Raw genomic sequence first — 176,766 nt, forward strand, 5'->3', positions numbered from 1 at the left:
CCCACTGGCCGGTCGACGTGCCCTGCGAGTCGGTGGCGAGCCCCGAGGTGGCGTTGCTGATGTCGGCGCCGGACACCTCGACCGGGCCGAGGATGTACTTGCCGGCGCCGTCCTGGTCGCAGGTGACCAGGGGCTCGTCGTCGGGCGCGGTGGTGACGTCGCCCGGTGCTGCGCAGTTGTAGTTGGTGTACAGGTCCTGCAGCTTCGGCGTGACCCAGTTCAGGTCGCTCGCGTTCGTGGGCTTCGCGCTGGGCGTCGCGGCGAGCGAGGCGGGCGGCGAGTACGGCGTCGGCGATGCGGTGCCCTTGCCGTCGTCACCGACAGCGGAGTTGGTCGCAGCCTCGGTGTACAGGACGGGCCGGAACGTCAGCTTGGCCGCGGCCTCGATGCGGTCGATGGTGGCCTTGTCGGGGCGACCCGGGATCGAGACGACGATGTTGTTCGCGCCCTGCGTGTTGATCTCCGACTCGGAGACACCGGTGGCGTCGATGCGCTGGCGGATGATGTTCACCGCCTGCTGCAGCTGCTGCGAGGTGACGGAGTCGCCCTCGGTGTTCTGCGCCGCGAGGGTCAGCTGCGTGCCGCCCTGCAGGTCCAGAGCCAGCTCGGGTACCCAGCTCGCGCCCTGGTACCACTTGTCGGTGTCGTCCTTCGAAGAGCCGGCGAGGATCGACGCGGCGGTGTTCAGGCCGGCGAGGATCGCCATCAGGATCACCAACCAGGTGAGCGAGCGCAGCGCCTTCTTGACGGGTGTCGATCGTGCCACCGGTCGTCTCGTCTTTCTGTTCAGGACCGTCGGCACACCGTGCGACGGCAAGAGGAAGCCGCCGGATCAGACGACCCGGCGGCCGAGGGCGTCAGTCGTCGGACTTGCGCTTCGTGGCGTCGGTCTCGTCGGCACGCTCGCCGTAGACCGGCTCACCGTTCAGCTCGGCCACGGGCTTCGGCTCGTCCTCGGTGGTCGTGGTGGTCTCGACGTCGGAAGCGTTGTCGTCGACGACGCGCGACAGGGTCTGACGGTGCACGGTGACGATGGTCCCCGGTGCGATCTCGACGTCAGCGGTGACCTTCTCCTCGTTCACGGAGAGGAGCGTGCCGTACAGGCCGAAGGACAGCATGACCTTGGCGCCGGGGACCATCTTGTCCACGAGCTCGGCCTGCTGCTTCTTGCGCTTGCGGCTGTTGTAGAACATGAAGGCTGCGAACGCCACGACGATGACGATGAGGATGACTTCTTGACCCATGATGCGTTGCCTTCTCTGGTTGCTCGGTTTCGGGCCGTAGCAGTCTAGGGCACGCCGGTGTCCGTGGCATGTCACTCGACTGATCGGCGTTCAGTCGTCGGTGTCCGGGTCGTCGAAGAGCCCCGGCTGCCCGCCGTCGGCCTGCCCCGGGGTGAGGCCGAGGTGCCGCCAGGCACGTGGTGTGGCGATGCGCCCACGGGGCGTGCGGGTCACGAGACCGACCCGGACCAGGAACGGTTCGACGACCGACTCGATCGTCTCGGACTCCTCGCCGACGGAGACGGCGAGGGTGTTCAGACCGACCGGTCCGCCGTCGAACCGGGTCAGCATGGTCTCGACCACGGCGCGGTCGAGCCGGTCGAGCCCGAGTTCGTCGACGTCGTACAGGTCGAGGGCGCCCTGGACCGCCGCCATGCCGTCGGTGGTGCGGTGCACGAGCGCGTAGTCGCGCACCCGACGGAGCAGGCGGTTCGCGATGCGCGGGGTGCCGCGGGAACGCCCGGCGATCTCGCGCAGGGCGGTCCGGTCGATGTCGAGCTCGAGCAGGTGCGCCGCGCGGATCAGGACCTGTTCGAGCTCGTCCTTCTCGTAGAACTCCAGGTGGGCGGTGAACCCGAAGCGGTCCCGCAGCGGGTTCGGCAGCAGGCCGGCCCGGGTGGTGGCCCCGACGAGCGTGAAGGGCGCGAGGTCGAGCGGGATGCTCGTGGCACCCGCGCCCTTGCCCACCATCACGTCGATGCGGAAGTCCTCCATCGCCAGGTAGAGCATCTCTTCTGCCGAGCGGGCCATCCGGTGGATCTCGTCGATGAACAGGACCTCGCCGGGGACGAGCGACGAGAGCACGGCCGCCAGGTCACCGGCGTGCTGGATCGCCGGGCCGCTCGACATCCGCAGCGGGCGCCCCGTCTCGTGCGCGACGATCATCGCGAGCGTGGTCTTGCCGAGGCCGGGAGGACCCGCCATCAGGATGTGGTCGGGCGTGCGCTCCTGCATGCCGGCGGCCTTGAGGAGCAGGTCGAGTTGCCCGCGGACCTTGCGCTGCCCGACGAACTCGTCGAGCGAGCGCGGACGGAGCGCGCCTTCGAACGCGAGTTCCTCCTGCGACTCGGCACCGGCGGACGTGATGCCGCTCATCGGCCGGCTGCCGCGGGTCGCAGGGCGCCGAGTGCGGCGCGGAGCAGCGCCTGGGTGCCCATCGCGGCGGCGCCTGGCTCGTTGGCGACGGCGTCGTCGACGGCGGCCTGTGCAGCGTCTTCACGCCAGCCGAGGCCGATGAGCGCCGAGACGACGTCGACCGCTGCGGGGTGCACTGCGGTCCCTCGCGCCGCGGCCACGACGGCGGCCTGTTCGAAGGCCACGAGCTTGCCGGAGAGCGCGACGATGATGAGCTTGGCGGTCTTCGGGCCGATGCCGGAGACCTTGCGGAACGCGCCGTCGTCCTCGTTCGCGACGGCGTTCGCGATCTGCGCCGGGTCCATGTGGGCCAGGACGCCCATCGCGGACTTCGGGCCGACGCCGGACACCCCGCGGAGCAGGTCGAACACCTGCAACGCGTCGGTCGACTCGAAGCCGAAGAGCAGGTGCTCGTCTTCGCGCACGATCATCGCGGTCCGCACGAACACCTCGGACCCGTGGCGCATGGTCAGTGCGTGCGCAGGGGTCACGGTGACGGCGTACCCGACTCCCCCGACCTCGACCACCACGGCCGAGCCGGCGATGTCGATGCAGGTGCCCCGGAGACTCGCGATCATGCTCCGAGCCTAGGGCCGCCCACCGACGACGCGGACCTGCCACGCTGCGGGCGGGCCGCGGCTGCGGCCGCGCGGGCGAGCGGCGAGTCGGTGGTGCCGCCCTGGGCGTCCCGCCAGGCACGCTGCGCCGGGGTGAGGTTCGTGGCACGCGAGCCGGCGGCGTCGGGTGATCCGAGCCTCCAGGCATGGCACACGGCCAACGCGAGCGCATCGGCGGCGTCGGCCGGCTTCGGGGCCTCGTCGAGTCCGAGCACGCGCGCGATCATCGTCTGGACCTGCCGCTTGTCGGCGTTGCCGTAGCCGGTGACGGCGGCCTTGACCTCGGACGGGGTGTGCAGCCCGACGGGCAGGCCGCGGGCCGCCGCGGCGTGCAGCGCCAGGCCGGCCGCCTGCGCGGTGCCCATCACCGTGCGGACGTTCGCCTGCGCGAACACCCGCTCGACCGCGACCGCGTCGGGGTGGTGCTCGTCGATCTCGGCGGCGATGCCGTCGGCGATCCGGAGCAGCCGCTGCTCGAGCGGCATGTCCGGCGGGGTGCGCACGACCGTCACGTGGACGAGTCGTGCGCGCCGGTTCGGTGCGACCTCGACGACGCCGACGCCGCACCGGGTGAGCCCGGGGTCCACCCCGAGCACACGGAGCACGGCTACTCGCCCTCGTCCTCGTCGAGCTCGGCCTGGACGTCCGCGGGGATGTCGAAGTTCGAGTAGACGTTCTGCACGTCGTCCGAGTCCTCGAGCGCGTCGATCAGACGGAACACCTTGCGGGCGGTCTCGGCGTCGACCGGGACCTTCAGGCCGGGCACGAACTCGGCGTCGGCGGAGTCGTAGTCGATGCCGGCGTCCTGCAGTGCCGTGCGGGCTGCGACCAGGTCGCTCGCCTCGGTGATGATCTCGAAGCCACCGCCCTGGTCGATGACGTCCTCGACGCCGGCGTCCAGCACCGCGGTCATCACGGTGTCCTCGTCCAGGCCGTCGGTCTTCGTGACCGAGATGACGCCCTTGCGCGAGAAGTTGTAGGCGACGCTGCCCGGGTCGGCCATGGTGCCGCCGTTGCGCGACATCGCGGTCCGGACCTCGGCCGCCGCACGGTTCTTGTTGTCCGTGAGGCACTCGATCAGCATCGCGACGCCGTTCGGGCCGTAGCCCTCGTACATGATCGTCGTGTACTCGATGGTCTCGCCCGTGAGACCCGCACCGCGCTTGACGGCGCGGTCGATGTTGTCGTTGGGGACCGAGGTCTTCTTCGCCTTCTGCACGGCGTCGACCAGGGTCGGGTTGCCGGACATGTCGGCACCGCCCATCTTCGCGGCGACCTCGATGTTCTTGATCAGCTTGGCGAACGACTTGGCACGGCGCTGGTCGATGACGGCCTTCTTGTGCTTGGTCGTTGCCCACTTGGAATGCCCGGACACGGTTCTCCTTGCGTATTGCGGAAAGTCCCGCTCAGTTTAGCGGCCCACGGGCCGTCCACCGGCCTGGAGGCACGGCGCGGCTCCGTCATGCCGGCGCGGATCCGGTGGGCGGTCGCGTCCACCGCCCTACGATGGTCCGGCAGGGAACGAACCACCAGGGGGGACGCATGACCGATCCGTTGTCCGCACTCGCCGCGGCCGTCACCGCGCTGCCCGAGGACCGCGCGCTGCGCCTGCGGTACGCCGAACTGCTCGCCGACGCCGGGCGGCACGGCGAGGCGATCGAGCAGGCGAGCACCGTGCTGCAGCAGGCACCGGACGACGAGCAGGCCGCCGGGATCGTGCGGGCGTCCGCCCTCGCCGCCGCGGCCTCACCAGCTGTCGGTCCGCAGAGCCCCGGCGAGGACGGGAGCGGCGAGGACGGCGGGGGCGAGGACGGCAGCGGCGAGCCGACGGCGGCCCCGGCGACGCCGACGCACGGCGACGGGATCGACTGGTCGGCGCTGGAGCGGTCGATCGCCGACCCGACCGAAGCGCCGTTCCTCGAGCGGGCGGTTACCGAGGACGGCGAGACGGTCGCGGCCGTGCCCGAGGACGCCGACCCCGTGGTCGAGGTCCGGCGTGAGACCGTCCGACTCGCCGACGTCGGTGGCCTCGAGGCCGTGAAGCGCCGGATCGACGAGTCCTTCCTGCAGCCGATGGCGCACCCGGAGATCGCGGCCGCGTTCGGCAAGCAGCTCCGCGGGGGCCTGCTCCTGTACGGGCCGCCCGGGTGCGGCAAGACGTTCCTGGCCCGCGCGATCGCCGGCGAGCTCGGTGCGCACTTCCTGTCCGTGACGCTGACGGACGTGCTCGACAAGTTCATCGGCGAGAGCGAGAAGAACGTGCACCGCGTCTTCCGTGAGGCACGGCGCCACGCCCCCGCGGTGCTGTTCTTCGACGAGATGGACGCGATCGGCGGGAAGCGCAGCGGCAACACGTCGTCGTCGTTCCGGAACGTGGTGAACCAGCTCCTCGTCGAGATGGACGGCGTCGACTCGCAGAACGACGGCGTCTACGTGCTCGCCGCGACGAACCACCCGTGGGACGTCGACGCCGCGCTGAAGCGCCCGGGCCGGTTCGACCGGATGGTCCTGGTCCGCCCACCGGACGAGGACGCCCGTGAGGCGATCCTCCGAGGACACCTGCAGAAGCGCCCGATCGAGGGCATCGACCTCCAGGACCTCGTCCGACGGACCCGTGGGTTCTCCGGCGCCGACCTCGAGCACCTCGTCACGACCGCTGCCGAGAAGGCGATGACCGACTCGATCCGGTCCGGTGCCGTGCGACCGGTGCGGATGCCCGACCTGCGCGACGCCCTCAAGGAGGTCAAGCCCTCCATCGGCCCCTGGGTGCAGGCCGCCCGGAACGTGGCCGAGTACTCGAACAGCAGCGGCGAGTACGACGACATGGCCGAGTGGTTGCGCGAGGAGCGCGAGCTCTGATGGTGGACGCCGTCGACGTCGTCGTCGAACGCGCGGACGCCCTGCTCGGGTTCGGGCGTCCCGACGAGGCGAGGACGGTGCTCACGGCGGCGGTCGCCGACGCACCGGACGACGTGCGGCTCTGGGCGAGCCTCGCCCGAGCCGAACGGGCGCGGCACGACCACGCGTCCAGCCGGGTCGCGGCGGAACGCGCGCTGGCCATCGACCCCGAGCACGCCGGCGCGATGTGGACCCGGATCAACGCACTCCTCGAGACCAAGGAGCGGGTCGAGGCCAAGCGCGCCGCCGACCGCCTGCTCGAACGCAGCCCCGACTGGGCGCAGGCGCACCTGCTCTGGGCCTTCGCGTACACCCGGTGGTCCCGGGCCAAGCGCACCATCACCGAGGAGCAGATCTGGCCCCTCGCCGACGTGCCGCGGGCCGCGGCCGCCCTCGACCGGGCACTCGAACTGGCCCCGCACGACGCCGTTCTCCTCGCTGACGCCGCCGGTTGTTACCGTGCCCTGGCCTGGACGGACGAGACCTACCGGGCGCGGGCGACCGCCGCACTGGATCGCGCCCTCGAACTCGATCCGAACGACGAGTGGGTGATGCTCGCGGCGGGATCGGTGCTGTCTGCGCCGGGGCGGGTCGCCAACGCGGCGCAGGTGCTCGCGCAGCACCCGAGGTCGTGGGAGGCCCTCCGCCGCGTGGACCACGGGGTCTGGAACCTCGTGTCCATCCCGGTGGCGGTCGTCACCTGGCTGCTGCTCGCCTCGGTCCTCGGCGCCCACGTCGCGGCGGGCGGCGGCGCGAACGTCGTGATGAAGACGCTCGGCTGGGGCGTGACCGGAGTCGGGGCCCTCTGGGTGTTGGTGGTCGAGGTGGGCTCGTTCGTGGCGTTCCCCCGCGGCCTCCTCCGCCGGACCGTGCGCCGCATCCCGCTCGTCCCGGTCGTCCTCGTGCTGACGGCCGTCACCTGGATCGTCGGCACCGTCGTCGCGGTGGTGCTGCTCACCGGCACCGTGCCACCGGACGGCGACGCTGCCGCCGCGCTCGTCGCGGTCCTCGCCGTCGCCCTCCTGCTCGAGTCGGCCGCGCGGAGCGCGATCACGATCGCCCTGCGGCGGACGCAGGTGCGATCGGGGCTGTGGGCCGGACCGGTCGCCGATCGGGGACGCCGCAGAGAAGACGACAGCGACCGGACCGGAGCGCTCCTCGGGGGCCTGGCTGCCCTCGCCGCCTGGCTCCACGTCGCACTGTCGGCGCCGTCCGTCGCCACCTGGGCAGCCTGGTCGGTACCGCTCCTGCTCGCCGCGCGGGTGTTCGTGTTCCGGTACTCGGCGGAGCTCCTGCGCGCGGACGACGGACGACGCCGACCGCGGGCCGTGGTGGATGCCGTGCTCGCGGGCGTGTTCGCCACCGGGGCGGTGGGCGCCGTCGGCCTGCAGGTCGCGACGGCACTCGGCGTCGTCTGACCGACGGGCAGGGTTCTTCGCTCGGTGCTCCGTGGTCGGTGCTCGGCGTCGCCGTGCCCCGACGTCGACGTGCCCCGCGGTCAGGCGGTGCGGACCAGGTCCAGGAACCGGCGGTGGAAGCGGTCCTCGCCAGCGACCTCGGGGTGGAACGCACTCGCGATGACGTTGCCCTGCTGCACCGCGACGACCTGGCCGTCCGGCAGGGCGCCGAGGACGTGGACGTCGCCACCGCGCTGCTCGACCACCGGGGCGCGGATGAACACCGCGTGCACCGGTGCCTCGCCCAGGTCGGGCATCGGGATGTCGATCTCGAACGAGTCGTTCTGCGCACCGAACGCGTTGCGCCGCACCGTGGTGTCGAGCACGTCGAGGGTCTGCTGCCCGCTGATGCCGTCGGTGATCCGCGACGACAGCATGATCATCCCGGCGCAGGTGCCGTAGGTGGGAAGCCCGGCACGGATCGCGTCGGCGAGGGGCTCGGCGACCCCGAACGCGCGGGACAGCTTGTCCATCACGCTCGACTCGCCGCCGGGGATCACGACACCGTCGAGGGTCTCGATCTCCTCCGGACGACGGAGTGGCACCACGTCGGCGCCGAGCTCGGTCAGCGAGGCGATGTGCTCCCGGAAGTCACCCTGCAGCGCCAGGACCCCGACGCGGGGCCGAGCACCGCTCGTCGGACTACCAGCCACGCTCGGCGAGGCGGTGCGGTGCGGGGACGTCGGCGACGTTGATGCCGACCATCGCCTCGCCCAGACCTCGGGAGACCTCGGCGATGACCTTCGGGTCGTCGTGGAAGGTCGTGGCCTTGACGATCGCAGCGGCACGGGCCGCCGGGTCGCCGGACTTGAAGATGCCGGAACCGACGAACACGCCGTCGGCGCCGAGCTGCATCATCATCGCGGCGTCGGCCGGGGTGGCGACACCACCGGCGGTGAACAGGACGACGGGGAGCTTGCCGGTGCGGGCGACTTCCTGCACGACGTCGATCGGGGCCTGGAGCTCCTTGGCGGCGACGTAGAGCTCGTCGTCGCGCAGGTTGCGGAGCGCCGCGATCTCCTTGGCGATGGTGCGGATGTGCTTGGTGGCCTCGGACACGTCACCCGTGCCGGCCTCGCCCTTGGAGCGGATCATGGCTGCGCCCTCGGTGATGCGGCGGAGCGCTTCGCCCAGGTTGGTGGCACCACAGACGAAGGGGGTGGTGAACTTCCACTTGTCGATGTGGTTGACGTAGTCGGCCGGGGACAGCACCTCGGACTCGTCGATGTAGTCGACGCCGAGCTCCTGCAGCACCTGCGCCTCGACGAAGTGGCCGATGCGGGCCTTCGCCATGACGGGGATCGACACCGCGGCGATGATCTCCTCGATCATCGAGGGGTCGGACATGCGGGCGACGCCGCCCTGCGCACGGATGTCCGCGGGGACGCGCTCGAGGGCCATGACGGCGGTCGCACCGGCTTCTTCCGCGATGCGGGCCTGCTCGGCGTCGACGACGTCCATGATCACGCCGCCCTTGAGCATCTCGGCCAGGCCGCGCTTGACGCGGTCGGAGCCGGTGATCGAGGTGCCAGGGGTGCCGGAGGTGCTGGTGCTGTCGCTCATGATGCCGACCAGTCTAGTGCGCCCCGGGCCACCCGTCGGCGACGAGTCGACGGGTCTCGCCGAGCATCTGCGACATCGACTTCGTCCGGGCGATGATCGGGAAGAAGTTCGCGTCGGACTGCCACCGCGGAACGATGTGCTGGTGCAGGTGTGCGGCCACCCCGGCGCCGGCGACCTCGCCCTGGTTCATGCCGATGTTGAAGCCGTCGCAGTGCGAGACCTCGCGCAGGACCCGCATCGCGGTCTGGGTCAGCTCGCCGATCTCGCGCAGTTCGTCCGGCGTCGCCTCGTCGTAGAGCGGGACGTGCCGGTACGGACAGACCAGCAGGTGCCCGTTGTTGTACGGGAACAGGTTGAGCAGCACGTAGGCGTGCTCACCCCGGGCGACGATCAGGGCGTCCTCGTCGGACTTCCGTGGTGCTTCGCAGAACGGGCAGTCGTCGTCGTGCCCGCGACCCCGGCCCTCGCGGCCGGCGTCGATGTAGGCCATCCGGTGCGGGTTCCAGAGCCGCTGGAACGCGTCCGGGACGGCTGCACCGGTGGCCGCGTCGCGGATCACCAGCGGATCGGTGTCCGCACCTTCGGAGCCCGCGGCGGCGGTGGGGCCGGCCACGTCGTCGACGTGACCGGTCCCCGCGGCCTGCTCCGGGCCTCCCGACTGTGCCATCAGACCTGCGTGCGCTGGCGGATCGCGGTGAGGATGCGGTCCACGGCCTCGTCGACGGGCACCGCGTTGTCCTGGCGACCGTCGCGGAAGCGGAAGCTGACGGCGCCGGCGTCGCGGTCGTCGCCACCGGCGATGAGCTGGAACGGCACCTTCGCCTTGGTGTGCGTGCGGATCTTCTTCTGCATGCGGTCGTCCGAGTGGTCGACCTCGGCGCGGACGCCGTGCGTGCGGAGCTTCGCGATGACCTCGTCGAGGTAGTCGCCGTACTCGGCCGCGACCGGGATGCCGACGACCTGGACGGGCGACAGCCACGCCGGGAACGCACCCGCGTAGTGCTCGGTGAGGACACCGAAGAAGCGCTCGATCGAACCGAACAGCGCGCGGTGGATCATCACCGGACGCTGGCGCGAGCCGTCGGCGGCGGTGTAGTCGATGCCGAACCGCTCGGGCAGGTTGAAGTCGAGCTGCACGGTCGACATCTGCCAGGTGCGCCCGATGGCGTCGCGGGCCTGCACGGAGATCTTCGGGCCGTAGAACGCGGCGCCGGCCGGGTCCGGCACGAGCTCGAGACCGGACTCCTCGGCGACCTGGCGCAGGGTCTCCGTCGCGACGTCCCAGATCTCGTCGTCACCGACGTACTTCTCCGGGTCCTTCGTGGAGAGCTCGAGGTAGAAGTCGTCGAGGCCGTAGTCGCGCAGGAGCGAGAGCACGAACGCGAGGGTCGTGGTCAGCTCCTCCTTCATCTTCTCCTGCGTGGTGAAGATGTGCGCGTCGTCCTGGGTCAGGCCGCGCACGCGGGTGAGGCCGTGGATGACGCCGGACTTCTCGTTGCGGTACACCGTGCCGAACTCGAACATCCGGAGCGGCAGGTCGCGGTAGGAGCGGGGCTGCGACCGGTACGCCAGGATGTGCATCGGGCAGTTCATCGGCTTGAGGTAGTAGTCGGCGCCCTGGCGGGTGACGTTGCCGTCCTCGTCGCGTGCCTCGTCCATGTGCATGGCCGGGAACATGCCGTCCTTGTACCAGCCGAGGTGCCCGGAGGTCTCGAACAGGTCGCCCTTGGTGATGTGGGGCGTGTAGACGAACGAGTAGCCGTTCTCCTCGTGCCGACGGCGCGAGTAGTCCTCCATCTCGCGGCGGATGATGCCGCCCTTCGGGTGGAAGATCGCCAGGCCGGAACCGATCTCGTCGGGGAACGAGAACAGGTCGAGTTCGGCGCCGAGCTTGCGGTGGTCACGCTTGGCGGCTTCTTCGAGGCGCACCAGGTACGCCTTGAGCTGGTCCTTGTCGGGCCAGGCGGTGCCGTAGATGCGCTGCAGCTGCGGGTTCTTCTCGGAGCCACGCCAGTAGGCAGCGGCGACGCGCATGAGCTTCGCGGCGTTGCCGATCCAACGGGTGTGCGGGACGTGCGGGCCGCGGCAGAGGTCCTGCCACAGCACCTCGCCCGACTTCGGGTCGACGTTCTCGTACACCGTCAGCTCGCCGGCGCCGACCTCGACGCTCTCGCCGGAGTCGCCGTCGCTCGCTGCGCCCTTGAGGCCGATGAGCTCCTGCTTGTACGGCTCCCCCGCCATCAGCTCGCGTGCCTGCTCGTCGGTGACGACGACGCGACGGAAGCGCTGGGCCTGCTTGACGATGCGGTCCATGCCCTTCTCGATCGCCTTGAGGTCTTCGGGGGTGAACGGCTCGGCGACGTCGAAGTCGTAGTAGAAGCCGTCGGTGACGGGCGGACCGATGCCGAGCTTGGCGTCCGGGTTGATCTGCTGCACGGCCTGCGCCAGCACGTGGGCGGCCGAGTGGCGGAGGATGTCGAGCCCGTCCTGCTCCTGCAGGGTGACGGGCTCAGCGGTCTCACCGGCCTGCACGTCCGCCGCGAGGTCCTTCAGGACGCCGTCGACGCGGATGGCGACGATGCCGCGCGCACCGTCGAAGAGCTCGGTGCCGGTCGTGGTCGTCGTCGCGGTCCGGGGCTCGGGTGCCTGGGGAAGCTCGGCGGGCGCGGGTGCGACTGACTCGGTCACGATGATGGGACTCCTCGATCGAAATGGTGCGTCAAGACTAGTGCGAGACGTGCTCGCGTGCGGACGGCCGCGGGCGCTGCTCGGCCGTCGGCGCTCAGGCTGGGACGGCGCCGAGCGTCGCGACGGGCAGCCGCGGCTCGAGGCGCTCGCGTCCGTTCAGGCCGTCGAGCTCGAGCAGCGCTGCGAAGCCGATCGCCTGGTAGCCGGCGCGCTCGAGCAGCGTGATGGTCGCGGCTCCGGTCCCCCCGGTGGCCAGGACGTCGTCGACGACGAGCACCCGCGTGCCTGCGGGCAGCTGACCCGGTCGCAGTTCGAGTTCGGCCTCGCCGTACTCGAGCGCGTACTGCTCGCTCAGGACCTCGCCGGGGAGCTTGCCCGCCTTGCGCACCGTGAGCACACCGACCTGGTGCTGGGCGGCGATGCCCCCGGCCAGTGCGAAGCCACGGGCCTCGATGCCGGCGACGGCGTCGAAGCCGGCCCCGACCGCGAACGGTGCCGCGAGTGCTTCACACACCCGACCGAAGGCGACGGCGTCCGAGAACACCGGCGTCACGTCGCGGAACAGCACCCCCGGCTTCGGGAAGTCCGGCACGAGGGCGGTGAGGCGTTCGACGAGTGCAGCTGCGGTTTCGGTCACCCGCCAACGGTACGGGAGGCCCGGGCTGCGTCCGACACGTCGGCGCATGGTGCGAGGCTGGTCGCCTCGTGCGGGCCCCACCGTGCGCTGCACGGTGCGGGTTCCGTCGGACGGTTCACCGAAGGTGGCTCGGTGCGAGGTTGTTTCCTCGCACCGAGCCGTTCAGGCCGCACGGGCTCCGGAAGGACGCACCGTGCGTGCGTGACGCCGACGACAGTGCTGGCGACAGTGCCGACGACAGTGCTGGCGACAGCGCCTGCGGTCAGCGCCACATCCGCATCGCGGCGCCCTGGGTGATCCAGTCGGTCTCGCGCTGTCGGCGTTCCCGCTCGAGGCGGGCCAGCGTGGCGAGGTCGATCTCGGGCCGCTCCTTGCGGGTGCGTCGGCTCCAGATGATGAGCGACATCCCGACGCGGAGTGCGATGCGGTCGGCGAGTGAGACCCGGCGGCGCACCGCGCGGGTATCGGGTGGACGGGTGGTGGTCTTCGTGGTCACGGTGTTCCCCTTCAGAGCACGGCAGAGCTGCCCGGGTGTCGGGCAGGACGAATCCGCCCGGGTTGCGGGCAGCAGGAATTGAATGCGTGAGAATGCACTCCGGGATGGTCCGGAAATGTTCGGACAACGATCGCGGAATGCGCGTCGACACCGAGAGCGTCGCACTGCCCACCGACATTCTTCCGGCGTCGTCCGTACAGATCGGACGGGACGCATCGACGTGCCGTCGAGCCGTTCGTCGGACGAACGAACCGGTGCTGCACGAGCCAGATCGGCTCAGCGCAGGGTGCCCGGAGGCACAGATGTCAGGAGAGTGGGACGCCCCGGGTCAGCGGACGCGGAACGGGGTACCGACGCGTCCACGGATTCCACGGAACGGAGTGGTTGCGGAGATCATCATGGTCGGCCCCCTTTCGGTCTCGAGCTGGCGGAGTCGTCCGGGTCGAATGTTCGACCGTTCGCGACGAGTGAACACTATCGGCACCGCAAATCGGAGCGCAACCCCTTTTTCGGAAAACGTCTGGAATTGCATTCCCGAACAGGCCGATCACGGTGCGAGGTTCGTGTTCTCGCGCCGACTCGCCAGCTGCGTGCAGAGTTCCCGTCGTGCACCGGCGCCGGGCCTGCCGGCTGCACCGTGCGCTGTCGGCGGACCGGTGGCAGCCTGCGTGCTCGGTGCGGGATCGCAGGCCTGCACGGTGCGGGCAACCTCGCACCGGGTGACGGAGCACGCACGGTGCACGTACGGAGCACGTACGGAGCACGGCGGAGGCCCGGTACCGAATCGGTACCGGGCCTCCGCCGTGCGTGCGAGCGGACTAGACCGCGGCGTGCTCCGCGACGCTCGCCGTCAGGGAGTCACCCTCGACGTCGATCCGCACGGTGTCACCCGCGGTCACCCCGCCCTCGACCACGAGTGTCGCGATGCGGTCGTCGACCTCGCGCTGGATGAGCCGACGGAGCGGACGGGCGCCGTACTCCGGCTCGTACCCGTGCTCGGCGAGCCAGGCGACCGCGGCGTCGGACACCGACAGGAACATGTCCTGTGCGACCAGCCGGAGCGCCGTGTCCTGCAGCAGCAGGGACACGATCGACGCGATCTGGGACCGGTCGAGCTTGCGGAACAGCACGATCTCGTCGATGCGGTTGATGAACTCGGGCCGCATCGCCTCGCGCAGCTTGCCCATGACGCGGGCCCGCAGGTCGTCCTCGGCGAAGCCGTCCGTGGCACCGACCGGGGAGAACCCGAGCGCTCCCGAGCGGGAGGCCAGGAACTCCGAGCCGATGTTCGACGTCATGATGACGACGGTGTTCCGGAAGTCGACCGTCCGCCCCTGACCGTCGGTGAGCCGGCCGTCGTCGAGCACCTGCAGCAGCAGGTTGAAGACGTCCGGGTGGGCCTTCTCGACCTCGTCGAGCAGGATCACCGAGTACGGGTTGCGACGGACACGCTCGGTGAGCTGGCCGGCCTCGTCGTGGCCGACGTACCCGGGAGGGGCACCGACCAGGCGCGACACGGTGTGGCGTTCGCCGAACTCGCTCATGTCGAAGCGGAGCATGGCGGACTCGTCACCGAACAGCGACGACGCCAGGGCCTTCGCGAGTTCGGTCTTGCCGACGCCGGTCGGTCCGAGGAACAGGAAGCTGCCCACCGGACGACGCGGGTCGCCCATGCCGGTCCGGCTGCGCCGAACCGCCTTGGCGATCGCCCGCACGGCGTCGTCCTGGCCGACGACGCGGTCGCGCAGCTCGGACTCGAGCGCGGCGAGCCGCGTCTTGTCGGCCGAGCCGAGTCGGGTCACCGGGATCCCGGTGGCACGGGACACCACGGCGGCGATGTCGGCTTCCGTGATCGACGTGTCCGCGGATTCCGGACGGGAGGTCTGGCTGGCGTCCGCCGACGAGGCGGCGGTGATCCGGGCCTCCAGTCCGACGATCTCGTCACGCAGGTCGGACGCTTCCTCGTAGTGCTCCTCGGCGACCGCGCTGTCCTTGCGGGCGGTCAGGTCGGCGACCTGGGCCCGCAGTGCCTCGACGTCGACGTCGCCCGACAGGGCGAGGCGGCGGCGTGCACCGGCCTGGTCGACGAGGTCGATGGCCTTGTCCGGCAGGTGCCGGTCGGTCACGTAGCGGTGCGAGAGCTCGACCGCGGCGCGGAGTGCCTCGGGCGTGTAGGCGACGCCGTGGTGCTCCTCGTAGCGCGGGGCGAGGCCGGTCAGGATCGCGACGGCGTCCTCGACGTTCGGCTCCCCCACCGTGACGGGCTGGAACCGGCGCTCGAGCGCGGCGTCCTTCTCGATCCGGCGGTACTCGTCGAGCGTCGTCGCGCCGACCAGGTGCAGGTCGCCGCGGGCGAGCCGGGGCTTGAGGATGTTGCCGGCGTCCATCGAGCCGCCCTCGCCGCCGCCACCGGCGCCGACGACGGTGTGGAGTTCGTCGACGAAGACGATGAGCTCGTCGGCGTGCGCCGCGATCTCGTCCATCGCCGTGGTGAGGCGCTCCTCGAAGTCGCCGCGGTACCGGGTGCCGGAGAGCATGCCGGGCAGGTCGAGCGCGACGACCCGCTTGCCCTGCAGCAGGGCGGGGACGTCGCCGTCGACGATGCGCTGGGCGAGGCCCTCGACGATCGCGGTCTTGCCGACGCCGGGCGCACCGATCAGCACCGGGTTGTTCTTGGTGCGGCGGAGCAGGATCTCGACGGTCTGCTCGATCTCGTCGGCGCGGCCGATCACCGGGTCGACGTGCCCGTCACGGGCGCGCTCGGTCAGGTCGGTGCCGAACTGGTCGAGCGTCGGGGTGTCGCTGTCGGAACCGGACTCGGCCGTTCCGGTCGTCGCAGCGGTTCCTGGCATGGAGCGCCCCGCTCGTGCTGCTGCCGCGGCCTGCTGGGCGTAGTCCTGCATGACCTGCGGGGTGACCCCGGCGCTGGCGAGCAGCTGGCCGGTCACGGTCTCCTGGTCCATCACGAGCGCGAAGAAGACGTGCTCGGGGTCGGTGTAGGTGCTGCCGAAGCCCCGCGCGGCCTGCGTCGCCTCGACGAGGATGCGCTGGGCGGTGCCGGTCAGCGCCGGGCGGCTGGGCTGCTCGGCGAGCGGCTCGTGCGCCATCGGCAGGCGCTGCTCGATCTCCTCGGCGAGTCGCTGGGGATCGACCCCGGCGGAACGCACGACGGCGTCGAACGGTTCGGTGCGGACGAGCACGTGCAGGATGTGCAGTGCGTCGATCTCGCGCTGCCCCTGCGCGAGCGCGAACTCGGCGGTGTGCTGGAGCAGCTCGTGGGTCCGGCGGCTGAGCAGCCGGGTGATGTCGACCGGTCGACCGAACGCGCGGACGCGCTGCTGGTCACCGGTGCGCTGTGCCGCGAGCAGGCGGGCGAGGAACTCGTCGAACGAGTCGTTGCTACCGGTCGGGCCGAACGTCTCTGGCAAAGGGACCTCCTGGGAACTTGAGTGCCTTCGACTCAATGCAACGCAGGAGGGACCGTGTCATTCCCGGTTCCGGAATGAACTTGCGGCGACTCGACTCAGGTCCGCGCGATGGGTGCGGAGACCGCCTCGGTGATCCGCGCGAGGTCCGTCGGCGCCACCTCGACGTCGAAGCCGCGACGTCCGCCGGACACGAAGATGCTCGCGTACGACAGTGCTGACTCGTCGAGCACGGTGCGGAGCCGGGTCTTCTGGCCGACCGGACTGATGCCGCCGACCACGTAGCCCGTGCGCTTCTCGGCGAGGGCGGGATCGGCCAACGTCGCTTTCTTGCCCCCGACCGCCGCGGCGATGGCCTTGAGGTCGAGCCGGTTCGCCACCGGCACGATCGCCACCGCCAGTGCGCCGTCGACCGAGACGACCAGGGTCTTGAAGACCTGCTCCTCGCGGAGGCCGAGGGCGGCGGCCGCCTCTTCGCCGAAGTTGGTGGCGCTCTCGTGGTGCTCGTACACGTGCGGCGTGTACGGGACCCCGGCCGCCTCGAGCGCGACGGTCGCTGGGGTGCTCGGCGAACCTGCGGTCATGCCGTGATCCTCCCCCGCCGCACCTTCCGGTCCTCGACGGCACGCGGGCGTTACGCTGAACGGACCATGACCGCCGTCCTGCTCGTGCTCCGCGCCACCGCCGCGCTGGTGCTCGGTGACCCCGCCGCGGGGGTCCTGCCCCTGCTGGCGGTGGCGGCGCTCGGACTGACCGCGGTCGCCGTGACCGTGGTGGTCGCACGCCTGCTCGTCGCGGTGCTGGCGGCCGTCATCGGCGTCGGATCGACGTCGATGTCCGATCGGACCGCCGTGCCCGACCTGGTCACCCGCATCGGGTGGAGCCACCCCGACGCCGACGGACACGTCCGCTCGCGGGCACCGGGGGTCGCGACCCCGGCCTGACCACCGACCGGTGGCCGGGCCGCACGCGCACCCCGCTGACCCACCACCGATCGGAACCGTCATGGACCTGTCCACCCTGCCCCTCGTCGGCCCGCTGCTGCACGGCGGCGCGGACCTCGTCGCCGCGCTCACCGCGGCGCTGTCCCCCGTCGCCGGCTCGTTCGCCGCGGCGATCGCCGTCGTGCTCCTCACCCTGGCCGTCCGCCTGGTGCTCGTGCCGCTGTCCGTGCTGCAGGTGCGGGCCGAGCGCGACCGTCGGCGCCTCGCACCCCAGCTCGCGGCGCTGCGGAAGCGGTACGGCCGCGACACCCAGCGCCTGCAGCGCGCGATGCAGCAGCTCTACACGGACGAGAAGGTCTCGCCGCTGGCCGGCTGCCTGCCCGTCCTCGCGCAGGCACCCGTGGTGTCGCTCGTCTACGCCCTGTTCACGCATGCATCGATCGGCGGCACCGCGAACACCCTGCTGGACGCCACGTTCGTCGGGGTCCCGCTCGGGCACTCCCTGATCGTCACGCTCACGTCGCCGCTGTGGGTGCACGCCTGGGTGGTGCTGGTGTTGTTGGCGGTGCTCGCGGTCGTCGTCGAGCTGAGCCGCCGGTCGAACCTGCACTGGAACCCGGTGGCGGCGCCGGAGCCCGGCACGCCCGGGGCCGCCGCGACGGTCGCCGTCGGCCGGTACGTGCCGTTCGTCACGGTCGTGTTCGCGGCGATCGCACCGCTCGCCGCCGCGCTCTACGTCGTGACGAGTGCGGCCTGGACGTACGGGGAACGCGCCGTGCTGCGCCGGGTGGTCCGCTAGCCGCCCTGGCCCTCCTGCTGCGGGCCCTGGTCGACCGGGTCGTACTCGGTGCCGCGACCCTGTTCCTCGTCGGCGGTCGGCACGTGGCGTTCCGTGCCGGTCCCGCCGGGGCTGGTCGCCACGTAGTCGGCCTCGCCGGACTGGGTGTCGTGGCTCAGCGGCTCGAGGGTCTCGGCGTCGGCGTCGGCGTCGTGCTGCGGCGTGGGGTCGGTGCTCATGCACCACGCCTACTCCCTCGTTCTGGGTGCGCGCGCACGGCCGGGCGGTGCCACGATGGACCTGTCCACGCGACCGGCAGAGCGGGAGTGCGCATGGCCCACGACGACGTGGCAGCGGAACGGGCACGGCTCGAAGCCGTCGCCTGGGGAGCAGGGTCGAGCCCGGCGGACGCGGCGCGCGCCCGGATCGCGCTGCAGGACCTGGAGCGCGGACGGCGACCGCGCAGGCGCCCGGTCGCGACGGCACGGGATCCACTGCCGGGAGGCCCGGGACCGGCCCGCACGTCGGCCCCGTCCGCAGCGCGGTCGAGTCCAGGGCCCGTGGCCGGGCCAGTGCCGGCTTCTGTACCCGCGCCCGCCGGCGCGGCGGCCGTGCCCGCTGCAGCCGACGCGCCGGAGCCGACCGACGGCGGTGGGGGCGACCACGTCGACGAGGCGCGGGGTGACGGCGGAGGCGAGCCGGGCCTCCAGGCCGTGCCGACCGCTCGCACCCGGTGGCGTCGGTGGCTGTGGACGGAGCGACCACGCGCCTGGATCGCGGGCGGCGCGGCGGCGGCGGTGGGCGTGGCGTTCGCGGCCGGGACGCTCGTCGGGACCGCGCAGCCCGACGTCGCAGCCGCGCCGAGCGTCACGCCGACGGCGGGGACGGTGACGCTCGAGCAGCTGCTCGACGTGCCGCAGACGTACGCCGACCAGCTGCCGGGGCCGGTCGCGGCGCCCGTGAGCCTGCACACGACGCGACTGGTCTTCACGAACCGGGCGCTCGACGGCGGGACCGCCGAGACCCCATGGAACGTCTGGGCCGGCATCGGGACGGACCGGTCGACGATCTGCCTGGTGGCGACGGCGGACCGCATCGAGTCGTCGACGGCGTGCTTCCCGCGACAGGCGGCGTTGCACGGTTCAGTGTCGATGTCGGCGCAGTCTAGGAGCGGCACGCTGACGATCGAGCTGCGCGGCGGTGGGGTCCAGGGTCGGGTGACGAACGAGTACTGAGCGAGCGGTCGGGAGCTGAGTGTTTCGTTGGAGCGCTCCGACAAATGTGCTGGATGCCCTCGCGAGAGACGTTCCATCGTGCAACACTGGATGAGCGCACTCGTCGTGGAGTCGTACCCACATCATCCACATCCGCCAGCGAGCGCGCCCCGCAGACCCTCCAGGTCACCGCCGTCAGAACGATCGGCATCGTCGCGCGCTCCACCGTGCCTCGGAGGAGGTCAGCAGCGTGTCCACCAACACCACCACCTCGGCCGTGTCGACCCACACGCGGCCGATCACCGTCACCAGCCAGTCGATCGTCGGCATCGCCGTCCTCGGACTGGCCACGTTCTTCGCCATCACCACCGAGCTCATGCCCGTCGGGCTGCTCGGCACGATGAGCGCCGACCTCGGCGTCACCGAGGCCACCATGGGCATCGTCATCACCGTGTACGCCGCCGCCGTCGCGATCCTCGCGCTGCCGCTCACCGCGTTCACCGCGAAGCTGCCGCGCAAGACCGTGCTCGTCGCCACGCTCGTCGGCTACACGGTGTCGAACCTGATGGTCGCGCTCGCACCGTCGTTCGCCGTGGTCTGCGCTGGACGCGTCGTCGGCGGCATCGCGCACGCGCTGTTCTTCTCGGTCGCCTCGGCGTACGCCACCCGGATCGTGCCGCCGCGGCTGGCCGGCCGCGCGATCGCGTTCGTGTACTCCGGCAGCTCGCTCGGGTTCGTGCTCGGCGTGCCCCTCGCGACCTGGGTCGCGCAGCACATCGGCTGGCGCCAGGCCGTGTTCTCCGTCGGGGTCGCCGCAGCGGCACTCGCGATCGTCGCCCTGCTGTTCCTGCCCGCCGTCCGCGGTGCCTCGTCGCCGCACATCGGATCACCGAAGGCCTGGGCACGCACCGGGCTGCTGTCCGTCGTGATCGCCGACATGCTGCTCTTCGCCGGGCACTACGTCGTCTACACCTACATCGGGCCGTACGCGATCGACGCCGGGCTCGATGCCGGCATGGTGAGCGGGGCGCTGCTCGTGCTCGGTGGCACCGGTGTCGTCGGGCTCTGGCTCGCCGGCATGTTCGTGGACCGTGCGCCCCGGCAGACCCTGATCGCCTCGGTCGCCGTGATGGCCGTGGCCTTCGCGACGATGCCGTTCGTGCACGTCTCCCTGATCGGGACGATGGTCGTCGCGGGCGTCTGGATGGCCGCGAACGGCACCACGGGCACGCTCTTCATGGCCGCGGCGATCCGCGCCGGAGGCGTCTCCCCCGACATCGCCGGCGCACTGGTCAACGGCGCGTCCAACATCGGCATCGCCGGTGGTGCGGCGTTCGGCGGGCAGGCGCTCGGGATCGTCGGGCTGCAGTACCTGCCGTTCGCCGGCGCCGCGGTGCTCGTCGGGGCGCTCGGGGTCGTCGTGCTGGCGCGCCGTGGGTTCCCGGTGCACTCGCACGCGCAGGAGCACCTGTCGACCTCGTCCATCGAGGCCATCACGTCGTCGCTCGCGGTCGTCACCACGTCGGTGCCGGTCGTCGGGCGGGCGATCCAGACGGTCACGGGGTCGATCGGTGTCGTCACGGGTTCGGTGCGGCGGCAGCGGACGCGTTAGGGGCTGGCGCGGGCGGCGGGCGGTCGGCGCCCGAGCGGCGTGTCGGCCCGCCGAGTGGTCACGACATGCCGTTGGTGGGGCGTCGGGGGTGCTTGAACTGTCGTCTTGCGGGTCGGCGGGCGACGGTTTGCGACCACTCGGTGGACGCCGGCGGCGTGTTGTGCGACCGCTGCGACGGCGGAAGGCCTGGCGCCGAGTGGTCACGACATGCCGTTGGTGGGGCGTCGGGGGTGCTTGAACTGTCGTCTGGCGGGTCGGCGGGCCACGGTTTGCGACCACTCGGTGGACGCCGGCGGCGTGTTGTGCGGCCACCGCCACCGCCACCGCCACTGCGCCCGCCGCGCGGTCAGTCCTGCAGGTGGTCCGTGCGGCGGCGGTTGCGCACCGCGCGGTAGACCAGCAGCGCCGCACCGAGCAGCACCAGCACCCCGGCGGCGATGAGTCCCGGACCGAGGTCCGCCCCCGTGTACGCCAACGGTCCACCGCCCCCCGCGTCGCCCTGGCCCGACACCGGCGCGGAGCCCGAGCCCGAGCCTGCAGCGGGGACGGTCGGAGCCGCTGAAGGAGCGCCACTCGGCGACGGTGACGGCGACGGAGCGGGAGCCGGACCCACCGCGGCCCGCACCACGAACGCCAGCGGCGTCGCGGCCCCGGACTCCGGGGTGACGACGGTCGCCGCCTCGGCCCCCTCGACGTCGACCGAGACGACGTACTCGGTCGTGGGCTCCAGGCCGGTCAGGTCGAACGCACCGTCGTCGTCCGTGACGACCGACACAGGATCGCCGGACTGCGTGTCCGTCGGAGCCGCGACGACCTCGACGTCCGGAACGGGCTCGCCGTTCGTGTCGACGACCGTGCCGGGCTGGTCGGTCGTGACCTCGGCTGCGGTTGCTGCGGAGGCGAACGGCAGGTCGGACGAAGCACGCTCGCCGGCGACGGCCGTCACACCGGTGTTCGAGGTCGCCCCGGTCGCCCCCGGCTCGGGACGTTCGGTCCGGACGGTGTACGTGCCCGCCGCGGTGGCGAAGACGTAGCGACCGTCGGCATCGGTCTCCGTCGATGCGACCACGGCGCCCGTGCCGTCGACGAGCTCGACCACCGCGCCGGCGGGCACGGATGCACCGTCGAGCGAGACCGCACCCGCTACCGTCGCGACGACGGCGGCCGGCACATCGATCTCGTCGGGGACTGCCGGTGCCGCGTCGACGTCGCCGGTCGTGATGGTCACGGGCGGCTCGTCGGCGACGGACACGTCGAGGTCGGTGTCCGCCGGCAGGTCCGAGCCGGTGTAGACGCCGTCGCTGTTCGTCGTGGTGTCGACGAGGACGTCCCCGGAGTCCGGGTCGGTGATGACGACCTCGAGGTTCGAGACCGGTCGGCCGTCCTCGTCGACCACGGTGCCGATGACCGAGACGGTGGCGGTCGGCGCGGTGAACGCGAAGTCCGCTCGCTGATCGACGCCACCGGGCGTCCCCGCCTGTGCAAGAGACACGAGAACGGACTGGTCCGGACCATCTGCACCCTCGGGCGGAACGACCTCGACGCGGTAGTTCGCGATGACCGGCAGCTGCGGGAACGCGTAGGTGCCGTCGGGGTCGGTGGTCGTCGTGGAGACGGTGCCGCGCGGAGCGGTGACGCGGACGACCGCCCCGGGGATGGGGGCGCCGTCGAGGGTCACCGTGCCGGTGATCGCGGCGGTGCGGTTGGCGAACCAGGTCTGGTAGACGGGGAACCCGCTGCGCTGCTGGTACGTGATCGTCAGGCTGGTGAGCGACACGGTCGGCGTGAACCACGCCGTGGCACCGGCGGTGTCGACCGCGCCGGTGTTGCCCGTCAGGGTCCGGGTGGCCGGGTCCCAGGTCGGCCGGTCCTGCCCGGTCGTGCCGTCGGGGTCGGCGGTGCACGACGGCCCTCCGGCGACGGCGGCCGAGCACGAGTTGTAGGAGCTCACGTAGCCGAGCTGCTCCGCGGTCGCGGCGCCACCCCCGGAGACGGTGGCCGAGATGGTCGCCCGGTCGGCGTCGACGTCGCCGAGCACGAACGACCAGCTCTGGGCACCCGGCGTCGGCTCGGCGAACGTGTAGGTGGTCGTCGATGCCCCGGTCGTGGGCGAGTCGACGTTCGGCCGCTGGTTCATGTAGGTCGTGCCGCGGCTCGTCCCGTAGACCGCGCCCGACGGGGTCGACGCCGACTGCCAGGTCGATGCCCCGCTGACGACGGTCGACTGCCGGGAGTCCGACGTGAAGGTCGTCTCCGGGAACCCATCGAGCGTCATCGTGCCGGTGTAGGCCCGGCTCGCTCCGCTGAGGGTGAAGGTCCCCCAGTTGCCGACCGGCTCCGCCGACGCACTGGTCGCGCCGCCGATCGCGAGTCCTGCTCCGAGTGCGAGGGCCGTCAGCCCTGCCGTGACCGCGCGCCAGCGCCGCATGTGTGCTCCCCCGCTGTGGCGCCGGAGAACCCGACACCCCCTCAGACTATCCAGCGGGCGCGGCTCGTGTCCGGGGCACGACACAAGCAAGAAGGTCCCGCCGAGTGGTCACGACATGCCGCGCGCCGATCGTCGAGTGGCCGAGAAGTGTCGGCTGGAGGCCCGCCGGACGACGGTTCGTGACCCCTCGACGAACACGAACGGTGCGTCAAGAGCCCAGCGCCACCAGGGCGTCGAGCGCCGGCACCTGCCCGGCCACCACGAGCTCCCGCGCCTGGTCGACACCGACCCACCGGGCGTCATCCACCTCGGGCACCTCGACGAACCGCCCCGACCCGCGCGGCAGTTCGAGCCGCACGGTGTTGCTCCGCACGGTGTCGACCGAGAACCCCGACGCCGCGGCCGCGAAGACGCGCACGCGCTTGCCGGATGCCTGCCGGAACTCCCCCAGGTCGGTCAGGTCTGCGGCGCCCACCGGTGCGGGCACGCCGATCTCCTCGGCGAACTCGCGCAACGCGGTCGCGTCGGGCTGCTCACCGGCCTCGACCAGGCCCTTCGGGATCGACCAGGCACGCGGCCGGTTCCGCCAGAACGGCCCGCCCATGTGGGCGAGGAAGACCTCGGGCCCGGACGGACCGGTCCGGTGCAGCAACAGTCCGGCGCTCACGACCACGGCCCGAGACTACGCAAGGACCTGCCGGGAGGCCCGGGTCACCGCCGCCGCGCCGCGCACCACCCGACGTGGCCGGGCCCACCGCCGGTTCCCCGGCCCGCGCCGGGAGTACCGTGTGGCGCACGGAGCGCCGTGTGACGCCCCCGGAGGACCTGCGATGGAGGAGGCCGATCGGGATGGACGAACGATGGACGACGGTGACGCTGGCCGCGGACGCCGCGATGCCGCACGACGAGGCCCTGCGGTGGATCGTGTCGCGTGCGGGCAACGGCATCGAGCGGATCCGGATCATCGGTGCGGACCCGGCGATCGAGGGACCCCGACCGGTCGCCGACCGTCTGGCCGAGGCCGCCCGCGCCGCCCTGCCCGGGGTCACCGTCGAGGTGCACCGGCACGCGGGGCCGTTCGCCACCGCCCTGGTCGAGGAGTCGGACGGGGGCGACCTCCTGGTCATCGGCACGTTCCGGAGCCGGCGGGGTTCGACCGCCGGTGGCGACCCGGCACGCGTGGCGGTCCGGGCCGCCGTGCCGACGGTGATCGTCCCCGAGGGGCCGCACCCGATCGACGGCGACGTGGTGCTGGCGGTCGAGGAACCGAACGACGAACGCGCCGTCTCGATCGCCGTCGGCGAGGCCGTCCGGCTGCACCGCCGACTGACGCTGCTGCGGGCGTGGGAGATGCCCGTGCTGACCAGGACCGGGCTCACCGACTTCGCCGAGGACCCCCTGCGGTGGCGCGCCCGGAACGCCGAACTGCTGCAGCGGGTCACCGAGGACCTGACCGTGCGGTTCCCGGCGGTGCGGATCCGGCCGCTGCTCGTCGAGGGACACCCGGGGCACGCAATCGCATCGCGCACCCGGCGGGCGTCGCTCGTGGTGCTCGGAAGGGGGCACGTGCGGGTGCTGTCCGGCGCACTGCTGCACGACGTGGTGCGTGAGACGGCCGCACCGGTCTGCGTCGTCCCGCCGGCCGCGCACCCGGACAGCGCGGTGCCGGAAGGGGTCAGCCGGCGAGTTCCCGGATCGCGTCGGCCATCTGGTCGGTGAGGTAGGCGACACCGCGGCCGTTCGGGTGCAGGGCGCCGGCCTGCAGGTCGATGCGTCGCAGGTCGCTCGAGCCGGTCAGGCTGACGCCCGCGACGTACCGCTCGTCCGCCGGGGCGCAGGCCGAGTGGGCCTCGGTGCGGTCGAGGACGTCGACGAACCGGACTCCGGCGGCGTCCGCGGCGGAAGCGGAAACGGTGTCGAGCTCCTCCTGCACGCCGTGCAGGTACGCGACGTCGTCGTCGGTGAAGGGGAAGGTGTCCGACGGGAAGGACCCGGCGAGGGTGCCGAGGTCGAGCGCCGAGCGGAAGCAGCCCTTCGCCGGGGTGTGCTCGGTGTCCGGGAAGATCGCCGGGTACCCGAGGAACACCACGACGGCGTTCGGTGCGGCCCGTTTCACTGCTGCCAGGGTGTCGGCGATCCCGAGCGCGACCCGGGACTGGATCTTGGCGCTGAGTTGGTCCTCACCGTCCTGCACGAGCGTGCTCTCGCACGACGGCGCGTCACGTCCGGAGAACACCGGGCCGTCGGCCGAGATCGCCAGGCACGACGCGGCGGTGCCGAACAGGTCGGCGTCGTTGCCGCCGATCGTCAGGGTCACGAGCCGGGTGCGCGACGACAGTGACTCGATCTGCGGTGGGACGCCGTTGAACTGGTGCCCGGTCGTGACGTCCTCGCTCGTGGCGCCGGCGCACGTGACGTCGGTCAGGTCGAGGCCGAACCGTGCCGCGAGCCGGTGCGGGTAGTCGCGGGCCGACTGCACGCACGCGCTCGTGGGCAGCCGGGTGCGATCGCCGAGCCCGTACCCGGCGGAGTACGAGTCACCGAGCGCGACGTACTCGCTGCCGGGCGGCAGGTCGGCGAGCGATTGGGCGGGGTCGTCCGGCACCGGGTAGGGCTGCGGGACGGGCCACATCGGGGCAGCCGAGGCGGGCTGCACCGAGCCCGGAGCCGCGACCCCCGCCACCACCAGCCCGACGACGGCCACCGCTGCCAGGGCGGCGAGCAGCGTCGTACGGGCGGTGCGGAGCAGTTGCGGCCTCCGGGCGGGTGCGGCGGATCGGTCGGTCGGGTCGGGCGGTGGCGCGGGACGGTGTCAGCGGCGTCCGAGTCGGCGTTCGCCACCGCTGCCGGTGCGGTACTCCAGCCCGTAGTGCTGGAACAGCACCGGCTCGGTGGCGGCGTCGAGCTCCCCGTCGGTCGGGATCGACGGTGCGTCCTTGACGAGCTTCTTCGGGAACGTCACGCGCAGGTGCTTCGGGGCGACGGTCGCGCCGAACAGCGGGACGAAGACGAGCTTGTGGAACCCGACCATGCCGGTGGTCAGGGCACCGAACGCCGGCTCGGACGTGGCGGTGTCGTAGTAGATGCTCTCGAGCGTGCCGACCTTGTCGTCGGCCTCGTCGACGACGGGCAGACCGATCCAGTCACGGATGTTCGCGGCTTCGAACACGAAGGACTCCCTCCGAGCAACCGGCAGGTCCGGGTGGCTCTCGGTCGACGCTACCGCTCGGTCGCCTGAGCGGTCACCCGGAGCCGGTCGACTGCGCCGAGCACGTCGTCCGCGGTGACGGCGAGGATGGCCGGGTCCGGGTCCTCGGCGAAGACGTCGCCGCGGCGCACCGAGGCGTCGGTGAGCACGATGTGCGGGCCGGTCGCGGGCGGACCCCACGCCTCGGGCGGTGCCGGGCCGAACAGCACCACCGAGGGCACCCCGTACGCGGTCGCCAGGTGCGCAGCACCGGTGTCGACCGTGACGACGAGCCGCGCCGCGGCGATCACCGCGGCGAACGCCTGCAGGTCCAGCGTGCCGGCCAGGACCGCCTCCGGCGCCAGGCCGGCCGCGTCGGCGACGGCACGGGCGCGCACGACGTCGTCCGAGCCTCCTGTCAGGACCACGTCGGCACCGCGCGCCCGGAGCCCGCGCACCACGTCGGCGAAGCGGTCGGTCGGCCAGTGCCGCGCACCGTGGAAGGCACCCACGTGCACGACGGCCGCGCCGGCGACCACCGGCGGCTCGGCGGGGCGGTCGATGTGGACCTCGGTCGCGTCCGCGGGGATGCCGTGCCACGTGAGCAGGTCCGCCCAGCGGTCGCGCTCGTGCACGCCGTCGGGCCAATCCGGGCCCTCGTAGTCGTGGGTGGGGTCGGCGTGTCCGATCACCCGGCGCGGGCCGAGCGCGGCGACGAGGTCCGAGGACTCCGGGCCGGCGCCGTGCAGGTTGACGGCGACGTCGACGGCTCCGTGCGGCACCCCGATCGGGTGGTCGAGACCGTGCTGGGCCAGGTGCACGTCCACCGCCGGGACGAGTTCGACGACCGGCTCCAGCCACGCCGTGGTGGCCAGGGTGATGCGGTGGTCGGGGAAGGCACGGCGGAGCGCGTGCAGTGCGGGGACGGCGACGAGCAGGTCGCCGAGCTTGATGGCACGGAGGACGAGCAGTTCCGGGCGTCCGTCGGAGTCGGGCAGTCGTTCGAGTGCGGTCACCGCCGCGACGGTAGACCCGCCACGCTGACGGGGCTGCCGGGACCGCGCTCCGTGGCGCTTCCTGGGGCGGTGCCCGGCCGTCGACCGGTAGTCACGGAGCATGCCCCTCGCACCGGACCGCGTCATCCGCGGCCTGCTCCTCGACCGCGACGACACCCTCGTGGTGGACGTCCCGTACAACGCCGACCCGCACCTGGTCGTCCCCGTCCCCGACGCCCGTCGCGCCGTCGAACGGGCACGTGCCGCCGGGATGCTGCTCGGGGTCGTCACGAACCAGTCGGTGATCGCCAAGGGCATGGCCACCCGCGAGCAGGTCGACGCCACCAACGCCCGGGTCGACGAGCTCGTCGGCCCGTTCGACGTCTGGTGCGTCTGCCCGCACGACGCCGGCGACGACTGCGCCTGCCGGAAGCCCCGGCCCGGGATGGTCCTCGACGCCGCCGACCGGCTCGGCATCCCGCCGGAGTCGATCGTCGTCGTCGGCGACATCGGTGCCGACGTGCAGGCCGCCCGGAACGCCGGTGCGCAGGGCATCCTCGTGCCCACCCCGCGCACCCGCCGCCAGGAAGTGGACGCCGCCGAGACCGTCGCCGCCGACCTGGACGAGGCCGTCACCCTGGTGCTCGAACACGTCGGCAGCGTGGCGGACCGGGCGTGAGCGCCGCTCGACGCGTCCTCGTCGCCCGGCTCGACTCGTTCGGCGACGTCCTGGTCGCCGGGCCCGCGGTCCGCGCGGTCGCCGCCGGGGCCGCGCACGTGACGATGCTGTGCGGACCGCAGGGTGCCCCGGCCGCCGACCTGCTGCCCGGCATCGACCGGGTGCGGGTGTGGGCGGCGCCGTGGGTGACCGAGACCGCACGCCCGATCGACGACACCCTGCTCGCCGGGTTCCGCGCGTTGATCGCCGAGGAACAGCCCGACGAGGCCGTCGTCCTGACGTCCTTCCACCAGTCGCCCCTGCCCCTCGCGCTGCTCCTGCGCCTGGCCGGGGTCCCCCGGGTCTCCGGGGCCTCGGTCGACCACCCCGGGTCCCTGCTCGACGTGCGGCTGCGCCCCGGCGAGGACCTGCCCGAGGACCTCCCCGAACCCGAGCGCGCGCTGCGGATCGCCCAGGCGGCCGGGTTCCGGCTGCCGCCGGACGACGACGGGAGGCTCGCGGTGCGCCACGACGCCGTCCTGCCCCCGCCCGTGGCCGGCCTCGACCGCTACGTGGTCGTCCACCCCGGAGCCAGCGTCCCGGCACGGTCGTGGCCGGAGTCGCACCACCGTGCGCTCGTCGCCGCCTACGCCGAGCGCGGCGTCCCCGTCCTCGTCACCGGCTCCCCCGGCGAACGCACGCTCACCGCAGCCGTGGCGGGCGACACCGGCATCGACCTCGGCGGACGCACCACGCCGGCCGAACTCGCCGCCGTGCTGGCCGGAGCCGAGGTCGTCGTGGTCGGGAACACCGGCCCGGCACACCTCGCCGCCGCCGTCGGGGCGCCCATCGTCAGCCTGTTCTCGCCCGTCGTCCCCGCCGTCAAGTGGGCGCCGTACGCACCGCTCGTCGAACTGCTCGGCGACCAGGCCGCACCGTGCCGTCTGAGCCGTGCCCGGGAGTGCCCCGTCCCCGGCCACCCCTGCCTGTCCGGAGTGCGCATCGAGGACGTCCTGGCGGCCCACGAACGGCTGCTCGACCGCGTTTCGCGGACTGATCGGAGAAGTCTGCGGTGCGGCCCAGAAGGCGCTGCGTAGCGTGCGCCACTGCTTCTCCTGCTCCTTCTGCTGCTGCTCCGGCAGCGGCCCGGAGTGACCTGTTCGACCCGACCGGAAGGCCCCGCATGCGGATCCTCGTGTGGCACGTGCACGGCGGCTGGATGGACGCCTTCGTCCGCGGCCAGCACGAGTACCTCATCCCGACCACCCCGGCGCGCGACGCCTGGGGACTCGGCCGCGGCGGGCGCGCCTGGCCGGACTCCGCGATCGAGATCGACCCGGCCGAGGTCGCCGAGGCAGAGGTCGACGTGGTCGTCCTGCAGCGCACCGAGGAGCTCGAGGAAGCCCGCCGCCTGCTCGGTGGCCGCGACGTCCCGATCGTCTTCGTGGAGCACAACGCGCCCCGGGTCGACGTGCCGGACAGCCTGCACCCGATGCGCGACCGCGACGACCTGACGATCGCGCACGTGACGCACTGGAACGCCCTGATGTGGGACTGCGGCACCACCCGGACCACCGTCGTCGAGCACGGCGTCGTCGACCCCGGCCCGCTGTACACCGGATCGCTCGAACGGCTCGGCGTCGTCATCAACGAACCCGTCCGGCGCAACCGTGTCGTCGGCACCGACCTGCTCCCCCGCTTCGCCGAGGTCGCCCCGGTCGACGTCTGGGGCATCGGCACCGCACGGCTGCCGGAGCTCGGCTTCGGTGACCGTGTGGTCGCGCGGGGCGACGTCCAGGCCGACCCCATGCACGCGGCCCTGGCCGAACGGCGGGCCTACGTGCACCCGAACCGCTGGACCTCGCTCGGCCTGTCGCTCATCGAGTCGATGCACATGGCCATGCCGGTCCTGGTGCTGGCGACGACGGACGCAGCCCGCACGGTCCCTGGTGAGGCCGGGGCGATCGCGACCGACGTCGAGGAGCTGGTGCGGGCCTCCAGGCTCCTGCTGGAGGACCCGGACGAAGCGCGTCGACGGGGACTCGTGGCGCGGGAGGCCGTGCTCGCACGGCACGCGCTCGGTCGGTTCCTGGCCGACTGGGACGACCTGCTCGACGACGCCGTCGCGCGCGGTGCGCGACGGGACCGTGCGGCGGCAGCCGCGCTCGAAGGGAGCCTCGGATGAAGATCGCCATGGTGTCCGAGCACGCGAGTCCACTCGCCGTGCTCGGCGGGGTCGACGCCGGTGGACAGAACGTCCACGTCGCCGAACTGTCCGCTGCGTTGGCCGACCGCGGCCATCACGTGACCGTCTACACGCGGCGCGACGACGCGTCGCAGCCGGTCCGCGTGCCCCTGCGTCCCGGCGTGGACGTCGTGCACGTCGACGCCGGGCCCGCCCGAGCCGTCCCGAAGGACGAGCTGTTCCCGTTCATGGGGACGTTCGCGTCGGTGCTCGCCGCCGAGTGGTTCCTCGACCGTCCCGACGTGGTGCACGCGCACTTCTGGATGTCGGGCCACGCCGCGCTCGACGCGGTGACCCAGGTGCAGGCGCGGACCGGCGGCGTGCGGATCCCGGTGGTGCAGACCTTCCACGCCCTGGGCGTCGTGAAGCGCCGACACCAGGGCGCCGCGGACACCAGCCCGACCGAGCGCGAATGGGTCGAACCCGCCGTCGGGCGCAGCGTCGACCAGGTCGTCGCCACCTGCTCGGACGAGGCGTTCGAACTCAAGACCCTCGGCGTCCCGCTGCACCGCATCTCCGTCGTGCCGTGCGGGGTCGACGTGTCGCTCTTCCGTCCGGACGGCCCCGTCGAGGAGCGCGACCGTCCGCTCCGGGTGCTCACCGCGTCACGACTCGTGCAGCGGAAGGGCGTCGGGACGACGATCGCCGCACTCGCAGCGCTGGTCGAACAGGGCCGTGACGTCGAACTGGTCGTCGTCGGCGGGGCCGGTGTCGCCGGTGCCGACCTGGTGGACGACCCCGAGTACCAGCGCCTCGACGCGCTCGCCCGGTCACTCGGCGTGCGCGACCACGTCACGTTCCGCGGGCAGCTCGGGCAGCAGGACATGCCGCCCGTCTACCGGAGCGCCGACGTCGTCGTCTGCGCCCCCTGGTACGAGCCGTTCGGCATCGTGCCGCTCGAGGCGATGGCCTGCGGCCGCCCCGTGGTCGCGTCGAGCGTCGGTGGGCTCATCGACACCGTCGTCGAGGACGCCACCGGTCTGCACGTGCCGCCGCGCGACGAGCGCGCGGTCGCCGAGGCCGTCTGTGCCCTGCTCGACGACCCCGAGCGCCGTGAGGCGTACGGCCGCGCCGGACGGCAGCGGGCCGAGTCCCGCTACACGTGGCAGAAGGTCGCGGCCGACAGCGAGCGCGTCTACGAGCGGCTGCTCGCCGGCGCGACGTCGTCCGCCAGCACCGCCGTGCCCACCGCCGCCCGCTCGCGTACCACCCACGCCGGCCGGGTCACCCGTGCCGCGCAGCCGACGGAGAGGACCGCACGATGACCATCGACCAGCAGACCGGGGTCGAGGACCGCGCGGTCACCGACAGCGCACGCGTCGTCGTCGACCACGTCGCGGCGTCGGTCCCCGTGATCGCCTCCCTCGTCGACCACAAGGACCACATCGCCGCCTGGGCGGACGACATCGCCGGGCGGCTCGTTGCCGGTCGACGGTTGCTCGCCGCGGGCAACGGCGGCTCGGCTGCCGAGGCCCAGCACCTGACGTCCGAGCTCACCGGCCGGTTCGAGGGCGACCGGCCCGCGTACTCGGCCATCTCGCTGCACGCCGAGACCTCGGCCGTGACGGCGATCGGGAACGACTACGGCTACGACCAGGTCTTCGCACGCCAGGTGTCGGCGCACGCCCGGGCCGGTGACGTCCTCGTCCTGCTGTCGACGAGCGGGAAGAGCCCGAACCTGCTCCGCGCCGCCGAGGCCGCACGGGCCGTCGGTGCGCGGTCACTCGCCCTGACCGGATCCGGGCCGAACCCGCTCGCCGACCTGGTCGACGACGCGATCTGCATCGAGGGGCCGTCCGCCAACGTGCAGGAGGCGCAGCTCGTCCTGGTGCACGCGCTGTGCAAGGCGATGGAGCCGGCGCTGCGTCGCGGGGGTCGTCGATGAGCGGGGCCGCTCCAGCCGTCGGCGGTCGGGGTGCCGGCGGTGCCGCTGGCCGTGCCGCCGCCCCGCGGTTCCGCATCGCCGTTGTCGGGGACACCCTGCTCGACGTCGACGTGTCCGGCACGAGCGAGCGGCTGAGCCCGGACGCGCCCGTGCCCGTCGTGGACGTCGCCACCGACGACCGTCGCGCCGGTGGCGCAGGACTCGTCGCGACGATGCTCGCCCGCGACGGCCACGACGTCACCCTGGTCACCGTCCTGAGCGACGACGGTCGTGCCCAGGAGATCCGCGACCTGCTGCCCGACGTCACGATCGTCGCCGGGCCGTCGGGTGTCCCCACCCCCGTGAAGACCCGCGTGCGCGTCGTCGACCATGCCCTCGTGCGCATCGACGAGGGCTGCGCGACCCCGCCCGTCCCCGGGGCCACCGAGACGATGACCGCCGCGCTCGACGGTGTCGACGCGATCGTCGTCGCCGACTACGGCCGCGGGGTCGCCGCCGCGCCGGCCCTCCGCGATGCGCTCACCCGTGCGGCCGAGCACCTGCCGGTGGTCTGGGACCCGCACCCCAAGGGCGCAGCCCCCGTCCCCGGCACCACCGTCGCCACCCCCAACGCGGCCGAGGCGCGACGCTTCACCGACGTCGAGGGACACGGTGTGCCCTTCGCGACCGTCGCCGCCGCCCGGCTCGTCGAACAGTGGCAGGCCGGTGCCGTCGCCGTGACGATGGGTGACCGCGGTGCGCTCCTCGCCGACGCCCAGGGCGACAGCCGCTTCGTGCCGGCGCCGTCCGTCAGTGCAGGGGACCCCTGCGGAGCCGGCGACCGGCTCGCCGCTGGCGTCGCCGTCGCACTGGCTTCGGGGGCGGACGTCCCCGACGCGGTCTCCGCCGGTGTGGTCGCCGCGTCCGAGTACCTGGCAGCCGGTGGCGTCACCGCGCTCTTCGCCGATGACGGCCCCGCGCCGCTCGCCGTGCCCGGGGCCGACCGGGACGCGATGCGCCTGGTGCACGACGTCCGGAGTGCCGGTGGCACCGTCGTCGCGACCGGAGGCTGCTTCGACCTGCTGCACGCCGGGCACGCCCGCACCCTGTCGGCCGCCCGTGCACTCGGCGACTGCCTGGTCGTGTGCCTCAACTCGGACTCGTCCGTCCGCGGTCTGAAGGGCCCCGACCGGCCGATCATGACCCAGGACGACCGGGTCGAGCTGCTCCTGGCGCTCGACTGCGTCGACGCCGTCGTCGTGTTCGACGAGTCGACCCCCGACGAGGCACTGCGGCGCTTCCGCCCGGACGTCTGGGCGAAGGGCGGCGACTACACCGCGAGCGAACTGCCCGAGACGGCGACCCTCGCCGAGTGGGGTGGCCGCGTCGTCACCGTGCCGTTCCACCCGGGCCGGTCGACCACCCGACTCGCCGCCGCGATCGAACGCGTCGGCTGAGCGTCCGCTCGCCGTCCCGCACCTGCTCGACCACTTCCCGCTCCACTACGCAAAGGACATCCATGCCCGTCCCCACCACCCCCATCGGCCGCGTCCTCGTCACCGGCGGCGCCTCCGGACTCGGCGCCGCCGTCGTGGCCGCCGTCACCGAGGCCGGCGGCACCCCGATCGTCCTCGACCTGCGGATCGACGCGGTGCCCGAGGGCGTCGACGCCGTCGCCGTGGACGTCTCGGACACCGAGGCCGTCGAGCAGGCGGTCCGTGACGCCGCCGAGCGCCACGGTGGCCTCGACGCCGTCGTCACCGCCGCGGGCATCGACACCCCCGCCCCGATCGACGCGATCTCCTCCGGCAAGTGGGAGCAGATCGTCGGCGTCAACCTGATCGGCACCGCCTCGACCGTGCGCGCCGCCCTGCCCGCGCTCGAGGTTACGCACGGCCGCGTGGTCACCATCTCGTCGTCGCTCGCCCTGCGCGGCGTCGGCGACGGCACCGCGTACTCGGCGTCGAAGTTCGGCGTCCGCGGGTTCTCGCAGGCGCTGGCCGCCGAGACCGCCGGTCGCATCGGCGTCACCAACATCATCCCCGCCGGGATGCGCACGAACTTCTTCGCCGACCGCACCGAGCAGTACAAGCCCGGTCCGGACGCGCAGCTCATCGAGCCGGAGTACGTCGCGAACTCGATCGTCTTCGCGCTGTCGCAGCCGGCCGGCTGCGAGATCCGCGAGCTGTCGATCATGCCGGCGACGGAGCCGAGCTGGCCGTAGCCGCTCGCCGCTGACGGGCGGGAGGCGCGGTGCCGGCGGTCGCGTGTCCCGAGCACGGTGCACGGTGCGTCACCTGGTGCAGCGTTGACGGCTGGGTGCGCGCTTGCAGCGCCGCACGCAGCGGTGAACCGCGCACGGGGCGACGGCGTGCGCACGGTGCGGCCGGGAGGCGCGTTGCGGGCTGGCAGCGGGCCTCCCGTCCGGCGTCCGGTCGCGTTCCGTGCACGGTGCACGGTGCACGGTGCACGGTGCGCGGTGCGTCGCCTGGTGCAGCGTTGACGGCTGGGTGCGCGCTTGCAGCGCCGCACGCAGCGGGCAACCGCGCACGGGGTGACGGCGCGCGCACGGTGCGGCCGGTGCGGCCGGGAGGCGCGTTGCGGGCTGGCAGCCGGCCTCCCGCCCGGCGTCCGGTCGCGTTCCGTGCACGGTGCGCGGTGCGTCGCCTGGTGCAGCGTTGACGGCTGGGTGCGCGCTTGCAGCGCGGCACGCAGCGGGCAACCGCGCACGGGGCGACGGCGTGCGCACGGGACCGAAGCTCGCACGGTGCGAGGCTCATCAGGTCGTGCGGAGCAGGTCCTCGACGTCGGCGAGGACGGCCTCCGGCTCGACCTGGTCGACGTAGGACGGGTCGTGCTCGCACCGCTCGGCGGTCCAGCCGACCTGCGTGACGTCGATGCCGCACACCGGGCACCGCGTCACGAAGGACAGGTGCACCCGGTGCCGACCGCGGTCGAAGGGTCCGGCGTTGATGACGTTGCCGAACCAGAACACCCCGACGGTCGGCGTGCCGACGGCCACGGCGAGGTGGCGCGGACCGGAGTCGTCGCCGACCATGACGTCGGCGGCGGCCAGGACGTCGGGGAGTTCCCGCAGCGGCAGTGACCCGGTGCGGTCGTGGACGCGCTCCCGAAGCTCCAGCGGCAGCGACGCGACGATGGCGGACGACGCCGGCACGTCCGAGTCGTCACCCATGAGCACCACGTCGTCCCCGGCGGCGAGCCGGGCACGGGCGACCTCGGCGAAGCGCGAGGGGCTCCAGCGGCGACGTGGGTCGGTGGCGCCGGGGTGGATCGCGACGAGTCGTGCCCCGCTCCAGACGCCGAGGCGCTGCCGAACGTCGGCCCGTGCGGCTCCGGAAACGTGCAGTCGCGGGTCGAGGGTGACCGGCTCGGCGCCCGCGAGCGAGGCCACCTCGAGCGCCCGGACGACCTCGTGCTGGTAGTACACGTAGCGGACCCAGCGCTCCAGCACCCGTGCGTCCTCGGTGGCGGTGCCCACGGTGTGACGCGCACCGAGCCGGAGCAGGAACGGGTTCGAGTTCCGACCGCCGCCGTGCAGCTGCACCGCGAGGTCGAAGCGCCCGCGCAGCCGGTCGAAGAAGTCCTGCTCGGTCGGCGCTCCGCGGCCCGAGTCCCGGACACCGGGCACGACGGGGAGCTCCTCGAAGGCGTGGACCGCGTCGGTGCGTCCCTCGAGCACCGGGCGCGCCGACGGTGCCCCGAGCAGCGTGATCCGGGCCCCGGGGTAGGCGGCGGCGAGGGCCTCGACCGCCGGCAGGGCGAACATCAGGTCGCCCAGTCCCCCGCCGCGGAGCACCGCGATCTCGCCGACACCGTCGAACCGTTCTCCGCCCACACCGATCTGTTGCACGGCTCCACGTCTACCGGTCGGACCCGGTCGGACGTCCAGCAGCGACCCCGGATGGACGAGAAGCGCGATGCCGTGACCGCACACAGCGGAGCCCGAGCACCGTGTGAGGCCCCGCCCGCTCCGGAAGGACCCCATGACGATCGCACCCCCCGCCGCCGACGACCTCGTGGTGACCGACCCCGTCAACGGGTCGATCGCGTCCACCGTGCGCCGCTCGACCGAGGACGACGTCCGCAACGCCGTCGCTCGCGCCCGAGCCGCTGCCGGCGCGTGGGCCCGGACGGCACCGGCCGAGCGTGGCGCCCTGCTGCACGCTGCGGCCGAGCACCTCCGTGCCCACGCGCAGGAGCTGGCGGACCTGAACACCCGCGAGACCGGCAAGGTGCCCGGCGACGCGATCGGCGGGGTCGAGGCCGGCATCGGGACGCTCGTGCAGTACGCCGAGCTCGGGCCGGTGCACCGCGGCGAAGCGCTGCGCGGGCAGTTCGGTGCCGCCGACTGGTCGGTGCCGCACCCGCGCGGCGTGGTGCTCGCGCTGACGCCGTGGAACGACCCGGTCGCCGTGGCCTGCGGGATGCTCGGTGCGGCGATCGTGACCGGCAACACCGTCGTGCACAAGGGCAGCGAGCGGTGCCCGGCGACCTACGCCCGCCTGAACGCCCTGCTCGCCGAGGTCCTGCCGGACGGCGTGCTCATCGGTGTGGACGGCGACGCGACCACCGGCGAGCTGCTCCTGGCGCAGCAGGGCATCGACGTCTACGCGCACGTCGGCTCGACCGCGACCGGTGACCGCCTGAGCGAGGTCGCTGCGAGCACCCGAGCCCACGTCATCCGCGAGAACGGCGGCAACGACCCGGTGATCGTCGACGCCGACGTCGACCCGGAGTGGGCCGCCGCACAGGTGGCCCTCGGCGCCTTCGCGAACACCGGCCAGATCTGCACCAGCGTCGAGCGGGTGTACGTGCACCAGGACGTCGCCGAGCCCTTCGTCGCAGCGCTCGTCGCCGAGGCGGAGCGCCGCACCGCAGCACCCGCCGCCGAGTTCGGGCCGCTCGTGGACGACCGGCTGCGCGAGCTCGTCCAGACCCACGTGGACGACGCGATCGCCCGCGGTGCCTCCGCACGAACGGGCGGTGTCACGCCCGGCGGGCTCGGCTCGTTCTACCCGGCGACCGTCCTGACCGGCTGCACGGACGACATGCTCGTGCTGACCGAGGAGACCTTCGGCCCGATCGCCCCGGTGCGCATCGTGTCAGACTTCGCGGAGGGGCTCCGGCTCGCCGCGACCGACCGCTACGGGCTCGCCGCCACCGTCCTGACGAACGACATCGCGCACGCGCTCCGTGCCGCGGCCGAGCTGCCCGTCGGCACCGTCAAGGTGAACGCGGTGTTCGGTGGTGCTCCGGGCGGCAGCGCCCAGCCGCGCGGTGCCTCGGGTGCCGGGTTCGGCTACGGCCCGCACCTGCTCGACGAGATGACGACCACGACGGTCGTGCACCTGGAGGCAGCCCCGCCGCGGCGCACCGTCGAGCCGTCGACCGCAGCAGCCGGCGGCACCGCAGCAGCCGGCGGCACCGCAGCAGCCGGCGGCACCGCAGCAGCCGGCAGCACCGCAGCCACCAGCAGCACCACCGCCGACACCGGCGCCGCCGCAGGTGCCACCGGCCCCGCAGCCGCTGCCGGCGCCACCGCCGGCAGCGCCGACACCGTGGGAGGCACCCGATGACCGCCGACGTCCGCCTGGTGCGCGACCTCGTCGCCACCGTCGACGACCGCGAACCCCTGGTCGTCGTCATCGGCGACTGCATCCTGGACCGCTGGACCGTCGGCGAGGCCGAGCGGGTCTCGCGCGAGGCCCCGGCCCCCGTCGTCCGCGTGACCGAGACCATCGCGGTGCCCGGTGGTGCTGCGAACACCGCCGTGAACGCCCGCGCCCTCGGCGCCCGGGTCCGCATGGTCGGGCTCATCGGCGACGACGAGGCCGGCGACGTCCTGCGCCAGCGGCTCGAGGCAGCAGGCGTCGACACGTCGTTCCTGGTCGAGATCCCCGGCGCCCGCACCACGACGAAGTCGCGCGTCGTCGGCGGTGACCGCGTCGTGGTCCGGGTCGACGAACTGGCTGCGACCCCGACCGCCGAACACGGCGAACGCCTCGCCCGCTCGGTCGCCCGAGCCGTCCGGTGCGCCGACGCCGCCGTGGTCTGCGACTACGGTCTGGGCGTCCGCGCCGAGGACGTCGTGCCGATGCTCGACCGCGACCGCCCCGGTGCCGTCGTGGTGGACGCGCACGACCTGACACGGTGGGCCGCACTGCACCCGGATCTCGTCACACCGAACGCCGGCGAGACGGCCGCGCTGCTCGGCACGGACCTCGGCACCGGTGCCGACCGGGTCGGCACCGTCGTCGCCGCGCGCGCCGACGTGCTCGCCCGCAGCGGTGCGCGCGCCGCCGTGGTGACGCTCGACCGTGACGGTACCGTGCTGCTCGAGCCCGGCTCCGACCAGGGCTTCCGCACGCGTGCGACGCCCGCCTCGGAGCAGCAGGCCTCCGGCGCCGGAGACACCTTCTGCGCCGCCGCGACGGTCGCCCTCGCCGTGCAGGCGCCCCTGCGCGACGCCGTGGCGGTCGCCCAGGCCGCCGCCGACGTCGTCGTCCGCGAGGCCGGCACATCGGTCTGCACCGCCGCCGCCCTGCTGGACTCGGTGACCGCACCGGCGGCGACCGTGGTGGACCACGACGAACTCGCCACCGCGGTCGAGGCTGCACGGCAGGCCGGGCGTCGGGTGGTCTTCACGAACGGTTGCTTCGACGTCGTGCACCGCGGCCACACCACCTACCTGCGGCAGGCCCGGGATCTGGGCGACCTGCTCGTCGTCGCGCTGAACGACGACGACTCGGTGCGCCGCTTGAAGGGCCCGGAGCGGCCGATCAACCCGGCCGAGGACCGCGCCGGCGTGCTCGCCGCACTCGCCTGCGTCGACCTGGTCACGGTGTTCGCGACGGACACCCCGATCCCGCTCATCGAACGGCTGCGCCCCGAGGTCTACGTCAAGGGTGGCGACTACTCCCCCGAGATGCTGTCCGAGACCGAGGTCGTCCGCGGCTACGGCGGCGAGGTCGTCATGGTCGACTACGTTCCCGAGCACTCCACCAGCGCCGTGGTGCGCCGGATCCGCGAAGCCGCCGCGCGGCCCGAACCGGACCCCGCACCGTGACCGCCCGCTGGTCCGGGTCCTGGGCGAAGGCCCCCGATCCAGCGGACACGAGCACGGTCGACGTCGACGTGCTCATCCCGACCGTCGGCCGGCCGGCCGAGCTCGCCACGACGCTCGCCGGCCTCGCCGCCCAGACCGACGTGGACATGCGCGTCGTGCTGAGCGACCAGTCCGCGGACGGGGACGCCGCCAGCGCGCCGGCGGTCGCCGCGATGCTCCGCGTCCTGGAGGCCCAGGGCCGGCCCGTCACGCTCCTCACCCACCCGGAACGGCGTGGCCTGGCCGAGCACCGGCAGTTCCTGCTCGACCACGCCGAGGCAGCCGCGGTGCTGTTCCTCGACGACGACGTCTGGCTCGAACCGGGCTCGGTCGCGCGGATGCTCGACGCGCTGCGGACCCTGGGTTGCGGGTTCGTCGGCAGCGCCGTGCAGGGGCTGTCGTACCTGCAGGACCGTCGCCCGCACGAGACCGCCGTGTTCGAGCGGTGGGACGGCCCCGTGGTGCCCGAGGTGGTGCGCCGAGGGACCTCGGGGTTCGACCGGTGGTCGCTCCACAACGCCGCGAACCCGACGCACGTCGCCGCGGAGCTCGACCTGCACCCCGGCGAGTGGGTGCCATACCGGGTCGCCTGGGTCGGCGCGTGCGCCCTGTACGACCGCCGTGCACTCGAGGAGGTCGGCGGCTTCCGGTTCTGGGACGCCCTGCCGCCCGAGCACGCCGGCGAGGACGTCGTCGCCCAGTGGCAGGTGATGGAGCGGTTCGGCGGCGCCGGCATCCTGCCCTCCGGCGCGGTGCACCTGGAGGCACCGACCACCGTCGTCGACCGTCGGGTGGACGCGCCCGACGTGCTGTTCGACCACGGTGGAGTCATACCGCGGTAGGGGGTGGTCGAGACCGCAGCGGGATGGCAGCGGCGCCGCGGCTCCGTAGCGTCGTCCTCGTCGACGAACGCCGTCGGCGGGAGGGAACACCCCGTGTTCGACCAGATCACCCCGCTCGTCGTCGAGTTGGCCGCGAGTCCGCTCGTCTACGTCATCCTGTTCGCCCTGTGCCTGCTCGACGGCTTCTTCCCGCCGGTGCCGAGCGAGTCCGCCCTGGTCGCGGTCGCCGCGATCGCCGCGACGTCGGGGCAGCCCGTGCTCGCGGTGGTGCTCGTCGCCGCCGCCCTCGGTGCGATCGCGGGGGACTCGATCGCGTACTGGATCGGCCGCCGGATCGGGTTCGCCCGGTTGGCCCGGTCGAAGCGACCACGGATCGCGGCGGCGTTCGCCTTCGCGGAACGGCAGATGCAGCGCCGGTCCGCCAGCCTCATCCTGACCGGTCGTTTCATCCCCGTCGGCCGGGTCGCGGTCAACATGACGGCCGGTGCCACCGGCCTGCCCTACCGCCGGTTCCTCGCGATCAGCGCGATCGCGGGGCTCGCGTGGTCGGCGGTGTCGATCGGGATCGCGCTGGCCGCATCGAGCGTGCTGCACGAACCCATCGTCGCGGCCCTGGTGTCGATGGTGGTCGCCGCCGGGCTCGGGGTCGTCGTCGACCGGTTGCTCGGGAGCATCAGCCGCAGGCGCGACGCACGTGCCGAAGCCCGAGCAGCAGCCCCGAGCACCCCGAGCACCCCGAGCACCCCGACGGCGACGAAGCCTGCCACGATGGCTTCGACGAAGGCCGTCACGAAGGCCGTGCAGTCGTCGTCCCCCTCCCCCGCACCTCGCCTCGCCCGAACCGGAGAGATCGCCCGCCTGTGACCATCGTCCCCGATCCACCCCGGCCCGACCGACCGACCCGGGGCACCCTGGCGCTCCGGATCGGGTTCGTGCTCGTCGCGGTCTCCCTGTTCGCCGTCGCGGCCCCGGTCACCGCCGTACACGACGGCGTCCCGGTGCCGCTCGCCCTGCTCGTCACCGCCGTGCTGTCGGCGAGCATCGGCCTCGCGCCCCTCTTCCCCCGGACCGCGTCGGTCGTGCACCTCGCCGCCCTCGCCGGCCTCGGGGTCCTGACGGCGGACGGGTCCGTCGGACCCTGGCCGATCTCGGTGACGAGCATCATCGGACTCAGCCTGTTGCTCGTGGTGCTGGGCGTCCGCACCACCTGGCGGCTGACCGCCGTGGTCTGGGTCGCGGCGACGCTGCTCCCCCTGGTGCTCATCGGTGTGACGCCCGGCCGGTGGGGTCAGGTCGACGTCTGGGCGACGAGCTTCGTGGTGAGCGCCGGCGACACCCTCGTCCTGGCCGCCGCGGCGGTCGTCATCGGGCAGCGCCGGTCCGTGCGCGAGGAACTCGCAGCGGCCCGCCGCGACACCGAGCTCGAGCAGGCGCGGCGCCGGACGGTCGAGGAACGCTCCCGGATCGCCCGTGAACTGCACGACGTCGTCGCACACAGCATGTCCGTCGTGCACATGCAGGCCGAGTCCGCCCCGTACCGCGTGGCCGACCTGCCGCCCGCGGCCCGAGCGGAGTTCGCGGCGATCGCCGAGACGTCGCGCACGGCCCTGCGGGAGATGCGGCAGCTGCTCGGCACCCTGCGCGCCGACGCCGACGCCGAGCGTGCGCCGCAGCCGCGGCTCGCCGACCTGCCGGCACTGGTGCAGGCCACCCGCGCGGCCGGCATCCCCGTCGAGCTCCGCCTCGGCGACGACCTCAGCCTCGCCGACGACGACGACATCGACCACGTCGGGCGGCTCGCGCAGCTCACCGTGTACCGGGTCGTGCAGGAGGCGCTCGGCAACGTGGCCCGGCACGCGCCCGGTGCGGCAACCGTCGTGACGGTCGACAGGCACGGGTCGGCCCTCACGGTCGAGGTCGCCAACACCGCACCCCCGGCCGGCAGCGTGGCCGGTGCGCCGCCGGACGACGGCGGCTTCGGTCTGGCGGGCATGCGCGAGCGGGTCGCCGCGCTGGGCGGCACCATCGACCACGGACCGGACCCGGACGGCGGCTTCCGCGTCGCGGTCAGCCTGCCCGCCCAGCCCACCGCGACCACGTCGCAGCCGACGGCCGAAGGAGGATCGCGATGACGCGGGTGATGGTGGTGGACGACCAGCAGATGTTCCGTGTCGGACTGCGGGCGATCCTCCAGGCCCAGGACGACGTCGACGTCGTCGGCGAGGCAGCGAACGGCGCCGAAGCGGTCGCGATGGTGACCGTGCTGCGGCCCGACGTGATCCTGATGGACGTGCGGATGCCGGAACTCGACGGCATCGAGGCGACCCGCCGGATCACCGCGGCGCCCACGGCGTCGCCGGTCCGCGTGGTGATGCTCACGACGTTCGACATCGACGACTACGTGTTCGACGCGCTCCGTGCCGGGGCGAGCGGGTTCCTGCTCAAGGACGCCAGCGCCGAGGAGCTCGTGCAGGCCGTCCGGACCGTGGCGGCCGGCGACTCCCTGCTCGCTCCGCGGGTGACCCGGCACCTGGTGGAGGCGTTCGTCGCCGGTCCGCAGCCGGCGGCACCCCGGACCGAGGTGCTCGACGTGCTGACCGACCGTGAGCGTGACGTGTTCCTGCTGATGGCGCGGGGGCGGTCGAACGGCGAGATCGCGGCGGAGCTGTTCATCGCCGAGCAGACCGTGAAGACCCACGTCGGTCGGGTCCTGGCGAAGCTGCAGCTGCGGGACCGGGTGCACGCCGTCGTGCTGGCCTACGAGAGCGGGTTGGTCACGCCGTCGGCGTGATGTGCGGGCGCGGGACGCGACCGCAGACGGACGGGAGGCCCGGTGCCAGCTGGCACCGGGCCTCCCGTCAGCGCTGTGGTCGCGACTCAGGCGGCGAGGTGCGCCTGCAGGAACCAGCGGTCCTTGGTCAGTGCGCGCTCGATCTCGATCGCGACGTCCTGGCTGTTGAGGTCGACCTCGTCGAGGCCGTCGACGGCACGGCGGACCTGCAGCAGTGCCGCGTCGATCTGGGCGATCACCTCGGTGACGGTGACGTCGGAGTTCTGGAAGCCCTGCGACAGCGGCGGCAGGGTGGTGTTCGCTGCGACGGTCGCGATGCGCGAGTCGACCGGCAGGCCGAGGGCGACGATGCGCTCCGCAGCCTTGTCCGCGTAGTCCTGCGCGTGCTCGACGATCTCGTCGAGGAGCTCGTGCACGCCGACGAAGTTGCGGCCACGGACGTGCCAGTGCGCCTGCTTGCCGTTGACGACGAGTGCCTCGAGGTCGATGACGACGGGGGCGAGGAACTGGGCGACCCCGGCAGCGAGCTCCGGCGTGGTCGAGAACGGGGACGTGGTGCTCGTGGTGGTCGTGCTCTGCGTGGTCATGGGACAACCATGCCCCCGTCTTTTGCACACCGCAAGGAAGAGCAGGCTGCCCTTACCCGCCGTACTCGACCTGGACCTGCTGGCCGGCGTCGGTGAGTTCGAGCTGCACCATGGACCGTGCGCGCTCGATCCACGGGCTGTCGGCGCACCCGATCCAGACCGAGGTGCGGGGCTCGCAGTCCGTCACGCACCACTCGGCGGCCCACCCGGTCAGGGCGTGTGCCAGCGCTTCACCGTGGTCGGCGAAGACCAGCGGGGCGACGGCCGAGCTGCGGGCGCTCCGGACCAGCCACGTCACGGTGACGCGCGGCGGGGCCGGCAGCAGGCGGATCTGCTCGGCGAGGGCGACCTCGACGAAGACCTGTCCGTACGCGTTCTCGGGGAGTTCCGCGAGCTGGCGGTGGATCTCGACCAGGTCTTCGGCACCGCCCGCGATGAGGATGCGTTCGCTGGGCTGTCGCCGGGTCCGTGCCATGTGCCCACGGTAAGGGAAGCCTTACCTCATCACAAGGGGGAACGGCCGGTTCCGGCGATGTCCACAGCGGGCACACTGAGTTCGTGCGACAGGAACCGCCACATCCACGACAGGGCGACCGTGTTGGTGAGGCCAGGCACGCCCTGGGCGATCTGCGTCGCGACGCCGTCGCTGTACGCGGCGAGCTGCAGGGCGACGGTGTCGGCGTCGACCGGGTCGGTGCTCCCCGTGCTGTCGCGTGCGCCCCCGAACACGCCGGCGTCCACCCCGCGCCGGATGACCCGCACCAGGCAAGCCTCCCAGACGCGGATCCGTTCGGCGTACTCGGCGGCGACCTCGGGCCGACGCACCACCGCGGTCCAGTAGTCGGACCAGATCCGCCAGTGCTGCCGGACCTGCTCGGTGTCGCCGAACAGCGGCGCCACGAGCATCCGGAGTCCCACCAGCACGTCGGGTTCGGCGTCGACGGCCGTGACGATCGCGCCGTAGAAGCGCTCCGTCTCGAGCACCACGACCTCGTTGAGGATCTCCGCGACGCTGCCGAAGTGGTACGTCACGGTGCCGACGGAGACCCCTGCCTCGGCCGCGATGTCCCGGAGTCCCGTGGCACCGACGCCGTTCCGGACGATCACCGCGCGGGCGGCCTCGACGATCATCGCGCGTCGGACCTCCGGCCGCTGCCGCACCCGTGCTGCCGCGGTCACGCCGAGGTCCTCGGCACGTCGTCGACGAAGGTGCGCTCGGTGACGAGCACCTCGGGTTCGTCGGGTCCGCCGTCGCGGGCCCAGGCGCGCACGGTGTTGACGACGTGGAAGGCGTCGGCGTCGGCGGTGACCTCGGACGTGGTCTCGAGGCGCGCGGCCCACGCGGGCTTCGTCAGCCCGATCGCCCAGCGGGAACTCGCCCGTGCGCTGGTCGGGTCGTCGGAGCGGATCCGGTAGGTCTCACGGGCGTCCTCAGTGAACACCAGGCCGTCCGGGTAGACCCGCCCGCCGCCGTACCCGGGGTCGACGTCGAGCGTCCACTCCCCCGTCTCGACGTCGTGCGTCACCGTGCGCTGCGGCAGCGGATCGGCGGGGGCGACGCGCTCGATCACCAGGGGCTCGGACCGTTCGGGCTCGGCGAAGGCCACGCCGTCGTCGGTCGTCCGGGTCCAGGTGGGCAGGGTCACGCTCGAGGCGGTCGGGTCGATCGTCACCGTGGCCTCGACGCCGTGCGGCCACACCCACGGCCAGTAGGACGACGAGACGGCGATGCGCAGCCGGTGTCCGGCGGCGAACCGGTGGCCGGTCGAGACCAGGCGCACGGGCAGCTCGGCCGGCGTCCCGGGCACGAGCACGTCGTCGCGGTCCATGCCGTCGCGTTTCGCGGCGTTCAGCACCCCGCGGGTGACGAGCGTCGACGAGCCGTCCGGGGCGACGTCGCAGAGCCGGACGGTCAGGGTGGCCCGGGGCTGGTCGCTCGTGACGGACAACCGCACGAGCACGTTGCCGAGCAGGTCGAACGCCTTGCCGACGGGCAGGTCGAAGGTGACCGACCGGCCGTCCTCGGCGCGCTGGTCCGGCGGCAGGTCGGTGGCGTTGCCGAACGGGAAGAACCGGCCTGCGTCCATCCCGGTGTGCTGCGGGGACCGCACGACGACGGGCCCGAGGTTCCCGCCCCGGAGTGCGGCGAGGGGCAGGACACGTTCGTGGGTCGCGGCGGAGGGCCATGCCTCGGCACCGATCCAGCGACCGCGGCGACCGGCGTAGTACGGCGCTGGGGCCTCGCCCTCGTTGATCCAGGCCCGCAGTGCGGGGTCGTCCTCGACACCGGTGTCCACCCCGAGCAGCCAGCGGTCCCACCAGCGCAGGGTCTCCTGCAGGAACCCGATCGACGGACCCGGCGCCAGCCCACGGTCCGGGTACTGGTGCGACCACGGGCCGACGATGCCCTTCACCGGGGCGCTGACGTGGTCGACGAGCCGGAGCACGGCGTCCCGGTAGGGGTCCGCCCAGCCACCGACGGCGAGCACCGCGGCGCGGATGCCGTCGTAGTCCTCGGCCGCGCTGCCGTGCCGCCAGTAGTCGTCGCGCTCCTGGTGCGCCAGCCACACCGGCGTCATCGGTCGGTTCGCCTCGAGCCGTTCCCGCCAGCGGTCGACCCAGCCGGAGCCGACGACCTCGGGCCGGGGCGGCCGGGAGTTGAAGGCGAACATCGTCGCACCCCAGGCCGCCATGTCGATGCCGAGCACGGCGCCGCCGACGTAGTGCACGTCGTTGTCGTACCGGTCGTCGGTCGAGCAGACGGTCACGATGGCCTTGAGCGCGGCGGGTGCCCGGGCCGCGAGCTGCAGCGCGTTGAAGCCGCCCCACGAGATGCCGAACATGCCGACCGCACCGGTCGACCACGGTTGCTCGGCGAGCCACGCGATCACGGACTCGCCGTCGAGCAGCTCCTGCTCGCTGTACTCGTCGTCGAAGAACCCGTCGGACGAGCCGGTCCCGCGGATGTCCACGCGGACCGAGGCGTACCCGTGCTGGGCGTACCAGGGGTGCCGCTCCGAGTCGCGCGGCGCGGTCCAGTCGTCGAGCCGGTACGGCAGGTACTCGAGCAGCACCGGGGTCGGGTCGCTCGGCGCCCCGGGCTGCGACTGCGCCGGGGCCCATATCCGAGCGTGCAGCCGCACGCCGTCGGGCATCGGGATCCACTCGTCGCGGACCGTCACGCCCGCGGGCAGCGAGCCGGGGTCGCCGATCGCGGTGAAGGTGGCGGCGGCGGTGCCGTTGTGGGTGCCGTCGTCGGTGGTCATGCGTCCTCCCAGTTGCGGGTGCGGTGTCCGTCGCCGTGGTCGGTCCAGCCGTCGGCGTGCCGCCAGCGCGGTACCCCGTCACCGACGTCGGGCAGGGTCGTGCTGCCGGGTTCGAGCGTCGCCGCGAGCAGCGTCGACGTGTACGGGTGGTTCGGGCCGGTGAACACGCGTTCGGTCGGTCCGGTCTCGACGATCCGGCCGCCGGTCATCACCGCGACCCGGTCGGCCACGCCCCGCACCACGGCGAGGTCGTGGCTGATGAACAGGCAGGCGAGGCCCCGCTCGCGCTGCAGGTCGGCCAGCAGCGCGAGGATCCCCGCCTGCACCTGCACGTCGAGCGCGGTGGTGATCTCGTCGGCGATCACGAGCGACGGCTCCGCTGCCAGTGCGCGCGCGATCCCGACGCGCTGCCGCTGCCCGCCGGACAGCTGCGCGGGCAGTCGGTCGGCGAACTCCGGCCCGAGCCCGACCTGCGTCAGGAGCGTCCCGACCCGCTCTCGAGAGGACGAGCCGCTGAACAACCGGAGTGGCCGTGCGATCGCGGCGCCCACGGTGCGCCGCGGGTTGAGCGACGTGTCCGCGTTCTGGAACACGAGCTGCACCGCGCGCCGCAGGTCGGCCGCACGACCGGCGATCGGCACGCGCAGGTCACCGCTCGTCGTGCCGTCGTCGTAGGTGAAGGTCCCCGACTCGGCGGGCACCAGCCCGGCCAGCGCCGTCGCCAGTGTCGACTTGCCGCTGCCGGACTCGCCGACGACGGCGAGCGTCTCGTGTGCGGCGATGGTGAACGAGACGCCGTCGACGGCGGCCGGCAGGCCGCGGCCGTAGCGGATCACCAGGTCGTCGGCGGTCACCACGGGGCGGGCTGCACGCTCGGGAGGCGCGGTGCGAGTCGCCGTGGAGCCGACCGTCCCCGGGACGGTCGCGTCGTCGGGCACGTGGCCCGCTCCTCCCGGCCGTCGCCCGTCCGGTACCGCGGCCAGCAGGGCGCGCGTGTACTCGTGCTGCGGCGCGGCGAAGAGCGCCGCCGTGGCGGCGTGCTCGACGACCTCGCCGGCACGCATCACGGCGATCTCGTCCGCCATGGCGGACACGACCCCGAGGTCGTGGCTGACGAGCAGGACGGCCATGCCGAGCTGCTCGCCGAGGTCGGCGACCAGGTCGAGGACCGCAGCCTGCGTGACGACGTCGAGGGCGGTGGTCGGTTCGTCGAGGACGAGCACGCGCGGCCGGGCGGCGACGGCCATCGCGATGGCGATGCGCTGCTGCTGCCCACCGGACAGCTGGTGCGGGTACCGGCGGACGATCGCGTCGGGGTCCGGCAGCCGGACCAGCCGGACCAGCTCGGCGACGCGTTCGGGCCCGTCGGGCTCGCCGTGCGCGCGGAGGGCTTCGCGGATCTGCTCCCCGACGCGCATCGACGGGGTGAGCGCCTGGCCGGCGTTCTGGGCGACGACCGAGGCGGTGCCGCCGCGGAGCGCCCGGCGGCCGGCCGGCGACAGGGCGAACACGTCGGCGCCGTCGACGCGGACCGTCCCGCCGTCGATCGCCGACCCGGCCCGCAGGTGCGCGAGCAGCGTCCGCGCGACGGTGGACTTGCCGCTGCCGGACTCGCCGACCAGGCCCAGGGTGCGACCGGCCTCGATCACGAACGAGACTCCCCGGACGACGGAGACGCGTCGCTTGCCGGCGGCGTACGAGATGGACAGGTCGTCCACGCGGACGATCGCGTCGGGCACGGTCGCTGTCGCTGCGGACGTCGAACCGGTGTCGGTGCGGGTCATGCGCTGACTCCCTGCTTGGCGCGGTCGACACCGAGCGACTTGCTCAGGCCGTCGGCCGCGAGGTTCAGTCCGATCACCAGCGTGGCGAGTGCCACGATCGGGGCGAGGGTGCCGAGCGGCACCACGGTGAGCGCGGTGCGGTTCTCCTGCACCATCAGGCCCCAGTCCGGGTTCGGGGGGTTCGCGCCGAAGCCCAGGAAGGACAGCGACGCGACGAGCAGCACGATCCACGAGGCCCGCATCGCGTACTCGACGAGCACGACGTCGAGCACGTTCGGCAGGATCTCGCGGAACACGATCGACAGCGGTCGCTCGCCCCGGGCACGTGCCGCGGTGACGTAGTCCTGGGTGATCACGGTGCGGGCGGCGCCGCGGACGACCCGGGTCACCGCGGGGGCGTAGACGACGGTGACGGCGAGGACGATGACCCACAGGCCGGCGTCGAACACCGTGACGACGACCAGGAGCGCCAGGATCGACGGCACACTGAGCAGGGCGTCGACGACGCGCATGACGACCTCGTCGAACCAGTTGTCGGCGTACGCCGTGACGCAGCCGAGCACGGTGCCGACCGCGACGGCGATCGTGGTGGCGAGGAACGTCACCGACAGCGCGTACCGGCCGCCGTTCAGGGTGCGGGAGAGCACATCGCGCCCGTACTGGTCGGTGCCGAGCCAGTGCGTCCACGTCGGACCGGCGAGCACGTCGCCGGCGTTCGTGGCGACCGGGTCGTGTCCGGCGATGACCGGTGCGAGCAGGGCGAGGACGACGTGCAGGGCGATGAGGCCGAGCCCGATGCTCAGCGCCGTCGACCCGCGCAGGGGTGCGAGCGCGCCGGCGAGGACGTCGCGTCCGGTGCGGCGGCGGGGTGCGGTGGCGGTCATGCGGCGGCCTTCCTGGTGCTGCGGGCGCTGCGGGTGCGCGTGCGCGGGCGCCGCTGGCGGGTCCGCAGCTTCGGGTCGAGTGCGAGCGCGACGAGGTCGGCGGCCAGGTTGCACACGACGTAGATCAGGGCGCTCAGCAGGGCGATCGCCTCGATCGTGGGCAGGTCGCGGTTGAACACCGACTCGAGCATGAGCTTGCCCATGCCCGGGTAGTTGAAGACGTTCTCGACCACCACGACACCGCCGAGCAGCCACGCGACGTTGAGCGCGACGACGTTGAGCGTCGGCAGCAGGGCGCTCGGCACCGCGTGCTTCCAGACCACTCGGCGCATGGTCAGGCCCTTGAGCTCGGCCGTCGTGACGAACTCCGACGCCATCACGTCGATGGTCGACGAGCGGGCCGTCCGCACGATGTAGGCGGCCATCGCGAGCGTCAGCACGATGATCGGCAGCCAGATCGTGGGCAGCAGCTCGGCGACGGTGGCGTCGCTCCCCCGCAGCACGACGGCGGGGAAGACCGGCAGGCCGATCGCGAACAGCAGCACCAGGACGGTGGCGACCATGAACTCCGGCACGCTCATCACGACCAGGCTGACGATCGAGATGACCCTGTCGCTCGGACGGCCGCGGCGGACACCGGCGACGACACCGAGCGTCAGGGACACCGTGACGCCGACGAGCATCGCGGGCACGGCGATGAGCATGCTGTTCCGGAACGCCGTGAACAGGGTCGGGGCGACCGGTTCGCCGCTGACGAGCGAGGTGCCGAAGTCGCCGTGCACGGCGCCGCCGAGCCACTGCAGGTAGCGGAGCCAGACGTTCTGGTCGAGGCCGAGCGTCTCGCGGAGTTGCTTGACGGCGTCGGGGGTGGCGTTCTGCCCGAGCAGCTGTTGGGCGACGTCACCGGGGAGCGCCTGCACCGCCAGGAACACGAAGAGCGAGGCCAGCACCACGGTCAGCAGGGCGATGCCGACCCGGCGGAGGACGGGGACGAGGACGTCCGACGGTGTGTTCGTGGTCGTCATCGGCGCAGTCCGATCCGCAGGTAGTCGAACTCGAAGCCGTACTCCGAGTAGTTCACGACGTCGCGGGACAACCCCACGAGCCGGTCGCCGAACATCGGCGTCATGTCCGCTCCCTGCTCGACGACGAGCCGCTGGGCGTCCTGGTACAGGGTGAGCCGCTTGGCGTCGTCCATCTCGGCTCGGGCGTCGTCGAGCAGCCCGTCGAAGGTCTCGTTCGACCACGCGCTCTCGTTGTACGACGAGCCCGAGCGGAAGATCTGGTTGAGCAGCTGGTCGATCGGCCGCCCCGTGAACCAGTAGCTCACCATGAGCGGCTTCTGCATCCAGATCTGCGTGTAGTACGAGTCGGAGCTCGCGTTGCGGACGGTCAGGCGGATGCCCGCGTCGGCGACGGCGTCCCGGTAGGCCACGGCCATCGGGGTGAACACCGACTCGTAGCTCGACGTGTAGATCTCGGCGCGGAAGTCCGCACGCCCGGCCTGCTTGAGCAACGCCCGGGCCTTGTCCGGGTCGTACTCGCGGTGGTCGTCGACGAACGCGGCGAGCTGCGGCGGCACGGGGTTGTCCCAGCCCGCCGAACCGGTCCCCTGCAGCGCCGTGTCGACGATCTTCCGGGGGTCGTAGGCGAGCTTCATCGCCTGGCGCACCCGTGGGTCGCTGAACTCGTCGCTCGTGGCGAGCATCGGGATCGTGTACCACTGGGCGTTCTTCGACCGGGCGACGGTGGCCCGGCCGGACGCCGACACCACCCGGGCGGTCGCGAAGTCCAGGTTCGTCTGCGAGATGAGGTCGATCTGCCCGGCGAGCAGGGCGTTCACCCGCGCCGTGGTGTCCTGGATCGAGTAGAAGTCGATGCCGTCGAGTGCCGGGCGGCCGGCGAAGTGGTCCGGGAACGCCTCGACGCTGCCCGCGCCGGCCGGGGTGAAGGACGACAGCCGGAACGGCCCCGTCCCGATCCCGGTGCGACCGATGTCGGCGACGGCGTCTGCCGGCACGATGTAGCACTGGTACGCGGTGAGCAGCGAGGGGAACTCGGCGTTCGGCTTCGTCAGCGAGAAGCGGAGCGTGTACGGGTCGACGGCGCGCATCGAGTCGGCGTCCATGACCTCGCCGAGCACGCCGGCCTGCGGGCTGCCGGTCTTCTCGTCGAGGATGTGCCGGATGCTCGCGATGGCGTCGTCGGCGGTGAAGCGGGAGCCGTCGTGGAAGGTCACGCCACGGCGGAGCGCGAAGGTCCACTCGGTGCCGTCGGCGTTCGCGGACCACTCCTCGGCCAGGTCCGGCACCGGTGTGCCCTGCTGGTCGAGCTTGACGAGCCGGTTGTACAGCGCACCGAGGTACTCGTAGGCCGACAGCGAGCTGGCGGAGTCGAGGGTCTCGGCGGCCGAGGCCGCCGGCCGGGCGATGCGCAGGCGCCCGCCGCGGCGTGCGACACCGGTGGCTGCGGTCTCGGGGATCGTGGGGGTGCCGGCGGACGCGCCGGAGCTGCACCCGGCGAGCGTGAGCAGGCCGAGGCCGGCCAGACCGGCGGCGCCGGCGATGAGCGCCCGACGGCTCGGACCGTGGGCGCCTCGGGGTTCGGGGACGATGGGCTGCATTCGGGGTGACCCCTCCTGTAATCGTTCCGGTGAACGATAGAGGTCCCCGGCCGATCCCCCAAGCCCGCTCCCGGCGGTCGAGGCGGGACCAGGGGCGCCGGGAACGGCGGACCGGTGCGGATCCGCCCCCGAGGACGACCGTTCCGTGCACGGGTGGAACGTTTACCAACCCGTTACACGGCGCGCTCCGGCACGCGGCATGATCGGGAACGCACCGACGTCCCCGAGGAGGACCATGGCCACGTTCACCCGCGGGTTCGGCGGTCGCCGTGCCGACCGCGACGAAACCCGCATCCCGCCCGGGCAGACCCTGGTCCGTGACTGGCCCGTCCTGTCCGCCGGCGCGACACCCGACATCGAGCCGACCGACTGGGCCTTCTCGATCCGCACCGAGTCCGGCCTGCACCAGTGGACCTGGGACGAGGTGCACGCGCTCGGCGTCGAGGACGTCACCGTTGACATCCACTGCGTCACGCACTGGACCAAGCTCGACATGCCGTGGCGGGGCGTCCCGCTCGACCGCCTGTTCGAGGACGTCGAGACCGAGCTCGACTACTGCATGGTGCACAGCCACGGCGGCTACACGACCAACGTGCCGCTCGACGAGCTGCTCGACGGCAAGTCCTGGATCGCGTTCGAGGCCGACGGTGCGCCCCTGACGCCCGAGCACGGCGGGCCGGCCCGCCTGCTGGTCCCCCACCTGTACTTCTGGAAGAGCGCCAAGTGGGTGCGCGGCATCGTCATGCAGTCCGACGACGAGCCCGGCTTCTGGGAGAACGCGGGCTACAACCTGCACGGCGACCCGTGGAAGGAAGAGCGGTACTGGTGACGCTCCCCGACACCGGCCTGGAGGCACGGATCACCCCCGCCACGCGACCCGCCGCACGCAGGCGGCCGGCCTGGCACGCCGCCACCGTCGCGTCCGTCGTCCGCGAGACGACGAACGCGCGCCGGATCGTCCTCGACGTCCCCACCTGGCCGGGCAACGACCCCGGGCAGCACCTGGACCTGCGGCTGACCGCCGAGGACGGCTACCAGGCCCAGCGCTCGTACTCCATCGCGTCGGCCGGCCCCACGACCGATGTCGTGCTCGCGGTCGACCGCGTGGACGGCGGCGAGGTCTCCCCGTTCCTCGTCGACGCTGTCGAGGTCGGCGACGCGCTCGATGTCCACGGACCCCTGGGCGGCTGGTTCGTCTGGCGGCCGGGCGAGTCCACCAGGCCCGTGCAGCTCATCGCCGGCGGCTCCGGCATCGTGCCGCTCGTCGCGATGGTGACCGCCCACGCCGAGGCGGACGACCCGGCGCCCTTCCGGCTCCTCGCAGCCGTCCGCACGCCGGACGACGTGTTCTTCCGTGCGGAACTCGACCAGGCGCTCACGAGCCGGGCACCGCTCGAGGTGACCCACGTGTACAGCCGCACCGCGCCTCCTGGCTCGACCGTGCCGGCCGGACGGCTGACGCGGGACGCGCTCGCTGCGGCGGTGTTCCCGCCGGACGCTGGTGCCCTGGTCTACGTGTGCGGGTCGACGCCGTTCGTCGAGCAGGTGCTGCGCTGGCTCACCGAGCTCGGGCACGACACCGGTGACGTCCGCGCCGAACGGTTCGGGGGCACCTGATGGTCGTCGTGGACGGCAACGCTCTCGCGGGGACGCTGGCCGACAGTCTGGGGCCCGAGCCGACCGTGGTCGCCCTGCGGTGCGCCGGGTGCGGGTCGCTCGGGGTGCTCGGGCAGACCACCGTCCACCGCACCGCGATGGGGTCGGTGGCGCGCTGCCGCGGGTGCGACACGGTGCTCGTCACGGTCGTCGAGTCCGGAGCCCGGCGGTGGGTGGGGTTGCCCGGCGCCCGCACGATGTCGGCGTCGATACCGGACGGCATCGAGTAGCACAAGGCTCGCACGGCGGGTCGTGCGGGGTTCTTGCGGGTTCCCGCAACCCTGGATCCGGTCCCCACCCGAACGGGGGGCGGCTCCGGATACATCCTCGGAACTGCGCCGGGCCACCCACCCGGTGCGTGCCAGTGGGGGCAGGGTCGCCTCCGCGCCCGGTGGGCGCGGGTACCCGAAGCCTGCGCCCGCTGGGCCCCCACGCCTTCGGCACTGCGACGCCCCGCAACGACGGAACCCCCGCCGCTCTTCCGAGCGACGGGGGTTCCGGTCTTCCTGTTCTGAGCGGATGACGAGATTCGAACTCGCGACCCTCACCTTGGCAAGGTGATGCGCTACCACTGCGCCACATCCGCATTCACACGCCGTGCTGGCCGTGCGGAGATGACTCTACCCGATGACGGGCGGCATCACCGGTTCCACCCTGGTTCCCGGCGTGTCCGGCGCGGCGCGGGCGGTCCGTCAGGTCGACGGAGTTCGATCGGACCATGAGCTACGTGCACGACAACCCGGGCGGGACCGAGGCCCACGGCGTCGACCTGGTCGACGGCGACGCCCCCGCCATCCGGATCCTGGTGCACGGCGACCTGCCGACCACGATCGAGCACGAGGGCCGCACCTGGCTCGCGACGGGCGACGCCCACGACGCCGGCACCGACGACACCCCGCCGATCGCGATCTACCGCCCGGTCTGAACCGACCCAGGGCGGCCCGGTCAGTGACCGCGGACGTCGCCCGTCAGGATCGCGTGCTCGACACCCGCTGACAGCTCGTCGTGCAGGGCGTCCGCGAAGAACTCGCCGGCACCCAGGCTGATGAGGTGCGCGACCGCGGCCTCCGCCGCCGGGAACCCGGGCTCCCACTCGTCGTGCAGGAACGCGCGGACGTGTCCGGACTCGTGCACGACGACCACGCCGATGTGCTCGTGCCGGGTGCCGTCCTCGAGCACGGCGTCGAAGACGATGGGCTCGGTGTCCTCACCGAGTTCCTCGAGCAGGACGGTGCCGGTACCCGGCCACTCCGTCCGGTACGGCGGCAGGTCGGGTGCGTGCAGGTGCCCGGCGAGCTCGTCCGACGCCGACTCGATGTGTCCGGTGGACAGGTACTCGTCGACGACGTCGTGGATGCGGGCGTGCAGGTCCGGCTCGTACTGCCACCAGCGCTGGTGCACGGTGCGGAGCCACTCCTGGGTCGCGGGGCCGGCCGATGCCGAGATCCCCACGAGCTGCGGTGCGGTGCCCGGCGAACCGACGACCTCGAGCTGTTCGTCGTGGGTCTCGACCGTGATCGACCCCGTGGTCTCGTCGGGGTGCACGCCGTGGACGTCCTCGGGCGCGGCGGCCCAGATGCTGGCGGGGAGCTTCGGTGGCAGGTCGAAGGGCACCGCGATCGCCGGCTGCGTCATCGCATGGTCGATGGCGTCGCCGAGGTGCACCTCGTCCGCCCGGGACCCCATCACGATGCCCCCGGTCGGTGGCACCAGCGACAGGCGTTCCAGGTCGTCCGGCGCCGCGTTCATCGACGTGAACACCACGGTGTCCGCCCACTGGACGAACGCACCGGCCGACCGGTCGTCCTCGCCGAACGGCACGTCCCACGCCGTCGGGTCGGCGAGCACCCACGATGCGGTGCGCCCGGCCGGTCCGTGGCGGACGGCGTCGACGATCGCCGGCACCAGTCCGGGCAGCTGCCGGTACGCCGGGCGGACCGTGAGTCGGTCGACGGCGAGCAGGTCGGGCTTGCCGAGCATCTCGGCTGCGTGGGTCTGCAGCGAGAAGAACGTCTCGCCGGTCGCGTCCTGCGCAGCGACGGCGGAGGCGAACGCCCCGGCGACGTCGGAGACCTGGTAGCCGAGCACCAGCGCCTCGAGCGACTCCGGCGCCCGGCTCGTGAACGCGGTGACCTCGGCGACGGAGACCGCCTCGGTCTCGTCGTCGTCGGTGATCGGGACGCGGACGTCGATCACCCACCGGTCGACGTCCTGCCCGGGGTAGGCGTCACCGTCCTCGTCCGAGATCGTGATGTGCACCAGGCGCAGGGAACCGTCCCAGGCGTCGTGGACGTGCTGGGCGATGGCGGCATCGGGGTCGTCGTTCACGGATGCAACGGTACCGGTGCGATCGGCAGCGTCACGCGGACGGCGACCAGCGGCATCGACCCGTGGGCTCGACGTCGGGGGCAAGCGAGGGGGTGCGATGCGCACCACGTGGCCGACGGCCGCAGTGCTGGCTGCGGCGACGCTGCTCACGGCGACGGGCTGTTCGTCGTCGTTCTTCGAGCCGATGGCCGACCCGGTCGGGACCTGGACCCTGACGCCGGACGGGGGCAGCACCATCGTCCTGCGGCGGCAGGAGCCTCGGCTTCTGGGTCGGGGATCGTGAACGCCCCGACCCGACGTAAGAGTACCGGCACGACTGAACCGTCCGAGGACCCTGAGCGAGCGCGGGCAGCGTCGGGCACTGACGGTGCGGCTCTGCGACGCGACCCCGGGACGGACGGGAGGGCCGGTGCCGGCTGGAACCGGGCCTCCCGTCCGTCTCGCTGCCGTCACCTGCCACAGCACTCCGATCGGTCGGTCGTCAGCCCGGAGCGCTCGGCGCGCTCGGCGCGCTTCGCGACGAACACCGCGACCTCGTCGGCCACCGCGACGGGCGCGTCGATCACCGGGAGCCGCGGCCTTCACCGGCGACCGACATCCCCGCCGTTGAACGGTCAGCGCATCACGGACAATCCCGGGACGGCGTCAGGGCAGCCACGCTCATGGTGGATCGACAGGAGCGACTCCGTGGTCCCGACCGGCACGATCGCACGGTCGTCGCTCCTGTCCCGTGATCCGCACCGATGCGACTCAAGGAGGCCGCGATGGAACACACGAACCCCCGGCGGTGGGGCGCGAACGCGCCCGCTGCTGACCGACTCTTCGCTGGGACACCACGATGAGGGCCCGGAACCTCGCCGCCGCTGCGATGGTGACGGCTGCTGTCGGCATCGTGGTCTCGCGCCGCCGACGCGGCGCACCCGGGCCCGCACGGAAGGTGCTGGCCGAACCGCGTTCCGGCTGGCACGCGGTCACGGTGAACCGCGGTCGGGACGCGGTGCTGCCAGGCGGACGAGTCCCCGCGCCGCTCACGGCGTTCGGGCAGGACGTCGAGGTGGAGGCCCGTCCCGCGCCCGGCGATCGCGGCACCGAGCTCCGTGCCCGGTTCCGAGGCGGCGCCCCGGATGCACGAGGCCGGTTGCGGGCCGCGCTGCGCGAGGCGAAGCAACTCATCGAGGTCGGCGAGGTGCTCCGGGTGGATCCGGTCCCCCACGGCCGACGGAAGGCCACACCCACCGACGCGTTGGTGGACGTGGCGACGAGACGGAGCAACGAGGAGGGTGTGCTGTGAAGGCGCTCTGTTGGACCGGGGTCAACGAGACCGCGGTGGAGACGGTGGAGGACCCGAAGATCCTCAACGATCACGACGTGATCCTGAAGGTGCGTCTGAGCACCACCTGCGGGTCGGACCTGCACCTGCTCGGCGGGTACATCCCGACCATGCGATCCGGTGACGTCCTGGGGCACGAGTTCATGGGCGAGGTCGTCGAGACGGGACCGGCCGTCACGAAGCACAAGGTGGGCGACCGGGTCGTCGTCTGCTCGTTCATCGCCTGCGGGCAGTGCTGGTACTGCACTCACGGCCAGTTCTCACTCTGCGACAACGGCAACCCGAACCCGGGCTTGACCGAGGCGATGTGGGGATCGTCGATCGGCGGATGCTTCGCCTACAGCCACGCGCTCGGCGGGTTCGCGGGCAGCCACGCCGAGTACGTCCGCGTGCCCTACGCCGATCAGGGGGCGTTCACGGTCCCCGACGGCGTCTCCGACACGGCCGCCCTGTTCGCCTCCGATGCCGCACCCACCGGGTGGACCGGAGCCGACCTGGCCGGGATCACCCCGGGTGACACCGTCGCAGTGTGGGGCGCCGGAGGTGTGGGCCAGATGGCCGCTCGTGCGGCGATGCTCCTCAGCGCCGAGCAGGTGATCGTGATCGACCGCCTGCCCGAACGGCTGCGACAGGTGCGCGAGCACATCGGTGCCGAGATGCTCGACTACACGAGCGACGCCGTGCTCCCGGAACTCAAGGAACGCACCGGCGGTCGGGGTCCCGACGTCTGCATCGAGGCCGTCGGCATGGAAGCGCACGGTACCGGACCGCTGTACCTGTACGACCAGGCCAAGCAGCAGCTTCGGTTGCAGACCGACCGGCCGACCGCCCTGCGCGAGGCCATCTACGCCTGCCGGAAGGGCGGCAGCCTGTTCTCGCTCGGGGTCTTCGGTGGGCTCGTCGACAAGTTCCCGTTCGGCGCGATCATGAACAAGGGCATGACGGTCCGCGGCGCCCAGCAGCACGGGCACCGCTACATCCCGATGATCCTCGACCGCATCGCCGCGGGAGAGCTCAGCACCGAGCACCTCGCCACGCACGTGATGCCACTGTCGCAAGGGCCGCGCGGGTACGAGATGTTCAAGAACAAGGACGACGGTTGCGTCCGCGCCGTCTTCACTCCCGGCATGTGATGACCGACCACGCAACGGAGCGGAGGAAGGAACGATCATGAGGGCACGACGATGAACGATCGGATTCTCTCCAGGCGCCGGGCGCTCGTCACCGTGGGGATCGGGGTCCTGGTCGGGGTCGCGTTGACCCTCACCGGGACTCCGTCCCTCGGGCCGCTCGCGGCCTGGTGCACGGCCGGCCTGATCGCGCTGGTCCAGGTCTGGCACAAGTGCTGGCGCCAGGACGCCGACGGCACCGAGCGTCTCGCCCGCGAGGAGTCCGAGACACGGGTCAGTGACAACGCGATCATCGTGGCCTGTTTCGCGAGTCTCGCCGCCGTTGTGCTGGCGCTGAGCGAAGCCAGCCAGGCGCGAGATCCGGCTTCGGTCGCGGCGGTCATCCTGGGTGTGCTCGGCACGATGGTCGCGTGGGCGTTGGTCAACACGGTCTACGCCCTGAAGTACGCCCGGACCTTCTTCCTCGACCACCGGGGCGGCGGGTTCGACGTCAAGCAGGACGGGCGACCGACCTCCAGCGACTTTGCCTACTTCGCCTTCACGATCGGCATGTCGTACGCGGCACCAGAGGTCGAGCCGGACGACAGTGAGACCCGGCGGAAGGCGTTGCCGCACGCGCTGCTGTCGTACTTCTTCGGAACGGTGCTCATCGCGGTGGCCATCAACCTGGTGACGAACCTCGGTCAGGGGTGAGCGGAGGGATCCTCGTTGACCCTAGGCTGACCGACGTGACCGACCTCGCTCCTGACCAGACCGCGCCGAACGCCGCAGGGTTCCCCGCATCGGCAGCCGTGCCGCTACCGCCCCTCAGCCTGCTCGCGGTGGTGGCGATCGCCCTCGCGTTCGTCGCGCCGATCGGCGGTCTCGTCGTCGGGTTCATCGCGCGCCGCGACGTGCGGCTGACCGGTGAGCGGGGTGACGGCATCGCGTTCGCGGCGATCCTGATCGGGGCGACGCTGACGTTGTTCGGGATCATCGTGCCGCTGTTCCTCGGCGGCGCGGGGATCCTCGACCTGGACCTGCGGCTCTGATCGCTAGCCTTCCGGCATGGGGAACCACGACGGCGCGATGCCCATCCGATCGGCGACGGTCCACGATGCCGGGGCGATCGCCCACGTGCACGCGGCCTCGTGGCGTGAGACCTACGGCCGGTTCGTCGACGATTCGGACACGAACCCGTGGTTCGACGTGGATCGGCGGGTCGACATGTGGCGGTCGATGCTCGCCGGCCCCTCGACGTGCCGGGGCGTGCGTGTTGCGCTGGACGACACCGGCGTCATCGGCTTCGCTGCCGTGCAGCCGACGCCCGGACCCGAGGCCGCCCGACCCGAGGAACTGACGATGCTGTACGTCCTCGCCCGCGCGCACGGAACCGGCACCGGCCAGGCGCTGCTCGACGACGTGCTCGCCGATCGTCCGGCGTCGCTGTGGGTGGCCGCGGACAATCCTCGGGCACACGCCTTCTACCAGCGGAACGGCTTCACGCCCGACGGCGCGGAGTCGGCGTTCGGACCGATCCCGCTGACGGTCCGGCTGGTGCGCTGAGGCTCAGTCCGCCACGGGAGCCGACAGGTCCCAGACGGTGTCGGCCTCGTACTGCTCGGACCAACCGCGCCGCATCCGGGCGGCGGCGCGGTCGAAGGCGTCGACGACGTCGGTGTCCGGCGTCAGGAGCGCCTGCAGGCGGAGCCCGTCGAACAGTGCGACGAGCTGCTGCGCGCCGCGGATCGGGTCCATGGTCGCGGGCTCACGGCCGGCGTGGACGTCTCGCTGCAGCGCGGTCCGGACCGTCTCGCGGAACTGCAGGTAGGCCGACCGGTAGTAGTCGGCACCGTCGGTGGACGGGTCGGTGGAGACGGCCAGCGTGGCGGCGATCAAGCGCATGAGGGCCGGATCCTCGGCGTGGGCCGCGAGCAGCGCGTGCAGGAACGCCACCGTCCCCTTCTCGCCGGCGAGCGGGAGCAGCGGGGCCGACACTGCCCGGGTCCACCGCATCACGGCGGCAGCGAGCAGCGCGGGCTCGGACGGGAACAGCTCGAGGATCTCCGCCTGCCCCATCCCCGACCGAGACGCGACGTCCTCGAGCGAGAAGCGTGAGAGTCCACCGTCGTGCAGGACGGCGATGGCGCCGTTGATCGCCCGGGTGCGCGGGACTTCCTCGTCCGCGGCGTTCTGGTTCGTCAGCGGTGCCAGCGGGTGCTTCCGGAACCAGTCCAGCAGCGCACGTGCGCGGGACGCCCCGAACGCCGGGTCGGTCGGACGACCGGCGGTGAACAGGTCGCTGAACCCGGGAACGTCCTGCATCAGCGGGTCGAGCGACTGGAACGCCATCGACCAGTCCGGGAACGAGCGCCGGGCGATCGGCTCGTCGAGCAGCACCCGGACGTTCGTGTGCCGCGGGTCGGCCTGGACCTGGTCGAAGCGCTGCCGGACGACGTCGTCCTCGCCCTCGATGATGCCGATGCAGTTGTCGTCGCGGTGCGCGAGCATGCCCGTGACACCGAGTCGTGTGTTCTTCTCGCGGCCGACCGCCAGGATCTGGGCGAGTTCGGAATCCGTGATCGGACGGGTCTGGGTGCTGGTGTAGACGAGTGATCGCATGGTGCTGCTTCCTGGTCGGACGGTCCCCCGGTGTGGGAGGCGCCGCCGTGTCGAACCCGAATCGACTCGACGGCACCTCGTGGTCACCGTAACCAGCGGTGACCACCTTCACTGCGACGCAAGACGGTCCGTGGCTGTCCGGCACCCGGAGGATGCCGACCTCTGAATGGAACCATCCGACGGTCCTCGGCGGTACCCCCACTACGGGGAACGCTCGTTCTCCGGCGGTCGCTCGTGGCGCTCGTGGCGCACGTCAGGTTGCGCGGTCGCCTGTTCCAGGCGTCTCGACGATGCGGTCACCCGTCGTCGGGTCCCATCCGACCGTGCGGGGTTCGGCTGCTCGAGGACGCCGTGCACCCCGCGGGAAGAACGGTCGTGCGCTCGGCAGGTAGCTGAGCACCGCCGCGACGACGATGCAGACGGCGTCGACGAGGCTCCGGTCCATGCCGTCGGTGGCGATGGTGATCACCGCGCTGCAGGCGGTCAGCCCGGCGATGATCGCGAGCCAGAGTCGCGCGTTCCCGGAGCCTCGTCCCATCAGCGTCGCAAGCCACAGGAACAGTGCCGACCAGGCGAGGACGAAGAGGAGCCCGAGCGACGCCCCGATGATCGCGCCGCCGGCTTCGCGCATGGACACGACGATGCCGGGCGCCGCGGCCGCGAGGCTGATGACGACGGAAACCCACCAGAGCGCCACGGCGACCGTGACGACCCGCGGTCGTGTGCGCTGTTCGGTGCGCTGTTCCATCAGGTGCTCCCCCGTCGTGCCGGATCCGGCACGACGATCCTACGGTGACGGCTGACGCACTCCGGCCATGCGCGATCGGCGGAGGATGACCAGTCCCACGGTCAGTCCGGCTGCGAGTAAGGCGAAGGTCAGGAACGACGCGAACCCGATCGTCACCAGCCGGTCGTGCGGCGCACCGACACCCAGGAGCAGCCGAAGCGTGAGCAACGGCACCACGACGGCGGCCGTCCACGAGGCGATCACCAACACCGAGAGCAAGATGACCGAGCCCCGGTGCGGAGCCGTCCCGGGGGCGTTAGTCATGCGACCATCCAACCAGTGGCCTGGTGCGAGCCCCTAGGGGCGGTAGTCCTCACGACGCGGCAGGAGCTCGGCCGCGTGGGAATCGATGTACGGCTTCGCGCCCAGCATCCCGCCGATCGTCTTCGCGACCGTCGTGAGCAACGCTCCGAGCCCCCGTGCCACGATGCTCAAGATCCTCATGGTGCCCCCTCGTCGGACCGACCTGCGGTGTCGGACTCTTCCCGTCACACCGTACGCGGAAGGCCGTGCCCCCGCCAGGGACGGCAGACTCTCGGGCCCGTCGTCGATCGTCGTCGCGCATAGGCTGGACGCCCGACCGGGGAGGAGCCGCGATGCCGGTGGTCCGCGAGCGAGTGCCGTTGTGGCGCACGCCCTGGTGGCACCCTCGCCGCTGGGAAGCGCGCATGTGGGTGCTGCTCGTCGCTGCTGCTGCTGGCGGCGTCCTCCGCGAAGTGGCGCATCCGTTCTACGACGACGGGGTCGAGGCGATCGTGAACTGGCTCGGCCTCTGCATCCCGGGATGTGTGATCGCGTACGTCGTGGTCGGTCGGTGGAAGAAGGGTCTCACCACGCTGTGGAAGCCGTCCTGGCGCGAGCTCCGACGGATCCTGGTCGCGGCACCGCTCGGGGTGCTGGCCCTGCGGCTGCTCATCGAGGACGACGACGCGTGGTTGTGGCTGCTCGCCGGGGTGTCCGCCGCGCTGCTCGCGCTCGCAGTGGCTCGCTGGGGCGCTGCCCACCGCGATCGTCGACGTCGGACGAATGCGTACGGGACGGTGTCCGCTGACCCCTACGCGTAGCTCCCGATGGGGTTCGTCGATCCCTACGCGTCCTGTGCCGAGTCGGTCTTCGACGGCAACCGCGATGCCACGAGCGTCCCGACCAGCGCCACCACCGCGAAGGCCGCGAACCCGAACGGCAGCCCGATCGCGCTGCCGACACCACCGACGACGAGCGGTCCGACGGCGTCCCCGGTCTCGCGCCCGAGCTCCGCGGAGCCCATGGTGCGACCGAACCGATCCGGCGGAGTCGTCCCGGCGAGGTGCGCGAACGCAACGGGCGTCAGCGTGGCGACACCGGCCCCGGCGAGCAGGGCCGCGATGAAGACGGCCACCACCGAGGGTGCCACGGCGACCACCAGGAAGGCCGCGGCAACCGCGGCCGTCCCGGCCACACCCGCGACCCCGGTACCGAGGCGCCCGGCGTCGTGCAGTCGACCGGCGACGGGCTGCACGAGCGACGACGTCACGGCGAGGACGGCGACCGCGAGCGTCGAAACCAGGAGCGGGATGCCGGCCTCGGTGCCGAGCGCCGGGAGCATCCCGGTCAGCGCGCCGATCGCAGCGCTGCCGACGGCCAGCACGACGACCGGGATCAGGAACTGGCGGTCCGTGGCCGCTCGGACCATCACGGCGAGCGTGGCCCGCTGCCGGGGCAGGGGCACGATCGGCTCGACGGCGACGAACACCGCCACCGCGGTCACCAGGGCCATCACGACGAGGATCCCGAAGAGCCACTGCGTGCTGCCGAACTGCACCACGAGTGCACCGATGACCGGTCCCCCGGCGTAGCCGAGACCCTTCCACGAGCCGTACCGACCGAAGTACGTCCCCCGACGGTTCGCCGGCACGAGACGGGCGACCGCGGCGGACGATGCCGGCGAGAACGCGGAGGCGCCGGCACCCTGCAGCAGACGCGCGAGGCCGAGCCAGAACGGTCCGGTCCCGAAGACGTCGATGAGTGAGGCCGCTGCGAACACGACGAGTCCGCCGACGATCACCGGTCGCGGCCCGATGCGGTCGGACAGTGCGCCGAAGACCGGCTTGAGGACGAGTTCGGCGACGTCGTAGAGCGCCAGGAAGAGCCCGAGCCACGCGAGCGTCAGGCCGAGTTCGAGGTGCTCGCCGCCGACCGCTGCGGCGATGCTGTTTGCCCCGAAGGCGGTCACGAACCCTGCGGCGTACAGCGGCGCGAGCCGAGGGGCAGTGGTCGTCGACGGGGCGGTCACGTGCTCACTTTGGCCGACCACGGGCCGGACCGCCAACGCTCACGATCATTCCTCGTGACTGCGTGACGCTCTGCCTCGTCCACGATCGGCCATCCCTTCGCCGGTGTGTCTGCGGTGTCCACGGGGTGGCGCAGCCTCGGATCAAGCGTGTCGAAACCCTCACTGTTCGGCCTCGATCGACATGACGTTGACGAATCGTCAGCGACCGCGACGCATGATGGGTGGCATGAAACAGTGGACTTCCGCAGAGACCACCGAGCTCATCGTCAAGAGCTGGTTGTGGATGACGCTCCTCACCGCGCCGGTCGCCACCGTCATCGCCGTCGCGTGGTGGAACCCCATCGCCCTCTCCCTCTTCGTGCCGGCCTCGCTCATCTTCACCGGCATCGGAGCAGCCATCGGCGGCATCGCCTCCATCCCCTTCTCCCACGGACTCGGCCGAGCCCTGATGCGAGTCCGGAGCCGCCTCGTCCATGCCATCGCACACTCCCTGCTCGCCGGCGCGCTCGCGGCAGCCTGCCTCGCGCTCTTCCTCGTCATGAACGATGGGGACGACCTCTCGACGTGGCCGCTCATCGCGTCCGTAGCCGCCGGCATCGCCGCGGCGATCGCACGGTGGCGGCTCGACCGCACCAGGACGACGGCAGAGCCGACAGCAGCGGACGTCGTCGACGACGCCGGGGCCTAGCCGGACCACGACCAGCGCCCGTCGGGACTGTCAACGGGAAAGAGGGGTGTCGGCGCCGGTGCCGGGGGATGTACTCGAGTTCGTCTGAGGTGGCGACGGCCACGTCCGACCGGTCGATAGGGTCGGTTCGTGGGGAACTCCGTGACGCTGAACGTGCTGGCCGCTTCGTCGACGACGGCGGGAGACGACCCGGCTGTCCGCGCCGGCGAGGTCGACCTGGACGCGGTCACCGGTGAGTGGGAAGTGCAGTGGCTCCTGCCGTTCCTGTGGATGGGGCTCGTTCCCGAACCCTGGTTTGCAGCGCACGCTGACCGGCTCCTCGCAGCGCTTGCAGCTGGTGAAGACGAGAGCCCGGGCCTCACCGATGTCGTCGTGCCCTGGCCCACCGCTGCTGAGGCGTTCCGAACGCGGCTGCCAGCGGTGGTCGCCGTGTGGCCGGAGTTCGCTGAGCCCGCGAACCGGTTCCTCTCGGATGTCACCTCGGTGGCGGAGCGGACAACGAACCCCGTCATCCGACTGCAACTCGACGAGCTGGTCACGGCGTCGTGGGGCGATGAAACGGAACTCAGCCGGTACGTCGCCGACGTCCTCGCTGACGCGGACCAATGGGACGACCCTCGACGGACCGCTGAGGGTCGGGTGTCCGACTTCCACCGGGCAGCGACAGCAGACGAGCCAGGCCGGTCGTTCCTGCTCGGTGGTGAATGGATGTACGGCGGGTCTTCGTTGCCGCGTGACGAACCGGCCCCGTTGCCGGCTCCTACCCGGGCGGCATCATCGGCTCCGCAGGATGCGCGCGTCGACCGTCAGGCGGAGACGCCTCGGGTGCCGAGACCTTCGTGGATCAACGAGCGGCAGTGGGCCGGCCGCTACGGGATCCATGGTGAGGACCTCTGGCAGGTCGCGGCCTTGGCCGCAGCTCGGAAGGCCCGAGCGCAGGCGAACGTGTGGCCGTGGCACTGGATGGTGGCGATCGCGGTGACGTTCGCAGTCGTGACGTGGCTCATCGTCGGCATGTTCTCCGACAGCATGCTGTGGGCGACCATCGCTGGAGCAGTCGTCCTCGTCAGCGTTGCTGCGATGTGGGGGCGTGCTGCTGGTCGAGCTCGCCGAAGCTAGCGCAGCGGACGTCGCTGGCTCGACCGGGCGGTGCTGATGAACCGGTCGAGTGCGTCGCCGACGTCGTCGTGCCAGGAGCCGTCGGACCAGGCGCCGGCTTTCTCGTCGGTTGCCCAGACGTGCCAGCGGTCACCCTCTTCGTCAAGCGCTGTCGCGTCGGCGGTTCCCCGCTCGCCGGGCCAGAGGACCCGCAGGCGTTCGTCGGCGACCACCGCGCGGGCTTCGTCCAGGTCGGTGAACGGCAGCGGTTTCCGCCAATGGTCGATGACGACGCCGATGCGCTTGCTGGGGGTGCCGTCCCAGTCGATGTCGAGTCCTCGGTCGGAGAGGACGCTGGCGACCCGTTCCCCTGCGGTGAGCTGGGAGCGTTCGTTGACGGCTGCTTCACCGCGGGTGGAGAGCATCGACTTCGCGACCAGGTCGGGGTCGATGTCAGGCGCTGGGCGGAACGACCCGTACGCGAGGCGCAGAACGCACCGTTCCAGGGCGAGCCCGTCCGTGTCCTGCTCATGGAAGAACACGTACGCCCACTCTCGCTGTCCGTCGGGCGCTGTCTGGTCCGGTGTTCGCCGGTCACGCGCTTCCAGGAACCCGTCGCTCTGGTCGACGCCGAGGTTCATCCCGGTGACCAAGCCGTCACGGGCGAGCTCCGCGAAGGCGAACTGGAGACGGTCGTACTGGCTGCTGCGCCAGTCCCAGGTTGCCTCCTCCTGCCGGCGTGCATCCCAGATGAGCCGGGTGCGCGCGAGGACGGTGCGGCGGAGGTCGTCAACGTCCGGTACGTCGTCCTCGTACCATTCGACGACTGTCTCGACGACGTCGTCGAAGCGGCGGAACCCGGGCAGCATCTGCTCGGTGACCGTTTCGTCGATCATCTGCTCGTCGGGTTCGACCTCGTCGAGGATGTCGTAGTCGGTCTGGTCGATGCTGTCGTCCGGCTTCCGCCGCCGCCACTTGTCGAAGATCCCCACGGACGGATCCTATGCGGCGCTGGTGTCGCGCCGCCGGGACGCGGACCGGTCCGGGAGTCTGGTGCAGCAGCTCGAGGTCCTGCACCGGCAGGCCGGTGACGCTGGCTCGAGACGGTCGACCGGAGCGGAATCTTGCGGTTTGCGGTCTACGTCTGCGTGAGGACCTTCGCGTGACCGTGGCCGTCGGCGAAGACGTACGCGGATCCGCCGCCGAAGTTCACGCCGAGGGGGTCCTCGTCGAGCATCGCGACGAACCGGTATCCGTCCGGAGTCTCGTCGTTCTGGATCCACGCCGGTCTCCCGCCCCACTGGCCGGCGACGGTGACACCGTCGGCGCGCGCCTCGGCCAACGCGTCGGAGTAGTCGTCCGCGGCTGCCTGGTGCACGCCGAGGAGCCACGGTGCACCGGCCATCACGGCGGTGCCGGACGATGATGCCGGCCGTCCGGCCGGGTGCAGGTCGCGTCCACCGACGACGATGGCAGCGTTGCACCCGGCGTCCGGGTCCCAGGACGGGCAGGAGCCCGGGTCTGCCTGGCAGATGAAGACGAGGATGAGGCTGCCGTCGTGCTCGAGCTGCGCGGTGAACTGCATCGGCTCGTGGTGTTCAGCGCACGTCGGCCAGTCGAAGCCGTCGGGAACGCTGGGCTGCCCGCCGAGTCGTGAGGACACCAACGGTGCGGTGAGGTCCGACCGGTACGCGCCGAGGAGCCGAACACCGGCTCGGGTTCGACGTACTGCGACAGCGTCGTGACTCCGGGTCGACGACGACGCGGCGCTGAGGCGGATGCTCTCCGGCGTGCCGCTGCGGATGGCGGCGACGACGAAGGACGGGTCGTCGGTGGGGAGGTCCCATCGCAGGAGGGACTGGTAGGGCTCCTTCCCTGTCCCGGTGTACGGGGCAGGGCCGTTGTCCTCCGCCAGGAGCATCCGCTCGACCTGCCAGGCGTCCAGGAGTGGGTACCCGGCGCCAGTTGCCTCGGAGACGATCCGGGTTGCGGTTCGCCGAGCGATCGCCTGCCGGCGCTGGCGGCCGCTCCGGTACAGGACGAAATGGAGCAGGTGCGCGACGATGGGGAACGGGAGCACCCACACGGCCGCGAGGAGGGACGACTCGCTCTGACTGCGGTAGTCGAACGCGTCGTAGTACACGGAGAGGGCGATGTAGGCGATGACGCCGAAGGTGTACACGAGTGTGTACACGGCGCCGAACACCCGCAGGCCCGGCGGGGTGCGCACCGCAGCAGCAGCGCTGGTGTCGATGATGACGTCCGGCGGCAGATCCGCTGTCAACGGCGGGGACCGAGCGTGTGACGCGAGACGACGGCGGAGACTGCCACGCCGACGAACGATGCGGCGGCGTCTGCACCGGTGAGGACACCCGCGGACGGACGGTGTCGGTGTGGACGGTACGTGCTCATGCTGCTCCCCCGAGAGTGCTGTCCCTCCACGCTACCGCCATGCCGGTGGTCGCCTGCCCACCCCACTCGAGCGGTCCACCCACGCAGTCGCTGATCAGATGTCGGGAAGCAACGGGCCGACACGAGCACAACAGCTCGAGTCGGACCGATGCAGCGAAGACCGCCGACGGGGTCGCCGTCGCCGGATCCGTGCCGGGTCCGCGGACCGGCCCATCCGGCCACCCTTGGAACGAAGAAAGCCCCCGACCGGACCTGGTGGTCCTGCCGGGGGCTCCGTGGTGGTGGGCGATACTGGGATCGAACCAGTGACCTCTTCCGTGTCAGGGAAGCGCGCTACCGCTGCGCCAATCGCCCAAGTCCCTGCGTGGACCGGAGTCCATCAAGGTCTTGGAGGGTGGATCTGGAGGTGGGGACGGGATTCGAACCCGCGTGGACGGCTTTGCAGGCCGCTGCCTAGCCTCTCGGCCACCCCACCATCGAGGTTCACGTCTCCGTGAGTACCCGAACGGTGGGATACCCTCTGGTGAGTCGCGGGCCTTCGAGAAGACCCACACTCGAGCGGATGACGAGATTCGAACTCGCGACCCTCACCTTGGCAAGGTGATGCGCTACCACTGCGCCACATCCGCACTTGTCGTTCCGCTGTCGCGGCGACGACGTAAACTCTATACGCACCGGGGCACTTCCACCAAAATCCTTCCCGTTCACCGGGCGTGTCCCCCGAGTTCATGCGGATCGGGGCGGTTCGGCGCCCCCTGCGGACAGCGCGCCACACCCGGGCCGCGCGATGTGTTCGATGCGTCGCCGGACTTCCGCTAGTATCGATCCGCACGAACAGTGCAGGGGGCGATTGGCGCAGTTGGTAGCGCGCTTCGTTCACACCGAAGAGGTCATCAGTTCGAGTCTGGTATCGCCCACACAGCAACACGAACACCACTGACAAGAGCCCGACGCAGCAGCGTCGGGCTCTTGTCATCTCATCAGGCCGCAGCACGCGGGCCAGACCACCAGCACGATCGGACGAAGGGGCGCATGACCGACGTCGACCTCGAGTTCGCCCGGGTCCGAGCGGTCCTCGACCGTCCGACCCTGCGGCTCATGTCCCGGCCGACCAGCGCCACGGTCCTCGCCGTGTTCCGCACGGTCTTCGACCGCGACGTGCAGTACGTCCCCGCCGACCGCATGCACCTGCAGGTCGAGGAGCACGTCGCGCGCCTGCAGGCAGCGGGTGCCCGCGTGCCCGCCAGCGACCAGGCGGTGCCGACGGCCAGTAGACAAGCCGACACCGAACAGTCCGACGGTGAGCAGGAGGCCCGCCCGAACGGCCGCGCCCTGTGCCGCGAGTGGGTCGGCGCCCAGTGGCTCGTCCGCTCGAACTCCCCCGACGGCGACGAGCAGTACTCCCTGACGAGCCACGCGCTCGAAGCGCTGAGCCTCGTCGACGCCCTGTCGGCCGACCGCGCCCTGATCAGCGAGAGCCGGCTGGCGATGATCGTCGACGCGGTGCACCGGTGGGCCGCCCGTGCCGAGCCGGACCCCGACGTGCAGATCCGACGGATCGACGCCCAGATCGCCGAGCTGCAGTCCGAGCGTGCACGCCTGGAGCACGGTGACGACGTCGTGGCGGTGGACGACGACCGGATGCGCGACGGGTACACCAACATCTCCGACCTGATCCGGCAGCTCCCGAGCGACTTCAAGCGCGTGGAAGAGGCGGTCGCGACGATGCACCGCTCGATCGTCGAAGACTTCCGGCAAGAGGTCCGCCCGATCGGCGAGATCCTCGACGACTACCTGGCCCGCACCGACAACCTGATGGAGGCAACACCCGAGGGCCGTGCCTTCGAGGGCGCCTTCGAACTGCTGCGCGACGACGCACTGCTCCTGCGGCTCCGCGATGACATCGCGACGATCCTGGCGCACCCGTTCGCGCAGGGCCTCGGAGCTAGCGAGCGTCGGGCCTTCCGCAACACCGTGACGATCCTGCGCCAGGGCATCGAGGACGTCCTCGCCCAGCGCCGTCAGCTCACCGCCACGCTCCGCGACCAGATCGTCGCCCACGACGTGGTGCGCGACCGCGAGCTCGACGCCGTGCTCCGCTCGATCAACCGCGGCCTCGCCACCCTGATGGACCAGGGCGGCGCGCGTGACCGGATCCCGCTGCCGCTCCTGCCTGAGGCCGCCGAGGTCGGCACGCTGCGCGAGCGCTTCTACGATCCGGACGCCGAGTCCGTACCGCCGCCGATCGAGGAGCCCGACGACGACGTCTTCGAGGACCTCGACGTCGAGATGCTCCGCAAGCACGGCGGGCCGCTGCTGACCGAGCTGCGCGCGGCGCTGCGCTTCGCCGAGGCCGACTCCAGCGTCGACGCGTTCCACGGGCTGCCACCCGAGCAGCGCCGGCCGGTCGAGCTGTTCGGCCTCGCGCACCTGCTGACGGGGCACGAGGACTTCGAGTCGGCCGCCCACGTCGCCGAGCACCGGACGGTGCGTCCCGACGGCACCGCGATCACCTTCCAGATGCCCACCGCTGCGCTCGACGACGAGCGCACTCCGGTCGGCGACGCACACGACGAGAACGCACAGGAGGCACGGTGAGCGACACGACGCCGGCACCGGTCGACGACACGGTCCCCTACGACGACCCCGCATCCGTGATGCAGGACGACGAGCGTGACGAGTCCAGCTTCGCCCTCTTCGAGGGCGACGAGGGCCGGCTCGACGAGCACCAGCGGCGCGCCCTGGTGGCGATGCTCCGGCACTCGTACGTCAGCTCCCGCACGCACCCCGACGAGTGGCGTGCCGTGCTCGACGCCGAGTACCAGCTGCGGTCGCGCCTGAACGACCTGTTCCTCGAGCTGCACGTCGACCGTGACCGCGAGGTCGCCTGGAAGCGCCAGGCCCGCTCGGAGAGCCAGCGCCGCACGTTCCCGACCCTGCTCCGCGACCTGCCGTACACCCGCGAGGAGACGATCGTCCTCGTCTACCTGCGGATGCGTCTGCGCGCCGACGCCCGACCGGGCCCGGACCAGGTCGTCGTCGACCGCTCCGAGATCCTCGGGCACGTGGCGGGCTTCCGTCCGGCGACCGCGACGGACCGCACCCGCGACGAGGGCCGGGTCGCGAAGGCGATCGAGCGGCTCGTGACGGCGCGCATCCTGATCCGCACGTCAGACCCGGACCGCTTCCGGGTGGCGAGCGTCGTCGAGGTGCTGCTCCCCCTGGAGCGCCTGCTCGAACTGGACGCCTGGTTGCGGACCACCACCGCGCAGGACGAGGCGACCGCCCCGGGCGGCGAGCGGACCGACGGGGACGACCCGGGCCTCCCGGCAGACGGCGAAGCCGAGACCGACACCGAGGACGAAGGCGAGACGGAAGCGTGACCGACACGTTCGAGATCCCGGCGCTCTTCGACACGGTCGCGCAGTGGCGCGCCGAGTCGATGCAGGTCGTCAACTGGGGTGGGTTCCACGGCCACCGGCAGGTCGAACTGTCCGGCACGGCGACGCTCATCTCCGGTGCCTCGGGCACCGGCAAGTCCACGCTGATGGACGCCTACCTGGCCGTGATGATGCCGTCCGACGTGCCGTTCAACGGCGCCTCGAACGACGCCACCACCGGCCGCGCCCGCAGCGCCGACCAGCGCAACCTGCTCACGTACCTGCGCGGCAAGGTCGACACCCGGCGCGACCCGGAGACCGGCAGCCTGCGCGACGTGAACCTGCGCGGCGACGACCAGACCACGTGGGGCGCGGCGGCGGTCACGTTCCGGAACGACGACGAGCGACGCTTCACGGTGCTGCGCGCGTACATCGTGCCGAAGCGTGCCCGCGGGGTCGGTGACATCCAGATGACCATGGCGACGGTCGACGACACCTTCGACCTGCGCCGGCTCGAGGAGTTCGTGCCGGCGCGGTTCCACCACCTCGAGCTGACCGGCCGCGTGCCGGGACTCGTCATCCGCGACACCTACCAGGAGCTCGCGTACACGCTGCAGACGCGGCTCGGCATCGGTGACTCCGGTGGCGGCAACCGGGCGATGCGCCTGCTCGCGCGGATCCAGGCCGGCCAGCACCTGCCGACGGTCGACGCGCTGTACAAGTCGCTCGTGCTCGAGACCCCCGGCACGTACGAGGCGGCCGACCGGGCGCTCGCGCACTTCTCCGCCCTCGACGAGGCGTACGAGGCGATGGACACCGAGGAGCGCAAGGTCCGCATCCTCTCCCCCATCACCGACCTGCACGACGAGATCTCGCGCGCGACCGAGGCCGCAGCGGCCCTGGACGGCATCGCCACCGGTGCCGAGGTGTCGCCGTTCGCGCACTGGACGGCCTCGCGGAAGCGTGACCTGCTCGACGCCGAGGTGTCGCGCAACGCTCGCGAGCGCACGGCATCGCGCGCCGAGGTGGCCGCGGCTGAAGCCCGGCACGCCGCCGTCGAGATCGAGCTGCGCGACGCCGAGGCCCGACTCCGCGACCAGGGCGGCAACGCGCTCGCCCAGCTCGAGGACCGCATCGAGCGGCTCACCCGGGAGCGCGACGGGGTCGTCCGGACCCGGGCGACGTTCGACGAACGGACCGCCGTGCTGGGCACGTCCGTCGCGACCGAGGCCGACTTCACTGCCGCGCAGCGCAGCTCGCACGAGTTCCTCGGGTCGTACGCCGACGCCCGCACCGCGCTCGATGAGCGGCGCGACGCCCTGACCCGCGAGGAGTACCCGCTCCTCGACCGCGAACGGTCCCTGCGGCAGGAGCGCCAGTCGCTCGAGCACCGGCAGGGCGCCATGCCGCTGCCGATGCACGAGGCCCGGCTCGCGATGGCGCGTGCCGCCGGCATCGACCCGGCCGAGCTGCCCTTCGTGGCGGAACTGCTCGACGTGCTGCCCGGCGAGGAGCGCTGGCGCACGGCCATCGAGTCCGTCCTGGCGCCCGTCGCCCGCACGCTGCTCGTCGACCAGGACCGCCTCGGCGACTTCAGCGAGGCGATCGACGCACTTCGCCTGCCCGTCCGCGTGCAGTTCGAGGGTGTGCCGACCGGCCCGCACCTGGACCTCGACGGCGACCCGGCCATGGTCTCCGGCAAGCTCGCGATCAAGCCGTCGCCGTTCAGCACGTGGGTGCGCGAGCGGATCGAGTCGGACCGCACCGATGCCCGCTGTGTCACCTCGGCATCGGACCTGGGCGGTGGTGGCCGCCGGGTCACCGAGTCCGGGCAGCTGCGCGACGGCCGTCGTGGCGCGCACGGTGACCGCCGGCAGTCGAACGTCATCGGGTTCACGAACGAGGCCCGCGTCGCCGCGGTCGAGCAGGAGCTCGCCTCGATCGCCGAGGACCTCGCGACGCTCGAGGCACGCCGCACCGACGTCGCACAGGACCTCACCGCGCTCGACGTGCTCCGCGCCGCCCACCAGCACGTGGTCGACGCCACGTGGGCCGCGATCGACGTCGACGGGTTGGGCGCCTCCCTCGCCCGGCTCGACGAGGAACGGCAGGCACTGCTCGCCGCCGACGACGGTCTCCGGACGCTCCGGGCCTCGGTCGCCCGGCTGCGCAAGTCGCTGGACGAGGCGGCCGACCGTCGCTCCGCCGCACGGCTTTCCGTGCAGCGGCTCGAGGAGCGCCACGCGGTGCTCGTCGACGGCCAGGATGCCGCAGCCGAGATCCTGGAGCGCTTCGAGTCCTCGCCCGGTTCGCTGCCGGACGACCAGCAGGCCCGCCTGCTCGAGGAGACCTTCGAGGAGATCGGTGCACCGGACGGCGTCGACGGGTTCGACGACGCCACCCGACGGCTGAAGCGCCGGCTCGAGGAGCGGCTCTCCCAGGCCCTCGACGGCGCTGCGGCAGCCTCGACCTCGTTGACGCTGACGTTCCAGCGGTACCAGGATGCCTGGCCCGACCCGAACCTCGGCACCGGCGTCGCGTCGTACCCCGATTACCACGCGATCCTCGAACAGATCGTGGCGACCGGCCTGCACGCGCGTCGGAGCGAATGGCGTCGACGGCTGTCGCAGTGGAGCGGCGAGGACCTCGTCCCGCTCGCCGGCGCCTTCGACCGCGCCGTCGTCGAGATCGAGGAGCGCCTCGAGCCGGTCAACGAGATCCTGCGGGAGCTGCCGTTCGGCGCGAACCGGGACCGCCTGAAGATCCAGATCCGCCGGGTCACTCGCGAGGACGTCACCGCGTTCCGCCGCGAGCTCCGCGCCCTGTCCGCCTCGGTCGACACCGAGCTGACCGACGACGTGCTCGAGACCCGGTTCCGACGGCTCCGGCGCTTCATGGCCGTCATCCGGCCCGACCCGGACGCCGCCCGTGGCCGCACCACCCAGCGCGACGCGGTGCTCGACGTCCGGCGGCACATGGAGATCACGGCGGTCCGGTACGACACCGACGGCAACGACCTCGGCGTGTACTCGTCGCTCGGTGACAAGTCCGGTGGTGAGACGCAGGAGCTCGTGGCGTTCATCGTCGGCGCCGCGCTGCGCTACCAGCTCGGTGACGAGACCCGTCCCCGGCCCCGGTTCGCGCCGGTGTTCCTCGACGAGGCGTTCATCAAGGCGGACTCGGAGTTCGCCGGCCGTGCCGTCACCGCGTGGCTCCGGCTCGGGTTCCAGCTCGTCGTGAGCGCGCCGCTCGACAAGGTCACGGCGCTCGAACCGTCGATGGAGCGGCTCCTGTCGATGCGGAAGCACCCCGAGACGGGCCACTCCTCCGTCACCGAGATCGCCCGGGTGGAGCCGGTCGCCGTCTGACGCGGGCGGGGGTGGTCGCGGACTGGTCGCGGGCTGGTCGCGGGGTGGTCGCAACACCCTGCTCAGGTTGGCCGAGTGGTCACGAACCGTCGCCTGGCGGCGCCGCAGCCGACACTTCGTGACCGGCCGACGCGCTCCAGGCGGGGTGTCCTGACCACCCGGGCCGCGCTCTGGACGCGCCCAACAGTGGCCCGGAGGCGCGGCGCGGGCCCGCCACGCGCCTCCCGACCGTCGTCCCGCCGGTCGCAACACCCCGCTCACCTTCGCGCGCTGGTCACGAAGTGACGCCTCGCTGCGCCACCGCCGACACTTCGTGACCACCCGACGCGATGCCGACGGGGTGTCCTGACCACCCGGCGGGGTGTCCTGGGGTCACGATGACGGTCTGGAGGCGCGGGGCGGGCCCGCCACGCGCCTCCCGGCCGTCGTCCCGCAGGTCGCAACACCCCGCTCACCTTCGCGCGCTGGTCACAAACCGTCGGATGGAGGCCGCGTCGCCGACAGTTGGTGACCAATCGCCGCGATGCCGACGGGGTGTCCTGACCACCCGGCGGGGTGTCCTGGGGCCACGATGACGGTCTGGAGGCGCGGCGCGGGCCCGCCACGCACCTCCCGGCCGCTGGTGGGCAGGTCACAACACCCCGCTCACCTTCGCGCGCTGGTCACAAACCGTCGGATGGAGGCCGCGTCGCCGACGGTCTGCGACCGCTCGTCGCACGCACGGCGGGGTGTCCCGACCACCCGGCAGCGGGGCCGTCAGCGTGTCGGCAGGCGCCGCACAGACGTTCCTTGACCGCCCGACGCTACGGTGATGGCGTGTTCGGACGCCGCCGCTCCCCCAGTCCCCGCCCCGACGACGCTGCCGGTCTCGGCATCGGTGCCCTCGTGCAGGTCATCGATACCGATAAGGGTGGCGAGCAGTGGGCCGACGAGCCGATCGGGGTGATCGTGGCTCCCGGTGGGAGCCAGATCGGCGGGACACAGCGCACGTGGACTGTCGCGTTCGAGGAGCCCGTGTACACGAAGGACGGCCGCGGCCCCTTCGAGCGCGCGACCGTCCTGAGTCGTCAGCTGGTGCCGGTCACGACCGACAGCGGCGAGTAGTCCGGGTCAGGGACTCAGTACTCTTCGGAGCCGCTCTTCATCATGGCTGCGACGGCCATGCAGCACCCGACGCCGCCGAGGACGCCGACGCCGATGATGATCCCTGCGATGAGTTCGAGCATGGGTGGTGACTCCTTGGTTGCTTCGGCGTGTGGCTGCGCTCAGGTTACCGGATGCCGCGCATGAGCCGCAGCACTGGCTTGGCCAGGATCAGCAGGACCACGCCCACCGCGACGGCGACCAGGCCGAGGATCGTGAAGTACGGGGCTTCGTTCGACGGGTCGTAGTACCGGGACAGCACCCCGGTGACGGCGGTGCCGAGCGACACCGACAGGAAGAACAGCGCGACCATCTGGGTCTGGAACTTCGGCGGCGCGAGCTTCGTGGCGACGGACTGACCGACGGGCGAGAGCAGCAGTTCGGCGAGGGTGAACACCAGCAGGATGCCGACGAGTGCGAGCAGCGGCGTGCCGTTCTCGCCCGAGCCGACGAACGGCAGGAACAGCAGGAACGCGAGCCCCATGATCCCGGTGCCGAGCGCGAACTTCGTCGGGGTGGACGGCTGGCGGTCGCCGAGCTTCGTCCACAGGGCCGCGAAGACCCCGGACAGCACGATGATGAAGATCGGGTTGATCGACTGCACCCACGACACCGGCATCTCCCACCCGAACAGGGAGCGGTCGAGCCGCTGGTCCGAGTAGACCGTCACGACGGTGAACTGCTGCTGGTACAGCGACCAGAACACGGCGCTGCCGATGAACAGCGGGATGAACGCGAAGACGCGCGACCGCTCGTCGCGGGTGATGCCGCTCGACAGGATGACGACGAAGTACCCGATGGTGGCCAGCACGACGACGACCACGACGACGGTGGGCAGGTTGCCGACGTTCAGCAGGCCGGTCAGCACGGCGATGACGATGACGACGAGTGCGACGATGACGCCCGCACCGATCAGGGGCAGCCGGCGACGGTCGACGGGGTTGGCGACGTGCCGGACCACCTCGGGCAGCTTCCTCCGCCGGATCGCGTACTGCACCAGGCCGGCGGCCATGCCGACCGCGGCCAGGCCGAAGCCCCAGTGGAAGCCGAGCGAGCTCTGCAGCAGCCCGGTGAGCAGCGGCCCGAAGAACGCGCCGAGGTTCACGCCGAGGTAGTAGAGCGAGAAGCCGGCGTCGCGTCGGGGGTCCTCGCGGCTGTACAGACCGCCTACGATCGTGGTGGCGGTGGCCTTGAGTCCGCCGGAGCCGAGCGCGATCAGGACGAGGCCGACCCCGACCCCGGCCACCCCGGGGATGAGCGCGAGGGCGATGTGCCCGAGCATCACGACGATCGCGCTGCCGAACAGCGTGCGGTCCGCGCCGATCAGCCGGTCGGCGATCCACGCCCCGATGATCGTGAACAGGTAGACCGCGCCGCCGTAGGCACCCATGATGCCGGTGGCGATGCCCTTGTCGATCCCCAGACCGCCCTGCGTCAGGGAGTAGTACATGTAGATGAGGACGATGCCCTGCATCCCGTAGAACGAGAACCGCTCCCAGAGTTCCACCGCGAACGGTGTCGACAGCTCGAACGGTTGCCCGAAGAAGGTGCGCCCGGGACGGGCTTCGCGGTCCGCGGGGGTGGTACGTGACATGGCGGCAAGTCTGCCCCCGGGCGGCCGGGCGCGCCCAATCGTCGAACACCCCTCATTTCTTTGGAGGGTTCCCACGACGCCGTGACGGCACCGACGACACGGGGTTGTGCGGCCCGCACGGCGTTCCCGCCACTGTCGGCAGGGGTGTCTAGCGTGGACGGTGCAACACGGACACCGCAGTTCAGGAGGACTCCGCCCATGGTCGACACCGCACCCGCCCAGCGCACCACCCCCGCCAGCGGCAGCGACACCGCGCCGGACGTCGACGCGAAGAACGCCGCGCAGCACGCCGCGCCGAACGCCGACGCCGCCGGCGACCCGGCAGCGGGCACCCCGACCGCCGGCACCGACACCGATGTCCACATCGACGTCGAACTGGTGCAGGAGCTCCTGCTCGGACGCTGGGCCGAGGACCGCCGGATCTCCCGCCGCCTGGCGCTCGACCCCGCGATGCAGAAGATCGAGGGCCAGCCGATCCCCGAGCACCGGGCACGCGTACTCGAGCAGCTCCGCACCCTGGTCGACGCCGGTGCCATCCAGCGCCCCTACCCCGCCGAGTTCGGCGGCCAGGACAACCACGGCGGCAACATCGCGGCGTTCGAGGAACTCGTCGTCGCCGACCCGTCGATGCAGATCAAGGCCGGGGTGCAGTGGGGGCTGTTCGGCTCCGCCGTGCACCACCTGGGCACCGAGGCGAACCACCGTGAATTCCTGCCGGGCATCGTCTCGTTCGAGGTCCCCGGCTGCTTCGCGATGACCGAGACCGGCCACGGCTCGGACGTCCAGAGCATCGCCACGACCGCCACCTACGACCCCGCGACCCAGGAGTTCGAGATCCACACGCCGTTCCGTGGCGCGTGGAAGGACTACATCGGCAACGCGGCCCTGCACGGGCACGCCGCCGTCGTGTTCGCGAAGCTCGTGACCGCGGGTGTCGACCACGGCGTGCACGCGTTCTACGTGCCGCTCCGCGACGCCGAGGGGGCGTTCCTGCCCGGTGTGAGCGGTGAGGACGACGGGCCGAAGGGCGGCCTGAACGGCATCGACAACGGCCGGCTCGCGTTCGATCACGTCCGGGTCCCCCGCACGAACCTGCTGAACCGCTACGGCGACGTCGCCGCGGACGGTACTTACTCGTCACCGATCGCCTCGCCCGGCCGCCGGTTCTTCACGATGCTCGGCACCCTGGTGCAGGGACGGGTGTCGCTCGACGGCGCCGCGGTCGTCGCGCAGAAGATCGCGCTGCAGATCGCCCTGACCTACGCGATGCAGCGCCGCCAGTTCCCGACCGGCAACGGCACCGAGGGCGTCCTGCTCGACTACGGCCGACACCAGCGTCGTCTGATCCCGCGCCTGGCGACGGTGTTCGCGCAGTCGTTCGCGCACGAGAAGCTCCTGCGCACCTTCGACGACGTCTTCAGCGGGCGGAAGGACACCCCGGAGCGACGCGAGGACCTGGAGACCCAGGCGGCCGCGTTCAAGTCGATGTCGACCTGGTCGGCGCTCGACACCCTGCAGGAAGCCCGTGAGGCCTGCGGCGGTGCCGGGTTCCTCGCCGAGAACCGTCTGACCGGGCTCCGCGCCGACCTCGACGTCTACGTGACGTTCGAGGGCGACAACACCGTGCTGCTGCAGCTCGTCGGCAAGCGCCTGCTCACCGAGTTCCGCGCGAAGGCCCCGAAGGACCCGGCGTCCACCGCGAAGTTCGTGGCGGCCGTCGCCGCGTCGAAGCTCGCCGACGCGTCGGGCATCCGTCGGCTCGGCCAGACCGTGGCCGACCGCGGCTCGCTGGCCGCGAGCGTCGCCGACCTGCAGGACCCCCGGACGCAGCGCGAACTGCTCGCCGGTCGGGTCGACACCATGGTCGCCGAGATCGGGATGCGCCTGGCGTCGGCCGGCAAGGACCGCGCCCGCGCGGCCAGACTGCTCAACCGCTCGCAGCACGAGCTCATCGAGGCGTCCAAGGCCCACGCCGAACTCATGCAGTGGGACGCCTTCACCGAGGCGCTCGACGAGGTGACCGAGGGCGACACCCGCCGCGTGCTCGTCTGGCTGCGGGACCTGTTCGCGCTCGGCCTGCTCGAGCAGCACCTGGACTGGTACCTGCTGCACGGCCGGCTGTCGGCGCAGCGTGCCCGTGCGGTGTCGGCGTACGTCGACCGGCTCGTCGCCCGGGTGCGTCCGATCGTGCCGCAGCTGCTCGAGACCTTCGGCTACGAGCCCGGTCACGTCCGTGCGCCGATCGCGCTCGGTGCCGAGCAGGCCCGACAGGACGAGGCTCGTGCCTGGTTCGCCGCCGAGGCCGCGGCCGGCCGCCTGCCGGAGCAGGAGAAGAAACCCCGTCCGTGACGGACGAGCAGCCGCGCCCATGACGGGCGTGGCTGCTCCGGACGACTAGGAGTCGGCCGGCGCGGAGTCGGACGGTGCGGACGAGGCCGGGCCGTGCGCGGCAGCCCCGCCACGTGCCCCGAGTGCCGCGCGCAGCTGCGCCTCGGCGTCGTCGCCGGCGGCAGCGGCCTCGGCGTTCGCCTCGGCGACCGCACGCACGACCTCTTCCCGCTGGATCTTCACGCCGCGCGGGGCGTCGATGCCGATCCGGACGCCGTCGCCCCGGGAGTCGAGCACCGTGATGACGATGTCGTCGCCGACGAGGATCCGCTCGCCGACCTTCCGCGTGAGTACCAGCACCCGTTCAGCCTAGCGACACGACGGGGAGCCCCAGCAGGTCCGCCGACCCGGGCGTGGCGGTCTCCCCCGCACCGATCGCGACCACCCCGACCACGGGCAGCCGCGACGCCACCGCGGACACCATCGCGGCCGAGTCCTCGGGCTTCCGCCCGACGTCGACCACGACCCACACCTGGTCGGCCTGCAGCCCGTCGCTCGTCGCGCGGTCGTCCCACGCGGCGACCGCGAGCACGGCGTGCCCGTCACGGACGCCGTCCGCCCGCGCCAGGATGGCTGCCCGGCGGTCGGCGGCGTCCGTCGGCCGGAGCGCGTGCCGCACCGCGAAGAGTCCGGCGGCCGCGTCGACGTCGTTCGGCCGCCCGACCAGGAGCACCAGGTCGCCGTCCGCGGACCGCACCGCCGGTGCGGTGGGCCGGTCCACCGGTGCCGGCGAGGGCGTGTCGAGGACGCGGGACGGGCCTCCCGACCGGGTCTCGGTGACCGCGTCGACGGCGGCCTGGAGGCGCGGGTCGACCCCCGCGGGCACGTCCGGCTCGGACGGGGCGCGCGTCGGGCGCGGGGCGCTCGTCGTGATGCCGTCCGCCTGGAACCCGTCGAGCACCGACGCGAACGCGTCGGCCCGCGTCGCCCTGGTGCCGTCGGTGCCGGCGATGCGTGCCTCGGCCGCCTCGGCGTCGGCGAGCAGCGCGGCGATGCCGACGCGCTGCTCGGGCGAGTCGGCGATGACCACCCGGGCGGTGGGCTGGTCCCCCGGTTCCGGCACCTCGACGGTGGCCTCGACGTGTGCCTTGCGGAACAGCCCGCCGAAGCCCGGCGAGGTCACCCGTTCGGCCGCGACGATCCGTGCACCCGCGCCGAACTCGGTCCGGACCGCGTCGCGGAGGGACTCGAGCGTGGCGCCGCTACGCTGCAATCGGGTCGGCGGCACGGACCACTCCCACGGTCTCGATGGTGGAGCCCGCGGCGGTGGCCTCCTGGTACGACAGCACCGGGAGCCCGTTCGACTGGGCGGCGACCATGCGGTGCACGGCCGGGCGGAGCTGCGGGGCGCAGACCAGGACGGCGGAGAGCCCCTGGTCCTCCACCGAGCGCACGGCGTCGCGGACGGAGCCCAGGACCTGCTCGATGCGGTGGGCGTCGAGGACGATCTGGCTGCCCTGCTCGGACGGCCGGAGCCCCTCGAGCATCGACTGCTCGAGCATCGGGTCGATCATGATGACGCGCAGCGTGCCGGCGTCGGTGTGGCGGGCGGCGAGGGCCGGTCCGAGGGCCGCGCGGGCGGACTCGACGAGCCCCTCGGGGTCGGTCGACACCTTGGCGCGGAGCGTGAGGGCTTCGCAGATCCGGCCGAGGTCGTTGATCGGCACGCGCTCGGCGAGCAGGCCCTGCAGCACCCGCTGCAGTTCGGCCATCGAGAGCATGCCGGGGACGAGTTCCTCGACGGCGGCGGGGTTGACCTGCTTGACGCCCTCGGTCAGGACCTTGACGTCCTCGCGGGTGAGCAGGCGTGCGGCGTTGTCGCCGATGACGGCCTGCAGGTGGGTGACGAGCACGGAGACACGGTCGATCACGGTCGCGCCGGTCATCTCGGCGGCGTGCCGGAGTTCGGCGGGCACCCACTTGCCGGTCAGGCCGAACACCGGCTCGACGGTCGCGGTGCCGGGCAGGCCGTCCAGGTGGTCGCCGAGCGCCAGGACACTGCGCGCGGGGGCGGTGCCCCGGCCGGCCTCGACCCCGGCGATGCGGATCGCGTACGTCGACGGCGGCAGGTCGATCGAGTCGCGGGTCCGGACCGGCGGGACGACGATGCCCATGTCGATCGCGATCTTGCGGCGGAGTGCCCGCACGCGGCCGAGCAGGTCGTCGGACGCGCCGGACACCATGTCGACCAGGTCGGGGGCGAGCAGGATCTCGAGGGCGTGGACGCGCATCTGCTCGAGCAGGTCCTCGGGGGTGTCGCCGGTCGGGGCCGCCGCCTCGAGCGCCTGCTGCTGGGCGGCGTCGGCCTCGGCGCGGGCGGCGTTCCGGCCGATGCGCCAGCCCGTGAACAGCAGGGTCGCGCCGACGAGCAGGAAGGGCAGGATCGGCATACCCGGGATGAACCCCATCGCGATCGCGGCGACACCGGCGATCATCAGGGCGTTCCGCGACTGCGACAGCTGCGTCGCGGCCGAGGACCCCATCTCGGACTCCGCGCCGGAACGGGTGACGATCATGCCCGTGGACACCGCCATGAGCAGCGCCGGGATCTGCGTGACCAGGCCGTCGCCGATCGTCAGGATGCCGTACTTCGACAGGGCGTCGGTGACGGACAGTCCGTTCTGCAGCATGCCGATCGCGATGCCGCCGATCAGGTTGATGATGATGATGAGGATGCCGGCGATCGCGTCGCCCTTGACGAACTTCGACGCACCGTCCATCGCGCCGTAGAAGTCGGCCTCGGCGGAGACGGCGGCGCGGCGCTCCTTGGCTTCCTGGTCGGTGATCAGCCCGGCGTTGAGGTCGGCGTCGATCGCCATCTGCTTGCCCGGCATCGCGTCGAGGGTGAACCGCGCCCCGACCTCGGCGACGCGCTCGGCGCCCTTCGTCACGACGACGAACTGGATGACGATGAGGATCAGGAAGATGACCGCGCCGATGATGATCGACCCCGAGACGGCGACGTGGCCGAACGCCTGGATGACGTCGCCGGCGAAGCCCTCGCCGAGCACCAGCCGGGTCGACGCGACGTTGAGGCCGAGCCGGAACAGGGTCGCGACGAGCAGCAGCGACGGGAACACCGAGAAGTCGAGCGGCTTCTTCACGAACAGCGTCGTGAGCAGGATCACCAGCGCCAGCAGGATGTTGATGATGATCAGGAAGTCGAGCAGGAACGACGGCACCGGCAGGATCAGCAGCAGGATGATGCCGACGATGAACACCGGGACGACGAGCTTCGGCAGGTCCTTGCGGTTCATGCGGGGAGTCCTTCGGTCTGGTTCTCTGCGATGCGCGGTGGGCGGAGCTTGCGGGGGCGGAGGTCACCGGTCAGGGTGGCCGGGTCGATGACGCTCGCGACCTCGTCCGGGGTGGTCGGCCGCGGCGGTGCGTGCGTGCCGGCGGCGGTGCCGCGGGCCTTGAGCGCCATCACGAAGGACAGGACGCGGGCCACCGGGGTGTACAGGTCGACGGGGATCTCGTGTCCGAGCTCGCAGGCGGCGTGCAGCGCTCGGGTGAGCGGGACGTCGCGGACGATCGGCACCCGCTCTTCCTCGGCACGCGCACGGATGACGTCGGCGACCGGGCCGGCGCCCTTCGCGACCACCCGGGGCGCGGACTTGCCCGGCTCGTACTTGATCGCGACGGCGTAGTGGGTCGGGTTCGTCATCACGACGTCCGCGGTGCCGATGGCCTGGATCATCCGGTTGCGGCTCATCGCGAGCTGGCGGGAGCGGCGCTGCGACTTCACCAGGGGGTCGCCGTCGCTCCGCTTGTTCTCGTCCTTGACCTCGCGCTTGGTCATCATCGTGCGCTTCCGGTTGCGGCGGATGACGACGAACACGTCGAGTGCCGCGAGGACGAGCCCGGCGACGATCGCGGCGCGCAGCAGGGTGCCCGAACCGGCTGCGGCGGCCTCGAGCACGGCCGACAGCGGCAGCGAGCCGCTCGACATCAGGACCGGCATGAGTCCCTGCACCGCGAACCAGAGGACGAGCCCGACGACGGCGGTCTTCAGCAGCGCCTTCGCGCCGTTCCAGAGTGCCTGGGTACCGAACACGCGCTTCAGTCCGGCCACGGGATCGAAGTGGTCGGGCTGCGGTGTCATCTTCCGGAAGTGCACCCCGCCCTGGGTGACGGCGGCGGCCAGCACGGCGACCGCGACCACGGCGAGCATCGGGCCGAGGGTCGCACCCATCGAACCGAGGGCGTCGGCGAGCAGTGCCCGCACGGCACCGATCTCCGGGTCCTCGATGACCCGCTGCACGGCGAGCAGCTGGTCCTGCCCGGCGGCGGCGGCGTTGCCGATCGCGGCGGGGATCATGAGCGCCGCGACGGCGATGCCGATCCACGCGCCGAGGTCCTGCGAACGGCCGACCTGGCCCTTCTCGTGGACCTCGCGCATCCGCTGTTGGGACGCCTGTTCGGAGCGTTCTCCGCTGTCGGACACGTCGTCACCCCCGTCCCGTGATCGCCTCGACGGCGTCGCCGGTCAGCGACGACACCACCGACGGCAGGGCCATGAAGAGCGCGCCGGCGAACAGGACGGTCAGACCGATCTTGATCGGGAACCCCATCTGGAACGCGTTGAGGGCCGGTGCGACGCGGGTGAGCAACCCGAGGCCGACGTCCGCCAGGAACAGCACGACGACGAGCGGCCCGGCGATCTGCAGGGTGGCGAGGAACATCTGGGACATCGCCGCGACGAGCATCGAGGCGAGCCCGTCGACCGCGAACGTGCCCGTGAGCGGCACGGCGTCGAACGACCGCACCAGCCCACCGACGATGAGCTGGTAGCCGCCCGAGGTGAAGAGCAGTGCGAGTGCGGTCATCTGGAACAGGCGGGTGAACTGGGCGCCGTTGACCTGCGACTGCGGGTCGAACGCCTGCGCGAGCGTGAACCCGCCGAACAGGTCGATGAGCGCACCCGCCGACTGCACGGCGGCGAACACCAGGAACACCAGGAACCCGAGGGACAGCCCGACCACGAGCTGGGTGAGCAGGGCGAGCAGGAACGGCCCCGTGTCGAGCGATTCGTAGCCGACGGCGACGCGCGGCGCGACGCCGATGGCGAGCCCCAGGCCGAGGATCACCTTCACGGTGCCCGGGAACGCCCGGTACGAGAACGGCGGCGCGATGACGAAGAACGCGACGAGCCGGACGCCGGCGAGCATGGTCGCCTCCAGACGGTCGGCGTCGATGGCGAGCTCCATCAACCGGCCCCCAGCAGCTTCGGGATCATGTCGAAGGCGACGTGCGTGAAGGCGATCATCTCCGAGATCATCCAGTTGCCGCAGACCACCAGGGCGATCGCGACGGCGACGGCCTTCGGCACGAACGAGAGCGTGACCTCCTGGATCTGCGTCACCGACTGGAACAGCGAGATCGCGAAGCCGACGACGAGCGAGGTCACCAGGACCGGGGCGGCGAGCTTGCCGGACACCAGGAGCGCCTGGAGCACGAGGTCGATGACGGCCTGCTGGTTCATGCGTGCCCCTTAGACAACGTGGTAGCTCTCGATGAGCGACGTGATGATGAGGCCCCAACCGTCGACCAGCACGAAGAGCAGGATCTTGAACGGCAGCGAGATCATGACCGGCGGGAGCATCATCATGCCCATCGACATCAGGGCCGCGGAGACGACGAGGTCGATCACCAGGAACGGGATGAAGATGACGAACCCGATGATGAACGCGCTGCGCAGCTCCGAGATGATGAACGCCGGGATCACCGTCGTCATCGGCACGTCCGCCATCGACTTCGGGTTGTCGAGCCCGGCGGCGCGTGTGATCAGGGCGACGTCCTCGTCGCGGGTCTGGTGGAGCATGAAGGTCCGCAGCGGCTTCGTGCCGATCTCGACGGCCTGGTTGAAGTCGAGGTGGCCGGCCAGGTAGGGCTGCAGGGCGTCGTCGTTGATGTGCCCGAGCACCGGTGCCATCACGAACAACGACAGGAACAGTGCCAGTCCGGCGATGACCTGGTTCGGCGGGATCGACTGCAGCCCGAGCGCGTTCCGGGTCATCGCGAGCACGACGAAGATCTTGGTGAACGACGTCATCATGAGCATCAGCGCGGGCGCGACGCTCAGCAGCGTGATGCCGATGAGGGTCACCACGGCGGACGACGGCGTGCCGTCCGGGCCGTTCACGCTGACGCTGAAGTCACCGGTCGCGGGGGCTGTCGGGGTCGCCGGGGCGGTGGGTTCGACGACGCCGGCGGCGTGCGCACCGGTGGTCGTGAGCATCAGGAACCCGGCGACGACCGCCAGGCCGAGCAGGACGAGGGCGACGAGTCGACCCGACCGTGCCAGCCGGTGCTGCTCTGCCGCCGTCACCCGGCCCGCCGGTTCCGCAGCGCGGCCGCGGCCTGGCGCCAGGTGTCGACCGACAGGATCGAGCCCTGCAGCTGTTGCGCGCTCGGCACGGCACGCTGCGGACGACGGTTGCGCGGGCGCATCGGCAACGGCGCGACGGCGCCGGCCACCGCGGGTCCGTCGGTCGCGTCGGCAGCGGCTGCCGGGAGGCCGGCCCCACCAGCCGGTTCCGGATCGACGCGCCCGCGGCGCTCCGGCCGTGCCTGGAGGGACGTGGTGGCGTCCGACTGCAGCGCGAGTTCCTGACCGAACACGTCGGCCGACGGTGCGGGGCGCACCGGTAGCGCGACCGGTCCGGTCACGATCGTGAGTTCCGGCGCGGGCGCCTGCCCGCTGGTGAGCAGGGCGACCCCGTGCTCGGAGACGCCGAGCACGAGCCGCTCCCCTTCGACGTCGACCACGACGACGCTCGCCTTGCCGCCGATGCCCTGCCGACCGACGACCTCGACGGTCGCGGCGCGACGGCCCGACGGCTTGCCCGAGAAGCGCTTGCGGCTCGCGCGGTGCAGCACCCACATCAGGGCGAGCACGACGCCGAGCGAGAGCGCGACGCGGAGGGTGACGACGAGGGTGTCCACGTGCGGGTCAGACCGTTTCGGCGACGTCGAGGATGCGGGTGATCCGGACCGCGTAGTCCTGGTCGACGACGACGACCTCGCCGTGCGCGATGAGGCGGCCGTTCAGCAGGACGTCGGCGGGGGCACCGGCACTGCGGTCGAGCTCGACGACGGCGCCGGGCTCCATGCCGAGCACGTCACGGACCGACATCCGGGTGCGGCCGATCTCGACCGTCAGGGTCATCTCGACGTTGTTGATCCGGCCGAGGTTGCCCGCGGGCAGGTTCGCCACGACGGGCGCCGACACCGTGCCGTTCTCGCGGATCCGGATGCCGAACCACCCGGCGGGCAGCCCACCGGCGGTCAGTTCGAACACGACGGTGTCCGGGTCGGCCAGCAGCGACGCCGCCGACTCGCGGCCCGCCTCGCCGAGCACCCCGACGCCGAGGACCCCGGCCGCGGCCTCGAGCGACGGACGCAACACGTCCGTGACGGCCACGATCCCGTGGTCGGTGCCGCCTGCGGCCGTGATCGCCTCGAGGTCGGTGAGCACGAGTGCCAGGTCGGCCGACAGGCCGCCGACGAACGACGCGACCACGGCGTCGGTCGCCGCGTCGAGCACGACCGGTGTCGCGCCTCCAGGCAGGAGCACCGCGGTCAAGGGGGCGGCCGTCGGGAGCTGCGCCGCGAGCGACTCGGCCGCTGCGGTGTGGAGGGTGGTCGTTTCGGTCATCAGTGCTGCTCCGTGCTCGTGGTGGTGACGACGATGCCGGCGAGGCGCGAGCCGTTCGCGCCGACCGCGGCGGTGCCGACGGGTTCGCCGTCGACCGCGATGGTGAGGGGCCGGTGCTGCGGGTGCGGCAGCGGCAGGACGTCGCCGACGGCGAGCCGCAAGACCTGCGTCGGCAGGACCGCGGCCGGGGCGAAGCGCAGGCTGACGCCGACCGGCACGCTCTCGAGCTGCGCGTCGAGCAGGGCGCGGGCGTCGGCGGGCGACACGTGCGCGGCGGCCTCGCCGAGCTGCGGCAGGACGGCCTCGGCCGGCAGGGCCAGCGTGCCCGGAGCGATGCGGTCGCCGACCCGGATCGAGAACGAGGCGACGATCATCAGGTCGCCCTTCTGAGCGGCCTGGGCGAACTGGCTGTTGAACTGGAACCCGCCGACCGTGACGTCCTGCGCGAGCAGCCCGCCGAACGAGTACCGCAGGTCGTCGAGGGCGTCCTCGACGATCTTGCGCACCAGGGCCTGCTCGATGGGCGTGAAGGTGCGGTCCGGGGTCGGCAGCGGCTTCGAGGCGCCCAGCGCGTGCGACACCCACGTCAGGGCGGCGTCGAGCGGGAGCTGCAGCACGCCCTTCGAGGTGAGCTCGGTGATCGGCAGCAGCACCATGCCGGTGAGCGCGGGCAGCGACGCGGCGTACTCGTCGTACGTCGTCATCTGCACCTGCTCGCAGGTGACCTGGCTGACCGCGCGGACCTTCGCCGTCAGCTGCGTGCCCCACTGGCGCGCGAAGGTCTCGAAGGCGAGCTCAAGCACCCGGGCGTGCTCACGGGCCAGCGTCGACGGGCGCGCGAAGTCGTACACCTCGGGCGCTGGCAGGGTCTCGGTCACGGGTGCGTCTATCGGTCACCTGTGGGGCACCCGTCAGTGCTGTACCCCGTAGTGGGGCGGTGGGGGCAGCGCTGGTGCGCTCCGTGCGGTGTGTGTCTCAGTCCTGGTGCGCTCCGTGCGGTGTGTGTCTCAGTCCTGCTGCGCTCCGTGCGGTGTGTGTCTCAGCCCTGCTGCGCTCCGTCCTGCGCCTTCGCCAGCGCCGGCATCAGGGCGCTGACGTCCTGGTCGGCGTTCGACAGGACCACGATGTCGACCCGCCGGTTCAGGGCGAGGTCCTGGTCGGTGCCGCCCTTCGCCAGCGGCCGGCTCGACCCGAACCCGACGCTCTGCACGTGGTCGCCGGGCATCCCGCCCCGCTCGACCAGGTCGCGCAGGACCCCGGTCGCCCGTGCCGCGCTGAGCTCCCAGTTCGTCGCGTACGGGGCGGTCGAGTTCCGCTGGTCGGCGTGCCCCTCGACGCTGACGTCGTGGTGGCTCGTCCGCAGGACCGGGGCGATCGCGTCCATGATCCGGCGCGCCTGGTCGGACAGGTCGGCGCTGTTCGTCCCGAAGTAGGTCTCGCTGCCGACCAGCCGGACGATCAGACCGCGGGCATCGACGGTGAACTGCACGTTGGCGGTCTGGCCGGCCTCGGTCAGGTTCTCCTGGATCGCGCTCTTGATCGCCGTCAGGTCGTCGAGCTCACGCTTCGCCTCGGTGAGGTCCCGCTTCGACGCGGTCGTCGGCACCACGGTCGACGCGGGATCGACGTTCGTGTCCTTCGTGCCCGACGAGGCGGTGGAGTGGTCGGCCTGCGACTTGTCGGTCGAGTAGCCGGAGCCGTCCTCGACCTGGTCCTTCGTCACGACGGTGCCGCTCGCGGTGTCGATCTTCTGCGAGTCGACCTCGCCGAAGCCGGTCGCGAGCGACTGCTTCAGCTGGATGTACTTCTGCTGGTCGACGGTGGACATCGCGAACAGCACGAGGAACATGCACATCAGCACCGTGATCATGTCCATGTACGACGCCATCCAGCGCTCGTCGGGGTGCTCAGCCTCGTCGTGGGACTTCTTCGCGCGACCTCGGCCGCGGCCACGGGGGTTGGCGCTCACCGTCAGGCCGCCAGCTGCTGGTCGTCGGCCGCGTCGGCCTTGCCACCGGCCTTGGTGCCCTTGCCGCCCTTGCCGCCGGTGTCGGCGCGGGCGCCGGGCGGCACCATGGCCTTCAGGCGCTCACCGAGCAGACGAGGCTGGCTGCCCGCCTGCACCGCGAGCAGCCCCTCCATCAGGAGCGTCTGGCGGTCCGACTCGAGCTGGGCGAGCTTGCGGAGCTTCCCGCCGATCGGCAACCACATGAAGTTCGCGGTGAGCAGGCCCCACAGGGTGGCGACGAACGCGCTGGCGATCAGGGGTCCGAGCTCGTCGGGCTTGCCGAGGTTCGCGAGCACGTGGGTCAGCGAGACGACGGTGCCGATGATGCCGACGGTCGGAGCGAAGCCGCCCAGGCCCATGAAGAACGCGCTCGCGCTGCGGGTCGGGGCCGCGTTCGACTCGATCTCGTCCTCGAGCAGGATCCGCAGCTCGTCACCGTCGGTGCCGTCCGCGATGTTCTGCAGCGCCTTCTTCATGAACGGGTCGTCGTGCTTGTCGGCCTCCTGCTCGAGGGCGAGCAGGCCGTTCGCACGCGCTGTCTCGGCGAGCCCCACGACGTCGTCGATGACCGACGCCGGCGGGGTGACCTTGCCGGTGAACGCCTTCGGCACGGCCTTGAAGCTGGCGATCGCGTCCTTGAGGGTGGTGCTGGCGATGCCGCAGCCGATGGTGGCACCGAACACGAGCAGCATCGGAGCGGGCAGGAAGAGCCCACCGAGCTCGACGTGCTCCATCTGGACCATGCCGAACAGGGCGCCGAAGGCGAGCAGGATCCCGACGATCGTTGCGATGTCCACGTCAGCGACCCCCGTCCAGCGCGCGGCCGTGCTGCGTCGAGCGGAGGGCAGCGACCGGGGCGAGCGTCGGCTGCGAACCGGTGTTCGTGCTCGCGCGCGGGGCCAGGTCGGTGCCGTAGGCCATGCCCACGATGCGTGCGCGGTACGCGGCGATCAGGTCGATGACGTCGGCCATCGACTCCCGCACGATGTACTTCGCACCGTCGACCATGATCAGCGTCGTGTCCGGCGTCTCCTGGATGCGCTCCACGAGATCGGGGTTCACAGCGAATCCGCTGCCGTTCAGTCGTGTGACGACGATCATGGCCCGTCCTGGTTCTCGATCGTCCCGCCGCCGTCCGTGGGGCGGGATGCGGGCCCGTCCGTGGGCCAGCACCCAGGGCTATCGGCGGATGCGGCGCGTGCGTTAGTGGCCGTCAGTAGCCTGGTTCCGTGATCGATGCCTCGGACCTGCTCGCGCACCCGCGTGGCCGGCGTTTCTGCCTCGAGCTCGTCAGCGGTGTCCAGGACTCCGACGACCCGGCCGCCGTGCAGCTCGGCCACCTGCTCTTCTGGGCGGACTACCACCTCGGCGTCGAACGCGGCGACGACCGAACGCTCTTCGGCATCGGTGCCGCGATCGAACCCGAGCCGGCTCCGGACCTGGCACCGGTGGCGAGCGCACTCGCGGCGGTGCCACTGCCGTCCGTGGGCGAGGACGACGTCGTGGTCGCGCTCGAGTCGACTGCGGACAGCGCGCTGTGGTGGCAGCAACCCGATGCGCTGGACGCGCTCCTCGCTCGGACGGAACTGCAGGCCGCGTTCCGGCGGCTCGCTCGGTGGGCGGTCGACAGCCCGGTCGTGCGCCGGCTCTTCGACCCGCAGGGCGGAGCATGGACCGTCGAGTTCGACGAGGACGAGCAGCCCCGACGCCCGGGAGTGGCAGAGGCGCTCGCCGAATGGTCCCGGGAGCTGCGCCGCGAGGACGCCGAGGGGAACCCGGGGGTGACCAGCGGGGTGTGGTGGACGACTCCGCCGTGGCCACTCACGCCGCACACGCGAGCGCCGTTCCCGTCCGCCGGGCCGCTGGCGCTCTGGGCGGTCGAGGACTCCTTCGGGCAGGAACGCGCCGTCGTCTCGGCCGTGCCCGCCGATGTCACCGCGCGGGTGTGCACCGTCGACGGGCCCGACGACTGGGCTGCGCTGTGCCGCCGCTGGCCGCTCGACGTGACACGGACCACCCGGCGGAACGACTGGGCCCTGGCGACCGGACGGCAGGGCGACTGGGTGCTGCCGGACTGGTCAGCGGTGGCCACCGAGTTCGACGTCGTGCACCTGACCGTCGCTGGTTGGTTCCGCACGTCCGGGCTCGCGGTGCGGGTCGACGACGACCGGGCGAGTGTCGTCGCCGGGTGGACGCCGGACTCCGCGTACCGGCTCACCGACCGGGGCGCCGGGGACGACGCCGTCACGGGCGATCCGGAGACCTGGTCGCGTCCCGGCAACGCCGGGGTCTGGCGCCGTCTCAGCTGATCCCCAGCAAACCGCTGCATCCGATCGGGGTGCTCCACCGGTAGTGGGGGTGCGACGTCGAGGACGACGCCGGTGGCAACTCCACCGCGGTCGCACGACTGCCGTCCTCCGACGAGCTCAACCATCGTGAGATCGCCGAACGGCTCGAGAGCCACATCCACCGAAGTCTGACTCGGCTCCGAACACGTCTCGAGGTGATCGAATGAAGCACGTCGACGACGAGACGCTGGCGATGCTCGCGGTCTCCGATCAGGTGGCCTCGGACGGGATCGCCGAGCACCTGGCGTCCTGCGACCGATGCCGCGACGAGGTGGCCGCGCTGCAACGGGTCGCCGCGGTGACCCGGGCGTCCGAGGGCGTCGGGCTGATCGCGCCCCCGGAGCACGTGTGGGAGTGGATCGCGGCCGAGATCGCACGGACGCCGCAACAGGCAGCGCGGGCCACCGAACCCGGACCCGGAGCAGGGCGAGCGCCGGGGGCACACGAGCGGCGCGCCAGGGTCCCAGGCGCAGCGCCGTGCGGTGCCTCGCCGTCCGCGTCGTCGCCGTCCGCTCGCGGTCGTGCTCGCTGGCGTCGGCGTGCTCGCCGTGGTCCTCGGCGTCGGTGTGGCGACCGGTGTCGTGCCCGGACTCCCCCGCGGTGACGCCGAGACCGTCGCCGCGCTGCCCCGCTCGTCCGGGACGACCGGCCGCGCCGAACTCGAATGCGCGCTCCGGCGACTCGATCGTCCGTGGCACCCTCAGGGATCCCTGACCTGACCGGACCGTGCGGTCACTCGGACGTGCCGTGTCGCTCGACGCGCGCGAGCAGGTGCCCGTGGAGGAAGTCGTAGGTCCTGGTGAGGGCGTCGGTCCGCGTGCTCATCTCGGCGAAGTCGTGGTGGCCACCGTCGACGAGCATGAACTCGTGGGGAACACCCTGTTCTGCGAGCGTCGCGGCGAGGGACACGCTCTGCTCGACGGGTACGACCCGGTCGTCGGTCCCGTGGAGCAGGAACGTCGGCGCGGACTCGGCCGTGATGTGGTCTGCGGGTCGGAACCACCGACTGCCGTCCGCACCGGGTGCCCCGAACGCGGTGTGCAGGGGTGACCCGGGGGCACGGAGCTCCGGTGAGCGGAGCGGATCGTGCATGCCGTACCAGCTGGCGACCGCGCACACCCGCTCCGGTTCCGAGGGAGCCGAGGCGCCGACGATCGTCGCGATGGTCGCGCCGGCGGAGTTGCCCCAGAGCGCGACCGCACCCGGATCCAGGTTGAACGCGTCCGCGTGTGCGCGGAGGAAACGGAGCGCTTCCCGCACGTCGTCGACCGGGGCAGGGAACCGCGCCTCGTTGCTGGTCCGGTACTCGACACTGGCGACGGCGACCCCGCGCTCGGCCAGGGCCACCAGCGCGGGGACGTACCGGGCTCGGTGGACGTTCCGGAACCCGCCGCCCTTGATGAAGACGACCAGGGGCGTCGGTGTCGCGGTCACGGGCTTCAGGAGGTCGAAGTGCAGCTGTCGTCCGCCCGGGAACAGGGCTCCGTCGCGGAACTGCGAGTACACGAGGTCCGTGTACTGCTCCACGAAGCAGTGCGTGGGACTGCCGAGCGCGACGGTGGAGGAGTGTGTCATGCGGTCCGTTCGGGTCGAGTCGGAGAACCGCGGCGACCGCTGGTTGCTCGGTCGTCCGGTCCGGGTGCCAGGACACACCATCTCCCTCGGACGAACCTCCGACCGCCGTCCGACCGCCCTCCGTCGGCCCTCCGTTCGCCCGCCGTCCGCGCCGACGCCCGGCACTGTCGCAGCTCACGGACCTGCGTGCCTACTCGCCCCCGTACTCGCGGATGGTGATGCCGGAGAAGGTCGCGGTGCCGCCGTCGGAGAACAACGAGATGCCCGTGTCGCCTGTGTCGAAGTTCACCTGGTTCGAGAGGACCGTCGCGCCGTCGTCGACGAACACCTCCACGCTCTGCGTGTCCACGAGGATCCGCAGGTGCGAGGACCGTGTCGCAGGATCGACGGGAGCCGCCGCGCGGGTGTACGGCGAGAGCGCGAACCCGGCACGATCGGAGCGCGCGCGGTCGACGTAGAGGTCGCCACCGGCCGTGCCGATGTTCGTGGACCGAGTGGCGTCAGCGGAGCGTCCGACCGACACCCCGACGTTCGTGGCGTCGGACCACGTCACGTCGAGTTCGATCTCGTAGGCCCGCCCGTCGTAGGGCAGGACCGTGGATCCGTTGACCGACTGGTCAGCGATCGGGACGGTCCGGGTCGCAGCGCTCCGGAGCGCTGCGACGGGCTCGCTGATGAGCGCGTAGCCGCCAGCGGACCGACGCCGCAGCGTGATCTCGCGGACGATCGAGTTCTGACCGTTGTACCCGTCCGAGGCGTCGGTCGGGACCTGCCGGTCGGCGTACTTCCAGTTGTTCATCCACCCGATGCCGTAGCGCTTCGTGTCCGGCGCTTCGACCGCAGGCCACGTGACGGCCGCGTACCAGTCCCAGCCCCAGTCGAGCCACTGCGGTGTGGGGTCGTCAGCGGTGAAGAAAGTACCGTCCCACGAGCCGGTCCAGTAGGCGTAGGTGCAGGGCAGGCCCACGTTGTAGGCGTCCATGCTGCCGGCCAGGACCCAGTGCGTCGTCCCGTCGTCGGCGGTGATCTGGAACAGGTCGGGGCACTCGATGCCTCCGAGGTCGTGGTCGGGGTAGTCGAAGTTCCGTTGCAGGGTCCAGTCGACGAGGTTCTTCGACGTGTAGAACGCGGCGTACCGCTGCCGCCCGATGACGCAGACCCATTCGCTGCGGGCGGCGTCCCAGGCGACCTTCGGGTCACGGAACCACTCGGCGTTCGAGACCTCTGCGTCGGTGGTCGCTGCGCGGCCGTCGGTGTTGACGATGACGGGATCCGGTCGGGCGGTGAAGGTGAAGCCGCCGTCGGTGGAGAAGAACAGGTACTGCTCCTGGTACTTCCGCACGCCCCCTGTCGGGCGGGTCGCGAGGGCGATGACGGCACCGGCACCGTAGCCGGCGGTGTCGTCGGTGTCGATCAGGGTGCAACCCGTCCACGTGGGCAGGTTGGTCTGCAGCGGGATGACCGTTCCCTCGAAGGTGAAGTCGACACCGTCGGTGGTGGAGACGTGGTCCCAGCCGCCGTCGCCGTTGTCCACGTCGGAGTGCAGGTAGTACAGCTGGTACGCGCCCCTGGTGAACACCGGACGCTGCGGATCGGACAGCCATCCGGCAGGCGGTGTCATGTGGTACCTGGCACGGAGCGAGGTGCCGGTCACTGCGGATGCTGCGGACGGAGCCCCGGGTCGGGACAACGATGCGGCGCGTGCTGCTTCGCCTGGCGCGGTCGCGGCGAACAGTGCGAGCGCACTGATGCCTGCACCCTGGAGGAGTGCGCGTCGTCGGAATTCAGAGGTCATGGTCCACTCCGGTTCGAGGTCGGGATTGCGTCGGATCGTGCACTTCGGGAGTCGCTCCCCGCACGGGGATCAGGTCGGTGGCACTCGGCAGATCGGCTCCCCGCCGGGCGACGGTGATCGCCGCGGCACGGGTGCAGACACGTCCGAGTTCCGTGAGGATCGGTTCGCCGAGCGAGTCGAGAACGGTGGCGTGGTCCCGCAGCTGCCAGACGAGCGTTGCCATGTAGGTGTCGCCCGCTCCGACGGTGTCGACGACGTCGACGCGTTCACCGGGGACCCGTACCCGCTCGGTCGCGGTCGCCAGGAGCGAGCCGGTGGCGCCCGTGGTGAGGACCGCGAGCTGGGCGCCGCAGCCGAGCACGCGATCGAGGACGGCGTCCTCGGACAGCCCCGGGTAGAGCCACGCACCGTCTTCGTCGGAGAGCTTCACGACGTTCGCCGTCGCTGCACGGTGCTCGAAGGTGAGTCGCTCGTCGGCAGCCGCGCCGAGGAGTGCGGGACGGATGTTCGGGTCGAACGAGACGACTCCCCCGGCCGCCGCGGTGCGTCGCGCGAGTTCCGACACCTTGCTCGCCCCGGGTTCGAGGAAGACGCCGATCGATCCGACGTGCAGCCAGCTCGGCGTGCGTGGCAGCTCCGGCAGGTCCCACTCGACGTCGAACTCGTACGTCGGCTGGCCGTCCGCGTCGAGCCGGACAGAGGCGGAGGACGTCCGGCTGGCTCGGAACGTCCCGTCGACGAGTCGGACGCCGGAGGCCCGGAGGTGATCGGCGATGCGGTGTCCTCGGACGTCGTCCCCGAGCCACGTCGCGAACTCGACCGGTGCACCGAGCCTCCCCAACCCGAGTGCCACGTTCGCCGGGCTCCCACCGGGTACCTCACGCTGTGATCCGTCGTGCACGACGTCGACCAACGACTCGCCGGCAACGGTGATCAGGGGCCGGGTCATCTCGGACCCGCCACCGTCACAGCGCTCCGCAGGTCCCAGACCGACGCCTCGGGAGGAGCTTCCACAGTCCAGGGTGGTGCCTGCTCGGGGTAGACGCGCGTCGTGACGGATCGGCCGGCGCTGGTGAAGACCTCGACGACGGACCCGTCCACGAACACCCGCACCGCCGGCAGCTCGCTCCGCGGTCCGAACGGCGCCCGGACCACGGCAGGGCTCGTGTCCGCGCGAGTGTCCCCGCTGGCACGACTCCGATCGACGGTGAGGGTGTCGGCCTCCAGGTCGACACGGACGTCGAGGTACTCGGCCTCCGAGAACCGGAGACGGACGACGCCGGTGACCGGGGTCGGGAGCACGATCTCCACCTGCGCGCCGATCGTCGCCCCGTGGCCCGGACGCGACGTGCCTGCTCGCAGTGACTCCACCGCGGGGTGCGGTGCACTCGCGAGTCGTCCGTCGGTGAGCCACACCCTCCTGGGCAGGGAGACGGCACCGGACCAGCCCGCCTGCGCGGTCGCCTCCAGAGGACGACCTTCCGTGACCCACCCGAAGAGCACCGCACCCCACGACCCGGTCCGCATCACGGACGGCGCGTAGAAGTGCTGCCCGTGGTCGACCCGGTCGGGGTGCAGCGTGCCGGTCAACGGGACCGCGATGACCTCGCCCGGTCCGTCCTCGTGTGACCAGGACGCCATGAGGGCGACGTCGGTGCCGTCGACCGTGAGGATCTGCGGGCACTCCCAGCCTGCGCCGGTGTCGATGCCCTCGACCGTGGCACGGGTCATCGCGACCAGGTCGCCGGCGGACGCCCAGGTGACGCCGTCGGCGGATCGGTAGTGACGGACCGCCGCGGTCTGGTTCGCAGCCGCTGCTCCGACAACCATCGACCAGCCGTCCTCGTCCTGCCAGACGAACGGGTCGCGGAACATCGTGATCCCCTCGTCGGCCGCCGGGTCTGCCACGACCTGGACGGGTGGACCGAAGCTGGTGCCGCCGTCGGAGGACTCGGCGAGGAGCACCGACTGGAAGGGGCTGTGGTCGACCTTGCCGGAGTAGTACGCGCGGACGACGTCGTCGTGGAGCACCGTGTTGCCCGACCACGCGCCCCCGGAGTCCGCGCCCCCGGGGACGGGGACGATCGCGGGCCGGTGCAGGCTCCAGTGCACCAGGTCCTCGCTGGTGGCGTGTCCCCACTCGACCGGGATCTCGAGGTCGACGAGCGGCCTCGACTGGAAGTACAGGTGCGCCCGTCCGCCGATGTCGATCGGTCCGTTCGGGTCGTTGAGGTAGCCACGGGGCAGCCGGACGTGGAACTGCGGGAGGTGGTGGTCGGTCATCGGGAGGACCCAGCCGTGACGCCCTCGATGAAGTACCGCTGGGCGAAGACGAAGAGCAGGACACTCGGGATCATCGTCAGCACCACGCCCGCGAGGACGACCGAGATGGACCCGGTCCCGAGGTTGCCCTGCAGACCGACCAACCCCAGCGGCAGGGTGAACGTGTCCTGCTGGTTGAGGAAGATCAACGGCCGGTAGTACTCGGCCCAGAAGCCGGAGAAGTTCAGGATCGCGAGCGTCGCGATCGCGGGGCTGGCCATCCTGGAGTAGACGTGCCAGAACACGCCGAACTGGCTGGCACCGTCGATGCGCGCTGCTTCGCCGAGCTCCTTGGGCATCTGCATGAAGTACTGCCGCATCAGGAACGTGCCGAACGCGCTCCCGAGGGCGGGGACGATCAGGGACGCGATCGACCCCGTCAGCCCGATGTCCTTGAGGATGACGAAGACCGGGATGATGATCGTCTGGATCGGGACCATCATCGTGGCGAGGAAGATCCCGAAGACGGTGTTCTTCCCCGGGAAGCTGATCATGGCGAACGCGTAGCCGGACAGGGTGCAGGTGACGGTCTGGCCGACGACGATCAGCAGTGTGACGACGACGCTGTTGAGGAAGAACTGGCCGATCGGGATCTGGTCGAAGACGGCCGCGTAGTTGCTGAAGTCCCAGGACAGCGGGAGCCACTGCGGCGGGTTGTCGAAGGACTCAGCCGGCGTTCGGAGGGACGTCGTGAGCGTCCACAGCAGCGGCCCGAGGGCGAACACGGCAGCGACGATCAGGATGACCAGGCCGACGATGCTCCCGACGGTGGCGACCGGACGTCGCCGGCGCACGATGTGGTCGATGCTCGGTTGTGCCACGGTTTCCGGGCTGTGCAGTGGATCGAACGTCTGTGTGGTCGTCATTGGTAGAACACCAGCTTTCGTGCGGCGATGAACTGGACGGCGGTGATGATCCCGATGATGACCAGCAGCAGGATCGCGATGGCGGAGGCGAATCCGAACTGCAGGTTCTGGAACCCGGCCTGGTACATCGAGATGGTGGCCGTCGTCGTCGCTGTACCGGGCCCGCCCTTGGTCATGATGAACGGTTGGTCGAACAGCTGCATGGCGTTGATCATCGCGATGACGGTCGCGAACAGGATCGTCGGGCTGATCAGGGGGATCTTGATCTGGAAGAGTGTCCGCCACGGGCCGGCGCCGTCGATCGAGGCGGCTTCCTGGACGTCCACCGGGACCGCCAGCAGCGCGGCGACGAACAACACGAACGTGAAGCCGACCTGTTGCCAGACCACGACCATCACGATCGTGACCTTGGCCCAGAACGGGTCGTTCAGCCAGTGCGCCCCGGGGAGGCCGATCTCGTTGAGGTAGTAGTTGATGAGGCCGAACTTCGTGTCGAAGATGTAGCCCATGAAGATCGACACTGCTGCTGTGGACGCCAGCAGCGGCAGGTAGAACGCGGTGCGGAAGAACACACGGGTGGTGTTGCGCTTCCGGTTGTTCGCCAGCACCGCCAGCAGCAAGCCGAGCGAGATCTGCAGGACGACGATGGCGAGAGCGAGTCCGATGGTGACCCCGAAGGACGCGAGGACCGGCCCGTCGGTGAACAGTCGGACGTAGTTGTCCAGGCCGACCCACTCGGGACTGCTGATCACGTCCCACGAGGTGAACGACAGGCCGAGTGAGGCGAGGATCGGGACGAGGGTGAACACGGCGACGAACACCACCGCGAGCCCGATCATGAGGAAGCCGAACGTGGACTCACGCCGACGGGCACGTTTCGCCGCCGGCCGGCGGGCTGCGACCTCGGCCGCGCGCTGGGTGCGTCGTTCTGTCGTTGCGGTCATCACGATGCCTGCGCTGCGGCCTGCTCGATGTCAGCCTGTAGACCGTCGAGCGCCTTCTTCGCGTTCCCCGACGAGATGGCCTGCGTGGTCCGCTGGTTGAGGGCCGTCGCGAGGGCGTTGTAGTACGGCGGTGCGGAGATGGGCACCGAGTTGTCGAGCTGGTCGTAGAACACCGACCAGTGCTCCGGCCCCGTCGTGGAGTACCGCTCCGCGGTCATCAGCGACTTCTGCGCGGGTGTGGTCACGTTGCCCGGCCACAGCGCGTCGAAGCTCTCCGGCTGCACCATGAGCTTGATGACCTCGAACGCGAGGTCCTTCTGCTTCGACGAGTTGAAGATGCCGTACCCGCCGGCGCCGAAGAGCGACTTGTTGCTCTTCCAGGTCGGGAACTCGACGACGTCGAAGCTGCCGTTCCGCATCCCTGCGTTGTGGAGACCGCCGGCCCAGAAGCCGCCGCCGATCGTCATGCCGATCCGGCCGGAGGACATCAGGCCCTGGAGGGTGGCACCACCGCCGACGTCCGGCGAAGGGGACGCGCCGGACTTCTGCAGCTCGATGACGTACTCGAGTGCTTCGACCGCTGCGTCGGAGTTGGCGGTCGGGTCACCCCACTTCCAGCCGCCCTTGCGACCGGTGACGCCGAGCGGGTTGTCGGCGAACGCCTTGCTCTTCCACAACCAGTCGCCACCGGAGTACTTGCCCTCCTGCAGCAGGTTGCCGTCGTTGGCGTACAGGAACGAGGTCCAGCTGCCCCAGAGGCGCACGACCCAGTCGAACGCGTACGTGCCGGAACCGATCTTCGCGAGCCGTTCTGCGGAGGAGTGGAAGTCGTCCATCGACCAGTCGGCCGCGGGGCGCGCGAGGCCGGCCTTGTCGAAGAGTTCGGTCGAGTAGAACATGCTGCCCGCGTTGAAACTGTCGGGGAGCGTGTAGAGGTGGCCCTGGTACATCGTCGACTCGATCAGCGCCGGATGGGCACCGCTGAAGTACGCGTGCAGATCCGACAGGTTCTTCGTGACGAGGTCGTCGAGCGGGGCGAGCAGGTTCTTCGACGCCAGGAGCTGCTGGCCTTCGGTCGCCACGCTGACGATGTCCGGGACGTCGCCCGACGCGACCTGCGTCAGCACCTTGGCGAGGAAGTCGTTCCAGTCCGTGCCGTTGATCGCCGTGACCTCGAGACTCGCCTTCTTGTCCAGTTGCTTGATCTTCGGCTCGATCGCCTTCTGCAGCGCTGTGGCGGCGCTCTGCTCCCCGAAGTAGAGCATCTTCACCGTCCCCGTGTCGCTGCCTCCGCCAGCCGTCGAGCACGCCGCCAACGACCCGATGCCGGCCAGCGCGAGCCCGGCCCCACCGAACTTGAACAGCGTGCGCCGGTTGATGGGAGTGCTGAATCCATTCGTCACGGTCGCTCCTCTCTGAGCGATGATGACCCCGCTCCACGCCGGGCCAATACGTATTTGTGAGGCGATCGTACACAGCGGGCACCGGGGAGGCAATACGTATTTGCTTCTGGCATGATGAGCGGGACGAAGGAGATCCGATGGCGAGCCGAGAACGCACAGCGCAGTCGCACCGCGTCACGATGAAGGACGTCGCACGCCGTGCAGGGGTGTCGCAGCCGACCGTGTCGTTCGTGCTCAACGACCGTCGGGACGTCTCGATCGCTGACGAGACCCGTGCCCGTGTGCTCCAGGCTGCGAAGGAACTGGACTTCCAACCGAACCGGGCTGCGCAGTCGTTGCGCTCGAACCGCTCGTACACGGTCGGCGTCATCGCTGACCGGCTCGTGTCCCAGCCGTACGCCGGGCACATCGTGCTCGGTGTGCAGCAGGCGGTGCAGGAGGCCGGGTACGTCTGCTTCGTGGTCGAGACCGCCCAGACCACCGACGGCGGCAAGGCAGCGGTCGAGAACCTCGTCCGGCAGGGTGTCGCCGGCCTCGTCTACGCGGCGCCCGGACCGGAGTACGTCACCCCGGTCGCAGGGCTCGACCGTGTGCCCACCGTGTTCGTCAACTGCTTCCCGCCCGGCGACACCGACGCCGTGACCGTCCTGGCCGACGAGTTCCAAGGCGGCCGTGACGTCGCCGCCGCGGTCTTCGCCGCCGGCCACACCAGGGTCGCGTTCCTCGGAGGCCCCGAGGACGACTACGCCTGCCAGGAGCGCAAGCGTGGCCTCGAGCGCGCCGCCGCGGATGCAGGGATCGCTCCGGACTCCATCCGCGTCGAGTTCGGGACCTTCCAGGTGGGTTCGGGCTACGACCTCGCGATGGAGGTCCTGACGACCGAGCGGCCGACCGGGATCATCTGCGGGAACGACCGCATGGCGGTCGGCGCACTGATGGCGGCGCAGTCGCTCGGCATGCGCTGTCCCGAGGACGTCAGCATCGTGGGGTTCGACGACCAGCCGGACCTCGCCGATCAGATGCACCCACCGTTGACCACCGTCGCGCTCCCCCACCAGCAGATGGGTTTCGACGCCGGAACCCTGCTGCTGGCGGAGACGGAGCAGCCCGGTCGGCACCTCGTGCCGTGCGGGTACGTCCCCCGGAGCTCACTCGCAGCTCCCCGACCCGAAGGAACCTGATTGGCCGCCACACCCAGCACCCACTTCCGGCCCCCGAACGGCTTCGTCGGGGACGTGATCCCGTTCGAGCACGACGGCACGGCGTGGCTGTTCTACCTGCTCGACGAGCGTCCGGGTGTCCCCCCGCTCGAGCGAGCGACCGGGATGCCGTGGGGAGCCGTGACCACGACCGACTTCGTCGGGTTCGAGAGCAAGGGCGTGGTCCTGCCTTCGGGCGGCGCCGATGCCGGCGACTTCGACTGCTACACCGGAAGCGTCGTGCAGGACGACTCCGGCACCCTGCACCTGTTCTACACCGGGCACAACCCGCGGATCACGACCGAGGTCGACGGCGTCACCAAGGATGCCCAGGTCGTCTGCCACGCGACGTCCTCGGGTGATCTCACGGACTGGACGAAGCACCCCGGATGGGATCTCCCCGCACTCGCCGGGTACTCGCCCGAGGACTGGCGCGACCCCTTCGTGTTCCGTCCGTCTGCCGAGGGGCCGTGGCAGATGCTCCTGGCAGCGCGTCGACGCGACGAACCGTACCGACGATCCGGTCTGGTCGCGCGACTCGAGTCCGACGACCTCGTGACCTGGCGCGACGCGTCACCGCTCTGGGAACCCCACCGCTTCATCACCCAGGAGTGCCCCGACGTCTTCCAGTGGGGCGGATGGTGGTACCTCGTGTACTCGGAGTTCTCGGACGCGTTCTGCACGCGCTACCGCATCGCGACGTCCCCGGACGGGCCGTGGCTCGCTCCGGCGGACGACACCGTCGACGGGCGCGCGTTCTACGCCTCGAAGACGCTGGCGCTCGACGGCGAGCGGTACTTCGTCGGTTGGATCGCGTCGAAGGAGGGCGACCGCGACGACGGGGCCTGGCAGTGGGCCGGGACCATGGCCACCCTCCAGGCACACCAGCGGGTGGACGGGTCGTTGCGCTTCGACCTGCCCGAAGCCGTGAAGGCCGCGTACTCCGACGAGGTCGACGTGACCTCGGCCTTCCAACCGCGCAACGGCGCAGATCCGACGGTCGGTGCCGGCGCCGCCACGCGGTACGCGTCGTGGGTCGGTCCGGAACTCCCCACGGAGGCGCTGGTCAGCATGGACATCGACCTCGCGGCGGACACGAAGTCGCTCGGACTGCTCCTGCGCACCAGCGACGACACCGAGGACGGCTACGCACTGCGTCTCGAACCCGATCGGAACCGGCTCGTCCTGGACCGGTGGCCGCGCGGCAGCACCGGCACCGAGCAGTGGCAGATCCTCGGTGACGTGCCGCACGCCGTGGAACTGGAACGTGCCGTGCAGCTCGCCCCGGGCACGCACCGGGTCGACGTCCACCTCGACGGCGACGTCTGCGTGGCCGTGGTGGACGGCAGCGTCGCTCTGAGCACGCGGCTCTACGACCGGCCCGCCGGTCGGGTGGGGCTGTTCGTGCAGGACGGCGCCTTCACCCTCGAGCGGTTGACGATCCGGACGCGCTGACCCCGGCACGAGCACCGGAGCGCGCACCGGCACCGGAACCAGCGGGCACCGGCACCAGCACCAGCACCAGCACCAGCACCAGCACGGGCCGTCAGCGCAGGATGCCGAGCGCCCGGGCCTCGGACACCGCGGCGGTGCGGGAACCGACGCCGAGCTTGGAGAACACGTGCACCAGGTGTGACTTCACGGTGGCGTCGGTGATGTGCAGGCGTGCCGCAACATCGACGTTCGAGGCGCCCTCGGCGACGAGCCCGAGGACCTCGATCTCGCGAGCGGACAGGCTGACCCTTGGCGCACGCATCCGTGCCATCAGGCGGCTCGCGACCGCCGGTGCGAGGGCGCTCTCACCGGCGGCTGCGGCGCGGATCGCGGCGAGCAACTCGTCGGGTGGCGTGTCCTTGAGCAGGTACCCGCTGGCCCCCGCTTCGACGGCGCCCAGGATGTCGCCGTCGCTGTCGTAGTTGGTGAGGACCAGGACGTACGGCGCGGCGTCGGTCGACCGGATCTGCCGGGTGGCGTCGGCACCGGTGCGGTCCTGCCCGAACTGCAGGTCCATGAGCACGAGGTCCGGGTCCACGGACGCCACGAGGGCGGCGGCTTCGTCGGGGGTCGCGGCCTCCCCGACGACGTCGATGTCGACGGCCCCGTCGAGGAGTGCGCGCAGGCCGGCGCGGACGACGGGGTGGTCATCGGCGATGAGGAGTCGGATCACGGCTCACCGACCTCCACGGTCGCGGTGATGGTGGTGCCGTGCCCGGGTGCGCTGTCGATGGTGAGACGGCCACCGAGCTGGTCGACGCGTTCACCCATCGCGCGGAGCCCGAACGCGTCGGACGTGCCGGAGCGGGTGCCGGTGTGGTCGGGGTCGAACCCGGTGCCGTCGTCCTGCACCCGCAGGGACGCGTGCGTCGCGGTGACGTCGAGGGTGATGTCGATGGTCGTGGCGCCGGCGTGCTGGGCGACGTTCGCCACGGCACCCTGGGCGATGCGCAGCAGAGCGGTCTGCACGTCCATCGTCAACTCCGACGATTCGGGTGCTGCGGTCACGGTGATGCCGAGTCCCTCGCGGTGCCACTGGTCGCTGAGGCGGCGCAGCGCCGCGGGGAGTCCCGCGTCGAGGGACGGCGGTGCGAGCTCCCGGATGAACCGCCGGGTGTCTGCGAGACCGTCGGCCGCGGTGGCGCGTGCGAGGCGGATGTGCTCGATGCCCGGGCGGTCGCTGTCGGCTGCTTCGGCGGCGTGGAGGAGCATCTGGATGCTCGAGAGGTCCTGCGCGACGGTGTCGTGGATCTCGCGTGCCAGGCGGGCGCGTTCGGTGAGGACACCCTGCTGCCGTTCGGTCGCGGCGAGTCGGTCGCGGGTGGCGAGCAGTTCCGCCAGGAGTGCCTCCCGCTCGACGGACTCACGGGCGAGCGCGCGGTAGCCGAGGCCGATGAGCAACGCGACCCCGGCACCGACGAGGGGGCCGATCACCCCGCCCACGGTGAATCCGCCGTGCAGGCCCAGGGCGAGGACCGCGATCAGGGTGGCTGCGACCACTGCGGCCGGCCCGACGATCCTTGGCAGGACGTGCAGGTAGAGGAAGAACAGCGGGAACACCAGGTACGCCGCTTCCGGCACCAGGACGAGCAAGGCCACCCACACGGCGGTCAAGGCGGTGATCCAAGCCGCACCCACCACGGCTCGGCGTGTCTCCGGCGCGGCGGCGACACCGGCACCGAGCAGGTAGAGGACCGCGAACCCGACCACCAGGGCGATCGCCGCCCACATGGTCGGGTCGCGGACGACGAGGACGCGGACGACCACGAGCGCCACGAGCGCGGCGAACAGCACGTGCAGTCCGGTGCGGAGCCCGACGAACACGGGCGTGAGGGTGCTGTGTGCCATGTCCGTTGCAGCGTACGGCGGCCACGGCCCACCTGGCATCAACCAGAAGTCGGACGAGAGCAGTCAACCTCCCGGCGATGGCACCGCGACCGGCGACGGCGAGGCTCGTCTGGACGGCGGGGAGCGTCCCTGCTGTCGGGAAGGAACCATCGTGTTCGTCGCTTGGCGTGACCTCCGAGCCGCCCGTGGCAGGTTCGTGCTGATCGGGTCCGTGGTGTCGTTGATCACCCTGCTCGTCGGTTTCCTCGCCGGTCTGACCGGAGGGCTCGGCGCACAGGACGTGTCCGCGGTCCTCGGCCTCCCCGGGAACCGCCTCGTCCTGCAGGAGCCCTCGACCGGACAGCCGTCGTTCTCGCAGTCGACGATCGACGCCGCGACGGTCTCCGCGTGGCGGCAGTCCTCGGGCGTCGAGCACGTCACGCCGATCGGGATCGCACAGGGGCGGGCCGAAGCGCACGCCGAGACCGCACCAGCGGTGGCCGTCGCCCTGTTCGGCGTGCCGCGGGGAGCCCCCGCGTCGACGGTCACCGACCTGGCTCCGCGGTCCGACGACACGGTGGGCCTGTCCGCCGGCGCAGCGAAGGACCTCGACGTCGCCGTCGGGGACGCCGTCACGATCGCCGCAAGGACCTACCGGGTCGCCACCGTCGGCGGAGACGCCTGGTACAGCCACACCCCCGTCGTCGCGCTCTCCCCGACGGCGTGGGCGTCGACCGACCGGCGCCTCGGCGGGGACGGCGAAGCGACCGTGCTCGCCGTCTCCGGTGCGCCGGACTGGGGCAGCACGGCGGACCGCACGCACACCGTCGCCGCGTCGCCGCTCGCCAGCCTCACCGCGCTCGACACGTTCAAGTCGGAGGTCGGGTCGCTCGGACTCATGATCGTGATGCTCTTCGGAGTCTCCGCACTCGTCGTCGGGGCGTTCTTCACCGTGTGGACGCTGCAGCGTGCCGACGACATCGCCGTCCTGAAGGCCCTCGGGGCCTCCGACGCGTCGCTCGTCGGCGATGCCCTCGGCCAGGCACTCGTCGTCCTGGCCGTGGGCGTCGGGGTCGGGATCGGTCTCGTGTCGGTCCTGGGGACGCTCGCGAACGATGTCCTGCCGTTCCTGCTCAGCCCGCTCACCACCCTGCTGCCGGCCGCCGTGATGGTCGTCCTCGGCCTCGCCGGTGCCGCTGTCGCACTCCGCACCGTCACCAAGGCCGACCCCCTCACCGCACTCGGGAGCAACCGATGATCACCCTCGACGACGTCACCCTCACCTTCCCCGACGGCGACTCCCGCATCACGGCGGTGGACCGCGTGTCCCTGACCGCTCCGAACGGCGTGGTCACGGGCATCACCGGGCCCTCCGGCTCCGGGAAGTCCTCGCTCCTCGCCGTCGCTGCGACCCTGATCCGCCCGGACTCCGGGCACGTGTGGATCGACGACGTCGACGCAGCGACCCTGAGCCGGAACGAGGCGACGACGCTCCGCCGCGACCAGGTCGGCATCGTGTTCCAGCAGTCGAACCTCATCGAGTCGCTCACCGCGCGGGAACAGCTGCTCGTCATGGCGGAGCTCGGTGGCGGCCGCCGAGACCGGACCGCGGTGCACACCCGTGCCGATGCGCTGCTGGCAGCGGTCGGTCTCGCCGAGCACCGCGGCAAACGTCCCGCGCAGCTCTCCGGTGGCCAGCGGCAACGGGTCGCCATCGCCCGCGCCCTGGTGAACACCCCGTCCGTCCTGCTGGTCGACGAACCCACCAGCGCACTCGACCAGGAGCGGGGCGCCGAGATCATGGCGCTGATCGCGCGTCTCACGCACGAGCAGGGCACGGCGACGATGCTCGTCACGCACGACCTCGTCCACCGCGACGCGCTCGACCGCCTGGTCACCGTCGTCGACGGCCGCCTGACCGATGCCTGAGCGTTCGTCCCCCGAAATTCCCAACTGTGACGTATTCGAGACCTCGAGGCGCGCAAAGGGTGCCGATCTTCCACTGGTTTATCTCATGAGCGTGTTAGCGTGGCGCACATGACCGACACCACCACCGTCGTCTCGCCGGCATCTCCGGCGACCGCAGCACCCCTCCGTGAGGTCGGCGCCCTGATCCGGGGCGCCCGCAAGGGCCGCAGCATGACGCAGGCCCAGCTCGCCGAACGCGTCGGCACCAGCCAGAGCGCGATCAACCGCATCGAGCAGGGTGGGCAGAACCTGTCCCTCGAGATGCTCACCCGCATCAGCGACGCCCTCGACCAGCAGATCGTCTCGATCGGCGGCGCTCCGCAGCGTGCCCACCTTCGGGTGCAGGGCGGCCGGAAGCTCAGTGGCTCCATCGCGGTGAACTCGAGCAAGAACGCCGCCGTGGCACTGCTCTGCGCCTCGCTGCTGAACCGCGGCGTGACCCGTCTGCACAAGGTCGCCCGGATCGTCGAGGTCGACCGCATCATCGACGTGCTCCGCAGCCTCGGCGCGAGCGTCACGTGGTCCGAGGACGGTGAGACCCTCGAGATCGTCGCCCCCGAGGACCTGCGCCTCGACGCGATCGACGCCGACGCCGCCCGTCGCACCCGCAGCGTGCTCATGTTCCTCGGCCCGCTCAGCGGCCGGTTCGAGTCCTTCCGCCTGCCCTACGCCGGCGGTTGTGACCTCGGCACCCGCACGGTCGAGCCGCACCTCATCGCGCTGCGTCCGTTCGGCGTCGACGTCGAAGCGACGTCCGGCTGGTACGAGGTCGACGTCGCCAACCAGGCCGTCCCCACCAAGTCGGTCGTGCTGACCGAGCGCGGCGACACCGTGACCGAGAACGCGATCCTCGCCGCCGCCGCCCGCGACGGTGAGACCGTCATCCGGAACGCCAGCCCCAACTACATGGTGCAGGACCTCTGCTTCTTCCTCGAGCTGCTCGGGGTGCAGATCGAGGGCATCGGCACCACCACGCTCCGCATCACGGGCAAGAGCCGCATCGACGAGGTCGTGGACTACTGGCCGAGCGAGGACCCGGTCGAGGCCATGAGCCTGCTGACCGCCGGCATCGTCACCGCCTCGACCCTCACCGTGACCCGGGCGCCGATCGAGTTCCTCGAGATCGAGCTCGCGACCCTGGCCGAGATGGGCCTGCGCTTCGACGTCACCGAGGAGTACGCCGCCGCCAACGGTCGCACCCGCCTCGTCGACATCACGGTCCACCCGTCCGAACTGCACGCGCCGATCGACAAGATCCACGCGATGCCGTTCCCGGGCCTGAACATCGACAACCTGCCCTTCTTCGTCGTGATCGCGGCCATGGCCGAGGGCACCACGCTCGTGCACGACTGGGTGTACGAGGGCCGGGCGATCCACCTGCTCGACCTCACCCGCCTGGGCGCCAGCGTCACCCTGCGTGACCCGCACCGCCTCGACGTGACCGGTCCGACGCACTTCTCCGGCGCCGAGATCAGCTGCCCGCCGGCACTGCGGCCCGCCGTCGTGATCCTGCTGGCGATGCTCGCGGCCAAGGGTGAGAGCGTCCTGCGCAACGTGGGCATCATCGCCCGTGGCTACGAGCAGCTGCAGGAGCGCCTCAACTCGCTCGGTGCGTCCATCGAGACGTTCCACGACTGACGCGGGCCCCCGCAAGACACCGGTGTTCGCCGGTCGAACACGCGCAGAACGCGGTTCGGCACGCGAACACCGGTGTTCTGCGAGCCCGACCTGACGGCCCGTCCCCGCAAGTGGGGACGGGCCGTCACCCGTCTGACGGGGTCCCCACGGGCCTCCAGGCCGATGCCCAGGAGCGCTCCATGCGCCGCCCAGCCCGGACGGGCTGGATGGGCAGATGGCCACGAGATCGCTCCTGACCGTCCCCCTGCTCATCACCGTCGCGGCCGCCGCGGCGGCCTGGCTGGTGCTCGGCCCCGCCGGCGCGCTCGCCTTCGTCGCCCTCGCGTTCCTCGAGATCGCGATGGCTGCGGACTCGTCCGTGCCGATGGCCGGCATCGCCGGACGCCTGCACTCCCCCGCCCGCCGGCTGTTCCTGTCGCTCGGGATCGTCGCGGGCGTGCTCGCGATGCGGCTGCTGCTGCCGCCGGCCGCCGTCGCGGTCGGTGACGCGACCGACCCGGCGAGCTCCGTCGAGGAGGCCGTCTTCGCACCCGGCTCGTTCTCCGCGCACCTGGCCGAGGTGCGTCCCGCCCTGGCCGCCTTCGGCGCCGCGTTCATCTGGCAGGTCTTCGCCGAGTACCTGTTCAACACCGACCGCGCGTCCCGCAGGTCGTGGCTGGGCAGCCTGGAGGCGCGACTCGCCTCCGTCGCGCGACCGCGCGTCTGGTCGCTGGTCACCGCCACGACGGGGGTCGTCGTCACGTCCGTCCTCGTCGGGTCGCGTGCCGGGTGGGCGCCCGGTGTGCTGTTGCCGGTCGCGATCGGCGGGGCTGCCGGGATCGCCGCGTACCTCGTGTCGAAGTGGACCGCGGCGTGGGCGCTGCGCCCCGGGTCCGGGGGTGGCCCGTCGGACACGGAGTCGATCGGGATCGGCCGCGGTGCCTGGCGGATCCACCTGTACGCGTCGACCGTCGTGTTCGAGCGGGGGCTCGTGGTGTTCATGCTCTTCGAGATCCTCGACGGCGTGTACAGCCTGTCGGGGTCCGGGCCGCTCGGGTCGGACGGGCTCGGGGCGCTCGAGCAGGCCGCCGTGGCGGTCGGGGCGATCGGGGTCGGCGCGGTGTTCCTGGCCCGCCTGACGTCGCGGGTCGACCAGGCCGCGGGGCTGAAGCGGTTGCGGTACCTGAAGGCCGGGGCGGCGTACGTCCTCGGGGTGCTGTCGGTCCTGCTCTGGGCGAGCCTGCTCGTGCCGATCCCGGGCGTGGTCGTCGGGTGGTTCGGGACCGTCGTGATCGGGTCCGCGCTGGTGAGCAGCCTGCCGTGGCGCGCGTGGTGGCGACGGGTGGTGCGTCGGCCGCGGACGGTCTGACGCGGACGCGGCTGGCTCTGAGCGCGTCGTCCCGTCCCGTCCCGGTGCGATCGGTACCGCGCAGCGGTGCGGCGCGTCGTTCGGCTGTTCTGGAAGGATCCACCGTGGATCGGCGTTGACTTGCGGGTCGGACGACGATCGGAGTGCACGTGCTGGGACCGGAACTGGTGGTCGTGCTCGGCCTCGCCATCGCGCTGACGGCGGCGGTCGCCGACCGGATCCGGATCGCGCCGCCCGTGCTGCTCCTGGTCTTCGGCGCGCTGCTGGGGCTCGTCCCCGAGTTCGCGGACGTCGAGCTCCCTGCCGAGGCGGTCCTGCTGCTGTTCCTGCCGGCGCTGCTGTACTGGGAGAGCCTGACGACGTCGCTCCGCGAGATCCGGAAGAACCTGCGCGGCATCGTCCTGATGGGCACCCTGCTCGTCGTGGTCACCGCCGGTGCCGTCGCCACCCTGCTGCACCTGCTCGGCATGCCCTGGGGCCCCGCATGGGTGCTCGGCGCCGCGGTCGCGCCGACCGACGCGACCGCGGTCGGCGTGCTCACCAAGATGCTGCCGCGCCGGAACGTCACGGTGCTCCGCGCCGAGAGCCTGGTGAACGACGGCACGACGCTGGTGGTCTACGGCATCGCGGTGGCCGTCACCGTCGGCACGCAGGAGCTCACGTTCTGGGGTGTTTCTGGCATGCTCGCGCTGTCGTACGTCGGCGGGGTCGCCGCCGGGCTCGCCGCCGCCTGGATCGGCACGATGGTGCTGCGCCGGGTCGACACCGTCGTGCTCGAGAACCTCGTCACCCTGCTCGTGCCGTTCGCGGCCTTCCTGGCCGCCGAGGCGATCGGCGCCTCCGGCGTGCTGGCCGTCGTCGCAGCGGGCATCGTCGTCAGCCAGGTCGGGCCGAAGCTCGACCGCGCCGAGACCCGGCAGCAGGTCCGGGCCTTCTGGTCGTTCCTGACCTTCCTGCTCAACGGGGCACTGTTCGTCCTGGTCGGCATCGAGGCGATGGTCGCGGCACGCGCGCTCGACCCCGCGGACCTGCTGCGCGGGACGGGGATCGTCTTCGCGGTCGCGGTGCTGCTGGTGATCGTGCGCTTCGCGTTCCTGAACGCTGCGGGTGGGACGATCTGGCTCGTCACCCGACGCACCGGCGGAGAACCCCGTGAGGGACACCGTGACCGGCTGGTCAGCGGCTTCGCCGGGTTCCGCGGCGCCGTGTCGCTCGCCATGGCCGTGGCCGTGCCGCGCACCCTCGAGTCCGGCGGGGGCTTCCCCGAGCGCGACCTCATCGTCTTCGTCACCGCCGGGGTGGTCATCGTCACGATCGTCGGGCAGGCCCTGGTGCTGCCGGCCGTCCTGCGCCGCGCCGCGCTGCCCGAGGACGAGTCCGTCAGCGACGAACGTCGCTACGCCGAACGCACCGCGATCGAGGAGGCCCTCGACGCACTCCCCCGCCTCGCACGGTCGACAGGCGCCGACCGTGCGACGGTCGCTCGTCTGCGGAAGGACTACGAGGCCCACCTCGACGTGATCGAGGCCCGCGAGGGGGACGACGACGACCACCCCGCACTCCAGCGGCACGACAACGCGGTCGCCCTCGAGCTCGCACTGGTGCAGCACAAGGCGAAGACCCTGCTGCGCCTGCGCGACGCCGACGAGATCGACGACCTGGTGCTGCGGCAGGTGCGCGCCGGGTACGACGCGGAGGAGGCGCGGTTGGACGGCATCGAGTCGGTGGCGTCACCGCCCGCGTCGTCGTAGGGCGCCCCCGGGCACACCTGGTCGAAGCGGGCGTACCCGGTCTGTTGTGCTCACCAGGGACGCCCGTTTCCGGTTCCCGTCGCAGCGGGAACGCTAGCCTGGCCACAGTGATCCTCCGTCTCTCTCGGTGACCCACTGGTCGCCCAGCACCACCGGTTCGCCCCGCCGACGCGCGGGGGTGGTCTCGTGCGCCCGGACGGGGAACTCCATCAGGAGCTCCCCCACACCCGGCACACCATCCAGACCACCAGAGGAAGACCACTCCATGACGACCACCGACCGGTCCGCCCTGCGCGCGGACTGCGGCAACTGCTTCGCGCTCTGCTGCACCGCCTTCGGGTTCCAGCGTTCCGCCGACTTCCCGATCGACAAGCCCGCCGGCACCCCGTGCGGGAACCTCGCTGACGACTTCTCCTGCACCATCCACCAGACGCTCCGGCCGCGGGGGTTCCGGGGGTGCACCGTCTTCGACTGCTCCGGTGCGGGCCAGTACGTGTCGCAGACCCTCTACGACGGGGTCAGTTGGCGTGACCACCCTGACTCCCGCGCGGAGATGTTCCGGGTGTTCCCGATCGTCCGCCTGCTGCACGAGATGCTCTGGCACCTCGCCGAGGCGCAGGACCGTGCGGTCACGCCCGACTCGGCGGAGGACGCCGGGCTCCTGACGCGGGAGATCCGGCGCGTGCTCGTCGCAGGTCGCCCGACGCTCCTGGCGCTCGACGTCGAGCCGCTGCACGAACGCGTCCGGGACGTCCTGGTCGAGGTGAGCGGCGAGGTCCGGGCCAGGTACCGCGCCGGCCAGGACGATTCACGGGCCGGACTGCTGCGACCGGGGGCCGACCTCGCCGGTCGTGATCTGCGGGGCCGGCCGATGGCCGGCGCCGACCTGCGGGGTGCCACCGCGATCGGGGCGGACCTGCGCGGCGTGGACCTGTCCGGCGTCGACTTGCTCGGGGTCGATCTGCGGGACGCCCGGCTCGACGGAGCGGATCTGTCCACCGCGCTGTTCCTCACGCAGGCGCAGGTGAACGCGGCAGGCGGTGACACCGCCACGATGCTGCCCGACGGGATCGACCGACCGTCGCACTGGGTATCGGAGGTGGTCGAGCGGACCGTGCACCGGATCCCCCGGAACTGACATCCGTTCTCATCTATAAATGTATTGCAACTTCTGCATGCGTGACCTACGCTGAGGGCATCCCAACCGTCGATCAGCAGGAGGTCACCATGGCCGAGCACGAGAACAGCGCAGAGCACACCGTCGCCGAGCACACCCACCAGGACGGCTGCGGCCACGAGACGGTCCAGCACGAGGACCACGTGGACTTCGTCCACGACGGCCACAAGCACGCCCAGCACGGCGACCACTACGACGAGCACTGATCTCCTGATCAGCGCAGGCCCGTGATCAGCACCGATCAACGGACCTGCACGACGGCCCCGACGCACCGCGCCGGGGCCGTCGTGTTGCATGCACGTATGCGCGTGCGCTTACATGAGTCCATGTCAGACGGGATCGAAGCAGCGGCGGACCTCTTCAAGGCGCTCTCCTCGCCGGCGCGACTGCGGATCCTCTCCGCGTTGATCGCCGGACCGTCCGACGTCGGCTCGCTCGCCGACGCGACCGAGCTCTCGCAGCCGCTCGTCTCCCAGCACCTGCGCACGCTGCGGCTCGCAGGCATCGTGCAGGTCGAGCGCATCGGGCGGAACGCCGTCTACTCGCTCCACGACGAGCACATCGCCCACATCGTCGGCGACGCGGTCAGTCACGTCAGCGAAGCCGGAACCGACACCGACTGAACCGGCTGCTGCTGCCAGACACCGCTCAGCAGCACTCGCAACCGACAGCTGCACGCTCCCCCGTCAGCGCGACGACGGGCTGCTTGCACGCGTCGCCGCGCCAGGCTTCGAGCCCCTCACGCACGGCGAACCCGACCACGACGAGGCCGGCGAGCGGATCGGCCCACCACCAGCCGAACAGCGTGTTCGCCAGCAGGCCGAGCAGCACCGCCGCCGACAGGTAACTGCAGATCAGCGTCTGCTTCGAGTCGGCGATCGCGGAGGCCGAACCGAGCTCACGTCCGGTCCGCCGTTCGACCAGGCTCAGGAACGGCATGACCGCCAGGCTCACCGCGGCGAGGACGATGCCGACCGGGCTGTGCTCCGGTGAGCGGACACCCGTGAACGTCAGGACGGCGTCGAGGCTGACCACGGCAGCGAGCCCGAAGAACGAGACCGCGATCACCCGGAGCGCCGTCCGCTCCCGCGCCTCCGGGTCCCGCGCGGCGAACTGCCACGCGACGGCCGCTGCCGACAGGACCTCGACGATCGAGTCGAGCCCGAAGCCGATCAGCGCGGTGGACGACGCCACCGAACCGGCGGCGATCGCCACGACGGCCTCGAGCACGTTGTAGGCGATGGTCGCCGCGACGATCCAGCGGATCCGTCGCCGGAGGACGCCAGCACGGACCGGCGTGAGCGAAACCACGGCGGCGGTCACCGCTCGGCCCCGCAGCCGACGTCCACGGCGCAGCCGTCACCGTCACCATCGCCGTCGACTGCCAGCACCACGTCGACCAGAGACTCGAGCGCGCGGGTGATGTTGCCGTCCGCGATCTCGTAGCGGGTCCGCCGTCCCTCGGGCACGGCGACGACGATCCCGCAGCCGCGCAGGCACGCCAGGTGGTTCGACACGTTGGTCCGGGTCAGCTCGAGTTCCTCGGACAGCCGCGCCGGGTAGCCGGGGTCGTCGAGCAGTCGGAGCAGGATCCGCGCTCGGGTCGGGTCGGACAGTGCCCGTCCGAGCCGGTTCAGGACATCGAGCCGCGGGGCAATGGTCAGCATGCGCTGACCATACATCGGGCCGCGCCCAGACCGCCACAAGTCCGGACGACACGTCTCGCCCTCGGACATCGCGCGAGCTCAGACGTCCCCGAGCCGCCGCCCGGTCAGCCCGTCGTTCCAGCTCGTGCGTCCGCCGGGAGCACGCGACTCGTGCACGCCGTCGTGGCCGCTCGGTCGATCGCAGCGCCAGCGGTCGAAGACGCTGCAGCAGCGGTGGTCGGGTCGGTGGTCGGTGTCGTGGTTCTCGTGCATCGCACCGATGAGACGTCACGACGCAGCGTTTCGTCACGAACCGGCGCCGAACTCCCTGCACCACGAACGATGGTGAGCAGGAACGGTCGAGTCCCCCTTCAGCACCCGACCGTTCCTGCTCACCAACCGCTCGCGACGCGAGCGAAGCCCGCGCCCGCGACCCCGCGCCTAGCGCCTAGCGCTTGAGGTTCGTGAGCTCCTGCAGCACCTCGTCCGAGGTCGTGATGATGCGGGCGTTCGCCTGGAACCCACGCTGCGCCACGATAAGGTTCGTGAACTCCTGCGACAGGTCGACGTTCGACATCTCGAGCGTCCCCGCCGCGAGCGAACCGACGCCGGCCGAACCGGGGCCCCCGACCGTCGCACCGCCCGAGTTCGCGGTCGCGCGGTAGCCCGACGCCCCGGTCTTCTCCAGGCCGGCGGGGTTGGCGAAGGTGGCCAGCGCGATGCGGCCGAGCGCGAGCGACGCACCGTTCGAGAACGTGCCGGTCACGGTGCCGTCCTTCGAGATCGAGTAGCCCTGCAGCGCCCCGGCCTCGCGGCCGTTCTGCGAGCCGATCGCCGCGGTGTTGAGCGAGGCGAACCCGGTCAGGTCACCCATGTCGACCCGGATGCCGCCGACGGCGAGGGTCCCGCCGGCGGTCAGCTTGCCGTCGGTGCCGAAGGTCAGCGAGGTGGTCGCCGTGGTGCCCTGTCCGTTGCGCCCGGTGACGTCCCAGCCGCCGGCGGTGCGCGTGTAGGCGAGCGACATCGTGTGCTTGGCACCGGAGGCGTCGTACACGGTGGCCTCGCGCGTGATGGTCTGACCGACGGCGGTCTCGGACGGCAGGTTGCCCGCGACGGTGGCGGCGGTGGTGCGGACCGCCGGGGCTGCTGCTTCGAGCGGCAGCGTGATGTCGGACAGCTGCCCGTTCTCGTTGACGACGCCGTTCGTGGCCGGGTAGCCCTGCACGATCTTGCCGTCGGCGGTGACCAGGCGGCCGTTCGCGTCGAAGTCGAACGCCCCGGCGCGGGTGTAGACGGTGTCGTTGCCCAGGCGGGTGACGAAGAACCCGTCGCCCGAGATCATCAGGTCGGTGGCCTTGCCGGTGGCCTGCGCCGAGCCCTGCGAGAAGTTCGTGGAGACCCCGGCGACCTGCACGCCCAGGCCGATCTGGGCCGGGTTCGTGCCGCCGATGCCGGTCTGCGGTCCGCCGGCACCCTGGGTCATCTGCGACAGGGTGTCCTGGAACACGGTGGTCGACGACTTGAAGCCGACGGTGTTGACGTTGGCGATGTTGTTGCCGGTGACGTCGAGCATCTGCTGGTGGGAGCGGAGGCCGGAGATCCCGGAGTAGAGCGAGCGGAGCATGGTGCGTCCTTTCGGAGAGGCAGGGAGATCGAGGGAGAACGAGGAAGAGCGAAGAACGGAGCAGCGGGCGTCAGGACGCCGGAGCGGTGGTGGTGATGCCGGAGATCACGTCGAGAGCGACCTCCTTCCCGTTCACGGTGACCGTGGGCACGCTCTTCGCGTACGACACGGCCGAGGCGGTCCCGGTGACGGATTTGCCCGAGTCGGCGTCGGTGTAACTGACCTGCTTGCCGACGAGGTTCGCCGCGGCGATGCGCATCTGGAGCGAGAAGTTCTCGTTCCCCGTCGTGGTCTGGTTGGTGATCTGCTCCATCATCGCGAGCTGCGTCTGCTGGCCGATCATCTGGTTGGTGTCCATCGGCGACGACGGGTCCTGGTTGCGCAGCTGCGTGACGAGCAGCTTCATGAAGACCTCGGAGTCCATCGTCTGGGACTTCTGTGCGGTGGAGTTCGCGGCGAGGGCCGCGGCCTGCGCGGTCGGGTCCACGCTGCCGGTGATGCCGTCGATGGGCATGGTGCGTTCCTGTTCGTGAGCCGGATCAGGCGAGGACGTCGAGTCCCGCGGTGCGGATGGAGGGCGTGTGGGTGGCGGGCTGCGTGCGCGGGGTGCCCCGCGCCTCCAGTCCGGGGTCGCCAGGCAGCACACGTGCGGCCGGGCGCTCGTCGCGACCCGGCGCGTCCTGCGGCTGGTTCTGCGACGACAGGTCGAGCGTGGTGCTCACACCGGTGCCGCCGGCGTCGCGTCGCAGGTCCGGCAGCACCTGGCGGACGGCCTCGCGGCCGGCGTCCGACGCGGCGAACAGCTCGACGTGCATGCCGTGCGCGGTGACGTGCGCGCGCACCGTGACCGGGCCGAGGCTGTCCGGCACGACCTGCACGGTGACGACGTGCTCGCCGGGGCCGGCCTGTGCGAGCGTGAACACCGGTCGCGCCAGCTGCTGGGCGAGCGGCGCCGGGGCCGGCGCGGTCGCCGCGGCGGGCGCGGCGGTCGGCGTCGTCGACATGACGAACGGGGTCTCGCCACCGCGGCTGGGGACGACGGCCGGGAGGCCCGGATCGCCCGGCGTCGACGCCTGCTGCTGGGTCCCGTGGCCGGCTCGGGAGCCGGTGCCGGCTGCCGGGGCGGCACCCGCTGCGACGGCCGGCAGCGGGGCCGGGGTGCCGGTGGAGGTGGCTTCGTCGGTCCGCGTCGGTGCCGCGGCCGGGATCGCCGCCGCCGGGACAGCGACGGTGGCGCCGGCGACCGCGGTCGGCGCGGGGGCGGTGCCCGGAGCGGCCTCGGAGGCAGCTGCCGGCGACGCGGTGCCCCTCGGCGGCACCGCGGGCGCCGACGGAGCGGTCGCCGTCACCGCGGGCACGGCCGGCACCGTCGCCGGTGCCTGCTGCGGGGCGACGGAAGCGGTTCCGCTCGTCGGCGTCGGGGCGGACGAGGTCTGTGACGCCGTGTCCGCGGCCGGCACCGGCACCGGCTTCGGTGTGGTCGTCGGGATCGCAGCGGTCCCGTCGGTTGCGTGCGGGCCCGCCACGGACGGCTCCCCCGTGCGGACGGCGGCCTGGCCCGCCGTCGTGCTCGTGGCGACGGCAGCCGGAGCGGCCGGCGCGGCTGGCGTGGCCGTGAGCCCGACGGCGAGCAGCGACTGCGCGTCGACGGACGTGGGATCGGTCGCCGGCACCGACCGGTCCGACGTCGAGGTCGAGGTCGACGCGGACGGCGTGACAGCGGTGCTCGGCGTCGCGGCCGAACCGTCCGCTGTGCGGCCCTCGGTGTCGTCCCGCTCGGCAGCACCGTCGCCGGCTCGCCGCTCGGTCGCGACGGCGGCGGTCAGTGCCGCACCGAAGGACCCGGCAGCCGCAGGGTCGGACGCTGCACCCCGGGTGGGGCTCGGTGCGGTGGGCACGGACGGCTGGGTGGCGATGGTCAGGCTCATGCGGCGCTCCCGGACTGCATCATGGACAGCAGCGCGGCGGTCTGCAGGTCGGTCGCGGAACGCGCAACCGAGGCGCTCGGCGCGGTGACGGCCGCCGGGGCCGCCTGCGCGGGGACGATCCGCCGGATCGTCGCGATGTCGCCGTCGGAGTACCAGTTGTCGACGATCCGGACGTCCTTGCCGGGGCGCGGCGCGTGCAGCACCTTGCCGTCGCCGACGTAGATGACGACGTGGCCCTCGCCCTTCGGGATGATCAGGTCCCCGGGCTGGGCGTCCTTGAGGGAGCCGACCTCGACGCCCATCTTCGCCTGGTCCGGCACGACCCGGGGCATCGTGACCCCGAGGTCCTTGAAGACCGTCTGCACCAGGCCCGAGCAGTCCATGCCCGCGGTCGTCTCCCCGCCGAACACGTACGGCACGCCGAGGTACTTCTTCGCGTCGGCCACGACGTCAGCCCCGGTGGCACCGCTGCCGGTGGCGAGGGTGCCGGCCCCGGCGTCGACCGAGGTCGCGGGGGCACGGGTGGCCGTCGGGGTGGCCGAGGCCGTCGCACCGGCAGCGGTCGCGGCGCCGGTCGTGCCGTCGGCGGTGGCGAGGGCGTCCGCGAAGGCCGCGGACCCCGCGGCACCGCTGGCGGCGGAGGCGCTCGGGGCAGCCGTGGCCGTCCCGCCGCGCAGCGTGTCGATCTGGGACCGGATCTCCGAGATCCGGGAGAGCACCGCTTCGACACTCATCGGGCACCACCTTCCGTGCGGCGTCGTGCCGCGATCTCGTCGAGGGCGTTCTGTTCGGTCCGGAGTTCCTCGGCCGCCTGCTGCTCGGTGTGCTTGCCCTCGAGCTTCTCGAGTCCGACGGCGGCACGGCGGGCGGCGGTGTGGTCCTGCTGCGCCCGGTCGGCGTCCGCGCGGCGGTTCTGCACGACGGCGTCGAGCTCCTCGAGCATCCCGCGCGTCGCGGCACGTGCTGCGGCGACGGCGCTCAGGGTGGCGGCGTCCTGGATCGGCCAGGCGTCCTCGCTGTCGGCGAGGCTCCGGCGTGCGGCGATCCGGGCGTCGGCCGCGTCACGCACACGCTCGTTCGCGGTGGCGAGCGTGGCGGCGGCACGGTCCTGCTGGGTGTGCCGCAGGCGCAGGAGCCCGGCGAGCGGGAAACGGCGGGCCATCACGACACCCCCAGCTGCTGCACGAGGCCGCCGAGGCGCTGCCAGGACGCATCTGCGGTGGCACGCTCGTCCATGCCCTGGCGCAGGAAGGCGTCGATCGATCCCTGGTGGTCGACCGCGGCGTCCACCAGGGGGTTCGATCCGCGCTGGTAGGCGCCGACGTCGAGCAGGTCCTGGGCACCGGCGCGCGCGGCCATCACCTTCCGCAGCACGGTGGCCGCGGCTCGCTGCTCGGGTCGGGTGACCTTCGAGGCGACACGGGAGACCGAGCCGAGGGCGTCGACCGACGGGAAGTGCCCGGTGATCGCGAGCTTGCGGTCGAGCACGACGTGACCGTCCAGGATGCTGCGGGCGGCGTCCGCGATCGGCTCGTTGTGGTCGTCGCCGTCGACCAGCACGGTGTACATGCCGGTGATGCTGCCGACGCGGTCGGTCCCGGCGCGCTCGAGCAGGCCGGCGAGCACCGAGAACGTCGACGGTGGGTAGCCCCGGGTGGCCGGCGGCTCCCCCACCGACAGGCCGATCTCGCGCTGCGCCATGGCGACGCGCGTGAGTGAGTCCATCATGAGCACGACGTCCTGGCCGGCGTCGCGGAACGACTCCGCGATGCGGGTGGCCACGAACGCGGCACGCAGGCGCATGAGCGCGGGTTCGTCCGAGGTCGACACGACGACGATCGAGCGGGCGAGCCCCTCGGGTCCCAGGTCGTCCTCCAGGAATTCCCGGACCTCGCGGCCGCGCTCCCCCACCAGGGCGATGACGTTGACGGCCGCGTCGCTGCCCCGCGCGATCATCGAGAGCAGCGAGGACTTGCCCACGCCGGACCCGGCGAACAGGCCCATGCGCTGCCCACGGCCGACCGTGGTCAGGGTGTCGAGGACCCGCACGCCGAGCTGCATGGGCGTGTCGATGCGGGTCCGCGCCATCGCGCTCGGGGTGTCGTGGTCGAGCGGGACCCAGGTGACGGGTTCGCCCCGGGGGCCTTCGAGCGGGCCGCGGTCGTCGATCGGCCGGCCGAGCCCGTCGAGCACCCGGCCGAACAGTCCGGAACCGGTCGGCACGAGCACCGGGCGGCCGGTCGGACGCGCCGGTGTGCCGGCGGTGACCCCGATCAGACGGCCGAGCGGCATGCAGCGGATGCCCGAGGCATCCGTGGCGACGACCTCGACCGCGGTCTGTTCGCCGTCCTCGGCGCCCACCGTGACGACGTCGCCGACGCGGGCGTCGAGCCCGGCGATCGTCAGCCCCAGGCCGACGGCGCTCGTCACGACGCCCACCCGCTGGGGTGCGGCGCGCAGCAGCGCCTCGTCGAGGCCGCGCGGGCGGAGCAGGGTGGCGGTCACCGGTCGGCTCCCGTCGCGTCGACACCGAGCGCGGTGCGTGCGCGGTCGAGCGCCGTCGCGATGCGCGCGTCGAGGATGCCGTCCGGCAGGTCGACGACGGCGTCGCCGTCGCGCAGCGTGCCGTCCGCCATCACCGGGACCGGCAGGTCGAGCCCGGCGACGCGCGCAGCGTCCGCCGGGCTGAGCCGGACGGCCACCGGGACCGTGCGGTCGACGGACGCGAGCGCCCGCCGGACGGTGGCCTCGGCGCCGGAGGTGATCCGGGCCTCCCGGCTGCCCGGTCCGTCGAGGACGGTCGCGTCGTGCGCGGGCCTGGAGGCGCGGACCACGTTGCCGACGATCGCCTCGGCCAGGTCGACTGCCGCGCTCGCGACCGACGCCTCGGCGTCCGCCAGGACGGGTGCGACCGCGGACAGCAGGGCGTTCGTGGCGGCGTCGAGGACCGCGATGCGACGTGCCGTGTCGGCCTGCAACGCGGTGACCCGGGCGGCGTGCTCGGCTTCGAGCCGGGCGCGCAGGGCCTCGGTCTCGGCCTGCGCAGCACGCAGCCCGGCGGTGTAGCCGGCCGCGTGCCCGCGGACGTCGGCGCTCGACGCGCGGTCGCGTCCGGCGGTGGCGGTGATCGCCGGGAAGGCGACGCGGTGCACGACGGTGTCAGTCAACGAGCTCGTCCTCCTCGGCGCGGTGCACGGTGACGATGCCCTGGGCCTCGAGTTCCCGCACGGAACGGACGACCTCGGCACGCGCTTCCTCGACCTGCGAGACCCGCACCGGGCCCATGGCCTGCAGCTCGTCGTCGAGCAGTTCGCGGTTGCGCTCGGACACGTTCGCGCGGATGGTCTCGACGACCGGCCCGGCGGCGCCCTTCATGGCGGTCGCGAGGATCTTGGAGTCGATGCCGCGCAGCACCTGCTGGATGTCGCGGGACTCGAGCTTCACGATGTCCTCGAAGGTGAGCATGCGGGAGCGGATGTCCTCGGCGAGCTCCGGGTCGCGGGCCTCGAGTCCCTCGAGCACGGCCTTCTCGGTCGCGACGTCGGAGCGGTTGATGATGTCGACCAGGGGTGCGATGCCGCCGACGACCTCGACGCTCTCGCGCGGCGAGACGACCGCACCGGCACGCTGGCGCAGCACCCCGGCCACGATGCCGACGGCCTCGGGCGTCGCGCTGCCCATGGTGGCGAACGCCTGGGCGACGTCGGTGCGGACACGCTCGTCGACGCCGGCGAGCACGGCGCTGGCCTGCCCCGGGCCCAGGTGCGCCAGCACGAGGGCGATGGTCTGCGGCAGCTCGCCCTCGAGCAGGGTGACGACCTGGCCGGGTTCGGCGTCGTCGAGGAAGTCGAACGACTGCCCGGCGAGGTTCGAGGCCAGACGGTCCATCACGCCGGCGGCCCGCTCGGCGCCGAACGACGCCTCGAGCAGCCCGAGGGCGGTCTCCTTGCCGCCGCGCTTCTGCGTGCGGCCGCTCATCGTGAGGCGGTGGAACTCGCTCATGGTCTGGTCGACGACGGTGTCCTCGAGGCGGCGCATCCGGACGATCTCGGCGGAGATCTCCTCGGCCTCCATCTCGGTGAACTGCTTCATCACCGCGCTCGCGCGCTCGGTCTCCATCTGCATGAGGATGAGCGCGACCTTCTGCGCGCCGGTCAGGGCACGGTCGCTCGGGCCGGTTCCGCCGCCGGGGCTCGGCATCAGCGCGCTCACACCGGCGCCCGGTCGTCCAGCAGCCCGCGCAGGAGCTCGGCGGTGCGCTTCGGGTCGCGCTCGGCCAGGGCGGAGATGTCCTGACGGCGGCGCTCTGCCGTGATCTCCTCGGTGGTCAGCACCTCGGTCGGGGCGTCCCCGGCAGGCATCGCCGAGAGCACGGCGGTCGGGGCGTCACCGGCACCGAGCGTCGCCCGGTCGTCGAGCCCGTCCATCGCGAGGGGCAGCTGGAACGTCTCGCCGGCGAAGGCGTCGAGCTCGCCGAGGTCGACGGCCTCGCGCTCCTGCTTGCGGTTGCGGCGGGCGACGAAGAACATGATCGCGATGACGGCCAGGACGATGCCGATCACGATGCCGGCGGTGCGGATCGACGACCACAGTGCTTCCTGCTGGTCGGCCTTCTGCTGCTCCTCGAGCGCCTTCGCGGCCTGGTCGGAGGCACTCGTGTCGAAGTCCATCATCGCCACCTTGACCTGGTCGCCACGGGCCTGGTCGACTCCTGCAGCGGCGGACACCAGGTCGTTGATGCTCTGCAGGTTCGCGTTCTGCACGGCGTCGGCCTTCGAGTTCAGCGCGACCGAGATGGTCTGCCGGTCGAGCCCGCCCGAGGGGATCTGCGTGGTCTCGGTGGTGTGGTCGACGGCGTTGTTCTTCGTCGCCGACTCGTTCTTGTACCCGTCGTCGCCGGCGCCGCTCGTGGCGGTGCCGTTCGGGACGGCGATGTTGTCCGGGCCGAGGACGCCGGTGGCACCGTTCCCTGCGCCGGCACCGGCGCCGTACTCCTCGGTGGTGCTCGACTCGTTCAGCGCGACCGGGCCCGAGGTCGGGCTCGTGTAGCTCTCCGACGTCCGGGTGCCGGACTCCTGGTTCATCGTCCCCGAGACCACGACGGTCGCGTTGCCGGCCCCGAGCGTGGTGTCGAGCAGGTCCTGGATCTTCTTGCTCGTCGCCGCGTCGTAGTCGGCGGCCTGGTCCGCGCCGCTGCCGGTCGCACCGGTGCCCACGGCCGACAGGGTCTGGCCCTTCGCGTCGACGACGGAGACGTCGGTGGGCTGCATGCCCTCGACCGAGGCGCTCGTCAGGTGCACGACGGCCTGCACCTGGTCGGTGCTGAGCTGCGTGCCGTTCTCGGTCGCGATGAACACCGACGCGGTCGGGTCCTTCTCCTCGGACACGAACACGGACTTCTCCGGGATCGCGAGCTGCACGGTGGCGGTCTGCACGCCGTCCATCGCGCCGATGGTCTTGGCGAGCTCGCCCTCCATCGCACGCTTGTACGTGACGTCCTGCTGGAACTCCGAGCTCGTCACGCCCATCTTGTCGAGCAGCGAGTAGCCGCCCTCGTTCGACGACGGCAGGCCGTTCGACGCCGCCTTGAGCCGCTCGGAGTACACCTGCGCCTGCGGCACGAGGATCGTCGCACCGCCGTCGGTGAGCTGGAACGGCACGCCGTCGGTCTGCAGCTGGTCTGTGATGGAGCTCGCGTCGGCCGCGGCGAGCCCGGTGAAGAGCGGCGCGTAGGACGCCTTGCCGAGCCAGGACGCCAGGGCGATCCCGCCGAGCACGAGTGCCGCGATCGCCAGGATCGCGATGGTGCGCTGGGCGGCGGAGAAGCCCTTGACGTACGCGGACAGGCGTGCGAGGACGTTCTTGACGGCGACGGGCATCAGGCCTGCATCCTCATGATCTCGTTGAAGGCGTCGACGCCCTTGTTGCGGACGGCGGAGACGAGCTCGAGCGTGACCTGCGCGCGGGTGGCGGCGATCGTGGCGTCGTGGATGTCGTCGAGGTTGCCGGTGACGGCCTTGAGCGCGAGGGTCTTCGAGTCGCTCTGCAGCGACTGCAGCCCGTCGACGGCGTTGCCGAGGCTCGCGGCGAACCCGCTGCCGTCGGTGCTCGTCGCGCCCGCAGCGCCGGCGACGTCGCTGGACGTGCCGGACACACCGGTCAGTGCGTTCGTCATCGCGTTGGTGGTCACACCGTTGACGGCGTCGATGGGCATCAGTTCTTCCCGATCTGCAGTGCCGCCTCGTAGGCGGTCTTGGCACGGTCGACCACGGCGGCGTTCGCCTGGTAGCCGCGCTGGGCCATGATGAGGTCCGCCATCTGCGTGCCGAGGTCGATGTCGGGCATGCGGACGTAGCCCTCCTCGTTCGCGAGCGGGTTGTCCGGGTCGTAGGTGACACGGCCGGCGGCGCTGCCGAACGCGGCGCCCTTGACGTAGGCACCGGAGACGCCGGCGCCTTCCTGCACCTCGACGTACCGCGCCTGGAACGCGGTGTCGTCCATCGACTTCACGGTGTTCGCGTTGGCGATGTTGTCCGAGACGGCGTCGAGCCACTTCCGGTGCACGGTCAGACCGGTGCTCGCGATGCCGATCGCGTCGAAGGTCGTCACGAGTTCGTCCGCATCGCCGCACGGACGCTGGTGAGCTCGGAGTTCATCGCCTGCGTCGCGAACTGGTACCGCAGCACCGTGTCGATGTTCGACAGCGTCTCCTCGTCGAGGTTGACGTTGTTGCCGTTCGTGTTCGTCGGCTCGAGGCTGCGCGCCATCGTCGGCGTGGTGGCGCCGTCGCCGTCCACGATCGACTTCGCCAGGGCGTCCTCGAACTGGACCTTCTCGGCGTGGTAGTTCGTCGTGTTGATGTTCGCGATGTTGTTCGCGATCACCTTCTGACGCATCGACAGGCCGTCGAGTGCACTCTGCAGCGCGACGCTCGTCACGGAATCGAACACGGAAGGGTCCCCCTCGTCAGGGCGTGTCGTCGTGCTGACGACGTCGCCGTGCGGTGGTGGCCGATCCCTGGCCGAACTGGTGAGCGATCCGTGCTCGTGGGGCGCTATCGGAGCCCGTCGTCGGCCGCGTTAGGCGTCGCCCCGAACGGGGGGCGGTCGGCGCTGCACGTGGCGGAGCACCCGAGATGCGACAGAGCACCCGTCGATCGACGGGTGCTCTGTCGCAGAACTGGTGCGGGGGTGCGGGTCAGGCGGACGCGTCGAGGTACACGGATCCGCGGGGCTCGCGCGTGGCGTCGACGGCGCGCAGGGCACCGAGGTGCTCCAGCGTCGAGCGGCGGTCCGCCTCGAGCGCCGTCATGCGGTCCCGCTGCGCGGCGAGCAGCCGGGAGGCCCGTCCCACCAGGTCGCGCGGCAGCGGTCCCAGCCCGGCTGGCTCCGACCACCCGGCCACGGCCGTGGAACCGGCCGCCTGCCCGGCGGCGTCGCGTTCCAGGGACGTGAGCAGGGCCTCCCAAGCGGCTCGTCCGTCGGGCTGCTCAGGCGACACCGAGGGCTCCCCCGGTCGGCTGCTGCGTGGCGGGCGTCGCGGGCAGCGACGCAGCCGCCTCGTGCCACGACTGTCGCAGCGGCTCGAGGATCCGGATGCAGTCGCGGGTCGCCTGCACGTCGCGGTGCACGTTGGCGGTGATGAGCGACGTGGACGCGTAGTTGTACACGGCGAGCAGGCCCTCGCCGCCGTCCCAGACGTCGATCCGGAGCGTGCTGGACAGCTCCCCCACGATGGCCTGGGCGTGCAGGAGCTGTTCGCGTGCCGCCGTCCAGTCGGCGGCGACCTGCGCGGCCTCGGCCCGGTGCAGGTCGAGCAGCAGTCGGTCGTAGAGCATCGTCACGAGCTGGGCCGGGGTCGCCGAGAGCACGGCCTCGTTCGTGTACTGGGCACGTCGCTGGTCGGTGACGGTGCGGGGCTGGGCAGCCTGGCGGAAAGCGGCGGCCTGGAAGTCGAAGGTCATGGTCGTTCCCGTCAGCTCGACGTCGAGGCGAGCTGGCTGGCGAGCCAGCTCGACTGCGACTGGAGCTTGCTGAGGCTGGTCTCGAGTGATGCGTAGAGGGTCTGCAGCGAGGCCCGGCGCATCGCCAGCCGGTCGGTCCAGCTGTCGATCTGGGTGGTCAGGTCCTTCGCAACGGCCTGCTGGCCGGTGATGGAGGTCGTGACGGAGCCGTCGTACTTGTCGGACGCGGCGGTGGCTGCGGCGCCGACGTTGGCGGCCACGCCGGAGAGCATCGCCTGGGTGGCCTTCGGGTCGGTCGCGAGGGCCTTCTGGAAGACCTCGGGGTCGAAGGTGAAGGTGCCGTCCTTCATGATCACGATGCCGATCGTCGACGGCGACTTGCCGTCGACAGGGGCGGACATCGTGCTCGTCAGGCGCTGCACCGCGTCGCGGGAGGCGCCGTCGCCGGTCAGGACACCCGCCTTGGTCGTCGTGGTGCCGGACGTGGCACTGGTCGTGCTCGACACCGTGGTGTTCGTCTTGTAGTAGGCCGCGATCGCGTTCATCGCGTCGACGAGCCCGGAGGCCACGGACTGGGCCTTCGTGGTGTCCTGCGCGACGGTGACGGTGACCGGCTCGGCGGTGGTCTTCGACACCGTGACGTCGACCCCGGGGACGAGGCCCGTGAAGGTGTTGGTGGCGCTCGTGACCGTCTGCGCGGCGGCGGTGCCGGCCCAGAGGGTGACACTGGCATCGGTCGCCGCGGTCACGACCGCGGCACCGGTCTCGGTCAGGACGTTCGTCGCGGTGCCTGCTGCCACGGCGTCCGCGCCACCCCGGTACACCTGGAACCCGCCGGCCGCCCCGGTCTTCGCGGACGTGAGCTGCAGGCGGGAGAGCTTGGTGCCGTCGGCGTCGGTACCGGCGGAGACCTTCGTCGCGGTGACGCCCGCACCGGACTTGTTCAGGGCGGACACGACGTCGTCGAGGGAGCCGGACGTCGGCGTCACCGTGGTCGACTTGCCGTCCGCGCCGACGATCGTGATCGGCTGCGCATCGCTGGACCACGTCGACATCGCAGCCGTGACACCGACCTGGGCCGAGGCGGTCGATCCGACGGTGAAGCTGATGGACCCGGCGGTCGCGCCGGTGCCGGTGAGGGCCGTGACGCCGGCAGCGCTGCTCGTCGCGGCGAAGAGGTCCAGCGACGAGGCCTTCGCGGCGTCCGCGGCCTTGGTGGCGAGCCCCTGGATCAACCCGTTGAGCGTCTGCAGTGACGAGATGAACGAGTTGGTGGTGGTGAGCTTGTTCTTGAGCAGGGTCTGCGGGACGCCCTCGACGCTCATCAGCGAGTTGATGAGGTCGGTCGTCTTGAGACCGCTGACCAGACCGTCGATCGCGAGGCTGGTGCTCGAGGACACGGACGAGGACATCGTCGACACTCCCTGGCGTCGTGGAGGTGGTCAGGACGGCGAGGTCCGCCCTCCGTGCCCGCAGGGGGCCCGGAGGGCGGACCGCGTGATGGCTAGCGCAGGAGCGAGAGCACGCCCTGGGTGCTCTGGTTCGCCTGCGCGAGCATCGAGGTGCCGGCCTGGCTCAGGATGTTGTCGCGCGTGTACTTGACCATCTCCTGTGCCATGTCGACGTCGGTGATGCGCGAACCGGCAGCCGTCAGGTTCTCCTTGGCCACGTTCGTCACGTTGATGGCGTGGTCGAAGCGGTTCTGGATGGCACCGATGGTCGAACGAGCGGAGGAGACGTACTTGATCTGCTCGTCGATCGCGGTGATGGCAGCCTGAGCGTTCGTGGCCGAGTCGAAGGTGAGCGCGCCGACCGCGGTCGACACGGACTCCACGTTCGACTTCGACAGGTCCACGTCGATCTGGCTCGCCGCGTCACCGTTCGCGCCGACCTGGAACTTCAGCACCCCTGCGGCGCCGGCGGAGCCGTCGAGCAGCTTGATGCCGTTGAAGTTGGTCGACGCCGAGATGCGGGTGAGCTCCTTGGTGAGCTCGCCGACCTCGGTGGTGATCGCCTTCCGCGAGTCCTCGTTGTTCGAGTCGTTGCCGGCCTGGACGGCCAGGTCGCGCATGCGCTGGAGGATCGAGTGGGTCTCGGTGAGGCCACCTTCAGCGGTCTGCACGACGGAGATGCCGTCCTGCGCGTTGCGGGCGGCGACCGTGAGGCCACCGACCTGGGACTTCAGCCCCTCGGAGATCGTCAGACCGGAAGCGTCGTCGGCAGCACGGTTGATGCGGAGGCCGCTCGAGAGCTTCTCGAGGGACTTCGACAGGTCGTTCTGCGTCGAGTTCAGGTTCCGGTACGTGTTGAGTGCCGAGAGGTTGGTGTTGATGGACATACCCATGGTGGTTTCCTCCGTGAACGTGGGTCGTGCGTCTGCCCGTCCGTGGGCTGACATGGATGACTCTCGGCCGGTCGCCGGGAGTCGTTAGGGGATCGGCGGAGAAGTTTCCGCCGACGTCTCAACTCGCCGCGACGGCCGGTCCTGCTGCAGCGTCGTGCACCGCGCGGGCGACACCGGCGGCGGCGTTCGTGGCGACACGGGCCAGGTACGCACTGCGACGGGCCGCGGTGGTGCGGCTGGCGGGCTCGACGGTGGTGCCGTCGCCGTAGTGGGCGGCGAGACCGTCGTGGAGCAGGCGCATCGCCTCGGAGCGCTGCTGCGAGACGGCGGAGTGCGTGATGCCGAGCTCGGCGGCGACGTCGGTGACCGATCGGTCGCCGAAGTACACGGCCTCGACGATGAAGCGCATCCGCTCGGGCAGGGCCTCGACCGCGGCGCGGAGGTACCGGCGTTTCTCGGTCTCGAGCAGGTCGTCCCCCGGGAGCGGCAGGTCGGCCGCGACCAGGTCGTGCACGGTCTCGTCGAGGGGCGCGACGGTGCGGGCGGCGTCGCTCATCGCGTCCACCGCGGTCTGCTTGTCGACGCCCATCGCGTCGGCGATCTCCTGCGCACCGACGGTCCGGCCGAGTCGCGCCGACAGGGCCTCCTGCGTGGCCAGGGTCTCGCGGATGCGCTTGCGGGTGCCGCGGGAGGCCCAGTCGGCCGAGCGCATGTCGTCGGCCAGTGCCCCGGTGATCCGGGTGCGGGCGTAGGCGCCGAACGGGACGCCGAGGGTGGGGTCGAACGCATCGGCCGCGGCGACGAGGGCGAGGGACCCGACGGCGGCGAGGTCGTCGCGGTCCAGGTGCGTCGCCCGGGAGCGGACGTCGGCCACGATGTAGCCCACGAGCGGGAGGTGCTCCACGATCATCGCGTTGCGTTCGGTGCGGTCCATGCTCATCCCCTGGTCGACCTGACGTGTGTCGGCTCACCCGTCCGTGGGCGCGACGAGCGCCGGCCTCGGATGGCCGGTGCGTACGCCGAAGAACCGCCCGGGTCCCTCCGAGCGGAGCACCCCGTGTCGTTCCCGAGCAGTTCCGGGCGTCCCCCGGGGTGCGTTCTGAATGTATCGGCTGGCAATGGGCTGAGTGGGTCCACATGCGTCCCCAGTGCGGGGGTGTCAGGGCCCGGATCCGGTCGGCATTTCTGGGGACTCCGGGTGGGGAACGACCGTTCTTGTCCCCCGACAGGGCTCATCGGGTCACAGTCTCGGCGAGTACTGAGTCGGCACTCGGCCGCCGGGGCTTACGGTCGCGACCACCGAGTCGATAGGTCCCGGTGTCCGCAGGATGACGGACCGGGGGCCACCCCGACGAACCACCACCTGGGAGGAGCTGATGAGCGTGAACGACCTGTCCGCCGTGCTCTGGCGCGAACGCGAGCTGCTCGAACTGCTCACCTTCAAGCTCGAGGAGGAGCAGCTCCTGCTCACCGCGGGCCGCTCCCGCTGGGTGTCGCACGCCAGCCGCGAGGTCGAGCAGGTCCTCGACCGGCTCCGCAGCACCGGACTCGAGCGCGCCGCGCAGAGTGCCGAGGTCGCCGAGGAGTGGGGCGTGCCCGCCGACGCTCCCCTGCGGGACGTCGTCGCCGCGGCGCCGAACGGCCCGTGGGGCGAGATCCTGTCGTCGCACCTCACCGCGATGGTCGAGCTGACCACCCAGATCGGCGCGCTGCGCGACGAGAACGACCGGTTCCTCCGTGCCGCCGCCCAGGCCACCGAGGAGACCCTGGCCGGGACCGTCACCGGCGCCGCCACCTACGACGCCACCGGCACGTCGGGTGCCGGCGCGGACGGCGCCCGCCTGTTCGAGGGGACGCTGTAACACCGTGGTCAGCACCTTCGGATCCCTCGCGACGGCGTACTCCGGCCTCGCCGCGGCCCGGGCCGGCATCGACGTCACCGGCCAGAACATCGCCAACGCCGGCACCGCCGGGTACACGCGGCAGCGCGTCACGCAGAACTCGGTCCCCGCGACCCAGACCGGCTTCATGCGGGGCACCGCGGCCCTCGCCGGCCAGGGCGTCTCCGTCGACGGCATCGCCCGCCTGGCGTCCCTGACGCTCGACGCCGGCGTCCGCGTCGCCGCCGGTTCGTCGGCGTACGCCGACGCCCGCGCCAGCGCACTCTCCGCCCTCGAGACCGGATTGCACGAGCCCGGCAAGGACGGTCTGAGCGCCAAGCTGGATGCGTTCTGGTCGTCCTGGAGCGAGCTCGCCAGCCACCCCGACGACCCCGGTGCCGCGAGCGCGGTGCTCGGGGCCGCGGGCACCGTCGTCTCCGCCCTGGCCGCCGGATCGAAGGCCGTCGATGCGCAGTGGTCGTCGGTGCGCGGCTCCCTGACCGGCCAGGTCGCCCAGCTGAACGGCGCCGCGGAGCAGGTCGCGGACCTGAACGGCCGGATCCGCACCGCACTGGCGTCGGGCGGCACCGCCAACGAGCTGCTCGACCAGCGCGACCAGCTCACGCAGCAGATCGCCACGCTCGCCGGCGGCACCACCCGGACCAACGCCGACGGCACGGTCGACGTGCTCCTCGGTGGCAACCCGCTCGTGCAGGGCACCGACGCCCGCTCGGTCGCCCTCGGCGGCGGCGAGCGTCTGGCCGACGGCACCGCGGTCACCCTGACCTGGACCACCGGCACGGCCGGGGCCGTCGGGCTGAGCGGCGGGTCGATCGGCGGAGCCCTCGCCGTCCTGGCGCCCGCGTCCGGCACCGGCACCGGCGGGGCACTCGCCGAGGCGTCCGCGTCCTACGACGCCGTGGCCACCCGACTCGCCACCACCGTGAACGCCCTGCACGCCACCGGGACCACCCCGGCCGGCGCCACGGGCGCACCGTTCTTCTCGCTCGCGACCGGTGTGCCCGCCGCCCAGGCGCTCGGCGTCGTCCCCACGGACGCCGGCGGCCTGGCGACGCGGAACGCGGCGGGCGAACTCGACGACTCGTTCGCCGACGCGCTCGCGCGACTCGGGGCGTCGTCCGACGGTGCCGACCAGGTCTGGGCGACGTTCGTGACGGGGGTGGGCACCGCCTCCAGGTCGGCGACGTCGGAATCGACGCTGACCGGACTCGCGCTCACCAACGCACGCACCCAGCAGCAGTCGAGCGCCGGCGTCGACCTCGACGAGGAGAACGTGAACCTGCTGAGCTACCAGCACGCGTACCAGGGCGCCGCGCGCGTCCTGACCGCCGTCGACGAGATGCTCGACACCATCATCAACCGAGTCGGACTCGTCGGGAGGGGCTGATCGTGATCACCCGTGTGACCACCCAGATGTCGATGGCGGCCGCCTCGGCCCGGCTGCAGGCCGGTGCCGCGAAGGTCGCCGAGCTCACCGACCAGGCCACGACGCTGCGCGCCATCCAGAAGCCGTCCGACGACCCCGTCGGCACCGCGTCGTCGATGCAGGTGCGCAAGGAGCAGGCCGCTGCGGCGCAGTACTCGCGGAACGCCGACGACGCCGCGGCGTGGCTCGCGACCACCGACAGTGCACTGTCGAGCGTGTACGGGGTGCTCAACAACGTCCGCGACCTCACGGTCCAGGCCGCGAACTCGGGCACCATGAGCGAGACGAACCGCGACGCCTTCGTCACGCAGTTCCGGTCGCTCAAGGCCGACCTCGAGGCACGAGCCAACACCACCTACGGCACCCGTTCGGTGTTCGCGGGGTCGTCGACCGCCGCTGCCGCCCACGACCCGGCCACGGGTTGGGCGGCCTCGGGCACCGACGTGTCCCGGCGGATCGGTGACGGCACGACCGTCCGCGTCGACACCACCGGCACCGCGGTCTTCGGATCCGGTGACGACTCGGTGTTCGCCGTGATCGACTCCATCGTCAGCGACCTGCAGAACGGGGTGAACGTGAACGCGCGGATCAACGACGTGGACGGCGCGCTCGGGACCGTCCGCGGCGCCCAGGCCGACGTCGGGGTCCGGCACGCCGCCGCGCTCGCGGCGCAGGACTCACTGAAGTCCGCGACCGTCTCGCTCGAGAGCCGCCGCGCCGGCATCGAGGACGTCGACCTCGCCAAGGCCGTCCTCGACCTGCAGGTGCAGCAGACCAACTACCAGGCAGCCCTCGCCGTCACCGCGAAGGTCCTGCAGCCGACCCTGATGGACTACCTCCGATGAGCATCTCCCTGACCTTCGCCGTCCCGCCGTTCGGACTCGCTGCCGCGCCGGCCTTCGCCCTGTCGCCCGTCGACGGCGCCGAGGGGCTGTTCACGCTCGTCGGTGACGACGCGCGGCTGTTCCTGCTCGACGCCGCGGTGCACCTGCCGTCGTACGCGCCCGAGCTCACCGACGAGCAGGCCGCCGGGCTCGGGCTGACCAACCCCGCGGACGCGATGCTGCTGGTGGTCGCGAACCCCGGGGCGTCCGGCACCACGGTCAACCTGCTCGCGCCGATCGTCGTGAACGCCCGCACCGCCGTGGGCGCCCAGGTCATCCTCGAGGAGCAGGACCTGCCGCTGCGGGCGGAGCTCGCGCGGGTGTAGCGCGCGCGGTCGCGCCGGGCGCACCCGTTCTGCGACATTCCACCAGTCGTTCGCGTCGTGCACCGTCGGAACATGCACACGCAGTAGTTGCGCGCACATCAGGCGACAACACACGAGTCGTTCGACGCGTGGATCGTCGGAACATGCACACGCACTGCAGGCGGTCAGTCCTCCACAGGGCGTCGCCGCCGCCAGAGTCTCCACAGATCGGCGTCCGGAGCGTGCTGGATCTCCGCGTTCGGCGAGCCTGGTGTCATGTTCAGAGCGAACGACGTCGAACTGATCCGCACATCGGGCGCGACCTCCGCCGAACGCCGTGCCCTCGAACGCGACGTTCGCCGCGGACGCTTCGAACGCCTCCGTCCGGGCGTCCTCGTCCACCCGGGTGGCCTCGCCGGGCTGCACCCCGGCGAGCAGCACCACGTGCTCGTCCGGGCCTCGGCGCACCGGATCCGTGACACGGACGTCGTCTCACACCAGTCTGCCTGCGCCGTCCTCGGTCTGCCGTTGGTCGCAGCGGCACCGCCGAAGGTGCACCTCTCCGATCCGACCACGACGCACACTCGTGTCACGGCGTGGTTCGTCCGGCACGGCTCGCAGATGCGGCCGCCCGCGGTCAGGATCGACGAGGACTCGATACCCACGACGACCCCGGCGAGGACCGCGATCGACGTCGCTGCGACTCGCGCGTTGTTCGAGGCGCTGCCCGTCGTCGACTCCGTGCTCTCGCGTCGGCTCAGCGATCGCGCGACCCTCGAGGCGGAGTTCGCAGCGCTGACAGCGGCCCGCAGCAAGGCGGGCATCGCGATCGCGATGGGGTCGGCACTGTCGGGGTCGCCGGCGGAGTCGGTGTGCCGGGTTCGGTTCCGCGAGCTCGGCGTGCCCGAGCCGGTGCAGCAGCACGTGTTCGCCCGGGCAGGATCGGAGACGGCGGTGGTGGACTTCTGGTTCCCGGACCAGGGCGTCGTGGTCGAGGTCGACGGCCGCGCGAAGTACGAGGACCCGGTGATGCTCGACGGGCGTTCGACCGCCGATGTGCACTGGCGCGAGAAACGACGTGAGGACTTCATCCGGTCGTGCCCCGGTGTCCGCGCGGTCATCCGGCTCTCCTGGTCCGACCTGATGCAGCCCGACCGGGTGCGGGCTGCGCTCCGGCGCGCAGGTGTGCCGTGCGGGTGACCCACCACGGACGGTCAGCGCGGGCGGTGCGGTGCCTCGGGGTGGTACTCCCGCTGGCGCTCCACCGTCGGCGAACCGGAGACTCCGCGGCCGTTCAGCACCCCGCCGACCACGACCTCGCCGACCCCCACGCGCACACCACGGACGGGCCCCGTGCCCTTGACCACACCGCCGCGGTGGTCCGGGTCGGGTTCGCGGTGGTCGCCGCCGTCCGCCAGTTCGACGTCCCGGACGGACACTGGTCCGAGCACCTGCGCGCCGGAGCCGATGCGCGCCGGCCCCTCGACGAGACACCCGGCCGTCAGGCGGGCGCGACCACCCACCACCACGTCGGATCCCGTCGCGATGATCGTCACCGGTCCGGGCCCGAGTTCGGCGTCCTCGCCGACGTGCCCGGTCGCCGCGGACGCGACGATGGTCACCGGCCCGGGGCCGAGTCGTGCTCCGGAAGCGACCGAGATCAGGCCGCCGTCGCGGGTCTCCAGGGTCGTGGACGGGTACAGCACGGTTCCGGGCAGGACGGTCACGCCCGCCCCGATCAGGACGGACCCGGGGTCGAGCACGCGGACGTCCGGTGCGAGCGCGGTGACCTCGTGGACGGGCAGGAACCCGGCCGCGCGGCGAGCCACGTCGAGGGGTCGCGCTGTCCGGTCGCCGTCCATCCAGCGAGCCTCCCACATGCCCGGCGTACGGTGAGCGCATGGCCCGCTCCCCGAAGGACCAGGCGATCGTGCCGCTGCCGAACGCCCAGGTCTCCCCCACGTCAGACGACTCCAGAACCCCGCAACCACAACCGCAACAACCCGCAGGATGGGTCAAGTTGCTCGACCGCGCCATCAGTGTGCAGCGGCCGGCGGTCGTGGCGCACGTCAAGGCGATCCGCCGCCGCAAGCCCGATGCCACGCCGGCCGAGGTCATCCAGATCCTCGAGCGGCAGTACCTCACGGCCGTGACGACCGGTGGTGCCGCGGTCGGTGCGAGCGCCGTGATCCCGGGCGTCGGGATGGTTGCCGCGCTCGGACTGAGCGGTGCGGAGACGATCGGGTTCCTCGAGACCACGGCGCTGTTCGCCCAGTCGGTGACCGAGGTGCACGGGATCGCCCTGGACGACCCCGAGCGCGCTCGCACCCTGGTGATGGCGATGATCCTCGGCGCCCCGGGGACGCAGCTGATCAAGCAACTCGGTGGACAGATCGCCGGTGGCCAGGTCCGGACCGCGTTCTGGGGCGAGATGGTGACCTCGTCCCTCCCGAAGCAGATGGTGAACGGCATCGGCGGACAGGTCCGAGACCAGTTCATCAAGCGCTTCGCCATCCGACAGGGCGGGTCGGTGCTCGGTCGGGCCCTGCCGTTCGGCATCGGAGCGGCCGTCGGTGGCCTCGGTAACCACGCGCTGGGTCGCAAGGTCATCCAGGCGTCGCGGACGGGCTTCGGCATGCCGCCGGCGCAGTTCCCGATCGTCCTGACCGTGACCCCCGCGGCCGAGAAGACCCGGCGTGTCCTGCCGTGGAAGCGTGGCGCGGGCAAGGACCAGGACCTCTGGACCGAGCCGGGCAACGACGACCACGGCACGAAACGCTGAACCCCGGCACGACGCGCTCAACCCCGGCACGACGCCCTGAACCCCGGCACGAAGCGCCGGACCAGGGCACCAAGCACTGACACAGGAACGGCCCGGGCAGCGTGCCCGGGCCGTTCCTGCGTCTGTGTCTGTGTCTGTTGCAGGCCGTGTCCTAGAAGGACCGCACGGGCGTCGTCACGACCTGTCCAGCGTGCGCGAACCCGCCCCCGAAGCCGAACAGCAGCGCCGGCACACCCTCGGGCAGGTCACCACGCTCCCACGCCTTCGACAGCCCGAGCGGCACACTCGCCGCCGAGGTGTTCCCGGACTCGACGACGTCGCGGATGACGAACTTGGACTCCCCGCCGAGCGCGGTCACGAGCGGCTCGATGATCCGCAGGTTCGCCTGGTGGAACGCGAACACCTCGATGTCGTCCATCGAGAGCCCCGCGGCTTCGACGACCTTGCGGGCGTGTCCCTCCGCCTCGGTGATGGCCCAGCGGTAGATCGAGCGGCCCTCCTGGTTGAAGCGCCCCGGCGACCCCTCCACGCGGACGGCATCGAGCAGGTGCGGCACGCTCCCCCACGACACCGGCCCGATCTCGGGCGTCTCGGCGACACCGAGCACGGCGGCGCCGGCTCCGTCACCGACGAGCACACAGGTCGACCGGTCGGTCCAGTCGGCGATACCGGACAGCACCTCGGACCCGATCACGAGCGCGACGTCGGCCGAACCGGTCCGGATGGACTGGTCGGCGAGCCCGAGCGCGTACTCGAAGCCACTGCACGCGGTGTTGATGTCGATCGGCGCGGGGCCGTTCGTCATGCCGAGTGCGGCGGCGACCCGGCCGGCCGTGTACGGAGCGCGGTCCTGGTGCGTGGTGGACGCGACGATGACGAGTCCGACGGCCGAGGGCGACACCCCGGCGTCGGCGAGGGCACGGCGGCCGGCCTCGATCGCCATCGACGTGACGGTGTCGTCGGGCCCGGCGATCCGTCGGGTCTGGATGCCGGTGCGGGTGCGGATCCACTCGTCGTTCGTGTCGACCATCGTCGACAGTTCGTCGTTGGTCAGGATGCGTTCGGGCTGGTGGTGTCCGAACCCGAGGATCCGGCTGCCACGGAGTGCTGGGATGTTCACCGTCGGCACGTTACCCCCTCACCCCGAGCCAGCATGCCTGCCGAGGAATGCAGGCCCCGCCTCGCACCGTCACTTCCGCGCGGCGGCGGTCGCACGGTCGTTGGCCTTGCCGATCGCGTCGACCAGCTCGTCCTTGTTCATCTTCGACCGGCCGCGCACGTCGAGCCGCTTCGCGACGTCCATCAGGTGTGCCTTCGAGGCGTTCGCGTCGACACCGCCCTCGGTCTTCCCGGATGAGTCCGAGCCAGCACCACGCGAACCCGCGGCACCGGAGTCGGACGGGCCGGAGGACTCCTTCTCCTCCCAGTGGTCGCCGACCTTCTCGTACTCGTGCTTCACCGCGGCGAACGCGGTGCGGTGCGCGCGCTCGCCCGGTCCGTACGACTCGTTCGCCGAGTCGAGCGCCTTCTCGAAGATCTCCTGCGCGTGCTCCGGGGACCGCTGCAGGGTGCTGGGGATCTCGTCCTTGGCTGGCATGGCTGCTCCTCTCGAGTGGTCCTCCCTGACTACTCCCCACCCCTCGACCGGTACTCCCAGGGCCTGGCGCCACCAGCGCGTCACGAGTAGACCCGTCTCATGGACTACACACACCTCGGACGGACAGGGCTGTCGGTTTCACGAGCAGTGCTCGGCACGATGAACTTCGGCCCGGAGACCAGCGAGGACGACTCGCACGCGATCATGGACCGGGCCCACGAGCTCGGCGTCAACTTCTTCGACACCGCCAACGGGTACGGCGGCTCGGTGGGCAAGGGTGCCACCGAGGAGATCATCGGCCGCTGGTTCGCCGAGGGCGGCGGGCGTCGCGAGAAGACCGTCCTCGCCACGAAGGTCTACGGCGAGATGATCGACTGGCCGAACGGCGGCAAGCTCAGCGCCCTGAACATCCGGCAGTCGCTCGACGCGAGTCTGCAGCGGCTGCAGACCGACCACATCGACCTGTACCAGTTCCACCACGTCGACCGTGCGACGCCGTGGGACGAGATCTGGCAGGCGATCGACGTCGCCGTGCAGCAGGGCAAGGTGCTCTACGTCGGCTCGTCGAACTTCGCCGGCTGGCACATCGCCCAGGCGCAGGAGGCCGCGAAGCGCCGCAACACCTTCGGCCTGGTCAGCGAGCAGTCGATCTACAACCTCGTGGTCCGCGACGTCGAGCGCGAGGTCCTGCCCGCCGCCCGTGCGTACGGCCTCGGCGTGATCCCGTGGTCGCCGCTGCAGGGCGGCCTGCTCGGCGGCGTCATCGAGAAGACGGAGAACGGCTCGCGTCGCCTGTCCGGCCGCAGCGCCGAGTACGTCGATTCGCACCGTGACCAGCTCACCGCGTACGAGTCCTTCGCGAAGGAACTCGGGCACACCCCCGGGGAGCTCGCCCTCGCTTGGCTGCTGCACCAGCCCGGCGTCACCGCGCCGATCACCGGCCCGCGCACGATGGAGCAGTGGGAGTCCGCGGTCCGCGCTGTCGACATCCGCCTCGACCAGCGTGCACTCGACCGGATCGACGAGATCTTCCCGGGGCACACGACCTCGCCGGAGGACTACGCCTGGTGACGGAACCAACGGAACCAACGGATCGCTGACGCGACCATCTGCCTGGAGGCGCGGTGTGAGTCCGACCCGCACCGCGCCTCCGAAGCCGCTTCCGTGCCGACGCGCCAGCGGCGGACCGACCGTGACCGGTGGAGAGCCTCCCGTCCGTGGTCACGTCGAACACGCGACCCAGCGACACGACGACGGGCCCCGCGCTGCTGTGTGCGCGGGGCCCGTCGTCGTACGGGTGGTGCCTGGTGACTAGCGGACGCTGACCGGGCTGTCGTCGGTCTGCTCGTACAGGACGTAGCCCTCCTCGCCGTGGACGGCGGTGTCGATGCCCGCGACCTCGTCCTCGGTCTTGACGCGGAAGCCCATGGTCTTCTCGATGATCCAGCCGATGAGGAAGGCCAGGACGAACGAGTAGGCGCCGACGGCACCGGCTGCGGCCGCCTGCTTGCCGAGCTGCTCGAACGAGCCGGAGTAGATCAGGCCGGTGTCGTTGGCGAAGAACCCGAGGAACAGGGTGCCGAAGATGCCGCCGACCAGGTGCACGCCGACCACGTCGAGCGAGTCGTCGAAGCCCAGGCGGTACTTCCAGTCGATGGCGAAGCAGCAGACGATGCCGGCGAGGAAGCCGAGCAGGATGCCCCAGCCCGGGGTCAGGTTGGCACAGGCCGGGGTGATCGCGACCAGGCCGGTGACGGCACCCGAGGCGGCACCGACAGAGGTGGCCTTGCCGTCCTTGAGCTTCTCGACGAGCAACCAGCCGAGGACCGCGGCTGCGGGAGCGGCGAGCGTGTTGATCCAGGCGAGCGACGCGACGCCGTTCGCGGCACCGGCGGAGCCGGCGTTGAAGCCGAACCAGCCGAACCACAGGATGGCGGCACCGAGCAGGACGAAGGGCGGGTTGTGCGGCTTGTGCGCGCCCTTGGCGAAGCCGACGCGCTTGCCGAGGACGATCGCCAGGGCGAGACCCGCCGCACCGGCGTTGATGTGCACCGCGGTGCCACCGGCGAAGTCGATGACGCCCCACGTGGCGGCCCAACCGGAGGTCAGGTTGAAGACCCACGAGGCGACCGGGAAGTAGACGACCGTGACCCAGATGCCGGCGAAGACCATCCACGCGCCGAACTTGGCGCGGTCGGCGATGGCGCCGGAGATGAGCGCGACGGTGATGATCGCGAAGGTGGCCTGGAAGCCGACGAAGGCGAGGTCGGGGTAGGTGGCGGCGAGCGTGGTGGCCTGGGACTGTTCGAACGCCTGGCCGAGGCCGATCTGGTTCCAGTCGATGCTGAAGAACCCGACGACGCCGCTGACGGCCGTGTGCGGCCCCGTGTTGGCGAAGGCGATCGCGTAGCCGTACAGCACCCAGAGGACGCCGACGAGCGCGATCGCACCGAAGGACATCATCATCATGGAGATGACGGACTTCGCCTTCACCAAACCGCCGTAGAAGAAGGCCAGGCCGGGTGTCATGAACAACACCAGCGCAGCCATGATCATGATGAAGCCTGTCTGGCCCTGATCAAGCATCTGTTCACCTCTCGATTGCACGAGCGGCTCTTGGACCGCCTCGGGTGTCACCGAGTCTGGCGAGGCGAGGTTTCACGAGGGAGCACGAACTGTTTCGCGGATGTAACGCGACCGCGCCGTTTGTAAACGTCGTGTTTCCAGCGGCCCGATGTCCCCTGCGCGAGGGGCAGGAGACCGCCGTGGACAGATCGGTCCGGGCAGGGAGCGACGTTCAGGCGCGGGTGAGCGCCACGACGCGGGACGCCGCGCGCAGGTACTTCTTGCGGTAGCCGCCCTCGAGCATCACGTCGGGGTACACCTGGTCGAGCGGGGTCCCCGAGGCGACGATCCGCACCTGCGCGTCGTACAGCCGGTCCACCAGGGCGACCCAGCGCAGCGCGTCGGTCTGGTCGGTGAACGCCCGGACGTCGGTCAGTCCGACGGCGTCCAGGTCCTCGACCAGCGCGACGTACTTCGACGGGTGCACGGAACCCAGGTGTGCGACCACCGCTGCGAAGTCGTCGAGCGTGACCGCGCCCGTGGGCAGCAACCCGGCGACGTCGTCGACGACGGCAGCGGACTCGTCCACCGCACGTCGGCGGTAGTCGAGGCCGTCGATGCGCATGGTGTCGAAGCGGTCGGACATCGCCTGGATCTCGCGCAGGAAGTCCTGGGCGGCGAAGCGTCCTTCGCCGAGCGCCCCCGGCGGCGTGTTCGACGTCGCGGCGAAGCGGGTGCCCGTCTCGGTCAGTTCCTTGATGAGCCGGGTCATCACCATCGTGTCGCCCGGGTCGTCGAGCTCGAACTCGTCGATGCACACCAGGTCGGTGCCGCGGAGCAGGTCGACCGTCCCCTGGAACCCCAGTGCCCCGACGAGCGCGGTGTACTCGATGAAGGTGCCGAAGGTCTTCCGCCCGGTGGCCGCGTGGTACGCCGCCGCGAGCAGGTGGGTCTTGCCGACACCGAAGCCGCCGTCCAGGTAGACCCCGGACTTGGCCGCCGGTTCCGCCGACTGCTTGCGCCTCCCGAACAGCCCGCGCCGTGGGGCCTCGGCGGGCCCTGCGGCCACGAAGGCGGCGACGGCATCGCGGACCGAGGCCTGCGAGGCGTAGTCCGGGTCCGGCCGGTACGAGTCGAACGACGCGTCCGTGAACTGCGGCGGGGGCACGAGCGACGCGGCCATCTGCTGCGGGGTCACCCGGGGATCACGGTCGACGAGGTGAGCGGGCAATCGGGGGACCCTTCCGGGAAACATGTCGTTGGGTGTCACGTTGCGTCAGGGGCACGGTACGTCCGCGTACCGTTGCCCACAGGCACCGACGCCCGATCCTAGTCCGGCGCCAGCAGCACGCTCCCCAGCACCACGCTCCCCCGCACCCCTGGAGGTACCCCCGATGACCGCACCGGTCGACCCGTCCGAGCAGTTCGCCGCCTACGCGCACCCGGAGCGCCTCGTCTCCACCGAGTGGCTGCAGGAGCAACTGGACGCCGGTGCCGGCGCGCCCGACCTGGTGGTCGTCGAGTCCGACGAGGACGTCCTGCTCTACGAGACCGGACACATCCCAGGCGCTGTGAAGGTCGACTGGCACACCGACCTCAACGACCCGGTGCAGCGCGACTACATCGACGGCGCCGCGTTCGCCGAGCTCCTCGGCGGCAAGGGCATCGGCCGCGACACCACCGTCGTGATCTACGGCGACAAGAACAACTGGTGGGCCGCGTACGCCCTCTGGGTGTTCACCCTGTTCGGCCACCAGGACGTGCGCCTGCTCGACGGCGGCCGCGCCAAGTGGATCGCCGAGGACCGTGCACTGACCACCGAGGAGACCCCCGTGACTCCCGTCGACTACCCCGTCGTCGAGCGCCACGACGAGCCCGTCCGTGCCTTCAAGGACGACGTCCTCGCGCACCTCGGCAAGCCGCTCATCGACGTCCGGAGCGCCCCGGAGTACAGCGGGGAGCGCACGACCGCGCCCGACTACCCGGAAGAGGGCGCGCTGCGCGGCGGGCACGTCCCGACCGCGGTGAACATCCCCTGGGCCACGGCGGCGGCGCCCGACGGCACCTTCCGGTCGCGCGCTGAACTCGACGCGATCTACCGCGAGGGCGCCGGCATCGGTGACGCCGACCAGGTCATCGCGTACTGCCGCATCGGTGAGCGTTCGAGCCACACCTGGTTCGTCCTGCAGCACCTGCTCGGCTACGCCGACGTCCGCAACTACGACGGTTCGTGGACCGAGTGGGGCAGCGCCGTCCGCGTCCCCATCGTGCAGGGATCCGAGCCGGGTACTGTTCCGAACCGATGAACGCCAGCACCGACGCCACACTCCCCGCCACCCTCGCCGAGATCCGCGACGACTTCCTCGCCCTGGGCCAGAAGGACCGCCTGCAGCTCCTCCTCGAGTTCTCGAACGAGCTGCCGGCGCTGCCCGAGCGCCTGCAGGGGCACGAGGACGAACTCGAACGCGTCGAGGAGTGCCAGTCCCCCGTCTTCATCACCGTGACGGTGGGCGAGGACGGCGACGACCCGGACGTCGTCCGGATGCACGCCACCGCACCGCGCGAGGCGCCGACCACCCGCGGCTTCGCCTCGATCCTGGCGCAGGGCCTGTCCGGCCTGACCGTCGAGCAGGTGCTCGCCGTCCCGACGGACTACCCGTTGACCATCGGCCTGTCCGAGGCGGTCAGCCCGCTGCGGATCCGCGGCATGGTGGGCATGCTCGGTCGCGTCCAGCGGCAGGTGCAGGCTGCGGTCGCGTAGACGCGACCCACTGACGGACGGGAGGCCCGTGGCGACACCGCCACGGGCCTCCCGTCCGTCGATTCGGCCAGTTCTCTGGCATCGCACTCGCTGACCGTGACAGGCTTCGGGTCAGCACCACAGGGGGGAGATCGACGATGAACACGCTCGACTGCATCGGCGTCGGACCAGCCGTCACGATCCGGTCCTCGAGCGGTGCGACGCTGCGGTTCGAGGACGAGTTCGCCCCTGCCGACTCCGATGGTGAGCACGCCTTCATCGAACCGGGCGGCAGACCGTTGTTCCTCGGAGTGCTCGCGCTGCACACGGAGGTCGTCGCCGACCGGAACGTCTCCGGCGCACGGATCACCACCCGGTTCGTCCCGCGTGCGTTGCTCGGAGGCTGGCCGAACCGCCGAGGCCCGTCCTGGCACTCCAGCGAACCAGGGCGTGCACGGGTCGACATCGACGTCCTGCCCGACGGCGACGTGCAGTACCGACACGGCCCGTCGTCCGCGGGTGTGCGACGGTGACGGGCACGCCCTCGGACGTCTCGGTCCCGCATCTCCGAGCGCTCACCAACGAGTCGACGGTGGAGCTGCCGGAGCGTGTCGTCGAGGTCCTCGCCGCAGTCGGGTCGGACGCGCAGGTGTTCGTCTCCGACGTGTCCGCGCGCTCGTTCGCGGGGGTCGTCCGGCGGACCTCCTCGAAGCAGTCGCCGAACCTCGTGCCGTTCATCGAGCCCCTCGAAGCCCTCGGCGACGAGCTCGTCCTCATCTGTCAGGTCGATCACGGCGATGAACTCGTGACGGTCGTGCTGCGTGCGACGGACCGAACGCTCGTGGCGGCCACGGCGATCGACCGGTCCGTCGGACTCGTGCACATCACCGTCCAGGAACTGTGCTCGCGCCTCCGCGCATCAGACGCCCCGGGGGCGGAACTGGCACTCGAGGTGGCATCGCAGTGTCCGTCCGAGGAACGGCTGCGGATCTTCGAGCAGGGCGCGCTGGCGACGGCACGGACCTTCCTGACGAAGTACACGATGGCAGCCGAGCGTGGCTTCGACGTCCGCGGGCTCGACGGGTTCGCACGTGCGCTCGCGCCGCTCGGCGACGCGCAGCCGGGGTTCTGCACCGTGCAGGCTGACACCGCGATTGCGATCACCGCGTTCACACCCGGCAGGACCGACGTCCTCGCTGCCGTCCGCGTGGGCGGCCTCTCGCCACGGACCGGGACCACAGAGGAGACCGGATGACCACGACGGTGCCGGGACAGAACGATTGCCGCGCCACCCGCCCGGTGAGCAGAAGAGGTCGTGTGCGCGTCGGCGACCCGGCCGTTCCTGCTCACGAAGCGACCGAACGGGCGCAACGACGGACGGGAGGCGCGGTACCAGCTGGCACCGCGCCTCCCGTCCGTCGTTCGGTCGTCTCTACCGCGCGCTGGCCGCGCCGCGCCGCTGGACCACCTCGGTGAGCCACGCGAGGATCCGGGCGTCGAACCAGTCGGCGTCGTGGTTCCAGAGCTTCGTGTGCCGGGCCGTGGTCTGGATCTCGAGCCGGACCAGGTCGGGCCGCGCGCGGGCCAGGTCGTGCGAGGCCGAGGACGGCACGAAGCCGTCGTCGTCGCTGTGCAGCAGCAGGATCGGCACCGTGAGTTCGTCGGCACGGGTGACCATGTCGAGCTCGCGCAGGTCCACTGGCCGCTGCAGTCCGGCCAACCGGTAGAGCACGGGCGTGCGGAGCAGGCGCTGTGCGACCTTGCGGACCGGCCGCGGCAGGCGCAGGAGCTGGCTCTGCGACTTCAGGACGGCGTGCCAGTCGACCACGGGTGACTCGAGCACGACCCCGTCGACCAGCCCGGCGAACCGCGAGCGGAGCAGGGTCTGCAACACGACGGCGCCACCCATCGACCAGCCCATCAGCACGACGCTCTGGGCGTCCTGCGCGGTGAGCCAGCGGAGCACGGAGTCGACGTCCTCCCACTCGGTGCTGCCGAGGCCGTAGCGACCGTCGACGCTGGGCGGGGCGACGCCGTCGTTCCGCCACGAGGCGAGGACGACCGAGTAGCCGGCGGCGCGGAAGACCGGGACGGCGCGGATGGTCTCGGCGCGGGTGACACCACGGCCGTGCACCAGCACGGCCCACGGGGCGTCCGGATCGTCGGCGCGGACGACCCATGCCGGGGCAGGGCCGTTCGGGGTGGGGATGTCGACGTCCTCGACGGGCACGTCGAGTTCGCCGGGTGTCAGGTAGAACCAGCCGCCCCAGCGACCGCGACGGGCGGCGGTCGGGTCGCCGGCGTCGATGGCGATGATGCGGCGTGTGACGGTGGTGTCGGTCGTGCCGAGCACTTCGCCGACGCGCATGTGTCCGGTGCCGCCGCCGAACCAGAGCGAGTAGCGGCCCTGCAGTTCCGTGTCCGCGGTGCGCTCGATCGTGACGGTCTTCCGGACCGGGTCGACGGCGTGGATCGGCACGCGCTCGTTGCGCTTGCGGTCAGGCGTGACGACGGCGCGGGCGACGGCGGCGACGAAGCCACCGATGACGGCCGTCCCCACCGCTGCTGCTGCCAGACCGGCGCCGAGTGCGATGAACCCGGCCGATCGAGCGGTCTCCTGGACGACGTCCTCGGCGGGTCGCGCGGATCGGGACATGGCCCGGAGCCTAGTCTGCATGTGTGTCCGAAACCCGAGAGCCCGACGCCTTCGCGCGGCTCCGCGCGTTCGTGTCCGGCGGCAGCGGCCGTGCCGAGACCACCGTCACCGAGATCCCCTCGCCGACCCGGATCGCACCGTTCTCGATCGCCCTGGCGGCGGACGTGTCCGGCACCGCGCACGGGGTCGAGTCGGACCTGGGCACCGGGCGCTTCATCGCCCTGTACGACCCGGAAGAACCCGAGGGCTGGGGTGGCGCGTTCCGCGTCGTCTCGTTCGCCCAGGCGCCGCTCGAACCGGAGATCGGCGTCGACGAGTTCGTCGCGGACGTGACGTGGAGCTGGCTCGTCGACGCGCTCGAGTCGCACGGTGCGACGTACGACCACGCCTCGGGCACGGCCACCAAGATCATCTCGCGCGGGTACGGCGACCTCGCCGCACAGGGCGACGGCGCCCAGCTGGAACTCCGCGCGTCGTGGACACCACGCGGCGACGACCTCACCGCACACGTCCGGGCCTGGCAGGACATCGTCGCCATGCTCGCCGGTCTGCCTCCCGCATCGGACGGCGTGACCCTGCTGGCCCCGAGGAGGCTCGCCAAGTGACCGATCCCGCTCCCCAGGACGCCGCCAGCCCCGCTGCCGGCTCGGCTGCTCCGGCTGCCGCTGCCGGTTCGACTGCTCCGGCTGCCGCTGCCGGTTCGACTGCTCCGGCCGCCGCTGCCGGCTCGGCTGCTCCGGCCGCCGCTGCCGGCCCCGCCTTCGAGGCGTCGCACGACGCCGTCAAGGTCATCGACACGCACGACGAGTACCTCGACGCGGTCGCCGCCATCGCCGCCGGGCACGGCCCCGTCGCGGTCGACGCCGAACGCGCCAGCGGCTACCGCTACTCGCAGCGCGCGTACCTGATCCAGGTGTTCCGCCGTGGTGCCGGTGCGTTCCTGTTCGACCCGATCCCGATCGGCGACTTCTCCGCCCTGCAGGCCGCCATCGTCGACGAGGAGTGGCTGTTCCACGCCGCCTCGCAGGACCTGCCGTGCCTGCAGGAGGTCGGCCTCGTCCCGACCCGCATCTTCGACACCGAACTCGGCGCCCGCATCGCCGGCTTCCCCCGTGTCGGCCTCGGTGCCGTCGTCGAGCAGTTGCTCGGCATCACCCTGGCGAAGGCGCACTCGGCCGCCGACTGGTCCACCCGTCCCCTGCCCCAGTCGTGGCTCGTCTACGCATCGCTCGACGTCGAGCTGTTGCCCGATCTGCGAGACGCCCTCGCCGAGAAGCTCGACGAGGCCGGCAAGTCCCGCATCGCGGCCGAGGAGTTCGACGCGGTGCTGCACCGTGCACCGAAGCCGGCCCGCGCCGAGCCGTGGCGTCGGTTGTCGGGCATGCACGCGCTCCGTGGTGCCCGCGCCCTGGCGATCGCCCGGTCGCTGTGGCTCGCCCGTGACGAGTACGCCCGACAGGCGGACATCGCCCCGGGCCGCACCATCCCCGACGCCGCGATCGTCGCCGCTGCGGCCGCCGCACCCGAGTCGCGCGCCGAGCTGGGGGCGCTGAAGGCCTTCACGGGCCGCGCCAGCCGTTCCGAGCTCGACCGCTGGTGGGCCGCCGTCGACGAGGGCCGCACCACCGAGGACCTCCCCCGCCTGCGTGGTGCCGGCGAGGCGACGCTCCCGCCGCCGCGCGCCTGGGCCGACCGCAACCCCGCGGCCGACCGCCGGTACAAGGCCGCGCGCGCCGCGGTGACGAAGCGTGCCGAGGAGCTCGACATCCCGCTCGAGAACCTGCTCACGCCGGAGACACTCCGGCTCGTGTCGTGGGCACCGCCGTCGCCGGTGTCGACCGAACTGGTCGGAGCCGCCCTCGCCGAGCACGATGCGCGCCCGTGGCAGGTCGAGGAACTCTCGTCGATCATCGCGTCGGCCTTTGTCGTTGCTGCACAGCGGCCCGCCGCGACGGACGACGACGAGTCGTAGGAACTGCCCAACCGGCATGCGGCCGCCCAGGGTGGGGGCATAGCGTCGGCAGGGTCGCCGGGCGAGGCCCGGCCAGGCCGGAGCGACCTGCGTTCCGGCCCGATCGAAGAGGATCTGGGAGGCCCGGATTGCCAAAGGCATCAGACGTCGTGTTCGTGGACGGCGTTCGCACACCGTTCGGACGAGCCGGCGAGAAGGGGGTGTTCTGGAAGACGCGGTCCGACGACCTCGCGGTGCACGCGATGCGCGGACTGCTCGACCGGAACGACTCCCTCGACACCGCAGCGGTGGACGACGTCGCCGTCGCCGCGACCACGCAGCAGGGTGACCAGGGCCTGACGCTCGGGCGCACGGTCGGCATGCTCGCAGGCCTGCCGAAGTCGGTGCCCGGCTACGCGATCGACCGCATGTGCGCTGGCGCCATGACGAGTGTCACGACACTCGCGGGTGCCATCGCCTTCGGTGCCGCCGACGTCGCGATCGCCGGTGGGGTCGAGCACATGGGCCGCCACCCGATGGGCTTCAACGCCGACCCCAACCCGCGTTTCGTCGCGGAGCGCATGGTGTCGAGCGACGCCCTCGTCATGGGCGCCACCGCCGAGCGCCTGCACGACCGCTTCCCCGCGATCACGAAGGACCGCACGGACGCCTACGCCGTCCAGTCCCAGCAGCGCTACGCCGCCGCCTGGGCGAACGGCAAGCTGCAGCCCGACGTCATCCCGGTCGAGGTCAACAAGGGCGACGGCTGGGACGTCATCAGCACCGACGAGCCGCCCCGGCCGGGTACCACCCTGGAGGCGCTGGCCGCCTTGAAGACGCCGTTCCGGCCCCACGGACGGGTCACCGCCGGCAACGCAGCCGGACTCAACGACGGCGCGACCATGAGCCTGCTCGCGTCCGAGGACGGTGCGAAGCAGCACGGCCTGTCGACGAAGATGCGCATGGTGTCGTTCGCCTTCGCCGGCGTCGAGCCCGAGGTCATGGGCGTCGGCCCGGTCCCCGCCACCGACAAGGCACTGTCGAAGGCCGGACTGTCGATCGACGACATCGGCCTGTTCGAGATCAACGAGGCGTTCGCCGTCCAGGTGCTCGCCTTCCTCGACAACTACGGCATCGCCCAGGACTCCCCGAACGTGAACGCGTGGGGCGGCGCCATCGCCGTCGGCCACCCGCTCGCGTCGAGCGGTGTCCGACTCATGAACCAGCTCGCGGCGCAGTTCGCCGAGCGACCGGACGTCAAGTACGGCATCACCACGATGTGCATCGGGCTCGGCCAGGGCGGCACCGTCATCTGGGAGAACCCGAACCACAGCAAGTCGGCCGAGCGTTCCGCTCGGAAGGGGGCGTGACCATGACCATCGTCGACAACGACCGACTGGCCGAACTCAGCGAGGACGAGGTCGTCACCCACTCGTTCGTGAAGCACGTGACCATGCCCTCGGGCGGCACGCTGGCACTCATCACGCTCGACAACGGCAAGGACTACAAGCGGCCGAACACCCTCGGACCCCGCACGCTCCGTGAACTGTCCGGGGTGCTCGACACCCTGCGGACCGAGGCCGCCGCCGGCACGATCCAGGGCGTCGCGATCACCGGCAAGGAGTACTGCTTCGCGGCGGGGGCCGACCTGTCCCAGGCCGCAGCGGTCCCGTCGCGCGAGGCCGCGCACGACCTCGCCGCCCTCGGGCACGCCACGCTCCGCAAGTTCGCCGACCTCGGAGTGCCGTCGTTCGCGTTCGTGAACACCCTGGCGCTCGGGGGCGGGCTCGAGATCGCCCTGCACTGCACGTACCGGGCCTTCTCGTCCGCCGCGCAGGGCATCGGCCTGCCCGAGGTGTTCCTCGGCATCATCCCCGGCTGGGGTGGCGCGACACTGCTCCCCCGCCTGATCGGCCCGGAGCGCGCGCTCCGCGTCATCGTCGAGAACCCGCTCAAGAACAACCGCCTGATGGACGGTCCGGCCGCGGTCGAGATCGGCATCGGCGACGTCCTGGTGCCGTCCGTCACGTTCCTGCCCTCGTCCGTTGCCTGGGCCGATCGTGTCATCACCGGCGCGACCAAGGTCGTGCGGAAGAACGAGCCGGGCATGCTCGAGAAGGCGGCATGGGGCACCGTCGTCAAGGTCGCGCGTGGCCAGGTGGCGTCGAAGATCGGCACCGTGCCGAAGTCGCCGTTCCGAGCACTCGACCTGGTGGCCGCCGCCAAGTCGGGCTCGCTCGACGAACGGTTCGCCGACGAGGACGACGCCCTCGCCGACCTGCTGTCCGGCGACCAGTTCGCCGCGTCGATGTACGCCTTCGACCTCGTGCAGAAGCGCGCGAAGAAGCCCGTCGGCGCTCCGGAAGGTGTCGAACCGAAGAAGATCACCAAGGTCGGTGTCCTCGGCGCCGGGCTGATGGCCTCCCAGTTCGCACTGCTCTTCGCCCGCCGTCTCGGGGTCCCCGTGGTCATCACCGACGTCGACCAGTCCCGTGTGGACGTCGGTGTCGAGCGGATCCGCGGCGAGGTCACGAAGCTGCTCGACAAGGGCCGGATCTCCCCCGACGACGCCAACCGCATCACCGCACTCGTCCGCGGGTCGGTGTCGTACGACGCCTTCGCCGACGCCGACTGGGTGATCGAGGCCGTCTTCGAGGAGATGACCGTCAAACAAGAGGTCTTCCGGAAGATCGAGCAGGTCATCGCCCCGGACGCCATCCTCGCCACGAACACGTCGTCGCTCTCCGTCGACGAGATGGCGTCGGTCCTGACGAACCCGGAGCGGCTCGTCGGCTTCCACTTCTTCAACCCGGTCGCGGTCATGCCGCTGCTCGAGGTGGTGCGCGCGGCGAAGACCTCGGACGAGGCCCTCGTCACCGCTCTCGCCGTCGCGAAGACCCTGAAGAAGACCGCGGTCATCACCGCGGACCAGCCCGGCTTCGTCGTCAACCGGGTGCTCGCCCGGGTGCTCGGCGAGGCGATGCGCGGCGTCGAGGAAGGCACCTCGTTCGACACCGTCGCCCAGGGTGCCGCACCGCTCGGCCTGCCGATGTCGCCGTTCGAGCTGCTCGAGCTCGTCGGGCTGCCGGTCGGTGCGCACGTGCTCGACTCGCACCACGCCGCCTGGCCGGAGCGCTTCTACCCCGGCGACGGCCTGAAGAAGATCGCTGAGCACGGGACGATCCTGACCCGCGACAAGAAGGGCAACGCGACCGGGTACGACCCCGCCGCCGTGAAGCTCGTCGCACCGTCCAAGAAGGACGCGAAGCCCGTCGACGCCGCCGAGATGCAGCGCCGGTTCGAGGACGCCCTGGCCGACGAGCTGCACCGCATGCTCGAGGACAAGGTCGTCGAGCACGTCGAGGAGATCGACCTCGGGCTCATCCTCGGCGCTGGCTACCCGTTCCAGGCCGGTGGGATCAGCCCGTACCTGGATCGCTCCGGTGCCTCCGAGCGTGTCTTCGGCGGCACGTTCCACGAGCCCCGGATCGTCGGCCCCGCTTCCCGCTAGGCCCAGTACGCAAAACACCGGTGTTCGCGCACCGAACACCCGCAAACCGCGGAGTGGAGCGCGAACACCGGTGTTTTGCTGACCGGACCCGGACCGGACCCGGACCCGGACCGGACCCGGGCCGAGCGGTCAGCGGTCGGACGCGGCGGACTCGCGAGAGCGCGCGGGCTTCGCCTGCGGCAGCTTCGTCCCGACGACCTGGTCGATGACGTCGCGGGCGATGGCCTGCGCCGTCAGCCCCGCGTCGGCGAGGATCTGCGACCGGGTCGCGTGGTCGATGAACGCGTCGGGCAGCCCGAGCTCGTTCACCCCGGTGTCGACCCCGGCGGCGCGCAGGTCCTGCCGCAGCCGAGTCCCGACGCCGCCGACGCGCACGCCGTCCTCGATCGTGATGACGAGCCGGTGTGAGCGCGACAGTTCGATGAGCGAACCCGGGATCGGGACCACCCATCGCGGGTCCACGACGGTGACGCCGATGCCCTGCGCCTCGAGCAGCGCCGCGGCCTCGAGTGCCACCGGCACCATGGACCCGACGGCGACGAAGAGGACGTCCTCGACGTCGTCCGCGGCGGCGTGCAGCACGTCCACACCGTCGGGGAGACGACGGACCGCGGGGATGTCCGGCCCGACCTGCCCCTTCGACCACCGCAGCACGGTGGGGGCATCGTCGACGGCGATCGCCTCGCGGAACTCCTCACGCAGTGTCGCGGCGTCGCGTGGTGCGGCGATCCGGATCCCCGGCACGACCTGCAGCAGTGCGAGGTCCCACATGCCGTGGTGCGACGGGCCGTCCGGACCGGTGATGCCGGCACGGTCGAGCACGAACGTCACGCCGGCCCTGTGCAGGGCGACGTCCATCAGCACCTGGTCGAACGCCCGGTTCAGGAACGTCGCGTAGAGCGCCACGACCGGGTGGAGTCCCCCGTACGCCAGGCCCGCGGCGGTCGTCACGGCGTGCTGCTCGGCGATGCCGACGTCGTACACGCGGTCGGGGTGCTGCTCCTGGAACAGGTGCAGCCCGGTCGGCCGGAGCATCGCCGCCGTGATCGCGACGATCCGAGGGTCCGAGGCGCCGGCCTCGGCCAGGGAGGACGCGAACACCGAGGTCCACGAGGGGCCCGACGCGGCGTCGAGCGACTCGCCCGTCTCCGGGTCGATGTGGCCGACGGCGTGGAACTGGTCGGCCTGGTCGCGCAGGGCGGGCTCGAAGCCGTGGCCCTTCTCCGTGATGACGTGCACGATCACGGGAGCGCCGTACTCCTTGGCCTGCCGGAGCGCAGCCTCCATCGCCTGCTGGTCGTGCCCGTTCACCGGGCCGATGTACTTGATGTCGAGGTTCGAGTACAGCGCCTCGTTGTTCGTCAGTCGCGACAGGAAGCCGTGCAGGCCCCCGCGCATGCCGCGGTACACCGCACGACCCGGAGCACCGAACCGCGCCGCCACGGCCTGCGTGCTCTCGTACAGGGCCCGGTACTCGCGGCGGGTGCGCACGGAACTCAGGAACCGCGCCATGCCACCGATGGTCGGGGCGTACGAGCGGCCGTTGTCGTTGACGACGATGACCAGGCGCCGGTCGTTGTCGTCGGAGATGTTGTTGAGCGCCTCCCACGTCATCCCACCGGTGAGCGCGCCGTCCCCCACCACCGCGACGACGGTGCGGTCGGTCTGGCCGGTCTGCCCGAACGCGCGGGAGATGCCGTCCGCCCACGACAACGACGACGACGCGTGCGAGGACTCGACGATGTCGTGCTCGGACTCGCTGCGCTGCGGGTAGCCGGCGATGCCACCGCGTTCGCGCAGCTTGGAGAAGTCCTGCCGCCCGGTGACGAGCTTGTGCACGTACGACTGGTGCCCGGTGTCGAAGACGAAGGGGTCGTTCGGCGAGTCGAACACGCGGTGCATCGCGAGCGTCAGCTCGACGACACCCAGGTTCGGCCCGAGGTGCCCACCCGTCTTCGCGACCTCGGCGACCAGGAAGCGTCGGATCTCGGCGGCGAGGTCGGTCATCTGCGCGTCGGAGAGACGCTTCAGGTCGCGCGGCGACGTGATGCTGCTGAGCAGGCTCACGAGCGCTCCTTTCGTGGGGCTGTCGGCCCACTCTATGCGCGTAGGGACAGAACAGACTGGAGGCGCGGTGCCAGCTGGCACCGCGCCTCCAGGCAGTATCTGGGTCGCGTCAGACGAGCGAGCGGAGCACGTACTGCAGGATGCCGCCGTTGCGGTAGTAGTCGGCCTCACCGGGGGTGTCGATGCGGACGACCGCGTCGAACTCCACCGGCTGCTTGCCGGCGGGCGAGTGCTCGCTCGGCGTCGCGGTGACGTGCACGGTCTTCGGGGTGCGGCCCTCGTTCAGCTCGGTCAGCCCGGAGATCGACACGACCTCGGTGCCGTCGAGGCCGAGGGACTCGACCGTCTCGCCCGCCGGGAACTGCAGCGGGACGACGCCCATGCCGATGAGGTTCGAGCGGTGGATCCGCTCGAAGCTCTCGGTGATGACCGCACGGACACCGAGCAGGTTCGTGCCCTTCGCCGCCCAGTCACGGGACGAACCGGAGCCGTACTCCTTGCCGCCGAAGATGACGAGCGGGATGCCCTGCTCCTGGTAGTGCTCCGAGGCGTCGTAGATGAACGACTGCTCGCCGTCCGGCGTCGTGAAGTCACGGGTGTACCCGCCCTCGACGCCGTCCAGCAGCTGGTTGCGCAGACGGATGTTCGCGAACGTGCCGCGGATCATGACCTCGTGGTTGCCGCGACGCGAGCCGTAGGAGTTGAAGTCCTTGCGGTCGACGCCGTGCTCGGCGAGGTACTGACCGGCGGGGCTGTCGGCCTTGATCGAACCGGCCGGCGAGATGTGGTCGGTCGTGACCGAGTCGCCGAGCTTCGCGAGCACGCGGGCACCGGAGATGTCCGCCACCGCGTCGGGCTGCATCGTCATGCCCTCGAAGTACGGGGGCTTCCGGACGTAGGTCGACTCCTGGTCCCACTCGAAGGTGTCGCCCGTCGGGGTCGGCAGGTTCTTCCAGCGGTCGTCGCCCTCGAACACGGAGCCGTACTCGTGGGTGAACATCTCGGTGTCGATCGAGGTGTCGATGACCTGCTGCACCTCAGCCGCGTCGGGCCAGATGTCGGTCAGGTAGACGTCGTTGCCGTCCTGGTCGGTGCCCAGTGCGTCCTCGTCGAAGTCGAAGTGCATCGACCCGGCGAGGGCGTACGCGATGACCAGCGGCGGGGACGCCAGGTAGTTCATCTTCACGTCGGGGTTGATGCGGCCCTCGAAGTTGCGGTTGCCCGAGAGCACCGCGGTGACGGCGAGGTCGTTGTCCTGCACGGCCTGCGAGATCTCCTCGGGCAGGGGGCCGGAGTTGCCGATGCAGGTCGTGCAGCCGTAGCCGACCGTGTAGAAGCCGAGCTGCTCGAGGTAGGTGGTGAGACCGGCCTTCTCGTAGTAGTCGGTGACGACCTTCGACCCCGGCGCGAGGGTGGTCTTCACCCAGGGCTTCGCGGTGAGGCCCTTCTGCGCGGCGTTCCGGGCGAGGATGCCAGCGGCCATCATGACCGACGGGTTCGACGTGTTCGTGCACGACGTGATCGCGGCGATCGCCACGGCACCGTGGTCGATCGTGAACGTGTCGCCGTCGGCGATGGCGACCGAGGTCGGCTTCGAGACGGTGCCGGGCGCGCTCGAAGCGTGCACGGGGACCTCGGACCCGGGGGCGTCCTGCAGGTCGTCCACGGCGTGCTCGTCACCGGGGGCCGCGGCCACCGGGTCGGACGCCGGGAACGTGTCGGCGACGGCCTTGTCCTCTTCGCTGTGGTCGATGCTCGCGTAGTTGGCGAGGTCGACCTCGAACTGGTCCTTGGCCTTCGACAGCTCGATGCGGTCCTGCGGACGCTTCGGGCCCGAGATGGAGGGCACGACCGTGGACAGGTCGAGCTCCATGTACTCGGAGTAGTTGGGCTCGACCGAGGCGTCGTGCCACAGGCCCTGGGCCTTGGAGTACGCCTCGACCAGGGCGATCTGTGCCTCGTCGCGACCGGTCAGGCGCAGGTAGTCGAGCGTGACGTCGTCGACCGGGAAGATCGCCGCGGTGGAACCGAACTCGGGCGACATGTTGCCGATGGTGGCGCGGTTGGCGAGCGGGACGGCGCTGACGCCCTCGCCGTAGAACTCGACGAACTTGCCGACGACGCCGTGCTTGCGGAGCTCCTGCGTGATGGTGAGCACCACGTCGGTCGCGGTCACGCCGGCCGGGATCTCGCCGGAGAGCTTGAAGCCGACGACCTTCGGGATGAGCATCGACACGGGCTGGCCGAGCATCGCGGCCTCGGCCTCGATGCCGCCGACACCCCAGCCGAGCACGCCGAGGCCGTTCACCATCGTGGTGTGCGAGTCGGTGCCGACCAGGGTGTCCGGGTACGCGTAGGTCTCACCGTCGAAGTCACGCGTGTAGGTGACCTTCGCCAGGTACTCGATGTTCACCTGGTGCACGATGCCGGTGCCGGGCGGGACGACCTTGAAGTCCTCGAACGCGGTCTGGCCCCAACGGAGGAACTGGTAGCGCTCACCGTTCCGCTCGTACTCCAGGTCGGTGTTGCGCTGCAGGGCGTCCGTGCTGCCGAACAGGTCGGCGATGACGGAGTGGTCGATGACCATCTCGGCCGGCGACAGCGGGTTGATCTTGTTCGGGTCGCCGCCGATGTCCGCCATGGCCTCGCGCATGGTGGCGAGGTCGACGATGCACGGCACACCCGTGAAGTCCTGCATGACGACGCGCGCCGGCGAGAACTGGATCTCGGTGTCGGGTTCCGCGTCGGGACGCCAGGAGCCGAGCGCCCGGATCTGCCCCTCGGTGACGTTCTTGCCGTCCTCGGTGCGGAGGAGGTTCTCGAGCAGCACCTTCAGGCTGTAGGGCAACTTCTCGTGCCCGGGAACCGAGTCGATCCGGTGGATCGCGTAGTCGACACCCCCAACCGACAGTGTGTCCTTCGAGCCGAAGCTATTGACTGCAGCCACCGTGCCGCCTCCCTACTGATCGGTTTGCCCTCATCCTCGCGGGCCGTGGACCGTCCCACCAGCAAGGCAAACCTAATCCCGCGGACACGTGCGCGCCCGGCAGGAACTATCTTGATGTCGAGAGAACTCTACACCGCGGCGACGTCGTCGCGCCGGACGAACACGGTGCGGACCAGCAGCCACGTCACCCAGAGCACCGCCGCGTACAGCGGCACGCCGAGGATGAGCTTCAGCCCGGCGAGCAGTTCGACCTGCGCTGTCAGGTAGAGCGGGACCTCCACCGCGAGCCGGACGGCGAACAGGCCGACCCAGATCCAGGTGGCGACCGTCAGGACCCGCCGCTTGACCGGGTCGGCACGCCAGTCGACGTGCGAGCCGTCCTCGTTCGCGGGCAGCAGGAAGCCGACGACGAGCCCGATGAGCGGCCAGCGGATCGCCAGCGTGATCAGCAGCCCGACGAGCCAGACCGCGTTGATGATGATGCCGGGGATGAAGTTGCTCTCCGCGCGGCCGGTGATGAGCGCGAGGCCGGCCGAGACCGCGACGCCGAGGATGCCCGCGAACGACATCGTCACCGACTGCCGCTGCACCAGCCGGAGCACCACGAACACCAGGCCGACGACCACGGGGATCACGACGCTGGGCACGAGCTCCTTCGTGATCGCGTAGACGACCAGGAACGCGAACCCGGGCAGCACCGACTCGGCGAGCCCACGAACCCCGCCGACCGCGCCCAGCAGGGCCCGACCGGACGGTGCCTCGCCGGGCGCGACGCGGGCGATGCCGGCGTTCTGCACCGCGTCACGGAACTGCGCGGAGAACGACGGCGCCACCGACGACTCAGCTGCCGGTGCAGCGGGGTCGGGGCCAGCCGTCTCGGGTCGTGGGGTGTCGTCGTGGTCCGGCACCGTGCCTCCAGGCGGGGTTGCTCGTCAGGCCGTCAGATCGCGGTCTGCGTCGACTTGGGCATGTGCAGCGGGATGAGGTCGCGCGGCGGCATCGGCGTCGTGCCGCGCACGACGACGACGCTGCGGAACAACTCCTCGATCTCGCTCGCGTCGTCGGGCTGCTCGGCGGCCTTGCCGGCGATCACGCCGCGCAGGAACCAGCGCGGGCCGTCGACGCCGACGAAGCGGGCCGGACGGGAACCGGCGGTGCCGCCGTCACCATCCACGGCGACCGGCACGGACGCCCGGAGCTCGGGGCCGAACGGGCCGTCGACCTCGGTCACGACACCGCCCTGGCGCTCGATCTGCTCGGCGATCTGGGCGCGGATCTCGTGCCACAGGCCGGTGGACCGGGGCGCGGCGAACGGCTGGACCTGCAGCGTGGAGTCGTCGTAGTCGAGCCCGACCGCGACGACGCGCTGCGAGCCCTCCTCGACCTCGAGGCGCAGGTGCAGGCCCTCACGCGGGAGCACCTTCACCCCGCCCAGGTCGACGTAGGGGCGGACCAGGTTCGCCTCGGTCTCGTCGTGGGGGCCGTTCTCGGCCCGGTCGTCCGGAGCGGACTTGTCCGTCGGGGCGACCGCGTCGACCTCGTCGTGGTCCGCGTCTGCATCGGTCGCGATGTCGACCTCGGGGGACGTGTCCGCGACCTCGATGTCGTCGGCGACGGCGTCCGCCACCTCGACCTCGTCCTGCTTGCGTCGGCCGAACTTCATGCGCGCGTCCCTTCCTGAGCGTCTGCGGCGGCACCGTGCACGGCGCCGCTCCGGTCACCGTAGCCCGACGAGCCGAACCCGCCCTGTCCGCGGACGCTGTCCGGCAGCTCGTCGACCCGGGTGTAGGTCACCTGCGGCACCGGCATCACGATCAACTGGGCGATGCGGTCGCCCACGTGGACCTCGTACGGTTCCGTCTGGTCCGTGTTGAGCAGCGCGACCTTGATCTCGCCGCGGTAGCCGGAGTCGACGGTGCCGGGGCTGTTCACGATCGTGATGCCGTGCTTCGCCGCCAGGCCGCTGCGCGGGACCACGAACGCGGCGTACCCCTCGGGCAGCGCGATCCGCAGTCCGGTGGCGGCCAGGTGTCGCTCGCCCGGCTGCAGCACGAAGGCCTCGGTGGAGACGAGATCGGCACCCGCGTCGCCGGGGTGGGCGTGGCCGGGAGCGTGCTCCCCGGTCCAGAGGACGTCGACTGGTTCGGTCACGTGACGAGGGTAGTGCAGCCGTGACCGTTCCGTGACCTCGTCCGCTCGTGATCGAATGGACCCGTGACCCTGTACCGCGAACGACTCTGGGCCCCGCCCGCCCTGTACCTGGCGACGGCGCTCGTGATCCCCGCCACCCTGCTCGTCTTCCTCCCCATCAGCGTCCTGGCCGGCGTCCTCGTGGCGATCGGGATGGAGCTCGGGGTCCTCGTGCTCCTGTGGGTACTCGCACCCACCATCGAGGTCACCGACACCGAGTTCCGCGCGGGCAGGGCACACCTCCCCCGGACGCTCGTGGGCACGACCGAGGCGTTCGAGGGCACGGCGGCCACCGAGCAGCGCGGCCCGGCACTCGACGCCCGCGCCTGGACCCTCTTCCGCGGCTACGTGCGGGGGGTCGTCAAGGTCGAGGTGCGCGACGACGCCGACCCGACGCCCTACTGGCTGGTCAGCGTCCGCCACCCGGGCAAGGTCGTCGAGGCGCTGCGGTCCTGACGGACCACGGGCAACGGCCCTGGAGGCGCGGCTCGGCCCCGCCTCGCAGCCCACGACGAAGGCCCCGCATCCCATCGGGACGCGGGGCCTTCGCTGATCGTTGCGTCGAGGACGACGCGGCTGTGCTCGCTAGAGCGACGCGCACTCCGCGCAGACCGGTCCGAGCTTCGACTCGTGGTCGAGCTGGGAACGGTGCTTCACGAGGAAGCACTCGACGCAGGTGAACTCATCGACCTGCGGGGGCAGCACCACGACGTCGAGGTCGACGTCGCTGAGGTCCTGCCCGGCGAGTTCGAAGCTGCCGGGGTTGTCGGAATCATCGTCGACGACCCCCGACATCTTGTCGGGAACGCGCTCCTTGAGGGCCTCGATCGACTCTGAGTCAGAGTTGTCGTCGGTCTTCCGGGGGGCGTCGTAATCGGTGGCCATGCCCATCCATTCTCGTATCGAGAGGTCGTCGCCGGGTGATCGGCGGCGACAGTTTGCACCACGCCCCGCCGATGCGCAAACCGAGTGCTGCGGCGGGTCGTGCTGGCTGTGCAACCGGTGACCCGAACCGGACATTCCCGACACCCGTTGCCGGGCTCCGGCGCGCTCTCGGATCGGCCTGCGGATGTGCGCGGCACGCCCGTGCGCCTCCCCGGAAACCGTCCGTCCTCCCTGCATACTCACGGGGTACGACAGCAGGACCGTACGCGACGCTGGGAAGGCGGAACCATGCAAGACGTGAGAGTCATCGGAGTCGAGTCCGGCGCACTCCTCCTGGCGACCGACGGCGGCACCGAGTTCCGGTTGCCCGTCTCGTCGTCGCTGGCGGGTCAGGTGCGCCAGGCGAACCCCGACGCCGGTCCGCAGAAGCGGGTCTCCCCCAAGGACGTCCAGGCACGGATCCGCGGTGGCGCCGACGCCGCCGACGTGGCTGCCGCGCTCGACGTCGACGTCGAGTACGTCCGTCGCTTCGAGGGCCCGGTCCTGGCGGAGCGCGCCTTCATCCTCGACGCCTCGCACCGCGTCCCGGTCACCCCGGTCGACGACGAGGCCCCCGACACCTTCGGCCCCGCGATCACCGCGAAGCTCGAGGCCGGCGAGGCCACCGCGATCACCTGGGGCTCCTGGAAGCACCCGGAGAGCGGCTGGCAGGTCCGCGTCCGCTACACCGCGGGCGAGGTCGAGCACGACGCCCAGTGGCGTTTCGACCCGAAGACCTCGACCCTCGCGCCCGACAACGGTGACGCCCACCGGCTGTCGCACACCGACGACGAGGGCATCGCCCCGCGCCTGCGTGCGGTCGAGTTCGAGCAGCAGGACGACGACGGCACCCGCTTCGACTCCGGAGCCTTCCGCGTCGACGAGCCGGAGCAGCCGGCCGCCGAGCCCGAACCGTCCCAGCACGCACCGCTCCGTGCGCCGCTGCCCCGCATCGGCCAGGCCACCGTGGAAGAGCGTGCTCCCGGCAACGAGACCGCCGACCTGCTCGAGGCGCTGCGCCGTCGCCGTGGTGAGCGTGAGGCCGCGTCCTTCGGCGAACAGCGTGACGAGCCCGCCCGCGGGACCTCGATCAGCGTCGTCGACATCCCGCTGCAGGGCTTCGAGGACGGCGGCGCGAACGACACCGCACCGCAGTCGACCGACGGCCGTCCGGCCTCGGCGCCGGAGCCCGAGAGCCGTGGCGAACGCAAGAAGCGCAGCCGCCGCTCGATGCCGAGCTGGGACGAGATCGTCTTCGGCACCCGCCCGGACGACGACCCCGCCTGATCCGGACCACCGCGCGGCCGCGCTGACGCCCCTAGTGGGCGAAGGCACCGGCGAGCCGGAGCGGGACGATCGTCTCCTCGTCGGTCATCGCGCCGTGCTGGCCGATCATGCGCTTCGGTGTCTCGTCCTCGCGCAGGGCTCGGTCGTCGTTGAACGCCCACGAGCCTCGCGCCACGACGAGCACGTCACCGATGCGCGGCACCACCTCGTCGGACACCTGCCCGAACCACCCGGCCTCGATCGCCTCGGCACGGCTGGCGACGGACGCCTTCTTGCCGTAGCGCGCGCGGAACGCACCGACGAGGGCGCGGACGTCGGTGCCCGGTGCGACCGTGAGCTGTCGGCAGCGCGGGTCTCCTGCGACACCGACGACGTCGGTGAGCAGCAGCGGGTCGATCGCGATGTTCGCGTGGTCCGGCACGTCGAGCACACCGTGGTCCGCCGTCACCAGGACGCCCACGTCGTCGGCGCTGCGGGCGTCGAGCCGGGCGAGTTCCCCGTCGAGCAACTCGAGCGCGGCCGTCCACCGGTCGGACTGCCAGCCGGACTTGTGGCCGATCGAGTCGAGCTCCGGCACGTACAGGTAGACGAGCGACCGACCGGAGTCGGTCTCGGCCAGGGCGGCGTCGACCCGCTGGGCGATCGAGTCCGCCGAGACGTACCGCGCACCGCCGAGTACGTTCGCGGTCATCCCGGACGATCGGTACCGGTCCGGCCCGACGACGACCGGGTCGAGTCCGAGCTCAGCCGCCCGGGTGAACAGCGTCTGCGTCAGGAACCAGTCGGCGGGCACCTCGGTGTCCCAGCCTCCGAGCAGGTTCATCACGGCACCGGTGTCCGGGTTCCAGCCGCTGTAGCCGATCACCCCGTGGGTGCCGGGCGATCGGCCCGTCGTGAGCGTGCTCAGTGCGGCCGCGGTCGTGGTCGGGAACCCGCTCCGCAGCTTCTTCGCGGTGCCGGTGCCCTTCGCGCCGGTCAGCCAGCGGGCGTGCCCGGCGCGCGCGGACAGCGCGGCGGACCCGAGGCCGTCGACCAGCACGACGATCGCCGAGCGGGCGGGGCGGAGGGTGATCCGGGCCTCCAGGCCGTTGCCACGCAACCACGCATCGTCCGCAGCACCGAGCGCGACGAGGCAACTCGGGAAGACGTCGGCGAGGTTCGCGACGCCGTCGGGGGCCGTCGGTACGCTTGTTCCCATTCCACGAGTCTTCCAGACGACTCTGGTCTTCCAGAAAGGTGCCATGGCACGCACGGATGTAGTCGGCCTGCCCGACGGTGAGCGCATCGAGGACGTCGACGTCTCCGAGGAGATGCAGGGTTCCTTCCTCGAGTACGCGTACTCCGTCATCTACTCGCGGGCACTGCCCGACGCCCGCGACGGCCTGAAGCCGGTGCAGCGCCGGATCCTGTACCAGATGGCCGAGATGGGGCTGCGCCCCGACCGCGGACACGTCAAGAGCGCCCGCGTCACCGGCGAGGTGATGGGCAAGCTGCACCCGCACGGCGACGGCGCGATCTACGACGCCCTGGTCCGGATGGCCCAGCCGTTCACGATGCGCGTGCCGCTCGTCGACGGCCACGGCAACTTCGGCTCACTCGACGACGGTCCCGCTGCAGCCCGCTACACCGAGGCACGGCTCGCCGAACCGTCGATGGCGATGACCGAGGGCCTGGGCGAGGACGTCGTCGACTTCGTCCCGAACTACGACAACCAGATCATGCAGCCCGGCGTGCTGCCGGCGGCGTTCCCGAACCTGCTCGTCAACGGTGCCTCCGGCATCGCGGTGGGCATGGCGACGAACATGGCACCGCACAACCTGGGCGAGGTCGTCGAGGCCGCGAAGCACCTGCTCATGAACCCGCAGGCCACCCTCGAAGAGCTCATGGAGTTCGTGCCCGGGCCTGACCTGCCGTCCGGCGGCACCATCGTCGGGCTCTCCGGGGTCCGCGACGCCTACGCCACCGGCCGCGGTTCGTTCCGCACCCGAGCCAAGGTGAGCGTCGAGAACCTCACCCCGCGCAAGGTCGGCCTCGTCGTCACCGAGCTGCCCTACCTGGTCGGCCCCGAGCGCGTCATCGAGAAGATCAAGGACGGCGTCCAGTCCAAGAAGCTCGTCGGCATCTCGGACGTCAACGACCTGACCGACCGCAACCACGGGCTCCGGCTCGTCATCGGCATCAAGAGCGGCTTCAACCCCACCGCCGTGCTCGAGCAGCTCTACAAGCACACCCCGCTCGAGGACGGCTTCGGCATCAACAACGTCGCCCTGGTCGGCGGGTCACCCCGCACCCTCGGGCTGCGCGAGCTCCTCGACGTCTACGTGCAGCACCGGCTCGACGTCGTCACACGCCGGTCGCAGTACCGCCTGGCACGTCGCAAGGAACGGCTGCACCTGGTCGAGGGTCTGCTCATCGCGATCCTCGACATCGACGAGGTCATCCAGGTCATCCGCACGTCCGACGACTCCGAGGCGGCGCGCAACCGCCTGCGCGACGTCTTCGACCTGTCCGAGGTGCAGGCCGAGTACATCCTCGAGCTGCGCCTGCGTCGCCTGACGAAGTTCTCGCGGATGGAGCTCGAGGCCGAGCGTGACCAGCTGCTCGCCGACATCGCCGCCCTCGAAGAACTGCTGGCGTCCGACGAACGGCTCCGCGCGCAGGTCGCCCTCGAGCTGACCGAGGTCTCCGACAAGTTCGCGACCCCGCGCCGCACCCTGCTCACCGAGGCGGACGCCCCGGTCAAGGGCGGTCGGAAAGCCGCGGTCGACCCGGAGTCCCTGCAGATCGCCGACTCCCCCTGCCGCGTGCTGCTCTCGACCACCGGGCGGCTCATCCGCGTCGACATCCCGACGTCGGAACTCGGCATCGTCCGCGTGCCGAAGCGCTCGAAGCACGACGCCGTCCGCTCCGCCGTGGTGAGCACAGTCCGCGGGCAGCTCGGCGCCCTGACCTCCACCGGGCGGGTCCTGCGGCTCTCCCCCGTCGACGTCCCCGCCGTGCCGCCCGCAGCGGTCCGGCTCGACGCCGGCGTCCGGGTCACCGACTTCCTGGCGCTCACCAAGGGCGAGACGGTCGTCGCGCTCGTCGACCTCGGTGGGGCATCGTCGGACTCGCTGGCGATCGGTACCGCGCACGGCGTCGTGAAGCGCGTCGTCCCAGGCGCCTGGCCGGACAAGCCCGAGTTCGTCGCCATCGGCCTGAAGCCCGGAGACGCGGTGGTCGGTGCCGCCCAGGCCCCGGAGTCCGACGACCTGGTGTTCATCAGCTCGAACGCGCAGCTGCTGCGGTTCCCGGCGTCCGTCGTCCGGGCGCAGGGGCTGCCCGCCGGTGGAGTGGCCGGCATGGCCCTGGCCGACGGCGCCGCCGTGATCTGGTTCGGGTCCGTCGCACGCTCCGACGACGCCGTGGTCGCCACGGTGTCCACGACCTCGACCGCGCTGCCCGGTACCGACGCCGGCCGCGCCAAGGTCTCCGCGCTGTCGGAGTTCCCGGCGAAGGGCCGCGCGACCCAGGGTGTCCGGGCGCACGCGTTCCTGAAGGGCGAGGACGGGCTCACCGTCGGCTGGGCGGGCATCGCGCCGCCGCACGCTGTCGGCACCGACGGCGCCGCCCGCACCCTGCCCGACTGGCTGTCGAAGCGTGACGGGTCGGGCGCACCGCTCGAGGCCGTCATCGGCTCGATCGGCGGCAGCGCCGCGACGCTCGACGGCACCGCCGGCGAGGCGTAGGCGGGCGCCGGCCGTCCGTCCGTCCGCTGCGCGCGCTCGCTTGCTCGCGAGAGCGACAGTGTCCCGCGAACGGTTCGCGGGAGACTGTCGCTTCGGCAGCACGGACCGCGCACGGTGGCGGCACGGTGTCGCTCTGGCGGCACCGAGACTCGGGCTGCCGCCGCGCCGCTACGCGTCGATGCGGTCGCGGTCGAGGCCCTCGCCGGCCAGGATGAACTCCTTGCGCGGCGCCACGTCGTTGCCCATCAGGAGCTCGAACACCTTCGCAGCGCCCTCGGCATGGGTCACGTTCACCCGGCGCAGGGTTCGGTGCGCACGGTCCATCGTGGTCTCCGCCAGCTGGTCCGCGTCCATCTCGCCGAGACCCTTGTACCGCTGGATCGGCTCCTGGTACTTCTTGCCCGTCTTCTCGAGCTTCTTCAACACCGTCTGCAGCTCCTGTTCGGAGTACGTGTACAGCGTGTCGTTCGGCTTGCCGCGGTTCACCACGACGACCCGGTGCAGCGGCGGCACGGCGGCGAAGACCCGGCCCTGCTCGATCATCGGCCGCATGTACCGGAAGAACAGCGTCAGCAGCAGTGTGCGGATGTGGGCGCCGTCGACGTCGGCGTCGGACATGATGATGATCTTGCCGTAGCGGGCCTGGTCGATGTCGAACGTCCGACCCGAACCGGCACCGATGACCTGGATGATCGACGCGCACTCGACGTTCGAGAGCATGTCCGACACGGACGCCTTCTGCACGTTGAGGATCTTGCCGCGGATCGGCAGCAGCGCCTGGTACTCGCTGTTGCGCGCGAGCTTCGCGGTGCCCAGGGCCGAGTCGCCCTCGACGATGAAGAGCTCGGTGCCCTCGGTCTCCTGCGAGCGGCAGTCCGCGAGCTTCGTCGGCAGCGAGGAGTTCTCGAGCGCGTTCTTGCGCCGCTGGGTCTCCTTGTGCGCCCGCGCCGAGATGCGGGTCTTCATCTCGGACACGACCTTCTCGAGCAGGGCGGCCGACTGCGCCTTCTCGGTACGCTGCGTCGAGGTCAGGATCTCGGTGATGCGCTTCGACACCACCTGGTCGACGATCTTGCGGACCGCCGGGGTGCCGAGGATCTCCTTCGTCTGCCCCTCGAACTGTGGCTCGGGCAACCGCACGGTCAGCACGGCGGTCATGCCGGCGAGGACGTCGTCCTTGTCGAGCTTGTCCTGCCCGACCTTGAGCTTGCGGGCGTTCGCCTCGACCTGGGCGCGGACGGCCTTCACGACACCGGACTCGAACCCAGCCTGGTGGGTGCCGCCCTTCGGCGTCGCGATGATGTTGACGAAGCTGCGGAACACGGTCTCGTAGCCACTGCCCCAGCGGAGTGCCAGGTCGACCTCGCACTCGCGCTCGACCGAGGTGGAGACCATGTGGCCCTTGTCGTCGAGCATCGGCACGGTCTCGGTGAAGGTCCCGGTGCCCTGCACACGCCAGACGTCGGTCAGGGGGCTGTCGACGGCGAGGTGCTCGACGAACTCGCCGATCCCGCCCTCGTACCGGAACCGCTCGACCACCGGGCCGGCAGCCACGGTGGTGCCCGTCGCCTCGGCACGGGCGGCAGCGGCGTCGATCGACGCAGCGCGCTCGTCGGTGATGGTGATGCCGAGCCCGGGCACGAGGAACGCAGTCTGGCGTGCACGGGTGACCAGGTCGTCGGTGCTGAACCGGGCGTCGGCGGTGAAGATCTGGCGGTCCGCCCAGTACCGGATCCGGGAACCGGTGACGCCCTTCTTGACCTTGCCCACCACACGCAGTTCACTGCCCGACGTGAAGGGCGCGAACGGGGCGTCCGGGCCGATGCCCTTGCTGTCGTCGAAGATGCCGGGCTCACCACGGTGGAACGACATGGCGTAGGTCTTGCCGCCACGGTCGACCTCGACGTCGAGACGCTCCGACAGGGCGTTCACGACCGAGGCCCCGACGCCGTGCAGCCCGCCCGAGGCCGCGTACGACCCGGAGCCGAACTTGCCACCGGCGTGCAGCTTGGTGAACACGACCTCGACCCCGGTCAGGCCGGTCTTCGGTTCGACGTCGACGGGGATGCCGCGGGCGGTGTCGCGGACCTCGACGGAGCCGTCGGCGTGCAGCACGACGCCGATCTCGTCACCGTGTCCCGCCAGGGCTTCGTCGACCGAGTTGTCGATGATCTCCCACAGGCAGTGCATGAGGCCGCGGGAGTCCGTCGACCCGATGTACATGCCCGGCCGCTTCCGGACCGCCTCGAGCCCTTCGAGGACGGAGAGATGGCGTGCGGAGTAGTCGGAGCTCACCGTCGGAGTTTACCGAGCGGCACCGACAGCACCGTGTGGACACTCGCACTGGGGCCATCCGATCCGCGCTGAGCGAAACAGGCCGCGACAATGCGTCGCTCCCAGGCATCACGTGTTGAAATGGTGCAACCACCCGGCACCACCTGCGATCCGTGAGGAGCACAGCAATGACCCAGACCGTGCAGGACCCCTCCATCGACGAAGTCAGCAACCACCAGCTGACCGCCGCCGACCGTTGCGACAGCTGCGGGGCGCAGGCCTACATCCGAGCCACCATGTCGAGCGGCGAGCTCTACTTCTGCGCCCACCACGGCGCCGAGTTCAAGGACAAGCTCGCGGCGACCGCCATCGAGTGGCACGACGAGAGCAGCCGACTCTACGAGTCGAAGTAGTCGCGACCTGCAGACGGACAGGAGGCGCGGTGCCAGCTGGCACCGCGCCTCCTGTCCGTCTGCAGCCCGGCTCAGAACGCGCGGACACGAAGAGGGCCGGGTCCCGTCGGGACCCGGCTTTCTGCTTCGTGCGTCAGGCGATGCGCTTGAACGCCTTGTCGACGTACCGGTCGACCGTGGCGCGCGCTTCACGTGCGTAGCGGTCGATGGTCGCCGTCTGCTCCGCGTTCGGCGCGTACTCGCGGCCCAGCCGTGCAGTGGCTGCAGCGAGGACACCGTCGGTCAGCTGCGGGTTGAGCGGCAGGACCGGACCCTGGGTGTGCGTGCCGAAGGAGTTCCCGACGATCGCGCCCTCGACCGGCGAGCCGGCCTGGTTGCCGCCGCCGGAGACGACGTCGGCGAAGGGCGTCACGCCGGCTGCGAGCTCGATGCGGGTGGCGTGGTCCTCGAAGCCGGCGAGACGCTTCGGCGCTCCGGGGAGCAGCGGGTACCGGGTCTCGAGCACGAAGTAGTTCACGCGGCGCTCGGCACCGCGCACGGCACGGGCGTCGAACACACCGAATCCGGCGAGCGGCGCGCCCTCGGTCGGCACGACCTCGTTCGTCGCGAGGTCGAAGCCGCCGCCGACGGCGATGACCGGCACGCCATCGGCCGCGAACGCACGGAGCGTTCCACCGATGCGTGCGACGTCGTCGCCCAGGGAGCGCATGGCGCTGAGCGGTCCGTTGCCGATCACGACGACGTCCGCCGTGGTCGGCAGGTCGTCGCCGGGCGCGTACTCCAGCACCTGCGTTTCGATGTCCGCGGCGGCCGCACGGCGCACCAGGGCCGCGACGTTGCCGCGGTCGCCCGAGACACCCATCTGCCGGGGGTAGACGTGCAGGATGGTCAGCCGGTCGGCCGTCATGCGGTCTTCTCCATGTCCGGGTGGCCGAGGGCCTTGCGGGCGATCATCATGATCTCGTAGTTGACGATGAAGTTCTTCGTCCCACGGGTCGTCGAACCGAGCTGCTCCATGTGCTTGATGGCAGCCTCGACGTCGGGCTCGACCCGGCCGATGCGGACACCGGCATGCTCGAGCGCGATCGCGATCTGCCACGCCTTGTCGCCGGAGACGACGTCCACGTGGTCGAGCTTCGAGAAGTCGATGTCGTAGATCCAGGAGATGTCCGGCGTGCCCTCGTCGATCGCCATGAGGACCTGCTCGGGCTGGTCCGGCAGGGCGTCGAGGTTGAGCTGCAGGCTCGCGGCGTTCTTGAACATCGTGAACTCGGCGGACTCGCCCGCGATGGGGAGCCGCTCGCCACGGCCGTAGGCCGGCTTCATCGTGCCGAAGGCCTTCGTCACGGCGTCGGCGCGGAACTGCGCACCGAGGGCCGCACTCGCCGTCGCGGTGGCCGCGGCGGCGTCGACCGCGTAGTGCAGGCCGCGGGCGGGCAGACGGACCGGGATCTCGGCGCCGTCGAAGCGGATCGTCGCGCCGTCGCCCGTGTGGGCCACGACCTCGGCGTCGGCGGTGTGCTGGGCACGGTCACCGGCGTCGAACGAGTCAGCGTTCTGCAGGCCGTTCGGCGCTGCGGCGATGACCTCGTCGCTCGCACCGAACCGCAGGACGCGCTGCCCCGGGGTGCCGCTGTAGCCGTCGAGGAACTGGTCGTCGTGGTTCGTGATGACGTTCGCCGTCGACAGTGCGGCGGTGTCGAGCATCATCGTCGCCACACGCTCGGTCTCGAAGAACCGGTACAGCTGGTCGACCTGCACGTTGAGCATCGTCACCGTCGAGGGCGACAGGATGCCGGCGAGCTCCACCGCGAAGGCCTCGTCGACCTCGAGGATGCCGATGTCCGCCTTGAGACGTCCGGTCAGCGAGACCTCGGACAGCAGGGCCGACGCGATGCCCTGCGGCAGGTTCGCGCCCGACGGGTTCGTGAAGACACGGAGCCCGTGGGCCCGGACGATGTCGGAGATCATGTGCGTCGTCGTCGACTTGCCGTTCGAACCGAGCACGAAGACGACGCCGTTCGGGAACTGCTTCGTCACGTGCTGCAGGAAGTCCGGCACGAGCTTCAGGACGATGAACCCCGGGTAGGCGGATCCACCGCCCCGCGCACGGGCGAGGGCACGGAGGATCCGCCCGATCAGGATCGGGATGAAGAAGCGCATGCCGGCTTACTCGAGGTAGTCGCGCAGCGACTGCGACCGCGACGGGTGGCGGAGCTTCGCCATCGTCTTGGACTCGATCTGACGGATGCGCTCGCGCGTCACGCCGAACGTGTCACCGATCTGGTCGAGGGTCTTCGGCTGGCCGTCGCCCAGGCCGAAGCGCATGCGGATGACGCCCGCCTCGCGCTCGGACAGGGAGTCGAGCAGGCTCTCGAGCTGCTTCTGCAGCATCGTGAAGCCCACCGCGTCGGCCGGCACGACCGCCTCGGTGTCCTCGATGAGGTCACCGAACTCGGAGTCGCCGTCCTCACCCAGGGGCGTGTGCAGCGAGATCGGCTCGCGACCGTACTTCTGCACCTCGACGACCTTCTCCGGGGTCATGTCGAGCTCGCGTGCGAGCTCTTCCGGAGTGGGTTCGCGACCGAGGTCCTGCAGCATCTGGCGCTGCACGCGGGCGAGCTTGTTGATGACCTCGACCATGTGCACCGGGATGCGGATGGTGCGGGCCTGGTCGGCCATGGCGCGGGTGATGGCCTGACGGATCCACCAGGTCGCGTACGTCGAGAACTTGAAGCCCTTGGTGTAGTCGAACTTCTCGACCGCACGGATCAGGCCCAGGTTGCCTTCCTGGATGAGGTCCAGGAACTGCATGCCGCGACCGGTGTAGCGCTTGGCCAGCGAGACGACCAGACGGAGGTTCGCGCCGAGCAGGTGCGACTTCGCACGCTGACCGTCACGGGCAACCCAGCGCAGCTCACGCTCGGCGGGCTTCGACAGCCCCGTCGAGTGCTGCAGCTTGTCCTCGGCGAACAGGCCGGCCTCGATGCGCATCGCGAGCTCGACCTCCTGCTCGGCGTTGAGCAGGGCGACCTTGCCGATCTGCTTGAGGTAGTCCTTCACCGGGTCGGCGGTGGCACCCGTGATGGTCGTGGAGTAGACCGGTGCCTCGTCGTCGTCGGTCTGCGAGATGACGAGCGCACCGGCGGCGACCGCGGCAGCGGCGTCCGGCTTGGCCGTCTTGTCGTCGGTGTCGTCGGCCTCGTCGGTCGGCTCCTCGACCGGCTCGTCCGAGGCGATGGCCTCGTCGACGGCGTCGGTCTTCTTCGCCTTGGGTGCTGCCTTCTTGGCAGGCGCCTTCTTGGCAGGGGCCTTCGTGGCGGGGGCCTTCGTGGCGCGCTTCTTCGGCGCTGCGGTGCCCTCGGTGGCGGTGGCGTCCTCTGCCACAGCGCCCTCGGGCTCGGTGTCCTTCGTGGGATCGATCGTCGTGCTCCGGGCAGCCATGCGATCACCTCTCTCGTCGTGCCACGTTCGTGGGGTCGTGGCTTCCCTCGCCGCCCAGGTCCCGCGCCGCAGTCCCCCGCGTCGTACGAGTCCTACCGTTCCGGGCAGCACTAGGACCCATGTCAAGTCCCCCGAGTTCACCGGCGCACCGAAGTGCTCCGACAGACAGGGGTCCCGAACGGGTCCGTGATCATTATTGCACGTGCCGCCTCCGCAGGCGTGCAACGAGTGCAACCCAGAGTGGTCCGACGCGTATTCCCTCTTCCGAGTGCAGCACCCGACGGGTCCGGCGGCGGGCGTGCAGGAGCATCCCGACGCCGAACCCGACCACGACGTACTGCACCGTGAGGGCGATCCGGAAGTTCTCCCAGGCGAACACCGTGGTGCCCGATGCCCGCGCCGCCACGTCGAGGACGACGCCGATCAGGTACATCATCACGAACGCCGCGAGGAACCCGCCGACGTTCACCACACCGTTCGCCGAGCCGAGCGAGCCGACCGGGTTGAAGGTCCGGGCGAAGTCGAAGCCGATGAGCGAACCGGGTCCGCCGATGCCCATCGCGACGACGAGCAGCACGAGCAGCCAGGTCGGCGGGTGCCCGGGCCAGAGCAGGATCGCCGTCCAGAGCACCGCGAGCAGCACGACCACGCCGAGCACCAGGTTCGACCGGCGCATCGGGAACCGTGCGCAGAGCACGCCGAGCACCGGACCGGCGACGAACCCGACCACCACGATGATCGTGAGGAAGCCCGCCGCCTCGCCCGGGGAGTACCCGAGTCCCCGGAGCATCGGGACGCCCCACAGCAGCGAGAACACCGTGCCCGAGGACTGCGTGACGTAGTGCGACCAGAACCCGAGCTGTGTGCCGGGGCGCCGGAGCGCGTGCCCGAAGGTGCTGAACGCGGCACCCCACGAGTGCGGCAGCGGGATCGTGTCGGTCCGCACCGGCACCGGACCGTTCCGGACGAACACGGCGGCGAGCACCAGACCGACCGCGCTGGCCGCGGCAGCGACGCCGAACGCCGGGGTCCACCCCACCGAGTGCAGGAGCACGGCGAACGGGAACGCCGACAGGACCTGGCCGATCTGCCCGAGGTTGCCCGTCCACTGCGAGATCTGCGGCAGGATCCGGCCGCTGAACCACATCGGTACCAGGCGGATCACCGAGATGAAGGTCATCGCGTCACCGGCCCCGACCAGCACCCGCCCAGCGATGGCCGGCCCGATCGAGGGCGACACCGCGACGATCGCCTGTCCGACGACCAGCAGTGCGGCACCGAGGAGCACGAGCCTGCGCGGTCCGACGCGGTCGAGCGCGATCCCCACCGGGATCTGCAGCCCCGCGTAGACGGCGATCTGCACCACGGCGAGCGTCGACAGGACGGCCGCCGAGACGGCGAACCGGTCCTGCGCGTCGACGCCGGACACTCCGAGCGAGGACCGTTGCACGACGGCGAGGACGTACGCGAGGACCGCGACGCCCCAGATCAGGAAGGCACGACGGGAGTTCACCGGACCAGGCTACCGACGCGTTCCCACGTCGATACGCGACAGCCGTCGCGAACGCGGGTCACGTCGTGCAGGTGACGACGGAACGGCCTGGAGGCGCGGTGCGGGCCCGCACCGCGCCTCCAGGCCGTCCTGTCGGAGCGTCCGGATCCGACGCGACGGTCAGTCGGTCGCGTCGCCCTGGGTGCGCCGGTCGGCCAGGAAGCGCTCGAGCTCGGCGGCGATCGCGTCGGCGGTCGGCACCTCGCCGTCGACGCCGGTGAGCGGCGACGCGACGGGGTTGCCCTCCATGTAGGTGTCGTGCCGTTCCTCGAGCACGGAGACCAGGCGCTGCAGCTCGGCGTTGCCGGCCACCTGCTCCTCGACGCGCGTCAGGAACTCGCGACCCGACTCGCGCAGGGCGTCCGTCGGGAAGATCAGTCCGGTCGCGGCGGCGATGCCGGAGAGCGCTGCGACGGCGGCGTCCGGGAACTCGGTGTCGGACAGGTAGTGCGGCACGAGCAGCACGAGCCCCGTCACCTGCGCACCCGTCTCGGCGAGGCGGTGCTCGACCAGGTGCAGGACGTTCGCCGGTGCCTGGGTCTCGGGCTTCCAGACGCTCATCTGCTCGACGAGGTCGGCCCGGGTGCCCGAGACGGTGAGGCTGATCGGACGGGTGTGCGGGACCGGCATCGGGATCGACTGCACCCAGGTGGTGTCGGCGACCTGCAGGTCGGCGGCGAGCCCGGTGACGGCGCGGACGAAGCGGTTCCACTGGAAGTCCGGCTCGTAGCCCGACAGGAACAGGAACGGCTGGCCGATCTCGTCGCGCACCAGGTGCAGTGCAAGACGGGGCGGTTCGACGGCGCTGATGTGGTCGTGCTCGAAGGTGATGACCGGACGACGGGCACGCCAGTCGAGCAGCACGTCGGGGTCGAACTCGGCGACGAGCTCGGTGTCGAGGTCCTCGAGGATCGAGTTCGTCACCTGTGCGACGGCGGAACCGGCATCGGCGAACCCGGTCAGCCCGGCGACCAGGTGCAACCCCGCCGGGACGGTCGGGGCGTCCGCGTCGAACGTGTAGAGCTCCTCAGGGTGGTTCACCGTCCCCATGCTAGGCGGGGCCCCCGACGTCCCCGGTGCGCGACGACGACGCCGACAGCGAACAGGCCGTCGGTAGGGTTGGGGCATGGTCCGACCGACGCTCTCCACCACCAGTTCACCCCCCGAGACCACCACCGCCGACGTCCTCGTCGTCGGGGTCCGTCCGGGATCCTCCGGCGACGCGGACAGTGCCGCTTCCCTCGCGCCCAGCGCCCTGGGAGCGGTCGACGCCCTCGCCGACCTCGACCTCGCCGCGATCGGGGTCACCGGCGCGAAGGACCAGCTCGTCCGACTCCCCGCCTCCGGTGTCGGGGCGAAGTCGGTCGCGCTGATCGGCCTCGGCTCCGCCACGGGCGCCGCCGCGATCCGTGCAGCCGCCGGCAGCGCGGTCCGACAGCTCCCCCGCGTCGACTCGATCACGCTGGCACTGCCCACCGACTCCGCCGAGCTCGTCGAAGCCGCCCTCGAGGGCGCGGCGCTCGGCGCGTACGCCTTCACGCGCCACAAGGGCACCGGCACCAAGGCCCCGGCCCGTGGCGACCAGCGCATCGAGGTCGTCGCCCCCGCCGACGTCGCCGCCGACGCCGCGGTGCGCCCGGCGATCGTCGCCGACGCCGCGTCGCTCGTGCGCGACCTGGTGAACACCGCCGCCGGTGACCTCGGGCCGCAGGACGTCGCCGACGTCGCGACCGGGTTCGCCTCGGACCTGCCGCTCACGGTCGAGGTCCTCGACGAGCAGGCGCTCGAGGAGCAGGGCTTCGGCGGCATCCTCGGCGTCGGCCGCGGTTCCGCCCGGCCTCCGCGTCTGGTCGTCGTCCGGTACGCACCGGAGTCCGCGACGAAGCACCTCGCCCTGGTCGGCAAGGGCATCACCTTCGACTCGGGCGGCCTCTCGCTCAAGCCCGCGGCATCGATGCTCGGGATGAAGACCGACATGACCGGTGCCGCCACGGTGCTCGCCGCGACCGTCGCCGCCGCCCGCCTGGGCCTCGACGTGCGGGTGACCGCATGGCTCGCCCTCGCCGAGAACATGCCCTCCGGCACCGCGACCCGCCCGGGCGACGTCCTGATGCTCAAGAACGGCACCACGGTCGAGGTCACCAACACCGACGCCGAGGGGCGCCTGGTGCTCGGCGACGGGATGGCCGCCGCATCGCTCGAGCAGCCCGACGCGCTCGTCGACGTCGCCACGCTGACCGGTGCCCAGGTCGTCGCGCTCGGCGACCGCACGACCGGCCTGATGGGCAGCGACGACCTCGTCGCGAAGGTCCGCGCCGTCGCCGAGGGCGTCGCCGAGCCGATCTGGCCGATGCCGCTGCCCGAGGAACTCGAGGCCCGGCTGTCCAGCGACGTCGCCGACATCGTCAACGCCACGGTCGGCAACCCCGCCGGCGGCATGCTTCTCGCGGGCAAGTTCCTCGAGCGCTTCGCGGGCGAGGGTGTCCCCTGGGCGCACCTCGACATCGCGGGTCCGTCGGAGAACAAGGGCGGCGGGTACGCCTGGTTGGGCAAGGGTGCGACGGGTGTGATGGTCAGGACGCTCATCGCTCTCGCAGAAGACCTCCAGTCCGAGTAGTAGGTTTGGTACCGGTGGGAACGGCGCACTGACGCGCCTCCCACCGGTACTGCACGGGACGGGACCGGAACCACGCGGTCCGACCGTCGGACGCCGCCCTCCGCGGTGTCCACGTAGGGCCCGATCGGCCCGACACGCACGAGGGAGTTGCACCAGGTGACGGAACAGACTTACGACGTCGTTGTCCTCGGTGGCGGGAGTGGTGGGTACGCCGCTGCGCTCCGGGCCGCCGAACTCGGCATGAGCGTCGCGCTCATCGAGGGCGACAAGCTCGGAGGGACGTGCCTGCACCGCGGCTGCATCCCGACGAAGGCACTGCTGCACGCGGCCGAGGTCGCAGACGCGACGCGCGACGCCGAGAAGTACGGCGTGGTCGCGGAGTTCGCCGGTGTCGACGTGCCCAAGGTCATCGACTACCAGCAGGGCATCATCAACTCCAAGTACAAGGGCCTGCAGGGTCTGATCAAGGCCCGCGGCATCACCGTGGTCGAGGGCTGGGGCCGTCTGACCTCGCAGAACACCGTGCAGGTCGGCGACCAGACCGTCACCGGCAAGAACATCGTGCTCGCGACCGGCTCCTACTCGAAGTCCCTGCCGGGGCTCGAGATCGGCGGCCGCGTGATCACCTCCGAGACCGCGCTCCGCATGGACTACGTCCCGAACAAGGTCGTCATCCTCGGCGGCGGCGTCATCGGCGTCGAGTTCGCCAGCGTCTGGAAGTCCTTCGGCGCCGAGGTCACCATCGTCGAGGGCCTGCCGCACCTGGTCCCCGCCGAGGACGAGTCGATGTCGAAGCAGCTCGAGCGTGCGTTCCGCAAGCGCGGCATCGAGTTCTCGCTCGGTGTCCGGTTCCAGGGCGTCGAGCAGCACGAGAACGGCGTCGTCGTCACGCTGGAGGACGGCAAGACCTTCGACGGTGACGTCCTGCTCGTCGCCGTCGGCCGTGGCCCGGTCACGCAGAACGTCGGCTACGACGAGGTCGGCGTGACGATGGACCGCGGGTTCGTCACCACGAACGAGCGTCTCGCCACGAACATCCCCAACGTCTACGCCGTCGGCGACATCGTCCCCGGCCTGCAGCTCGCGCACCGCGGCTTCCAGCAGGGCATCTTCGTCGCCGAGGAGATCGCCGGCCTCAACCCGGTGGTCATCGAGGACAAGAACATCCCGAAGATCACCTACTCCGACCCCGAGGTCGCGTCGGTCGGACTCTCGCAGGCCAAGGCCGAGGAGCAGTACGGCGCCGACAAGGTCGACTCGTACGAGTACAACCTGGCCGGCAACGGCAAGAGCCACATCATCGGGACCTCCGGCTCCGTCAAGGTCGTGCGCGTCGTGGACGGCCCCGTCGTCGGTGTCAGCATGATCGGCGCCCGCGTCGGTGAGCTCATCGGTGAAGCCCAGCTCGCCGTCAACTGGGAGGCCTACCCCGAGGACATCGCTCCCCTGGTGCACGGCCACCCGACCCAGAACGAAGCCCTCGGCGAGGCGTTCCTGCACCTCGCGGGCAAGCCGCTGCACGCGCTGTGACCGGCACCGGCAAGCGCACTGTGACAATGACATCAACAACCACTGCAATCCCCCGCGAAGAGGAGTCCACCCGATGAGCGAATCCGTCAACCTCCCGGCGCTCGGCGAGAGCGTCACCGAGGGCACGGTGACCCGATGGCTGAAGAACGTCGGTGACCGGGTCGAGGTCGACGAGCCGCTGCTCGAGGTCTCGACCGACAAGGTCGACACCGAGATCCCGTCGCCGATCGCCGGCGTCGTCGAGGAGATCCTCGTGCCAGAGGACGAGACCGTCGAGGTCGGCACCGCCCTGGTGAAGATCGGTGACGGCTCCGGTTCGTCCGACGGCGGTTCGGACTCGTCCGACTCCGACGACGCCAACGCCGCCGCTGCCGAAGCTGAAGAGCCCGAGGCCGCTCCGAGCACCGAGCAGGAGGCCGAGACCCCCGCGCCGGAGCCCACCG

Annotated in this window: 171 protein-coding genes and 5 tRNA genes (1 of these 176 cut by a window edge); 73 read left to right on the plus strand and 103 right to left on the minus strand. The window is 71.5% G+C overall.

Annotated elements, in window-relative coordinates; translation table 11 throughout:
• From secD to BOSE127_RS03980, 6 genes are all read right to left on the minus strand, one after another.
• Positions 1-766, minus strand: the beginning of a protein-coding gene (gene secD / locus BOSE127_RS03955) for a protein translocase subunit SecD (protein WP_017887352.1). Its footprint begins 986 nt before the window's first position; the window shows 766 of its 1,752 coding nt (coding positions 1-766); it begins with the start codon at positions 764-766; its stop codon lies beyond the left edge, outside the window.
• 91 nt (positions 767-857) lie between these two features.
• Entirely contained in the window at positions 858-1,244 is a 387-nt protein-coding gene (locus BOSE127_RS03960; protein WP_017887353.1) for a preprotein translocase subunit YajC, read from the minus strand.
• Positions 1,245-1,334: 90 nt separating this feature from the next.
• Positions 1,335-2,378, minus strand: a complete 1,044-nt coding sequence (gene ruvB / locus BOSE127_RS03965; RefSeq protein ID WP_017887354.1) for a Holliday junction branch migration DNA helicase RuvB — start codon at positions 2,376-2,378, stop codon at positions 1,335-1,337.
• Positions 2,375-2,995: a Holliday junction branch migration protein RuvA gene (gene ruvA / locus BOSE127_RS03970; RefSeq protein ID WP_017887355.1), complete on the minus strand. Its 621-nt coding sequence runs from the start codon at positions 2,993-2,995 to the stop codon at positions 2,375-2,377. Before ruvA ends, ruvB begins: the two co-directional genes overlap by 4 nt.
• Entirely contained in the window at positions 2,992-3,639 is a 648-nt protein-coding gene (gene ruvC / locus BOSE127_RS03975; RefSeq protein WP_017887356.1) for a crossover junction endodeoxyribonuclease RuvC, read from the minus strand. The genes ruvA and ruvC overlap by 4 nt, the downstream gene beginning before the upstream one ends.
• A 2-nt stretch (positions 3,640-3,641) precedes the next feature.
• Positions 3,642-4,409 (minus strand): YebC/PmpR family DNA-binding transcriptional regulator, encoded by a 768-nt coding sequence (locus BOSE127_RS03980; RefSeq protein WP_017887357.1) that lies wholly within the window; start codon positions 4,407-4,409, stop codon positions 3,642-3,644.
• A gap of 167 nt (positions 4,410-4,576) precedes the next feature.
• Between BOSE127_RS03980 and BOSE127_RS03985 the strand changes: the two genes are divergently transcribed.
• Entirely contained in the window at positions 4,577-5,893 is a 1,317-nt protein-coding gene (locus tag BOSE127_RS03985) for an AAA family ATPase (protein ID WP_056068651.1), read from the plus strand.
• The gene (locus tag BOSE127_RS03990; protein WP_159556262.1) at positions 5,893-7,350 is read left to right on the plus strand and encodes a tetratricopeptide repeat protein; all 1,458 of its coding nucleotides are present in this window, start codon (positions 5,893-5,895) and stop codon (positions 7,348-7,350) included. Before BOSE127_RS03985 ends, BOSE127_RS03990 begins: the two co-directional genes overlap by 1 nt.
• Before the next feature lie 80 nt (positions 7,351-7,430).
• Here the strand turns inward: BOSE127_RS03990 and pdxT are convergent, their stop codons facing one another.
• The 8 genes from pdxT to ybaK all read right to left on the minus strand — a co-directional run bounded on the left by pdxT (position 7,431) and on the right by ybaK (position 16,782).
• Positions 7,431-8,042, minus strand: a complete 612-nt coding sequence (gene pdxT, locus BOSE127_RS03995) for a pyridoxal 5'-phosphate synthase glutaminase subunit PdxT (RefSeq protein WP_159556263.1) — start codon at positions 8,040-8,042, stop codon at positions 7,431-7,433.
• Positions 8,032-8,952 carry a pyridoxal 5'-phosphate synthase lyase subunit PdxS gene (gene pdxS, locus BOSE127_RS04000; protein WP_159556264.1) on the minus strand — a complete coding sequence of 307 codons (921 nt, stop codon included), beginning with the start codon at positions 8,950-8,952 and terminating at the stop codon, positions 8,032-8,034. The genes pdxT and pdxS overlap by 11 nt, the downstream gene beginning before the upstream one ends.
• A 13-nt stretch (positions 8,953-8,965) precedes the next feature.
• The gene (locus BOSE127_RS04005; RefSeq protein ID WP_236559500.1) at positions 8,966-9,619 is read right to left on the minus strand and encodes an HIT family protein; all 654 of its coding nucleotides are present in this window, start codon (positions 9,617-9,619) and stop codon (positions 8,966-8,968) included.
• Positions 9,619-11,640, minus strand: a complete 2,022-nt coding sequence (thrS, locus tag BOSE127_RS04010; RefSeq protein ID WP_201300429.1) for a threonine--tRNA ligase — start codon at positions 11,638-11,640, stop codon at positions 9,619-9,621. Before thrS ends, BOSE127_RS04005 begins: the two co-directional genes overlap by 1 nt.
• Before the next feature lie 94 nt (positions 11,641-11,734).
• Complete coding sequence (locus tag BOSE127_RS04015) at positions 11,735-12,277, minus strand: adenine phosphoribosyltransferase (protein WP_017887364.1); 543 nt, start codon at positions 12,275-12,277, stop codon at positions 11,735-11,737.
• Between the two features lie 262 nt (positions 12,278-12,539).
• Positions 12,540-12,773, minus strand: coding sequence for a hypothetical protein (locus BOSE127_RS04020; protein WP_159556265.1), 234 nt, complete (start codon positions 12,771-12,773; stop codon positions 12,540-12,542).
• A gap of 818 nt (positions 12,774-13,591) precedes the next feature.
• On the minus strand, positions 13,592-16,201 hold the full coding sequence (locus BOSE127_RS04025) for an ATP-dependent Clp protease ATP-binding subunit (protein ID WP_159556266.1): 2,610 nt from the start codon (positions 16,199-16,201) through the stop codon (positions 13,592-13,594).
• Positions 16,202-16,296: 95 nt separating this feature from the next.
• A complete protein-coding gene (gene ybaK / locus BOSE127_RS04030; RefSeq protein WP_042537191.1) occupies positions 16,297-16,782 on the minus strand; it encodes a Cys-tRNA(Pro) deacylase in 486 nt (161 codons plus the stop codon).
• 66 nt (positions 16,783-16,848) lie between these two features.
• On the opposite strand from ybaK, the gene BOSE127_RS04035 reads away from it, so the two are divergent.
• Positions 16,849-17,142: a hypothetical protein gene (locus BOSE127_RS04035; protein WP_017887369.1), complete on the plus strand. Its 294-nt coding sequence runs from the start codon at positions 16,849-16,851 to the stop codon at positions 17,140-17,142.
• 61 nt (positions 17,143-17,203) lie between these two features.
• Complete coding sequence (locus tag BOSE127_RS04040) at positions 17,204-17,941, plus strand: YidC/Oxa1 family membrane protein insertase (RefSeq protein ID WP_017887370.1); 738 nt, start codon at positions 17,204-17,206, stop codon at positions 17,939-17,941.
• Here BOSE127_RS04040 and BOSE127_RS04045 read toward each other — a convergent pair.
• Positions 17,938-18,159 carry a hypothetical protein gene (locus tag BOSE127_RS04045; RefSeq protein ID WP_042537189.1) on the minus strand — a complete coding sequence of 74 codons (222 nt, stop codon included), beginning with the start codon at positions 18,157-18,159 and terminating at the stop codon, positions 17,938-17,940. The two genes, BOSE127_RS04040 and BOSE127_RS04045, sit on opposite strands and share 4 nt — an antisense overlap.
• A gap of 372 nt (positions 18,160-18,531) precedes the next feature.
• On the opposite strand from BOSE127_RS04045, the gene BOSE127_RS04050 reads away from it, so the two are divergent.
• Both BOSE127_RS04050 and BOSE127_RS04055 read left to right on the plus strand, forming a co-directional pair.
• Complete coding sequence (locus BOSE127_RS04050; RefSeq protein ID WP_017887372.1) at positions 18,532-19,155, plus strand: hypothetical protein; 624 nt, start codon at positions 18,532-18,534, stop codon at positions 19,153-19,155.
• Positions 19,156-19,384: 229 nt separating this feature from the next.
• Positions 19,385-20,746 (plus strand): MFS transporter, encoded by a 1,362-nt coding sequence (locus BOSE127_RS04055; protein WP_159556267.1) that lies wholly within the window; start codon positions 19,385-19,387, stop codon positions 20,744-20,746.
• Positions 20,747-21,092: 346 nt separating this feature from the next.
• Here the strand turns inward: BOSE127_RS04055 and BOSE127_RS04060 are convergent, their stop codons facing one another.
• Together BOSE127_RS04060 and BOSE127_RS04065 are read right to left on the minus strand one after the other, a co-directional pair.
• Positions 21,093-23,174, minus strand: a complete 2,082-nt coding sequence (locus tag BOSE127_RS04060) for a carboxypeptidase-like regulatory domain-containing protein (protein WP_159556268.1) — start codon at positions 23,172-23,174, stop codon at positions 21,093-21,095.
• A gap of 208 nt (positions 23,175-23,382) precedes the next feature.
• Positions 23,383-23,847 carry an NUDIX domain-containing protein gene (locus BOSE127_RS04065; RefSeq protein WP_159556269.1) on the minus strand — a complete coding sequence of 155 codons (465 nt, stop codon included), beginning with the start codon at positions 23,845-23,847 and terminating at the stop codon, positions 23,383-23,385.
• A 176-nt stretch (positions 23,848-24,023) separates the two neighbouring features.
• Here BOSE127_RS04065 and BOSE127_RS04070 point away from each other — a divergent pair, with 176 nt between their 5' ends.
• Positions 24,024-24,893 (plus strand): universal stress protein, encoded by an 870-nt coding sequence (locus BOSE127_RS04070; RefSeq protein WP_159556270.1) that lies wholly within the window; start codon positions 24,024-24,026, stop codon positions 24,891-24,893.
• Here BOSE127_RS04070 and BOSE127_RS04075 read toward each other — a convergent pair.
• The 3 genes from BOSE127_RS04075 to BOSE127_RS04085 form a co-directional block, all read right to left on the minus strand.
• Positions 24,850-25,878, minus strand: a complete 1,029-nt coding sequence (locus tag BOSE127_RS04075; protein WP_159556272.1) for an SGNH/GDSL hydrolase family protein — start codon at positions 25,876-25,878, stop codon at positions 24,850-24,852. The two genes, BOSE127_RS04070 and BOSE127_RS04075, sit on opposite strands and share 44 nt — an antisense overlap.
• A gap of 108 nt (positions 25,879-25,986) precedes the next feature.
• On the minus strand, positions 25,987-26,343 hold the full coding sequence (locus tag BOSE127_RS04080; RefSeq protein ID WP_042537177.1) for a PRC-barrel domain-containing protein: 357 nt from the start codon (positions 26,341-26,343) through the stop codon (positions 25,987-25,989).
• A 50-nt stretch (positions 26,344-26,393) separates the two neighbouring features.
• Positions 26,394-27,377 carry a glycosyltransferase family 9 protein gene (locus BOSE127_RS04085; protein WP_056068626.1) on the minus strand — a complete coding sequence of 328 codons (984 nt, stop codon included), beginning with the start codon at positions 27,375-27,377 and terminating at the stop codon, positions 26,394-26,396.
• 100 nt (positions 27,378-27,477) lie between these two features.
• Between BOSE127_RS04085 and BOSE127_RS04090 the strand changes: the two genes are divergently transcribed.
• From BOSE127_RS04090 to BOSE127_RS04120, 7 genes are all read left to right on the plus strand, one after another.
• Positions 27,478-28,035: a D-glycero-alpha-D-manno-heptose-1,7-bisphosphate 7-phosphatase gene (locus BOSE127_RS04090; RefSeq protein ID WP_056068625.1), complete on the plus strand. Its 558-nt coding sequence runs from the start codon at positions 27,478-27,480 to the stop codon at positions 28,033-28,035.
• A complete protein-coding gene (locus BOSE127_RS04095) occupies positions 28,032-29,111 on the plus strand; it encodes a glycosyltransferase family 9 protein (RefSeq protein ID WP_159556274.1) in 1,080 nt (359 codons plus the stop codon). The genes BOSE127_RS04090 and BOSE127_RS04095 overlap by 4 nt, the downstream gene beginning before the upstream one ends.
• Positions 29,112-29,197: 86 nt before the next feature.
• The gene (locus BOSE127_RS04100) at positions 29,198-30,199 is read left to right on the plus strand and encodes a glycosyltransferase (RefSeq protein ID WP_159556276.1); all 1,002 of its coding nucleotides are present in this window, start codon (positions 29,198-29,200) and stop codon (positions 30,197-30,199) included.
• Positions 30,196-31,524 (plus strand): glycosyltransferase, encoded by a 1,329-nt coding sequence (locus BOSE127_RS04105; RefSeq protein ID WP_017887381.1) that lies wholly within the window; start codon positions 30,196-30,198, stop codon positions 31,522-31,524. Before BOSE127_RS04100 ends, BOSE127_RS04105 begins: the two co-directional genes overlap by 4 nt.
• On the plus strand, positions 31,521-32,144 hold the full coding sequence (locus tag BOSE127_RS04110; RefSeq protein ID WP_017887382.1) for a D-sedoheptulose-7-phosphate isomerase: 624 nt from the start codon (positions 31,521-31,523) through the stop codon (positions 32,142-32,144). The genes BOSE127_RS04105 and BOSE127_RS04110 overlap by 4 nt, the downstream gene beginning before the upstream one ends.
• Positions 32,141-33,580 (plus strand): PfkB family carbohydrate kinase, encoded by a 1,440-nt coding sequence (locus BOSE127_RS04115; protein WP_236559501.1) that lies wholly within the window; start codon positions 32,141-32,143, stop codon positions 33,578-33,580. The genes BOSE127_RS04110 and BOSE127_RS04115 overlap by 4 nt, the downstream gene beginning before the upstream one ends.
• Positions 33,581-33,642: 62 nt before the next feature.
• On the plus strand, positions 33,643-34,347 hold the full coding sequence (locus BOSE127_RS04120) for an SDR family oxidoreductase (protein ID WP_159556278.1): 705 nt from the start codon (positions 33,643-33,645) through the stop codon (positions 34,345-34,347).
• A 555-nt stretch (positions 34,348-34,902) separates the two neighbouring features.
• On the opposite strand, the gene BOSE127_RS04125 is transcribed toward BOSE127_RS04120, so the two are convergent.
• Positions 34,903-35,997, minus strand: coding sequence for a glycosyltransferase family 9 protein (locus tag BOSE127_RS04125; RefSeq protein ID WP_159556280.1), 1,095 nt, complete (start codon positions 35,995-35,997; stop codon positions 34,903-34,905).
• A gap of 133 nt (positions 35,998-36,130) precedes the next feature.
• Between BOSE127_RS04125 and BOSE127_RS04130 the strand changes: the two genes are divergently transcribed.
• The 6 genes from BOSE127_RS04130 to BOSE127_RS04155 all read left to right on the plus strand — a co-directional run bounded on the left by BOSE127_RS04130 (position 36,131) and on the right by BOSE127_RS04155 (position 42,885).
• Entirely contained in the window at positions 36,131-37,723 is a 1,593-nt protein-coding gene (locus BOSE127_RS04130) for an aldehyde dehydrogenase family protein (RefSeq protein WP_159556282.1), read from the plus strand.
• Positions 37,720-39,213 carry a D-glycero-beta-D-manno-heptose 1-phosphate adenylyltransferase gene (gene rfaE2 / locus BOSE127_RS04135; protein ID WP_017887387.1) on the plus strand — a complete coding sequence of 498 codons (1,494 nt, stop codon included), beginning with the start codon at positions 37,720-37,722 and terminating at the stop codon, positions 39,211-39,213. Before BOSE127_RS04130 ends, rfaE2 begins: the two co-directional genes overlap by 4 nt.
• The gene (locus BOSE127_RS04140; RefSeq protein WP_159556284.1) at positions 39,210-40,094 is read left to right on the plus strand and encodes a glycosyltransferase family 2 protein; all 885 of its coding nucleotides are present in this window, start codon (positions 39,210-39,212) and stop codon (positions 40,092-40,094) included. Before rfaE2 ends, BOSE127_RS04140 begins: the two co-directional genes overlap by 4 nt.
• Before the next feature lie 93 nt (positions 40,095-40,187).
• Positions 40,188-40,958 (plus strand): DedA family protein, encoded by a 771-nt coding sequence (locus tag BOSE127_RS04145; protein ID WP_159556286.1) that lies wholly within the window; start codon positions 40,188-40,190, stop codon positions 40,956-40,958.
• A complete protein-coding gene (locus BOSE127_RS04150; RefSeq protein ID WP_159556288.1) occupies positions 40,955-42,226 on the plus strand; it encodes a sensor histidine kinase in 1,272 nt (423 codons plus the stop codon). Before BOSE127_RS04145 ends, BOSE127_RS04150 begins: the two co-directional genes overlap by 4 nt.
• Positions 42,223-42,885 (plus strand): response regulator, encoded by a 663-nt coding sequence (locus tag BOSE127_RS04155; RefSeq protein WP_042537158.1) that lies wholly within the window; start codon positions 42,223-42,225, stop codon positions 42,883-42,885. The genes BOSE127_RS04150 and BOSE127_RS04155 overlap by 4 nt, the downstream gene beginning before the upstream one ends.
• 86 nt (positions 42,886-42,971) lie before the next feature.
• Here BOSE127_RS04155 and BOSE127_RS04160 read toward each other — a convergent pair whose 3' ends face one another.
• The 8 genes from BOSE127_RS04160 to BOSE127_RS04195 are packed head-to-tail and all read right to left on the minus strand — an operon-like array spanning position 42,972 to position 52,029.
• Complete coding sequence (locus tag BOSE127_RS04160) at positions 42,972-43,472, minus strand: Dps family protein (RefSeq protein WP_056068605.1); 501 nt, start codon at positions 43,470-43,472, stop codon at positions 42,972-42,974.
• A 52-nt stretch (positions 43,473-43,524) separates the two neighbouring features.
• Positions 43,525-43,947, minus strand: a complete 423-nt coding sequence (locus BOSE127_RS04165; protein ID WP_017887393.1) for an SIP domain-containing protein — start codon at positions 43,945-43,947, stop codon at positions 43,525-43,527.
• A 29-nt stretch (positions 43,948-43,976) separates the two neighbouring features.
• Positions 43,977-44,651, minus strand: a complete 675-nt coding sequence (locus tag BOSE127_RS04170) for a TetR/AcrR family transcriptional regulator (RefSeq protein WP_159556290.1) — start codon at positions 44,649-44,651, stop codon at positions 43,977-43,979.
• Positions 44,648-46,738 carry a CocE/NonD family hydrolase gene (locus tag BOSE127_RS04175; protein ID WP_159556292.1) on the minus strand — a complete coding sequence of 697 codons (2,091 nt, stop codon included), beginning with the start codon at positions 46,736-46,738 and terminating at the stop codon, positions 44,648-44,650. The genes BOSE127_RS04170 and BOSE127_RS04175 overlap by 4 nt, the downstream gene beginning before the upstream one ends.
• Entirely contained in the window at positions 46,735-48,522 is a 1,788-nt protein-coding gene (locus tag BOSE127_RS04180; protein ID WP_159556294.1) for a dipeptide ABC transporter ATP-binding protein, read from the minus strand. Before BOSE127_RS04180 ends, BOSE127_RS04175 begins: the two co-directional genes overlap by 4 nt.
• On the minus strand, positions 48,519-49,406 hold the full coding sequence (locus BOSE127_RS04185; protein WP_159556296.1) for an ABC transporter permease: 888 nt from the start codon (positions 49,404-49,406) through the stop codon (positions 48,519-48,521). The genes BOSE127_RS04180 and BOSE127_RS04185 overlap by 4 nt, the downstream gene beginning before the upstream one ends.
• A complete protein-coding gene (locus BOSE127_RS04190; RefSeq protein ID WP_159556298.1) occupies positions 49,403-50,431 on the minus strand; it encodes an ABC transporter permease in 1,029 nt (342 codons plus the stop codon). The genes BOSE127_RS04185 and BOSE127_RS04190 overlap by 4 nt, the downstream gene beginning before the upstream one ends.
• On the minus strand, positions 50,428-52,029 hold the full coding sequence (locus BOSE127_RS04195) for an ABC transporter substrate-binding protein (protein WP_071250763.1): 1,602 nt from the start codon (positions 52,027-52,029) through the stop codon (positions 50,428-50,430). The genes BOSE127_RS04190 and BOSE127_RS04195 overlap by 4 nt, the downstream gene beginning before the upstream one ends.
• 235 nt (positions 52,030-52,264) lie before the next feature.
• Between BOSE127_RS04195 and BOSE127_RS04200 the strand changes: the two genes are divergently transcribed.
• The 3 genes from BOSE127_RS04200 to BOSE127_RS04210 are packed head-to-tail and all read left to right on the plus strand — an operon-like array spanning position 52,265 to position 53,915.
• Positions 52,265-52,858, plus strand: coding sequence for a molybdopterin-dependent oxidoreductase (locus BOSE127_RS04200; RefSeq protein ID WP_159556300.1), 594 nt, complete (start codon positions 52,265-52,267; stop codon positions 52,856-52,858).
• Complete coding sequence (locus tag BOSE127_RS04205) at positions 52,855-53,646, plus strand: ferredoxin reductase (protein WP_159556302.1); 792 nt, start codon at positions 52,855-52,857, stop codon at positions 53,644-53,646. The genes BOSE127_RS04200 and BOSE127_RS04205 overlap by 4 nt, the downstream gene beginning before the upstream one ends.
• Entirely contained in the window at positions 53,646-53,915 is a 270-nt protein-coding gene (locus BOSE127_RS04210) for a DUF6510 family protein (RefSeq protein ID WP_159556304.1), read from the plus strand. Before BOSE127_RS04205 ends, BOSE127_RS04210 begins: the two co-directional genes overlap by 1 nt.
• 284 nt (positions 53,916-54,199) lie before the next feature.
• Here the strand turns inward: BOSE127_RS04210 and BOSE127_RS04215 are convergent.
• A tRNA-Gly gene (locus BOSE127_RS04215) sits at positions 54,200-54,271 on the minus strand.
• 132 nt (positions 54,272-54,403) lie between these two features.
• Here BOSE127_RS04215 and BOSE127_RS04220 point away from each other — a divergent pair.
• Positions 54,404-54,610: a hypothetical protein gene (locus tag BOSE127_RS04220; RefSeq protein ID WP_017887403.1), complete on the plus strand. Its 207-nt coding sequence runs from the start codon at positions 54,404-54,406 to the stop codon at positions 54,608-54,610.
• A 20-nt stretch (positions 54,611-54,630) separates the two neighbouring features.
• On the opposite strand, the gene BOSE127_RS04225 is transcribed toward BOSE127_RS04220, so the two are convergent.
• Positions 54,631-56,013 carry a hypothetical protein gene (locus tag BOSE127_RS04225; RefSeq protein WP_159556306.1) on the minus strand — a complete coding sequence of 461 codons (1,383 nt, stop codon included), beginning with the start codon at positions 56,011-56,013 and terminating at the stop codon, positions 54,631-54,633.
• Positions 56,014-56,110: 97 nt separating this feature from the next.
• On the opposite strand from BOSE127_RS04225, the gene BOSE127_RS04230 reads away from it, so the two are divergent.
• The 6 genes from BOSE127_RS04230 to BOSE127_RS04255 all read left to right on the plus strand — a co-directional run bounded on the left by BOSE127_RS04230 (position 56,111) and on the right by BOSE127_RS04255 (position 60,018).
• Positions 56,111-56,296: a hypothetical protein gene (locus BOSE127_RS04230; RefSeq protein WP_140448043.1), complete on the plus strand. Its 186-nt coding sequence runs from the start codon at positions 56,111-56,113 to the stop codon at positions 56,294-56,296.
• A 555-nt stretch (positions 56,297-56,851) separates the two neighbouring features.
• A complete protein-coding gene (locus BOSE127_RS04235) occupies positions 56,852-57,304 on the plus strand; it encodes a hypothetical protein (protein WP_071250770.1) in 453 nt (150 codons plus the stop codon).
• Positions 57,301-58,476, plus strand: coding sequence for a zinc-dependent alcohol dehydrogenase (locus tag BOSE127_RS04240; RefSeq protein WP_042537138.1), 1,176 nt, complete (start codon positions 57,301-57,303; stop codon positions 58,474-58,476). The genes BOSE127_RS04235 and BOSE127_RS04240 overlap by 4 nt, the downstream gene beginning before the upstream one ends.
• 51 nt (positions 58,477-58,527) lie before the next feature.
• Positions 58,528-59,166, plus strand: coding sequence for a DUF1345 domain-containing protein (locus BOSE127_RS04245; protein WP_159556308.1), 639 nt, complete (start codon positions 58,528-58,530; stop codon positions 59,164-59,166).
• A 35-nt stretch (positions 59,167-59,201) separates the two neighbouring features.
• A complete protein-coding gene (locus BOSE127_RS04250) occupies positions 59,202-59,504 on the plus strand; it encodes a DUF4190 domain-containing protein (protein ID WP_017887409.1) in 303 nt (100 codons plus the stop codon).
• Between the two features lie 16 nt (positions 59,505-59,520).
• Positions 59,521-60,018 (plus strand): GNAT family N-acetyltransferase, encoded by a 498-nt coding sequence (locus BOSE127_RS04255; RefSeq protein WP_159556310.1) that lies wholly within the window; start codon positions 59,521-59,523, stop codon positions 60,016-60,018.
• A 3-nt stretch (positions 60,019-60,021) separates the two neighbouring features.
• On the opposite strand, the gene BOSE127_RS04260 is transcribed toward BOSE127_RS04255, so the two are convergent.
• The 4 genes from BOSE127_RS04260 to BOSE127_RS04275 all read right to left on the minus strand — a co-directional run bounded on the left by BOSE127_RS04260 (position 60,022) and on the right by BOSE127_RS04275 (position 62,296).
• Positions 60,022-61,074 (minus strand): BLUF domain-containing protein, encoded by a 1,053-nt coding sequence (locus BOSE127_RS04260; protein ID WP_052481622.1) that lies wholly within the window; start codon positions 61,072-61,074, stop codon positions 60,022-60,024.
• A gap of 253 nt (positions 61,075-61,327) precedes the next feature.
• Complete coding sequence (locus BOSE127_RS04265) at positions 61,328-61,822, minus strand: hypothetical protein (RefSeq protein WP_159556312.1); 495 nt, start codon at positions 61,820-61,822, stop codon at positions 61,328-61,330.
• Between the two features lie 39 nt (positions 61,823-61,861).
• A complete protein-coding gene (locus BOSE127_RS04270) occupies positions 61,862-62,125 on the minus strand; it encodes a hypothetical protein (RefSeq protein WP_042537130.1) in 264 nt (87 codons plus the stop codon).
• A gap of 33 nt (positions 62,126-62,158) precedes the next feature.
• Complete coding sequence (locus BOSE127_RS04275) at positions 62,159-62,296, minus strand: hypothetical protein (protein ID WP_156155266.1); 138 nt, start codon at positions 62,294-62,296, stop codon at positions 62,159-62,161.
• A 233-nt stretch (positions 62,297-62,529) separates the two neighbouring features.
• Between BOSE127_RS04275 and BOSE127_RS04280 the strand changes: the two genes are divergently transcribed.
• Positions 62,530-62,925 (plus strand): hypothetical protein, encoded by a 396-nt coding sequence (locus tag BOSE127_RS04280; RefSeq protein WP_042537128.1) that lies wholly within the window; start codon positions 62,530-62,532, stop codon positions 62,923-62,925.
• A 23-nt stretch (positions 62,926-62,948) separates the two neighbouring features.
• On the opposite strand, the gene BOSE127_RS04285 is transcribed toward BOSE127_RS04280, so the two are convergent.
• Complete coding sequence (locus BOSE127_RS04285) at positions 62,949-64,133, minus strand: MFS transporter (protein ID WP_040419775.1); 1,185 nt, start codon at positions 64,131-64,133, stop codon at positions 62,949-62,951.
• Positions 64,134-64,359: 226 nt separating this feature from the next.
• Here BOSE127_RS04285 and BOSE127_RS04290 point away from each other — a divergent pair, with 226 nt between their 5' ends.
• Together BOSE127_RS04290 and BOSE127_RS04295 are read left to right on the plus strand one after the other, a co-directional pair.
• Entirely contained in the window at positions 64,360-64,821 is a 462-nt protein-coding gene (locus BOSE127_RS04290; RefSeq protein ID WP_152427273.1) for a hypothetical protein, read from the plus strand.
• 129 nt (positions 64,822-64,950) lie between these two features.
• Positions 64,951-65,940, plus strand: a complete 990-nt coding sequence (locus tag BOSE127_RS04295) for a hypothetical protein (RefSeq protein WP_159556314.1) — start codon at positions 64,951-64,953, stop codon at positions 65,938-65,940.
• Here the strand turns inward: BOSE127_RS04295 and BOSE127_RS04300 are convergent.
• The 5 genes from BOSE127_RS04300 to BOSE127_RS04320 form a co-directional block, all read right to left on the minus strand.
• Positions 65,937-66,911 carry a DUF6891 domain-containing protein gene (locus BOSE127_RS04300; RefSeq protein WP_159556316.1) on the minus strand — a complete coding sequence of 325 codons (975 nt, stop codon included), beginning with the start codon at positions 66,909-66,911 and terminating at the stop codon, positions 65,937-65,939. The genes BOSE127_RS04295 and BOSE127_RS04300 overlap by 4 nt on opposite strands.
• Positions 66,912-67,057: 146 nt before the next feature.
• Positions 67,058-68,203 carry a DUF1963 domain-containing protein gene (locus BOSE127_RS04305; RefSeq protein ID WP_140448040.1) on the minus strand — a complete coding sequence of 382 codons (1,146 nt, stop codon included), beginning with the start codon at positions 68,201-68,203 and terminating at the stop codon, positions 67,058-67,060.
• Between the two features lie 407 nt (positions 68,204-68,610).
• Positions 68,611-68,685 (minus strand) — tRNA-Val (locus BOSE127_RS04310).
• Between the two features lie 47 nt (positions 68,686-68,732).
• Positions 68,733-68,806 (minus strand) — tRNA-Cys (locus tag BOSE127_RS04315).
• Positions 68,807-68,888: 82 nt separating this feature from the next.
• Positions 68,889-68,960, minus strand: a tRNA-Gly gene (locus BOSE127_RS04320).
• Positions 68,961-69,175: 215 nt separating this feature from the next.
• Here BOSE127_RS04320 and BOSE127_RS04325 point away from each other — a divergent pair.
• The 5 genes from BOSE127_RS04325 (at position 69,176) to BOSE127_RS04345 (ending at position 76,183) form a co-directional block, all read left to right on the plus strand.
• Positions 69,176-69,248: transfer RNA gene (locus tag BOSE127_RS04325), tRNA-Val, on the plus strand.
• Positions 69,249-69,363: 115 nt separating this feature from the next.
• Positions 69,364-70,929, plus strand: coding sequence for a DUF3375 family protein (locus BOSE127_RS04330; protein ID WP_159556318.1), 1,566 nt, complete (start codon positions 69,364-69,366; stop codon positions 70,927-70,929).
• On the plus strand, positions 70,926-71,714 hold the full coding sequence (locus BOSE127_RS04335; RefSeq protein ID WP_159556320.1) for a DUF4194 domain-containing protein: 789 nt from the start codon (positions 70,926-70,928) through the stop codon (positions 71,712-71,714). The genes BOSE127_RS04330 and BOSE127_RS04335 overlap by 4 nt, the downstream gene beginning before the upstream one ends.
• Positions 71,711-75,079, plus strand: a complete 3,369-nt coding sequence (locus BOSE127_RS04340; RefSeq protein ID WP_159556322.1) for an ATP-binding protein — start codon at positions 71,711-71,713, stop codon at positions 75,077-75,079. Before BOSE127_RS04335 ends, BOSE127_RS04340 begins: the two co-directional genes overlap by 4 nt.
• Positions 75,080-75,895: 816 nt before the next feature.
• Positions 75,896-76,183, plus strand: a complete 288-nt coding sequence (locus BOSE127_RS04345; protein ID WP_017887425.1) for a hypothetical protein — start codon at positions 75,896-75,898, stop codon at positions 76,181-76,183.
• 166 nt (positions 76,184-76,349) lie between these two features.
• Here BOSE127_RS04345 and BOSE127_RS04350 read toward each other — a convergent pair whose 3' ends face one another.
• Positions 76,350-77,816, minus strand: coding sequence for a peptide MFS transporter (locus tag BOSE127_RS04350; protein ID WP_017887427.1), 1,467 nt, complete (start codon positions 77,814-77,816; stop codon positions 76,350-76,352).
• A 198-nt stretch (positions 77,817-78,014) separates the two neighbouring features.
• On the opposite strand from BOSE127_RS04350, the gene BOSE127_RS04355 reads away from it, so the two are divergent.
• Positions 78,015-80,165 (plus strand): acyl-CoA dehydrogenase family protein, encoded by a 2,151-nt coding sequence (locus BOSE127_RS04355; protein WP_159556324.1) that lies wholly within the window; start codon positions 78,015-78,017, stop codon positions 80,163-80,165.
• Positions 80,166-80,210: 45 nt separating this feature from the next.
• Here the strand turns inward: BOSE127_RS04355 and csrA are convergent, their stop codons facing one another.
• The 13 genes from csrA to BOSE127_RS04420 form a co-directional block, all read right to left on the minus strand.
• Positions 80,211-80,504 carry a carbon storage regulator CsrA gene (csrA, locus tag BOSE127_RS04360; RefSeq protein ID WP_159556326.1) on the minus strand — a complete coding sequence of 98 codons (294 nt, stop codon included), beginning with the start codon at positions 80,502-80,504 and terminating at the stop codon, positions 80,211-80,213.
• A gap of 4 nt (positions 80,505-80,508) precedes the next feature.
• Entirely contained in the window at positions 80,509-81,432 is a 924-nt protein-coding gene (locus tag BOSE127_RS04365) for a hypothetical protein (RefSeq protein WP_159556328.1), read from the minus strand.
• Positions 81,407-83,461 carry a flagellar biosynthesis protein FlhA gene (locus BOSE127_RS04370; RefSeq protein ID WP_159556330.1) on the minus strand — a complete coding sequence of 685 codons (2,055 nt, stop codon included), beginning with the start codon at positions 83,459-83,461 and terminating at the stop codon, positions 81,407-81,409. Before BOSE127_RS04370 ends, BOSE127_RS04365 begins: the two co-directional genes overlap by 26 nt.
• The gene (locus BOSE127_RS04375; protein ID WP_159556332.1) at positions 83,458-84,651 is read right to left on the minus strand and encodes an EscU/YscU/HrcU family type III secretion system export apparatus switch protein; all 1,194 of its coding nucleotides are present in this window, start codon (positions 84,649-84,651) and stop codon (positions 83,458-83,460) included. The genes BOSE127_RS04370 and BOSE127_RS04375 overlap by 4 nt, the downstream gene beginning before the upstream one ends.
• A gap of 4 nt (positions 84,652-84,655) precedes the next feature.
• Entirely contained in the window at positions 84,656-85,414 is a 759-nt protein-coding gene (locus BOSE127_RS04380; RefSeq protein ID WP_017887432.1) for a flagellar biosynthetic protein FliR, read from the minus strand.
• Positions 85,414-85,689, minus strand: coding sequence for a flagellar biosynthetic protein FliQ (locus tag BOSE127_RS04385; protein WP_017887433.1), 276 nt, complete (start codon positions 85,687-85,689; stop codon positions 85,414-85,416). Before BOSE127_RS04385 ends, BOSE127_RS04380 begins: the two co-directional genes overlap by 1 nt.
• Positions 85,690-85,698: 9 nt before the next feature.
• Positions 85,699-86,535 (minus strand): flagellar type III secretion system pore protein FliP, encoded by an 837-nt coding sequence (fliP, locus tag BOSE127_RS04390; RefSeq protein ID WP_042537111.1) that lies wholly within the window; start codon positions 86,533-86,535, stop codon positions 85,699-85,701.
• Positions 86,532-87,152 (minus strand): FliO/MopB family protein, encoded by a 621-nt coding sequence (locus BOSE127_RS04395; protein WP_159556334.1) that lies wholly within the window; start codon positions 87,150-87,152, stop codon positions 86,532-86,534. Before BOSE127_RS04395 ends, fliP begins: the two co-directional genes overlap by 4 nt.
• A gap of 7 nt (positions 87,153-87,159) precedes the next feature.
• Positions 87,160-87,864 (minus strand): flagellar motor switch protein FliN, encoded by a 705-nt coding sequence (gene fliN, locus BOSE127_RS04400; RefSeq protein ID WP_017887436.1) that lies wholly within the window; start codon positions 87,862-87,864, stop codon positions 87,160-87,162.
• Complete coding sequence (locus tag BOSE127_RS04405) at positions 87,864-88,742, minus strand: flagellar motor switch protein FliM (RefSeq protein ID WP_017887437.1); 879 nt, start codon at positions 88,740-88,742, stop codon at positions 87,864-87,866. The genes fliN and BOSE127_RS04405 overlap by 1 nt, the downstream gene beginning before the upstream one ends.
• A 161-nt stretch (positions 88,743-88,903) precedes the next feature.
• A complete protein-coding gene (locus BOSE127_RS04410; RefSeq protein WP_017887438.1) occupies positions 88,904-89,833 on the minus strand; it encodes an OmpA/MotB family protein in 930 nt (309 codons plus the stop codon).
• A gap of 2 nt (positions 89,834-89,835) precedes the next feature.
• Entirely contained in the window at positions 89,836-90,669 is an 834-nt protein-coding gene (locus BOSE127_RS04415) for a motility protein A (protein ID WP_017887439.1), read from the minus strand.
• A 1-nt stretch (position 90,670) separates the two neighbouring features.
• Positions 90,671-90,973 (minus strand): flagellar FlbD family protein, encoded by a 303-nt coding sequence (locus BOSE127_RS04420; protein ID WP_017887440.1) that lies wholly within the window; start codon positions 90,971-90,973, stop codon positions 90,671-90,673.
• 128 nt (positions 90,974-91,101) lie between these two features.
• On the opposite strand from BOSE127_RS04420, the gene BOSE127_RS04425 reads away from it, so the two are divergent.
• Both BOSE127_RS04425 and BOSE127_RS04430 read left to right on the plus strand, forming a co-directional pair.
• Positions 91,102-92,181, plus strand: coding sequence for a hypothetical protein (locus BOSE127_RS04425; RefSeq protein WP_159556336.1), 1,080 nt, complete (start codon positions 91,102-91,104; stop codon positions 92,179-92,181).
• A gap of 560 nt (positions 92,182-92,741) precedes the next feature.
• Entirely contained in the window at positions 92,742-92,939 is a 198-nt protein-coding gene (locus BOSE127_RS04430; RefSeq protein ID WP_159556338.1) for a hypothetical protein, read from the plus strand.
• Between the two features lie 13 nt (positions 92,940-92,952).
• Here the strand turns inward: BOSE127_RS04430 and BOSE127_RS04435 are convergent, their stop codons facing one another.
• From BOSE127_RS04435 to BOSE127_RS04465, 7 genes are all read right to left on the minus strand, one after another.
• Entirely contained in the window at positions 92,953-93,795 is an 843-nt protein-coding gene (locus BOSE127_RS04435) for an alpha/beta hydrolase (RefSeq protein WP_159556340.1), read from the minus strand.
• Between the two features lie 190 nt (positions 93,796-93,985).
• On the minus strand, positions 93,986-95,590 hold the full coding sequence (locus BOSE127_RS04440; RefSeq protein ID WP_042537101.1) for a glycoside hydrolase family 32 protein: 1,605 nt from the start codon (positions 95,588-95,590) through the stop codon (positions 93,986-93,988).
• On the minus strand, positions 95,580-96,539 hold the full coding sequence (locus BOSE127_RS04445) for a carbohydrate kinase family protein (protein ID WP_159556342.1): 960 nt from the start codon (positions 96,537-96,539) through the stop codon (positions 95,580-95,582). Before BOSE127_RS04445 ends, BOSE127_RS04440 begins: the two co-directional genes overlap by 11 nt.
• Positions 96,536-97,873, minus strand: a complete 1,338-nt coding sequence (locus BOSE127_RS04450) for a glycoside hydrolase family 32 protein (RefSeq protein ID WP_159556344.1) — start codon at positions 97,871-97,873, stop codon at positions 96,536-96,538. Before BOSE127_RS04450 ends, BOSE127_RS04445 begins: the two co-directional genes overlap by 4 nt.
• Positions 97,870-98,778, minus strand: a complete 909-nt coding sequence (locus BOSE127_RS04455; protein ID WP_017887447.1) for a carbohydrate ABC transporter permease — start codon at positions 98,776-98,778, stop codon at positions 97,870-97,872. The genes BOSE127_RS04450 and BOSE127_RS04455 overlap by 4 nt, the downstream gene beginning before the upstream one ends.
• Complete coding sequence (locus BOSE127_RS04460; protein ID WP_017887448.1) at positions 98,775-99,722, minus strand: carbohydrate ABC transporter permease; 948 nt, start codon at positions 99,720-99,722, stop codon at positions 98,775-98,777. Before BOSE127_RS04460 ends, BOSE127_RS04455 begins: the two co-directional genes overlap by 4 nt.
• On the minus strand, positions 99,722-101,125 hold the full coding sequence (locus BOSE127_RS04465) for an ABC transporter substrate-binding protein (RefSeq protein ID WP_017887449.1): 1,404 nt from the start codon (positions 101,123-101,125) through the stop codon (positions 99,722-99,724). Before BOSE127_RS04465 ends, BOSE127_RS04460 begins: the two co-directional genes overlap by 1 nt.
• A gap of 137 nt (positions 101,126-101,262) precedes the next feature.
• On the opposite strand from BOSE127_RS04465, the gene BOSE127_RS04470 reads away from it, so the two are divergent.
• Both BOSE127_RS04470 and BOSE127_RS04475 read left to right on the plus strand, forming a co-directional pair.
• Positions 101,263-102,306: a LacI family DNA-binding transcriptional regulator gene (locus tag BOSE127_RS04470; RefSeq protein ID WP_017887450.1), complete on the plus strand. Its 1,044-nt coding sequence runs from the start codon at positions 101,263-101,265 to the stop codon at positions 102,304-102,306.
• Positions 102,307-103,779 (plus strand): GH32 C-terminal domain-containing protein, encoded by a 1,473-nt coding sequence (locus tag BOSE127_RS04475; RefSeq protein ID WP_042537094.1) that lies wholly within the window; start codon positions 102,307-102,309, stop codon positions 103,777-103,779. It begins immediately after the preceding gene.
• A gap of 91 nt (positions 103,780-103,870) precedes the next feature.
• On the opposite strand, the gene BOSE127_RS04480 is transcribed toward BOSE127_RS04475, so the two are convergent.
• Together BOSE127_RS04480 and BOSE127_RS04485 are read right to left on the minus strand one after the other, a co-directional pair.
• The gene (locus BOSE127_RS04480) at positions 103,871-104,491 is read right to left on the minus strand and encodes a response regulator (protein WP_042537093.1); all 621 of its coding nucleotides are present in this window, start codon (positions 104,489-104,491) and stop codon (positions 103,871-103,873) included.
• Positions 104,488-105,666 carry a sensor histidine kinase gene (locus BOSE127_RS04485; RefSeq protein WP_159556346.1) on the minus strand — a complete coding sequence of 393 codons (1,179 nt, stop codon included), beginning with the start codon at positions 105,664-105,666 and terminating at the stop codon, positions 104,488-104,490. Before BOSE127_RS04485 ends, BOSE127_RS04480 begins: the two co-directional genes overlap by 4 nt.
• 151 nt (positions 105,667-105,817) lie before the next feature.
• Here BOSE127_RS04485 and BOSE127_RS04490 point away from each other — a divergent pair, with 151 nt between their 5' ends.
• The 8 genes from BOSE127_RS04490 to BOSE127_RS04525 all read left to right on the plus strand — a co-directional run bounded on the left by BOSE127_RS04490 (position 105,818) and on the right by BOSE127_RS04525 (position 114,150).
• A complete protein-coding gene (locus BOSE127_RS04490; RefSeq protein ID WP_017887454.1) occupies positions 105,818-106,903 on the plus strand; it encodes an FtsX-like permease family protein in 1,086 nt (361 codons plus the stop codon).
• The gene (locus BOSE127_RS04495; protein ID WP_017887455.1) at positions 106,900-107,574 is read left to right on the plus strand and encodes an ABC transporter ATP-binding protein; all 675 of its coding nucleotides are present in this window, start codon (positions 106,900-106,902) and stop codon (positions 107,572-107,574) included. The genes BOSE127_RS04490 and BOSE127_RS04495 overlap by 4 nt, the downstream gene beginning before the upstream one ends.
• Before the next feature lie 108 nt (positions 107,575-107,682).
• Positions 107,683-109,251: a helix-turn-helix domain-containing protein gene (locus tag BOSE127_RS04500; protein WP_017887456.1), complete on the plus strand. Its 1,569-nt coding sequence runs from the start codon at positions 107,683-107,685 to the stop codon at positions 109,249-109,251.
• A 214-nt stretch (positions 109,252-109,465) separates the two neighbouring features.
• A complete protein-coding gene (locus tag BOSE127_RS04505; RefSeq protein WP_159556348.1) occupies positions 109,466-110,599 on the plus strand; it encodes a DUF475 domain-containing protein in 1,134 nt (377 codons plus the stop codon).
• Positions 110,600-110,748: 149 nt separating this feature from the next.
• Positions 110,749-112,350, plus strand: a complete 1,602-nt coding sequence (locus BOSE127_RS04510; RefSeq protein ID WP_031259878.1) for a Na+/H+ antiporter — start codon at positions 110,749-110,751, stop codon at positions 112,348-112,350.
• A 265-nt stretch (positions 112,351-112,615) separates the two neighbouring features.
• Positions 112,616-113,488: a pentapeptide repeat-containing protein gene (locus BOSE127_RS04515; protein WP_159556350.1), complete on the plus strand. Its 873-nt coding sequence runs from the start codon at positions 112,616-112,618 to the stop codon at positions 113,486-113,488.
• Positions 113,489-113,577: 89 nt separating this feature from the next.
• Entirely contained in the window at positions 113,578-113,733 is a 156-nt protein-coding gene (locus tag BOSE127_RS04520) for a hypothetical protein (protein ID WP_017887460.1), read from the plus strand.
• Positions 113,734-113,853: 120 nt separating this feature from the next.
• The gene (locus BOSE127_RS04525) at positions 113,854-114,150 is read left to right on the plus strand and encodes an ArsR/SmtB family transcription factor (protein WP_017887461.1); all 297 of its coding nucleotides are present in this window, start codon (positions 113,854-113,856) and stop codon (positions 114,148-114,150) included.
• A gap of 25 nt (positions 114,151-114,175) precedes the next feature.
• Here BOSE127_RS04525 and BOSE127_RS04530 read toward each other — a convergent pair whose 3' ends face one another.
• From BOSE127_RS04530 to BOSE127_RS04625, 20 genes are all read right to left on the minus strand, one after another.
• Positions 114,176-114,850, minus strand: coding sequence for a cation transporter (locus BOSE127_RS04530; protein WP_159556352.1), 675 nt, complete (start codon positions 114,848-114,850; stop codon positions 114,176-114,178).
• On the minus strand, positions 114,847-115,194 hold the full coding sequence (gene cmtR / locus BOSE127_RS04535) for a Cd(II)/Pb(II)-sensing metalloregulatory transcriptional regulator CmtR (RefSeq protein ID WP_042537088.1): 348 nt from the start codon (positions 115,192-115,194) through the stop codon (positions 114,847-114,849). The genes BOSE127_RS04530 and cmtR overlap by 4 nt, the downstream gene beginning before the upstream one ends.
• 78 nt (positions 115,195-115,272) lie before the next feature.
• A complete protein-coding gene (locus BOSE127_RS04540; protein ID WP_156155264.1) occupies positions 115,273-115,446 on the minus strand; it encodes a hypothetical protein in 174 nt (57 codons plus the stop codon).
• 175 nt (positions 115,447-115,621) lie between these two features.
• Positions 115,622-116,797, minus strand: a complete 1,176-nt coding sequence (locus tag BOSE127_RS04545; RefSeq protein ID WP_017887465.1) for a flagellar hook protein FlgE — start codon at positions 116,795-116,797, stop codon at positions 115,622-115,624.
• A gap of 70 nt (positions 116,798-116,867) precedes the next feature.
• Positions 116,868-117,311 (minus strand): flagellar hook assembly protein FlgD, encoded by a 444-nt coding sequence (locus BOSE127_RS04550; RefSeq protein WP_017887466.1) that lies wholly within the window; start codon positions 117,309-117,311, stop codon positions 116,868-116,870.
• A gap of 25 nt (positions 117,312-117,336) precedes the next feature.
• Entirely contained in the window at positions 117,337-118,725 is a 1,389-nt protein-coding gene (locus BOSE127_RS04555; RefSeq protein ID WP_159556354.1) for a flagellar hook-length control protein FliK, read from the minus strand.
• A complete protein-coding gene (locus tag BOSE127_RS04560) occupies positions 118,722-119,459 on the minus strand; it encodes a C40 family peptidase (RefSeq protein WP_042537083.1) in 738 nt (245 codons plus the stop codon). Before BOSE127_RS04560 ends, BOSE127_RS04555 begins: the two co-directional genes overlap by 4 nt.
• Complete coding sequence (locus BOSE127_RS04565; protein WP_159556356.1) at positions 119,456-119,887, minus strand: flagellar FliJ family protein; 432 nt, start codon at positions 119,885-119,887, stop codon at positions 119,456-119,458. The genes BOSE127_RS04560 and BOSE127_RS04565 overlap by 4 nt, the downstream gene beginning before the upstream one ends.
• A complete protein-coding gene (locus BOSE127_RS04570) occupies positions 119,887-121,230 on the minus strand; it encodes a FliI/YscN family ATPase (protein WP_056068508.1) in 1,344 nt (447 codons plus the stop codon). Before BOSE127_RS04570 ends, BOSE127_RS04565 begins: the two co-directional genes overlap by 1 nt.
• The gene (locus BOSE127_RS04575) at positions 121,227-121,892 is read right to left on the minus strand and encodes a FliH/SctL family protein (RefSeq protein WP_042537077.1); all 666 of its coding nucleotides are present in this window, start codon (positions 121,890-121,892) and stop codon (positions 121,227-121,229) included. The genes BOSE127_RS04570 and BOSE127_RS04575 overlap by 4 nt, the downstream gene beginning before the upstream one ends.
• Positions 121,885-122,925 carry a flagellar motor switch protein FliG gene (gene fliG, locus BOSE127_RS04580; RefSeq protein ID WP_042537259.1) on the minus strand — a complete coding sequence of 347 codons (1,041 nt, stop codon included), beginning with the start codon at positions 122,923-122,925 and terminating at the stop codon, positions 121,885-121,887. The genes BOSE127_RS04575 and fliG overlap by 8 nt, the downstream gene beginning before the upstream one ends.
• Before the next feature lie 8 nt (positions 122,926-122,933).
• Positions 122,934-124,604, minus strand: coding sequence for a flagellar basal-body MS-ring/collar protein FliF (gene fliF, locus BOSE127_RS04585; RefSeq protein ID WP_017886138.1), 1,671 nt, complete (start codon positions 124,602-124,604; stop codon positions 122,934-122,936).
• Positions 124,604-124,939 (minus strand): flagellar hook-basal body complex protein FliE, encoded by a 336-nt coding sequence (gene fliE, locus BOSE127_RS04590; RefSeq protein ID WP_042537074.1) that lies wholly within the window; start codon positions 124,937-124,939, stop codon positions 124,604-124,606. Before fliE ends, fliF begins: the two co-directional genes overlap by 1 nt.
• Positions 124,939-125,334, minus strand: a complete 396-nt coding sequence (locus BOSE127_RS04595; RefSeq protein ID WP_017886136.1) for a flagellar basal body rod protein FlgC — start codon at positions 125,332-125,334, stop codon at positions 124,939-124,941. Before BOSE127_RS04595 ends, fliE begins: the two co-directional genes overlap by 1 nt.
• Positions 125,331-125,675: a flagellar basal body protein gene (locus BOSE127_RS04600; protein WP_017886135.1), complete on the minus strand. Its 345-nt coding sequence runs from the start codon at positions 125,673-125,675 to the stop codon at positions 125,331-125,333. Before BOSE127_RS04600 ends, BOSE127_RS04595 begins: the two co-directional genes overlap by 4 nt.
• A 247-nt stretch (positions 125,676-125,922) precedes the next feature.
• Positions 125,923-126,225 (minus strand): hypothetical protein, encoded by a 303-nt coding sequence (locus BOSE127_RS04605; RefSeq protein ID WP_052481616.1) that lies wholly within the window; start codon positions 126,223-126,225, stop codon positions 125,923-125,925.
• A complete protein-coding gene (locus tag BOSE127_RS04610; RefSeq protein WP_159556358.1) occupies positions 126,215-126,688 on the minus strand; it encodes a flagellar export chaperone FliS in 474 nt (157 codons plus the stop codon). Before BOSE127_RS04610 ends, BOSE127_RS04605 begins: the two co-directional genes overlap by 11 nt.
• An 11-nt stretch (positions 126,689-126,699) precedes the next feature.
• Positions 126,700-128,088, minus strand: coding sequence for a flagellar filament capping protein FliD (gene fliD, locus BOSE127_RS04615; RefSeq protein ID WP_231564021.1), 1,389 nt, complete (start codon positions 128,086-128,088; stop codon positions 126,700-126,702).
• 104 nt (positions 128,089-128,192) lie between these two features.
• Positions 128,193-129,032 (minus strand): flagellin N-terminal helical domain-containing protein, encoded by an 840-nt coding sequence (locus BOSE127_RS04620; RefSeq protein ID WP_031259268.1) that lies wholly within the window; start codon positions 129,030-129,032, stop codon positions 128,193-128,195.
• Between the two features lie 118 nt (positions 129,033-129,150).
• On the minus strand, positions 129,151-129,966 hold the full coding sequence (locus BOSE127_RS04625) for a sigma-70 family RNA polymerase sigma factor (protein ID WP_040419087.1): 816 nt from the start codon (positions 129,964-129,966) through the stop codon (positions 129,151-129,153).
• 442 nt (positions 129,967-130,408) lie between these two features.
• Here BOSE127_RS04625 and BOSE127_RS04630 point away from each other — a divergent pair, with 442 nt between their 5' ends.
• From BOSE127_RS04630 to BOSE127_RS04650, 5 genes are all read left to right on the plus strand, one after another.
• Complete coding sequence (locus BOSE127_RS04630) at positions 130,409-130,894, plus strand: flagellar protein FlgN (RefSeq protein WP_017886129.1); 486 nt, start codon at positions 130,409-130,411, stop codon at positions 130,892-130,894.
• 4 nt (positions 130,895-130,898) lie between these two features.
• Positions 130,899-132,320 (plus strand): flagellar hook-associated protein FlgK, encoded by a 1,422-nt coding sequence (gene flgK / locus BOSE127_RS04635; RefSeq protein ID WP_042537073.1) that lies wholly within the window; start codon positions 130,899-130,901, stop codon positions 132,318-132,320.
• Positions 132,321-132,322: 2 nt separating this feature from the next.
• Positions 132,323-133,204, plus strand: coding sequence for a flagellin N-terminal helical domain-containing protein (locus BOSE127_RS04640; RefSeq protein WP_017886127.1), 882 nt, complete (start codon positions 132,323-132,325; stop codon positions 133,202-133,204).
• Complete coding sequence (gene fliW / locus BOSE127_RS04645; RefSeq protein WP_159556360.1) at positions 133,201-133,569, plus strand: flagellar assembly protein FliW; 369 nt, start codon at positions 133,201-133,203, stop codon at positions 133,567-133,569. The genes BOSE127_RS04640 and fliW overlap by 4 nt, the downstream gene beginning before the upstream one ends.
• Positions 133,570-133,824: 255 nt before the next feature.
• Positions 133,825-134,748, plus strand: coding sequence for a hypothetical protein (locus BOSE127_RS04650; RefSeq protein ID WP_159556362.1), 924 nt, complete (start codon positions 133,825-133,827; stop codon positions 134,746-134,748).
• A 14-nt stretch (positions 134,749-134,762) separates the two neighbouring features.
• On the opposite strand, the gene BOSE127_RS04655 is transcribed toward BOSE127_RS04650, so the two are convergent.
• On the minus strand, positions 134,763-135,410 hold the full coding sequence (locus BOSE127_RS04655; protein WP_159556364.1) for a hypothetical protein: 648 nt from the start codon (positions 135,408-135,410) through the stop codon (positions 134,763-134,765).
• Between the two features lie 38 nt (positions 135,411-135,448).
• Between BOSE127_RS04655 and BOSE127_RS04660 the strand changes: the two genes are divergently transcribed.
• The gene (locus tag BOSE127_RS04660) at positions 135,449-136,330 is read left to right on the plus strand and encodes a hypothetical protein (protein ID WP_201300430.1); all 882 of its coding nucleotides are present in this window, start codon (positions 135,449-135,451) and stop codon (positions 136,328-136,330) included.
• Positions 136,331-136,481: 151 nt separating this feature from the next.
• Here BOSE127_RS04660 and BOSE127_RS04665 read toward each other — a convergent pair whose 3' ends face one another.
• Positions 136,482-137,450, minus strand: coding sequence for a beta-ketoacyl-ACP synthase III (locus BOSE127_RS04665; protein WP_082046796.1), 969 nt, complete (start codon positions 137,448-137,450; stop codon positions 136,482-136,484).
• A gap of 69 nt (positions 137,451-137,519) precedes the next feature.
• Positions 137,520-137,927 carry a ChaB family protein gene (locus BOSE127_RS04670; RefSeq protein WP_042537067.1) on the minus strand — a complete coding sequence of 136 codons (408 nt, stop codon included), beginning with the start codon at positions 137,925-137,927 and terminating at the stop codon, positions 137,520-137,522.
• Positions 137,928-138,026: 99 nt separating this feature from the next.
• On the opposite strand from BOSE127_RS04670, the gene BOSE127_RS04675 reads away from it, so the two are divergent.
• A complete protein-coding gene (locus BOSE127_RS04675) occupies positions 138,027-138,998 on the plus strand; it encodes an aldo/keto reductase (RefSeq protein WP_159556366.1) in 972 nt (323 codons plus the stop codon).
• 240 nt (positions 138,999-139,238) lie between these two features.
• Here BOSE127_RS04675 and BOSE127_RS04680 read toward each other — a convergent pair whose 3' ends face one another.
• Positions 139,239-140,513 carry an ammonium transporter gene (locus BOSE127_RS04680; protein ID WP_031259265.1) on the minus strand — a complete coding sequence of 425 codons (1,275 nt, stop codon included), beginning with the start codon at positions 140,511-140,513 and terminating at the stop codon, positions 139,239-139,241.
• A 211-nt stretch (positions 140,514-140,724) separates the two neighbouring features.
• Positions 140,725-141,747 carry a cell division protein ZapE gene (gene zapE / locus BOSE127_RS04685; RefSeq protein ID WP_159556368.1) on the minus strand — a complete coding sequence of 341 codons (1,023 nt, stop codon included), beginning with the start codon at positions 141,745-141,747 and terminating at the stop codon, positions 140,725-140,727.
• A 139-nt stretch (positions 141,748-141,886) separates the two neighbouring features.
• Here zapE and BOSE127_RS04690 point away from each other — a divergent pair, with 139 nt between their 5' ends.
• The 4 genes from BOSE127_RS04690 (at position 141,887) to BOSE127_RS04705 (ending at position 144,487) form a co-directional block, all read left to right on the plus strand.
• Positions 141,887-142,798 (plus strand): sulfurtransferase, encoded by a 912-nt coding sequence (locus BOSE127_RS04690; protein WP_159556370.1) that lies wholly within the window; start codon positions 141,887-141,889, stop codon positions 142,796-142,798.
• Positions 142,795-143,253 carry a SufE family protein gene (locus BOSE127_RS04695; protein ID WP_056068489.1) on the plus strand — a complete coding sequence of 153 codons (459 nt, stop codon included), beginning with the start codon at positions 142,795-142,797 and terminating at the stop codon, positions 143,251-143,253. Before BOSE127_RS04690 ends, BOSE127_RS04695 begins: the two co-directional genes overlap by 4 nt.
• Positions 143,254-143,390: 137 nt before the next feature.
• On the plus strand, positions 143,391-143,765 hold the full coding sequence (locus tag BOSE127_RS04700; RefSeq protein WP_159556372.1) for a hypothetical protein: 375 nt from the start codon (positions 143,391-143,393) through the stop codon (positions 143,763-143,765).
• Positions 143,762-144,487: a hypothetical protein gene (locus BOSE127_RS04705; RefSeq protein WP_159556374.1), complete on the plus strand. Its 726-nt coding sequence runs from the start codon at positions 143,762-143,764 to the stop codon at positions 144,485-144,487. The genes BOSE127_RS04700 and BOSE127_RS04705 overlap by 4 nt, the downstream gene beginning before the upstream one ends.
• A 177-nt stretch (positions 144,488-144,664) precedes the next feature.
• Here BOSE127_RS04705 and BOSE127_RS04710 read toward each other — a convergent pair whose 3' ends face one another.
• The gene (locus BOSE127_RS04710; protein WP_017886109.1) at positions 144,665-145,888 is read right to left on the minus strand and encodes an alpha/beta fold hydrolase; all 1,224 of its coding nucleotides are present in this window, start codon (positions 145,886-145,888) and stop codon (positions 144,665-144,667) included.
• 23 nt (positions 145,889-145,911) lie between these two features.
• Here BOSE127_RS04710 and BOSE127_RS04715 point away from each other — a divergent pair, with 23 nt between their 5' ends.
• From BOSE127_RS04715 to BOSE127_RS04730, 4 genes are all read left to right on the plus strand, one after another.
• Entirely contained in the window at positions 145,912-146,493 is a 582-nt protein-coding gene (locus BOSE127_RS04715) for a DUF3000 domain-containing protein (protein ID WP_017886108.1), read from the plus strand.
• Positions 146,490-147,860, plus strand: coding sequence for an HRDC domain-containing protein (locus BOSE127_RS04720; protein WP_442873451.1), 1,371 nt, complete (start codon positions 146,490-146,492; stop codon positions 147,858-147,860). The genes BOSE127_RS04715 and BOSE127_RS04720 overlap by 4 nt, the downstream gene beginning before the upstream one ends.
• Positions 147,861-147,988: 128 nt before the next feature.
• Positions 147,989-149,209: a thiolase family protein gene (locus tag BOSE127_RS04725; RefSeq protein ID WP_081612195.1), complete on the plus strand. Its 1,221-nt coding sequence runs from the start codon at positions 147,989-147,991 to the stop codon at positions 149,207-149,209.
• A gap of 2 nt (positions 149,210-149,211) precedes the next feature.
• A complete protein-coding gene (locus BOSE127_RS04730; RefSeq protein WP_159556376.1) occupies positions 149,212-151,350 on the plus strand; it encodes a 3-hydroxyacyl-CoA dehydrogenase NAD-binding domain-containing protein in 2,139 nt (712 codons plus the stop codon).
• 129 nt (positions 151,351-151,479) lie between these two features.
• Here the strand turns inward: BOSE127_RS04730 and dxs are convergent, their stop codons facing one another.
• The 5 genes from dxs to dut form a co-directional block, all read right to left on the minus strand.
• Positions 151,480-153,417, minus strand: a complete 1,938-nt coding sequence (dxs, locus tag BOSE127_RS04735; protein WP_159556378.1) for a 1-deoxy-D-xylulose-5-phosphate synthase — start codon at positions 153,415-153,417, stop codon at positions 151,480-151,482.
• Positions 153,418-153,526: 109 nt separating this feature from the next.
• Positions 153,527-156,364, minus strand: coding sequence for an aconitate hydratase (locus BOSE127_RS04740; RefSeq protein ID WP_159556380.1), 2,838 nt, complete (start codon positions 156,362-156,364; stop codon positions 153,527-153,529).
• A 128-nt stretch (positions 156,365-156,492) separates the two neighbouring features.
• Positions 156,493-157,272: a DUF3159 domain-containing protein gene (locus BOSE127_RS04745; protein ID WP_017886102.1), complete on the minus strand. Its 780-nt coding sequence runs from the start codon at positions 157,270-157,272 to the stop codon at positions 156,493-156,495.
• 32 nt (positions 157,273-157,304) lie between these two features.
• Positions 157,305-158,027, minus strand: a complete 723-nt coding sequence (locus BOSE127_RS04750) for a DUF3710 domain-containing protein (RefSeq protein ID WP_017886101.1) — start codon at positions 158,025-158,027, stop codon at positions 157,305-157,307.
• Positions 158,024-158,515, minus strand: a complete 492-nt coding sequence (gene dut / locus BOSE127_RS04755) for a dUTP diphosphatase (protein WP_017886100.1) — start codon at positions 158,513-158,515, stop codon at positions 158,024-158,026. Before dut ends, BOSE127_RS04750 begins: the two co-directional genes overlap by 4 nt.
• A 63-nt stretch (positions 158,516-158,578) precedes the next feature.
• Between dut and BOSE127_RS04760 the strand changes: the two genes are divergently transcribed.
• Positions 158,579-159,010 carry a DUF3093 domain-containing protein gene (locus tag BOSE127_RS04760; protein ID WP_042537043.1) on the plus strand — a complete coding sequence of 144 codons (432 nt, stop codon included), beginning with the start codon at positions 158,579-158,581 and terminating at the stop codon, positions 159,008-159,010.
• 129 nt (positions 159,011-159,139) lie between these two features.
• On the opposite strand, the gene BOSE127_RS04765 is transcribed toward BOSE127_RS04760, so the two are convergent.
• Positions 159,140-159,439: a DUF4193 domain-containing protein gene (locus BOSE127_RS04765; RefSeq protein ID WP_017886098.1), complete on the minus strand. Its 300-nt coding sequence runs from the start codon at positions 159,437-159,439 to the stop codon at positions 159,140-159,142.
• Positions 159,440-159,736: 297 nt separating this feature from the next.
• Here BOSE127_RS04765 and sepH point away from each other — a divergent pair, with 297 nt between their 5' ends.
• Positions 159,737-160,765: a septation protein SepH gene (sepH, locus tag BOSE127_RS04770; RefSeq protein ID WP_159556382.1), complete on the plus strand. Its 1,029-nt coding sequence runs from the start codon at positions 159,737-159,739 to the stop codon at positions 160,763-160,765.
• Positions 160,766-160,796: 31 nt separating this feature from the next.
• Here sepH and BOSE127_RS04775 read toward each other — a convergent pair whose 3' ends face one another.
• Entirely contained in the window at positions 160,797-161,963 is a 1,167-nt protein-coding gene (locus tag BOSE127_RS04775) for an alkaline phosphatase family protein (RefSeq protein ID WP_052481613.1), read from the minus strand.
• Between the two features lie 43 nt (positions 161,964-162,006).
• On the opposite strand from BOSE127_RS04775, the gene BOSE127_RS04780 reads away from it, so the two are divergent.
• Positions 162,007-164,493 (plus strand): DNA gyrase/topoisomerase IV subunit A, encoded by a 2,487-nt coding sequence (locus BOSE127_RS04780; protein ID WP_056068470.1) that lies wholly within the window; start codon positions 162,007-162,009, stop codon positions 164,491-164,493.
• Positions 164,494-164,661: 168 nt separating this feature from the next.
• Here the strand turns inward: BOSE127_RS04780 and BOSE127_RS04785 are convergent, their stop codons facing one another.
• The gene (locus BOSE127_RS04785) at positions 164,662-166,788 is read right to left on the minus strand and encodes a DNA gyrase/topoisomerase IV subunit B (protein WP_071244557.1); all 2,127 of its coding nucleotides are present in this window, start codon (positions 166,786-166,788) and stop codon (positions 164,662-164,664) included.
• Between the two features lie 167 nt (positions 166,789-166,955).
• On the opposite strand from BOSE127_RS04785, the gene BOSE127_RS04790 reads away from it, so the two are divergent.
• Positions 166,956-167,180, plus strand: a complete 225-nt coding sequence (locus tag BOSE127_RS04790; protein WP_017886093.1) for a DUF7455 domain-containing protein — start codon at positions 166,956-166,958, stop codon at positions 167,178-167,180.
• A gap of 133 nt (positions 167,181-167,313) precedes the next feature.
• Here BOSE127_RS04790 and BOSE127_RS04795 read toward each other — a convergent pair whose 3' ends face one another.
• The 5 genes from BOSE127_RS04795 to BOSE127_RS04815 all read right to left on the minus strand — a co-directional run bounded on the left by BOSE127_RS04795 (position 167,314) and on the right by BOSE127_RS04815 (position 173,226).
• Complete coding sequence (locus BOSE127_RS04795; protein ID WP_159556384.1) at positions 167,314-168,087, minus strand: type 1 glutamine amidotransferase; 774 nt, start codon at positions 168,085-168,087, stop codon at positions 167,314-167,316.
• The gene (locus BOSE127_RS04800) at positions 168,084-169,343 is read right to left on the minus strand and encodes a MurT ligase domain-containing protein (RefSeq protein WP_017886091.1); all 1,260 of its coding nucleotides are present in this window, start codon (positions 169,341-169,343) and stop codon (positions 168,084-168,086) included. The genes BOSE127_RS04795 and BOSE127_RS04800 overlap by 4 nt, the downstream gene beginning before the upstream one ends.
• Before the next feature lie 6 nt (positions 169,344-169,349).
• Positions 169,350-170,624 carry an RNA polymerase sigma factor gene (locus BOSE127_RS04805; RefSeq protein WP_017886090.1) on the minus strand — a complete coding sequence of 425 codons (1,275 nt, stop codon included), beginning with the start codon at positions 170,622-170,624 and terminating at the stop codon, positions 169,350-169,352.
• A gap of 193 nt (positions 170,625-170,817) precedes the next feature.
• On the minus strand, positions 170,818-172,137 hold the full coding sequence (locus BOSE127_RS04810; RefSeq protein ID WP_042537033.1) for an MFS transporter: 1,320 nt from the start codon (positions 172,135-172,137) through the stop codon (positions 170,818-170,820).
• A gap of 159 nt (positions 172,138-172,296) precedes the next feature.
• Positions 172,297-173,226: a proteasome assembly chaperone family protein gene (locus BOSE127_RS04815; protein WP_042537031.1), complete on the minus strand. Its 930-nt coding sequence runs from the start codon at positions 173,224-173,226 to the stop codon at positions 172,297-172,299.
• 76 nt (positions 173,227-173,302) lie between these two features.
• Between BOSE127_RS04815 and BOSE127_RS04820 the strand changes: the two genes are divergently transcribed.
• From BOSE127_RS04820 to BOSE127_RS04830, 3 genes are all read left to right on the plus strand, one after another.
• A complete protein-coding gene (locus BOSE127_RS04820; RefSeq protein ID WP_159556386.1) occupies positions 173,303-174,793 on the plus strand; it encodes a leucyl aminopeptidase in 1,491 nt (496 codons plus the stop codon).
• A gap of 156 nt (positions 174,794-174,949) precedes the next feature.
• Positions 174,950-176,323 (plus strand): dihydrolipoyl dehydrogenase, encoded by a 1,374-nt coding sequence (lpdA, locus tag BOSE127_RS04825; protein ID WP_017886086.1) that lies wholly within the window; start codon positions 174,950-174,952, stop codon positions 176,321-176,323.
• 73 nt (positions 176,324-176,396) lie between these two features.
• A partial coding sequence (locus BOSE127_RS04830) for a biotin/lipoyl-containing protein (RefSeq protein ID WP_328698927.1) occupies positions 176,397-176,766 on the plus strand: 370 nt, incomplete at its 3' end.

This window comes from Curtobacterium sp. 8I-2, from assembly GCF_902506155.1.
Lineage (GTDB): Bacteria > Actinomycetota > Actinomycetes > Actinomycetales > Microbacteriaceae > Curtobacterium > Curtobacterium poinsettiae.

Bases quoted from the DNA above. Each gene is read 5' to 3' on its own strand.
- zapE (WP_159556368.1), bottom strand. From the start codon at position 141,747: ATGTTTCCCGGAAGGGTCCCCCGATTGCCCGCTCACCTCGTCGACCGT.
- BOSE127_RS04350 (WP_017887427.1), bottom strand. From the start codon at position 77,816: ATGTCACGTACCACCCCCGCGGACCGCGAAGCCCGTCCCGGGCGCACC.
- BOSE127_RS04455 (WP_017887447.1), bottom strand. From the start codon at position 98,778: ATGACGACCACACAGACGTTCGATCCACTGCACAGCCCGGAAACCGTG.
- BOSE127_RS04210 (WP_159556304.1), top strand. From the start codon at position 53,646: ATGGTCGTCGTGGACGGCAACGCTCTCGCGGGGACGCTGGCCGACAGT.
- BOSE127_RS04470 (WP_017887450.1), top strand. From the start codon at position 101,263: ATGGCGAGCCGAGAACGCACAGCGCAGTCGCACCGCGTCACGATGAAG.
- BOSE127_RS04435 (WP_159556340.1), bottom strand. From the start codon at position 93,795: ATGACACACTCCTCCACCGTCGCGCTCGGCAGTCCCACGCACTGCTTC.
- BOSE127_RS04385 (WP_017887433.1), bottom strand. From the start codon at position 85,689: ATGAACCAGCAGGCCGTCATCGACCTCGTGCTCCAGGCGCTCCTGGTG.
- BOSE127_RS04700 (WP_159556372.1), top strand. From the start codon at position 143,391: ATGAACACGCTCGACTGCATCGGCGTCGGACCAGCCGTCACGATCCGG.
- BOSE127_RS04695 (WP_056068489.1), top strand. From the start codon at position 142,795: ATGAACGCCAGCACCGACGCCACACTCCCCGCCACCCTCGCCGAGATC.
- BOSE127_RS04355 (WP_159556324.1), top strand. From the start codon at position 78,015: ATGGTCGACACCGCACCCGCCCAGCGCACCACCCCCGCCAGCGGCAGC.
- BOSE127_RS03960 (WP_017887353.1), bottom strand. From the start codon at position 1,244: ATGGGTCAAGAAGTCATCCTCATCGTCATCGTCGTGGCGTTCGCAGCC.
- BOSE127_RS04230 (WP_140448043.1), top strand. From the start codon at position 56,111: ATGCGCACCACGTGGCCGACGGCCGCAGTGCTGGCTGCGGCGACGCTG.
- BOSE127_RS04115 (WP_236559501.1), top strand. From the start codon at position 32,141: ATGAGCGGGGCCGCTCCAGCCGTCGGCGGTCGGGGTGCCGGCGGTGCC.
- BOSE127_RS04370 (WP_159556330.1), bottom strand. From the start codon at position 83,461: ATGAACCGCAAGGACCTGCCGAAGCTCGTCGTCCCGGTGTTCATCGTC.
- BOSE127_RS04255 (WP_159556310.1), top strand. From the start codon at position 59,521: ATGGGGAACCACGACGGCGCGATGCCCATCCGATCGGCGACGGTCCAC.
- BOSE127_RS04280 (WP_042537128.1), top strand. From the start codon at position 62,530: ATGTGGGTGCTGCTCGTCGCTGCTGCTGCTGGCGGCGTCCTCCGCGAA.
- BOSE127_RS04670 (WP_042537067.1), bottom strand. From the start codon at position 137,927: ATGCCAGCCAAGGACGAGATCCCCAGCACCCTGCAGCGGTCCCCGGAG.
- BOSE127_RS04185 (WP_159556296.1), bottom strand. From the start codon at position 49,406: ATGACCGCCACCGCACCCCGCCGCCGCACCGGACGCGACGTCCTCGCC.
- BOSE127_RS04650 (WP_159556362.1), top strand. From the start codon at position 133,825: ATGTTCAGAGCGAACGACGTCGAACTGATCCGCACATCGGGCGCGACC.
- BOSE127_RS04105 (WP_017887381.1), top strand. From the start codon at position 30,196: ATGAAGATCGCCATGGTGTCCGAGCACGCGAGTCCACTCGCCGTGCTC.
- fliF (WP_017886138.1), bottom strand. From the start codon at position 124,604: ATGCCCGTCGCCGTCAAGAACGTCCTCGCACGCCTGTCCGCGTACGTC.
- BOSE127_RS04680 (WP_031259265.1), bottom strand. From the start codon at position 140,513: ATGCTTGATCAGGGCCAGACAGGCTTCATCATGATCATGGCTGCGCTG.
- cmtR (WP_042537088.1), bottom strand. From the start codon at position 115,194: ATGCTGACCATTGCCCCGCGGCTCGATGTCCTGAACCGGCTCGGACGG.
- BOSE127_RS04235 (WP_071250770.1), top strand. From the start codon at position 56,852: ATGAGGGCCCGGAACCTCGCCGCCGCTGCGATGGTGACGGCTGCTGTC.
- BOSE127_RS04560 (WP_042537083.1), bottom strand. From the start codon at position 119,459: ATGAGTGTCGAAGCGGTGCTCTCCCGGATCTCGGAGATCCGGTCCCAG.
- BOSE127_RS04090 (WP_056068625.1), top strand. From the start codon at position 27,478: ATGCCCCTCGCACCGGACCGCGTCATCCGCGGCCTGCTCCTCGACCGC.
- BOSE127_RS04155 (WP_042537158.1), top strand. From the start codon at position 42,223: ATGACGCGGGTGATGGTGGTGGACGACCAGCAGATGTTCCGTGTCGGA.
- BOSE127_RS04265 (WP_159556312.1), bottom strand. From the start codon at position 61,822: ATGGAACAGCGCACCGAACAGCGCACACGACCGCGGGTCGTCACGGTC.
- ruvB (WP_017887354.1), bottom strand. From the start codon at position 2,378: ATGAGCGGCATCACGTCCGCCGGTGCCGAGTCGCAGGAGGAACTCGCG.
- ybaK (WP_042537191.1), bottom strand. From the start codon at position 16,782: ATGACCGCAGGTTCGCCGAGCACCCCAGCGACCGTCGCGCTCGAGGCG.
- BOSE127_RS04655 (WP_159556364.1), bottom strand. From the start codon at position 135,410: ATGGACGGCGACCGGACAGCGCGACCCCTCGACGTGGCTCGCCGCGCG.
- BOSE127_RS04110 (WP_017887382.1), top strand. From the start codon at position 31,521: ATGACCATCGACCAGCAGACCGGGGTCGAGGACCGCGCGGTCACCGAC.
- BOSE127_RS04160 (WP_056068605.1), bottom strand. From the start codon at position 43,472: ATGACCACGCAGAGCACGACCACCACGAGCACCACGTCCCCGTTCTCG.
- BOSE127_RS04260 (WP_052481622.1), bottom strand. From the start codon at position 61,074: ATGCGATCACTCGTCTACACCAGCACCCAGACCCGTCCGATCACGGAT.
- BOSE127_RS04710 (WP_017886109.1), bottom strand. From the start codon at position 145,888: ATGTCCCGATCCGCGCGACCCGCCGAGGACGTCGTCCAGGAGACCGCT.
- BOSE127_RS04780 (WP_056068470.1), top strand. From the start codon at position 162,007: ATGGCACGCACGGATGTAGTCGGCCTGCCCGACGGTGAGCGCATCGAG.
- BOSE127_RS04290 (WP_152427273.1), top strand. From the start codon at position 64,360: ATGAAACAGTGGACTTCCGCAGAGACCACCGAGCTCATCGTCAAGAGC.
- BOSE127_RS04675 (WP_159556366.1), top strand. From the start codon at position 138,027: ATGGACTACACACACCTCGGACGGACAGGGCTGTCGGTTTCACGAGCA.
- BOSE127_RS04200 (WP_159556300.1), top strand. From the start codon at position 52,265: ATGGCCACGTTCACCCGCGGGTTCGGCGGTCGCCGTGCCGACCGCGAC.
- rfaE2 (WP_017887387.1), top strand. From the start codon at position 37,720: ATGACCGCCGACGTCCGCCTGGTGCGCGACCTCGTCGCCACCGTCGAC.
- BOSE127_RS04630 (WP_017886129.1), top strand. From the start codon at position 130,409: ATGAGCGTGAACGACCTGTCCGCCGTGCTCTGGCGCGAACGCGAGCTG.
- BOSE127_RS04765 (WP_017886098.1), bottom strand. From the start codon at position 159,439: ATGGCCACCGATTACGACGCCCCCCGGAAGACCGACGACAACTCTGAC.
- ruvA (WP_017887355.1), bottom strand. From the start codon at position 2,995: ATGATCGCGAGTCTCCGGGGCACCTGCATCGACATCGCCGGCTCGGCC.
- BOSE127_RS04040 (WP_017887370.1), top strand. From the start codon at position 17,204: ATGGACCTGTCCACCCTGCCCCTCGTCGGCCCGCTGCTGCACGGCGGC.
- BOSE127_RS04555 (WP_159556354.1), bottom strand. From the start codon at position 118,725: ATGAGCCTGACCATCGCCACCCAGCCGTCCGTGCCCACCGCACCGAGC.
- BOSE127_RS04220 (WP_017887403.1), top strand. From the start codon at position 54,404: ATGAGCTACGTGCACGACAACCCGGGCGGGACCGAGGCCCACGGCGTC.
- BOSE127_RS04790 (WP_017886093.1), top strand. From the start codon at position 166,956: ATGACCCAGACCGTGCAGGACCCCTCCATCGACGAAGTCAGCAACCAC.
- BOSE127_RS04180 (WP_159556294.1), bottom strand. From the start codon at position 48,522: ATGACCCGCACCGACACCGGTTCGACGTCCGCAGCGACAGCGACCGTG.
- BOSE127_RS04270 (WP_042537130.1), bottom strand. From the start codon at position 62,125: ATGACTAACGCCCCCGGGACGGCTCCGCACCGGGGCTCGGTCATCTTG.
- BOSE127_RS04750 (WP_017886101.1), bottom strand. From the start codon at position 158,027: ATGAAGTTCGGCCGACGCAAGCAGGACGAGGTCGAGGTGGCGGACGCC.
- BOSE127_RS04730 (WP_159556376.1), top strand. From the start codon at position 149,212: ATGACCATCGTCGACAACGACCGACTGGCCGAACTCAGCGAGGACGAG.
- BOSE127_RS04800 (WP_017886091.1), bottom strand. From the start codon at position 169,343: ATGCGCTTCTTCATCCCGATCCTGATCGGGCGGATCCTCCGTGCCCTC.
- BOSE127_RS04485 (WP_159556346.1), bottom strand. From the start codon at position 105,666: ATGGCACACAGCACCCTCACGCCCGTGTTCGTCGGGCTCCGCACCGGA.
- BOSE127_RS04690 (WP_159556370.1), top strand. From the start codon at position 141,887: ATGACCGCACCGGTCGACCCGTCCGAGCAGTTCGCCGCCTACGCGCAC.
- BOSE127_RS04565 (WP_159556356.1), bottom strand. From the start codon at position 119,887: ATGGCCCGCCGTTTCCCGCTCGCCGGGCTCCTGCGCCTGCGGCACACC.
- BOSE127_RS04045 (WP_042537189.1), bottom strand. From the start codon at position 18,159: ATGAGCACCGACCCCACGCCGCAGCACGACGCCGACGCCGACGCCGAG.
- fliE (WP_042537074.1), bottom strand. From the start codon at position 124,939: ATGCCCATCGACGCCGTCAACGGTGTGACCACCAACGCGATGACGAAC.
- BOSE127_RS04525 (WP_017887461.1), top strand. From the start codon at position 113,854: ATGTCAGACGGGATCGAAGCAGCGGCGGACCTCTTCAAGGCGCTCTCC.
- BOSE127_RS04815 (WP_042537031.1), bottom strand. From the start codon at position 173,226: ATGGGGACGGTGAACCACCCTGAGGAGCTCTACACGTTCGACGCGGAC.
- BOSE127_RS04070 (WP_159556270.1), top strand. From the start codon at position 24,024: ATGGACGAACGATGGACGACGGTGACGCTGGCCGCGGACGCCGCGATG.
- BOSE127_RS04610 (WP_159556358.1), bottom strand. From the start codon at position 126,688: ATGACCTTCGACTTCCAGGCCGCCGCTTTCCGCCAGGCTGCCCAGCCC.
- pdxS (WP_159556264.1), bottom strand. From the start codon at position 8,952: ATGAGCGACAGCACCAGCACCTCCGGCACCCCTGGCACCTCGATCACC.
- BOSE127_RS04820 (WP_159556386.1), top strand. From the start codon at position 173,303: ATGGTCCGACCGACGCTCTCCACCACCAGTTCACCCCCCGAGACCACC.
- BOSE127_RS04460 (WP_017887448.1), bottom strand. From the start codon at position 99,722: ATGACCGCAACGACAGAACGACGCACCCAGCGCGCGGCCGAGGTCGCA.
- BOSE127_RS04445 (WP_159556342.1), bottom strand. From the start codon at position 96,539: ATGACCCGGCCCCTGATCACCGTTGCCGGCGAGTCGTTGGTCGACGTC.
- BOSE127_RS04380 (WP_017887432.1), bottom strand. From the start codon at position 85,414: ATGGAGCTCGCCATCGACGCCGACCGTCTGGAGGCGACCATGCTCGCC.
- BOSE127_RS03990 (WP_159556262.1), top strand. From the start codon at position 5,893: ATGGTGGACGCCGTCGACGTCGTCGTCGAACGCGCGGACGCCCTGCTC.
- BOSE127_RS04440 (WP_042537101.1), bottom strand. From the start codon at position 95,590: ATGACCTCTGAATTCCGACGACGCGCACTCCTCCAGGGTGCAGGCATC.
- BOSE127_RS04060 (WP_159556268.1), bottom strand. From the start codon at position 23,174: ATGCGGCGCTGGCGCGCGGTCACGGCAGGGCTGACGGCCCTCGCACTC.
- BOSE127_RS04035 (WP_017887369.1), top strand. From the start codon at position 16,849: ATGACCGCCGTCCTGCTCGTGCTCCGCGCCACCGCCGCGCTGGTGCTC.
- BOSE127_RS04545 (WP_017887465.1), bottom strand. From the start codon at position 116,797: ATGCTCCGCTCGCTCTACTCCGGGATCTCCGGCCTCCGCTCCCACCAG.
- BOSE127_RS04805 (WP_017886090.1), bottom strand. From the start codon at position 170,624: ATGGCTGCCCGGAGCACGACGATCGATCCCACGAAGGACACCGAGCCC.
- BOSE127_RS04175 (WP_159556292.1), bottom strand. From the start codon at position 46,738: ATGACCACCGACGACGGCACCCACAACGGCACCGCCGCCGCCACCTTC.
- BOSE127_RS04795 (WP_159556384.1), bottom strand. From the start codon at position 168,087: ATGACGGCCGACCGGCTGACCATCCTGCACGTCTACCCCCGGCAGATG.
- BOSE127_RS04450 (WP_159556344.1), bottom strand. From the start codon at position 97,873: ATGACCGACCACCACCTCCCGCAGTTCCACGTCCGGCTGCCCCGTGGC.
- BOSE127_RS04420 (WP_017887440.1), bottom strand. From the start codon at position 90,973: ATGATCGTCGTCACACGACTGAACGGCAGCGGATTCGCTGTGAACCCC.
- fliG (WP_042537259.1), bottom strand. From the start codon at position 122,925: ATGCCGAGCCCCGGCGGCGGAACCGGCCCGAGCGACCGTGCCCTGACC.
- BOSE127_RS04245 (WP_159556308.1), top strand. From the start codon at position 58,528: ATGAACGATCGGATTCTCTCCAGGCGCCGGGCGCTCGTCACCGTGGGG.
- BOSE127_RS04495 (WP_017887455.1), top strand. From the start codon at position 106,900: ATGATCACCCTCGACGACGTCACCCTCACCTTCCCCGACGGCGACTCC.
- BOSE127_RS03985 (WP_056068651.1), top strand. From the start codon at position 4,577: ATGACCGATCCGTTGTCCGCACTCGCCGCGGCCGTCACCGCGCTGCCC.
- BOSE127_RS04775 (WP_052481613.1), bottom strand. From the start codon at position 161,963: ATGGGAACAAGCGTACCGACGGCCCCCGACGGCGTCGCGAACCTCGCC.
- BOSE127_RS04195 (WP_071250763.1), bottom strand. From the start codon at position 52,029: ATGCAGCCCATCGTCCCCGAACCCCGAGGCGCCCACGGTCCGAGCCGT.
- BOSE127_RS04500 (WP_017887456.1), top strand. From the start codon at position 107,683: ATGACCGACACCACCACCGTCGTCTCGCCGGCATCTCCGGCGACCGCA.
- BOSE127_RS04620 (WP_031259268.1), bottom strand. From the start codon at position 129,032: ATGGGTATGTCCATCAACACCAACCTCTCGGCACTCAACACGTACCGG.
- BOSE127_RS04540 (WP_156155264.1), bottom strand. From the start codon at position 115,446: ATGCACGAGAACCACGACACCGACCACCGACCCGACCACCGCTGCTGC.
- BOSE127_RS04190 (WP_159556298.1), bottom strand. From the start codon at position 50,431: ATGACGACCACGAACACACCGTCGGACGTCCTCGTCCCCGTCCTCCGC.
- BOSE127_RS04550 (WP_017887466.1), bottom strand. From the start codon at position 117,311: ATGCCCATCGACGGCATCACCGGCAGCGTGGACCCGACCGCGCAGGCC.
- BOSE127_RS04625 (WP_040419087.1), bottom strand. From the start codon at position 129,966: ATGGACCGCACCGAACGCAACGCGATGATCGTGGAGCACCTCCCGCTC.
- BOSE127_RS04520 (WP_017887460.1), top strand. From the start codon at position 113,578: ATGGCCGAGCACGAGAACAGCGCAGAGCACACCGTCGCCGAGCACACC.
- BOSE127_RS04515 (WP_159556350.1), top strand. From the start codon at position 112,616: ATGACGACCACCGACCGGTCCGCCCTGCGCGCGGACTGCGGCAACTGC.
- BOSE127_RS04005 (WP_236559500.1), bottom strand. From the start codon at position 9,619: ATGGCACAGTCGGGAGGCCCGGAGCAGGCCGCGGGGACCGGTCACGTC.
- BOSE127_RS04130 (WP_159556282.1), top strand. From the start codon at position 36,131: ATGACGATCGCACCCCCCGCCGCCGACGACCTCGTGGTGACCGACCCC.
- BOSE127_RS04330 (WP_159556318.1), top strand. From the start codon at position 69,364: ATGACCGACGTCGACCTCGAGTTCGCCCGGGTCCGAGCGGTCCTCGAC.
- fliN (WP_017887436.1), bottom strand. From the start codon at position 87,864: ATGACCGAAACGACCACCCTCCACACCGCAGCGGCCGAGTCGCTCGCG.
- BOSE127_RS04505 (WP_159556348.1), top strand. From the start codon at position 109,466: ATGGCCACGAGATCGCTCCTGACCGTCCCCCTGCTCATCACCGTCGCG.
- BOSE127_RS04165 (WP_017887393.1), bottom strand. From the start codon at position 43,947: ATGGCACGGACCCGGCGACAGCCCAGCGAACGCATCCTCATCGCGGGC.
- BOSE127_RS04660 (WP_201300430.1), top strand. From the start codon at position 135,449: ATGGCCCGCTCCCCGAAGGACCAGGCGATCGTGCCGCTGCCGAACGCC.
- BOSE127_RS04100 (WP_159556276.1), top strand. From the start codon at position 29,198: ATGCGGATCCTCGTGTGGCACGTGCACGGCGGCTGGATGGACGCCTTC.
- BOSE127_RS04120 (WP_159556278.1), top strand. From the start codon at position 33,643: ATGCCCGTCCCCACCACCCCCATCGGCCGCGTCCTCGTCACCGGCGGC.
- fliW (WP_159556360.1), top strand. From the start codon at position 133,201: ATGAGCATCTCCCTGACCTTCGCCGTCCCGCCGTTCGGACTCGCTGCC.